Origin of the sequence: Sphingobium scionense, from assembly GCF_014197035.1 — a bacterium.
Classification (GTDB): domain Bacteria; phylum Pseudomonadota; class Alphaproteobacteria; order Sphingomonadales; family Sphingomonadaceae; genus Sphingobium; species Sphingobium scionense.
The window spans coordinates 57,672-284,899 of sequence record NZ_JACIEU010000004.1 but is presented as its reverse complement, the minus strand read 5'-3'; the positions used below and the strand labels follow the sequence as shown (position 1 = coordinate 284,899).

Below are 227,228 nucleotides of genomic sequence, written 5' to 3'. Positions count from 1 at the left end.
ACTCCGGCGCATTAAAATCGGCGAGGCGGACTTCAATCCACTCATGGGGATCCGCCGTTTGGCCGACACAGAAGCCGTCGCCGTCGCCCACATATCGAACGACGCCGGAAAACCGAACGCCAGCCCGCGTGGGGAGAGTGCCTTCGCACGGATCTGCGCGGGCCGGGGCGGCGTAGCAGAGTATGGCGGTAGCCGCGGCCAACACGAGAAGTCGACCGCTCACGCTGCCTTCTTCAAGGCGCCGTCGCCTTTCTTCTTTGCCAGCATCGCGCGGACGAACTTGTCCCACTTCGCCATGCCGGCCCGCTTCTCGGGCATGTAGTTCCAGCGGTCGTAGTTCTTGGAGCTGACGTCCTGAAGCGCGTGGTTCTGGAGACGGTCGCGGATTTCCTTGGACACGCCCGCCTTGCCCGCCAAGGTCTTGAAGGTGCGGCGGAGATCGCGGTTCGTCACATAGGGGATTACGCCGCGATCGCGCTGGCGCCACATGAACGAGTAAAGCGTGCCATGGCTGACCGGCTTCGACGGGTCCGTCGCGGATGGGAAGAACCAGCCATATTCGTTCACGTTGATGGCTTCGAGCAACTCGGCGGCAAGCGACGGCACAGGGACGGCATGCGGCTGAAGGTTCTTGGTCTTTGACCAGTCGATGATCCGCTCCTTTGCATCCCACTGGTCGATGTGGAGCCGAGCGATTTCCTGAACCCGCTGGCCGGTCAGCATGAGAATTCGGACGGCGCGGGTGTAGGGCGGGTGGATGGGCGTGTCGGGGCTTTCCAGCCAGCGATAGAGCCGGACGAACTCGTCCTCGTCGAGCCAGCGCGTGCCCTGGACCTTGGGTTCGGTCGGAATGCCTGTGGCCGGATTGAAGGGAATTCGGAAGCGGCGTGGCGAAGTGTTCCGATAGTCGTTGTCGGACTTCATGCCCCAGCCAAAGGCTGCGTGAATATAGCCGCGGACATGGTCAGCCATCGCCCGCGCGCCGCGATCGTAGATCGGTCGGATGACTTCGACGATCTCTTCGGGGTCGATCTCACGAGCGAGACGGTTGCGGCCAAGCGTGTCGGCGATCTTGTTCAGGCCTTTTTCCGTTTCCTTCCACGACGGCTTGCCTGCGCTCTTGAGCGAGGCGACATAGCCCTCGAACAGGTCGGCGACAGTTCCGGGCCGCGTATCGGTCGCGATCCTGATGCTCCGGCCTTTCTGGATGACGTCGGCGTAGTCGCGCTTGTAGATTTCGCGCGCCTCGGCGAGGGACATGGAAGGGTAGGCGCCGATCTTCTTCTTGGAGCGCTTGCCGTCACGCCATTGCTGCGCCATCCAGTCGGCGGTCACGCGTTTGGGCATCGGCTTCAGGACGAGGACGAGCCGCCCGGTCCCGCGCCCTTCGCCATCGGCGAGGTTTTCTTGCTTCTGGCTCGCTTCGACCCGCTTCAACGCATGTCGGATCGCGGTATCGGTCAGGCTTGGCATCACGTTTCCTCCTGTTCCGCAACTGGGATCGGTCAAGGAGAAACGGGGATCGTTTGCTGGGAGCGGAAAGCCGTTTCCTACCCCTTAAACCGCCCCCAATTTGCCAAAACCGCCCCCACTACGCAAGGCCAAAAACGCGCGAATTTCCTAGTGTTTCAGCGTGCTTGTGCGTGATCCAGCGTGATCGTTCTGACCGAGTGGGGTGGTTGTGGACCAGGATCAGCGCCGCCGATCCAAGCTCCATAGCCCGCTTGATGACTTCCCTAGTATATATAGCCGCCTGGTCGATCGATCCGTCGCCCATATTTTCATCCCGAATCAGCATGTTGCGGCTGTTAAGGTGCAGCACACGTACCCGTTCGACGTGGAGATGGGCCATGTCGGCGCGCAGATAGTCAAGCAGGGCCTGCCAACTGCCCAGCACTGGTCGATCGGCGACATCATTGCGCAGCATGCGCAGCGCGGTTGCCTGGACGATCTTGATCGCGGCGATGCTGGTGTCGCCCATGCCGGGCACCCGCGCGATCGCTTGCCAGTCGGCCGCCATCAACCCGCCGATTCCGCCGAACTCCCGTAATAATAGCCGCGCCAGCGGCTTGGTATCGCGGCGCGGGATGGCGAGAGCGAGCAGATATTCGATCAGTTCATGGTCGAGCAGCCCGTCGCCGCCTTCGGCCAGGCGCTGGCGCAGGCGGGCGCGATGACCTGTGCCGTCATGCCCCGCACGTTCGTCCTTTTCGGTCATGCTGGCGATCCCCCATTCCCCGGCGGATGAAAGCTATGCTTTGCGGATTTCGTGGGCAAGGCTATTTCAGGGGTGGATATTTCCAACGGGTCGGACGTTATGGATGCGTTACGGACCGGAAGTGCGAGCGAAAGTCGGGGTTGGCCAGGCAGATGGAAGACGAGAACGGCGAAGCCGAAATTCGCCGGGGCTGGCTGCGCTGGCTGGGTGTCGGGACGGGTTCGCTCGGCCTGGTGCTGGTCGCGCTTTGGACGCAGCGTGCGCCGATCGCCGAGAATTTCGTCAATCGCGAACTGAACCGGCGCGGGGTTCAGGCCAGTTATGATCTGACGCAGGTGGGCCTGCGCACCCAAAGGATCGAGAATGTCGTGCTGGGCGATCCGGTAAGGCCGGACCTGACCGCCCGCTGGGTGGAGGTCGACATCGCCTTTTCCGGCGTGACGCCGCAGGTGGCGGCGGTCCGCGCTGGCGGCGTGCGCATGCGCGGTGCCTATCGCGACGGCGTGCTGACGCTGGGCGAACTGGACAAGTTTCGCGATCCCGATTCGACCGCCCCCTTCGCCATGCCCGACCTGCTGCTCAACCTGCGCGACGCGCAGTTGCGGCTGGATACCGATGCGGGTGCAGTCGGTATGCAAATTGATGGCAATGGCAATCTGAAATCGGGTTTCCGCGGCAAGCTGGCCGCTGCCATGCCCCGGGCGCGGATGGCCGGCTGTGGCGTGGCCAAAGCGAGCGCTTGGCTTGATGTAGCGATGGTGGACGGCCGGCCGCATCTGCGCGGGCCTATCAAGGGTGATGCGCTGGCCTGCGCGGATATGGCGATGGCTGCGCCGACGGTCGAGATCGACCTGTGGCTGGGGCAGGGGCTCGACCGCTGGAATGGATCGGCCAAGCTGGCGGGCGAGGCGCTCAAGGCCCAGCGCATGCTGCTGGCGGCCCCCGCCGGTCAGGTCGATTTCGATGGCTCGGCCAAGGCCATGGCTGGCCGGGCGCGGATCGGCGCGCGCGCTTTTTCCGGTGTCGGTGTGCTGGCAGGGCCGGCCGAACTGGCTGGCGACTGGACGCTGCGTGGCGGTGATGCGACCTTCAGCGGCGATTTGACCGCGCGGAACAGCCGGATGGCCGGGCGCGATCCGCTGGCGGCATTGCGGACCTCGACGGCGGGTACGCCGGTGGCGCCGCTGGCCCTGCGGCTGGCGGATGCTGCACGACGGGCCGGGGAGGATAATCTGCTGCGGGCGCGGGTGGCGCTGGCGCAGAAGGGCGATGCCGGCAGCCTGGTGCTCACCGACACCGAATTTGCAGCGCGTAGCGGCGCGCAGGTGGCCGTGGCGCGGGACGGCCGGGTGACGTTGGCCTGGCCGGGCAAGGGTGGCGCGGCGATCGACTGGGCGCTGGACGGTGCCATCACGTCGCAGGGCGGGGGGCTGCCCAAGGCGGCGCTCCGATTGGCCCGGCGCGCGAGCGGCGGTTTTGGCGGGCAGTTGTTCATCGATCCCTATACGGCCGACGGCGCCCGACTGGCGTTCGAGCCTGTTCGATTCGTTGCGGGGCCGAAGGGCGATACGCGCTTCACGACGGCATTGCGGCTCGATGGGCCGCTGCCCGATGGCACCCTTCGCGGTCTTGGCCTGCCGATCGATGGCCGGCTTGCGCCAAATGGCGCGATCGCGATCAACGAGAATTGTGCGCCGCTGACGGTGCTGGAAGCGCGCTATGGCAGCTTCGCGCTGGGGCAGACCCGGCAGACGCTCTGCCCACTGCCCAATTCGGCGCTCTTCGCCATGGGGCCGGGCGGCATGAAGGGCGGTGCGGAGCTTCGCAATGTCGCACTGAGCGGGCGAAGCGGCGACAGCCCGATGCGGCTCAAGGCGGACAATGCGCGGCTGATATTGGGCCAGACCGGTTTCACCCTGGCCAATGCCGATTTCGCCATCGGCCCGGAGGATGCGCCGGTTCGCCTGTCCGCGACGAGCGTGACCGGTGCGGCGACGAAGGATGGCTTTGCCGGCGACATCAAGGGCGCGGGCGGACGGATCGGCACCGTGCCGCTGATCGTCGAACAGGGCGCGGGCGGCTGGGCCTTTGCCAAGGGGGCGCTGTCGCTCAAGGCGGCGATTCAGGTGCGCGATGCGCAGCCTTCGGTGCGCTTCAACCCGCTGTCTGTGCCTGACTTTGCTCTGGCGATGAAGGATGGCCGAATCACCGCGACCGGCACGCTGCAGGTGCCGGGCAAGGGTGCCACGGTGGCGCGCGCCGATATCGCGCACGACCTGGGCAGCGGGAAGGGGCATGCCGACCTGACCGTACCGGATCTGGGCTTTGGGCCGGGATTGCAGCCGGAGGAACTGACGCCGCTGACGCTCGGCGTGATCGCCAATGTCGCTGGCCGCGTGACCGGTGAGGGGCATATTCGCTGGACCGGTTCCGATGTCAGCAGCGATGGCATCTTCCGTACCGATCGGCTGGATCTGGCGGCGGCATTCGGCCCGGTAGAGGGGCTGTCGGGCGAAATTCGCTTCTCCGACTTGCTCAACATGGTGACGCCGACCGGGCAGGAGGCGCGAATCGCGCTGGTCAATCCGGGCGTCGAGGCACGCAATGGTACGGTGCGCTATCGATTGGGCGCCGGGCAGAAGGTGCATATTGAGGGCGGCGGCTTTCCTTTCTCGGGCGGCGAACTGGTGCTTCTGCCCACGACCATGGACTTTGGTGCCGATGTCGATCGCTATCTGACCTTCCGGGTCATCGGCCTCGACGCCGGTGCCTTCATCCAGGCGATGGACCTCAAGAATGTGTCGGCGACCGGCACGTTCGACGGCATCATGCCGTTGATCTTCAATGCGCAGGGCGGGCGGGTCGCCGGCGGCGTGCTGGTCGCGCGGCAACAAGGCATGGCGCCGCTGATCATGCCCGAGGGCGTGCTGCCGAGCATCCCGTGCGATCCCACCCGCCAGTCCGGCGTGCTGTCCTATGTGGGGCCGGTGTCGAATGAACAAGTCGGAGTTATGGGCAAGGTCGCCTTCGATGCGTTGAAGGATCTCCAGTATAAATGCCTCACCATCCTGATGGATGGCGCACTGGATGGCGAGATGGTGACCAATGTGGTGTTCAACGGCGTCAACCGGGGCCAATTGGGCGGTGCACCGCAGGGGATAGCGAAAAGCTTCGTTGGTCTGCCCTTCATCTTCAATGTGCGGATTGCCGCGCCTTTCCGCGGCCTGATGAAATCCGCCCAATCCTATGTCGACCCGTCGCAGGTGATCCGCGACCAGATTGGCGAGGATGCCCAGCAGAAGATGCGCGCACAAAGCGCGGCCGATCTGCAATCTGGTCTTGCGGTTCAGCCTGCGGCAAGCGAGACTGTGTCAAATACGGAGCCGAAATGAAGATAGCTGCAATCATGATGGCCGGTCTGGCCGCTTCGGCCCTGGGGGGATGCATCCAGGTCAAGGCGCCGGACAAGCCGATCGAGATCAATCTGAACGTGAAGGTCCAGCAGGAGGTCGTCGTCCGTCTGGAGAAGGACGCCAAGGATCTGATCAACAATAACCCGGAGTTGTTCCCGCAATGACACGCAAGTTCATGCTGGCCGCCGCTGTGCTGGGCGGCCTGGTTCTGGCCGGTGCCGCGCAGGCCCAGGGCGGCGCTGCCGCCGCGATCGCCGCCGGCACGGTGGGTGAACAGGCCGATGGCTATCTGGGCATCGCCGGCACGGTGGGCGCCGATGTGCGGGCCGAGGTCGAATCGATCAATATCAAGCGCCGCGCCGTTTATACCGATCTGGCCGGCAAGCGCGGCGTGACGGTGCAGGATGTTGCCGCTGCAACCGGTTGCCAGACGTTGAGCAGCCGGGTGAAGCCGGGGCAGGTCTATCGCGTCGGCGGTGGTGCCTGGCAGACCAAGGGCGCCGGGGCGATCTCTTTGCCGGCCTATTGCGCCACCGCAGGCCAGTAAAACAAGCGTGGCTGGCGGACTTTGACCGCCAGTTCGTCTGGGCAGGATAATCTCCTGCCCAAGTATAGTTGACTATCCGCAATCCCCTTTCTAAACGGGCCGCGCCTTGACGGGTGCAGCCGCAAGCGCCATGCCGCCTGCCATTGGGTTTCAACCTGGTGGAAGGGATTGGCAATGGTCGCGGGTGAACCCGGGCAGGACCCGGCGGGGGAAGATGCGCGTATTGCTTCATTGGAAGCAAGAATTGCGCAAGCGGAACATGCCGAACAGGTCAGACAGGGGACGAAGGTGCAACAGGCGGACGATGGTTCGCGTCTGGGCAACAGGGTTCTCGCAGAGCTGATCGGTGGTCTTGTCGGTGGTGCGTTGATCGGCTGGGTTCTCGACCGGCTGCTTGGCACATCCCCATGGCTCCTGCTCATCTTCCTCGGTCTCGGGATCGTGGCAGCGTTCAGGAACATCATCAGATTGACGACGACGAAGCGTTCCGATCAATAGGGGCGCTTTTGTCTTAGTCCGAATATTAGACGGTACAGGGGTCCACGTGGCAGAATCCGGCAAAATCGATCCGATGCATCAGTTTGCGATCGAACCGTTGTTCGGTACCGATCACCTGTCCATCGGCGGCTTCAACATCGCCTTCACCAACAGCGCGCTCTACATGGTCGCGGCTGCGGTGGTGCTGTGGATCTTCGTGATCGGCGGCATGAAGCGCGAACTGGTGCCTGGCCGTTGGCAGATGGCGGTCGAATATTTCACCGGCTTCATCAAGAATCTACTGATTTCGAACGTGGGTGAAGGCGGCAAGAAGTATATTCCCTACGTCTTCTCGCTGTTCATGTTCATCCTGCTGGCCAACCTTCTGGGTCTGTTGCCGCTGGGTCTGGTCGGCGTTCACCCCTTCACCTTCACCAGCCACTTCACCGCCACCGGCGTGCTGGCGATCATGAGCTTCTCGATCGTGCTGATCGTCGGCTTCTGGAAGCATGGGCTGCACTTCTTCTCTCTGTTCGTGCCGCATGGCACGCCCCTGCCGATGATCCCGGTCATTTTTCCGATCGAGCTGATCTCGTTCATGGTGCGTCCGTTCAGCCTGGGCCTGCGACTGTTCGTGGCGATGACCGCCGGACACGTGCTGCTCAAGGTGCTTGCCGGCTTCGTCATCAACAGCTCGAACGCTGGCCCCGGTTTCGGTCTGACCGTCGGTGCCGCCAGCTTCGTGCTGATGATCGGTATCAGCGCGCTCGAAGTGCTGGTCGCCGTGATCCAGGCCTATGTGTTCGCGCTGCTGACCTCGGTCTACATCAACGACGCCGAAAACCTGCACTGAGTTTTCGTACATTCTTCAACGTTTAATTGGTTTAGAAAAAGGAGTTTAGAACATGGACGCAGAAGCCGCAAAGCTGCTCGGTGCTGGCCTGGCCGCGATCGGTGCGGGCATTGCCGCCCTTGGTGTGGGCAATGTCTTCAGCTCGTTCCTCGAAGGCGCGCTGCGCAACCCGGGTGCCGCTGACGGCCAGCAGGGTCGCCTGTTCATCGGCTTCGCGGCCGCCGAACTTCTGGGTCTGCTGGCGTTCGTTATCGCCATGATCCTGGTCTTCGTGGCCTAATGATCGACGGGGCGGGCGGCTTGCCGCCTGCCCCTTGACGACCGCCCCCTATTCGGACGGAAAAAAATGCCTCAAATCGCGCAAATTGCCGATACCTATGCGTCCCAGATCTTCTGGCTGCTGCTGACGTTCGGCTTCGTCTTCTTCGTCATCGGCCGCGGCATGGTGCCCAAGGTGCAGGCGACGGCCGACGCGCGCGACGCGAAGATCACGGGTGATCTGGACGCCGCCAAGGCGGCTTTCGCCCGCGCCGACGAAGTGGAAGCGGACTATCGTGTTCGTGACGCCGAAAGCCGCACCGCCGTCCAGGCGACGCTGGCCAAGGCCAAGGCGGATGCCGCCAAGGCTTCGGAAGCGAAGCTGGCTGCCGCCGATGCGGAGATCCAGGTCAAGATCGGCGCTGCCGAAGCCCGGATCAAGGCCGCCACGGATGCCGCCATGGCACAGATTGAAACCGTCGCCGCCGATGCGGCGCGCGACATGGTCGCCCGTATTTCCGGCGTGGAAGCGTCGGACGAGGCGGCCCGCAACGCAGTAAAGGCGGCACTGGCTCATGGCTGAGGCAGCAGTAGAGCATAGCGAGGCGCAGGCCTCGCACCTCAATCAGGCGATCCATGCCGAAGGCATGGAGCCGGTGGGCACCGTGGCGCATGAAGGCGTCGCGCCACACACCGATCCCAAGGCGGTGGGCATGGACGCGACCGCCTGGGTCAGCCTGGCGATGCTGGCGTTCATCATCATCCTGCTGATCAAGAAGGTGCCCAGCCTGATCGGTGGCGTGCTGGATGGCCGGATCGCCCAGATCAAGGAACAGCTGGCCGAAGCATCGAAGCTTCGTGCCGAAGCCGAAGCGCTCAAGGGCGAATATGAAGCCAAGCTGGCCGCTGCGGCCGGCGAAGCCGACGCCATGCGCAAGTCGGCCGAGCATGAAGCCGAAACGCTTCTGTCCGACGCCAAGGTGCAGGCTGCTGATCTGGTCGCCCGTCGCCAGAAGATGGCGGAAGACAAGATCGGTGCGGCCGAGCGCAGCGCACTGGCCGACATTCGTGCCAAGGCGGTGAAGGCCGCTACGGGCGCCGCCGCTGCCCTGATTGCCGAAGGCCATGATGCCAAGGCGGACAAGGCGCTGGTCGATGATGCGATCAAGGGGCTTGGCCCGGTCGCCTGATCGAAACAGGCAGAATTAGCAAAAGGGTCGGCACCGAAAGGCGCCGGCCCTTTTTGTTTGGGTTCAGGCCGGCGCGCTGTCGCGCCATTCGGACCGCAGCATCCGCATGATCGCGGTATCCCATCGCGCATCGCCGACCCGGACCGAGGACAGGCGGATGCCTTCGGTCACGAAGCCCAGCCGCTCATAGCTGCGGATGGCGGGCCGATTCCAGGCATAGACATTGAGTTCCAGCCGCTCGACGGCGTCGAAGGCAAAGGCGCTGGCGATCGCAAGGCGCAGCATCGGAACCGCCAGGCTCTGGCCCCGCGCATCGGGCGCGATCGCGACCCGGCCCAGCGTAGCATTGCCGTTGCGCCAGTCGAAGGCGATCTGGACATGGCCGACAAGCTGACCGTCGACCTGCGCCATCCAGCACAGGCGTGTGGGCGGATCACTGCGTCCTTCGTCCAGCATCGCCGCCATCTGCTCGCCGGACAGTGGGAAATGGACATAGGGCCCGCCCCACTGAACGACGTCGGCTTCGCTGCCGAACCAGCCGGGCAGGATGGGGAAATGATCGGGGGTGAAGGGAAGGAGGGCCAGCATCAGGTCGGGATAGAGCGGTGGCTGGCGAACGCCACGGCCGATTGCGGCAAAGTGGCGCCATATAGGGAAAAGGGCGACCTTTCGGCCGCCCTTCCTTGATGCGATCAGGCCGCCAGCGTGGCGTTGTCGATCACGAAGCGATATTTGACGTCGCTCTTCTGCATGCGGGCATAGGCGTCTTCGATATCCTGGATGCGGATCATCTCGATATCGGCGACGATGCCCTTCTCGGCGCAGAAATCGAGCATCTCCTGCGTCTCGGCGATGCCGCCAATCAGTGAGCCGGCGATGCTGCGGCGCTTGAAGATCAGCGCGCCGACATTGGGCGAGGGGTGGGCATGCTCGGGCACGCCGACCAGGGTCAATGTCCCGTCGCGCTTCAGCAGGGTCGTGAAGGCATCGAGATTATGGCTGGCTGCGACCGTGTTCAGGATGAAGTCGAAGCTGTTGGCATGGGCCTGCATCTCTTCGGCATTCCGCGAAACGACGACTTCGTCGGCGCCGAGGTCCAGCGCATCTTGGCGCTTGGATTCCGAAGTGGTGAAGGCCACAACCTTGGCACCCATGGCATGGGCCAGCTTGATGCCCATATGGCCCAGGCCGCCAATGCCGACGATGCCGACCTTCTGTCCCGGCCCGACCTTCCAGTGGCGCAACGGCGACCAGGTGGTGATGCCGGCGCACAGCAGCGGTGCGACTGCGGCGAGCTGGTCGGCGGGGTGGCTGATCTTCAGGACGAACTTGTCCTTCACCACGATATTCTGAGAATAGCCGCCCAGCGTGTGGCCCGGCGCATCGTCGGTCTTGCCATTATAGGTGCCGACAAAGCCATTCTCGCAATATTGCTCCAGCCCTTCGTCGCAGGATGCGCAGCCCTGGCAACTGTCGACCATGCAGCCCACGCCGACCGTGTCGCCGACCTTGAAGGCGCTGACATGATCGCCGACGGCGGTCACATGGCCGACGATCTCATGGCCGGGAACGCAGGGGTAGAGGGTGCCGTCCCATTCGGAACGGACCTGGTGCAGGTCCGAATGGCAGACGCCGCAATAGGCGATATCGATCGCGACATCATGCGGACCGACGGCGCGGCGTTCGATGTCGAGAGCTTCGAGCGGCTTGTCGGCGGCGTTGGCGCCATAGGCTTTGGTGGCCATGGGGAAGTTGTCCCTTTGCTTGAGGTTCGCGGTGTGTGGGCAATGGATGCCCCTCCGCTGCTATTCTTGGATGGGCGCGGGCCAGGGGATGACCTGCGCCTGTCCAACATAGGAAGTCGACAGGCTGTTGATTAGGTCGGCTTTCGTCAAGACAGCCATGAATGACAGTCATGAATGCTGCCCTTGGCCGTGCTTTGTTCCATCCTGCCATTGCGATCCGCGCCGGTGCCGCTATCTCTGCGGCCATGTCGCAGCCGCAATCCCCCGACCGTTTCAACGAAGACAAGGCGACCTATACCGTCACCGGCAGCCAACCCGACATCGATGCGGGCGTGGATGCGATCCGTACGACGCTCAAGACGCTGCCGATCCGTCCCGGCGTCTATCGGATGCACGATGCGCGCGGCGATGTCCTTTATGTCGGCAAGGCGCGGGCGCTCAAGAATCGGGTCGCCAATTATACCCAGGTCGATCGCCTGCCCAACCGGCTACGGCGCATGGTGGCGCAGACGCGCAGCATGACCATCGTCACCACCAACAGCGAAGCCGAAGCGCTGCTGCTGGAGGCGCAACTCATCAAGCGCTATCGCCCGCCCTATAATGTCCTGCTGCGCGACGACAAAAGCTTCCCCTTCATCCTGCTGCGCGAGGATCATGATTTTCCCCGCGTGCAGAAGCATCGCGGCGCGCGCAAATATAAGGGGCGTTATTATGGGCCCTTCGCCAGCGCCGGATCGGTGACGCGGACCATCAACGCGCTGCAGAAGCTATTCCTGCTGCGCAGCTGCACCGACAGCTTCTTTGCCAATCGCTCACGGCCTTGCCTCCTTTATCAAATCAAGCGCTGTTCGGCGCCTTGCGTCGATCGTATCGATCCGGCGGGCTATGCCGAACTGGTGCAGGACGCCCAGGATTTCCTGGGCGGCAAGTCGACCGCTGTGCAGCAGAAGCTGGGCGCGGCAATGGAGACGGCGGCCGAGGCGCTGGATTTCGAACAGGCGGCGGTGATCCGCGACCGGCTGAAGGCGCTGACCTTCATTCAGGGGGCGCAGGCGATCAATGCCGAGGGGCTGGGCGATGCGGACATCTTCGGGCTGGCGGAGAAGGGCGGATCGATGTGCATCCAGGCCTTCTTCATTCGGGGCGGCCAGAATTGGGGCCATCGCAGCTTCTTTCCGGTCCACACCAATGATGTGGCGACCGAAGAGGTGCTGGAAAGCTTCATGGCACAATTTTACGAGGAAGTGCCGCCGCCCAAGCTGATCCTGACCGATCGTGAGCCGGCGGAGTGCGAACTGATGGCATTAGCGCTGAGCGAAAGGCTGGGCAGCAAGGTGCGGATCGAGGTGCCCCAGCGCGGCGATCGGACGCGCCTGATCAAGCAGGCGCAGCGCAATGCGGTGGAGGCGCTCGACCGGCGTCTGGCCGAGACCACGACCCAGGCCAAGATATTGGACGAGATGGTCGAGGCATTCGGGCTGGAAGGCGTGCCCGACCGGATCGAAATCTATGACAACAGCCATATCCAGGGCGCCCATGCGCTGGGGGCCATGGTGGTCGCCGGGCCGGAGGGCTTCCGCAAGAACGCCTATCGCAAGTTCAACATGAAGAACCCCGAAATCTCAAACGACGATTTCGCGATGATGCGCGAGATGTTCGAGCGGCGCTTCGGCCGGGCGGCACGCGAAGATCCGGATCGCGATGGTGGTGAATGGCCCGATCTGGTGCTGATCGACGGCGGCAAGGGGCAATTGTCGGCGGCGCGGGCGATGCTGGAGGATATGGGCATCGAAGATGTCTGCATGATCGGCATCGCCAAGGGGCCGCATCATGGCCGCGACGGGCGCGAGGTATTCCATCTGATGGACGGTCGGGAGGTGAGTCTCCCGATCAACCATCCAGTGCTGTTCTATATGCAGCGCCTGCGCGATGAAGCGCATCGCTTTGCCATCGGTGCGCATCGGGCGAAGCGCAGCAAGGCGATCACCGTGTCGTCGCTGGACGAGGTGCCGGGTATCGGTCCGGCCCGGAAAAAGGCCCTTTTGATGCATTTCGGCACCGCGCGGGCGGTGCGGGACGCCGCGCTGGAGGATTTGCAGCGGGCACCCGGCGTGTCGAAGGCGGTTGCCCAGCAAGTCTATGATTATTTCCATGGTTGAAAAATGTGACGTTGCCGCAATGATTTTTGCTGGCTCATAAGTGTCGCGTTAACGATTGATGGTGATGTTTCCCCGGCCGATGGGCGGGGGAGACAAGAGTGGGGAACAGGTGGGGGCTTGCGGCTGCGCAATTGGCGACAGTCGGTTTTATGATGCTGGCGGGCGTTTTCGCGCCGCCGGCGCGTGGCGACATGCTCGCCATTCCCCTGACCACGGCCAGCGCCCATGGACTGGCGGCCGGATTGATCGCGGTCGGCGCGATCCCGGTCGGCAAGGGGCAGTTTGATGGTGCATTGGTGGTGCGCGGCGATCGCGAACGCCTGGCCTGGCCAATGATCGCCCGCGGCGTTCTGCTGCTGGCAGCGCCCGATTTCCTCTGCGTTGGCCAGGGAGGCCGGGCATGAACGTCGAACGCCCGATGGAAACCATCCGCCTGGCCGGCGCGCGCATGCTGATGTGGCTGTTCTGGCTGAATGTGCCTGCACTGATGCTGATCGGCTGGTTGCTGAAGTCTCCCGATGCGGAGGTCGGCGCGCTGGCCGCCGCGCTGTTGGCGCTGTTGCCGACCATGATGGTCCGGCGCCGTGACATTTCGGCGCCGGCGCGCATGACCCTGGCGGTGACATCGGTGGCGATCCCGGCGCTCTATGTATTCCTGCTGCGCGGTCATGCCTGGCAGATGGACATGCATATGGGCTTTTTCGCGGCGCTGGCGGCGCAGACCGTGCTGCTCGACCGACGGGCACTGTTGGTCGCGGCCGGCGTGACGGCGCTCCATCATCTGATCCTTAACTATAGCTATCCGGCCTGGGTGTTTGCCAGTGAGGGCGATCTGCCGCGCGTGTTGGTGCATGCGCTGGTGGTTGTGATCCAGACCCTGATGCTGTGGTGGATCGTGTCGTTGCTGACCCAGACCATCCGCCTGCAGACCGAGGAGCGGCAGCGGAGCGAAGGTCTGCGCAAGGAAGCCGACGCGGCGAAGGAGCGGGCGGAAGTCGCGCTGGCCGAACTGGAACGGGCGCAGACGATCGCTACCCGGCAGCGCGGGATCGAGGAAGCTGCGCGGCGGGCCGAGGAAGCGACCGAGCGGCGTCGGCTGGTCGCCGATGCGCTGGAAGCACGGCTGGGTGCGGTGGTCGGCGATCTGGGGCAACTGGCCGGGCAATTGTCGGCCAGCAAGCAATGGCTGTTCGATCTGCTCGACCATACGACCCAGCGTTCGGCCGAATTGCGCAAGGCCCATGCCCGCGCCGACGGCGACGTCCGCGCGGTGGCGCAGGATACGGAAAAGCTGGCGACATCGATCAGTGGGGTGGGTGGCAGTGCCAGCCACACCCGCGACCATGCGCTGCGCGGCGCCATGGCGACCCGCGCGCTGACGCCGGAGGTCGACATCCTGTCGGCGACGGTCGATTCCGCGAGTTCGATCGTCGCGCTGATTTCCCAGATCGCGGCGCAGAGCCGGACCCTGTCGCTCAATGCCGGGATCGAGGCGGCGCGCAGCGGCAGCGAGGTGCGCGGCTTTGCCGTGGTGGCATCGGAGATGAAGAGCCTGGCGGCGCAGACGGCCGAGGCGACCCGCCAGATCGACATCTATCTGCAGGATATTCGCCGCGCGGCCGACAGCGTGTCGGGCGCGATCGATGTCGCGACCCAATCGGCCGACACGATCGACCGGTCGACCGCCGGCATCGTCGATGATGTGGCGGAGCAGATACGCGCCACCGGCGAGATCGCGGCGGCGACCGAGGAGATGGCGCGCCATATCGCCGAAGCAGCATCCCAGGCTGAAGCGCTCAGCCTGGCCCTGGCGGAGGCGCAATCGGCCATGGGCGAGACTGATGCGGCGGCCACCGCCTTGTCCAGCCGTTCCCAGGAATTGCAGGAAACGGTGCGTAACGTGCTGGAAGAACTGCGCGCGGCTTAGCGCTGCAGCGGATCGCCGGGAAAGTTCGCCTTCAGGAAATCGAGCACCAGCCTGGCCCGCGCGGGCAGGCGCTTGAGGGCAGGATGTACCGCCAAAATGTCGATCGGGTCGATCTGGCTGGCGGGAAGGACGCGCGCAAGCCGGCCCGCCTCCAGATCGTCCGCGACCCGCACGGCGGGCAGCATCGCGATGCCAAGCCCGGCAAGCGCGGCGCGATGCACGGCCTCGCTATTGTCGCTGCGGAAGGGGCCACTGATCAACTGGTCACGACCATCCACCGTCCATTTGGCCGGCAGGTCGCCATAGCCATAGGCGATGCAGCGATGGCTGGGCAGGTCGTCGGCGTTGGCGGGCAGCCCATGGCGCGCGACATAGTCGGGATGGGCGACCAGCATGCGGGGCAGGGCGCCCAGCCGATGCACGACCAGCATATCGTCCCCGACCGGGCCGACGCGCAGGGCCAGATCGAGCCGGTCCTGGACCAGATCGCGCTGCCAGTCGGTCATTGCCATGTCGATCCGGAGGCCGGGATGCTGGTCGCTGAGCCTGCTCAGCAAGCCGAGATAATAAAGGCCCAGCGCCGTCGTGACGCCAATCCGCACCGTCCCGCTGACATCGCCCTGAATCGGGCGCAATTCCTGTTCGGCCACGTCCAGCGCGTCGACCAAAGTGCGGGCATGGACCAGCAACTGGTCGGCTTCCGGCGTCGGGACCAGCCGACGCGTGGTGCGATGAAACAGCACGGTACCAAAATGGGCTTCCACCTGGTCGAGCCGTCGGGCTATGGTGGTGTGGCTGGCATGCATTTCGGCGGCGACGCGCGTGAAACTGGGTTTTTCGCAGAGCCGTATGAAGGTGCGAATGGAAAGCAGCAGGTCGCTCATTTGAACATGTCCTGCACAGATATTGTGCCGGGAATCCCTATTGTGCGGCGAACGGAAAAGCCAGACCTAAGCGCCGACACAAGAACGTCAGTCAGACATTTTTTGGAGACGAGAGGATGGCATCGGATCGTATCGGGCATGCGGGTTTTGCGGCAAAAAGGCGCAGCGCGCAGGACGCCGCTGCCCTGATCGCCGACGGCATGGCCGTGGGCATGAGCGGCTTTACCGGATCGGGCTATCCCAAGGCGGTGCCGCTGGCGCTGGCAGATCGCATCACTGCCGCTCATTCGGCCGGCGATCCTTTCCGGGTGAAGGTATGGACTGGCGCCTCGACCGGGCCGGAACTCGATGGTGCGCTGGCCAAGGCTGACGGCGTTGAATTTCGCCTCCCCTATAATAGCGACCCGATCGCCCGCGAGCGGATCAACCGTGGTGAGATGCAATATTTCGACATGCATCTGAGCCAGGTCGCGCCGATGGCGTGGCAGGGGTTCCTGGGTGAACTGGATGTCGCCGTGGTCGAAGTCACCGGCATCACCCCCGACGGCCTGCTGATCCCGTCCGCCTCGGTCGGTAACAACAAGACCTGGCTCGATCGCGCCAAGGGCATCATCCTGGAGGTCAACAGCTGGCAGAATGCCGCGCTCGAGGGGATGCATGACATTTATTACGGCACGGCGCTGCCGCCGAGCCGCGTGCCGATCCCGCTGACCCGGGCCGACGATCGCATCGGCGAACCCTATTTCCGGGTCGATCCGGACAAGGTTCTGGCGGTGGTCGAAACCGACTCGCCCGATCGCAACGCCCCTTTCACCCCGCCCGATGACAGTGCGCGGGCGATCGCCGGCCATCTGCTCGAATTCCTCGGCCATGAAGTGAAGATGGGCCGCATCCCGGCGTCGCTGCTGCCGCTCCAGTCGGGCGTCGGCAATATTGCGAATGCGGTGCTGACCGGCCTCATCGACGCGCCGTTCGACAATATGGTCTCCTATACGGAGGTGATCCAGGACGGCATGCTCGACCTGCTGGAATCCGGTAAGCTGCGCATGGCGAGCGCGACCGCCTTCTCGCTCAGCCCGGAGGCGGCGACGCGCCTGAACGCCGACATGGCCCGGTTCCGCAACAAAATGATCCTGCGCCCGCAGGAAATCAGCAACCATCCCGAACTGGTTCGCCGCCTGGGCTGCATCGCCATGAATGGCCTCATCGAGGCGGACATCTATGGCAATGTGAACTCCACCCACGTCATGGGATCGCGCATTCAGAACGGTATCGGCGGATCGGGCGACTTTGCCCGCAACGCCTATCTGTCGATCTTCATGACGCCCTCGACCGCCAAGCAGGGCAAGATTTCGGCGATCGTGCCGCATGCCAGCCATGTCGACCATATCAATCAGGATGTGCAGGTGATCGTCACCGAACAGGGGCTGGCCGACCTGCGGGGTCTGGCGCCGCGCCAGCGGGCGGACCTGATCATCAACAATTGCGCGCATCCTGACTATCGCCCGATGCTGAAGGACTATTTCGCCCGTGCCATGAAAGGCAGCTATGGCCTTCAATCGCCGATGCTGCCGGCCGAGGCCTTTGCCTGGCACCAGCGCTTCATCGACACCGGCTCGATGATGCCCGGCTGATCATTAGCAGCCCGGTGCAGCCTGACCTGCGCCGGGCCGTGATCATTGCTGTTCGATTGCCGCTTTCCGACATATTTCCGCTGAGGGAACCGGGAGCCATGCCGTCCGCTTGACCTGCATATTCGCAGCACGGACTTGTCATGGATTTTCTGACGACCGACTTTCTCAACAAGCCCATCTGGATGTGGGCGCTCTTCCTGACGATCATCATCGCGCTGCTGGCGTTGGATCTGGGCGTGTTGCATCGCAAGCAGCGCGAGATCGGCGTGCGCGAAAGCGTGAAGCTGGCCGGCTTCTACATCGCCATCGGTTTGGCGTTCGGCGGCTGGATCGCCTGGCAGATGGGGCAGGAGGCGGCGGTTGCCTATCTCACTGGCTTCGTCGTCGAAAAATCGCTGGCGCTCGACAATGTCTTCGTCATCGCGATGATCTTCTCCTTCTTCCATGTGCCACGCCGCTATCAGCATGAGGTGCTGTTCTGGGGCATCATCGGCGTCATCGTCCTGCGCGCGATCATGATCGGGCTGGGCGCGGCGCTGGTTCAGAATGTCTCCTGGGCGCTCTATCTCTTCGCGGCGATCCTGATCTTCACCGGCATCCGCATGCTGTGGACCGTGGGCAAGGAACAGACGATGGAGGGCAACCGGCTGCTCGGTTTCCTGCGCCGTCACATGCGCGTGACCGATCGGGTGGAGGGCGATCATTTCTTCGTGCGCCAGCCGGCCGAGCCGGGCGGAAAGCCGTTGCTCCATGCGACGCCGCTGTTCCTGGCGCTGGTGATGATCGAGATTGCCGACGTCATCTTCGCGGTGGACTCGGTGCCGGCGATCTTCGCCATCACCACCGATCCCTATCTGGTCTATACCTCCAACATCTTCGCGATCCTGGGGCTGCGCGCGCTCTATTTCGCGCTGGCGGCGGCGGTCCACCGCTTCCATTATCTCAAATATGCGCTGTCGGTGGTGCTGATCTTCATCGGCGCCAAGATCTTCCTGGCCGACGCGCTGGGGCTGGAGAAGATCCCGCCGCTCTTTTCCTTGCTGGTGACGGCCGGAGTGTTGGGCGCGGGTATCGGCCTGTCGCTGTGGCGCACCCGTGGCGAGGCGCAGCCGCAACATTAGATTTGGCACGGATGCCGGATCGTCGATAGGAAGGCGCCATGCCCGTCCTCATCACATCCGGCATCGTCTGCGCGCTGCGCGCCCATGGCGAACATGGCGCGGTCGCGCGGCTGCTGACACCCGACCATGGGCTGGTCGCGGGCTATGTGCGCGGCGGGCGGTCGCGGGGGCTGCGTCCGGTCCTGCTGCCGGGCAATGCCGTGAAGGCCGAGTTTCGCGCCCGGACGGAGGATCAACTGGCGAGCCTGACCGTCGAACTGGAGCATAGCCGCGCGCCCCTGCTGGGCGAGCCATTGCCGGCGGCGGCGATCGACTGGGCCTGCGCGCTGACGGCAGCGGCGCTGCCGGAGGGGACGCCCTATCCGACGCTCTACGAAGCGCTGGACGGCGTGCTCGGTGCGGTCGAGGCGGCGCCGGCGGCGCGGGGCTGGGCGGCGGCTCTGGTCCGCTATGAATTGCTGCTGCTCGCCGAACTCGGCTTCGGCCTCGACCTCAGCCGCTGCGCGGCCACTGGAATTGCCGACGAGCTGGCCTTTGTCAGCCCGCGCAGCGCGGCGGCGGTCAGCCGGGCAGGGGCGGAGGGCTATGAGGCGCGCCTGCTGCCGCTCCCGCCTTTCCTGTTGCAGGGCGGAGCTGGCGACTGGCCGCAGATCATGGATGGGTTGCGTCTGACCGGCTTCTTCCTGGAGCGTTCGGTGTTGACTGAAAGGCGGGCCGATGTGCTGGCTGCGCGCGAAAGACTGGTCGACCGGCTGAAAAGAGCGGTTGCGTAACGCGCGCAGTTTTTGCAAGGGCGGGCGTGCCGTTTCCGCATTCTCCGTTCGCCTGCCGGGCAGCGGCGGCCATTTTCTTTCGCGGAACCGTGCCGGCAGAGATTTAGAAAGAGGTTTCCCATGTTGATCGCCCTGTTCCCTGGAGATGGTATCGGCCCCGAGATCGTCGCGCAGGCGAAGCGCGTGCTGGATGCGCTGGCGATCGATGGCCTCACCTATGAAGAGGGGCTGGTAGGCGGTGCGGCCTACAAGGCGGTCGGCCATCCGCTGCCGCCCGAGACGCTGGACATCGCCAAGCGCGCCGACGCGATCCTGTTCGGCGCGGTCGGAGATCCCGATTGCGACTCGCTGGAACGCCATCTGCGTCCGGAACAGGCGATCCTGGGCCTCCGCAAGGAACTGGGCCTCTTCTCGAACCTGCGCCCGGCCAAGGTCTTCCCCGAACTGGCGCATGAAAGCGCGCTCAAGCCCGAAGTGGCCGGCTCAATCGACCTGCTGATCGTGCGCGAGACCAATGGCGACGTCTATTTCGGCGAGAAAGGCTTTCGCACCACCGCCGACGGCCTGCGCGAAGGCTATGACATCATGTCCTATAACGAAGCCGAGGTGCGCCGCATCGCCCATGCCGGCTTCCAGGCGGCGCGCGCGCGTCGCGGCAAGCTCTGCTCGGTCGACAAGGCCAATGTGCTGGAAACCAGCCAACTGTGGCGCGACGTGGTGATCGAGGTGTCGGCCGAATATCCCGACGTCGCCCTGACCCACATGTATGTCGACAATGCCGCGATGCAATTGGTGCGCAATCCCGGCCAGTTCGACGTCATCGTCACCGGCAATCTGTTTGGCGATATTCTTTCGGACCAAGCGAGCATGTGCGTCGGCTCCATCGGCATGCTGGCGTCGGCGACGCTCAACGGCAGCGGCCAGGGCCTTTATGAGCCGATCCATGGCTCGGCGCCCGACATTGCCGGCCAGGGCAAGGCCAATCCCCTGGCGACAATCCTGTCGGCGGCGATGATGTTGCGTTACTCGCTGAACCTGTCCGACCCGGCCGACCGGATCGAGGCGGCGGTGGCCAAGGCGCTGGCCGACGGCGCCCGCTCGCCGGATCTGGGCGGCACGATGAACACGGTGGAGATGGGCGACGCGGTCCTCGCGGCGCTCTGATCAGGCTCGGTTCGTCGCATTTGCGTGACGCGAACGTAAAGTTTCTTCGTTCCTGGTCGATATGAGCGAGGAATGGGGACGCAAATGCCGACTGACTTGATTGAAGACCATCATGCCCTGCGGGGCATGATGCGGGATTTTGCCAGCATGATGGACGATGACGTCCGTGACATGGCGCTGCTGACCCGCTGGCGCATCCGCTTCGCCCAGCTGTTCCGCGACCATATGGGGCGTGAGGATATGCTGGCGCGCGGCCTGCGCCAGGGGGCGCTGGCTGTCGAGGCCGAGCCGGTGGTGCATCAGCATGGCCGAACCATGGTGGCCCTGTTCCTGCGCTACAGCGACCATATCAAGCAATGGACCCCGGCCCAGATCACCGCGGACTGGAGCAATTACAAGCGGGCCACATTGGCGCTGCAGGATATGCTTTACGACCATATGGAATGGGAAGAGGCGCATCTGCACCCGCTGATCGAGGGCAGGGTGCGGAGGGCCGCCTAAGGGGCCAATTCGCGCATATCGGTCCTGTTGGCGGCTTTCCGGGGCGGCTAGGCAGCGGCATGAGCGACTTTTCCCTGTCCAGCCTTCGTGCCGCCGCCGCCATGGTCCATGACCAGGTGCCGCCGACCCCGCAATTTGCCTGGCCACTGCTGGCCGGGCGGATCGGCGTCGAAACCTGGGTCAAGCATGAGAACCACACACCGACCGGTGCCTTCAAGGTGCGCGGCGCCATCACCTATATCGACTGGCTGCGCCGCACTCATCCAGAGGTGTCGGGCATCATCACCGCGACCCGCGGCAATCATGGCCAGGCGCAGGTGCGCGCCGCCACGGCGGCGGGCCTTCAGGCGACGATCGTCGTCCCTCATGGCAATGCGCTGGAGAAGAATGCCGCGATGCGCGCATTCGGCGCGACCCTGATCGAGCATGGCCATGATTTCGACAGCGCCAAGGCGGAGGCGATCCGGCTGGCCGCTGAACAGGGGCTGTTCATGGTGCCGGCCTATCACACGCAACTGGTCCGCGGTGTCGCCAGCTATGGTCTGGAACTGTTCGATGCGGTGCCGGACCTCGATACCGTCTACGTTCCCGTCGGTTGCGGATCGGGCCTGTGCGGCACGATCGCGGCGCGCGACGCGCTGGGCCTCAAGACCAAGGTCGTCGGCGTCGTGTCCGCCCATGTCGATGCCGCCAAGCGCTCGTTCGAGGCAGGGCAGTTGCTGACCAGCCCGACCGCCTACACCTTTGCCGATGGCGTTGCCGTCTGCACCCCGGTTCAGGCCGCGCTCGATTATTTTGGGCCGCGCGCCGACCGCTTCGTCGGCGTCACCGATGACGAGGTGGCGGACGCCATCCGCATCTATTGGCAGGATACGCATAATCTGGCCGAGGGCGCCGGTGCAGTGGCGCTCGCCGCGCTGATCCAGGAAAAGGAGCAGATGCGCGGCAAGAAGGTTGCGGTTATCCTCTCGGGCGGTAATGGCGACATGAGCCAGATGGCACAGATACTGGGCGGCGACACGCCGCGCGTCACGACGGATATGCGGAAGGCGATATGAAGCGGAAGAGCGGGCAGAACCCTGAGATCACCAAGAACTGGAAGCCGGCGACGCTGGCCATCCGGGGCGGCACCGCGCGCACCGAGTATGGCGAGACGTCCGAGGCCTTGTTCCTGTCCAGCGGCTATTGCTACGACCGGGCCGAGGATGCCGCCGCGCGCTTCGCCGGTGAACAGCAGGGCATGACCTATAGCCGGCTGCAGAACCCGACCGTCGAGATGCTGGAGCAGCGCATCGCCCTGCTGGAAGGCGCCGAAGCCTGTCGCGCGACCGCGACCGGCATGGCGGCGATGACCGCTGCCCTGCTGTGCCAGCTATCGGCTGGCGACCATGTCGTCGCGGCCAAGGCGGCTTTTGGCTCCTGCCGCTGGCTGGTCGACACGCTGCTGCCCAAGTTCGGCATCGCGACGACAACAATCGACGGTAGCGACGTTGCGGCCTGGGAAGCGGCGGCACAGCCCAATACCAAGGTCTTCTTCTTCGAGACGCCGGCCAACCCGACCATGGACGTGGTCGACATCGCCGCCGTCTGCGCGATTGCCCGGGCACGCGGCATCACCACCGTCGTCGACAACGCCTTCGCCTCGCCCGCGCTGCAGCGGCCGATGGAGTTCGGCGCCGATGTCGTCGCCTATAGCGCGACCAAGATGATGGACGGGCAGGGCCGTGTGCTGGCCGGCGCTATCTGTGGCAGCCGCGACTGGATCGACAATGTGCTGCTGCCCTTCCACCGCAATACCGGCCCGACGCTCAGTGCGTTCAATGCCTGGGTGGTGCTGAAGGGGCTGGAGACGCTGGACCTGCGCATCCGCCGCCAGAGCGAGAATGCGCTGAAGGTTGCGCAGTTTCTGGAAACCCGCCTGCCCAAGGTGCTGTATCCGGGCCTCGAAAGCCATCCGCAGCATGCGCTGGCGATGCAGCAGATGGATGCGGCCGGGCCGATCTTCTCGCTCTATGTCGGCGGTGGCCGGGCCGAGGCGCATGGCCTGCTCAATGCCTTGGAACTGGTCGACATCAGCAACAATATCGGCGATTCGCGCTCGCTGATGACCCATCCGGCATCGACCACTCATTTCGGCATGGCCGAAGAGGCGCGACTGGAAGTCGGCATCACCGAGGATATGTTGCGCCTGAATGTTGGCCTGGAAGACCCGGATGATGTGATCGCCGACTTCGATCAGGCGCTCAAGACGATAGGGCGTTGACGGAACCGGGCAGGGAGGCGCATGCGGGAAATATGAGCGCATTGTTCCCCCTGCACGCGACGACGCGGGACATCATCGTCCATGTCGCCGTGACCTTTCTGCCCGAACAGTCGGAGCCGGACCGGGGGCGCTGGTTCTGGGCCTATCATATCCGGATCGAAAATCTGGGCGAACAGCCGGTGCAACTGCTGAGCCGCCACTGGATCATTACCGATGGGCGGGGCATTCAGCAGGAATTGGAGGGTGAGGGCGTGATCGGGGAGCAGCCGGTGGTACAACCGGGCAAAAGCTATGACTATGTGTCGGGCTGTCCGCTCAACACGGCGACGGGATCGATGCGTGGCGCCTATACGATGATCGGCGCCGATGGCGAGACGTTCGACGTGACCATTCCCCATTTCGCGCTGATCGCGCCGGCGGTGGCCGAATGAAGCGGACCCATTTGCCGCTCAACGGCCTGCGCGTGCTGGATGCGGCGGCGCGCCATCTGTCCTTCACCCGTGCCGCGGACGAACTGGCGGTGACGCCGGCGGCGGTTGGCCAGCAGATCCGTGCGCTGGAGGATATGCTGGGCGTCGTGCTGTTCCGCCGCACGCCCAAGGGGCTGGAACTGACGCCCGAGACCGAAGCGGGGCTGGAAGCGCTGCGGGCCGGCTTCCTGGAGTTCGAGGAAGCGGTGCGGGCGATGCAGGCGGGCCAGGCCAGTTCGTCGCTGACGATCGCCGCGCCGCGCGACATCACCGCCAAATGGCTGCAACCGCGTCTGGCATCCTATGCGGCGAGCCAGTCGGGCCTGACCTTCTCTCTGGTCGCCGCGGATGAAGCGCTCGACTTTACCGAGGCCAACCTCGATCTCGCGCTGCGCCTGACCGACGGCGTAGGCGAGCATGAAGGGGTCAAGATCGGCGAAACCGCCTTCGTAACGGTCGAGGCCGCGGCGGGCGGGCCGGAACAGCGGATCGAATGGCCGGGGTGTCCGGCCGGCGAACAGCCGACGGCAATCCGTGTCGCCGATGCGGGACTGGCGATCGAGGCGGCGGCGAACGGCTTTGGCCGGGCGAGCGTGCCGCTGCTGCTGGCACAGGCTGATATCGATGCAGGGCGAGTGCGCCGGGTCGGCGATGCCCTGCCGACGCTGCTCAGCTACTGGCTGATCGCGCCGCTGCCGCAATGGCGCCAGAAGAAGGTCAAGGCGCTGGTCGAGGCGCTGACGGCCTGACCCGACGAGGGCACAAAAATAGGATTTCGTCCGCTTAACTTCGCATATTTCCCGCACATTTTGACATTAAATGTCCAATTGGTGATGGATTGTTACGTGCCCTGTCCATGTTGCTTTGGGCCTTTATAGCCGATCGGCGGGATGTAGGACAGGCGCCGGGCCGGGGGGATCAGTCGGCCAGCAGGTTGAGTGCGCGCGTCATCAGCATGATAAAGCGGCCTTCGTCGATGCGGGCGACCGGATCGTTCCAGGCGCCGCTCACCGCGTAAAATTGGCCGTCCTGTGCCTGAACGAGGAAGTTCATGGCAATCACGCCGGGCTCGCTGCCGCCCTTGTAGCCGAAATAGCGCCAGCGTTTCGCGTTGGCGGGGGCTATGCCCGGATTGACCGCCATGATCGACAGGGCATCGCCACCGTTGCGGCGCAGCCAGTCGAGCTGGGCAACTTCCTCCTGCGGGCTGGCGAACCATTCGAGCGTGTCGATCGCCACCGGATTTTCCGACACGGTGCCGACATCGACATGGGAGCCGGTCAGCCGGGCGGCGGCCTCCCGCAGCAGGGCGCGGCGATCGGCGACTGTCCCGCCCTCATAGCGGCGGCGCAGGTCGGCATTGGCCGGCATCTTCAGGGCAAAGGCCTCGGCGGTGGTCAGCATCGGCAGGCTGCGCGGATCGGCAAGGCCGAAGTGCTGGCGCATGGTGTCCACCTTGTCGCGGCCAAGGCCGAGCAGCAACGTGTCCGACGCGCTATTGTCGCTCTCAGCAATCATCGCGGTGGCCAGACTGTGCAGCGTCATCGGCGCGCGATCCGGCCATTCCACTAGGCGGCCGGAAAAGCTTTTCGGGCCGAGCGGGATGACGTCGCTCCAGCGGCGCTCACCCGCCTGCACTGCGCGCGCCAGTTCGGCCAGCACGGTGAGCTTGAACGAGGAGCCGGTCGCCATCGGCTGGTCGGGATGGTGGGACTGGAGAAGGACAGGGCCGGCATCGGTCAGCCTGGCGATGGCGAAGGCGTTGCGGCCAGGCAAGGCGGCGATGTCGCGCAGCACTGCGCCCATGCTGTCATCCGCCTGGCGGCTGCCGATGATGCGCAGGCCGACGACGCGGTTGGGCGGGGCGGGCGCGATCACCAGCGTGATGGCGATGATCGCCCGTTCGTAGCGGACCTCCATTTGGCCTGCGGTCGCGCTCTGCTGGGTGACGGCGCCAAGCGCGATCGGGCGGCCATGCTGGCGGCGCAGGTCGGCGGCGATGGCACGCCAACGATCCACCGGGATCGCGTCGATGAAGATGGGCGAGAAAAAATCACTTTCGGCGCCAGGGGCAGCGAGAATGTTCACCAGTTGCGCCGCGCGTGCACGGAAGGCGGGGCTGGGATCAGCCATGGCGCGGCCGGGCAGCAGCGCCATCCCGATGAGGACAAGCGCGGCCGCCAGCGCCCTCATGCGTCAATCGCTTCCTCATCGACCGCTGCCGCATTTTCCTGGATGAAGGCGAAGCGATGGGCCGGGTTTGTGCCCATCAGCCGCTCGACCAGATCGCGCACCTGCTGCCGGTCCTCGATATCGTCGGGCAGGGTGATGCGGATGAGGCTGCGGGTCTTGGGGTCCATCGTCGTTTCGCGCAACTGCATCGGGTTCATTTCGCCAAGGCCCTTGAAGCGGCTGATCTCCACCTTCTTGCCCTTGAACTCCTTGGCCAGCAATTGCTCGCGATGGGCATCATCCTTGGCATAGAGGCTCTTGCCGCCCGCAACGAGGCGGTAGAGTGGCGGCTGGGCCAGGAAGAGATGACCGCGTCGTACCAGTTCGGTCATCTCCTGGAAGAAGAAGGTCATCAGCAGCGTGGCGATATGCGCGCCATCGACATCGGCGTCGGTCATGATGACGACGCGTTCGTAGCGCAGCGCATCGGGGTTGCAATCCTTCCGCGTGCCGCAGCCCAGCGCCAGGATCATGTCAGCAATTTCCTGGTTTGCCAGTATCTTGGCGGTGTTTGCTGAGGCGACGTTGAGGATCTTGCCGCGCAGCGGTAGGATCGCCTGCGTCTTGCGATCGCGCGCCTGCTTGGCGGAACCGCCAGCCGAGTCGCCTTCGACCAGAAAGATTTCAGCGCCTTCCGGGTCGTCGTTCGAACAATCTGTGAGCTTGCCGGGCAGGCGCAGCTTGCGCGCGCTGGTGGCGGTCTTGCGCTTGACCTCCTTTTCCTGCTTGCGCTTCAGCCGCTCGTCCATGCGGTCGATGACATAGGCGAGCAGTGCCTTGCCCCGGTCCATATGGTCGGTCAGGAAATGGTCGAAATGGTCGCGGACGGCATTTTCAACCAGACGCGCAGCGTCCGGGCTGGTCAGGCGATCCTTGGTCTGGCTCTGGAACTGGGGATCGCGGACGAAGACCGACAGCATGATTTCCGATGACGTCATGATGTCGTCGGCGGTGATATCCTTCGCCTTCTTCTGCCCCACCAGGTCGCCAAAGGCGCGAATGCCCTTCACCAGCGCGGCGCGCAGGCCGTTTTCGTGGGTGCCGCCATCGGGCGTCGGGATAGTGTTGCAATACCAGCTATAGCTTCCGTCCGACCAGAGCGGCCAGGCGACCGCCCATTCGACCCGGCCGGCTTCGCCCGGAAAATCCTGATTGCCCGAGAAGAATTGGGTGGTGGCACATTCGCGGTCGCCCAATTGTTCCTTCAGGTGATCGGCAAGGCCGCCGGGGAACTGGAACACCGCTTCGGCCGGGGTATCATCGCCGATCAGTTCGGGCGCGCATTTCCAGCGTATCTCGACCCCGGCGAACAGATAGGCCTTGGACCGGGCGAGGCGATAGAGCTTGGCCGGCTTGAACTTCTGCTCGCCGAAAATCTCGCTGTCGGGGATGAAGCCGACCGCGGTGCCGCGCCGGTTGGGGGCGGCACCGACCTTTTCCAGACCGCTGGTGGGCAGGCCCTGGCTGAAGCTCTGGCGGAACAATTCCTTGTTGCGCGCAACCTCGACCACCGTCCTGATCGACAGGGCGTTGACGACGCTGATGCCGACGCCATGCAGGCCGCCCGAGGTGGCATAGGCCTTGCCCTCGAACTTGCCGCCGGAGTGGAGCGTGGTCAGGATCACCTCCAGCGCCGACTTGCCTGGGAATTTGGGGTGGTCATCCACCGGAATGCCGCGACCATTGTCGGTGATGGTCAGCTTGTTGCCCGGTTCCAGGCTGATCTCGATCCGGGTGGCGTGGCCGGCCACCGCCTCGTCCATGCTGTTGTCGAGCACTTCGGAGGCGAGATGGTGGAAGGCGCGCTCGTCAATGCCGCCAATATACATGCCCGGACGCCGGCGGACCGGCTCCAGCCCTTCGAGCACTTCGATGGTGGAGGCGTCATAGCCCGGCGAGGCCGTGGAGGAAGCGGAGGCGAACAGGTCTTCGGACATTCTGCCAAGCTATAGGCAGCGGGGCGTCGGGCGCAAGCACCCCTGCGGACGGTGCGATGTTTTCGTTATGTTTTCGATGGCGGCGCAGCGCTTTACCCCGGCCAGCGACCTGCTACGCTTCGCCTTCTGTCCGATCCGAGGGGGAATAAGGCCTTGTCTATCCCGCATTTCAATCCCGATGCTGCAACCGCCGCCTATCTGGCGACGCTGTCACCGGGCCAGCATGAGCGGGCGATCGCCTATACCCAGGGCGGCCATTGGCTGTTGCTGTGGGGCACGCTGATCACGATTGTCGCCATGACGCTGATCTGGCGCAGCGGCGTGCTGGCCCGGGTTGGCCGCCGGGTGCATGTGCGGCGCCCCAATCTGGCGGTGTTCCTGTCCGCCTTGCTCTTCTTCCTGCTCGACTGGCTGATCGAACTGCCCTGGTCGATCTATGCCGGTTGGTGGCGTGAGCGCAGCTATGGCCTGACCAGCCAGGGCTTTGGCGGCTGGCTGGGCGAGGATATATTGTCGAGTGCGATCAGCATTCCGCTGTTGGCGCTGCTGGCGGTTGCCATCTACGCACTGATGCGGCGGACGCCGCGCTGGTGGTGGGCCTGGTCGGGACTGGTGGTGGTGGCGGGCATCATCCTGATGGTCGTGATCGCGCCGGTGGCGATCGAGCCGCTGTTCAATACCTATACCCCGGCGCCCGCCGGGCCGACCCGCGATGCGGTGGTCGAACTGGCCCATCGTGCCGGCGTGCCAGGCGATAAAATCTACATCTATGACGGCTCCAAACAGTCGGAACGCTATACCGCCAATGTCTCCGGCCTGTTCGGCACGGCGCGGGTGGCGATGAGTGACACGATGTTCAAGCGCGGCGCCGACCTGGCCGAGGTGCGCGGCGTGGTGGGGCATGAGATGGGCCATTATGCCGAACATCATGTGCTGTGGCTGGCGGGCGGCATGAGCCTGCTGGCGATGCTGCTCTTCTTCCTGGTCGACCGGCTCTATCCGGTGGCGGCGCGCTGGTTCGGCGCTGGCAGGGCGATCAGCGATCCGGCGCATATGCCGGTCGCGTGGGCCGTCGCGGCGGTGGTCGGGATATTCCTGGTGCCGCTGATGAACAGTATCAGCCGCCATGACGAGAATGCCGCCGACCGCTTTTCGCTCAAGGTCGCGCATGAGCCCGATGGCCTGGCGAAGGCGCTGGTCAAGACGATCGAATATCGTGCTTCGTCGCCTTCGCGGCTGGAGGAAATCTTCTTCTACGATCACCCCAGCGTCGAGCGGCGCATCCATGCGGCGATGGTCTGGAAGGCGGAAAATCCGCAACTGGTCGGCAAATAGGGACAAAAGAAAAGGCCGCCCGGTGGGGCGGCCTTCCTGATCTTGTTTTGCTCAGCGCACCCGCGGGCCGCCGAAGGGCAGCGGCGGGGGTGGGCGGCGCGTGCCGCGCGGCAACTGGGCCTGATAGGCGCGACCGCAATGCTCGACGCAATAGGGGAAGCCGGGATTCACCGCTTCGCCGCAGAAATGGAAGTCGGGTTCGCCCGGATGGCCCATCGGCCACTTGCAGATCCGTTCGGTCAGGTCGAGCAGGCTGGTCTTGCCGGCAATCTCTGCGCTCGGCTTGGCCGGCACCAGGCGGCGCGGCGGCGCGGGCGGGATCGGTGCCTGCTGGTCGCCCGGACCCTGACGCAGGAAGCCGCCGGGGCCGACCGACACGATGCGCGGCTGCGGTGCCGGGGGCGGCGCGTCGGTAGCGGCTGCGGCCGCCGGCGCGGCAGGAGCCACGGGAGCGGCGACCGGGGCCGGGCGTGCTGGCGGCGGCGGGGCGGCCACCGGCGCGGCAGCGCGGGGCGCTTCGGCTTCGGGGGCAGGGGCCGCCGGCTTGCGGACAGGCGCGGCCTTCTTGGGCGCCTCGTTGGCCTTCACCGGGGACGGACGCGATTGCAGGCCAAGGCGATGCGCCTTGCCAATGACCGCGTTACGGCTGACGCCGCCCAGTTCTTCCGCGATCTGGCTCGCGGTCAGGCCCTTTTCCCACATCGCCTTGAGCTGGTCGATACGTTCGTCGGTCCAGGACAATGAAAACTCCTCACAATCTGTGCTATGCGCCCTATATGGGGCATGCAGGCGCGACTTCCAACCGCGCAGAACGCCCTTGCGGCATAACGGACCAGCCGATAGTCGATCCCATCATGAACGACCAGCCCAAAATTGCAGCCGCCCATCCCACGCCCGTCCCGTTTCCCGAACCGGGGGAACTGGTGATCCGCAACGTCAACTGGGCCGGGACTCGCGCGCTCTATCGCAAGGAGGTGCGTCGCTTCATGAAGGTGCAGCTCCAGACGATCTGGGCGCCGGCCGTCACCACGCTGATGTTCCTGGTGATCTTCACCATCGCGCTGGGCGGGGCGAACCGCCAGGTGCTGGGCGTGCCCTTTGCCGATTTCATCGCGCCGGGCCTGATGATGATGGGCATGATGAACAATGCCTTTGCCAATAGCAGTTTCTCGCTGCTGGCGGGCAAGATGCAGGGAACGCTGATCGACTATCTGATGCCGCCGCTGTCGGTGGGGGAATTGCTGCTGGCGCTGGTCGGTGCAGCGGTGACACGCGCGGTCTGTGTCGGGCTGGCCTTGTGGGCGGCGATGGCGCTGTGGCCGGGCGTGCATGTAACGCCGACCCATCTCTGGGCGGTGATCTGGTTCGGCCTGATGGGTGCCAGCCTGACCGCCTTCATCGGCGTGATGACGTCGATCTGGGCGGAAAAATTCGATCATGCCGCCGCGATCACCAATTTCGTGATCGGGCCGATGACCCTGTTGTCGGGCACTTTCTATTCGATCGATCGCCTGTCGCCCGTCTTCCGGGCGATCAGCCACGCCAACCCCTTTTTCTACGCCATTTCCGGCTTCCGCTATGGCTTCGTCGCGGCGGCGGACGGCAATGTGCTGGTCGGCAGCGTCGTGCTGCTGGCGCTCAACGCCGGGCTGGCGCTGCTTTGCTATGTGCTGCTGCGCAAGGGGTGGAAGATCAAGGCCTGATCGCTTCAGGCCAGAATGTTTCACGTCAGCGCGGCGAAGATCGGCACGGCCAGCATGGCGCCGAGGATGAGCACCGCAGCCAGCAGCCAGTGGTGCAGGTGGGGGATGCCGCCACTGCTTTCCTCATGCCAGGGCCACCTCATGGTGCATTCCGTTTGATGACTGTCATGCAGGCGATCCCTATCGTGGGGCAAGGAAGGCCCCGCCGATAGCATCAATGATGCGGGCAGGAAAAGCGCGGCGCGTTCAGGCGATGGTTACGAATTTCTGCAATGGGGCGGAAACCGCAACAGGATGGGGCGAAGATGAAGGTAGCGCTGGTATTTGGGACACGGCCGGAAGCGATCAAGCTGTTCCCGGTGATCCATGCGCTCAAGGCGCGTGCCGATATCGACACCCGCGTCATCGTGACGGCCCAGCATCGTGGCCTGCTGGACCAGGTGCTGGAGATCGCCGGCATCGTGCCGGACATCGATCTGGACGTGATGACGCCCAACCAGACGCTGGACGGGCTGACGGCCAAGCTGATCGTCGCGCTGGGCGATGCGTTCGATGCCGAAAAGCCCGACCGGGTGGTGGTGCATGGCGACACGCTGACGACGATGGTGGCTAGCCTGGCCGCCTATTATCGCAAGATACCGGTCGCTCATGTCGAGGCGGGCCTGCGCAGCGGCGACATCCACCATCCCTGGCCCGAAGAGGTCAATCGCCGCGTCGTTGCCTGTATCGCGGACATGAATTTCGCGCCGACCCAGGCTGCTGCCGATGCGCTGCTGCGGGAAAATCGTGACGCGGCGGGCATCCATATCACGGGGAATACCGTGATCGACGCGCTGCTGGCGACGGTCGATCGGGTCCATTGCGAACCGGCGCTGGCCAGCGGCCTCGACGATCTGGCGGCGCGTTTCGCCGGCAAGCGGATCGTGGCAGTCACCAGCCATCGGCGCGAGAATTTCGGCGGCGGGATGGAGGCGATCGCGCGCGCCATCGCCGACATCGCGGCGCGGCCCGACGTGGCGGTGATCTTCCCGGTCCATCCCAATCCCAATGTCCGTCCGGTCATGGATGCGGTGCTGGGTGACCTGCCCAATGTCGCGATGATCGAACCGCTCGATTATCCCCATTTCGTCCGCCTGCTCGACCTGTGCCATCTGGTGCTGACCGACAGCGGCGGGGTGCAGGAAGAGGCGCCCTCGCTCGGCAAGCCGGTGTTGGTGATGCGCGAGACGACCGAGCGGCCCGAGGGCGTGCAGGCTGGCACGGCGAAGCTGGTTGGTGCAGACCGCGAACGGATCGTGCGCGAGGTGCTGGCGCTGCTGGACGATGAAGCCGCCTATCAGGCGATGGCGCGCGCTCATAATCCCTTTGGTGACGGCCAGGCGGCGCAGCGGATCGCGGATATCATCACGGGCTGAAATAAGGCGGCGACGCAACGCCGCCCATCTGCTACCCGGCGACATCGCGCAAAATCTGCCTGCAAGCATTTGTCGCGACCGAGAGACCATTGCGCTCCCGCTTGCTACGCAAGGAGCGTTAATTCCATGACCTGTACCTGCCCGATATCCGCCAATATGCAGTCACGCGCATGAGCCGCGCGATCAATCTTGATGCGCCGCTCGATGATGTGAAGGCGCTGTGCGTCCGTCACGCCATCGCCATTTCCACGATCGAGGCCCTCACCTCTGGCGGGACGCGCGTCGTGCTGCTCAATCCCGATGGCGCCGAGCGTGTTCGCCAGTTGATGAAGACCAAGATCATCACCACGACAGTCGTTCGTTCGTCGATGCATATGGCGCGCCAGCCGCAGCCGCGCTATCGTTAAGGCGCGTTGCGTCCATCGTCGCGCGGCGGTGCCGCGCGACGAGCGTTACCGGAATCTTCAGCATTTCCGGCCAAAAGGAGCGCGAAGTTCATCCTTTCAGGGACACAGCGATCCATGCCCGTCGACAGCAAGCAGAAGGTTTCCGTCATTGGTCTGGGCTATATCGGCCTGCCGACTGCGGCGCTGATCGCGCGCGGCGGGGCACAGGTCGTCGGCGTCGACGTCAGCGCCCATGTGGTCGAAACGGTCAATTCGGGCCGGGTCCATATCGAGGAAGTCGATCTGGACGGCCTGGTGCAGGGCGTGGTGTCGCGCGGCAATCTGAGGGCTTCATTGAGCGTCGAGGCCAGCGACGTCTTCATCATCGCCGTGCCGACCCCGGTGGCCGAGGACCGCGCGCCCGACATCTCCTATGTGTTGCAGGCGGCGCGGACCATCGCGCCGGTGCTGAAAAACGGCGATACGGTGATACTGGAATCCACCTCGCCGGTCGGCACGACCGAGGCGATGCGTGACCTGATCGCCGAACTGCGCCCGGACCTCAAGATGCCGGCGCCCGGCGTGGCTGGCGACATTGCTATCGCCTATTGCCCCGAGCGGGTGCTGCCTGGCCGCATCCTGGTCGAACTGATCGACAATGACCGCTGCATCGGCGGCATCACGCCCCGTTGCGCGCGCAAGGCACTGGGCTTCTATCGCCAGTTCGTGCGCGGCGCCTGTATCACCACCACCGCGCGCGCGGCCGAGATGGTGAAGCTGGTCGAAAACAGCTTCCGCGACGTCAACATCGCCTTTGCCAATGAATTGTCGGTGATCGCCGACCGGATGGACATCGACGTGTGGGAGGTGATCCGCCTTGCCAACCGTCATCCCCGCGTCAACATCCTGCAACCCGGTCCCGGCGTCGGCGGCCATTGCATCGCCGTCGATCCCTGGTTCATCGTCCATGGCGACCCGGAAAATGCCCGTATCATCCGCACCGCGCGCGAGGTGAACGACGGCAAGACCGATTATGTCGTGGCCAAATCGTCGGACATGATCGACGCCTTTGCCGGTGAGGACGTCGCCTGCCTCGGCCTCGCCTTCAAGCCGAACATCGACGATTTCCGCGAAAGCCCGGCGGTCAAGGTCGCCAGTCGCCTCGCCCGCCGCTACGGCAAGCGGGTCAAGCTGGTCGAACCCTATGCGCAGGATCTGCCGATGGAATTTGCCGGCACCGGCGCTGAACTGATCGATCTCGATACGGCTCTGGAACAATGCGGCGTGTTCATCATTCTTGTCGATCATGACATGTTCAAATCCGTTCCCGTCGACGAACGCGCCGGCAAGGCCGTCTATGACACGCGCGGCATCTGGCCCGACCAGCCGCGCCGCCAGCCCGAGCCGGCTGCGCAGCGTATCGCGGTCTGATCGTCGGCCGGCCGGTTCGTCCTGCCCCCCACGCGGTTGCCATGAGGGTGCCGCGCCGCTAACCCCCGAGCCGAGCGGCCCTTTTGCGGGCCGCACCCGGTTCGTGATGGGGTGTTGATGCGCATGAAGCGCCAGAATGTGGGGCGATACAGCAACGGGATGAAGGGCGGCGCCGTGCTGGCGGCGGCAATTCTGCTGGCTGGCTGCGCGACCGTCGAGGATGCCCCGCGCGGCGAGGCCGCCTATGCGCTGATGCCTGCGCCCGCCGCAGTGGGCCGCGACTATGTCATCAGTCCCGACGATGTGCTGCGCATCCAGGTCTATCATGAGCCCGACCTGTCGCTGGAGGATGCGCGGGTCAGTGCGGCCGGCATGGTCCGCATGCCGCTGGTCGGCGATGTGTCGATTGGCGGGCTGACGGCGGGCGAGGCGTCGGACGTGATCGCCGGCCGGCTGGGCGAGCGTTATCTGGTGTCGCCGCAGGTCACGGTGTTCGTGAAACAGGCGGTCGGCCGCCGCATCACCGTCGATGGCGAGGTGCGCGAGCCCGGCCTGTTCCCGGTCGAGGGGCGGATCGGCCTCATCCAGGCGGTGGCGCTGGCCCATGGCCCGACCCGACTGGCGAGCCTGGGGCAGGTGGTGGTGGTACGCACCGTCGAGGGGCAGCGTCAGGCCGCGACCTTCGACCTGGGCGCCATTCGCAAGGGCGAAGCGCCCGATCCTGAAATTCTTCCCGGTGATCTGGTGATCGTCGGGCTTTCGCGGGCCAAGGCGATCCTTGGCGGCGCGCTGATCGCCATTCCTGCCGTCGCGACCGGCTTCATCGCCATAGACGGAGGCAATTGATGGTGTCCCGGATCATCGAACTGGAGCAGCGTGATGCCGGGGAGGAGGATCGCACGACCCGCTTCGTAGAGAGCGCGCGCGGCACATGGACCGTGGTGCGGCGGCACCGGGTCATCCTGTTCGTCACGATGGCGCTGTGCGTGCTGGCCGGTGCTATCTATATCCTGCTGTCGACCCCCGATTATCGCGCGACCGCCTCGGTCGAGGTGGAGGATGTGCCGGCCGGTGCCGCCGGGGCAGGGGCGATGCAGAATCCGGTCAGCGCCGCCGATACCGAAAGCATGATGCAGACCGAGCTGGAAGTGCTGCGCAGTCGCGCCCTGGCCGAAGATGTCGCGCGCGATCTGGCGCTGGTCGGCAGTCCGGTCTTCTTCCAGGGTATGGATGCGCGCCGGCCGGCGCAGGGGCAGGGCAGCCTGACCCAGCGCCAGGTCGAGCATGAGCAGGTCATCAAGCTGCTGCGCGATAATCTGCAGGTCGAATTGCCGGGCAAGTCGCGCGTGTTGCGCATCAGCTTCGTCAGCGCCGATCCGGCTTTGTCCGCGCGGGTGGCGAACAGCTATGCCGACAGCCTGATCCGCGCGGACCTGAAGCGTGGCTTCGAATCCGGCGTGCAGGCACGTCGTTTCCTGCTGGGCGAGCTGGATGGCGCGCGCAAGGATCTGGAACGGGCCGAACGCGATCTGGCGGTCTATGCCTCGCGCACCGGCGCAGTGCCTGTCGAGGCGGCGACGGACGAAGACAAGAAGAACGACGGTAAGAAGGCCGACGACAGGGCTGCGAAGCCCGACGCCGCGCCTGTGCCGGAAGGATCGACCGCGGCGCGTCTGGCGCAGCTCAACGCGTTCCGCGCCCAGGCGGTGGCCGACCGCATCGCCGCGCAGAAGCGCTGGGAAAGCGCAAAGGCGGCGAGCGCCGAGACGCTGCCCGAAGTGCTGGGCAATGGCGCCATGCAACAACTGATGGCGGAGCGGGCGCAGGCGCGCGCCGCGCTGGTCGAGGAACGGCAGTTCCGCAAGGATGCGCATCCCGAAATGCGCGAGGCGCGCGCGCGCCTCGCGGCACTGGACGATCAGGCCCAGGCCATGGCCAACACGATCCGGGCGTCGCTGCGCCAGGAATATGAAGTGGCGGCCCATGGCGAGAAGCAGATCGCGTCGGAAATCGCTGCCCTGGAGGGGGATGCGCGGGTCGAGCGCGGGCGCGACATGCAGGTTAGCATGATGGGCCGGTCGGTCGAAACCTATCGACTGCTCCACGATAGCCTGTTGCAGCGCTATCGCGACATGGCGTCGCAGGCCGGTTTCCAGGCCGGCCGCATCCAGCCGCTCGATCGGGCTGCGGTGCCGACTACGCCCTTCGCCCCCCATGCCGGCCGCGTCATGCTGCTCGCGTCTCTGGGGGGCATATTCCTCGGCCTCCTGCTGATCGCGGCACGACACATGTTCGACGATGCCGTAACTTCCGCCGACACCCTGGCGGAACGGGTCAACCTGCCCTTGTTGGGGGCCGTGCTGGCGACCGGCGATCAGCCGGCTGCACCCGACATCTTCGTGCCGATTGCGCAATCGCTGCAACTGGCGTCGGTGGCCGGGCTGCCGCGCTCCATCCTCGTCACCAGCGCGCAGGAGGAGGAAGGCAAGTCGCTGACCGTCAATGCGCTCGCCCGAGCCTTGGCCCAACTGGACAAGAAGGTGCTGGTGATCGACGCCGACATGCGGCGACCGGTGCAGCACAGCCTGTTCCGGGTGAACGCCACACGCGGCATCAGCGAGGTGCTGACCGGCCAGGCGAAGGCCGAGGATCTGATCGTCGACAGCGGTGTTGCCGGCGTGTCGCTGCTGCCCTGTGGTGCGGTTCCGCCCAATCCGGCGGAACTGCTTTCGACCCCGGCGCTCGACGCGCTGCTGGGCGCGGTGCGCGACCGCTATGACACGGTGCTGATCGACGCGCCGCCGATCCTGGGCATGTCCGACGCGCAACTGCTCGCAGCCAAGGTGCAGGTCACGTTGCTGGTGGTCGAATGGGGCCGCAACCATCATGGCGGCCTGCGCGTCGCCGTGGAGCGGCTGCGCCGGGCTGGCGGTTCGATCGTCGGTGCGGTGCTGACCAAGGCGCATGGCCGGGCCTACGAGTATGACTATCACCGGGGCGGTTAGAGCCTGATCGTTTGAGGTGGAGGCGCTTTGCGCGTCCGCCGATGACGTGAATCAGGCTCTACTCCGATATCCTAGGCCCCGATGGCCGATTAGTGCGCTTTAGGCCGGCGTGCATGTCGTCCTGCGCAAGGTGTAGCTGGCGAACGCTTTTTCGGCGTTCGCCCCGTCCCGTGCGACGATCTCCCATGTCAGTTGCGCGCCGTCGATGCGCCATCGATTGACGAAGGTCGCATCGGGATAGGCATAGCCGATGTCGAAACCGTCGGGCCGGCTTTCACCTTCACCCACGGCGGTGAAGGCGCCGCCGAAACTGTCCGCCCAGAAGCCTGTAATCGGATGGGGCTTGTCGGTGCCGCCGAAGATCAGATGGGCGGCATAGCGATCGTTGGCATCAGCCAGGGCGCTGCTTTCAACGTCGAGGGCGAGCATCGCATCGAGCGCCACGGGCTGGGCACGGATGGTCAGAGTTACCGGCTTGCCCATCACGCTGCCGCGGCCCAGCCAGCAGCCTTCGAGCGCGAGAACCGCCTTGGGGATGGCGACCGTGCCTGGTTCTGCCGCTTGGGTGGTGGCTGGAATGAGCAGCAGAGCCGCTACAAATGCGTGAGACCTTCTGGCCATTTATCCCCCTTCAACGCTGTCGGTCCGGTGTAGAACAAAGGGGGAATGATGCAAGCAGGCGCTGATCGGTGTCGCTGCAACCGGACAAAAAAGGCCCGCTGCGCGGATGCGTGGCGGGCCTTTTCATCTCTATTCTCAGTCCGATCAGGCGCGGGCGAGCAGGCCTTCGACAAGGCCGGCGAACAGGCGCTGGCCGTCAGTGCTGCCATGGGCGGGCTCGATCACGCGCTCGGGGTGCGGCATCATGCCCAGCACATTGCCGGCTTCATTGAGGACGCCGGCGATGGCGCGGGCCGAGCCATTGACGCTTTCGGCATAGCGCAGCGCGACGCGGCCTTCGCCTTCCAGGCGATCGAGCGTGGCGTCGTCGGCGAAATAATTGCCGTCATGATGGGCTACGGGGAAGCGGATCGCTTCGCCAGCGGCATAGCGGCTGGTGAAGGCGCTCTGGGCGTTCTCGACGGTCAGGGCGACGTCGCGGCAGACGAAATGGCCGCCGGCGTTGCGCAGCAGCGCGCCGGGCAGCAGACCGCTTTCGGTCAGCACCTGGAAGCCGTTGCAGATACCCAGGACGAAGGCGCCCCGATCGGCGGCGCGGGCGACGGCCTGCATCACCGGCGAGCGGGCGGCCATCGCGCCGGAGCGCAGATAGTCGCCATAGGAAAAGCCGCCGGGCACGCCGATCAGGTCGATGTCGTCGGGCAGTTCGGTATCGCGATGCCATACCATGGCGGGCTTGGAACCGGTCGCAGCCTCGAACGCCACCGCCAGGTCGCGGTCGCAATTGCTGCCCGGAAAGACGATGACGGCGCTCTTCATGGCTCAGGCCGCCTTTTCGATGCGGTAGTTTTCGATCACCGTGTTGGCCAGCAGCTTGCGGCACATGGCGTCGATATCCTCGTCGCTGGTGCCGTCGGCCAGGTCCAACTCGATGAGCTTGCCGGCGCGCACGTCGTTGACGCCGCCAAAGCCCAGGCCTTCGAGCGCGTGATGGATCGCACGGCCCTGCGGATCGAGGACGCCGCCCTTGAGAGTGACGAAGATGCGGGCTTTCATGAGGTGCAAACTCCTTGGCATGCCGCCCGCCGATGCGGGGGGATGAACTTTGCCGCTCCCCCTAGGCGCGGCGCGGCGCGCAGGCAAGAGGTTATGACTTTCTTAGGAAAGCGGAGGGTAATGTGACGATGGAGTTTTTGCGGGGATATGGGGCATGTCCGGTCTGGCACTGGCGATGTTTGTGGGACTTTTTGCCTGGGGGCAGCAGATTGTCGGCTATGACGACCCGCATGGTCGGGTCCAGTTGGCGCTGCTGGCGACGTTCTGTTTCGGCCTTCTGATCGGCTATCGCGCCAAATCCGCCTGATCTTTTAGGGCCGGTAGCGGCTGGGGGAGACTCCCAGTGCGCGCTTGAACATGGTCGAGAAATTGGCCGGCCCGTCATAGCCCAGGTCCAGCGCGATGGTCGTGATCGGCTCGCCGCTTGCCAGTCGGGGCAGGGCCGCCGACAGGCAAGCCTGTTGTCGCCACTGCGCGAAGCTCATCCCCGTTTCCTGCCGGAACAACCGGGTGAAGCGGCGCCGGTTCATCGCCAGCGCGTCGGCCCATTGGTCGATCGTCACATGCGCATCGGGGCGTTCGACAAAGGCGTGGCAGCGTGCCGCAAGCGCGGCATGGCGCGGGAAGGGCACGGCGAGCGGGATCAGCGGCGACCGCTCGATCTCCGCCACCAGCAGTCGCATGACCAGGCCATCGCGCGCCGCTTCCTCATATTCGATCGGAACATGGGCGGCCTCCACCAGCAACTGGCGCAGCAGTGGTGACACGCCGAGCACCCGACAAGACCGGGCAAGGCCGGGATAGACGGCCTGGTCGACCAGCACGCTGCGCGTCTGCACCGCGCCGACCATCCGCACCGCATGGGGCGTGCCGCCCGGAATCCAGACGGCCCGTTCGGGCGGCGCGACCCAGGCGCCCTGCGGCGTGCTGACCGCCACCACGCCGGACGCCGCATAGAGCAACTGCCCGCGCCGATGCTGATGCTCGGCGAGTTCGAAGGAGGGCGGATAATCATTGCCGATGCCGACCACCGGCCGGGGCACATGCTCATGATCGTCGGGGTGTCGCTGGTTCATGATTGTCCCGATCGCAAAAGAGAATGACCCATATGCGGAAGCGGGACGGCAAGGGAAGCGCTAATCGGTCCGGCCTCAGAAAGGAACGGACAATGAAAGAGACGCGGATAGACAGGGTTGGGATAGACAAGACGGGCGCACAAGCGGCAGCGGGCGGCACGGCGTTCGGCGTGATCGTGGCGATCAGCTTCTGTCATCTGCTCAACGACATGATGCAGTCGCTGCTTCCCGCCATCTATCCGGGCCTCAAGAGCGAGCTACATCTGAGCTTTGGCCAGATCGGCATGGTGACCCTGGTCTATCAGATTACCGCGTCGATCCTGCAGCCGATGATCGGCCTTTATGCCGACAAGCGACCGACGCCGATGGCGCTGCCGGGCGGCACGCTCTTCTCGCTGGCGGGTCTGACCGTGCTGTCGATCGCGCACAGCTATGGGCTGGTGCTGGTCGGCGCCGCGCTGCTGGGCGTCGGCTCCTCGGTCTTCCATCCCGAATCCTCGCGCGTGGCGCGGATGGCGGCGGGCGGCCGTCATGGCCTCGCTCAGTCGCTGTTCCAGGTCGGCGGCAATGCGGGGCAGGCGCTGGGACCGCTGGCGGCGGCGCTGGTGGTGGTGCGCTGGGGCCAGTCGAGCCTGGCCTTCTTCGCGCTGCTGGCGCTGCTGTCGGGTGCGGTGCTGTGGAATGTCGCCAACTGGTATCGCCATCATGGCCTCAGCCGGTTGCAGGTCGGTGGCGCCGGCGCGTTGCACATCGAACTGCCGCGCGGCCATGCGGCGCGGGGCATCGCGATCCTGCTGGCACTGATCTTCTCCAAATATGTCTATCTCGCCAGCCTGACCAGCTATTACACCTTCTACCTGATCCAGCGGTTCGACCTGTCGGTGCAGAATGCGCAGCTCCATCTGTTCGCCTTCCTGGCGGCGGTGGCGGTCGGCACGGTCGCGGGCGGGCCGCTGGGCGACCGGTTCGGGCGCAAATATGTGATCTGGTTCTCGATCCTGGGGGCGCTGCCCTTCACGCTGGCGCTGCCCTATGCCGGGCTGTTCTGGAGCGGGCCGCTGACCGTCATCATCGGCCTGATCCTTGCCTCCGCCTTCCCCGCGATCGTCGTCTTCGCGCAGGAACTGGTGCCCGGCAAGGTCGGCATGATCTCGGGCCTGTTCTTTGGCTTTTCCTTCGGCATGGGCGGGCTGGGCGCGGCCGGGTTGGGCTGGCTGGCCGACCATAGCAGCATAGAGACGGTGTTCCGCGTCTGCGCCTTCCTGCCGGCGATCGGCCTGCTCACCGCCTTCCTGCCCAATCTGGGACGCGAGCGGAATTGAATGTCACAGGCGGGGCGGCCCAGGTCGCCCCGCTTATTCTCTTTGCCGGCAACTGCTTATAAGGCTGGGGCATGAGTCCCGACCTTCTCTATTTCGCCTGCGCCATCATCGCCGTCATCATATCTGGCCTCGCCAAGGGCGGCTTTGCCGGTGTCGGGGCGCTGGCCATGCCGATCATGGCGCTGGGCGTCGATCCGGTGCGCGGCGCGGCGATCCTGCTGCCGATCCTGATCCTGCAGGATGCGGTCAGCGTCTGGGCCTTTCGCCGCAGCTGGGACGGGCATATCCTGGCGGTAATGCTGCCCGGCATGGCGATCGGCGTCGGGCTGGGCTACTGGTTTGCGGCGCAAGTCTCCGAAACCGCGGTGCTGGGCGCGCTTGGCGCCATTTCCACCCTGTTCGGGTTGCAGCGGCTCTGGGTGGAGCGGGGCGGGGCGATCGTCCTGCCCTCGACCTCGCCGGGCTGGGTCGGCACATTGTTCGGCGTCGCGAGCGGATTCACCAGCCAGATCGCCCATGCCGGATCGCCGCCCTTCCAGATGTGGGTGCTGCCCAGGAAGCTGCCGCGCGACATGCTGGTCGGCACCACGGCTGTCGCTTTCGCTGTCATGAACTGGATGAAGGTGCCGGCCTATGCCGCGCTCGGCCAGTTCACCCGTGCCAATCTCACGGCGACGGCGCTGCTGGTGCCGGTGGCAGTGGTCTCGACCTTTGCCGGCGTCTGGCTGGTCCGCCGGGTCGATGCCGCGCGCTTCTACACGCTCATCTATATGCTGATGGTGCTGCTGGGGTTCAAGCTGATGGCGGATGCCATCCTCGCCTGAGACCCATAAGAAAAAGGCCGGCGTTGTGGCCGGCCTTTTCGTAGATCAGTCCTTCTCGCGCTTCTTGCGATGCGTGTCGAGGTCGAGGACAGTGGTGTCGAGGCCCTCGGGCAGCAGGCCCAGGCGGCGGGCCACTTCCTGATAGGCTTCGACTTCGCCGCCGAGGTCGCGACGGAAGCGATCCTTGTCCAGCTTCTCGTTGGTCGCCATGTCCCACAGGCGGCAGCCATCGGGGCTGATTTCGTCGGCCAGGATGATGCGGCTGTAATCGCCGTCATAGAGGCGGCCGAATTCCAGCTTGAAGTCGATGAGGCGGATGCCGATGCCGGCGAACAGGCCGCACATGAAGTCGTTGATGCGGATCGCCATGTCGGCGATGTCGTGCATCTCTTCCTGCGTGGCCCAGCCGAAGCAGGCGATATGCTCTTCGGAGATCAGCGGGTCGCCCAGCGCATCATCCTTGTAGCAATATTCGATCAGGGTGCGGGGCAACTGCGTGCCTTCCTCGATGCCGAGCTTCTTCGACAGCGAACCGGCGGCGACGTTGCGCACGACGACCTCGATCGGCACGATCTCGACCTGGCGGACCAGCTGTTCGCGCATGTTGAGGCGGCGGATGAAGTGGGTCGGCACGCCGATCTGGCCGAGTAGGGTGAAGATATGCTCGGAAATCCGGTTGTTGAGCACGCCCTTGCCCGAAATCGTGCCCTTTTTCTGGGCATTGAAGGCGGTCGCATCATCCTTGAAATATTGGATGATCGTGCCGGGCTCGGGGCCTTCGTAAAGGATCTTTGCCTTGCCTTCGTAGATCTGGCGGCGACGGGCCATACGCGTTCCTGTCTTCTTCTCAGAAAAGATTTCGCCCCGGCAAACGCGAATCGGGAAGGATCAGCGGGTGCCGGGGCTGCTTGGGCAGGCCCATAGAGCAAAGCGGGCGGGGGTGCAATTGTTCCTCCCCGCAAGCGGAGAGGGGGACTACCGCGCAGCGGTGGTGGATGGGGGCACCAGGCAACGCCCCTCCGTCATCGCTGCGCGATGCCACCTCCCCGCAAGCGGGGAGGATTAGGCCCCTTTCATCTTCCGATATTCGTCGAACAGGCCAAGGAAGCGATCGATGTCCGCCTTGCTCAGGAAATAGGGGGTGGCGAGGCGCAGCTTGCTGGGGTTGCCGCCGCGAATGCGGACCTTGTGGTTTTTCCAGAGCCAGTCCTGCAATTCCATCCGCTGCACCGGCGGCACGTTGACGGTCGCGATCGCGCAGCGCAGCGCCGGATCGGGCGAGGTCCAGTCCTGCGCGCCGCGCTTCAGCATTTCGGCATGAATATAGTCGGCGAGCATGCGATTGCGCGCCTCGATCCGGTCCATGCCGATGCTGTTGGCCAGGTCGATCGCGGCGTTGAGGCCCATCAAGGTTGGGATGCAGGAGGAGCCGATCTGCATATAGCGATCGGCCATGCGGGTCGGGTCGTCATAGCCGCCGGTCACGATCGTGTTCCAGACCCGGTCCATCACGTTTCTGTCGCGCAGATAGAGGAAGCCGGTGCCCTTGGTCGCGAACAGCCATTTGTGCATCGACCCGGTGTAGAGGTCGCAGCCGATATCGTTGAGGTCGACCTTCATCATGCCCGGTACATGGGCGCCGTCGAAGGCGGAGATGATCCCCTTCGACCGGGCGAGCGCGGCGATCTCCTTCGCCGGCAGCACCACGCCGGTCGCGGTGCTGATATGGCTGACGAAGATGATCCGCGTCTGGGGCGTGATCGCGTCGTTGATCCGGTTGAGGATTTCGGCGGCGCTCTTCGGCGGCTTGGGCATAGCGAATTTCTTCACCACCACGCCATAACGGCGCGACCGCAGCATCCAGGGCATCTCGCCCGATCCATGTTCCTCGTCGCTGATCAGTACCTCGTCGCCCGGCTTCATGTCGAAGCCATTGGCGACATAGCTGTTCGCCTCCGTGCAGTTGCGCAGGATCGCCATCTGCTCGACCTTCGCGCCCATGAAGTCGGCGAAGGGCCTGCGATACTGGTCCCAGGCACCATAGCCCCAGATCGGATAATCCTCCGATCCTTCCTGGGTCATCTGCTCGGTCGTCTCGAAACCGTCGAAGATCGCTTTCAGCACCGGGCGGGGTGAGGAACCGACCGTGCCGACATTGAGGTTCACGACATCGGCGGGGATCAGGAATTGCCGGCGCAGCGCCGCCCAATAGGCATCTTCATTCTTCGCATGGAGATCGGCGGCCGGCAGCGGCACGCTGGTCAGCGCCTCCGCCCCGATCGGCGCGGCGAGCGAAGCGGCAGCGGCGCTGCCGAGGAAGGAACGGCGATCGAGCATGGACATCCCCCGTTTGGCGCTCCCGAAGCCGGAGCGGCATCATGTCTGCCGCTGGTTCAACGAGACGCAAGGGCAAATCCGCAGGGGGGTGAGCTACAGCACGTCGCCGAACATGAACCAGATCAGCGCCAGCCAGGCGATCAGGCCGATGCTGCCGATGATCACGCCGGATCTGGCGCTGATGGCGGCCCACAGGCCGCGCGGTTCTTCGTCTTCGCTGTGCATCGCAACGGCCTAGCCGGTGATGCGCTGTGGCTCAATCATTCGGTGGCGGGTTCGGCTTCCACTTCAGGTTCCTCCTGACGGGTGGCGGTGAGCCGGTCAGTGAAGGCGCTGCGCCACCAGCTGATATCCTGCTGCTCGACGCTGTTCATCATTGCCCGCCAGCGCCGCTTGCGCTCGTCGAGCGGCATGGCAAGAGCGCGGTTGATGGCATCGGACATTTCTTCGGGGCTGTAGGGGTTGATGAGCAGTGCATCCTTGAGTTGCATCGCCGCGCCGGCGAAGCGGGACAGGATGAGGACGCCGGGGTCATCGGGATCCTGCGCTGCGACATATTCCTTCGCGACCAGGTTCATACCGTCGCGCAGGGGCGTGACCAGGCCAATGCCGGCCGACCGGTAGATGCCGGCCAGCTTGTCGCGGGGATAGCCCTGGTTGACATAGCGGATCGGGGTCCAGTCGACATCGCTATATTCGCCATTGATGCGCCCGGCGAGCGAATCCAGCGTGGCGCGGATCTGCTGATAGCTTTCCACTTCGCCGCGCGAGGGCGGCGCGATCTGCGCCAGAACGACATTGCGGTGATGCTCGGGATGATCCTTGAGGAAGCGGGCATAGCCATTGAAGCGTTCCTCCAGGCCCTTGCTATAGTCGAGCCGGTCGACGCCAACGATCAGCGAGCGATCCTGCAACGAGGCGCGAACCTTGCGATGCATGTCCTGCGCGGCTTCGCTGGTGGCGGCGCTGGCAAATTCCTGTGCGTTGATGCCGATCGGGCAGGCGATGGCCTGAATGGTGCGATCGCCGACGGTGACGAAATCACCGTCCACCGTGCCGCCCATCTCCCGCTCGACATAATGGCGGAAGGATTCCAGCCATTCCTCCGTATGGAAGCCGACGACATCATAGGCGAACAGCGTGCTGACCAGCTTGGTATGGTGCGGGAGCGACACCAGCAGGCGGGTCGGCGGCCAGGGGATGTGAAGGAAGAATCCCATGCGGTTCTGCAGGCCCTTGTCCCGCAGCATCTGGCCAAGCGGGATCATGTGATAATCCTGCACCCAGATGACGTCATCCGGCTCGATCAGCGGGGTGGCGGTGTCGGCGAAGCGCTGGTTGACGCGATTATAGCCGCCCTCGAAATCGCGGGCATATTCGGCCAGGTCGATGCGGAAATGGAAGAGCGGCCACAGCGTCTTGTTGGCATAGCCGTTATAATATTCATCGACGTCCTGTTCTTCCAGGTCGATCGTCGCGGTCTTGACGCCCTGATCCTCGGCAAAGCCGATATGGCCGGTGAAATTCTCGGTCGTTTCGCCCGACCAGCCGACCCAGATGCCCCGGCTTTCGCGCAGTGCCTGGGCCAGCGCGACGGCAAGCCCGCCCTGATTGGCGGCGCCATTGGGGCGACTGACCCGGTTGGAAATGACTATAAGGCGGCTCATCGCATCACGCTCCACGGTTTGCTCAGCAAGACGGCGCAGTTGATGATGCCGACCAACGAATAGGTTTGCGGGTAATTTCCCCAGAGTTCCCCGCTATGGGGATCGATATCTTCGGACAGCAGGCCCGCGGCGGTGCGGCGGGACAGCATTTCCTCGAACAGGTCGCGTGCTTCTTCCGTGCGGCCGGTGCGATGCAGCGCCTCGATCAGCCAGAAGGTACAGACGTTGAAAGCGGTGACAGGCTCGCCGAAATCGTCGGGCGTGCTGTAGCGCAGCATGTCGTTGCCCCGCCGCAGATCCTTTTCCAGCGCTTCGAGCGTGCCGATGAACATCGGATCGTCGGCGGTCAGGAAGCGCAGGTCGAGCAGTTGCAGCAGCGACGCGTCGCGCGCGTCATCCTCGAAATTGGCGGAAATCGCCTTGCTGTCTTCGCGCCAGGCGGATTGAAGGATGCGTGTCCGCATCGTTTCGGCGCGATTTTCCCAATGGGCAGCACGCAACGGCAGGTCGAGCGCGGTAGCGGCATGGGCCAGGCGATCGCAGGCGGCCCAGCACATCACCGCGCTATAGCTGTGGACATGGGCGCGGGTGCGCAGTTCCCACAAGCCGGCGTCGGGCTGGTCATAGACCTGCCAGGCGCGCTCGCCGACCACCTCCAGTGCCTCGAAATCGGCATGGCCGGCCATGCGCAGCAGCCGACGGTCGATGAAGCCCTGGACCGAGGACAGGACGATCTGGCCATAGGCATCATGCTGGATCTGTTCATAGGCAGCATTGCCCACCCGGACCGGTCCCATGCCGCGATAGCCTGGCAGCCTTTCCGCCTCCCATTCGTGCAGCGTGGCGTTGCCGCGCACGTCGTAGAGCGGCTGAATATGGCCGCCCTTGGCGCCATCGACGATGTTGCGCAGGTAGACGAGATAGGTTTCCAGCACGTCTAGCGCGCCGAGCCGGTTCAGCGCCTCGACCGTATAATAGGCGTCGCGCACCCAGCAGTAGCGATAGTCCCAGTTGCGGCCGCTGTCGGCATGTTCGGGGATGGAGGTGGTGAGCGCGGCGACGATCGCACCGGTCTCCTCATGCTGGCACAGCTTGAGCGTGATGGCCGAGCGGATCACCGCCTCCTGCCATTCAGCCGGAATGGCAAGTCCGCGAACCCAGAGCTGCCATTCGAGGATGGTGTCGTCGAGCATCCGCTCGATCGCGGGGCGCAGCGCATCGGAAAAGCCCTCGTCCGGCCCCATGAAGAAATGCATATCCGATTCCAGGCGAAACCAGCTTTCCTGGGAAATCAGGCCGATCGGCGCATTGGTCGATATGCGCATTGCCATATAGGACAGGACCATGCGGATATGGTTGGAGCCGTAGGTGACCGGGACATTTTCCTTGCCCCAGCTGGTGGTGGGGCGCAGGCGCACGCGGATGCGCGGGCTGCCGGCGGCCGGTCGCACGATGCGGGCAAACGCAACCGGACGGTACATGCGCCCCTTATGCTTGTGGCGCGGGCAAAAATCGAGAATTTCGATCGCATTGCCCTGGCCGTCGGTCTGGCGGGTGACAAGGATCGGGGTGTTGCGGATGTAGTGCTGTTCGACAGCGACGCAATTTTCCAGTTCGATGGCCCAGAAGCCGGCGGCTTCCTTGCTGTCCCAATGCTTGTTGTCGAGCAGGGCGGAAAAGACGGGGTCGCCATCGACCCGGGGCACGCAGGCCCAGACCATGCGCCCGGCGCGGTCGATCAAAGCCGACGCCTGGCAGTTGCCGATCGGCCAAAGGTCGAGGTTGCGCTCGTTCCCGGCCAGGATATGGTCGTTTGTATCGATGATATTCGGCCCCCTTCGTTCATGCGAATGCTGGCCGCCGGTCAGATGATCGCGGCGACCCCCTGCGCCAGATAATGCCTGACAGCGGCAACCTGTTCCAAGCCGAAGGCCGCGCGCGTGTGCCGCGCCGGCCCGACCAATATGCCATGGCCGCCCAAATCGGCGGCGGCGGCAAAACCTTCCTCGTCCGTGACATCGTCGCCGATGAAGACCGGCGTGCCGCCGGCCATCGGCGCCTGTTGCATCAGGTGGGTGACGGCGCTGCCCTTGTCGGCGCCGCCCGGGCGCAGTTCGAACAGCATCTTGCCCGCCTGCACGGCAAGGCCATGGTCCTGCGCAAGCTGATGGGCGAGCAGGCCGGCGGCCTCGCCGCAGTCGGGCGCGCCGCGAAAATGGAGGCCGACGCTGATCGACTTGCGCTCGACCAGCATGCCGGGCCGGGTGTCGGCAAAGAGGTGGAAGGCCTGTTCGACCGCGTCGATGGCGGGCAGGCGGGCAGGAGCCTGCGGGGTCTCACCCGGCGCGGCAAATTCAAGGCCGTGAGTGCCAGCAAGCAGGAAATCGTGGAAGCCGAAATCGCGTAGCGTGGTAATCGACCGGCCGCTGACGATAGCAAGGCGCCCGTTCAGCTTGCGGCGCAGCGCGGCGAGCAGATCGATCAGTTCGCCATCGACATGCACCCCGTCGGGCGTGTCCGCGATCGGCGCCAAAGTCCCGTCGAAATCGAGGAACAGGGCGGCACCGATCAGCAGCGCGGGCGATGGAGAGGGGAGGTCCGGCAAGGGGGAGGGAGCGGTTTCGGGCACGGCCTAAAGGTGGCGCCTATGCCGGAAACCGCAACCCCTGTTTTGCCATTTTCCGGGATTTTCAGGATTGGCAGGGCCGCTTGCATGACCGTTCCTCGGCCCAGGGGGCGTTCCATTCGATGCGATGGAGCACCCGAAATGCCTGCATCACCCGGTGCAGAAAATGGTCGGCGCTTTTGCTGATTTCTTCATGGCTGTCATTCCACAGCCGGGCGTCATATTGATCGCGCATCACTGGTCCTTCCGTCCATGATTATCGCCGGGCGCGGGGGCCGTCGGCAGTCCTGTCTCTGCCGGAACGGCACGGCCGACGCCAACAAAAGCATGGACAGCGTATATAAGCCTGGCTTATTTATCTGGCATGTCGAACCTGCCGCCCTTATCCGCCATCCGCGTGTTCGAGGCCGCCGCGCGGCTGGAGAATTTCACCGCCGCCGCGCACGAACTGGGCATGACCCAGGCGGCGGTCAGCTATCAGGTGAAATTGCTGGAGGAGCGGCTGGGCATCAGCCTGTTCCAGCGGACCGGGCGCAAGGTCGCCCTGACCGAGAAGGGGCGCGAGATCGCGCCGATCCTGACCCGCGCCTTCGACCAGATGCGGCAGGGCTTTGCTGCGCTGACCCAGGATCATTCGGCGGTGCTGAGCATAAGCTGCACCAACAGTTTCGCGCATCTCTGGCTGGCGCCGCGGATCGGTGCCTTCCAGATGCGCCACCCGAACCTGGCCGTGCGGATCATGGCGGATGACGCGGTGGTCGACCTGGCTCGCGAGGGTATCGATCTGGCGGTGCGCGGCGGCAAGGGGGAGTGGCCGGGGCTGGAAGCACGGCTGCTGACCCATAACCGGCTGGTGCCGATGTGCAGCCCGGCCTGGCGCGACCGGCACGGGGCGATCGCCGACGCGCAGGCGCTCCACGCCCTGCCACGCCTGTCGCCCGACGACATGTGGTGGCATGAATGGTTCGCGGCGATGGGCGTGGAGGCCGACCCGGCCGATGGCCCGCCCGGCATCGCGCTCGACAGCCAGGTGATGGAAGGGCGCGCCGCGATCGCCGGGCAGGGGGTCGCCATCCTCAACCATTTCCTCTGGAAGGCGGAGGTGGAAGCGGGGCAACTGGTGGAGGCAGTGCCGTCCTATGTCCGCGAGATCGCCAGCTATTGGCTGGTCTATCCGCCCCATGCCCGCAACACGCCCAAGATCAAAGCCTTCCGCGACTGGATCAGCGCCGAGTTTGCCACCGCCATCGCCGCCGATCCGGAGGCGCGTTTCTTGCCGCATTGAGCCATGGCATGATATCGTCCTGCAAAGGGTGATCGGCCAATGGATGACGATGAGTTCGCGGTAAGCCGGGCGCGGGTCGAAGCCGCGCGAGAGCGGAACCTGATTGCTGCTGCCGAAGAGCTGGGGATGGATCTCAGTCTACGGTCCGAGCCCGGTTTCGTGGAGGAAGTTCGCCATCGCTGGATGGAAGCCAATAGGGACGCGATGGAAAGTTGGAACGCCTATGTCGAGAAGCATGGCCTTCCGCTCGATAAATATCGAAATTTTTGATCGCGGCGCCCAGCCTTTGGGGTGCATAATTCTCGTTTCCGTTCACGTTCCGTCCTGCTAAGCCACTCCCGATGACCGATTTTCGCGACCCGTTCGACGCTATCAAGGACCATCCTTTCGACGCGGCGCTCTCTCAGCGCTATCTGGTCTATGCGCTCTCCACCATCACCGCGCGTTCGCTGCCGGACCTGCGCGACGGGCTGAAGCCGGTGCATCGGCGCCTGCTCTGGGCGATGCGGCTGCTGCGGATGGAGCCGGGCGGCGCTAACCCGGATGTGCTGGTCGCCAATCCGGCGCGTAACACCACCAGCTACAAGAAATGCGCCCGCGTCGTCGGCGACGTCATCGGTAAATATCACCCGCATGGTGACGCGTCGGTCTATGATGCGATGGTGCGTCTGGCGCAGGACTTCTCGCTGCGTACTCCGCTGGTGGATGGCCAGGGCAATTTCGGCAATATTGACGGCGATAATGCGGCGGCCATGCGCTATACCGAGGCGCGCCTGACCCAGCCGGCGGCCGACCTGATGGCGGGGCTGGACGAAGGGACGGTCGATTTCCGCCCGACCTATAATGGCGAGGATGAGGAGCCGGAGGTTTTCCCCGGCCTTTTCCCCAATCTGCTGGCCAATGGCGCCAGCGGCATCGCGGTCGGCATGGCGACCAGCATCCCGCCGCATAATGTGACCGAGTTGCTGGATGCGGCGACCCTGCTGATCGATGATCCCGAAGCTGGCGACGCCGCGCTGATGGAGATCGTGAAAGGCCCTGACTTCCCGACTGGCGGCGTACTGGTCGATAATCAGGCGATCATCTCCGAAGCCTATCGCACCGGACGCGGCTCCTTCCGCACCCGCGCGCGTTTCTCCACCGGCCGCAACGAGGATGGCAGCTGGGAAGCGGAAGGGATCGAGAAACTGGCCGGTGGCACCTGGCAGCTGGTGATTTCCGAAATCCCCTATCAGGTGCAGAAATCCAAGCTGATCGAGCAGATCGCGGCGCTGATCAACGACAAGAAGCTGCCGATCCTGGAGGATGTGCGCGACGAGAGTGATGAGGCGATCCGCATCGTCATCGTCCCCAAGAGCCGCAACGTCCCGGTTGACGTGCTCAAGGACAGCCTGTTCCGCCTGACCGACCTGGAAAATCGCTTTCCGCTCAACCTCAACGTGCTCGACGCCACCCATACGCCGCGCGTGCTGGGGCTGCGCGCCGTGCTGGTCGAATGGCTCAAGCACCAGATCGATGTGCTGGTCCGCCGGGCACAGCACCGGCTGGAGAAGATCGCGACGCGGCTGGAACTGCTCGACGGCTATATCATCGCCTATCTCAACCTCGACCGGGTGATCGAGATCATCCGTACCGAGGATGAGCCCAAGGAGGTGATGATGGCCGAGTTCAGCCTGACCGATCGCCAGGCTGAGGCGATTCTCAACATGCGGCTGCGCAGCTTGCGCAAGCTGGAAGAGATGGAACTGCGGCGCGAGCATGCCGAACTGGTCAAGGAACAGGCCGAGCTGGAAAAGCTGGTCGAGAGCCCGGCCCGGCAGCGCACCCGGCTGAAGCGCGACATTGCCGACCTGCGCAAGCGCTATGGGCCGGACACGGCGCTGGGGCGTCGCCGCACCCTGGTCCAGGAAGCCGGGCCTGCGCGGGAGATCCCGCTGGAGGCGATGATCGAGCGCGAGCCGGTGACGGTGATCCTGTCCGAACGCGGCTGGATCCGCGCGATGAGCGGGCATCGCGACCTGGCCGCGGCTGATACGCTCAAGTTCAAGGAGGGCGATGGGCCACAATATGCGTTCCATGCCTATACCACCGACAAGCTGCTGATGGCGACATCGAGCGGCCGCATCTACACGCTGGGCGCCGACAAGCTGCCGGGCGGCCGCGGTTTTGGCGATCCGGTGCGGATGATGGTCGACATGGACGATCAGGGTGCGATCGTCGCCCTGATGCCGGCCAGGACGGGCGGGCAGTTGCTGCTGGCGTCGTCCGATGGTCGGGGCTTCCTGGCTGATGTCGCCGATATCCTGGCGGAGACGCGCAAGGGCAAGCAGGTGGTGAATGTTCGCGCCGGCGCGAAGCTGGCGGTGGTTCATCCGGTCGATCCGGAGGCCGACAGCATTGCCGTGATCGGCGAGAACCGGAAGCTGCTGGTCTATTCGATCATCGAGATGCCCAAGATGGCACGCGGCCAGGGTGTGCAGATGCAGCGCTATCGGGACGGCGGCCTGTCCGACGCGATCGCTTTCCGCCTGAGTGACGGGATCAGCTGGGCGATGGGCGGCGAGACCGGCCGGACCCGGACCGAAGCCGACATGACGCCATGGCGGGTCGCGCGTGGCGCAGCCGGCCGTATGCCGCCGACGGGCTTCCCGCGCGATAACAAGTTCTGACGTGATTTCAGCACTATCGGTAGATGTTCGTTTCCTGAAAATTTACCGTTGGCGGATAAGGCAGAGGCATGAAAGCCATGTCGGTGCGTAGCTGGCCCCCTGAACAGACCAGTGGCCTCCCCTTGCCCGGGGGGGATGAAACGCATCTGCCGCACATGATCGGTGCGAGCGAATGGCTCGCCGCGCTGTCGCAAGCTGCAGCGATTTTATCTTGTGAAAACAACATAATAGATATTGTTGAAGCGAATGCGCCTTTCCTCAAGGCGTTCCGGAAGCATCGCGAACGGACGGCTTCAACGGCCCAGGCGTCTGCCGAATGGCGCGCGCGCGTAACCGGTTTTGCTCAGTCGGAGAGCGATTCGGAAAGCTTCGAAATTCGCCGTGACGGCAAGCTTGGTCCGGAATATTTTCTCTGCACGCTGGGGCGGCTGCGGGCCACGGAGGCGCGCACCGAACAATTTCTCTTCACCGCGATCGATCGCACCAGCGAGCGGACGATGGAGAAGAATTTGCGGCGCGAGCTGCTCTCCGACGGCCTGACGGCGCTGCCCAATCGCACCGGCTTCGGTGAGGAAATCGATGATCGGCTCGCCAATGGCAGCTGGCCGGATAATGCCCAGTTCGGCATCATCGCGATCGATCTCAGCCGCTTCAGCCGGGTGAATGAGTCGCTCGGCCCAATGGCCGGCGATGAATTGCTGATCACGGTTGCCAAGCGGCTCAAATCCTGCCTGCGTCAGGGCGATGTGCTGGCCCGTATCGGTGGCAATGATTTCGCAATTTTTGCTCGCTTGAATAATGGATTATCTGACTCTCTTCAGATTGTTCAGAGGATACGCGAGGCGCTGAGTTCGCCAATCAGGCTGTCGGACCTGCAGATCCGCGTCGACTGCGCCATCGGCTGCGCCCTGTCGGCGCATCTGGACGATGACCCGGACGATGTCGTCCGCAAGGCGCAGGCGGCGGTCAAGATCGCCAAGCGCACCGGCAAGGTCGAGATTTATCGCAATGGCGTGCTCAAGGAAGCGCAGCGCCGCTTCTCGATCGAGAGCCGGCTGCGTGATGCGCTCGCCCATGGTGGGCTGACCCTGGCCTATCAGCCGTTGATCCATCTCCAGACTGGCGAGATTACCGGTTTCGAGGCGCTGGCACGCTGGGACGATCCGGAACTGGGCCATGTCTCGCCGGTCGAGTTCGTGCCGGTGGCGGAAGAAAGTGGCCTCATCACGTCGCTCGGTCGCTGGGCTGCCTATGAGGCCGCGCAGGCACTGAGCCGCTGGGACGCGAAATTCGGTCAGGCTTTGCCGGTCGGGGTCAACGTCAATCTGTCCCCGATCCAGATGGCGCGCGACGATGTCGCGTCGATGTTCGAGGAAGCTCTCCGCTATTCCGGCATCGGCGGCAATCGCCTGACTGCCGAACTGACCGAAAGCGCGATCATCGCGGATCCGGACAAGGCCCGCAAATTGCTGTTCGCGCTCAAGGATCTGCAAATGCCGATCGCGATGGACGATTTCGGCACCGGCTTTTCCAATCTGGCGAGCCTGCACAGCCTGCCGATCGACATCCTCAAGATTGATCGAAGTTTCGTTTCCAATATGCTGGAAGATCACGATAAAGCTGTGATCGTCCGCACTATATTGTCACTGGCGGAATCGCTCAACCTGCGGGTCACTGCCGAGGGCATCGAAACCCAGGATCTGGCCGACATGTTGCAGAAGATGGGCTGCTGGCAGGGGCAGGGCTATCATTTCGCTCGCCCGATGAGCGAGGCCGATGCCTTTGATTATTGGCGCGTGCGCTGGAATTTCGAAACGATCTGATCGGCGATCTCCCCGACGCGATCGGCATCGGGAAAATCTTCCGCCACCCAGTATTTCTGCACCTCCTGCAAGGCGCGCGCGACGTCCGGGCCGGGCTGTAGGCCGCGCGCGATCAGCGCGCCGCCGCCGATCGGCAGGCTGGGTGGAGTCCAGTCGTCGAGCGAGGCCAGCATCGGCAATGGGGCGGCAGGATCGAGCAGGATGCGGTCGATCGCCCCCTCCACGCCGACCCGATGCGCCAGCGCGCGCGGCCCTTCGGTTCCGGGGCTGGCTTCCAGTGCGGTGATCAAGCGCTTGCGCGCCTTGTTTGACAATTTGAGCCGGGCACCGATCTGGTCCGCCAGTGCTGAGTCGGGCGGCACCAGCGCGGCAAGGCGCCGCAGTGCCGACGGCGCCACGTCCGCCTCATTCTCGCGCGCGATCAGGCACGCCAGCCGATCGATGCCCTCGATCGTGAATTCGGGCAGCACCGGCAGCCAGATGCCGCCATTCACCATCAACCGCAGCGCAGGCACCGGATCGTACACCACCAGCAATTTGAGCAGTTCGTCGGCAATCCGCTCGCGCGACAGTGCCATCAGGCTGTTGGCGGCGGCGACGCACGCATCATAGGCCAACGCGTCAACTTCGTTGTCACCATAGCGGGCGAGGAAACGGAAATAGCGCAGGATACGCAGATGGTCCTCGGCGATCCGGGCGCTGGCGTCGCCGATGAAGCGCAGGTGCCGGGCATCCAGATCCGCGACCCCGCCGAAATAATCGCTGATCGCGCCGGTCAGGGGATTGGCATAGAGGGCGTTGAAGGTGAAGTCGCGGCGGGCGGCATCCTGCTGCCAGTCGTCGGTGTAGGCGATGGTCGCGCGACGGCCGTCGGTGCTGACGTCGCGGCGCAACGTGGTGATCTCGACCGGGCCGTCGGGCAGAATGGCGGTGATGGTGCCATGCTCTATGCCGGTCGGCACCGCCTTGATCCCGGCGGCCTTCAACCGGTCGACCACATCCTGCGGCATCAGGCTGGTGGCAATGTCGACATCATTGACCGGCAGGCCCAGCAGCCCGTCGCGCACCGCCCCGCCGACATAGCGGGCACGGCCCTGGTCGGCGTCGAGCGCGGCGAGAAGGCCGGAAAGGCCGGGGCGGTGGCGCCACGAGGCGTCAGGAAGAATGCGGGTCATGGCCGAGCCTGCGGGAAAGATTGGCGAGGATGGCGGCGGTCACGCCCCAGATGCGGCGGCCCTGCCAGTCGATTTCATAATATTGCCGCTCGATGCCTTCGAACATCAGGCTGCGGCGCACCCGATTGGCCGGATCGAGCGCATAGTCAAGCGGCAGTTCGAACCAGTCGGCCACTTCGCCCGGTTGGGCGCGCAACGGCAGGTCGGGCGGGATGACGCCCAGCACCGGCACGATGTCGAAGCCGGTGAAGGTATGATAGCGATCCGACGTGCCGATGATGTTGACCCGGTCGGAGGGCAGGGCGATTTCCTCGCGGGCCTCGCGCAGCGCGCCGGCAATCTCGTCGGTATCGCCCGGATCGACCCGGCCGCCGGGGAAGGCGATCTGGCCGGCATGTTTGCGCAGCTTTTCGGAACGCTGGGTCAGGATCAGGCCGGGATTGGCGCGATCTGTGATGGCCACCAGCACTGCAGCTGGCGCCAGCACCATGTCACCCACGATGCGCGGATCGCGGGTTTCGGATGGAAGCAACTGGATGTCGCGGCTATGCCCGTCGATCAGGGCGGCGCGCAACCGCTCGGCCAGCGTCATGCGGCGCCATCCAGCGGGAAGAAATGGCCTTCGCTCCACAGGCCGACCCGCTCGGTGCCTTCGTCCAGCGCCAGGTTCATCAACTCATAATAGACGCTGCGCACGATCAGCGCGTCCAGCCCGGAACGGACATGGAGATAGGGGTGGGAGCCATCCGCGCTCTCGCGCAAGGTCAGCCCATGGTCCGGCCCCGCCGGCACCAGTTCGCCGGTATTGAGTCGGAAGGCGAGGTTCCGGCTGGCGCCTTCTCCCTCGCTCTTGAGTTCGACCGCGACGAAGGGTGCATCCTCGACAGCGATGCTCAGCTTCTCCACCGGGGTGACCAGCACATAGGAGCCATCGCCCTCGCGCCGGAGGATCGTGGAAAAGAGGCGCACCATCGCTTCGCGCCCGATCGGTGATCCCTGATGGAACCAGGTGCCGTCGCGCGCGATCCGCATCTCGCTGTCGCCGCAATGGTCGGGATTCCATTTTTCGACCGGCGGCAGCCGCTTTTCGGCGGCAAGGCGGGCAATGTCGGCGAGCGACAGGTCGGCGAGGTCGGGCAGGGGCTCCATCGGCATGGGAAGCAGATAGGAGCGGCCGGCCCGCTTGGCAAAGGTCTTTAGGCTGTGACGGCGATACGCGGCGACAACATGCCTGTTCCGCTGATCGGCCGGCCATCGACCGACAGGGCGAGCAGGCGCCGCGCCTCGAACGGGCCGGGACAGTCCCAGCCGGCCGTGCCTTCGGCGGTGAAACCCCAGAAGCGGCCATAATATTCCGGATCGCCGATCATCATCAGCGGTTCGCAGCGCTGGGCGCGGGCGGCGGCAACCACCGCGTCCATCATCGCGCGGCCATGGCCGCCCTTCTGATGGGCCGGCGCAACCGCGACCGGGCCGACCATGATCAACGGTATCTGGCTGCCATCCTCACGGGTAAGCGCTACCGGCCAGCTTTGCAGCGATCCGATCAATTCGCCATTGTCATCCATCACCGCAAAGGACAGGGCAGGCAGCCAGGGCATACCGTCGCGGATCAGATAGGCGGTGCGGCCGTGGCGGTCTGGACCAAAGGCCGCGTCCAGCAGGGTCTCGATGGCATCGGTGGACTGGCTGTCGAGGGGAAGAATTGCTGACATGTCTTGCCGATCCGCGATCAATGGCGCATGGACCGCGCCGGAAGCGGCGGGCTTTTAGCGCCCATGCCGCAAAAGGAAAGATTAAACTGGACCCATGCCTGTCGGGCATGGCCGGACTTGGCGAGCTATGGACAGCATTTTTGACGATTATCTGACGCTGGAGGTCAATGACCTGCACGTCGACGTACTGACCGGCATCTATTCTGAAGAGACGCATCTGCCCCAGCCGCTGCGCATCTCGATTCGGGCCAAGCTGCGGATCGCGGATCATTATGATCCCGATACACCGCTCAGCCAGTCGAAAAACTATATGGATCTCAAACATGCCGCGTCGACCGCGCTGCCAGAGGGGCTGCACTTCACCCTGATCGAGGGCGTGGCCGACCATATTATCGAGACCATCTTCCTGCAGGATGACAAGGTGCGCCATGTCGAGGTCAAGATCGTCAAGCTGGCGCTGAGCGAGCGCGGCGAAGAAATCGGCATCACGCTGGGCCGCGGCCGGAAATAAGCGGCGCTTGCGCTGAGAATAAAAAGGCCCGTCGCTGCCGGATGCAGCGGCGGGCCTTTTCTTATGCTTTCTTGATCAGGCCGATCTCGATCAGGCGCTCGGTCAGATAGTCATGCGCGCTGATCGGTTCCTCGCGGCGCGGATTGTCCGGCGTCACGCATTGCGGCAGCGCGTCGATCATGAAGTCGGGGCGCAGATGCAGGAAGAAGGGCATGGAATAGCGCGAATGGCCGCGCCGTTCCGGCGGCGGATTGACGACGCGGTGGCTGGTGGAGGGCAGCACATGGTTGGTCAATCGCTGCAGCATGTCGCCGACATTGATGGCGAGTGCGCCCGGCGGAGGCACCACCGGCAGCCAGTTGCCGTCGCGGTCCTTCAGTTCCAGCCCGCCTTCCTCGGCGCCCAGCAGCAGGGTGATGAGGTTGATATCCTCATGCGCGCCGGCGCGGATGCCCGGTGCCTCCGGCGACACCGGAGGATAATGGAGCAGGCGCAGGATCGAGTTGCCATCCTTGATCGGGCCGTCGAACCAGCGTTCGGGCAGGCCCAGATAGAGGGCGATCGCCGACAGCAGTTCCGCGCCGACCCGGTCGAACTCGGCATAGAGCGGCGCGAACACGTCGCGAAACGCCGGCATCTCGGTCGGCCAGACATTGGGTGGCATGGTTTCGGCAAGTGGATCGCCGGGCGCAAGGTCGCGGCCGACATGCCAGAATTCCTTGAGGTCATTCTCGCTCGCGCCCTTGGCGATCTCGACGCCGAAAGCGGTGTAGCCGCGCTGGCCGCCGTTGAACTTGGCATCATAGGCGTGCTTCATCTCGACCGGCTGGGCGAAAAACTCGCGCGCCAGCGCCCATCCCTTGTCGACCAGCGCCTGGTCCATGCCATGGTCCTTGACCATGGCGAAGCCGAAGCGTTGGAAGGAACCGCCGAAGGCGGCAGCGAAATCGCCCTTGCTCATCTCTGCCATGGACAGGACGGGCACCTGCTCCAGCACGGATTGCGACACGTATATTCTCCAGATCGATTTGGTTTGCGGATGATATAGCGATCAGCCGCCATGGTTCCCATCCTTGATCGTCCTTGGCGCCTGATGCAAGGAGGCTGCATGAACTACTGGCTGATGAAATCGGAACCCGACGTCTTTTCCTATGCCGACCTGGTCAAGAAGGGGAAGGCGGAATGGGACGGGGTGCGCAACCATGCCGCCCAGTTGCATATGAAGGCGATGCGCAAGGGCGACCTGGCCTTCTTCTATCACAGCAATATCGGGGTCGAGGCTGTCGGTATCATGGAAATTGTCGAGGAAGCGACGCCCGACAGCACCGACGAGACCGGCAAGTGGATCGCGGTCCATGTTGCGCCGCACAAGAAACTGGATCGGCCTGTGACGCTGAAGACGATGAAGGCGGACCCGGCATTGGCCGATATGGTTATGTTGCGGCAATCACGTCTTTCCGTCGCGCCGCTGACGCCGCAGCAGTTCGAGCATATAGTCGCCTTGTCAAAGGCTTAGAAAAACGAGGGCGCCTCGATTGCGTTTCGCGCAACTGGAACGCCTTTTTTTGCGATTGTATGAGTTTTTGCGCTGCAACATATGGGTGGCAACAGAACAGAATGTCCAAGAGGTGTTTGAGGGCATTCACAAGGAGCACACCCATGCGAATGCTGTCCAAGTTTGTTGTCGCCGGCGCCCTGAGCGCCATCGTTGCCGTCGCCGCCCCCGCCAACGCGCAGGACGCCGCCAAGCAGCGCTTCACCCACGAAGGTTACACCTACGTCTATGACGTTAAGGACACCAAGACCGGCAAGGTGATCTCTGGCCGTCGTTACCCCGACGCCGTCGCCTTCAACCTGCAGGTCAAGGGTGACAAGGTTTCGGGCGTTTCGGGCGGCCAGTCGGTGTCGTTCAAGGTCGACGACGCGCGCGGCGCGGCTGAAGGCGCTGCCAACTAAGCAGCCTGGCCTCGGCCATTAAAAAGGGCGGCCTCCCATCGGGAGGCCGCCCTTTTTCGTTGTCTTTAACGACGGGATCAGCGGCAGCGGCGCTTGCTGTCGATTTCCTTGCCGAGCAGCGCGCCACCGGCGGCGCCCAGGATCGTGCCGGTCGCACGGTCGCCACGGGTATCGATCGCGCGGCCGACCAGAGCGCCGCCGACGCCGCCGACGATCAGGCCGGTCGTACCATTGGACTTGCGGCAATAGGTGCGGCCATCGCGACCGCGCCATTCCTTGTAGCGATAATTTTTGCGTGCCTGGGCGCCGTCCGTGGGAACGGCCATCGACACGGGAATGGCCAGCGACAGGGCGGCCATGGCCATCAGGGCGTTACGCATAATATCTCCTCCGAATTGCGTTGTCAGCCGATTGAACCCCTGCCTATTGACCTAGGTTGCATGAACCTTGGACAACGGCATAAGTTTTTGTTTCCTTGGAAATTAAATTTGAGGTGAAGCGATGAATGCAGGCGACGGGCAGGATCCGGCTGCGCTGATCCAGGCACTTAATCTGGCGCCGCATCCCGAAGGCGGCTGGTATCGCGAGACCTGGCGGGCACACGCGATCACTGGCGAGAGAGCGCCCGGCACGGCGATCCTGTTCCTGCTGGAGGCGCATCAGCGATCGCACTGGCATCGGGTCGATGCCGACGAGATGTGGTTTTGGCATGCGGGGGCACCGATCATCCTGGGTATCGCTCCGCCGCAGGGGCCTGCGGTCGATCATCACCTCGGCCCGGATATCGTTGCGGGACAGATGCCGCAGCGCCTGGTCCCGGCGCATCATTGGCAGGCCGCGCGGCCGGTCGGCGGATGGGCGCTGGTCGGCTGCACCGTCACGCCTGGATTTGATTTTGCTGGTTTCACGCTTGCGCCGCCCGATTGGACGCCCGGCTGAAGCGCGCGGATTTCCGCCGATTTTCAGACTTATCCAAAGTTATCCACAGATTTGTGGCGCGGCCTGTCTTCAAACTGTCGGAATCCGCTTTGTGCGACTCGCGGATCGTGACAGCATCCCTCTATCAGGACAGTCGGCAAGGAGCGATCCAAAGCCGGAAAATCCAAGAGAAATCAAGGATTATCTGCCCTGATGGTCCGTTGGGAGCTGCCATGCGCGAGAATGGCAGGGAAGATCGGATCCAGGCCTTTCAGGATGATGCCGGGTACGCGCGAAAGTGAACGTCGGGCTTCTGATATGGAAGGTCAGCAAAGGTGAACAGACCTTCGGGCTCGTTCTCCTGCGCGAAGGTGCGGCAACGCATCGCATCGCCGGACCGGAAGGCGCAACCCGCAAGGGCATGTGGCCGAAAGGAACCGACGGATGTGGGGACCGACAGCGATGTCGGTCCCCATTTTGTGTTGGCAATCGACTAGCTCCAATATTGCGCGGCTGCGATCAGCGCACCGGCGGCGAGGATGGCGGCGGCGATCCATTGCTGGCCCCCGTCCGGCGCGGACGGCGTGATGGGCGCTGCGTCTGCCTCCAGCCGCCGGGTCAGCGCGCGCAGCAGGCGCGGGGCGTCGTCGGCGATGCGGGAGAGTTCGAGTAGCAGGGCTACGGTCTTTTCGGGCGCATGAGCGGCGCTGATCTGGTTCATCACCAGCCGGCCGCGCGCCTTTTGCAGCGCCTGCGACAGGTCGAAGCCGGGCTGGATCGCGCCCAGCACCCCGTCCATGGTGATCAGCGCCTTGAAGATGAGGGCAAGGTCGGGCGGCAGGACAAGGGCTTCCTTGCGCAGCAGCGGGAAGAAGTCGGCGACCATGCGCGTCAACACCAGCGGGCCGCTGCCATGGCGTGCGACCAGTTGCTCGGCGGCGTCCAGCACCCGGTTGGGATCGGGCGTGCTGGCCTTGGACCATAGGAGTAGCGTGTCGGCCAGGGTATGCGCGTCGCCCGAGCGCAGCGACAGGATGAAGGAGAGGAATTCCTGTCGCCGCCGCGCGCTGACATGGCCGATCAGACCCAGGTCAAGCAAAGCGAGCCTGTCGCCAGGCAGGCAAAGAAGATTGCCGGGGTGGGGATCGCCATGGAAGCGGCCATGGACCAGCACCATGTCGAGCACCAGCGCGGCGCCAAGGTCGGCGATCGCGGTGGGATCGATGCCGGCGGCGCGCAGGCTGTTGCCATCGCGCGGCGGCACGCCGTCGATATAGTCCATCACCAGCACCGTTTCGGCGCAATAGCGCCAGTGGATCGCCGGGATGACTACTGCCGGATTGTCGGCCAAGTCGCCGCGCAGCCGGTCGGCATTGCGCCCTTCCTGGGTGAAATCCAGTTCTTCCAGCACGGTATCGAGCAGTTGCTGGACCAGCGCGCGGGGCTGGAAGCGGCGCGCCTCCCGGCTGCTCGCTTCGACGATGCCGGCCAGATGGGTGATGAGGCGCAGGTCGGCCTCCATCGCCTTGCGGATGCCGGGGCGGCGGATCTTCACAACCACCTCCTGCCCGTCGGTCAGGGTGGCGCGATGGACCTGCGCCATGGAGGCGGCGGCGAGCGGGACAGTATCGAAGCGGGCGAAGGCGGTCTCGACCGGTTCGCCCAGCACGGCTTCGAGGCGCGGGCGGAGCTGGTCGAAGGGCAGGGTCGGTGCGTCGCTGTGCAGCCTGCCGAATTCGGCGATCCAGGCTTCGGGTAGCAAATCCTGCCTTGTGGCGAGGATCTGGCCCAGCTTCACATAGGTCGGGCCGAGCGCTTCCATCGCCTGCCGGGTGCGGCGAGGCAGGTCGGGCGGATCGGCGGCGGCGCTGTCATCGCCTTTCGCCAGTCCCAGCCGGGCGAGCAGCATGTCGAGGCCGAAGCGGGTCGCGACGCTGGCAATCTCGGCCAGTCGTGCGCGATCCCGCGTGGCCACCATGAAGGTCTTGAGCATGACGGCTCAACGACCGGGGCCGGGATTATGTTTCGCTTGTGCAGCGAAGCAAGATCATTCCACCCAGTCGAGGCCGATGTCGCGGTAGATGAAGCGGTCATCCTCCCAATCTTCCTTCACCTTGACGTGAAGATAGAGATGGACCTTGACCCCCAGCAGTTCGGCCAGTTCGGCGCGCGCCTTGGAACCGATTTCCTTGAGGCGCTGGCCGCCCTTGCCCAGCACGATGGCGCGCTGGCTGGTGCGGCCCACCAGGATCTGTTGATGGATTTCGACCGATCCGTCGTCGCGCTCCTTATATTGCTCGGTATCGACCGCGGCGGCATAAGGGAGTTCGGCGTGGAGCTGGTGATAAAGCTGTTCTCGCGTGATTTCGGCCGCCAGCATGCGGTCGGTGGCGTCGGACACCTGATCTTCCGGGAAATGCCACGGGCCTTCGGGCATGGCGTTCGCAAAGGCGGTCTTGAGTTCGGCCAGGCCATCGCCGGTCGCGGCGGAGACGAAGAAGGTCTCCTCGATCTCCAACTGTTCATAGAGGCGCTGGGTATGGACCAGCAGCTTTTCCTTGATCGCGATGTCGACCTTGTTGAGGATCAGCCACTTCTTTTCCGGCCGGGCCGCCAGTGCGGAAATGATGGGTTCCATCTTGGACCCAAGCCCCGCCTTGCCATCGACCACCAGCACGATCAGGTCAGCACCCTGCGCGCCGCCCCAGGCGGCCTGCACCATCGCGCGATCGAGCCTGCGCTTCGGCGCAAAGATACCGGGCGTGTCGACCAGCACCATCTGCGCATCACCCTCGATCGCAACGCCCATGACGCGAGTCCGCGTGGTCTGCGCCTTGGGGCTGGTGATTGCCACCTTCTGCCCGACAAGTGCATTCACCAGCGTCGACTTGCCGGCATTGGGGGCGCCGACGATGGCGATGACGCCACAGCGCTGATTCATTTCCGAAACGTCCAAAAAAATACTCCGTTCGCGCTGAGCCTGTCCGCTCAGAAAATATAGGTCGTCCTGCCAGCGCAGGCTGGCATCCCGCTTCTTTCTTCCTGGTAAGAAAAAAGGGAGAACCCAGCCTTTGCTGGGATGACGGAATAGGGTGCTTGTAGCCTAGTGCGCTGCCATAGGAAACAGCGCGTAGGACGAAGGGCCTTAGCCCGCCAGTTGCTCCAGCAGCGCCTTGGCGGCGGCGGTTTCGGCTTCCTGCTTGGAGCCGCCGGTCGCGCTCGCCTCGCCCGCGCCCTTGATCGACACGGTGACGGTGAAGCGCAGCGCATGATGCGGGCCGGACCGGTCCGTCATCACATATTCGGGCGGCTTGCGCTTGTTCGACGCGGCCCATTCCTGCAACGCGGACTTCGGGTGGCGCGGCGCGGCGGTCTGGGTATCGACCCGGTCGCCCCACAGGCGGCGGACCAGCGTGCGCGCCTCATCCAGCCCGGCTTCCAGATAGAGGGCGCCGATCAGTGCCTCCATCACGTCGCCCAGCACATTGTCGCTGTCGGCGGCGCCATCGTCGCGTGCCTGCTTGCCCAGCACCAGATGGGTGGGCACGCCGGCGGCACGCGCCACCTGCGCGCAGGTTTCGCCCGAGACCAGCGCGTTGAAGCGGCGCGACAGCTTGCCTTCCGGTTCGGCCGGGAAGCGGTCAAAAAGCCATTCCGCGATCAGCAGGCCGAGGATGCGGTCGCCCAGAAATTCCAGCCGCTCGTAATTTTCCGCCTTGGCGCTGCCATGGGTCAGCGCCTGTTCGAAGGCGGCGGGACGGGTCGGCGCACGGCCGATCAAAGCGGCCAGCCAGGCTGCGGTATCGGGCCTGTGCGAAGCCACCATCAAAAGCCTTCCCCGATCCGGCTCCAGCGTGCGGCGGTGAACCAGGTCCAGGGCAGCAGCCAGTTGGCGCTGCCGTCGGTCGAGAAGACGGACACAAGCGCCTTGCCGACCAGATTTTCCTCGGGGACCAGGCCGATGCCGCCGCCCTCGACCGCCGGGAAGCGGCTGTCGGCGCTGCGATCGCGATTGTCGCCCATCATGAAGAGATGGCCTTGCGGCACCAGCACGGTGTCACGGTCGTCGGCGGCGCCATCGGGCACCAGGTCGAGGACATTGTAGCTTTTTCCGCCCGGCAGCGTCTCGCGATATTGCGGATAGCGGCACTGCTTGCCACCGCCCGGCGCAGCCTGCTCGAATTCGGGGCGATAGCAGGGGGAGGGGCTCCCTTCCTTCTGCGCCGCATCTTCCATGTTGGGCGTAACCGGGATGACGAGGTCGGCGACCTTCTGCTTCGGGATCGCCTGGCCATTCAGATAGACGGTGCCGCCCCGAACCGAGATCATGTCGCCCGGCAGGCCGATCACCCGCTTGATATAGTCATTCTTCTGGCTCGGCGGCGCCTTGAACACGACCACGTCGCCGCGCTGCGGCGTCGAGGCAAGGATGCGGCCGGGGATCAGCGGCACGGAGAAGGGCAGCGAATAGCGCGAATAGCCATAAGGCCATTTGGCCACCAGCAGATAGTCGCCGATCAGCAGGCGCGGCTGCATCGATTCCGAAGGGATGTTGAAAGGCGAGACGATGAAGCTGCGCAGGACGAAGACGAACACCGCCAGCTTGGCGAGGAACCAGATGAAGTCCCGCGTTTCCGATTTTGCGCTCATGTCTGCCCAATATTCCTTCAAGGTCGTGCCGCACTGCGACGTGTCACTGCTGCCTGTCACTGCGGCCTGTCGCGGCTTTTGCGGGGTCGCCCGCGCCGCGTCAAGCGCGTGGACGATGCAATGCGTGCCGCTTTTGGATAAGGAGAGGAAGAATCGACCGGTGCAGCGTCGATATCGACCAACGACCAAGAGGATCTCCCGCATGTCCAGTCCCGCACTGGCGGCCCTTGCCGCCCTGCCTCAAGCTGAACTCAAGACCATCTTCGAGACTGATGCCGATCGCCTGTCCAAGCTGGTGCTGAGCCAGGGGGCGCTGCGCTTCGACTGGTCCAAGACGCACCTGACCGACGAATTGATCGACGGCTTCCTGAAGCTGGCGGCGGAGCAGGACTTTGCCGGGCGTCGCGAGGCGCTGTTCGCCGGCGAGGCGGTGAACAACACCGAAGGGCGCGCGGCTGAGCATACCGCCCAGCGCGGCGTCGGCAATGCCGACAGCGTGGCGCTGGCCAAGGCGCTGCACAACCGCACCCGCGCGCTGATCGACGCGATCGAGGCGGAAGCGCTCGGTCCGATCCGCCATATCCTGCATATCGGCATCGGCGGCTCGGCACTCGGCCCGGACCTGATCGTCGATGCGCTGGGCGGCGACGGCATGCGCTATGATGTCGCGATCGTCTCCAATGTTGACGGCACCGCGCTGGAAAAGGCGATGGACGCCTTCGACCCGGAAGCTACGCTGATCGCGATCGCATCGAAGACCTTCACGACCAGCGAAACCATGCTGAACGCGGCGAGCGCGATCAACTGGATGGTCGAAGCCGGTGTCGAGGATCCCTATGGCAAGATCATTGCGCTGACCGCCGCTCCGGAGAAGGCGATGGAATGGGGCGTCGACGAGACCCGCATCCTGCCCTTTCCCGAAAGCGTGGGCGGCCGCTATTCGCTGTGGTCGTCGATCGGCTTCCCCGCCGCGCTGGCGCTCGGCTGGGACGCGTTCGAAAGCCTGCTGGAAGGTGCGGCGGCGATGGACCGTCATTTCCAGCTGACCGATCCGCGCGAGAATATCCCGCTGATCGCCGCCTTCGTCGATCAATATTATGCCCGCGTGCTGGGCTGCGAAACCCGCGCCTTGTTCGCCTATGACGAGCGGCTGGCGCTGCTGCCTTCCTATCTCCAGCAGTTGGAGATGGAGAGCAATGGCAAGTCGGTGAAGCTGGATGGGTCGCCGGTGGACGGGCCGACCGCGCCGATCACCTGGGGTGGCGTCGGCACCGACGCGCAGCATGCGGTGTTCCAGTTGCTGCACCAGGGTACGATCCTGACACCGGTCGAGTTCATCGCCTCGATCGAGCCGGGCAATGCGCTCGACCCGGCGCATCATCGTGCGCTGCTGGTCAACTGTTTCGCCCAGGGCGCGGCGCTGATGCGCGGCAAGGACAACGCCGATCCGGCCCGCGCCTATGCCGGCAACCGCCCGTCGACCACCATCCTGATGGACGATGTGAACCCGCATGCCCTGGGCGCGCTGATCGCCTTCTACGAGCATCGCACCTTCGCCAATGCCGTGCTGATGGGGATCAACCCCTATGACCAGTTCGGCGTCGAGCTGGGCAAGGAGATCGCCAAGTCGATCGAGGCCAATGGCCCGACCGGCTTCGACCCCTCGACCATGGCGCTGATCGAGATCGCGCTGGGCGAATAATCCTGCCCGGCACGGGGGGGGGGGGGGACCGGCCGCAGGCCGGTGGAGGGGGCTAGCCTTCTCCGCCGGGCTGGCGGCGCCTCCCCTCCACCATGATGCGCATGGTCCCCCTCCCCGCAGGCGGGGAGGAAATTCCCATTTGTAACTGCGCCGTCCAGCCGCCATATCCGCCGCCAAGCAAGATAGTGCGCCGAGCGGAGACTGGCATGAGCGATTATGATTTCGACCTTTTCGTCATCGGCGCAGGATCGGGCGGCGTGCGCGCGTCGCGCGTCGCGGCGGCGCATGGCGCCAAGGTCGCGGTGGCCGAGGAATTTCGCGTCGGTGGCACCTGCGTCATCCGCGGCTGCGTGCCCAAGAAGCTGCTCATCTATGGTGCGCATTTCGCCGAGGATCTGAAGGACGCCCGCCGCTTTGGCTGGAACGTGCCGGACTGCGGTTTCGAATGGGCGACGCTGCGCGACAATGTGCTGGGCGAGGTCGACCGGCTCGAAGGACTCTACAAGAACACGCTGGGCAGCCACAAGGTCGAGCTGATCGCGGAACGCGCGACGATCACCGGGCCGCATCAGGTCGCGCTTGCCAGTGGGCGCGAAGTGACGGCCAAGGTCATCCTGGTCGCGACCGGCGCCTGGCCGCTGATCCCCGAGGTGGAGGGCGCCGAACATGGCATCACCTCCAACGAGGTGTTCCATCTGGACGATTGCCCCAAGCGCATCGTGATCGTCGGCGGCGGCTATATCGCCAATGAATTTGCCGGTATCTTCCACCAGCTTGGCAGCCATGTGACGATGGTCAATCGCGGCAGCACGCTGCTGCGCGGTTATGACGAACAGATCCGCGATCGGTTGCTCCAGATATCGACCATGAAGGGGATCAACTTCCGCTTCAACGCGCAGATGGAAAAGATCGAGAAAAATGAGGACGGGACGCTGTGCGTCCGCTTCAAGGACGGCGATCCGGTCGCGGCCGATATCGTACTGTTCGCCACCGGCCGCCAGCCGCATACCGACGGCTTGGGGCTGGATAAAGCGGGAGTCGAGCTGGACGAGAAGGGCGCGATCAAGGTCGACGAATATAGCCGCACCAGCTGCGAGAGCATCTATGCGGTGGGCGACGTTACCGACCGGCTGCAACTGACCCCGGTAGCGATCCGCGAGGGCCATGCCTTTGCCGATACGGTATTCGGCGATAATCCGCGCACCGTCGACTATAGCTGCGTGCCCTCGGCCGTGTTCAGCCATCCGCCGCTGGCCGGCGTCGGCCTCACCGAAGCGCAGGCCAAGAACAAATATGGCACGGTGAAGGTCTATACCTCCGACTTCCGGCCGATGAAGAATGTGCTGGCCGGGCGCGATGAGCGGGCGCTCTACAAGATGGTCGTGGACGCGACCACCAACAAGGTAATCGGCCTGCACATGATCGGCCCGGACGCGCCGGAAATCCTGCAGGCAGCGGCCGTCGCGGTGAAGGCGGGACTCACCAAGCAGGATTTCGACGATACCGTGGCGCTGCATCCCAGCATGGCAGAAGAGCTGGTGCTGCTGAAGTAATCCTCCCCGCTTGCGGGGAGGGGGACCGCTGGCGAAGCCAGGGGGGAGGGGTGTGCCGTCGGGCCATCCCCCTCCGTCATCGCTATGCGATGCCACCTCCCCGTGCCGGGGAGGATTGGAACGTCAAAACCAGCGCGTCGCGCCAAGCAGGCTGGGCGGGATCGACGGCGTGGATCTCGGTCACGCCGTGGAAGATGCGGTGGTCGTCGATCAGCATCGCGTCGCCCGGCTGGGCCAGGGTGAATTCGCCCATCGGCGTGCCGTCGGCGGCGCCGATGCGGGTGACGCCCTCGCGCACATTGCGCCGCTCGACCAGCATCACGAAGACCCGGTCGACGCCGTCGCGGTGCATGCCCTCGGGCGTGGGACGGCCAAGCTCACCCGGCTTCGCCTCGATCCGGAACTGGTGCATCTCGACATGCCAGTCGCCCGATGACGCCGGATCGAAATGGCCGGCGCAAAAGGCCAGCAGCGCCTGCGTCACCGGCAGTGCGATCGTGGCCTCCTCGACCGGATCGAACCAGCGCTGCACGTCGCCGTTCAGCGGGTTATAGTCGCGGCTCTGATAATGGGGTTGGTGCGGCTGGCGGCTGAACTGCCCGGCGGCGCAATGGAAGGTGGCGTGGCGGCGGCGGCGATAACGGCCGCCATCGGCCATGAAGAGATCGGGGCCAAGATCGTCCCAGCTGCGGGCAAAGGGCGCCCAGTCGGCCGCGCCGATATCCAGCTGGCGCAACAGGTCGGCGCCGGCCAGGCGGACATAGCCATCCTGTTCCAGCGCCTGGTCGATGGTGGGCAGGCAGTCCGTATCGCTCATTTCCATCCTCATAATCAGAGGAAGAAACGAGCGACAGGGCCAGTTGCCACAAGCAGGATTGTGATGGAGGCGCGCGCCAACCGCCGTTTTTTTTGGGAGGTTGGCGCTGGACCGTCAGTAGATCGTGGGCACCATGCCGCCTTCGACCTTGACGGCCGCGCCGTTGGTGGCGGCGGCCAGCGGGCTGGCGAGATAGGCGGTCATCGCGCCAACTTCATCGGCTTCGATCAACCGCTTGATCAGCGAGAGCGGGCGCAGCCTGGTGAAGAATTCGGCCTCGCGCTCGGCTTCGGACGCGTCCTTATTCTCGACCACGGAGCGGATGAACTCGACAATGCCTTCCGAGCGCGTCGGGCCGGGCAGCACCGAATTGACGGTGACGCCGGTGCCGCGCGTATGTTCGGCCAGGCCGCGCGAAATGGCGAGCTGGGCCGATTTGGTCATGCCATAATGGATCATCTCGGCGGGCGGCAGCAGGCCGCTTTCGCTGGCGATGAACAGGACACGGCCCCAATTTTTCGCCAGCATCTTCGGGAAATAATGGCGGGCAAGGCGGGCGCCGCTCACGACATTGACCTCGAAAAGATGGTGCCAGTCCGCGTCGGTGATGTCGGTGAAGTCCTTGGCCTCGTAGATGCCGAGATTATTGACCAGGATGTCGATGTCCGGGACGGCGGCGATCAGCGCGTCGGCACCCGCAGCGGTCGCGGGATCGGCCAGGACCGGACGGATGGTGCCGGCCTGCGCCAGGTCGGCGGTGGCAGCATCCAGCTTGGCCTGGTTGCGGCCGGTGATGACGACCTCGACCCCTTCCTCAGCCAGGCGCTTGGCGATGGCGAAGCCGATGCCGGCGGTCGATCCGGTGACGAGGGCGGTCTTGCCCGAAAGCTGAAGATCCATGGTGCATTCCTCTGAAAAGTGACAGCGACGTTGACACCAAGATAGACTATTTATCATTGGTGATTAGATTGCACTTTGGCATTTCAGAAGTGATTTGAAATCATGGATAATCGGTTCGGCGACATCGAAACCTTCCTGATGGTGGCGGGCGAGGGTAGTCTGGCGGCCGCTGCCAAGGCGCTGCGGCTGACGCCGTCGGCGGTCAGCCGATCGATCGCCCGGCTGGAGCAGCGGCTGGGCGTCACGCTGTTGCGGCGGACCACTCGCGCGCTGGCGCTGACGCCGGAGGGCGTTACCTATCGCGACCGTATGGCAGTGCTGCTGGGCGACATGATGGCGCTGGAAGCGGGGCTTGGTGAAGATCGCACGACGCCGCGCGGGCTGCTGCGGATCAACGCTTCGCCCTCCTTCGGCATCGAATGCCTGATCCCGATCCTGCCCGGCTTCCGTGAACTTTATCCGGCGGTGACGGTGGACCTGACCCTGTCCGACACGATCGTCGATCTGGTCGAGGAGCGGGCCGACATCGCCATCCGTATCGGTCCGCTGCGCGACACCAGCCTGCGGGCCAAGAAGCTGGGCCATAGCGCGATGGTGCTGGTGGCGAGCCCCGTCTATCTCGCCCGGCGCGGCACGCCGCAGACGCCGGACGATCTGGACGATCATGATTGCCTGCGCTTCAGCTTCCGCCGCTCGATCGACGGCTGGCCGTTCCGCATCGGCGGAAAACTGGTGCAGCGGCCGGTGCAGAGCAGTTTCTACGGCAATTCGGGCGAGGTGGTGCGGCAGATGGCGGTCGCGGGCGGCGGCATCGCCCGGCACGGCCATTTCCATGTCGCCAGCGACATCAGGGCTGGCCGACTGGTCGAAGTGCTCGCCGACTATAATCCCGGCGACGGCGAGGATATCCACGCCCTCTATGCCGCGGAAGACCGCACGGCGGCGCGAATACGCGCCTTCCTCGACTATCTGGACGAGGCGCTGGTGGAATGAGGGCGGGGTGTGCCTGCATGAACATATTCACCCGCGTTGGATGGAGGCGCCCAAAAGCCGTCTATTCCGCTTCCGTTTTGCCCAACCGATTTGCGAATATGGCAGGATCAGCGATGTCTCCGCGTCGATGAAAATGTCGAATATGTGTCATCGGCCAGCCTGGCGCCTGCAACTGGGCCGTCCGATTGCACAATAGGGGGTTTCCTTTGGAGAAATCCATATAACGCCTGATATCGGCCTTGGTGGGGTAACCTATCCTCCTGCGCAACTATGTCGAGGAGATCACTGATGCCCACGGGAAAGCCTAACATTCTTGTCATCTTCGGCGATGATATCGGCTACGGAAACATCAGTTCGTTCAACAACGGGGTGATGGGCTACGACACGCCAAACATAGACCGGCTGGCCGTCGAGGGCGGTAAGCTGGTCAATTATTACGCACAGCAGAGCTGCACCGCTGGCCGTGCGGCGTTCATCACCGGGCAGATGCCGTTCCGCACGGGGCTGTCGAAGGTCGGCCTGCCGGGCGCGGACCTCGGCCTGCAAAAGGAAGACCCGACCTTGGCGCAACTGCTCAAGCCGCTCGGCTATGCGACCGGGCAGTTCGGCAAGAACCACCTCGGCGATCGCGACGAGTTCCTGCCGACCGTACACGGCTTCGACGAATTTTTCGGCAACCTCTATCACCTCAATGCAGAGGAAGAGCCGGAGAATGAGGACTATCCGGAAGATCCGGAATTCAAGAAAAAATATGGCCCGCGCGGGGTGCTCCATTGCAAGGCCGACGGCAAGGGCGGCCAGTCGGTCGAGGATACCGGTCCGTTGACCAAGAAGCGCATGGAAACGATCGATCACGAAGTGTTCGAGAAGGCCAGCGACTTCATCGGGCGCGCGGTCAAGGCCGATACGCCTTTCTTCGTGTGGTTCAACACCACCCGCATGCACAATTTCACCCACCCGAACCCGAAGAACAAGGGCCGGACCGGCCTCGGCTTCTATGCCGACGGGATGGTCGAACATGACGACACCGTAGGCGAGGTACTCGACTTCATCGACAAGGAGGGCCTGGCCGAGAATACCATCGTCATCTACACCACCGACAACGGCCCGATGCAGTGTCTCTTCCCGGACGCCGGCTCGACCCCCTTCCGCAGCGAAAAGAACACCAACTGGGACGGCGGCTGGCGTGTGCCCGCGATGATCCGCTGGCCGGGCGTGGTCAAGCCGGGTTCGGTGTTCAAGGGGCTCATGTCCGCCGAGGACTGGTTCCCGACGCTGGTTGCCGCGGCCTGGAACCCTGAAGTCAAGGACCAGTTGCTCCAGGGCACGAAGGTCGGCGACACGAGCTTCAAGGTGCATCTCGATGGCTTTGATGAGACGGATTATCTGTCGGGCAAGGCGAAGGATAGCGCTCGCAAGGGCTTCCTCTACTTCAGCGACGACGGCGACCTGCTGGCGGTGCGCGGCAAACGGGTCAAGGCGCACTTCATGGTCCAGGATGCGATCGGCTTCGAAGTCTGGCGCAACCCGTTCAGGACGCTGCGCGCGCCGATGATCTTCGATCTCCAGATCGATCCATATGAGAAGTCGTCGGACGGTATCAATTACCTGGATTGGACCTATCGGCGGTCCTATGTGCTGGTGCCCATTCAGGAGGCGGTCGGCAAGGTGCTCGCCACGTTCAACGACTTCCCGCCGCGGCAGAAGCCGGCGAGCTTCACCGTCGGCGATGCGCTCGAAGCGCTGGAGGACGCAATGGGCAGCAAGGGTAGCTAGAGATTTTCCAAGTAGACGGATCGTCTGCTGGCTCGGAAAACGCGCAAAACGAAAAACTGGAGCAGCCGAACCGGTGCAATCGGGTCGGCTGCTCCAGCGATATGGGTAGGGCGCTGCCCGAGGGGAGCGACGCCCGCCAGCGTGCTCCCCGCCGCAATCCCGCTCAGCCGATCCAGTAGGGCACGATCTGGCGATTGTCGGGGTCGACATGGATCGGGCGGTCGGCGGGTGGGAAGGCGCGCTGGTCGCAGCTCTGGCGCGAGCAGAGGCGGCAGGTGATGCCGATCGGCGTCGCAGCCCCTTCCTCCTGTAGATGCAGGCCGTCGGCATAGACGAAATTGGCCGCATGGGCGACCTCGCAGCCCAACACCACGGCAAAGCGGCGCGGGGTGCGCTGGTAGCTGCCGGACGGCTTCACCAGTCCCTTGGCCATCGAGACATAGCGCACGCCGTCCGGCGTCTCGCCAAGCTGCACGTTGATGCGGTCGGGCACGGCCACCGCCTCATGCACGTTCCACAGCGGGCAGGCGCCGCCGAAGCGGGCGAATTGCAGGCGGGTGGCGCTGTGGCGCTTGGTGATGTTGCCGGCCATGTCGACCCGGCAGAAGAAGAAGGGGATACCGCGCAGGCCCGGCCGTTGCAGCGTGGACAGGCGGTGGCAGGCCTGTTCGAAGCTGACGCCGAAGGTGCGGGCCAGCCGGTCGATATCATGGCGCATCGCCCGTGCCGCCTCGCGAAATGCGGCGTAGGGCATCAGCAGCGCGCCGGCAGCATAATTGCCAAGGCCGATCGCCAGCAGCCGGTCGGCGCCTGTAACGGGCAGGCCGGCCTTGCGGACGACATCGGCGATCACTGCCTGTCCCTCTAGCATCATCAACTGGTGGGCGAGCATGAACTTGCGGCTTTCGGTCGGCAGGGCGGCATTGACGAACAGCCGCTTGTCGGCGGCGCTATAGGCGCGCAGCGCGCTATCGGGCGTCTCGGCGATCAGCGTTTCGATACCGTGACGGCGGGCCAGCGCCTCGACCAGCATGCCCTCGTCCAGCGTCTGGCCCTGGGTGAAGCTTTCCGCCATTTCCTCGGCCAGGCAGTCAATGGCGTGGACATAATTGCCGGCCTCGTGAAACCAGTCGCGCGCCGCTTCCCAGGGCAGACGGGCCTGCACCTCATGATCGTTGGCGATCGCCTCCTCGATCATGTTGATCCGCTCATTGGCGCGCATATGGGCGTTGTAGAGATCGACATAGCGGGCGGCGAATTCGGGAAATTGCAGGTGCAGCTTCTCGATCCGTTCCGGCTCCAGCGCCGGGCCGGGCAGTTCGGGATGGGACAGGGCAAAGGCGAAGGCGCCGAGCAGTTGCTCATCCTCGCGGCTGTCGAAACTGGCCCAGTCGGTAGGGAAGGCGTTGGCGAGCGCGGCCTTGACCTTGGCGGTCAGCGGGCGATCGTCATTTTCCATTTGGCTGAGATAGGATACGGATATGCCCAGCGCCTGCGCCATCGTCGCCTGGTCCATGCGATGGTCCAGGCGCAGCTGGCGCAGGCGTGGACCTGCGAAGATACGGTTGCCGCGTGCCATAATCCTTACCCTAATTTGCGAAGTCGCGATTTGCAAATTGGCAAATTTACATTTGCGAACTTTGCATGGGGCTGCGTAGGGATTGGGGCAGGGTGGCGTCAGCCAAGCTATTGGCGCCACGGATTTGGAGAGAAGCCTTTCATGTCGAAGCTCGCCATCATCGAACAGCTGGAAGCCAAGCGCGAAGGCGCCCGCATGGGTGGCGGCCAGCGCCGCATCGACGCGCAGCATGGAAAGGGCAAGCTGACCGCGCGCGAGCGGCTGGACGTGCTGCTGGACGAGGACAGCTTTGAAGAGCTGGACATGTATGTCGAGCATAATTGCATCGATTTCGGCATGGACGAACAGCATATTCCGGGCGACGGCGTCGTCACCGGATCGGGCACGATCAACGGCCGGCTCGTCTATGTCTTCAGCCAGGATTTTACCGTCTATGGCGGCGCGGTGTCGGAACGGCACGCGATGAAGATCTGCAAGATCATGGATATGGCGCTTAAAGTGGGCGCGCCGGTGATCGGCCTCAACGACAGCGGCGGCGCACGCATCCAGGAGGGTGTCGCTTCGCTCGCCGGCTATGCCGAGATTTTCCAGCGCAATGTGCTGGCGTCGGGCGTGGTGCCGCAGATCAGCGTCATCATGGGGCCGTGCGCGGGCGGCGCAGTCTATTCGCCGGCGATGACCGACTTCATCTTCATGGTGAAGGACAGCAGCTTCATGTTCGTGACCGGGCCTGACGTGGTCAAGACCGTCACCAACGAAGTGGTGACGCAGGAGGAACTGGGCGGCGCGATCACCCACACGACCAAGTCGGGCGTGGCGGACGTGGCGTTCGAGAATGATATCGAGGCGCTGCTGGCGGTGCGCGATTTCGTCGACTTCCTGCCCGCGTCCAACAAGGAGCCGGTGCCCGAGCGGCCGAGCGCCGACCCGTGGGACCGACTGGAGGACAGCCTCGATACGCTGATCCCGGCCAATGCCAACCAGCCCTATGACATGCATGAGCTGATCCGCAAGGTCGTGGACGAAGGCGACTTTTTCGAAGTGCAGCCGGCGCATGCGGGCAATATCCTGTGCGGCTTCGGCCGGATCGAGGGCAAGACCGTGGGCATCATCGCCAACCAGCCGATGGTGCTGGCCGGCGTGCTGGACATCAACTCGTCGAAGAAGGCCGGCCGCTTCGTGCGCTTCTGCGATGCGTTCGAAATCCCGATCGTCACCTTCGTCGACGTGCCAGGATTCCTGCCGGGCACCGCGCAGGAACATTCGGGCATCATCAAGCATGGCGCCAAGCTGCTGTTCGCCTATGCCGAGGCGACCGTGCCGAAGATCACCATCATCACGCGGAAGGCCTATGGCGGCGCCTATGACGTCATGTCCTCCAAGCATTTGCGCGGCGACTTGAACTATGCCTGGCCGACCGCCGAAATCGCGGTGATGGGTGCCAAGGGCGCGGTCGAGATCATCTTCCGGGGCAAGACGCCGGAGGAAATCGCGGAAAAGACCAAGGAATATGAAGACCGCTTCGCCAACCCCTTCGTGGCGGCAAGCAAGGGCTTCATCGACGAGGTGATCCAGCCCCACTCGACCCGCAAGCGGATCGCGCTGGGCCTGCGCAAGCTGCGCAACAAGGCGCTGGAGAACCCCTGGAAGAAGCACGACAATATTCCGCTGTGACGGCCCGTAGGGTCGTCATCCCAGCGCAGGCTGGGATCTCGGGCGGCTTGTCTGGTCCATTAAGGCACAAGACCCCAGCCTTCGCTGGGGTGACGAAGTAGGTGAAACCATGAAACTCGGCCGTCTCAACCATATCGGCATCGCGACGCCTTCGCTGGCGGCGAGCCTGGCCTATTATCGCGACATCATGGGCGCGACGATCACGCATGAGCCGTTCGACCTGCCGGCGCAGGGGGTGAAGGTATGCTTCGTCGATACGCCGGGCGAGAATGGCCCGAATGGACCAACCGCGGGCACGCAGATCGAGCTGATCGAGCCGCTGGGCGAGAACTCGCCCATCCATGGCTTCATCGCCAAGAACCCGGCCGGCGGGCAGCATCATATGTGCTATGAAGTGCCCGACATCATGGCGGCCAAGGCCTGGTTCGAGGGGCTGGGCAAGAAGGTGCTCGGTGAACCGCGCATCGGCGCCCATGGCACGCCGATCTTCTTCGTCCACCCCAAGGACATGAACGGGGTGCTGACCGAGATCATGGAGACGCCGAAGGACGGCGCGCATTGAATTACGTCATGCCGGACTTGATCCGGCATCCCGCTTCTTTTCAACAAGTGGGATGAAGATAGCGGGACCCCGGCTCAAGGCCGGGGTGACGAATGGGTAGGATAGGACACGCATGACCGAGAAGCCGACATTGGACCAGTGGGCCGCCGCTGCCGCCAAGGAAGTGAAGGGCAAAGATCTGAACTGGGATACCCCCGAAGGTATCGTGGTGAAGCCGCTCTACACGGCCCAGGACGTGACCGTCGATCCGGGCCTGCCGGGCTTTGCGCCGTTCACGCGCGGCGTGCGCGCGTCCATGTATGCGGGGCGCCCCTGGACCATCCGCCAATATGCGGGCTTCTCGACCGCCGAGGAATCCAACGCCTTCTACCGCCGTAACCTGGCGGCGGGGCAGAAGGGGCTATCGGTAGCCTTCGACCTCGCCACCCATCGCGGCTATGACAGCGACCATCCCCGCGTCGTCGGCGATGTCGGCAAGGCGGGCGTCGCGATCGACACGATCGAGGATATGAAGATCCTGTTCGACGGCATTCCGCTCGACAAGATGAGCGTGTCGATGACGATGAACGGCGCGGTGATCCCGATCCTCGCCTTCTTCATCGTCGCGGGCGAGGAACAGGGGGTCGAGCGCAAGCTGCTCGACGGGACCATCCAGAACGACATCCTCAAGGAGTTCATGGTCCGCAACACCTATATCTACCCGCCCGAACCCTCGATGCGGATCATCTCGGACATTTTCGGCTACACCTCGCGCGAGATGCCCAAGTTCAACAGCATCTCCATCTCCGGCTATCATATGCAGGAAGCCGGCGCGACGCAGGTGCAGGAACTGGCCTTCACCATCGCCGACGGCGCGGAATATGTCCGCTATGGCGTGGCGAGCGGCCTCGACATCGACAAGTTCGCCGGGCGTTTGAGCTTCTTCTTCGCCATCGGCATGAACTTCTTCATGGAGATCGCCAAGCTGCGCGCAGCGCGCGTGCTGTGGCATCGCGTGATGACCAAGCTTGGCGCGCAGGATGAGCGCTCCAAGATGCTGCGCACCCATTGCCAGACGTCGGGCGTGTCGCTGACCGAGCAAGACCCTTACAACAACGTCATGCGCACCACGATCGAGGCGATGGCGGCGATGCTGGGCGGCACCCAGTCGCTCCACACCAATGCGCTGGACGAGGCAATCGCGCTGCCGACGGACTTTTCCGCCCGGATAGCGCGCAATACGCAGATCGTCATCCAGGAAGAGACCGGCATGTGCAATGTCGTCGATCCGCTGGGCGGCAGCTATTATATCGAGGCGCTGACCCAGCAGCTGGTCGACGCCGCGCAGGAGATTATCGACCGCGTGGAAGCCGAAGGCGGCATGGCCAAGGCCGTGGGTGCAGGCTGGCCCAAGGCGATGATCGAGACCGCCGCCGCCGCCCGTCAGGCGCGCGTCGACCGGGGCGAGGATGTCATCGTCGGCGTCAACAAATATCGCCTGGCGAGCGAAGACCTGCTCGAAACGCTGGAGGTCGACAACACCAAGGTCCGCGAGGCGCAGATCGCCCGCATCAACCGGGTGAAGGCCGAGCGCGACGAGGATGCCTGCCAGGCTGCGCTGCAATCGCTCCGCGAGGCCGCCGCCGCGCCGCAGTCGATCGAGACCAATCTTCTCGCCCATGCCGTCGAGTGCGCCCGCGCGCGCGCCACGCTGGGCGAAATTTCCGCCGCCATGGAAGACAGCTTCAACCGCTATGGCACCCAGCCCACGCCGGTGAAGGGCGTCTATGGCGCGCCCTATAAGGATGACAGCCGCTGGAAACAGGTTCTCGACGGGGTGCAGGCCGTCGAACGGCGCCTCGGCCGCAAGCCCAAACTCCTCGTCGCCAAGATGGGGCAGGACGGGCACGACCGGGGCGCCAACATCATCGCGTCCGCCTTCGGCGACATGGGTTTCGATGTGGTGTCCGGGCCGCTGTTCCAGACGCCGGAGGAAACGGTGGTGCTCGCGCTCGACAGTGGCGTCGATGTGGTCGGCGCCTCGTCGCTGGCCGCCGGGCACAAGACGCTGATCCCGGAACTCATCAACCGGCTGCGCGATCACGGCCGTAGCGACATCAAGGTGATCGCGGGCGGTGTGATCCCGCCGCAGGATTATGACTATCTTCGTGACGCAGGGGTTCAGGGCATTTATGGGCCGGGTTCCAATGTCGTGGAGTGCGCTGCCGATGTGTTGCGCCTGCTCGGCCACAACATGCCCCCGGCGGGGCTAGAGGAAGCTGCGTAAATGAATACCCCCTGCACCCTGACCGCCCGCAACGACTGGACGCGCGAGGAAATCGCCGCGCTGTTCGACCTGCCGTTTGGCGACCTGATGTTCGAAGCGCAGTCGATCCACCGCGCCAACTTCCCGCGTAACGAGGTGCAACTGTCCACCCTGCTGTCGATCAAGACCGGCGGCTGCCCGGAGGATTGCGGCTACTGCAACCAGTCGGCCTCGGCGGAGAGCGGCCTGAAGGCCGAAAAGCTGATGAGCGTGCAGGCGGTGATGCAGGCAGCGGCGCAGGCAAAGGACGCGGGCAGCTCGCGCTTCTGCATGGGCGCGGCCTGGCGCAACCCCAAGGATCGCGACATGCCCGCCATCGTCGAGATGGTGAAGGGCGTGCGCCAGATGGGCATGGAAACCTGCATGACGCTGGGGATGCTGGACGAAAAGCAGGCCAAGACCTTGGCGGACGCAGGTCTCGATTATTACAACCATAATATCGACACTTCGCCCGAACATTATGAGAAGGTCATCACCACCCGGACCTTCGACGACCGGCTGGTGACGCTGGAAAATGTCCGCAATTCGGGCATCAACGTGTGCTCGGGCGGCATCGTCGGCATGGGCGAGGCGCGCGAGGACCGCGTCGGCTTCCTCCACGCGCTGGCTGTGTTGCCGGTCCATCCACAGAGCGTACCGATCAACGCGCTGGTCCCGGTCAAGGGCACCGTGCTGGGCAATATGCTGGCCGATACCCCGCTCGCCAAGATCGACGAGATCGAGTTCGTCCGCACGGTCGCGGTCGCGCGGATCGTGATGCCCGAAAGTATGGTGCGCCTGTCTGCGGGCCGCGAGAGCATGTCGGATAGCTGCCAGGCGCTCTGCTTCATGGCCGGCGCGAACAGCATCTTCACCGGCGACAAGCTGCTGACCACCGCCAATGCCGGCGACAATGCCGACGCGGCGCTGTTCGCGAAGCTGGGCGTCGTGCCGATGCAGGCCGAAGTGAAGGTCGAACTGGAGGCGGCTGAGTGAAATTCGCGCCCGCCTTCGTCACCCCGGATTTAATCCGGGGTCCCGCTTCTTCTTTGCCGTCGCGCGGAAAGAAAGCGGGATGCCGGATCGAGTCCGGCATGACGAAGGTGGATTGCACTTTGTGATGATATTTTCGGTCCTTCTTTTGGCTGCTGGCGGGCAGTTGCTGAACCTGCGTGATGAATGGAAATCGTGCGTCACTCAAACTGCGATTGAACTGTCCAGACGTAATGTAGGTCCAGCGATAACCGTTGAAATCGCGGAAATTGAATGCCGCGACAAATTCGATCGATGGGTAGTCGCTGAAATTGCAGACGCAAACTTGATGAACGGTATCGAGCCTGATGAAGCGAAATATATGGCTGCTTCATATGTCGCTCTCGAAGCCAGCGCTTATCGCAAAAGCGTCGAAGAAAAGATCCTAGAGCAAAGAGCTGCCAGCAAATAAAAAAGGGCAAGGACTGAAATGGCAATCACCAAGATCCTGATCGCGAACCGTGGCGAAATTGCGTGTCGTGTCATGCGCACGGCCAAGAAAATGGGCATCAAGACCGTCGCGGTCTATTCCGATGCCGACGCCCGCGCGCCGCATGTGCTGATGGCGGATGAAGCCGTCCATATCGGTCCGCCGCCCGCCGCCCAATCCTATCTGGTGGCCGACAAGATCATCGAGGCGTGTAAGGCCACCGGCGCCGATGCCGTGCATCCGGGCTATGGCTTCCTCTCCGAGCGCGAAAGCTTCCGCAAGGCGCTGGACGCCGAGGGCATCATCTTCGTCGGCCCACCCGCCAACGCCATCGCGGCCATGGGCGACAAGATCGAGTCCAAGAAGCTGGCGATGGAAGCCGGCGTCAATGTCGTGCCCGGCTATGTCGGCGTCATCGACGACACCGAACATGCCGTGAAGATCTCCAACGAGATCGGCTATCCGGTGATGATGAAGGCATCGGCCGGCGGCGGCGGCAAGGGGATGCGCCTTGCCTACTCCGAGCAGGATGTCCGCGAAGGCTTTGAGGCGACCAAGCGCGAGGGGCTGAACAGCTTCGGCGATGATCGCGTCTTCATCGAGAAGTTCATCGAAAGCCCGCGCCATATCGAAATTCAGGTGCTGGGCGACCAGCATGGCAATATCGTCTACCTGAATGAACGCGAATGTTCGATCCAGCGCCGTCATCAGAAGGTGGTCGAGGAAGCACCGTCGCACTTCGTGTCGCCGGAGATGCGCAAGAAGATGGGTGAGCAGTGCGTCGCCCTCGCGCGCGCGGTCGGCTATTTCAGCGCCGGCACGGTCGAACTGATCGTCAGCGGCGAGGACAAGACCGGCGACGGCTTCTACTTCCTGGAAATGAACACGCGGCTTCAGGTCGAACATCCCGTCACCGAGGAAATCACCGGCGTCGATCTGGTCGAGCAGATGATCCGCGTCGCCAATGGCGAGGCGCTGAGCTTCGGTCAGGCCGATGTGAAGATCAACGGCTGGTCGATCGAAAACCGCGTCTATGCCGAAGACCCCTATCGCGGCTTCCTGCCGTCGACGGGCCGCCTGATCCGCTACAATCCGCCCGAAACCGGCACGGATGAGAGCGGCGCACTGATCCGCGTGGACGACGGCGTGCAGGAAGGCGGCGAGGTGTCGATCTTCTACGACCCGATGATCGCCAAGCTCATCACCTGGGCGCCTACGCGCCTCGAAGCCATCGACAAGCAGATCGAGGCGCTCGACAAGTTCGAGATCGAGGGGCCGGGCCATAATATCGATTTCGTTTCCGCCCTGATGCAGCATGAGCGCTTCCGCTCCGGCAACATCACCACCGGCTTCATCGCCGAGGAATATCCCGAGGGCTTCCATGGCGCGCCTGCGTCACCGGAATTGCTCCAGCGCCTGTCGGCGATCGGTGCCTTCGCTGCCATGGCTCAGGCCGACCGCGCCCGCCGCATCGACGGGCAGCTTGGCAAGCGCCTCAGCCCCCCGACCGGCTGGCAGGTGAAGATCGGCGACGCAATCCATGACGTGGTGATCGACGGCGACGAGGTGACGGTCGATGGCGAAGCAATCGACATGGCGCTGGAATATACGCCGGGCGATCGCCTGATCGAGGCGGAATTTGGCGAGGAGCAGCTGGCGGTGCGGATCGCGCCGATGCGGTCGGGCTTCGTGCTAACGGCGCATGGCGCCAGCCACAAGCTGCGCATATTGCCGGCCCATGCTGCGCCCTATGCCGCGCATATGATCGAGAAAATCCCGCCAGATCTCTCCAAGTTCCTCATCTGCCCGATGCCCGGCCTGCTGGTCGCGCTCAACGTCAAGCAGGGCGACAAGGTCGAGATCGGCCAGCCGCTCGCCGTGATCGAGGCGATGAAGATGGAAAATATCCTGCGCGCCGGCAAGGCGGGCACGGTGAAGAGCGTGTCGGCCGCCCAGGGCGAGAGCCTGCCGGTGGACGCGGTGATCCTCGAACTGGAGTAAGCATTCCTCCCCGGAGCGGGGAGGGGGACCACGAAGTGGTGGAGGGGGGATGCCTCTGGACGCGGCTTTGCGTTTGCGGCACGCCCCCTCCGTCGGCTTTGCCGACACCTCCCCGCCAGCGGGGAGGAGCAGGAGACGCCCGCATGCACCTGACCCACGACCCCAGCGCCCCCGCCGTCGACCCGATCGGCTTCGACGATTTCCTCAAAGTGGATATCCGCGTCGGCACGATCGTTGCGGCCGAACCCTATCCGGAGGCGCGCAAGCCCGCCTACAAACTGCTGATCGATTTCGGCCCGGCAATCGGCCAGAAGAAATCGAGCGCTCAAATCACCGAAAACCATGCATTGGAAGACCTGCCCGGTCGCCAGGTCGCCGCCGTCGTCAATTTCCCGCCGCGCCAGATCGGCAAGTTCATGTCGGAAGTGCTGACCCTGGGCTTCGCCGACGCGGCTGGCGCCGTCATGCTGTTCGCGCCCGACAAGCCCGTGCCCAACGGATCGCGGCTCTTTTGATTTGAAGCGTTTAGCGCTCCTGTGAGCGCCATTGGGGCCTCTTTGGCCCCCTCGTCTCTCTATGTTGCCGATGTGGCTCTGGTGGGCCTTGTGCGCCGCTGCAAGCGGTTCCGCTCATTGGCTCTGATCTGTCCTGCAATGCCGTCGACATGCTAGGCAGAAAATCGAGCAGAGGAGTGGGTGCCGGAAATTTTCTTTCCCGCCGTCGCACAAAGATATCAGAATGTGCAGGAAAAGTGCGAAGTTAAGGCCGGTATCCGTTCACTCGGGCGTACTAAGCTACTGTTGGAATATCGATCACTTGGGAAGGGGATGGTGGACGCACTTGGGCTCGAACCAAGGACCCGCTGATTAAGAGTCAGCTGCTCTACCAACTGAGCTATGCGTCCACACTGGCCTATAAGCGATCCGCCGGGGGATCGACCCTGCATCAGGCCGATGCAGGATTTGGTGGACGCACTTGGGCTCGAACCAAGGACCCGCTGATTAAGAGTCAGCTGCTCTACCAACTGAGCTATGCGTCCGTTCCGATGTCGGTCAGTTTTGGTGGCTGATCGCTTCGGTGTGGGCGGGCTGTTAGCAGTCACATTTGATTCTGCAAACAGTAAATTGCGTTATCGCACAATTTTTTCTCGAGACGTCGGTTCAGGCCCAGTTGCCGACGCGTGTCGCTCGGCGGGTGGAGCGGTCGATAGACATGATGATGCCCACGCACAGCATGACCGTCAGCATCGACGATCCGCCATAGGACATGAAGGGCAGGGGTATGCCCACCACGGGGGCCAGGCCCATCACCATCATCAGGTTGATCGCCATGTAGAAGAAGATGGTGGTGGTCAGGCCCGCCGCGACCAGTCGCGCGAACTTGTCCGGCGTGCGCAGCGACACGCGGATACCCCAGCGGAACAGCAGCATGAAGGCGCCGATCAGGAATACGCCGCCGGCCATGCCCCATTCTTCCGCCATGGTGGCGAAGACGAAGTCGGTATGGCCTTCGGGCAGATATTGGAGATGGCTCTGCGTACCCTGGAGGAAGCCCTTGCCCCAGATGCCGCCCGATCCGATCGCGATCTTCGACTGGCTGATATGATAGCCCGCGCCCAGCGGATCGCTTTCCGGGTCCATGAAGATCAGGACGCGCTTCTGCTGATAATCGTGCAGGAAGCTGAAGGCGATCGGGATGATCGCGGCGACGGTGAGGCCGGAGCCGATGAACAGGCGCAGCGGCAGGCCGGCCAGGAACATGACGGTGATGCCCCCTGCCAGAATCATCGTGGCAGTGCCCAAATCCGGCTGGACCAGCACCAGCGCCCAGGGAACGCCGATCAGCACCAGCGCAGGCCAGATGGCGTTCCAGCGGCGGATTTCCCCCACTGGCAGCATTGCGTAGAAGCGGGCGACCGCCAGCACGATGATCGGCTTCATGAATTCCGACGGCTGCAATTGCATGAAGCCGAGGTTGATCCAGCGCTGGCTGCCGCCGGCAACGCCGCCGATCAGCTCGACCAGCACCAATGAAATCAGCACCGCGCCATAGGCCGGGAAGGCAAAGCGGGCGAACAGTTCCAGCGGTATGCGGCTGAGCACCAGCGCCATGACGGCGAAGATGACGAAGCGCACACCCTGGTTGATGGCCCAGGGCGTGATGCTGCCCCCTGCCGCGCTGTAGAGCACCAGGGTTCCAAAGATCGCGATCGCGCCAAGCAGGCCCAGCACGCGCCAGGGGAATTCGGTGACGGACTGGGGGATGATGCTCATTACGGAGTTCCAGGGCCGGGGGGCGCGGGGAGGTCGTTGCCGTCATCGGCCTCCGCCGGGGGGGCTGGCGGCGATGGTGGGCTGGCGGCGGGCGCGGCCGCATTGGCCGGCTCGCTGCCATTGGCCGCAGCGGCGGGTGGCGGCGCCTGCCCCTTCTCGATCGCCTTGGCCAGGCGGAAGGCGGCCATCTGCCGGGCCTGGCGTTCGGCCGGGGTGCCGCCCCAGCCCTTTTCCAGCGTCACCAGCTTCTCCATCGCCTTCTGCGGATCGAACAGATAGGACATGGTGTCGCTGGCGATCATCGGCGCATCTTCGTTGCGGATATTATGGCCGCCATGCTCGATGATGCAGGCGATGGCATAGCGGGGATTGTCGAACGGCGCGAAGCCCTGGAACAGGGCGTGATCGCGCAGCTTGAAGGGCAGGCCGGCATTGCCGCGCACCCCGCCAGCGCGTTCGGCCATGGTGATGCGCCGGACCTGCGCGGTGCCGGTCTTGCCGGCGATCAGGACATTGGGAATGCTCATGCGCGCCGCGCCGCCCGTGCCGCCGCCGTTGACCACCGCGCTCATCGCGTCGCGGATCGTCACCAGATGTTCCTCCGGCACGCCGACCAGCGCGGGTTCGGGCCGGGCTGCACCATGCAGGAAATTGGGCATCAACTGCCGCCCGGTCGCCAGCCGCGCCGCCATCACCGCCATCTGCAGCGGATTGATGAGCATATAGCCCTGGCCGATGGTCGCATTGACGGTGTCGTACACCTGCCATTTCTGGTTGTATTTCTTGAGCTTCCATGCCGGGTCTGGGACCGTGCCGTAACTCTGGCTGGGGAAGGGCAGGTCGAAGCGCTGGCCCATGCCGACGCGGCGGGCCATGCTGGCGATCCGGTCCATGCCGATCCGCTGGGCCATTTGATAGAAATAGATGTCGCAGCTCTGGGCGATGGCGCCGCGCATGTTGAGCGGGCCGTGGCCGCGCTTCTTGTGGCAATGGAACAGCGTATTGCCGACCCGGATCGCGCCGCCGCAGCTGACCGTCTCGGCCGGCGATACGCCCGCCTCCAGCAGCGCCAGCGCGACCATCGGCTTGACCGTCGATCCGGGCGGATAGAGGCCCTGCAGCACCTTGTTACGCAGCGGGACGTGATCGTCCTTCGACAGCATGTCCCATTCCAGATGGCTGATGCCATCGGAAAAGCTGTTGGGGTCGAAACTGGGCATCGATGCACAGGCCAGCACGTCGCCATTCTGACAGTCGATCACCACCACCGCGCCGCTCTGGGTGGCGAGGCGCCGGCCGGCATATTCCTGCAGGCCCGCGTCGATCGTCAGCTTGATCGGGTTGCCGGGCGTGTCGGGGCGGGTGGTCAGTTCGCGCACGATCTTGCCGCGCGCCGTGACCTCGACCCGCTTGGCCCCGGGCTTGCCGGTCAGATGTTCGTCATAGGCGCGTTCCAGCCCGTCCTTGCCGACCTTGAAGCCTGGCGTGATGAGCAGCGGATCCTTGCGCTTCTTATAATCCTCCGCCGTCGCTGCGCCGACATAGCCGAGCAGATGCCCGACTGTGGCGCCGGCGGGATAATGGCGCGAAAAGCCCTGGCTGGGCGCTACGCCCGGCAGGTCGGTCAGGCGGACGGAGACGGCGGCGAACTGGTCATAGGTCAGCTTGTCGGCGACCTGGACCGGGCGGAAGCCGGCAGACTTGTCCAGTTCCTCCTTGATCCGATCGACATCGTCGGGCTGCAATGACAGCAATTGCGCCAGATGCCGAACCGTCGCCTCGGCATCGACGATCCGCTGCGGGATCAGGTCGACGCGAAAATCGGTGCGGTTGTTGGCGAGCGGCCGGCCGTTGCGATCGATGATCCAGCCGCGCCGCGGCGGGATCAGCGTCAGGTTGACGCGATTGCTCTCCGACAGGAGCTGATATTTCTCATTTTCGGCAATGCTGATCCAGCCCATGCGGCCGACCAGCAGCGCGCCGATGGCGCCCTGCAACCCGCCGACCACCATGGCCCGGCGGCTGAAGGTGAAACTCTGGGTGGCTTCGGTGACGATCTTGCGCTTGGGCGTCGGGAATTTCATGCCATCACGCGCCAGCGGTCGATCCGGGCGCATTGCCGGACGACGAAGGGAAAGAGCAATATCGTCCAGAGCATTTGGGGCGCGACCAACAACAGTTTCACAGAACCTCCGCCGGTAATCCGCGCGAAGAATACGCCGCCGGCGAGGCAGAAGATAATCGCCATGGTCGCGATTAACCAGTCCTGACGATAGCTGCGCCAGACGAGCCGATGCTCGATCGCGTCGATCCCGATCAGCATCATGGTCCACAGGAACATGGCCGAGCCGATCGGCTGGCCGCTCATCATGTCATCGAACAGGCCGAGCGGCAGGCCGATCCAGACGCGCCACAGCTCCGGCCGCAGCAGCCGCCAGGCGAGCAGGATCAGCAGGCCGAACGGCGGCATCACCGGTGACTGGGCGATCACCGGCAACATGGTCAGCGTCGATCCCAGCATTACGGTGATCACCGGCGTTCCTGCCAGGCGCCAGCGCGAAGGGTGGCGGCCCAGGCGAGGGACGGGCGGCAGATTGCGGTCGATCATGGCGTCGCGGCGTTGCCGGCCGCCAGGCCATTGGGATCACTATTGGTTGCCGCACCCGGATCGGGGCGGGTGACGACCTGCTCGAAGGCGCGCTCGACCACCACGGCATCCACCTTGGTCGGATTGGCGAGCGGCACGCCATAGGCAATCTCGCCCTGGGTGCGAACGACGACAGCGACCGGGATGTTGGGCTGATAGATGCCGCCGATCCCCGACGTTACCAGCAGGTCGCCCGGCTTGAACGGATTGCGCCCGGCTGCGAGCGCGCGAATTTCCAGCGACCCGTCGCCGCCGCCGGTCGAGATGGCAGGGACATTGTCGTTGGCCCGGCGCACCGGCACGATATTGCTCGTGTCGGTCAGCAGCAGCACTTCGGCGGTGTTGGGCGTGGTGGTATGGACGCGGCCGATCAGCCCTTCGGCGGCGCGCACCGGCATGCCCGGACGCACGCCCTGCCAGTTGCCGGCGTTGAGGCGGGCGAAGCGGCGAGCACTGCTGGCCGAGGAGCTGATGAGGCGCGCCGACAGCAGCGCACTGCTGTCCTCGTCTACCAGCTTCAACAGCTTCTTGAGCCGTGCATTTTCCTGCGCGATGCCCTTGGCTTCGATGATACGGTTGCGATCCGCCTCGACCTGCCGACGCAGGCCGACATTCTGCGAGCCCGCCTGCCAATAGGCAGCCAGCACTTCGTCGATCGAACTGACGCCGCCCACCATGCGTTTCATGCCGGTGGACAGCGGTCGCGTGAGTTCTGCCGTGCCGGTGCGGATGGCGGCGAAGCCGGTAGGGTCGAACATCGCGACCACCACCAGCAACAGCCCGATTGCCGCCCCGGCCATCGCCACCACATAGCTGGCGAAGAGGCTATATTGCGCCTTCCGGTTGTGACCGGGGCGTCGGCTGGGTGGCCGCGCCATCGTCTATGTCCCCCGGATCAGGCCGTCTGCAGCACGCCCCGGAAGATCGGATCCTCCATCGCGCGGCCGGTGCCGATCGCGACGCAGGTCAGCGGATCTTCCGCGATGGTGACCGGCAGGCCGGTCTCGTCGCGCAGTTCATCATCCAGCCCCTTGAGCAGCGCGCCGCCGCCGGTCAGGACGATGCCCTGATCGACGATGTCGGCCGCCAGTTCGGGGGCGGTGTTTTCCAGGGCGATGCGCACGCCTTCGACGATCGTGCTGATCGGCTCCGCCAGGGCGTCGGCGATCTGGCCCTGGTTGATGCTGATTTCCTTGGGCACGCCGTTGACGAGGTCGCGACCCTTGATGTGGATCGTCTCGCCGACGCCGTCTTCGGGCGGCTGGGCGACGCCGAACTGCTTCTTGATGCGCTCGGCGGTGGCTTCGCCGATCAGCAGATTATGGTGGCGACGCACGAAGCTGACGATCGCCTCGTCCATCTTGTCGCCGCCGACGCGGACCGAGGTGGTGTAGGCGAGGCCGCGCAGCGAGAGCACGGCGACTTCGGTGGTGCCGCCGCCAATGTCGACGACCATCGAGCCGATCGGTTCGGTCACCGGCATGTCGGCGCCGATTGCGGCGGCCATCGGTTCCTCGATCAGGAACACCTGGCTGGCGCCGGCATTGCTGGCGGCGTCGCGGATGGCGCGGCGCTCGACGCTGGTCGAACCCGACGGCACGCAGATCACGATCTCGGGCGCGCGCCAGGGGCTGTGCTTGCCGCCATGCACCTTGTTGATGAAATGCTTGATCATCTGCTCGGCCACGTCGATGTCGGCGATGACGCCGTCGCGCAGCGGGCGGATCGCCTCGATCGAATCCGGGGTCTTGCCCATCATCAGCTTGGCATCGTCGCCGACCGCCTTGACGCGCTTGACGCCGTTCAGCGTCTCGACCGCGACCACGGAAGGTTCATTGAGGACGATGCCGCGGCCACGGACATAGACCACGGTGTTGGCAGTACCCAGGTCGATGGCCATGTCCTGGGAAGAAAATTTGAAGAGGCGCGAGAAGATCGACATGCTTCATCCTGTTTCGCCCGGGTTCCCGGGACGGCAGTGTTCGTGTCCGCGCTCCGTTCCGCCCAAATCTATGCTGGAATATTTTTGGGGTCGCGGCTCGCGGAAAGCGCTCGCTTGGGCTAGTCACTAATCAATGTCAATACGCCGTCTGCCCGAACATCTGGTCAATCGCATTGCCGCAGGCGAAGTGGTCGAAAGACCCGCCAGCGCGCTCAAGGAAATCGTCGAAAACGCGCTGGATGCCGGCGCGACGCGCATCGCCGTGCGCCTGTCGTCCGGGGGGCTCGATCGGATCGAGGTCAGTGATGATGGCTGCGGCATGGATTCGCAGGACATGGCCCTGGCGCTGGAACGCCATGCCACCTCCAAGATGCCCGACGACGCGATCGAGAATGTCGCGACGCTGGGCTTCCGGGGCGAGGCGCTGCCATCGATCGCCTCGGTCGCGCGACTGTCGATCGACAGCCGGCCGCGCGGCGCCGATGGCTGGAACCGCACCGTCGACAATGGCGTGCTGGTGGCCGAAGGGCCGGCCGCATTGCCGCCCGGCACCCGCGTCATCGTCGACCAGCTCTTTGCCAGGGTGCCCGCGCGGCGCAAGTTCCTGCGCTCGGCCAAGTCGGAATATGCCGCCTGCCTCGACGTCATGCGCCGCCTTGCCATGGCCCATCCGTCGGTCGCCTTCTCGGTCGAGCATGATGGCCGCCGCGTGCTGGGCGTGCAGGCGGGGGAGGCGCGCGAGGAGCGGGTCGCCGCGCTCACCGACCGGCAGCTTGCCGACAATCATGTGATCGTCAGCCTGGAGCGGGACGGGGTGCAACTTTCCGGCGTCGCCTCGCTGCCGACCTACAATCGGGGCGTTGGCGATCATCAATATCTGTTCGTCAACGGCCGTCCGGTCCGCGACCGGCTGCTGATCGGCGCGCTGCGCGGCGCCTATGCCGACATGCTGGCGCGCGATCGCCATCCGGTCGTCGCCCTGTTCCTCGACGTCCCGCCGCTGGAGGTGGACGTCAATGTCCATCCCGCCAAGACCGAGGTGCGTTTCCGCGATCCGGCGCTGATTCGCGGCATGATCGTCTCGGGCCTGCGTCGCGCGCTCGATGCGGAGGGCTTCCGCGCCGTGCAGCATGCCGATCCTGCCGCGCTCAATGCCTGGAAGCCCGAGCCGCTGTCGCCGACGCCGATCGGCGCCATGCCGATCTTCGAGGCGGCGGCCACGCCCTATGCGCCGCCCAGCTACAGCCAGTTCGCGCCATCCTCGCCCGCGGGCTATCAGGGCGTCGGGGATCGGCGGCCGAATTTCCTGACCCCGCCGCCTCAGGCGCGGGCCGAACCCGCCGCCGCGCCCGCACCCGAAGGGCACAGCTTCCCGCTTGGCGTCGCGCGCGGCCAGGTCGCGCGCACCTATATCGTCGCCGAGGCGGAGGATGGGCTGGTCATCGTCGACCAGCATGCCGCGCATGAGCGGCTGACGCTGGAACGGATGCGCCGCGCGATGGAGGGGCAGGGCGTGGCGTCGCAGGCGTTGCTGCTGCCCGAGGTGGTGGAACTGGACGAGCCGGCCTGCGACCGGCTGGAGGCGCGGGTCGCCGAACTCAAGGAATTCGGCCTGGAGCTGGAGCGCTTCGGCCCCTCGGCCATGCTGGTGCGGGCGACCCCGGCGCTGCTGGGGCAGGGCGATGTGCAGGGGCTGGTCTCCGACCTTGCCGATGATCTTGCCGCCTATGACAGCGCCTTGTCGCTCAAGGAGCGGCTGGATCTGGTCGCCGCGACCATGGCCTGCCACGGCTCGGTCCGCGCCGGCCGTATCCTGAGCGTGGCGGAAATGAACGCCCTGCTGCGCGAAATGGAAGTGACCCCGCGATCGGGCCAATGCAACCATGGCCGGCCCACCTGGGTGAAGCTCGGCCATGGCGATATCGAGAAGCTGTTCGGGCGGAAGTGACAGCCTGGCGTCAGTGCCAGGCTGATCCCAGTAACGCCAGCCATCCGCGCGCATCCCGGCTCGCGGGCTTGGGCGCGCCATAGCCGCGGCATTCCAGGCAGTCGGCACGCACGCCCGCGCCGCTCACCAGTGCGCGCACATCGGCGACGGCCTGCAGCGCCCAGCGCTGCTGCAGCTTCGCTTCGCGGCCGATCAGGTCGCGCGGGGCACCAGCATCATCCTTCTCGCGGTCGGCGATCGACTGGATGAACTCGGCGAACTTGTCCGGCTGCTTCTCGATCCAGTATGGCTTGGCCTTGGCCGGATCGATCTTGGCGCGACGCGCGGCTTCGGCAATCGCGTCGTTGAGGTCGCCGAACCGGTCGACCAGGCCGATCTGGCGGGCGGTGCCGCCATCCCAGACGCGGCCCTGGGCGATGGCGTCGATCTGCCCCGGCGTCTTGTGCCGGGCCTTGGCGACCAGGCCGACGAAGCGGCGATAGATGTCCTCGACCCCCATCTGCATGATCTGGTCGAATTGCGGCGTGGTGCCGCCGGCGATATCGGGCTGCCCGGACAAAGGTGTGGTGCGCACGCCGTCGGTGGTAATGCCCATCTTGGCCAGCGTGCCCTCGAAGCTCGGGATGATACCGAATACGCCGATCGATCCGGTGATGGTGTCGGGTTCGGCAAAGACGATGTCGGCCGGGGTCGAGACCCAATAGCCGCCGCTTGCCGCGACATTGCCCATCGACACGACGATCGGCAGGCCGGCGGACTTGGCTTCCATGATGGCGCGGCGGATCTTTTCCGATGCCTGTACCGATCCGCCCGGCGAATCGACGCGCACGACCAGGGCCTTCAAGTCCTTCTCGTCCAGCGCCTTCAGCAGCAGGTCGGAAATCGTGTCGCCCGCCGCCGTGCCCGGCCCGGCCTCGCCATCGACAATGTCGCCGGCGACAGTCAGCACGCCGATCTGCCCGTCATTGGCGGGCTTGCGGGCCTTCAGATAGGTCGCGTAATCGATCGCGGCATAGTCGGTATCGTCCTTGTCGGACGGATCCCCTGCAACCTTGGCGACGCGATCTTCAAAGGCCTCCTGATCGCCCAACTTGTCGACCAGGCCGGCGGCCAGCGCGGCCTTGGCCAGGTCGCCCCCGGTGGCGCTCGCGGCGGCGGCGGGGTCGGCGGCATAGGCCGCGACCTTGGCCTTGGGCCGCGCCTTGGTCACGTCATCCTGCCAGTTCTGCCACAGGGCACCGGCAAGTTCCTGATTGGCCTGCTTGGCGGCGGGCGACTGGTCGGCGCGGATATAGGGTTCGACGAAGCTCTTGTAGGTGCCGACGCGGTAGACATGGGTGTTGACGCCGAGTTTGTCGATCAGCCCCTTGTAATAGAGGCCCGATCCGCCGCGTCCGGCGATGGCGACGCCGCCCATTGGATCCACCCAGGCTTCGCTGGCATGGGCGGCGAGCTGGTAACTGTCGTCGCTATAGAGGGTGGCGAAGGCGAAGACCGGCTTCTTGGCGGCGCGCACCGCGTCCAGCGCCTTGCCGACGCGGGCGATGGCGACCTGGCCGCCGCCGGTGAAATCGTCGAGGTCGAGCACCACTGCCTTCACCTTGTCGTCGGTGCGGGCGGCGTCGAGCGCGGTCAATATGTCGGACAGGCGATATTCCTTCGCCTGGTCGCCCGAGCCCGACAGGATGGCGGTGGCGCTGACCTCGGCCGGCTGCTCGACGATCGCTCCATCCAGATCCAGCAGCAGCGCGCCGCTGCCGATCGGCTTGGCCGGCTTGGGCGAAAAGGACAGGGCGGCATAGAGCAGCCCGAAGAAGAGCAGCAGGAACAGAAGCACCAGTCCGTCCTTGATCGCGACCAGGATGCGCCACGCGCCCTTCACAAATGCCAAATCGCCGTTCCTTTTCCGTTGGTCGTCCCGAGCTATCGCATCGCCGGTTTGACTGCAATGTGGGCTTGTCCTGACCCGCGACAAGCTTGCGCCCATAATTTTGCCCGCTATGGCAGGCGCATCTTTCGCCCCAATCGTGCAGGAGACACGCCCGATGCCCACGCTCGTCCTCATCCGCCATGGTCAGTCGACCTGGAACCTGGAAAACCGCTTCACCGGCTGGTGGGACGTCGACGTGACCGAAAAGGGCGCGGAAGAGGCGCGCGCCGCCGGCCGGCTGATGAAGGAAAAGGGGCTGGATTTCGACCAGTGCTTCACCTCGCTCCAGACCCGCGCGATCAAGACGCTCAATCTGGCGCTGGAGGAAATGACCCGGCTGTGGCTGCCGGTCGAGAAGGACTGGCGCCTCAACGAGCGCCATTATGGCGGCCTGACCGGCCTCAACAAGGCCGAGACCGCGGCCAAGCATGGCGACGATCAGGTCAAGATCTGGCGCCGCAGCTTCGACATTCCGCCGCCGGTGCTGGAAGCCGGCAGCGAGTTCGACCTGTCGAAGGATCGCCGCTATGACGGCATCGCCATCCCCTCGACCGAGAGCCTGAAGGACACGATCGCCCGCGTGCTGCCTTATTGGGAAGGCCGCATCGCCCCCGAACTGCGCGCCGGCAAGCGCGTGCTGATCTCCGCCCATGGCAATTCGCTGCGCGCGCTGGTCAAGCATCTGTCGAACATCCCCGACGATGAGATCACCGAGCTGGAAATCCCGACCGGCCAGCCAATCGTCTATGAACTGGCCGACGATCTGACCGCGACCGATCGCTATTATCTGTCGGAACGGTAATTCGGCCCGGCCGATACGGAAAACCACATTGCCCCCTGGCGGCCCGGCCGCTAAGGGGCTTTGCTTTCCGGGCAGGCCGGTGGGCCGCCCCATCAGGGGAAGCGATTTATGAGCGGGGCAGTGGAAGTCGGCATCATCATGGGCTCGCGCTCCGACTGGGAGACGATGCGTCATGCCGCCGAGACGCTGGAAGCGCTGGGCGTCGCCCATGAGTGCAAGGTCGTGTCCGCCCATCGCACCCCGCAACGCCTTTATGATTATGCCACCAGCGCTGCCGGCCGCGGCCTCAAGGTCATCATCGCCGGTGCCGGCGGGGCCGCCCATCTGCCCGGCATGGCTGCGTCGATGACCCGCCTGCCGGTGCTGGGCGTGCCGGTGGAATCCAAGGCATTGAAGGGCATGGATTCGCTGCTCTCCATCGTCCAGATGCCCGGCGGCATCCCGGTCGGCACGCTGGCCATCGGCAAGCCCGGCGCGATCAATGCCGGCCTGCTCGCCGCGTCGATCCTGGCGACGCATGACGATGCACTGGCGCAGCGGCTGGACGCCTGGCGCGCGCGCCAGACCGACGCCGTCGCCGAAACCGTCGAGGACTGATCCCGATCATGACGACCATCGCCCCCGGCGCCACCATCGGCATCCTTGGCGGCGGCCAGCTCGGCCGGATGATCGCCATGGCCGCGGCCCAGCTTGGCTATCGCACCCATATCTACGCACCCGAGACGAGCGGCCCCGCCGCCGATGTCTCGCCGAGCTGGACCCAGGGCGCCTATGAGGATGCCGCCGCGCTCGCCGCCTTTGCCGAGGGCGTGGATGTCGTCACCTATGAGTTCGAGAATATCGATCCGTCGGCGGTCGACGTGCTGGCGAGCCATGGTCTGGTCCGTCCCGGCGCCGGCGCGCTGCGCATCGCGCAGGATCGCCTGGCCGAAAAGCGCTTCGTTGCCGACCTCGGCGGCCTGACCGCGCCCTTCGCGCCGGTCGACAGCCTGGACGATCTGGAAACCGCGATCGAGATGATCGGTAGTCGCGCCATCCTCAAGACCAACCGCATGGGCTATGATGGCAAAGGCCAGGCCCGGATCAACGAGCCGGGCGACGCGGTCGGCGCCTGGAATGCGATTGGGCGCCAGCCCGCGATCCTCGAGGGCTTCGTGACCTTCGATCAGGAATATTCGGTGATCCTGGTGCGCGGCGCCGACGGCGCGGTGCGCTTCTGGGATTCGGCCGCGAACGTCCATGTCGATGGCATCCTTGCCACCTCGACCGTGCCGGCCGGATCGCTGATCGAGGGGCAGTTGCCCGCCGCCCGCGCGCTCGCCAAGCAGGTCGCCGATGCGCTCGACTATGTCGGCGTGCTGACGCTGGAATTTTTTGCCAGCGCCGACGGCCCGGTGTTCAACGAAATGGCGCCGCGCGTCCATAATAGCGGCCACTGGACGACCGAGGGTGCGCTCACCAGCCAGTTCGAGAACCATGTCCGCGCGATCTGTGGCCTGCCGCTCGGCGACACGGGGCTGGCCGCCCAGCGGGTCGAGATGCGCAACCTGATCGGCGACGACGCGGCGGAATGGCTGGCGATCCTGTCCGACCCGGAAAATCATCTCCATCTCTATGGCAAGCATGAGGCGCGTCCGGGCCGCAAGATGGGGCATGTGACGCGGCTCAGCCTGTGAAGGCCGCTTGCCTTCTTTTCGCCGTCATCCCCGCGAAGGCGGGGATCCATCTCCTGAGCCATGTTCATTCGCAAGGCTGTGAGGTGGATTCCCGCCTTCGCGGGAATGACGGGAGTGTTGACGGATGAGCCGACCGGACATCGTCCTGATCCTGGCGCGCGCCGACAATGGCGTGATCGGCAAGGATGGCGACCTGCCCTGGCGGTTGCCGGCGGATATGAAGCATTTCAAGGCGCTGACGCTGGGCCATCCGATGCTGATGGGGCGCAAGACGTTCGACAGCCTGCCCGGCCTGCTGCCCGGCCGTCGCCACATCGTGCTGACCCGCGACCGCGACTGGACGGGGGAGGGCGCCGAGGTCGCCCATGATGTCGATGCCGCGATCGCGCTGGCTAACGCGCCGGTGCTGATGGTGATCGGCGGCGCGGAAATTTATCGCCTGTTCCTCGACCGTGCCGACCGGATCGAACTGACCGAGGTGCATGTTGACGCCGAAGGCGACACCCATATCGCCTATCCCGATCCGGCGGACTGGCGCGAAGCGGCGCGTGCGGATCATCCCGCGCTGGACGGGCGCCCGGCCTACAGCTTCGTGACTTTCAGCCGTCGCCCGTAAATCTTCCGTCATTGCGAGCGTAGCGAAGCAATCCACCGGCGCACATGGATTGCTTCGCTACGCTCGCAATGACGACAGGGGTGTGTGGGCATGATCGCCAATTGCCACGCCCTGTGTGTCACCCTATAGCCCCGGCCATGGAGCGGCTTACCAGCAATGCCCCGATCCCCGCGCATCTGCGCGGCGGCGTCATGGCGCTCGGCAATTTCGACGGCTTTCATGCCGGCCATCAGGCGGTGGTCGGCCGCGCGATCGCGCGTGCGCGGGCGGAAGGGCGGCCGGCGATCGTCGCCACCTTCGATCCGCATCCCATGCGCCTGTTTCAGCCCGATACGCCGCCCTTTCGCCTGACCACGCTGAACCAGCGGCAGGCGCTGTTCGCGGCAGCCGGTGCGGACGCGATGCTGGTGTTCGACTTCACCCGCGAACTCGCCGCGCTCGATCCAGCCGGCTATGTTCGCCTGCTGATGGAAGAGCTGGGCGTCGCCGCGGTCGTTACCGGCGAGGATTTCACCTTCGGCAAGGGCCGCAGCGGCACCATCGCCAGCTTCGGCGAACTGGGCCTGCCGGCCGAAGCGGTCGCGCCGGTCACGGACGCGGAAGGGGTGATCAGCTCCAGCCGCATCCGCGCCGCATTGCAGGCCGGCGATTGCGCCACCGCCACCCGCCTGCTGACGCGCCCCTTCACGATCCAGGGTATGGTGCAGCATGGCGACAAGCTTGGCCGCACCATCGGATTCCCGACCGCCAATATCGACCTTGGCCCCTATCTGCGCCCGGCCTTCGGCATTTATGCCGTGCGCGGGCTGCTGGCCGATGGCCGGGTGTTGGACGGCGCCGCCAATCTGGGCATCCGTCCGACCTTCGATCCGCCCAAGCTGCTGCTGGAGCCGCATTTCTTCGATTTCGCCGAACGCCTCTATGACCAGAGCATCGAGGTGCAGTTGATCCACTATCTCCGGCCGGAGGCGAAATATGACGGCCTCGACCCGCTGATCGCGCAGATCGCCCGCGACTGCGACGACGCACGGCAAATCCTTGCGGGAACGCCTTACCTCGCGTAGGGCGACGCTTCCACTTTTCCCGTTCGTGTCGAGCGAAGTCGAGACACGCGGCCGAGCGGAGCCGAGGCCCGGTTAGAGCCCTCGCTTCCCTCGGCCCGCCCCTTCGACTTCGCTCAGGGCGAACGGATTCATAAACTTGCACGGACATTCGATGACCGACCAGCCCGATTATAAAAGCACCGTCTTCCTTCCCGTCACCGACTTCCCGATGAAGGCCGGCCTCGCGCAGAAGGAACCGGCGATTGCCGCGCGCTGGGCGGCGATGGATCTTTACGGCAAGCTGCGCGAGAAGCGCGCCGGCCGCGAACGCTTCATCCTGCATGATGGCCCGCCCTACGCCAATGGCGACATCCATATGGGCCATGCGATGAACAAGGTGCTGAAGGACATCATCGTCCGCAGCCAGTCGCTGCTGGGCAAGGACGCGCCCTATGTGCCCGGCTGGGACTGCCACGGCCTTCCGATCGAATGGAAGATCGAGGAGGAATATCGCAAGAAGAAGATGAACAAGGACGAGGTTCCGCCTTCCGAGTTCCGCGCCCAGTGCCGCGCCTATGCCGACAAATGGGTGGACGTGCAGAAGGAGCAGTTCAAGCGTCTGGGCGTGATGGGCGATTGGGCCGATCCCTATCTGACCATGAAGTTCGACGCGGAAGCGACGATCGTGGGCGAACTGCTGAAGTTCGCGGAGAGCGGCCAGCTCTATCGCGGCGCCAAGCCCGTCATGTGGTCCCCGGTTGAAAAGACCGCGCTGGCCGAGGCGGAAGTGGAATATGAGGACATCACGTCCACGCAGATCGACGTGGCGTTCGAGATCGTCGAAGCGCCGAACGCGCCGGAATTGCGCGGCGCCCATGCGGTGATCTGGACCACGACGCCCTGGACGATCCCGGTGAACCAGGCTTTGGCCTATGGGCCTGAGGTTGAGTATGCCGTTCGTAAGGTCGTTGTCGTCCAAACCGTTCAAGAGGGTGTGCATCCCGGAACAACGCCTGCATTTTCGGCACTCAACGGCTTGTCAATTCTGGTGGCGAATGAACCAGCACTGATTGAGCGCCTCGAAGATGCAATTGCGTCTGCGTGGGGTGTGATGATCCAGACCCAAGAGGTCGCTCTGGTCAAAGGCTCGGACCTCGCCGGCGCCGTTGCGCGTCACCCGATGCACGCGCTCGGCGGCTTCTTCGCCAAGCCGCGTCCGTTCCTTGCGGGCGATTTCGTCACGACTGATGCGGGCACCGGCCTTGTCCATATGGCGCCCGACCATGGCGAGGACGACTTTGCGCTGTGCAAGGCGAACGGCCTGAACCCCGTCTTCGCGGTCGAGGGCGACGGAAAGTATCGCGCCGACTGGCTGTGGCTGGGCGGACAAGGGTCGGTCATCAACCCCAAGTTCGTCGGCAAGGATGGCCCGATCTGCACCGACCTGCGCGAAGCGGGGGCGCTGCTCGCCGCGTCGGACGATTTCAGGCATAGCTATCCGCATAGCTGGCGCTCCAAGGCGAAGATCATCTTCCGGTGCACCCCGCAATGGTTCATCCCGATGGACAAGCCGCAGGAGGGCGTGGTGGCCGATGTCGATGGCGGCGTGATGCCGACCCCGATCGTCACCGGCAACGGCCCGACCCTGCGCGAGATCGCGCTCGACGCGATCGAGCATACGCGCTGGGTGCCCGAGCGGTCGACCAACCGCATCCGTTCGATGGTGGAGGGGCGCCCCGACTGGGTGATCAGCCGCCAGCGCGCCTGGGGCGTGCCGATTGCGCTCTATGTCCATCGCAAGACTGGCGAATATCTCGTTGATAAATCGGTCAATGCTCGCATCATCGATGCGTTCAAGGGCGCCGGTGCGGATGCCTGGTTCGGTGCTGATCATCAGGCGCTGCTCGGCCCCGATTATGACCTCAATGACTATGAGGTCGTGAACGACATTCTCGACGTCTGGTTCGACAGCGGCTCGACCCACAGTTTCGTGGTCGAGGGCCGCTATGGCGAGGGCACCCGCGCCGACCTCTATATCGAAGGGTCGGACCAGCATCGCGGCTGGTTCCAGTCCTCGCTGCTCGAAAGCTGCGGCACCCGTGGCCAGGCGCCCTACAAGGCGGTGCTGACCCATGGCTTCGCGCTCGACGGCTCGGGCAAGAAAATGTCCAAGAGCCTTGGCAATGTCGTCGATCCGCTCAAGATCATGGCCGAAAGCGGCGCCGACATCCTGCGCGTCTGGGTCGCCAGCACCGACTATTTCGATGACGTCCGCATCGGCAAGGAAGTGCTGGCCGGTTCGTCCGACGCCTATCGCAAGCTGCGCAACACCTTCCGCTACATGCTCGGCGCCCTGTCCGATTATGATGAGAGCGAGGCGGTGTCCTACGCCGAGATGCCGGAACTGGAGCGCTACATGCTCCACCGTCTGGCCCAGCTCGACGCGGAGCTGCGCGCGGTGGTCGACAAGGCGGCGAAGAGCGAGAATTGGCTGGAATTCAGCCGCTATACCCGCGCCATTTTCGACTTCGCGAACAGCGACCTGTCCGCCTTCTTCTTCGACATCCGCAAGGACTGCCTCTATTGCGATGCGAAGTCGGACCCCAAGCGCCGCGCCTATCGCACCTTGCTCGATACGCTGTTCCATGCGCTGGTCCGCTATGTCGCGCCGATCATCCCCTTCACCGCTGAGGAAGTATGGCAGAGCCGCTTCCCAAGTGACGAGGATAGCGTCCATTTCCTGGAGTGGCCGGAGGTCGACCATCGCTGGATCGACAATCATCTGAACGACAAATGGGCGGAGCTGCGCGACCAGCGCGAGCAGGTCAACGAGGCGATCGAACCTTTCCGCCGCGAAAAGGTGATCCGCTCCAGCCTGGAGGCCGATGTCACCATGGGCGAATTGCTGCCCAGCGACGGTGTGAACTTCGCCGAAATCGCCATCGTCGCCCGGATCGAGATGGGCGTGGGCGACGGCATCATCGTGAAGCCCAGCGAGTGGCACAAGTGCGGCCGTTGCTGGCGTCTGCTGCCCGAGGTCGAGGAAGATGGCACGCTGTGCAACCGCTGTGACGAGGTGTTGAAGGCATGAGTGCCATCAACCATCGCCCGCTCGGGCTGACGGTCGCGATCGTCACCCTCGCGCTCGACCAGCTGGTCAAATATACCGTCACCTATCCGCTCGCGCTGCAGAGCCGGGCGGATGCGGGGATCGAGATATTGCCCTTCTTCCGCCTGCGCTGGCTGGAAAATCGCGGCGTCTCGATGGGCTTCTTCCATGCCGACAACGACATGATGCGCTGGATTCTGGTCGGCATGACCCTATTGATCGCCGGCTTCGTGGGCGTGTGGATGTGGCGCGAAAAGGCGCGGTCTGACGTCGCTGCGCTCGGCCTGGTGCTGGGCGGCGCGATCGGCAATATCGTCGACCGGATGCGGCTGGGCTATGTCGTCGACTATGCCGACCTGCATTTCGGTGAATGGCGGCCCTTCCTGATTTTCAACCTGGCCGACGCGGCCATCACGATTGGCGTGCTGATCCTGCTTGCGCGGGCGCTGCTGCTGCGCGAGAAGGGCGCAAAGACGGAGACCCTGAAGTAATGCGTAAACTGATCCTCGCCGCCGGCCTTGTTGCAACCCTGTCGGCGTGCGGCGGTGGTGGTAACGGCCTGCTCAATCGTGGCCGTCCCGACGAGTTCGCGGTGACGCGCCAGGCGCCGCTGGTCGTGCCGCCCGATTTCGCGCTGGTCCCGCCCGCGCCGGGTACCCCGGCCGCCGCATCGGTCGATTCGAGCCGCGCCGCACAGGAAGCGCTGTTCGGCGGTCCGGCCCCGCGCAGCGCATCGGAAAGCGCGGCGCTGAACTCGGCCGGCCGTGGCACGGCCGCCGCCGGCATCCGCTCGCAGGCGGGTGATCCGGGCACCGAAGTGGTCGACAAGGGCGCGACCACCCGCGACATCATCGCTGCGCCGGAAGGCGACGGCCAGGACGCGCGCGCTGCCACCGGCACGCAGACGACCCCGCCGCAGCAATAATCTATGGGGAAGGGGGCGCCTGATCGTCCCCTTCCGCAAAGGCCTTGAGCCGGGCGAGCGTGCCATCCCATTGCGCGCCGACCCGGCCGAGCCAGTCCTGCGCCGCCGCAACCGCTTCCCGGCGCAGCGCGAAATGCACTTCCCGCCCTTGCTTGCGTCTGCGCACCAGCCCGGCGCCGTGCAGAACCTCTAGATGCTTGGCCACCGCCTGACGGCTGATCGGCAGGCCCTCGCCCAGTTGCACGATTGACCGGCCATTGCCATCGCCCAGCCGCGCGATGAGGCTGAGGCGCGTGGGATCGCCCAGCGCGGCGAAGATATCAGCCGGTGACATGGTCGCGGATATTCTTCACCTGTTCCGCCCAGCCGCCATCATTGTCGCGCATGACATTTGTCCGGCGCGGTTCGGGCACCGCGTCGAACCCGCTTTCGGTGACGGTTAGGCGCGTGCCGTTCTCGATCGGCTCCAGCACGAACTCCACCAGCGTCCATTCGGGCACCGGCACGCCGCTCTCCATCAGCGCCTTGTCACCGCCGGTTGCGGGCCATTCATAGGCGAAGCGGGTCATCGGCTCGATCGCCACGACCCGCGCTTCCCAGCGATACTCCTCATAACCCGGATAGGTCATGTGCCCGGTCGAGGGCTGGCCGATGGCAAAGGGCTGGTCGAGCGCGACGCGGAACCATGTGCCGAATTGCACATGGTCGGTCAGGGCGTCCCATACCCGCTCTACCGGGGCGGCAACGTCGATCGTCTTGATGATGCTGTCGGTCATGATAGGCAACCTCTTGATTGCCTATATGAACCTTCCCGTTGATACGCGCAACTACATGGTTGCTCTATAGCGGTCCGCCAGCGTAGCGGATCGAGGCCTGTCCGGTTGCCCGCACCGGCAGATACAGGCCCTGACCATGGGCGCTGATCTGGCCGATTTCCGCATCGTCTAGCCGCGCGCTGATACGGAAATGCTGGGTTTTGCGTTCGCCGATGGCGCGCCGGATCTTGCTCTTCAATTCCTCCAGATCATGGGTGAAATTCTGGCTGAGCGCGTCGGCGATGGCGGCGGAAAAGGCGGGGCTTCCGGCCAGCGCGATCAGGATATCGCCGCCGATACCGTCGCTATTGCCGGTCACCTGCAAATCCTCGAAATGGACCAGCGCCGAATTGGGCTGGTTGACGGGGCGGGCGGTCAGCCAGACGGTGCCATGGGTATCGCCCAGCTTGCCGTCCGCCGGACGCGCCGCGAGCGTGACGCCCACCGCGATGCGGTTTCCCGTCGTGCCATAGGCGGTCAGCTTGTCGAAGCGCGCGATGATGGGGCCGAGCTTTGGCAGGTCGAACGGGCGTGCGGCGCGCTTGTGCAGGGCGCGCAGGATGACCGGCTCCAACTGCGCATAATCGGCCCGCACCGGCAGGAAGAAATGCAGTGCGTCATCGATCGGTGCGCGGGCGGGGGGTGGCAGTCCGGTCGGCTGAGGATCGACCGGCCGATCGCCGACCACGGTTTCGGTCAGCGCCTCGATCCCCAGTCGGAAGCGCAGATGCGCGCCGTTATTGCTATAGCCATCGAACAGGAAGCGTTGCGGCGTGACGCGCATCCATACCGGCGGATCATGATCGTTGAGCGAAAGGCTGGTGAACGCGGCGCGCCATAGGCGTTCGATCTTGCTGCGCAGATCGACCTTGGCCAGTTCGCGCGGCAATTGTCGCTCCAGATCACGCAGGACCGGTGCGATCTTGCGATCGACCTTGTCGGCGAAGGTGATGCGCTGACCCAGAAAGTCGATGCCGGGCGTCTCGGTCCAGTCATAGCTGAGCCTCAGCGTGCCGTGGGGACGCCATTGGGTATCGAGCGAGAGTTGGATGCGGGCATGGGCCATGGCGTCGCCGGTCGCGGTTTCGCCCTTCAGCAGTCCGGCGATGTCACGGGCGCTGACCTGCGCATGGATCGGGATGTCGGCGATCAGGTCGCGCCCATTGCCGCGCAGGTGGATCGGTCCGCGCGTGACTTCGCCGATGATGTGGCAGTCGATCGGTGGCGTCACCTTGATCTGTTTGCCGAGCAATTTGACCCGCTTGGGCTGGATGCAGCGCGTGCCCGGCCGGTCGATGCGCCAAAGCTGTCGTGGCATGGCCCGTTCGATCGCCTGGGCAATCCGGGCGCGGTCGATCTCCACCGGCACGCTGATGATCGAGGATGCGCTGGTGGCCGGCACCGGATCATCGGCGCGCGGTGGCGGCTCCACCGCCGGTTTCTGCGAACAGGCGGCGAGCAGCGGCAGCAACCAGCGATGATGTCGACCCGCCAATGCTCTGCCCAACCGCCTTTTCCCGGACATGGTCCAGCGGAAGGCAGGCTAGGGCAGTTGGATGCGGAGGTCCAGCGCGGACCTTCAGGCCCGCGCTTCCTCCACGCCAGCGCTGTTGTGGCGCAGCGCCGTCAGCACCGTGTCGACGATCGCATCGGCATCCAGCCGCGCGTCGGCATATTGCTTCTCGGGCTTGTCCTGATCCTGGAAGATGTCGGGCAGGCGCATGGTGCGGATCTTGAGGCCATTGTCGGTCAGCCCCAGGTCGCTCGCCAGCGTCAGGACATGGGCGCCAAGGCCGCCGATCGATCCTTCCTCGATCGTCACCGCCACCTCATGAGTGGTCAGCATCCGGCGAATAAGGGCCTCGTCCAGCGGCTTGGCAAAGCGCAGGTCGATGACCGAGGCCGACAGGCCCTTGGCCTCCAGCGTGTCGGCCGCCTTCATCGCTTCTTCCAGCCGGGTGCCGAGTGACAGGATCGCGACCTGGCGCCCTTCGCGCACGATGCGTCCCTTGCCAATTTCAAGCGCTTCGGGAACCTGCGGCATGGCGACGCCGGTGCCGTTGCCGCGCGGATAGCGCACCGCGATCGGCCCGCTGTCATGCACGGCGCAGGTATGCACCATGTGCGTCAGTTCCGCCTCGTCGGCGGCGGCCATCACCACGAAATTGGGCAGGCTGGCGAGATAGGTGACGTCGAAGCTGCCGGCATGGGTGGAGCCGTCGGCGCCGACCAGGCCGGCGCGGTCGATGGCGAAACGCACCGGCAGGTTCTGGATCGCGACATCATGCACCACCTGGTCATAGGCGCGCTGCAGGAAGGTCGAATAGATGGCGCAGAAGGGCCGCATGCCCTGCGCCGCGAGGCCGGCGGCGAAGGTCACCGCATGCTGCTCGGCGATGCCGACGTCGAAGATGCGGTCGGGGAAGGCCTGCTCGAACTTGTCGAGGCCGGTGCCCGACGGCATGGCGGCGGTGATCGCACAGACGCGCGGATCGCGCTCGGCTTCGGCGATCAGCGCCTGAGCGAAGACATTGGTGTAGCTGGGCGGACCCGGCGGTGCCTTGGCCTGGGTGCCGGTGATGACGTCGAACTTCTGCACGCCATGATATTTGTCGGCCGCCGCTTCGGCCGGGCCATAGCCCTTGCCCTTCTGGGTCACGACATGGATCAGGCAGGGGCCTTCCGCCGCATCACGGACATTTTCCAGCACCGGGATCAGATGGTCGAGATTATGACCGTCGATCGGACCGACATAATAAAAGCCCAGTTCCTCGAACAGGGTGCCACCGGTCGCCATGCCGCGGGCGAACTCGTCGGTCTTCTTGGCCGCCTTGTGCAGCGGCCTGGGCAGCCTGCGCGCCAGCTTCTTGGCCATGTCGCGCAGGCCCAGAAACTCGCGGCTCGACACCAGCCGGGCGAGATAGGCGGACAGGCCACCGACGGGCGGGGCGATCGACATGTCATTGTCGTTCAGGATGACGACCAGCCGGTTGCCCGCTTCGCGCGCATTGTTCATCGCCTCATAGGCCATGCCGGCCGACATGGCGCCGTCGCCGATCACGGCGATGCCCTTGCCCGGCTTATCCTGCATCTTGTTGGCGACGGCAAAGCCGAGCGCCGCGCTGATGGAGGTCGAGCTGTGCGCCGCGCCGAACGGGTCATATTCGGATTCGGCGCGCTTGGTAAAGCCGCTGAGGCCGCCGCCCTGGCGTAGGGTGCGGATGCGGTCGCGCCGGCCGGTCAATATCTTGTGCGGATAGCATTGATGGCCGACGTCCCAGACCAGCTTGTCGTTGGGCGTGTCGAACACATAATGGATGGCGGTGGTCAGTTCCACGACGCCCAGACCCGAACCCAGATGGCCGCCGGTCACGCCGACGGCGGCGATGGTTTCGGCGCGCAGCTCATCGGCCAGCTGACGGAGCTGGTCGGGCTGCAGCTTGCGCAGGTCATCGGGGGTGTGGACGGTATCGAGCAACGGCGTAGACGGATTTGACATAGGGAACTGCCTACTCGTTTTCCTGCGCCAAGTCGAACCCTGACGTCATGCCGGGCGGCGCCAAATCTTCAATGAGGGAAACGGCCTGATCGAAACGCATGTTCCAATCCCCGCCGATCGAAACCCAGTTCACGCCCGCGCTTTCCAGCATGTTATGGCTGATCCGGGCGAAATGCGCCCGCTGCGAAGCGTCGCCGTAGATGCGGGTGCCATCATCGATCCAGGCAACGTCGGGCTCCAGCAGCAGATAGAGGTCGGCCTTGGGATAGGACATTAGCGGATCGGGCACATGGCCGATCATCATCTCCGCCCATGCCGCCGTCATCAGCGCGTCGGTATCGGCAAACAGGCGGCGGTTGGCCAGTCGCTTGCCCGCCGCGATTGTCGCGGACTGGGCTGCGCCGATCAGCAGCAGGTCGGTCTCGTCCATATCGACACTGTGAACTTCGGCCTGGGCGCGGCCATATTCGGGCACCCAGATCGTGTCGAAATGCCGGGCGAGGCGCTCGGCCAGCACCGATTTGCCGGTGCTTTCGACACCATGCAGCACGATCGTCCGGGTGAAATGCGCCCGCACCGGTGGCGCGATCCAGCGCCACTGGTCCCAGGGATCGGCACGCACGGCGCTGGCGGACAGGCCGCCAAGCCCGTCCTGGTCGGCGCCCAGGATGCGCGCGCCCAGCGGCACGAAGCGGCCGCCGACCTCCTGCGCCAGCCGCACGCCATAGGCTTCACCGGCGAACAGCAGGTCGATCGGTTCGGGATGGGCCTGCGCCACGATGGCCCGCCAGATCGGCCAGAATTCGGGCGAATCTTCGGGCGCCTGCGGCACCACCGCATCATGGCCGATGACCCGGCATCCCGGCGCCAGTTCGCGCATCCATTGCAGCCGCAGCGGGCCGGGAATGGGATCGTCCGGCAGCCAGCAGACCAGGATGGTGAGTTCGTCCACCATCGCCCGCGCGCTGTCGATCAGCATCTGGTGCCCCGCATGGGGCGGCATGAACTTGCCGAGCAGGAAGCCGCGGGTCATGCCGGCGCCCGGTCCATCGTGCGGCGCCAGGCGATCAGGCCCCATAGCGCGATGAAGAAGAAGATGGCGTAAAGGATCGACGTCGCGATCAGGCCGCGGCTCCAGAACAGGCCGGTCGCGAGTGCGTCGACCACCACCCACAGCACCCAGCTTTCGACCTTGCGCTGCGACTGCAATATCTGCGCGGCCACGCTCATGCCGGCGATCATGGCGTCGGCGAAGGGGGCGGCTGCGTCGGTGAAGCGGGCCATGCCCATGCCCCAGGCCAGGCTGGCCAGCGCGGTGCCGGCGATCCAGGCGAGGCGGGCAGGCGTGGCGAGGCGCGCGACCGCAATGCCGCCATCGGCGATCTTCTCGCTATGCACCCAGTTCCACCAGCCATAGGCGTTGATCACCAGGAAGAAGATTTGCAGCAGCGCGTCGCTGTAGAGCTTCGCCTCGAAGAAGACGAAGAAATAGAGCGCGACCATGGCGATGCCGAACGGATAGTTCCAAAGCGAACGGCGGGCCACCAGCACGACATTGACCAGGCCCAGCGCCGCTGCGACCCATTCGATGATGGTCATGAACCGCTCGTCAGTGGCAGGCGCTGCAGGTGCCGCGCACCTCGATCACCGGGCGTACCGGCACGAATCCGGCCTTCTCCGCCACCGATCGCAGCGATCCGGTGATCGGATCATTGTCGATATGAGTCACCTGGCCGCATGTGTCGCAGACCAGAAAGATGCAGTCATGATGGCAGCCGGGATGGGCGTTGGCGATATAGGCGTTGGCGCTTTCCACCCGCATCGCGATATTGTTCGCCACGAACAGGTCGAGGATGCGATAGACGCTGTTGGGCGCGACCCGCTTGCCGCGCGCCTTCGACACGGTGTCGGCGATGTCATAGGCCGACGCCGGCTTTTCCTCGGCCGCCAGCGCGTCGAAGATGGCGGCGCGCATCGGCGTCCACTGTTCATCCTTCGCCTCCAGCGTAGCCTGCGCCGCGTCGGCCAGCTTCTTGCCGGTGGGTTCGAGATGATGATGGTGCGAATGATCTGCCATGGCGATTATCTAGGCGTGTCCAACTGCGGCGGCAAGTGGCTGGCTCAGCCGCGCTGCCAATAGGCAAGGGCCGCCCAAAGCCAGCCGCCGATCATCATCGCGCCGCCGATCGGCGTCACCGCGCCCAGCCAGCGCGGACAGCCCAGCGCCATGGCATAGAGGCTGACGGCAAAGATCGCCGCACCGATCAGCAGCAATATGGCCGCACCCCGCGCAACGCCGATGACGGCCAGCGCCGCGACGGCATGGATCAATTGATAGAGGCCACCGGTACGCAGCCATTCGCCTGCCTGCGGACTGGACGCGCCATGGGCGCCGAAGGCACCGGCCGCGATCGCGAGTGCGGCGGACAGGGCGGCAAAAACGGCTATCATGCTTCTTCTCCATCGCCACGCGCATGCAGGCGCATGCCCCGGCCGGGGCGGTACATCAGATCCTTGGCCGCCAGCAGATTGCCGTGCTCGATCTGCAGGGCGAGGCGCTGGCCGTCATTCTCGCGATATTGGCGCTCGACTTCCTCGACCTCCTCCTGTGGCACGCCCAGCGTCTGCATCGCCTGAACGCCCATGCAGACCGCCGATTCGAACACTTCGCGGACCACGCCGGCCAGGTCGATATCCTGCAATGCCAGCAACTGGCGGCGGTCGAACACACGGGCCATCAGCGCCGCCTGGGGGAAGGCTTCGGCAATCGGCTGCAACACGCGCCCATCCAGCGAGGGGTCGTCGATGCAGAAGGCGATCAGGCGGGCTTCGTCGGCACCGGCGCGGTGGAGCAGGTCGATGCGGGTGCCGTCGCCATAATAGACCTTCATGTCGAAACGGCTCGACACCTCGATCTGGGCGGGCTTCTTGTCGATCAGCACGACGCCGAAGCCGTGGCCCATCAGCATCTGCGCCACGGTCTGGCCGAAACGGCCATAGCCCACGATGATGGCGGTGCCGCGCGGCGCATCCTCCGGCCCCGGCAGATCGTCGCGATCCTTGGGCGGCGCAAATTCGAAGCGACGGGCGAACAGCATCAGGAACGGCGTGGTCGCCATCGAGAAAGTGACGATCGCGCTGAACAGGCTCGCCCCCTGCGGCGCGATCAGATAGGCATTTTGCGCCTGCGCGAAGAGGACGAAGCCGAACTCGCCGCCTTGCGAGAGCAGCAGGCCGGCGCTCAATGCCTGTTGCCAGGCCATGCCGAACAGCCGGGCGAGCAGGGTGATGATCGCCGCCTTGGTCGCGACCAGCATCGCCGCCATGCCGATGACGAACAGCGGGTTGGCAGCAACGGCGCGCAGGTCCAGCACCATGCCGACGGCCAGGAAGAAAAGACCGAGCAGGATTGAGCGGAACGGCTCGACGTCCGACTCGATCTCGTGCCGATAGGGGGAATCGGCCAGCATCACGCCGGCAACGAAGGCGCCGAGCGCTGTCGAGAGATGCAGGCTGTGCATCACCGATGCGGCGGCCAACACGGTGAACAGGCCGACGGCGACGAACAGTTCGCGCTCGCCCTGACGACCGACGAGATTGAGTAACGGCCGCAGGATGAAGCGGCCGGCCAGTACCAGCCCCATGATCGCGGCGACGGTATAGCCGGCCAGCATCCATCCGGGCGGACCGCCGGCATCGGCGGGATTGCGCGACAAGGCGGCAACGATGGTGATCAGCGGGACGATCGAGAGATCCTGGAACAGCAGGATCGAAAACACCTTCTCGCCAAAGGGCGAGTTGATGCGGCCGCTGGATTTCAGGCTCGGCAGCACCTGCGCGGTCGAAGACAGAGCAAGCGGCAGGCCGAGCGCGATCGCCGCGCCCCAGGTGAAGCCGGTCGAATAGAAGATGATGGCGGTGAGGGCGAGACCGCACAGCACCACCTGCGCCAGGCCGAGTGCGAAGATGTCGCGCTTCAGTCGCCACAGGCGAGCGGGATGGAGTTCTAGGCCGACAAGGAAAAGCAGCAGGACGATGCCGATTTCGGCGATGGCGAGCTTCGATTCCGCGCCGCCGACGAGACCCAGCCCTTGTGGGCCGACGAGGGCGCCGGCGACCAGATAGCCGAGCACCGCACCCAGGCCGAAGCGGCGGAACAGCAGGACGAAGGCAACGGCGACGCCAAGCAGGATCACGCCTTCGGACAGGAGGACGTCGGTGGCCGACATGGCGGTTTCGGCGACCGGCATCAGGCGTCCGCCATCCGCGCGGCTTCGGCGATCGCTTCGAAACCGAGCCGGATCGACGGGTGGCGTGCGGGATAGCTGCGAGCCGGCGCCAAAACGGCAAGGCCGGGCCAGAAATCCAAATCGTCGCTTTCACCCGACAGATAGGCTGCCAGCTTGTCGCGGGCCTCCGCCAGTTCGTCGGCAGTAAGGCCGATCGCCTGCGCTGCCATCAGCGCTGCCGATGCCTGTCCCAACGCGCAGGCCTTCACGTCCAGGCCCATTTCGGCGAGCCTGCCGTCGGCCATGCGGACATCGGCCGTGATGCGTGATCCACAGGTCGGCGACCGCCGTTCCACGCTGGCCTGCGGATCGGCCAGCCGCTGATGATGCGGGATGTTCGCGGCGAGGCGAAGAATGTCGTTATTGTAGAGGGATGCGCTCATTACCCCTCCATGTAGGACAGTTATCGGCTGGGGAGAAGGCGGCAAAATGGCCTAGGGGCCGCGATAGCGTAGCGCGTCGACCAATATGCTGAAGGCAGCGGCGGGCTGGCGGCGACTGGGATAATAGAGATGATAGCCGGCAAAGGGCGGGCACCAGTCCTCCAGCACCGGGATCAGCCGGCCTTCGTCGATATCCGCGCGCACCTGATCCTCCATCACGAAGGCGAGGCCGAAGCCAGCGAGGGCGGCGCGGCGGATCATCTCTATGCTGTTGAAGGCCAGTTGCCCCTCCACCCGCACCCGGATTTCATGGCCGTCCTTTTCCAGTTCCCAGGCATAAAGGCCGCCGGCGCTGCGCAGGCGCAGATTGATGCAGTCATGCGCGGCCAGATCCTGCGGCGTGCGCGGCACCGGACGGCTGGCGAAATAGGCGGGCGCGCCGACCACGATCATGCGCAGGTCCGGGCCGATGCGCACGGCCACCATATCCTTGGCGATCGCCTCGCCCAGCCGGACGCCGGCGTCGAACCGTTCCTTGACGATGTCGACAAAGCCGGAATCGATGCTCAATTCGACATGGATGTCGGGATAGCGCGGTAGCAGCCGTTGCAATGCTGGCCAGACCACCGTGTTGCTGGCATGTTCGGCGGCGGTGATACGGATGGTGCCGGCCGGCCGTTCGCGCAGGTCGCCCAGCGAGGCGAGTTCGGTCGCGATGCTGTCGAGCGCCGGGCGCAATGTGGCGGACAGGCGATCGCCGGCCTCGGTCAGGGAGACGCTGCGGGTGGTGCGGGTGAGCAGGCGGACGCCAAGCCGCGTTTCCAGCCGCCTGATGGTATGGCTGAGCGCGGACTGCGACGTGCCGAGCAGCGCGGCCGCTCGGGTGAAATTGCCGGTGTCGGCGACCATCAGGAAGGCGTTGAGGTCGACCAGCTCTTCGCGCCGCATTCATGAACTCCGGATATAAAGTCTTGCCGCTTTTATGATCTAATCCGCGGCTTGGCGACAGCCTATCTTCCGTTCGGACATCAAATCGGAGTGACCGCTATGGAAAAGCGACTTTTGGGCAAGAGCGGGCTGGAGGTTTCGGCCATCGGCCTGGGCTGCATGGGCCTCAACTTCGGCTATGGCACCGCCGTCAGCCAGGATGAAGGGATCAGATTGATCCGTGCGGCTGTCGACTTCGGTGTCACCTTCTTCGACACGGCGGAGGTCTATGGCCCCTATACCAATGAGGAAATGGTCGGCGCCGCGCTCGCGCCGGTGCGCGACCAGGTGGTGATCGCCACCAAGTTCGGCTTCGACATCGGCGCCGGCCTTGGCGCGCTCAACAGCCGGCCGGACAATATCCGCGCGGTGGCAGACGCCTCGCTCAAGCGGCTGGGCGTCGAGGTGATCGATCTTTTCTATCAGCATCGCGTCGATCCGGCCGTGCCGATCGAGGATGTGGCAGGTGCGGTCAAGGATCTGATCGCCGCGGGCAAGGTCAGGCATTTCGGCCTGTCGGAACCGTCGGCCGCGACGGTCCGCCGTGCCCATGCGGTGCAGCCGGTCGCCGCGCTCCAGAATGAATATTCGCTCTGGACCCGTGGCCCGGAAACCAACGGCATCCTTGAAACCTGCGAGGAACTGGGCATCGGCTTCGTGCCCTACAGCCCGCTCGGCAAGGGCTTCCTGACCGGTGCGATCGGCAAGGATACGGCGCTGGCCGAAGGCGATTTCCGCAACAGCCTGCCGCGCTTTGCCGCCGAGGCGCGGGAGAAGAATCTGGCGCTGGTCGATCTGCTCAAGGGTATCGCGGCCGAGAAGGGGGTGACCCCGGCGCAGATCGCGATTGCCTGGCTGCTGGCGCAGAAGCCGTGGATCGTGCCGATCCCGGGCACCACCAAGCTCCATCGGCTGGAGGAAAATCTGGGCGCGGCCAAGGTCGAACTGAGTGATGCCGACCTGACCCGTATTCGGGGGGCGGCAGATGCCATCCCGGTCGAGGGCGAGCGCTACCCGCCGCATCTGCTCGAAATCGTCGGGCGCTAATTGCGGATGGGCCGGGGCTAATATCCCGGCCCATTGCACGTTGGTCCCTGTCCGCCTATCGCCGCCGCGAACGGCCGGAACGAAAGGACAGCGCGGCGATGCACATATTGGTCGATGCCGACGCCTGCCCGGTGAAGGAGGAAATCTACAAGGTCGCCTTCCGCCATGGTGTGCCCGTGACGATCGTCAGCAACAGCCCGATCCGCATTCCCGCGCATGACCTGATCGACCGCGTGGTGGTGAGCGACGGGTTCGACGCCGCCGACGACTGGATCGCCGAACGCGCCGGTGCGGATACGCTGTGCATCACCGCCGACATCCTGCTCGCCGACCGTTGCCTCAAGGCCGGGGCCGGGGTGATCGCGCCCAATGGCAAGCCCTTCACCAGCGCCTCGATCGGCAGCGCGATCGCGGTGCGGGCGATCATGGCGGACCTGCGCGCCGGCGCGGTCGGCGATCCGGTCGGCGGCCCACTGCCTTTCTCCAAGGCCGATCGATCCCGCTTCCTGTCCGCGCTGGATGAGGCGATCGTGCGGATGAAGCGGGGGCGGTAATGGGCGATTATGACGCGATAATCCTGGGCGCGGGCGCGGCAGGCATGATGTGCGCCGCGACCGCCGGCCAGCGCGGCCGCCGGGTGCTGCTGGTCGATCATGCCGACGCGCCGGGCAAGAAGATCCTGATTTCGGGTGGTGGGCGCTGCAATTTCACCAATATCCATACCGCTGCCGATCGCTATCTGTCGGCCAATCCGCATTTCGCCAAGTCGGCACTAGGCCGTTATACGCCGCAGGATTTCCTCACCCTGATCGGCCGCTATGGCATTGCCTGGCATGAAAAGACGCTGGGGCAGCTCTTCTGCGATGGATCGGCGAAACAGATTGTCGCCATGCTGGAAGAAGAATGCATGGCCGGCAACGTGACCATGGCGCTCGGCCAGCCGGTGACGGATGTCGCCCATGGCGATGGCCTGTTCCGCGTCAAATTCGGCGATCGCATCGTGTCCGCGCCGTCTCTGGTGCTGGCGACCGGTGGTCCCTCCATCCCGAAATTGGGCGCGACCGGCTTCGCCTATGAGGTTGCGCGCCAGTTCGATCTCAAGGTTGTGCAGCCCCGGCCGGCGCTCGTGCCCTTCACTCTTGGGCCGGATGATGCGCTGTTCCAGTCGCTCTCCGGCGTATCGGCCGAGGTCGAGGTGCGCTGGAACAAGACCCGGTTCCGTGAGGCGGCGCTCTTCACCCATCGCGGCCTCTCCGGTCCGGCGATGCTGCAGATTTCCTCCTACTGGGAGCATCGCACGCCGATCCACGTCAATTTCCTGCCCGATCTTGGCGTGGACTGGTTGCTGAACGAGAAACGCAATCGCCCGCGCACGGGTTTGCGGCGTGTGCTGGTCGAGCGCTTCCCCGAGCGGATGGCTGACGCCCTGCTCGAACGGATCGGCACGCAGGGTGACCTTGGCAACCTGCCAGACAAGACCCTGCGCCAGATCGGCGAGCGGCTGGCGGGCTGGACCTTCATCCCCTCCGGCACCGAAGGCTATGCCAAGGCGGAAGTCACGGTCGGGGGCATCGCCACCGCCGGCCTGTCGTCGCGGACGATGGAAGCCGCCAAGGTGCCGGGCCTCTACGCCATTGGCGAGGCGGTCGATGTCACCGGCTGGCTGGGCGGCTATAATTTCCAATGGGCTTGGGCCAGTGGCTGGGCAGCCGGGCAGGCGCTCTAGGCCCGCCCCACCGTCTGGGCCTGAGCGGCTACAATGCTGGCCTGAAGATGCTGGCGACGAAAGGGCTTGGAAAGCCGCGGAATATCCGGTGCGATCAGGTCGACGCCTTCATAGCCGGATATGATGAGCAACGCGATCTCGGGATGGTCGACGCGCAGCCGCAGCGCCAGTTCGGCGCCGGTCATGCCGGGCATGATATGGTCGGTGACGACGATGTCGGGCCGGAAATCGGCGGCGATCATGCTGAGCCCCAGTTCGGCATTGTCGATGTCGACCACGTCATAACCAAGGTCGGTCAGCATTTCCCGCGTGCCATGGCGGACCAGGGCATTGTCGTCGATCAGCAGCACCTTGCCCTGCGTTGCTGCGATCTCGCCGCCATCGCCATCCGCGACCACTGCCACCGGCTTCTGCTTCTCGATCGGCAGCCAGAGTTGGACTTCCGTGCCCTGGCCCACTTCGCTGACGATTTCGAGCGCACCGCCCAATTGGCCGGCCAGACCATGGGCCATCGACAGGCCAAGGCCGGTGCCATGGCCGACCGGCTTGGTCGTGAAGAAGGGCTCGGTTGCAGACGCCTTGACCGCCGGGGTCATGCCGATGCCGGTGTCGGTGATGCGCAGGCAGACAAATTGACCGGGGATCAGCGGCACGGGAAGGCGGCTCTTGCACCGCTCAGCGGAGATGATGACCTGGCCGCCGTTCGGCATGGCGTCACGAGCGTTGACCACCAGGTTGAGGATGGCCAGTTCCAGCTGATGTCGGTCGGCGCGCACAGGCGGCACGTCCGGTGCCGCATCGATGTGGAGCATGATTTGCGGGCCGACCGTGCTGACCAGCAAGGTCTGCATATTCTCGAGCGTCTCGGAAAGGTTGACCGACGTCGGTTGCAACGGCTGACGGCGACCGAAGGCCAGCAGGCGCTTGACAAGCGTCTGTGCGGTTTCCGCCGCCTGCATCGCGATATTGGCGGTGCGGGCTATGGCTTCGGCCGATCGGCCGCCGGCGATGATCTGGTCCAGTCCGCCGATGATCGGCGTCAGTAGATTGTTGAAGTCATGCGCGACATGTCCTGTCAACTGGCCCAGTACATCCATCTTCTGGATCTGCCGCAATTTGTCCTGCGCGCTTTCCAATTCACTCGTGCGCTCGCGCACACGCTGGTCCAGATGATCGTTCAGGGATTCAAGCGCGCCGAACAATCGGCCATTCTCCAACGCGGTGGATGCCGCCCGAGCTAGAGCTTCCAGCAGCGAAATTTCATTGTCGGTCGGCATGGCCGGTTCTGACCAATAGGCGCCGACGGCGGCGATCGGATCGAGCCGGCCGATCGGTACCATGATCATGCTGCGAACGAAGGTCTGGCTATAGGCATCGACCGGCACCCGAACGTCGTCGAATATGTCGGCAATGACCGCGGTTTCCTGGTTGAGCATCGCCCAGCCGGACACGCAGGTTTCGGCGGGAAAGCGTTGGCCAGCCCATAATGGCGCCTTGGCGTCCTCGGCGATATAATGGCATTTGTCGCCATCGCGCAGCACGACCGCAATACCGTCCGCGCCCACTGCGCGGCGGGCAAAGGCGCGCAGCACGCTAACCACCGCATCCAGGGATCGCGCACCAGCAAGGGCTTCCATGGCCTCGGCCGCTATGGTCCAGCGTGCCGCCAGCGCCCTCTGTGTGGAATGGTCTTCCCGGCCATATGCTCCATTCATCGTGTGACCTCTGAAGTGGAAGGGAATCACACTATATCATTGATGATATGGGCAGGGGAAACAGAGATTTGTCAGTGGCTTAGGGTTTGGGGTGATTGCATAATATACGCAATTTCCTGGCACTGTCCCGAAGGCAAGAGGCTAGGAAATTCTTGTCGTCACAATGGCTTTCATTGCTGCTGCGGTTCGCTTTCCTGGGGCTGGGTCGGCGTGATCCGCGGTGGGGGCGTGCCTTGTGGCGGCATGGGTAAAGGCTGGTCGGATGGAATGCGAATCTGGTTACCGTCGATCGTCACGGTCATTCCGCCTTGATCGACGCCTACGCCGACATTGCCGATACCGGTTTCCACGCTGACATTGGCGATGGCGTTGACCAGATCGGGATCCTGTTCTTCCTCGGGCACCTTCTCGACCGGCTCGTTGATGGCGCCAGCCATGAAATTGCGCCAAATACGTGCCGGCACGCCGCCACCGGCCGCGCCGCCGGGCAGCGGGGCATTGTCATCATTGCCGATCCACACCGCCGTCACCAGGCCGCCGGCATAGCCGACGAAGATGGCGTCGCGACTATCCTGCGTCGTGCCGGTCTTGCCGAAGGTGCTGGTACGCAACGCTGCAGCGCTGCCCGTGCCGCGATTGGCGGCGGAGGACAGGAGGTCGCGGATCATTTCGAGCTGGTCGTCGCTGAAATGGCGCTGACGCTTCATCAGCCGGTCGAACCAACCCTGCTCCTCGGGTGGCAGACCATGGGCGAGCACTGGATAGGCGCCGGCCGCCACCGAAGCATAGGCTTCGGCCAGCTCCACCAGCGGAATTTCCGATGTGCCGAGCGCAAGGCTCAGATCCTCGGTCAGCGGCGCGGTAACGCCCAGGTCACGGGCAACCTTGATGACATTGTCGACCCCGACCTTCTGGGTCAGGCGCACCGCTGCCACATTGCTCGACGCGGCAAAGGCCTGGCGGAGCGTGATGCGACCACGATATTTGCCGCCATGATTGGCCGGGCGATAGGTGCCGGTGGTGATCGGCGTATCCTCGATCATGTCGTCCGGCGTCATACCAGCACGGAAGGCGGCGAGATAGACGAACAGTTTGAAGGTGGAGCCGGGCTGGCGCTTCGCCTGCACGGCGCGGTTGAAGCTGCTCTTCTCGTAATTCTTGCCGCCGATCATGGCGACGACGCTGCCGTCGGGCTTCATGGCAACCAAGGCCACCTGTGCCCCGCCCAGCGGCGCGCGGCGGATCGCGGCTTCGGCGAGGCGCTGGATGCGCCAGTCGAGGGTCGTCTTCACCTCCTGCGCGCCATAGACAGCGCCGGCGCGGTCGCGCGCTTCCGGCAGCACCCAATCGGCAAAATAGGTGCCGCTGGTGGCATCCGGGGACTCGCGAACATCAAGCCGGGCCGGAGCGAGCTGATCGCGCTGGGCCTTGCTGATATAGCCGGCCTCGACCATCGCCTGCGTCACCAGGTCGGCGCGGGCGCGGGCGCCCTTCAGGTTGCTGGTTGGCGCGAGGCGCGATGGCGCCTTCAGCAGGCCTGCCAGCATCGCCGCCTGAGGAATGGTCAGCCGTTCGGGCTGCCGATCGAAATAATGGAGCGACGCGGCACGCAGGCCATAGACATTGTCGCCGAAATAGACGTTCGAGAGGTAGCGTTCGAGGATCTGGTCTTTGGTCAGCCAGGCCTCCAGCCAGAAGGCGATCAGCGCTTCCCGCGCCTTGCGGCCCATCGTCCGATCGCTCGACAGGAACACGCCCTTGGCCAACTGCTGGGTGATGGTGCTGCCACCCTGCGACGATCCGTCTGACCAGACATTGTGCCACATGGCGCGGGCGATGCCGCGCGGATCGACACCCCAATGGCTATAGAAGCGGCGATCCTCGATCGCCATGAAGGCCTGGGGCACATGGGCGGGCAGCTTCGCTATCTCGACCGGCTTGTCGATGATCGCCCCGCGCCGGGCGACGAGATGGCCGTCGGCCGACATCAGGCTGATGCTGGGTGGCGCAATGGGTTGCAGCGAGCGGGACATGGGGGCCGTCACTGCCAGCCAGGCGATGATCAGCATCAGCACGGCCAGCCCCGCCGCCACGATCCAGCCGAAAATCTGCAGCCGCCGCTTCCATGGGGTGGGCGGGGCAAAGGCGCTGGGCGGGCCGGCGCCGAACGGGCGCGCTTCGTCAGCAGCCGGGGCAGGCGTGCCGGTAGGGGCGGGGTTGGGCATTTCGGTCATCGGCACGGCCATGCTGTATTATGTTGTTGATACGGTCAAGTCTGTCCCGCGACGGGACATCCCGGATTTTACGAAATTTGCCATGGAACTAATGGTAAATATCGCGTTAACCAATCCTTATGAGAAATCGAGTCCTCGTCCTCACCAACGAAGCCGCCCGGCACCCCTTTCGGCAGCGGCTGCCCCGTCATATCTTCCAGCTGACGGACGACGCGTCGTCGCAGGCGCGCCGCCGCCGCGATGTCGCGGTGTCCGACGATAATGACTGGAAGCTGTTCGTACTGAGCTTCTCGGCCTTCTTCACGGCCTTCTACAGCTTCATTTTCTAACGCTCGCCGCTGCAGGCAGGGCCGTCACAGGCCTTGTGCAGCCGCCAGGCCAGCCAGGCGCAGGGCAGGCACATCGCCGCCACCAGCAGCAACTGATAGACCACTTCCAGCCCGGCCAGGGTCAGGCCGATCGCGATCAGCGATCCGACCACCATGGCGCCGGAATTGACGATATTGTTGGCCGCCACGGTGCGCGCCGCCTCGCACTTTTCGACCGTGGTCGTGAGGAAGGCATAGAGCGGCACCACGAACATGCCGCCAAAGGTCGCAACGCCCAGCAGGCAGAGCGACAGCGGGATCGCCAGAGGATGGGCAAGGAAACCGGCGAGCGGCAGCATCTGGCCACCCGGTGCCGGCGTCCACAGGTCGCACACCACATGGAAAGCGATGATGCAGCAGCCCATGCCGATCACCGACGCGGGCGCATATTTGGCCGAGACATGGCCGGCGAGCAGCCGGTTGATCGCGATCGATCCGATGGCGATGCCGATCGAGAAGATCGCCAGGAACAGGCTGGCGACCGATTTGTCGGCGGTCAGGACATTCTTGACCAGCGGCGGGAACTGGATGAACAGCACCGATCCCACCGCCCAGAAGAAGCTGATCGACATGATCGCCAGATAGAGGCGCGGTATGTGCATGGTGCCCCGCACCAGCGCGACCGAGGACCGGATGACGTGGAAGTCGATCGGCTGCTTGGCGAGCAGCGACGGGGCGGGCGGCACGGCGCGGCTGGCGAAATAGCCGATGCAGGCGGTCACCACCACGCCGACGGCCGCGGCCTCGATCGGGATGATGCCGGCCAGGATCGTGCCGGCCAGAATCGCGATATAGGTGCCGGCCTCGACCAGGCCGGTGCCGCCCAGCACTTCGTCATCATGCAGATGCTGGGGCAGGATCGCATATTTGATCGGGCCGAAGAAGGTCGAATGGATGCCCATGGCGAACAGGGCGGCGAGCAGGAGCGGGATGGCCAGGATATGGACCGCAATGCCGCTCCAGATCAGCGCCAGGCCGGTTGCACCGACCGTCATGATGATGATCTCGGCTGCCTTCACCCAGCGAATGATGACTGCCTTGTCGCGCTGATCGGCCAATTGGCCGGACAAGGCGGATAGCAGGAAGAAGGGTATGATGAAGATACCCGTGGCCAGCGCGCTGAACCAGGTTTCGGACCGCTCGTCATTATAGACCTGATACACCACGAACAGCACCATGGCGTTCTTGAACAGGTTATCGTTGAAGGCGCCGAGAAGCTGGGTGATGAAAAGCGGCAGAAAACGTCGCTTGTTGAGGAGCCTGAGTGAGGCTTGCATAAGTGCGTTTGGCTTTTCGCTGTGGACGACCGGTGGGCGGTCTAGCCGCTGCAGGCGGGCCTGTCCATTTTCCTGTTCACTTGTCGCTGCCTCCGCTTGTGCCCGGTGCGCGACTGTGGCAGGTCGCCGACATGCTGACGCTTCCCAATTTGCTGACGCTTTCGCGCATCATCACCGTGCCCTTGCTGGTGGCCCTGTTGTGGCCCGGCGAAATGGGCGCACGCTGGACCACTGGCTATGGCCTGGCCTTCGGCCTCTATTGCCTGATGGGCATCACCGATTATTTCGACGGCTACCTGGCCCGTGCCCAGGGCGCGGTGTCGAAGCTGGGCGTGTTCCTTGATCCGATCGCGGACAAGATCATGGTTGGCGCGGTCATCCTGATGTTGGCCGCGACGCGCGACATTGCCGGCATCCATATCGCGGCCGCGATGATCATCCTGCTGCGCGAGATCGCCGTGTCGGGGCTGCGGGAATTTCTGGCGGGTCTGCAGGTGTCCGTCCCGGTGTCGCGTCTGGCCAAGTGGAAGACGACCTTCCAGTTGATCGCGTTGGGCGCCTTGATCCTGGCCGGTGCCGTACCGCAATTCCCCTTCGTGCAGAGCGTCGGCATTCTGACCCTGTGGGCCGCCGCGATCCTGACGCTGATTACCGGCTGGGATTATCTGCGCGTCGGCATCAAGCATATGGACTGACCGGCATGGCCGCTGTGACCCTCGTCTATTTTGCCTGGGTGCGCGAAGCCATTGGCCGCGATGAGGAGCGCGTCGACCTCGTGTCGCCGGATGAGACCATAGGCGAACTGGTAACGCGACTGGCGGCGCGGGGTGGCGGCTATGCCGAGGCGCTGGCCGATCCCGATCGGTTGCGCGCGGCGCTGGACCAGCAATTTGTCGGTTTCGATCAGGCGATCGGCACGGCGCGGGAACTGGCGTTGTTTCCCCCGGTTACGGGTGGATGAAACGGATTGCCATCCAGACGGATGATTTCGATATTTCGGCCGAGCTTGCCGCGCTGGAAGCGCTGGGCGGCGGTGGCGTGGCCAGCTTCACCGGGATCGTGCGCGGCGAGGATGGGTTGGTGGCGCTGGAGTTGGAACATTATCCGGCGATGACGCAGATTCAGGTCGAACGGATCGCCCAAGAAGCGATGGCGCGTTGGCCCTTGATTGGTCTGTCGATCATCCATCGCCATGGCCGGCTAATACCAGGCGAGCGGATCGTTTTCGTCGGCACGGCATCGCGGCATCGCGGGGCGGCGCTGGAAAGTTGCGCCTTCCTGATCGACTGGCTGAAATCGCGCGCGCCCTTTTGGAAGAAGGCGCATTATGCCGATGGCGCAGGCAACTGGGTCGCGTCCCGCGCCGAGGACGAGGCCAAGGCGCAGGACTGGGATCGCTGATCGCTCAGGCGGCGTTGGCGCGGATCGCGGGATGCTCCGCCGCGTCGCGCAATATCTCTGAAAGCAGATGGAATTCCTTCTCGCGCGGGCTGTTCTTGCGCCAGACCAGCGCGATGTCGCGCCAGGCATGATCGGACTGCAATGGGCGGGCGGTGATATTGGTATGCTCCAATATGCCGCCGTTCAGCGCCATTTCCGGCAGCATGGTGACGCCCAGCCCATTGTCGACCATCTGGATCAGCGTGTGGAGCGAGGTGCCCATCATCGTCGCGCTGGCGCGCAGGTCGGGGCGATTGCAGGCGGCCAGCGCATGGTCCTTCAGGCAATGTCCGTCTTCCAGCAACAGCAGCTTATTCTCGTCGATCATCTCCGGCTTGATCCATTCGGGCGGATTGGTCGGATCGTCACGAGGAAACGCGACATAGAGCGGATCCTGGAACAGGATTTCGCTGTCCAGCTCGCCGGTCGGATAGGGCAGGGCCATCAGCACGCAATCGACATTGCCATGGCGCAGCGAATCGATCGCGGCCTGGGTGGTTTCCTCGCGCAGGTAGAGCTTCAGTTCTGGCCGATCCGCACGCAGGCGGGGCAACAGGCGCGGAAGCAGGAAGGGCGCGATCGTCGGGATGACGCTCATCCGCAGTTCGCCGGTCAGCGGCTTGCCGGACGCTTCGGCGATCGACGCCAGTTCCTCGGCTTCTCGCAGCACGCGATGCGCCTTTTCCACGATCCGGTCGCCCAGCGCCGTGAAGCGCACCACGCGCCGCGTCCGCTCGACCAACGTGACGCCGATCAGCGATTCCAGTTCGCGGATGCCGGCCGACAGCGTCGACTGGGTGACGTAGCAACTGTCGGCGGCCTTGCCGAAATGCCCATGTTCCTTCAGCGCAACCAGATATTGCAGCTGTTTGAGCGTGGGCATGTAGTTCGACATTTATCGGATTCCTGAATTAGAAATCCGAATATAAGCGAATTATCCGATATAACCAAGATATTTGGCGATGCCGAAGGCCGATGTCAGGCTCAGGATGATGCCGACGGCCACGAACAGCACTTTAGGCGCGACATGGCGGGCCAGCATGGCGCCGAAGGGGGCGGCCACCACGCCACCGATCAGCAGGCCGATCGTGTAGGTGGTGAAACTTTCCCAGCCCAGGTGGAACAGGAAGGTCAGGCTGATCGACAGGGTCAGGATGAATTCGACGCTGTTGACGGTGCCGATGGTGTGGCGCGGGCTCGATCCCTGGATCAGCAGGTTGGACGTCACAACCGGTCCCCAGCCGCCGCCGCCAGACGCATCCATGAAGCCGCCTACCAGGCCGAGCGGTGCCACCCATTTGGGGCTCTTGCTGTGCGGCGGGAAATGGAAGCCGCGCCAGATCAGGTAAATGCCGATCGCCGCCAGATAGAATTGGACGAACGGCTTGATGATCGCGCCGTCAATATTGGAAAGGAGATAGGCGCCGGCCACGCCGCCGATCACACCGGGAATGACCAGGCGGGCAAACAGGCTCCAGTCGACATTGCGATGCAGGATATGGCTGATCGCCGACACGCCGGTGGTGAAGGTTTCGGCGGCGTGGACGCTGGCGGAGGCGCGGCTGGGAGGCACGCCCATGGCGAGCAGCAGGGTGCTGGAAATGACGCCATAGGCCATGCCGAGTGCGCCATCGATGATTTGCGCGCCAAAGCCGATCAGGATGAAGGGGAGTATTTCGCCGAAATTGGCGACGAGAGTATCGATCATCCGTTAGCCCTTGTTCGAATTGTCTACCGCAATGATTGGTATATCTCGGCGGGCCAAGCAAGTTTCTGTTTTGCGCCCGGAAGACGAAATAGCACCCGCTCTGGAAAAATTGCCGTCTTATCGCTATGTTTGCTGGCGACAGGATAAAGGGACATGCTGATCGAGCCTGTCCGTTCAGGGACGTTTTGATGCTGGCTAATCTCATTGCCTATCTGGATTCGGTCAAGTCACGCGATCCGGCGCCACGATCGCGGGCGGAAATCCTGCTCTATCCCGGCGTCTGGTCGCTGGCCTTCCACCGTCTGGCGCATCGCCTCTATCGGGCGCGGCTTTATTTCCTGGCGCGGGCGGTCAATCACCTGTCTCGTTTCCTGACCGGCAATGACATCCATCCAGGCGCCAAGATCGGCAAGCGCTTCTTCATCGACCATGGTTTCACCGTGATCGGCGAGACGGCGGAAATCGGCGACGACGTTACCCTTTATCAGAATGTCACGCTGGGCGGCACGGACCCCGCCAATGGCATCGCTGGCAAGCGCCATCCGACGCTGGAAAATGGCGTGATCGTGGGGTCGGGCGCGCAGGTTCTGGGGCCGGTGCGCGTCGGTGCCCGTGCCCGTGTCGGCGCCAATGCCGTCGTCACCAAGGATGTGGCGGAAGCGGCCACCATGGTCGGCATTCCCGCGCGTGCGATGCTGGTCGATGTCACCGCCTATCAACGCGACTTCCTGCCTTATGGCACACCCTGCTCGGACTGCTTCGATCCGGAAAAGCAGAAGCTGGAATTGCTGCAGTGCGAAGTGGAGCAGTTGCAGAAGCGCCTGGCCGAGTTGCTGGCGCAGAAGCAGGCGCCCGAACTGCCTGGGGACGACGTCGCCCTGTTCAAGGAGCGTGGCCGGGCCTGATGTCCAATGTGACGCCGTTCCCAGCACCCAACGGCCAGCAACAGGGGCAGGTCGGGTTTGACCGGTTGGAACTGCAGCGGATCATGGATCTGTACGGGCGCATGGTGGCCGCCGGTCACTGGCGCGATTATGCCATGGATATGGGGCGCGAGGCGGCGATTTTCTCCGCTTTCCGGCGTTCTGCGGAGCGTCCTGAATATCGGATCGAGAAACGGCCGGCGTTGCGTAACCGCCAGGGCATGTGGGCGCTGGTGGGCGAAGCGGGTCATGTGCTCAAGCGCGGGCAGGAGTTGCAGGGCATATTGGCGCCCGTCGAACGCAAATTGATGCGCATCATCGAGGATTGATCCGCCGATCCGGTTAATTGCGCCCGCCCTCTTCGGCAGTTCGGCGCATTTTCCATTCGGCCTGCGTCCACATGTGCTGGCGCAGCGCCAAGCTGCGTTGCAACAGCTTCCTGACCCGGCTTATGCTGCATCGCGTCAACAGGTGGCTGGTTCCACAGACGCGGCGATTGGCCAAGGGCTGGGGCTTCGATTTTTGTCAGGGCGAGATGTAAGTATCCGGCTTTTCCGGAGCGCTTTGTCGTGCCTTGTCTGGATGGAAGGTCCGGTCCGGAAGGATTGCCGAACGGCTATGCAAATTGGACAAGGAGTATTGTCATGCGGATCGTGATGACCGGATCGGGTTATGTTGGTCTGGTATCGGGCGCTTGCCTCGCGGATTTCGGACACGAAATCATCTGCGTCGACAAGGATGAGCGCAAGATCGCCAAATTGCGCGAAGGTGGCGTGCCGATCTATGAGCCAGGACTTGGTGATCTGATCGCGCGTAACGTTAAGGCCGGCCGGTTGAGCTTCACCACCGATCTGGCTGCTTCGGTGGCGGATGCGGATGTGGTCTTCATTGCGGTGGGTACGCCGGCGCGTCGCGGTGATGGTCATGCCGATCTCAGCTATGTCTATGATGCCGCGCGTGAGATCGCTGGGGCGCTCAAGGGTTTTACCGTTGTGGTTACGAAGTCGACGGTGCCGGTCGGCACTGGCGACGAGGTCGAGCGGATCATTCGCGAAACCAATCCCGACGCCCAGTTCGCAGTGGCCTCCAACCCGGAATTCCTGCGTGAAGGCGCCGCGATCGAGGATTTCAAGCGCCCGGATCGCATCGTCGTCGGTATTGAGGACGAGCGCGCACGTCCGGTTATGGACGAGGTGTATCGCCCCCTTTATCTCAATCAGGCGCCACTGCTGTTCACCGGTCGTCGCACCAGCGAACTGATCAAATATGCCGCCAACGCCTTCCTGGCAATGAAGATCACCTATATTAACGAGATGGCCGAACTGTGCGAGCGGGTCGGTGCGGATGTGCAGCAGGTGGCACGCGGCATCGGACTTGATAACCGAATTGGTTCAAAATTCCTGCATGCCGGTCCCGGCTATGGTGGCTCCTGCTTCCCCAAGGATACGCTGGCTCTGGTGAAGACGGCAGAGGATGCCGGCGCGCCTATCCGCCTGATCGAGACGACGGTCGCAATCAACGAAAGTCGCAAGCGGGCGATGGCGCGTAAGGTGATCGGCGTGTGCAATGGTTCGGTGCGCGGCAAGACGATCGCCGTGCTGGGCCTGACCTTCAAGCCCAATACCGACGACATGCGCGATGCGCCGTCGCTGTCGATCATCCAGGCGCTGCAGGATGGCGGGGCGCAAATCCGTGCCTTCGATCCCGAAGGGATCGAGACGGCCCAGCCGCTGCTGCAGAATGTGGAATTTTTCCATGATCCCTATGCGGCGGCACAGGGGGCATCGGCCGTCGTTCTGGTCACCGAATGGGATGCGCTGCGCGCGCTCGACCTGCCGCGCCTGCGCGGCGTGATGGCCGGCAATGGTCTGGTTGACCTGCGTAACATCTATCGGCCAGAAGTCGCTGAAGCGGCAGGATTTATCTATGACAGCGTTGGTCGCGGTCTGGCGCCGGAGCCTGAAATTCTGGTTGAAGCCGCCGAGTAAAAGTTCCTCGCCTCGTCGCAAAAATGGCTGATTTGCGACGAGGCGAGGTTGCCTGGAAGCAATTGTTAACCCTCCTAGCGGACCCTTTAGGGACACCAAAACGGGGGTTGCATTATGCGCAGCAAATCGACCGGCTCCATGATCGGAGCCGGAGCCATCATCACGTCTGTCTTCGCGGCAGGCGCCGCTACGATCCTGTCGGGCGGGACCAGTACGACCAGCAGCTCATCGACCAGCATGGCCGATAGCGGCTCGGTCACTATCTCCAGCAGCAGTGTGAGCAGTGCGACGACGACCAGCGCGGCGACGACCAGCAGCACCAGCAACAGCTTTGCCGACTTCGACTTCGCCAATGGCACGGTTCTGCCGGGCAAGGCGACGCTCTGGATCGGCAACGCCACCTACAAGCCGGGCAGCAGCACGGCCTATGTCCCGGTCTATCTCGATCGGGCGACGCCCAACACGGTGATCGCGCGGATCACCACGGTGAATGGTACCGGTACGCTGAAGGCCACGTCGGGCACAAACTACAAGACGGTCGACACCGTCGTCATCTTCCGGCCGGGCGATCCGCTGGAACAGACGGTGGAAGTGCCGGTCATCAGCGCCACCGATGGCCAGCAGTTCAGCGTGAAGCTGCGTGAGGCGCCCTGGGGCGCATTGCAGGGGCAGTCGACGGCGACCGTCACGGCCAAGGCCTATGTCGCGGCGACCGAGAAGGCAACCGGCACCTTCCGCGAAGCACGGACCTTCGCGGCTTCGGGCACGTTGCAGTTCGAACTGCTCAAGGACACCCATAAGCGGTCTGTCGACGGCGGCTGGGACCGTTGGGCCACCACCCTGTCGCATGGCCGGGCGCAGACCGGCAATGGCGAGACCGGCCTCTATGTCGACACCGCCACCTATCCGGGGATCGAAGGGCCGGTCTATTGGAGCAACAAGGGTCTGGTGCTGCATAGCCAGGTGCTCAAGACGCCGATCAGCTATCAGGGCGTGACCTATAATTACGGCGCGTCGATCCTGGACGGCCGCAACTTCCTCGCCTCGCAGATCGGCTATGGCCAATATGAGTGGGAAGCGAAGATGCCCAACCGGCGCGGTTCCTGGCCGGCTTTCTGGCTGATCTCGACCAGCGGATGGCCGCCGGAAATCGATATCTATGAAGGCTTTGGCTATCAGAGCTATTGGGATTTCGATCGTCATGTCGGCCAGACCATCCATGTCGGCGCCAACAGCACCCGCTATGACCAGCGCGGCATCGTCATCCAGACCGAGCAGGCCTATGGTCTGTCGGGCTATTCGCAGGATTTCCACAAGTTCGCGGTCGATATTCAGCGCGATTACATCACGTGGTTCGTCGACGGCAAGGAAACCTACCAGTCGGTCAACCCGTTCAAGGGCTTCCGCTTCTATCCGCTGATGAATGTCGCGGTGAAGACGACGGGCGCCTATGACGATGGCAGCGGCGACATGACCATCCGCAGTTTCAAAATCTATTCCGCGCCATAATAGGTCGGGCTGCCCCGGCCCGTCAGGGCGTAGAGGCGGCCCCAGCATTTGAACCACTGCCCGGCGATGTCGACCCGTCGCGCGCCGGGTAGCAGCAGCGCGAGGAGGCCGGCGGTGCGCATCGCGAACACCGCCAGCGTCCGGCCGAACAACGCAAGCATGCCCGGAAGACCGGGGCGATGCTTCCGGCGGGTTAGCGTCTCGGTAAAACCGATCCGCCACATGCGGGACAGCACCCAGCCGAGCCGTACCCGTTCGGGCGGAACCCATTCGCTGACCCGCGCATCCGCTGCCCAGCCAAAGCTGATCCCGGCATCGTGCAGGCGTGTGAGATAATCCAGATCCTCGCCACCGCTTTGGTTAAAGCGCGGATCGAACCAGGGCGCGGGCAGCAATTCCAATGCCTTGCGCCTGAGCAGCAGGTTGTTGCTGGCCCACAGCATGTCGGTGGCGCCCGAAGGCCGATCCTCGGCGCGGAAGACCAGCACTTCGCGCGCCCAATGGGGAGGCGGCCGCAGGAAATGGGCGTCGACCGGGCCGCCAACCACATCGGCACCGCACATTTCTCGAACTGCGAGTAGCGCGTCGAGCCAACCAGGTTGCGGCCATTCATCATCATCGATCATCGCCAGATACTGCATCGCCGGATCGGCCAGCGCGGTGGCGACGATCGCGTTGCGGACCGAGCAGAGGCCGGGTTCGGGCACATGCAGGACACGGATCGGCAGCGGATAGTCGGGGTCATCCTGCATCTCGTGCGCAACCATCGCGCCTTCCTGCCCGACCGGATCATTGTCGGCGACGAGCAACTGGACATTCTCATGCTGGACGACGGCGGCCAGACTTTCGAGCAGGTGGCGCAACTGGCCCGGTCGACGGTAGGTCGGGATGGCGATCCAGATTGTTGGGTTATGGGGCATCATGCGGTCACCTCCATCGGGGCGGGGTGGGGGCGTCCACCGCGCTGCAGCCATTTGATGAACTTGTGGCCCGGCACCTCTATCAGTCGATAGCTGGCCCAGCAAAGCAGCCAGGTCGCGACCAGCATGGCGGCGATGAAGAGCCAATCATGGCCGACAAAGCCGTGGCGATGGGCGGTCCCCATGACACGGGCCATGATGTCGCGCACCAGCGGATGCCACAGATAGATGGAATAGCTGATGAGGCCCAGATGATAGCTGACCGGGTTGGCCATCACCGCGCGGGCGGCGGCACCATCATAATAGCAGGTCAGCACCAGAGCCGGCATCAGGCATACGACCAGCACGTCGGCCGCTCGGGGTAGCATCAAGGCGACAGCGATGATGACACATATGGCGGCAAATCGGCCGGGGCCATCGAGCAGGCTGCGGGTCAGCGCCATGTCGCGGATGCGATAGGTCAGGACGCCCAGCGCAAAGCCGGCAAGGCAGCGCAGCAGCGTCAGGACCGTGTCATGATCGTTGACATCCAGCGGCCCGCTGGCGCCCCGGCCGGAACTGGCGACCAGCACCAGAATGCCGACGCACAGCGCCAGTTGCGCCCAGGCCCAGCGAGAAAAGGCCATGATCGCGATCAGCGGGTAGAGGAGATAGGCCGCAACCTCCGTGCTGACCGACCAGCTGTTGCCGGCGATCGGTTGCGTGCCCCATCCCCAGCTCTGGATCATCAGCAGGTTGGTGAGGATATTGGGCAGGTCGAGCGGGATCGCCTGTGTCCCCGACACATTGACCAGGATGCGGGCCATGAACACCAGCGTCACGATCAGGTGCAACGGCCAGACGCGGGCCGTGCGGTTGATCAGGAAGTCCATATAGCTGGATCGTCCCAGATTGTGCATAAGCCGGTCATAATAGCCGTAGGATACGACGAAGCCGCTGAGAATGAAGAAAAGATCGACCGCCAGATAGGCGCGCGAGAAAAGCGGGATCGCGAAAGCCTGAAAGGCTGGTGCGTGGGGAATATGGTAGAGCAGGACCGAAACGGCGGCGACGCCGCGCAGGCCCGTGAGCGAGGAAATTCTCATGCGGCATGTCTCCCGGCCGGCGGCGCGTCATCGAAGGCGGCGGCGATGGCGTCCCACAGCGGCTTGCGGCGCAGCGAACCGTCCAGCGGCAATCCGCGCGACAACTGGCCGTCGGGCCATTTATAATCCTTGTAGTTGGACAGCCAGGAATAGCGGTCCGACAGACCCCAGCAGAGCACGGCCTGCATCGCCGGATTGTCCAGCGCGACATCGATGAAGGCACGGCCGACACTGGCAACTTCGCTGTCACGTTTGGCCGGGTTGGGCGGTCCGCCAATGTCGGCAATGTCGAACTCGGTAATCTCCAGCTTCAGGCCATAGCCGCGCAACTGGTCGAGGAAATCGGCGAAGCGGCGCTCGTTGAACCCTTCCTTATAGGGTTTGAGATGACCCTGGATGCCGATCGCGTCAATCGGCACGTCACGCGCCTTCAGCCGGTCGAGCAGCTTGAGCATCGCGGTTCGGCGCCGTTCGCAGCGCGGCGAGTCATGTTCGATGCCATAATCGGTCAGGAACAGGGTCGCCCTGGGATCGGTCTCGCGCGCGGTGTGGAAGGCGATGTCGATATAATGCTCGCCCAGCGCCTGCATCCACATGCTGTCGGCGCGCATGCCGTCGGCGCGGCCGTCATTGGGTTCCAGCGCTTCGTTCACCACGTCCCATTCCTGGATGCGGCCGGCATAACGGGGCATGGCGGTGGTGATATAGCTGGTCATCAGTTTCTGGCGGCCGCGATCGCTGGCGGCCTGCAGTGCGGGTTCCAGCCATTTGGGCTGGGCGGCATACCAGACCAGGGCATGGCCGCGCGCGCGCATGTCATGCTTCCGGGCGAAATCGATGATCTGGTCGGCACCGCTGAAATCATATTGGCCCGGCTTGGGCTCGGTCGTGCCGCGCTTCAGCTCATATTCCTGCACCAGGATATTGCATTCCTGCGCCACCGCCTGGGTAAAGCCGGTATCCTCGCGCAACTGGCGCGACTTGACCGCCGCGCCGAAATAGCGGCCCTTGGCACGGGCATGGGTGGCGAGCCCCGGCGGCATCGCGGCGGCCGCGACACCAGCAGGCAGGGTTGCCGCCAGCGCCATGCCGCCGGCCAGAAATTCGCGACGCTTCACAGGCGCGGCCTCCCGCCCACCATCTGGGCCATGTCGATCCATCGGTCGGAAATCCGGCGATAGATGGGGTCGGGCAGGATGATCTGCATCAGCACGGTAGCCGCCAGACGCGGACCAAAGGCACCACGCAGCACCGCGCCGAGATAATAGCGCATCGCCTGAAACCGGCTGGTCGGCCAGATGCTCTTGGCCGCATGCCAGCCCATATAGGCGGAAAAGGCACGGGCGGAGATGTGGGGGCGCAGGTCGCGCAGCCAGATGAGACTGCCGACGCTGCCGCGAACCGCCGACAATCGATGTTCGGCGTCGCGGTCGGCCCAGATCGTGCCGGGCCGGGGGGTCATCTTGAACTGGCCGCCGGCCAGCGCCAGGCGAACGGCAAAGTCGGTATCGTCGCCGAACTTCACATCCTCGCGATAGCGGACCTTGTCGGCGAGGCCGCGACTGAGCGCCAGGCTGCTGGTCTGGATGAAACCGCGATCGCACATGAGATAGCGGTCGATCGTCTCGCCGGTCGCGATGGCGCGCGGGGGTTTGAGGAAATTGCGCCCCTCGCCGCGATCGACCAGCACCTGGCCATAGGCGACCACATTCTCGTCCTGTTGCAGCAGGGGCAGCAGGTCGGCAAGGTGATGCGGCAGGAAGCGGTCATCACAGTCGAGGAAGGCGATATAGCGCCCCTTTGCCTGCGCAATGCCGGCGTTACGTGCGGCCGATGCACCGCGATTTGGCTGGACGATGACGCGCAGGCGCGGGTCGTCAATCTCTAGCAAGGCCTGTTCGGTGTCGTCGGTGGACCCGTCGATCACGACGATGACCTCGATCAGCGAAACCGTCTGGTCGAGCGCGGACAGCACCGCCGCGACAACCTTCTCGCGGCGCTGATAGGTCGGGATGACCACGGAAAAGAGCGGTGAGGCGGCCTGTTCCTGTAGCGCCGACGGAGGTTGCCAGGCCGACATCACGAGCGGGCGCCGCTACTGAGGGCATCGGCCTTGCCGAAGCGCAGGACGAAGCCGTTGACGAGCGAACGATAGAGCGACTTGGGCATGTAGGAACGCAGTAGCTGGCGCGCGATCACCCGGGGCGGCACGCCGCCGGCGGTCAGGCCGATGGCCAGGTCGCGAATGGCCGCGACCGGTCGGACAGGCGCCATATGATAGGCCAGCACCGTGGCGCGATAGCCGCGTCGCGCCCGGTTGGTCAGCATATGGCCGCAGCGATCGAGCCAGTCGAGCGAGGTTTCATAGCCACGTACATAGGAGGTGCGGCCAGCCTCGGTCGCGTCGAGCCAGATGGTGAGCGCCCGGTCGATCATGCGGAAACGGGCACCCGCGCCCTGCAGGCGGACGCAGAAGTCGAGATCCTGCCCCTTCTTGAGCGCCGGGTCGAACAATACCTGCTGCGCCATCCGGGTCGGCACGACCATCGTCGATGTCTGCATGAACTGATTGGCGCAGAACAGATATTCGCCGACATCCTCGCCCTCGCGGATGCCGCGATCGGGGCGGATCCAGTAGCGGTCGACGCCCCGGTCCACCTTCATGCGCGAATAGAGAACGGTCCGGCCGTCGTCTCCGGCCAGCGCTTCCGCCATGGTCGACAACTTGCCCGGCAGGAACAGGTCATCGGAATCGAGGAAGGCGATATAGCGACCCTCGGCCGCCAGAATCCCGCGATTGCGTGCCGCGCCGCCGCCGGCATTGTCCTGGCGGATATAGCGCAGGCGCGGGTCGCCGATCGCCTCGATCACCGGGCCGGGATTGTCATGGGAGCCGTCATCGACCACGACGATCTCGAAATTGGTCCAGTCCTGCGCCAGTACCGACCGGATCGTGTCGGTGACCACGTCGGCGCGGTTGTAGAGCGGGATGACGACGGAAAAGAAGGGAATATTGGTCATGCGCCATGGACCTTTCGATATTCTTCATAATGGATGCCGGTGAGGCCGGCGATCTTGCCCGCGGCGCGATAGAGCTTGCCGAGGCGCTCCACCCGCTTGCCGCGGTCCAATGTGGTGAGGGGGCCGACCGCGCCGACCAGGAATCCGACGGCGATGCGGGGGCTTTCGCTCAGCGCCGCACGAAGGGCGCCGCCATGGGCGCGGGCGACGATCATGTCGGTCATGCCGACGCGATAGCCACGCATCAGCAGCCATTTGGCGGTGACGCGACTGGCCGGGATCAGTTCGGTGACCAGCGCTTCCTCCGACCAGGCGAAGCGGAAACCGGCGCGCTGCATCCGGGTGAAGAGCTGCTTGTCTGACCCGCCGGTCAGCGCCATGCGCTCGTCGAACGGGCGGGCGCCGATGCGGCGCAGCGCATTGGCGGATATCAGGACGTTGGCGGTGCTGTCGATCAGCGGAACAGGGCCTGACTTGTCCCGCCGCTTGGGCTGGAGCAGGGGATGGCGCGATGCCCAGGCCGGCAGCGGACTGTCCATCTCGCGCAGCACCGCGCCGCCGACGACATCGGCGTCCCAGCGGTCGGCGGCCGTCACCAGCGCGTCGATCCAGCCGGGGCAGGCCGCTTCGTCATCGTCCATCATCGCCGCATGGGTGACGCCGGGCCGGGCGAGAGCCGCCCCGACCAGGGCATTGCGGACCAGAGGGATGCCGCGTTCGCGGACCAGCAATGCCTCGATCGGCCAGCGATAGCCGGATGTCGCCAGTGCCTCCACCACGGCCAGCCCCTGCTGGTCCCGGGCGTCATTGTCGGCCACCAGAACTTCGATCCGGTGCCGGGTTTCGAGCGCGGCGAGCGAGGCCAGGGTGCGGCGCAGCCCCTGTGGCCGGTTACAGGTCGCGATGCAGATGACGACATTAGCCATGGGAAGCCTCCGGGCGGGCGAGGAAGCGGCGGCGCCACTGGGGAAGCGGGCGCGCCTTGTAGGTGGCGTGGGCGGCGGCGATGGCCGCCAGGAAGATCACCCAGACCTGCCGATCCTTGTCGAAGAAGGAGGTTTCCAGCAGATTCTGGTAGAGGACGAAGACCCAGATCGCGAAGCAGGGCACCATGATCGGCCGGTTCTGCGGCGTGGCCCCGGTCAGGAACCAGATGGCGGGCAGGGCGAGGAAGGTGAGCAGCAGCATGACGAGGCCCAGCGGTCCGGTCGTCACAAGGATTTCCAGATAGCCATTGTGCGAATGGGCGGTCAGCGTCTGGAACGCCTGGTTGAGATAATCGAGCGAGGGACTGCGGTCACCGACCTGCCAGAAGCCGCCGAAACCCGCGCCCAGGAAGGGGTGGTCCTTGAGATAGGCGAGGTCGACTTCCCAGATGGACACGCGACCGGTGAAGGAGGTGGGGTCGGCGAAGATCCGCTCCACCACCGGCTGGAAGGCGACATAGAGCCACAGCACGCCGACCATGCCGAGCGCAACCATGATCAGCAGCACCGCCCGTTTCTGGGTGGAATCGCTCAGCGCGCGATAGACGGCGCAGACGCCCAGGATGGCGAAGGACAGGGCCAGCGAGGTCTTACTCTTGGTGCCGATCACGAAGACGAAGGCCATCACCGAGAAGAGGGCGTAATACCATTTCTTGGTATCGACCCAGGCATTGGCCGCGACCATGAAGGTCAATGCCATGACCGCGCCGGCAATATTCTTGTGGAAGAAAAAGCCGCGCCAGGCACCGATCAGCGCTTTGTCGCTCTCGGTCGGCGGATGGACCGCCGCCGACGTCAGCGGCAGCGAGACCCAGCAGATGACGAGCGACAGAATGAGCGCGTAGCGCAACGCCTGGAGCAGCCTTTCGGGACCGATCAGACTGAGCGCGCTGAAGGTGATGTAGATCACGATCAGCTGCTGCATCGCCCGCTTGAACGATACGAAGGGATCAACGCCCCAGCTGCAGGTAAGGAAGAACCAGCCGAGCATGATCGCCAGCGGCCACAGGGTGAAGCGATAACGCGGCGGGTAGCGGCGGATCAGCTGCACGCCGGTCAGCAGCAGGGCAAAGCCGATGAACAGTGCCTGCTTGAACAGATCCGACCCGCTATTTTCCTGCGCCATGGCGACCAGCTCGTCCTGGGTCCGCGAGGCGAAGGGCTGCTGGCCGATAAAGACGAGCATCAGGAAGGTGAAATAGAAGATTTGCGCGACCAGGATCAGCCGGGCGCTTTCGGTCTTCTTGGCGGCCGCCTCGCCCGGCCGGGCGAGGCGTGGCGTGGGGACATCACGATGCCAGGGCGTGCTTGCCATCGCTCAGCCCTCCGCCTGGCTGCGGCGCCAGCTACGGTCGAGCTGCCAGATGCCGAGCATCATGACCAGCTGCGACAGGACGACGCCGGCGATGGAGAAGACGGGCGCGACCAGCAGCGTCAGCAAGGTGACGGCCGCCACGCCGATGCCGCAGCTGCGCAGGCTCTGCGCCGCGAGCGGACGGAACGCCTTGCGTGCCTGGGTCATGACGCTCATCGGTGTCTGCACGCACTGGACCAGCGAGAGCAGCGCGCAAAGCGCGACGGCGGTGATGACCAGCTCATGGTCGAGCGTGGGCTTGAGGATCAGGCCGGGGAAGAAATAGAGCGCGGCGGCCGCGACGACGCAGGTGCCGAGCCACAGGAAGACAAGGGCGCCCATGAAGATGCGTTCCGACTGAATCGCGCCCTGATGATCGCCGCGTGCCACAGCGCGGGTCATGCGCGGGCGCTCCAACTGGGTGAGGGCTGTGATGCAGACATTGACCGGACGAAAGAACAGCATGCCGACGGCGATCGGTGCGAAGGCGGTGGGGCCGGCGAGCAGGGTCACGGCATAGCTGTGGGCGTTCGACGTCGCCTCGGTCGACAGTACGCCGACCAGGGTCCAGGCCGACTGTTCCTTCCACACCGGGCGATAGGCGCGCAGGGCGGCGAGCGGCGACATGGCGACATGGCGGCGCAGATAGGGACTGCCGAAGGGTAGCAGGCCGGCCAGGCTGGCGGCGACCAGCATGGTGCCGATGCCGGTCAGGTCCGCGCCGGTACGCATCGCGACCAGCAGGCCAATGAGGATGGTCGCGGCATAGGCGATGTCGGACCGGGCGGCCTGCATCGGCGCATGATGGGCATAGGCGTTGGAGCGACCGAACCAGCGGATCAGCGACAATGTGCCCGCGAGGCCGAAGACCAGGGCGGCCTGTGGCGAGGCGGTGGTCCAGGCGATGGCGGCGCAGATTAGTCCCTGGCTGAGCGAGAGCAGCAGGTTGACCGGAAAGAAGAAGCCATGCGCCGCGCGATCGACATCCTCGCCCTGATTGACGGCGATCGTGTAGGGCGTCGAAACCAGCGCGTTCGACAGGCTGTAGCCGAACTGGATGATGACCAGCAGGAAGGCGAGCACGCCGATGCCGGTGGTGGCGAGATGGTGGATCGAGAAGAGCTGGACCAGCAGATGGCTGACCGAGACGATCGCCGAAGAGAAGCTGGCGAGGCCGAAGCGGCCGAATATGGTGCCCAGGCGCTGGGTACGGCCGGAAGCCGCCTGCGCCTCAGCCATGGCGGTGCTTCCAGATCAGCCACAGGGCATGGGGATTGGTGGTGATATAGCGCCAGGCCAGTTCCTTGGGCCGGGTACCCATGCGGTGCAGCCATTCCAGGCCATTGCGCTGCATCCACATGGGCGCGCGCGGATAGTCGCCGGTGATATAGTTGAACAGGCCGCCGCAGGTGACGATCCAGCCGGCCTTGATCCGGTCGCGATTGCGCACGCAAAAGGCCTGCTCGCGCGGCTTGCCGGTGCCGACCCAGAGGACGTCGGGCGCGGCCGCGTTGATCGCGTCGATTACCGCATCCTCGTCCTCCGGCTTCCAGAAGCCGTTGCGGCGCCCCGCGACGGTGAGGCCCGGTGCCATCTCGACGATTCGATCGGCGCAGGCGGCGTTCACTTTCTCCTCGCCGCCGAGCAGATAGTAGCTGACCCCTGCCTTCGCTGCGGAGACCAGGCTATCGATGAACATGTCGGTGGTGCTGGATCGATCGGCGATCGGCGGCTGGCCGACCCAGCGCGAGGCGGCGACGACGATCTGGCCATCGGCATGGATCAGGTCCGCCTGGGCCAGATTGTCGCGAAACCCCTTGTCCGTGGCGTTCATCGACAGGCCCTGACCGTTGCAGTCGAAGATCAGCAGGGCATGCTGGTCGAGGGCGCGACGCAACGGCGCCTCGCCCAGCATGCGGTCGATAAGGGCATCGAGCGAAAGAGTCGAAACCGGGATGCCACCGACCAGGGCGACCTGATCCTGCGTGGAGACGGGTGGCAGCATCGGTTGCCGGGGGATGGCCTGTTCCAGGCTCATGCGATCACCGTTCCGGCAATGGCTACGCCATGGCGGTCAAGGTCGTCGATCACGCGGCGCATGTCGCCGATCGCGGTTTCCCCGCGCCGGGCGACGATGGTCACGGCATCAAAACCGGCCAGGATGGAACCGAACGGCGTCTGCTCGCCGCGCCGATGCGCCAGATAGAAGAGCATCGACGTGTCGTGCAATCCCCAGCCGGCAGCGGTTTCAGCCAGCGGCCCCTTCGTCACCAGGCTAGACGCACTGCCGGATGCGCGACCGGCTGTCATCAGCCACAGCCGGTCGACAGCCGTGCGTGCGGCCGGCAACAGGGCGGCGCTGCCGAGCAGCTGTTCGGCCAGACCCGCCTTGTTCGCTACGCGGAACAATCGGTCCAGTGAGGGGCGATCGATATCGACATCAACCGCCATCGTCTGGCCGTCCATCTGCGCCATCACGACGGCAAGATTGGCAGCCAGGATGGCGGCCTCGTCCCCTGCGTCGATCGACAGGATGGCAAAGCGCAGGCCCGCCACAACGGCATCCTTGGCGACGGCCCGCATCTTGGCACGGATGGTGCGGACCTTGGCGGCGTAGGCATCTGCCGGGTCAAAGGCGCTGACCACCAGCGGATCGACCCGCTGGTCGCCGGCCGCCATCAACGGGAAGCCGCCCTGCATGGCGAGGATGATGCCCGCCGTCTCGGGATCAAGCAGGCCGAGGTCTATCGCCGCCTGCTGGAAGGGCTGGCCGGCGGCATGGCCATGGGCTTCGATCCGGCCGATGTCGGTTTCGGCCAGGAAGCCATGTTCGACCGCGAGCTGCGCGAAATCCTTGGTGTCGCGGGCACGGGGCTTGAGGCCGGTCGTGGCGCCGGCGGTCAGATGGGGATGGGCACTAGCCGTGGAACGCAGTCTCATGCGGCCTCCTGTCGCTTGGGGAGCCAGCCGCCCCGTGCAGGGGCGGGCAGCAATTCGGTGATGACTTCGACCTCGGTCGCGCGGGCCACGCCAGCGGCAGAGCGGACGCGGGGCTGGGCGATTTCGATCAGGATGACCGCCGCGATGCCGCCGACCAGACCCAGGGCGATGCCGCCCACCAGCCAGAGCAGCAGGTTGGGCTTGGCCGGCAGCAAAGGCACGGCCGCCTCGTCGAGCAGGCTGGCATTGGGTTGCGAGATCTGGCTCTTGAGCGCCGCCTCATTGAAGCGCTGACGCACCGTGTCATAGGTCTGGCGGGCCGCATCCACGTCGCGTTGCATGACCATCAACTGGTCCTGCACGTCCGACATGCGGATCATGCGGTCTTCCTGCGAGGCCATGTTCGACTTCAGATCGCCTTCCCGGCGACTGGCGGCTACGCTGTTGGCGCTGACCGCACCGGCCTGGCTGGCGCGCGCGGCGCCGAGCTTGGCCTGCAATTCTGAGAGCTGGGCGGATGCGGCGGCCATCGTCGGATGGTTCGGACCCAGTGTCTTGGCCAGTTCCTGGACCTTTGCAGCCTGGCTCGCGACCTGTTCCTGCAAATTCTGGACGATCAGCGAGCCTTCGATGTCCGACACCGAACCAGCGCCGGCCTTGCCGCGCGCCGCCGCCGCTTCGGCCTGCGCCTGGGTGAGTTGGTAGGACATGTTCTTCAGCTTTTCGGCCTCAAGATCCATGCGGTTGATGCCGATGATGTCATGCGCGCGCTGGAAATCGGACAGCCGCCTCTGGGCCTCCTCATAACGACGACGGACGTCGGCAGTCTGTTCGTTGAACCATTTGGCCGAGGTGCGCGCCGGCGAGGCGCGCAGTTCCACCTGCTCGCGCATGTAGATTTGTGCGGCAAGGTTGGCCACGCGCGCAGCGGTCTTCGGATCGGGGTCAAGATACTGGATCTGCAGCACATTGCTCTGGCGGCCAGTTGTGACCAGCAGTCCAGCGCGCACGCGCGCGGCAGCCTGCTGCAACCGGGCATCGGCCGGCATGTCGGCAGGCAGGGCGTCGACAAAGCCGGCTTCCTTGGCGACCGCGTTGATCACCTTGGCACTGCGGATGATATCGGTCTGGGTGCCCAGGATCGAATCAACTTCGACGCGGCCCTGATTCTGGGTCGTGTCGGTCGGGTCGGTCTGCGACAGGTCCAGCATCAGCGAGGTCGTCGCCATATATTGGCGCGACTGCATGAAGGCCGCGACCGCGATCAGCAGAAACAGGATGCCGCCGATCATTGCGGCGACCCGCCAGCGCGCCTTGACGGCGGCGGCGAGGTCCAGGGGGTTCATCGTCATAGTCCGTCCACTCCTCGGAGCATGGCACGCATTTCCTCTGCCGGCGTCGGTGCGACCGTGCGCGGCGCGGGCTGCTTGGCCATCAGCAGCAGGAATTGCGGCGCCAGCGTATCTTCGAACATCCACAATTCGCCGCCCGGCGTGGGCGTGAGGGCAGGCTCCAACCGGGCCAGCGCATCGCTGGCATCGGCCTCCATGCCCGGATATTCGCCCAATATGTCGCTACCGACGCGCAGCAGCCGCTCCAGCGAAATCGCCGACATCTGCGATGCGACGATCCCGGCGAGCGCGATCATCCGGCGACCCGATGCGCTGTCGCGCAGGGCACGAGTGAACAGGCCATGACTGGCGCTGCTCATTTCCGCCCAGTCGTAGAGCGCGCTGGCAAGGCCCTGTTCTACATCTCCGGCGGTTACTTGCTCGCGGCCGCCGGCCTCGGTAACAAGCGCCGCCTGCATGCCGAACAGCCGGGCATGATAGGGTGATCCCATAGCTGCGCCGGCGAGGGCCTCGACGGCTTCGGGTGTGATCGACAGTCCGGCCTTATCGCCGCAACTTGCCAGCAGCAGTTCCAGCTCGGGGCGGGCGATCGGGCTGACCCGCTGGGGCGCGATATGGCGGCGGAGCGAGGGATGGGCGGCGATCAGGCCATCGACATCGCCGGCAATGCCGACCAGCACCACCTGCACCGGCGAATGGATATCGGTCAGCAGCTTGAGCAGCGTCGCCACATCCTGCTTGGCGGTATCGGAGCGGACCCGGTCATATTCGTCGAGGATCAGGATTGAGCGCTGACGCACTTCCTCGACCAGCAGCGTGGCAAGGCCGTTGATGTCCAGCGGGCTGGCAGCCAGCTTGCGCGCGCGTTCCTGACCCGCGCCGCTCATCGGCAGTTCAGTCAAAAAGGGGCGGAATAGCGCGTCGAAATCCGCTTCGCCGCTGGCTGAACCGTAAAGCGCGACGCAGCCGGATTCATCCGCCAGATCCCCGAATACGCGGGCGAGCGAGGTCTTGCCCGATCCGCGCGTGCCGAAGATGATCGCATGTTTGCGCTGCACCACGATCGCCTCGACCAGCTTCTCCAACTCAGTGTTGCGACCCGCCAGTCCGTGACGGTCGGTCACCGGCATGGCGGTGCTGAAGGCGCTGTAGATCGAGTCCCGGCGCAGGCTGATCGGCTTGAGCGGCGTGGCCATCGCGCCCATCGACAGCGGGCGGGATGCATCGTCCGGCACCGGATCGGGGTCTGCCGCGCGATGAAAGCTCGGCGCGACCGGCTGCTCCAGCAACAGCGGTGCGTGCTCGGGGATGGCCCGGGCAGGGCGAGCGGTGCCACCGGCCAGACGGCGCGGCAGCGACCAGAGCCAGTCGAGCGTCCCGGCAGAGCGGGGCGTCCCGAAATCATGGTCGATCGCGGTCAAAACAGCTTCTCCCGGATCATGAGGACGTCTTCGGGCTGGACCGGATCGTCCAGTTTGGCCTGCACTTCCTGTCCTCCGCGCTTCACCTTGATGCTGCGGGTAGAACCGGCGAGCGTGGGGCCGCCGGCCAGCGCAAGCGCCTGTCGGAAGGTCTGGCCCGCGACGTAGGAAAAGGCGCCGGGCTGCTGCACTTGACCATAGACATAGACCTTCTCGGACGGCGGCACGAACAGGATGTCCCCCGCCTGCAGAGGACGGCCAGCGCCGGCGCTCATGTCGGTGAGCGAGATCCGAACGGCCCCGCTGCCATCGGCGGGGGTCAGGATGACGGCGTTGGCGCCGGCGGTAGTTGCGCCGCCGGCCTTGGCCAGCATCGACGCCACCGTGTACGTGCGGTCGAGCGGATAATTGCCGGCCTGGGGCACATTGCCCAGCACGGTGACCGAGCGGCTGACATAGTCGCTCACTTCGACGCTGACCGAGGGTTTGGTCAGATAGCCGCCACCGGCATAGCTGGCGGCGATGTCGGACGCGAGCTGGGACGTGGTCTTGCCCTTCGCATCCACCGGCCCGACCAGCGCGAGCAGCACCGTGCCGTCGGCCTTGATCCGGGTTTCGGTCGACAGGTCGGGCTGGCCGAAGATCGAAATCTTCAGCTGATCGTCCGGACCGAGCAGATAGCCGGCGGGTGCAGACGCCGCCGGCCGCGCGGGCGTGGCGGCAACCGCCGCGGCCGCGGCGGCACCGGCAGGCGCCTGCGCGGTTTGGGTTTGGGCCGACAATGCGGTCGGCACCGCCAGCAGGGGGAGGGCGGCAAGGATATGGAAGCGTGTCGCTATTCTCATGGGTCAAGCTCCCTTCGGGTCAAAAGCGCAGCAGGGCTGAGAGCGTCACCTGCGTGCCGCTATAGTTGGAGACATCGGTGTCGGTACGGCGGCGGTAATGCTGGGCGTCGAGGCTGAGGTCGAAGCGATCGGTCAGCTTGCGCTTGAGCGTCGCGCCGAACTGGCGATTGCGGTCCGCCTCGATCGAGAAGGGGCGCAGCGCCGCATCCTGTCTGAACTTGCGCCTCTGCCAGTCGGCATAGAGACCGGCTGAGGTCAGTTCGCTGATCGCGAACTCCCCCTCGATCCGATAGCTGGACCGGATCGCAAAGCCGCTGGCGATCAGGCTGTCATTCATGATGTCGCGGGCGGTGGAGGCGGTCAGCTTCACGCGCGGGATGATGCTGGTCGACAGCCGCACATCCCAGCCCATGCCATTATAGCTGCCGACCGCAGCGGAATCGCTGCTGACGTCAAGCCATTGCAGGTCGGCATCGATCTGGGTGATCGGCGTCACCGACCGCTGGAAGCGCAGGCCATAGGCGTTGATGCGGTTCTTGATGCCCAGCGTGCGCCGGTCGCTGACCGTCCGCTCATAATAAGTGGTGAGCGTGCCGAAGCTGGGCTTGTTATAGCCCAGGCCGACCTTGAAGCTGTCGCTGTCCTGGTCGGCATAGTCGAAATCATCGGCGTTGCGCGTCGTGTCATGCTGATAGCCGGCAACGGGGAAGAAGCCAGGCCGTTCGCATGACAGGTCAGCGCCCAGCGTCGAGTAGCGCTGGAGATTTTCGGTCGCAGCGTTGATGTCGCCATAATCGGCACGCTGCTGGCGGTAGCTGGCGCGTGGCGTGATGGCGCAAGTCGCTCCGAATCGAATCGTCGCTCTGGCCTCTGCATCGAGTCGCAGCTTGCTGCGCTGGGCCTCCGACACAAACTGATCATAGCCAGCCTTGGCCCGGATCTGGATGTCGTGCCGGCCGATCGGATGGGCGTAGGTCGCCTCGATCGAGGGCGTGACGATCAGGTCGCCGGTGGGGTCTTCGACCCGGTCATCGACGCGATAGACATTGTCGTCATACAGAAGATCAAGCCCGGCCGTCAGGTGCAGGCCGAGCGTGTCGATACGCTTGTCGTCATCCTGCGCATGCGCTTTTGAGGGCGCGCCGGTGAACAGGATTGCGCCGCCAAGAGCAGCGATGGCTGCCGCATGCGGCCACGAAAAATCATTTGCTGCGGGCGCACAGGCGGGCGCCCGCAAACGCGGGTTTAGGGTATTATCCAAACGCATGAATCCTTATTGCATTGCAGCAACAAGGGGCATGCTAATCGTATTTTTACGTAATGCACACGGGTCCGGACGCGACTGGTCGCGCCAAAACAACGGCTCGTTTCATCGACGAAAGGAGCGGTTAACAGCCGGTCGCGGCTGTTAATCTGAGGGCAAGGAAACTGGCCCCGATCAGAAGATCAGATAGGCAATCGCACCGATGGCCGCACAGAAGGCAAGAATGCCCGCCCAGCGCGAAACAAACTGAATCGCCCCTTCTGCGCGGTCGGCGATCGACAGCGTATGAGCGTTTTCGGGCAGATCGCGGACGGCGATGCCTGCATCGGATAAGGAGGTTTTTGTTGCGGCAACTACCGCCAATTCATCAGTCACGACCGTCATCCTGGGAACTTTATGAACGGTCGTTAATATAGGATTTTAGGGTTCACAAATAGTTTACATCTGTGTGCAAGCCGGCTCAGCTCATCGCAAAAACCGGCTCATGATGCGTAAAATCCTCAATGCCGGGCCAAGCCCTTGCAATTCAATAGGCGTTGCGGTGAACCAGAACGCGCGCGGTGCCGACCAGGATGCCGATGTCGCGCATCAGGCTCCAGCCATGCAGATATTCAAGGTCCGCCTCGACCCGGTTCAGAATGTCGCGACGGGTTTCGGTCGCGCCGCGGAAGCCGCGGATCTGGGCTAGGCCGGTGATGCCGGGCTTGAGTGCGTGGCGATGCCAGTATTGGCGATCGACCTGCCAGAAAAGCTGGTCTTCGGCGGTCGAGCCAAGCGCGTGCGGGCGCGGGCCGACCAGGCTCATTTCGCCCAGCAGCACATTGATCAGCTGTGGCAGTTCGTCGATGCTGGTGCTGCGGATGAAACGGCCGACGCGGGTGATGCGATTGTCGTCGCGCTGGGTCGAGGTGGCGCCGGCGGTATCGCACTGCTCCACCCGCATGCTGCGGAACTTGAGGATGTGGAACAGGCGATTGCCGCGGCCGATCCGTTCCTGCCGGAAGAAGATCGGGCCGGGCGAATCCAGCCGGATGGCGACGGCGATAGCGATCATCAAGGGCGCGAGGGCGAGCAGCACCGGCACGGTCAGGACGATGTCGAGCAGTCGCTTCTTCGCGCGATTGGCGAGGTTCAGCGGGCCACGCGCGACCACCAGGGTCGATACGCCCCGATGGTTCTGCACCGCAAGCGGCGCCATCGGATCCAGTTCGGGGACGATGATCTCGCCCAGGATGTTGCCACCCTTGAGCATCTGCGCCCAATCGGCCTTGCGCTCCAGCGGGCAGGAAATGACCACGCGATCGAAGTCCCGCAGCAGCATGCCAAGGCGATGCAGCATATAGGGATCGTCAAGATCGGCGCGCAGGCCCAGCGTCGGCGCGTCGACGATCACCATGCCGCTCACATCGTCCGGGATGAGGCCGTCGTCGATGATCAGCAACTGGGCGAACAGGCCTTCGGCAAAATGGCGGCGAACGGTGCGCACGATCAGCACCCGCTGGATCATGATCAGCGTGCCGCTGAACAGCAGGCCGGCGCTCACCCCGAAGCGTGAGAAATTGTCGGAGACCTTGAGCGAGAAGACGACCAACAGGAAGATCAGCAGCGTTCCGGCAAAGGCCATTGCCGCACTGCGGCATGACGCCGCCATGCTGGTCAGGCAACGCGGATTATAGGCCTGGTTGTGAAAAGCGATGGTGCCATAGACCAATATGCCACCGGCCAGCGGCTGCCAGACCTCCATCGACAGGATCGGGATGCCGGCGACGCGCAGCCCCGTGACGAACCCTGCGGTCAGGGCCATCATGTCTGCCAGCAGCAGAACCAGGCTCAACCACAGGCGCGCGTTCCGCTGGAAAGCGGCGGTGGTGGGCTGGCGACTGGGGGTTCCTGCAATCGCCAGATCAATTTTGGACATCGGCAACCCTTTAAATGCGTCGTGACGTCATGGTCCGCCCGCCCGTCGTCAAACGGTGGCGATCTTTCCCCAGGACATCCGCTGCCTTTGATTTATGTTGCGTAGCAGCAGGACATAGTTGCTCGGCTGTTACAATTGGGGGAGGGATATTCGGACGCACATTTCCGACGATCCGTTGAACGGGCAATTTTCGTCCTGCCGCCTCTTCGTTCCGTCGCAGTCGTCATCGATGCAATATGGCCAGTTTCGTCGCGGTCGTGGGGGAAATGGCGTCGAATCAAATCAGTCAGGCGAATAGCCACCAGCCGATCAGAAGCAGCGTCCCGGCAAGGGCAATAGGACCTGACCAGCGCGACAGAAACTGCACGCCGGCTTCGATCCGATGATGGGGAAAGGGCCAGATTTTCGGGCCACCCATATCGTCGCCATGCTGCGGGACGGTATCATGCCGTGGGGCCGGCCGGGCGCTGTCCGCCCCGGCATCACGATCCTGCGGTGGCGGAAACAGATCGACCATCATCATTCCCGATGCGATGCGAGGATAGCGACCGCAGATCACGATAACCTGCGGCCGGGCAAAGATAAACCATATATCCCCGCCCGGCCGCATTCAGTTCAATAGCGGAAACGGGCCGACGCATAGACGGTGCGTCCCGGTTCGGGAAAACCATCCGTCAGCGTGTAATAGTCATCGAACAGATTGCGCCCGCCGATGCTGAGGTCGATCTGGTTGGTCAGGGTCAGGTCGATTCGCAGGCTGGCATTCGCATAGGCGCCGGCGCGGTAATAGCGGGCTGGTTGCGACGCCGGGCTTGCGGTGAACAATGTCCAGCGGTTCGATGCTAGGTCGACGCTGGGAACGATGTGCAATTTTTCGAACGGTGCCCAGTCGAGATAGGCGAAGCCCTTGTGCGTGGGGACGCCGGTGGGGCGGAAGCGCGCGTTGGACGGATCGGTCAGGTCGCGCTTGATACCGGTATAGTTGATGCCGGCGTCCAGCCCCGGCAGCAGTGTCGCCGAGGCCGACAGTTCGATGCCGTAATATTCGCCCTTGCCGACATTGCGGCTCTGACTGAGGTTGGTGAGGGCGCAGCCCGTGGTCGGCACGGCGGGCGGCGTGGTCGATGCGGTGCAGGGATAGGCCGGCGTCGGCACGCTGAAGATCGCGTCCCGCACCCAGCTGTAGAAGAGCGCGCCTTCCAGCCGGATCGATCCCTGGCTCCAGCTGCCGCCGATTTCCGCGTTGGTCGCCCGTTCCGCCTTCAGGTCGGGGTTGGGGATGGCGGTGTTGAAGCGCTGGCTGAACCGTTCAAAGATAGTCGGGAAGCGGGCACGCGACGAGAGGCTGGCGTGGAGCGACAGCGCATCGCTGGCCTGCCAGTCGAACCGGCCCTGCGCATTCCAGGTGTCGGCGTCCCTGCGCGGGTAATTGTAGATGATCGATGGCGTGCCCGACGTGCCGAGCGGGGCGCCATATTCCTCGGCGCGTTCTAGGTTGCGCCAGTCATAGCTGCCGCACAGGGTGAAGCGGAGCGCCGGGCTCAGCGCCAGCTCATTTTCCAGCGCGATGGAATAGGTGGCCTCGCTCTGGGTCTGCTTGGGCTCCGTGGTGGCGACGCCGGCCGTCGAAAAGCTGGTCTGATATTCGACATGCTCATCATGGCGATAATGGAAGGCGAGGCGCAGCGTGTCCGCATCGGTCGCGGTGAAATCGAGCTGGGCCGATCCGCCCCAGGCCTTGTCTTCATAGGGGCTGTCAAAGGCGTAGGGCCGGCTCTGTGCGGTTTGTGACCGGTCATTGAAGGAGCGGAGCATCGAATCGAACTGGTTATAATAAGCGCGGGTCTTGAGCGTTGCCCGGTCGCCCAGCGCCGTGGTCGACAGGAAATAGACGCTGGTGACGTCCCAGGACGGCCAGTCCCAGAAACGGGCCGTGGTGACCGTGTCGCTGATGTGCAGCGGTGCGCCCTTCGATCCTTCCTGATGGGTATAACTCAGCGCATATTCGTCGGTGGCGTTGGGGGTGAAGCCGACCTTGGCATTGACGCGCCAGTCTTCCGCCTTTGAAAAGTCGCGCGCGCCGCCATCTTCCAGCGTGGGCACGCGCGGCGTGAAACCATTGGGCAGGTCCCAATGATCGGTAAAGCTGCGCGCATAGCTGGCCTGCGCATACCAGAGATCGTGCCGGGTGCCGACCTTGGCCGACGTGGTATAGCCGGCATAGTCCATGTCATTGTCGAAGCTGACCTGCCCGCGCAGATCGATGTCGAGCGCCTTGGTCGGCTTGCTGGTCACCAGGTTGATCGCGCCACCCATGGCGCCGGGGCCGTCCAGCACGGAGGCATAGCCCTTGGCGATCTGGACCTCGGCAATGTCGGTGGTCAGGAAGCGGCCATAATCGAGCCGGTTGTCGGCGGGCAGATAGACACGGATGCCATCGATCGAGAGCGGCACCTGGAACCGGTCGAAGCCACGCACGAAGACCAGCCGCTCGTTGCGGGTGCCGCCGCTGTTGCCGGCGGACACGCCGGGCATGAGGTTGACCGCATCGTCGAGCGAGGTGCGATTGAAGCTGTAGATGGCGTCGGAGGACAGGGTGCTGCCGTCAATCTCTATCCCGCTGGTCCTAGGGGCAGTGACGATAATCTGGCCGAGCGAGAAGCGATCGCTGTCGCCGGTCGCATCGGGCGCGCCCTGCGCCTCTGCCGTCGCGGTCCAGCAGCAGGCGCTGGCCAGCAAAATGCGCATCATGGTCTGTCGCATGAAAATCCCCCTATTCTTGGTCGTTCGACTCGCTATATCCCGCCGTATATAGTTTTGTCTTGGGGAGAGAAGCCCATGCTTCAGCCGCTGTTCCTGCTGTTTCCGGCCCTGTGCGCGGCCTTGGTGCCGGTATCGGCCTTCGCCCAGATGACGGGCGCGCAGGCCTGCGCTGCCCCGGCCGATCCGCCAGCGGAGATGGCATCCTGGCGGGCGCCGCAGCCGATGCAGGCGGCGGCCGATGCCAAGGGAGCCGGCAAGGTCGCGCTGAAGCCCGGGCAGGCGGTGGCGCTGGCTCTGCTACCGACGCCCAAGCTCAGCTATCCGCTTCGTCCGGCCAAGCCCGGCGGCAGTGTCAGCTTCGGTGGCATCGTCCATTTCACCGTCGATCAGCCCGGCACCTGGCGGGTGGCGCTGAGCGGTGGCGCCTGGGTCGATGTGGTGAAGGACGGCGCCGCCGCGACCTCGACCGCGCATGGCCATGGGCCGGATTGCACCGGCATCCGCAAGATGGTCGATTACCGCCTGGAACCGGGCGACTATATCCTGCAACTAGCGGCCAATGGCGATCCGCAGATGACGGTGCTGGTGACCCGTCTGCCGTGAAGCCGGCGCACTGGCCGCTATTGCTCGCGACGCTGCTGCTGATCGGGGCGGGGCTGCCATGGACCTGGAGCTTGCTGCCGGGCGAAGCGCCGCCGCCGGTGCCGGTCGGCAACGCAATGAGCGCGGCGAAGGTCGAGCTTGGCCACCGCCTTTTCTATGACGCCGACCTGTCGGCCAATGGCACGTTGAGCTGTGCCGGATGCCATGAACAGCATCGCGGCTTTGCCGATGGGAATCGCACGCGCCCCGGCGTGCATGGCGATCCAGGGCTGCGCAATGTGCCGGGCCTGGCCAATGTGGCCTGGTTGCCGCGCCTCACCATCGCAGATCCGGCGATTACCAGCCTGGAGGCGCAGGTCGCCGTGCCGCTGCTGGGCGAACATCCCATCGAAATGGGGATGAAGGGGATGGAGGCGGAACTTCCGCGTCGGCTGGGTGCCGATGCCTGCTATCGCCGAATGTTCGCGCGCGCCTTCCCGGAACATCGCGGCCGGATCGACATCGCGACGGTGTCGGCGGCGCTGGCGGCGTTCGAACGGACGCTGATTTCGCTCGACAGTCCTCATGATCGCGCTCGACGGGGGCAGGCCGATGCCCTGTCGATGTCGGCCTGGCAGGGCGAGCGCCTGTTCGCGGACAAGGGGTGTGCGTCCTGTCATGCGGGTCGCGATTTCAGCGACGGTGCCTATCATCGACTGGAACCGGCGACGGCCGCCGATCCGGGATTGGCCGAAAAGACGGGACTGGCAAGTGATGCCGGGCGGTTTCGCACGCCGCCGCTCCGCAACGTCGCGGTGACCGGCCCCTGGTGGCATGATGGGTCCGCGCAAACGCTGGATGTGGCGATCCTGCGCCATGGCCGGAAACTGACCGACGCCGAACGGATCGCGATCAGGGCTTTCCTCGACAGCCTGACCGATCGGACTTTCCTCACCGATCCACGCTTCGCCATGCCGGACGAAGCCTGTGGCAAGACACTATGAAAGAGTGGCGGGCAGGGGGATCGGGCGCAGCAGGGCGTCAAGCTGGGCCTGCGCCTGTCCACCGGTGGCGGTAAGTGCGGCCTGTTCCAGCGCGCGATAGGCGGCCAGCACGGCCTGCCCTGCTTCCGTCACCCGTGCGCCACGATCACGGCCGCCACCAGCGACCGTCTCGACCAGGCGGTCGTTCCAGCAGCGGTTCATCGTGTCGACCAACAGCCAGCTGCGCCGATAGCTCATGCCCAGCGCCCGCCCGGCCGCCGATATGGAGCCGTGCAGCGCGATCGCATCGAGCAGGTCGGCCTTGCCCGGACCCATGGCGATCTCGTCCCCGCAAAGGATCTGGATCTTGAGCTTGAACGTTCCGGTCTGCATGGCCCTGCCTGATTGCGTGCGATTTGCTCCTCTTAGCCCGTTGTCACAGGTTCAGCGAGGGGGTGGCATGGCGCGCTTTCGGCATCGCCTTGGAATTGCCGAATTCCTGTGGGACAGCCGCACAGGTCGCTGAAAAACATAGATAGCCGGATAGAGAGACATGCCCCAGCCTTCCGCCCCGATTCAGACCGCGCGCCTGCGCAAGCCGATCGGCCTGATGATCGGAACGGCGCTGGGGGCTGCACTTCTAACGCCGGGCCTTGCGGCCGAGCCTGCGCCGTTCGAACTGGTGGGGCCGGACCTCAAGGTCAGCGTGACCCGCGGCACGACCAGCTTGCCGATCAGCCAGGTGCCGAGCCTGAGGGCGGGCGACAAGCTGCTTATCGAGCCCAACCTGCCCAAGGAACAGGGCGCCAATTTCGTGCTGATGTCGGCCTTTCTGCGCGGCGCGACCAATCCGCCGCCCAAGGACTGGATCGACAGCGCCGAAACCTGGAAGAAGAAGGACAAGGATCGCCGCCTTGCCCTGACCGTGCCGGACGGCGCGCGACAGATGGTGCTGTTCCTGGTGCCGGAAACGGGTGGCGGCGAGGGCACGGTCAGCGATGCGGTGCGCGGCAAGCCGGGCGAGTTCGTGCGCGCGACGCAAGAACTCAATCAGGCTTCGCTCGATCGCTCGCGGCTGGATGCCTTCATGACGGCGATCCGGGCACAGGAAAATACCCATCCCGAATTCCTGCGCAGCGTCGCCCCGGCGCTCGCGCGCAGCCTGTCGATGAAGCTGAACGAGGATTGCCTGTCCAAGGTGATCGAGCTTCAGGCCGCCTGCCTGCTGGAGAATAAGGACCAACTGGTCCTGGCCGATGTTCATAGCAGCTCGATTGCCGAGACACTGATCGGCGCCCCTACCGATCTGGCGCTGCAACTCGCCGCCACGCGGGAGGCGGGCTATGGCTATTACAGTCCCTATATCGGTGTGGTGCGTGACCTGGCCCGGATGTTCGGCGCCTTCAGCAGCCCGAGCTTCGAATATCTGCCGACGGTCAGCCTGCGCCGTGACGACAATATCGGAGTGATGCTGAACAAGGCGCCGTCCTTCGCCAAGCCCAAGTCGGTCATGGTGGTCGGCATGCCCTCGATCGAGGCGGACAGCCCGCCGCGCCTGCGCAGCGGCGCGCAGGGGCCGATCTGCGCGGCATTGCCCGCTACGGTGCTGCCGGTCGAGGGCGCGCCGCTCATCTATTCGACCAGCTATGCGCGCGGAATGACGGTGCAATTGAAGGCAGCGTCGGGCCAGGCGATCGAGTATCCGCTGGAAGCGCGGGCCGACCGAGGCGGCTATGTGATCCGCGCCGATGGTCCCTGGCCTGCTGACTTCAAGGGATCGATTGACGCCCATGTCTATGGGCAATGGGGGTTCGACCGCTTCGAAGGGCCTGACTATGTCTTGCAGCGACCCGATGATGCGGCCTGGCAGGTGAAGGGTGAAGCGCCGACCCTGGTGGTTGGTCGCGACAATGGCCTAAAGCTGACGGGCGGCGCGCCCGCCTGTGTCGAGAGCGTCACCCTGCGTCAGGACAGGACCGTCCCCCAGTCGATCGGCTGGAAGGTGCAGGGCCGGGATACGCTGGACCTGACGCTTCCGCTTGCCGATCGGCGCGCCGGACCTGTCATGATCGATGTCAAATATCAGGGCGTGGCCAAGCCTTTCTCCATGCCCCTGCGCGCCTATGCTCAGGCAAGCAAGATCGACGGGCTGACCGTGCATCAGGGTGATGCCTGGGGCGAACTGACGGGGCAGCGGCTCGATCAGGTGGCGAGCGTCGACCTGGGCGGGCGTAGTTGGAAACCCGATGGCCTGATCCGCGACGGTTCGGTCGATCGGCTGCATCTGACGGCCGTGGGCGATGGGACTTTACCAGCCGAGGGCGGCAGCGCGCGCGTGCAACTGGAGGATGGCCGCACCGTATCGGTGCCGGTCACCCTCGCCCCCGCGCGTCCGCGTGTGACGCTGCTGAACAAGAGTGTCACGCCGGCCGCGGCGACGGGTCTGCCGATGACGCTGGGCGGATCGGATGTGCTGCCCAATAATGGCCGGCTTGTCTTTTCGGTGCAGGCGCAGGATGGCACCACATTGACCATGACCGATGCGATTGAGATCGCGACGCAGGATGGCGGGGCCAGCGTCCGGCTGACAGCCGGTTCCGGCCTGCAACTGCAAGGCCCGCAGGTGATGGTGGCGACCCTCGATCCGACGGGGCTTGGCCCGGCCTTCGGGCCGCTGCAATTCCGAATCGTGCGCGGCCGCGAACAGGGGGATTGGCAACCGCTGATGCCGCTCGCGCGTCTACCTCGGATCGAGGCGGTCGATTGCGCGCCGAAGGATCAGAAGGACCAAGGCTGCACCATCAAGGGGCGCGATCTGTTCCTGGTCGATGCTGTTGCCGGCAATCCCGCCTTTGACCAGTCCGTCCCCGTGGCGCAGGGCTTTACCGGATCGAGCCTGACCATGCCGGCGCTGGCCGACGGCAAGCTCTATGTCCGGCTGCGTGACGCGCAGGGGGCGATGCTGGTGGTGCAGGCGCCATCGCCTGCCACCTGATCGCCTTCCCGATCAGGGCTGGCCGCGCTAAGCTGGCAGAATAGAATGATTTCGAGGCCCGAATGACCGTCATTGCCGCCTATCTCTATCGCAACGGCCAACGCGTGCGCGAAGTCTCGATCACCGAACGGATCGACTGCGCCGAAGACAAGTCGGAGTTCGTCTGGATCGGCGTTGCCAGCCCGACCGCCGAGGAAATGCGGACGCTGCAGCAAAATTACAATCTCCATCCGCTGGCGGTGGAGGATGCGATCAAGGCCGACCAGTTGCCCAAGGTTGATATTTATGGCGAGCAGTTGTTCGTCGTTGCCCGCACCGCCCATGTCGAGGACCAGGCGATCGCCTATGGCGAGACGGCGATCTTCATTGGGCACAGCCATATCATCAGCGTCCGTCATGGTTCGGCGCGCGGGCATATCGAGCTGCGCCATGCGCTGGAGGCGGTGCCGGATCGACTGGCCCATGGCGTCGACTATGTGCTGCACGCTATCCTCGACTTCATCGTCGACGGCTATCTGCCGATCGTCGAGGGCATCGAGGAAGAGGTGCTGACGATGGAGCAGCACACGGTCGACAATTTCCTCGGCCGCGACGAGATAACCCGCATCTTCAACCTGCGGCGCCAGCTGATCCGTTTCCAGCGCATATTGGCGCCGATGCAGGAGGTCGCGACCAAGTTCGTCAAGATCGACCTGCCCTGCATCGACCCGGAAACCCGGCCCTATTTCAGCGATGTGCGTGACCATGTGCGGCGCGTGCAGACGATGGTCGATGATTTGCGCGAAGTGCTGAATTCGGTGTTCGAGTTCAGCAATCTGCTGGAGCAGCAGCGCACCGGCACGATCACCCGCCAACTCGCCGCCTGGGCCGCAATCCTGGCGGTGCCGACCGCGATCGCCGGGATTTACGGCATGAATTTCGAGCACATGCCCGAACTGAAGACCCGCTATGGCTATTTCGTCGTGCTGGGCGTGATCCTGCTGATCTGCTCCATCCTCTATCGGCGGTTCCGCAAGCTCAACTGGCTCTGACTGGTATCGCCCTGCCGAAATGCGGTAGCGGTCGCTTGACCTATTCGGACAGGCGGTGCCAGCCTGTCCGAACAGGAGGTCAGGCGATGGTTGAGGATCGTGACGCGTTCGAGGCGATCAATGCCCATATGCTGCGGTTCCTGCCGGAACTGGTGGCGGAACTGGGCGGCGAGGCAGCCGACAGCAGCGATGCGTCGCCCAGCTATCGCCAGACCATCGCACTGATCGAGGATGCTGCGCATCGGCTTGCCTGTCCGGACTTCGGCATGCGCCTTGCCCTGCGCCAGCGCGGCGTCGACCTGTTCGGGCCACTGGGCGACGCGATGCGCAACGCGCCGACCTTCGGCGCGGCGATCGATTATGTGTGCAGCCATAATTATGCGCACAGCCTGGCGGCAGCGGTCTGGCTCCGCCGCTTTCCCTCGGTTCGGCATGTCTTCGTCGGGCACGACATCCTGCTCGACGGCGTGCCCAACCGGGCGCAGGCGATGGAGCATATCCTGCTGGTCGGCCATCTCTTCGCTATGGAACTGACCGGCGGGCGAGCACGGGCGCGGCGGGTGCATTTCCGCCACCAGCCGATCTCGCCGGCGCGCATCTATCGGCGCTATTTCGGCTGTCCGGTCCATTTCGGCCAGAATGAGGACGGGATCAGCTTTTCCGAGCGCGACATGGCAAGCCCGGTGATCGATCGGGACGCCACGGTCTTCGCCGCCGTCACCGCCTATATCGAACGCGAATTTCCCCATCGCCATCCGCCGCTGCATGCGCAGGTGCGCGGCATCGTCATGCAATGGCTGTGGACCGCCCATTGCTCGAATGATCGGGTCGCGGCCGAACTGGGGCTGCATCCACGGACGCTGCACCGGCGGTTGGCGGCGGAGGGTACGAGCTTCCAGAAGATCAAGGACGAGGTGCGGCGCGACATATTGCGCTACTATCTGGAGCAGACCGACATGGACTTCGCCCATGTGTCGGAGAAGCTCGGCTTTTCCGAACAGTCGGTGATGACGCGCAGCTGCAACCACTGGTTCGGCGCGTCGCCCACGCGGTTGCGGGCGCGCTTGCACGCGCCCGCCTGACCCTTCAGCCCGCAATCGAGGTGCGGTGCATCATCCGGCCGGAATCGCGGGCATAGGGCACCACCCGGTGCAGCGCGCCGGTATTGCTCCAGATGACGAAGTCGCCCGCCTGCCATTGATGCTGATAGACGAAATCGGGCTGGGTCGCCCATTCGTTGAGCCGGGCGATATAGGCGCGGCCATAGGCCAGCTCCATGCCGACGATCCGGTCGGCGGTCGACCCGACGATCAGGCTCTTGCGGCCATTCTTGTGGGTCTGGACCAGCGGCCGTTCCTTCTCGATACCGATCGCCAGCTTGCCCTTTTCCGCTTCGGGAATGGCGTCGGCGATCGAGCGCAGGCTGGCGGCGACGCTGTGGATGATGCGCAGATCCTCGATCTCGGCGCGCTGCGCTTCGGGCATCTGCTCATAGGCGGCGAAGCTGTTGGCGAATTCGGTCTGGCCGCCCTTGGGCGCCAGCCGTCGGGCCGACAGCAGGGTCGCGAGCGGCGGTGGCATTTCCATCGGCATCCCGTCCATATGCCAGAAGAAGGTGCCCAGCACATATTCGGGCGCCCGGTTAATCTTGCGATCGAGCGTCACCTGATAGACGTCCTCGTCCTTGTTGGTGGTCGCCTCGCTGGTGAGGTTGAGCCGCCCGCCGAGCAGGTCGGTGAAGGCCAGTTGCTCTTCATTGGTGAAATGGACCTGCGGCATGACCAGCACGGTCCGTTCCTCCAGCATGTCGCGGCACTGGGCGACCACTTGCGGATCGAACAGCGCCTCCCGATCGGCCTCGACCACCGCGCCAATCAGCGGCTTGACCGGACGGAAGGCGACGCGGCTCTTGTGAATGACGTTCATGATCCTGCTCCTTCGATCTCAACCCTGTTCGGCGGCCATGCCGGAAAAGCCGATGCAATAGCCGCCATCGACCGGCAGCAAGGTGCCGGTGATGTAGGACGCCTCGTCACTGGCGAGGAACAGCGCCGCATTGGCGATTTCGCTGGCCAGGCCCCACCGGTCCATCGGGATGCCGGGCACGCGGAAGATACCGGGCGGCGGTTCGGGATGGTCCTTTGCCATCGGCACCAGCCCGGTCCAGATCGATCCGGGCAGCACGGCATTTACGCGGATATGCTGCGCGGCATAATCGAGCGCGGCGCATTTGGTCATCTGGCTGACCCCGCCCTTGGCGGCGGCATAGACGCCATGGCCCTTCCACCCGACCATGCCGGTGGCGGAGCCGATATTGACGATCGCGCCGCCGCCGCTTTCCAGCATGGCGATCACGCCATATTTCATGCCCAGGAACACGCCCTTCAGATTGACGGCATGGACCCGGTCCCAATTGTCGCTGCTCTGTTCGTGCAACGGCATGATGCCGCCGCCGAAGCCGGCATTGTTGATGAGGATGTCGACCCGGCCAAAGGCATCGCAGGCGGCGGCGATCATCGCCTGCACGTCCCCTTCCTCGGCCACGTCGACATGCAGGCCGATCGCGCCGTTGCCGATCGCCGCGGCGACCTCATCCTGCGCGCCGCTGATGTCGGCGCACAGCACCCGCGCGCCTTCCTGCGCGAAGCGTTCGGCCATCGCCTTGCCCATGCCCGATCCCGCGCCGGTGATGACCGCGCTCTTGCCCGCCAGCCTCATGGCATCGGCTCCGTGTCGATGGTCGGCTGGATCAGGATCCGGCTCACATTGGCGCGGCGCGGCAGGCTGACGGCGAGCAGGATGCCGGCGACGATATCGTCGGGCGCCATCGCCCCGTCCTTGTGGGTGTGCTGCTGGATCATGTCGCGCCATTGCGGGTCGGAGATGGAGCTGGCGATCTCGGTCGCGGTGGCGCCCGGTTCGATGATCGACACGCGGATGCCGGCCTGGCCGCCCTCCTGCCGCAGGCTTTCGGTAAAGCCGGTCAGGCCGAACTTGCTCGTCGAATAGGCGGCGAAGCGCCAGCCCGAGCGGCGCCCGGCGGTCGAGGAGATGTTGACGATGTCGCCGCTGCCCTGTGCCTTCATCACCGGGAAGGCGGCGCGGCAGGCATGGATGGTGCCCATCAGGTTGATGTCGATCACCCGCTGCCACTGGGCGCTGGTCAGGCTTTCGATCCCGCCGGCCTCGTTGACGCCGGCGGAGTTGACGAGGATGTCGAGCCGGCCGAACCGGGCCACCGTATCGGCGACGGCAGCCGCCGCATCCGCCTCGACCGAGACGTCGCCGGGCAGGGCGAGTGCAGTGCCGCCTGCCGCCTCGATTCGGGCGACCAGCGCATCGAGCCGATCGCGGCGCCGTCCGTTGACAGCGATGGTGACACCCTCAAGCGCCAGCGCGAGCGCCGCCGCCTCGCCAATACCAGAGGAGGCGCCAGTGACCAGCGCGACCTTGTTTTCCAATCTTGCCATGACCTCTCCTTGCCCGCTGCCCTGTACCGGATCGCGATGCTGAACAGTTCATTAGCAGGGATGAGCAGGGTGGTGCGATGCCAGGATCGGCGATAGCGCCGGGGCGATCATTTGGCTTCGAGTTGGTCCAGCATCGCCTCGATCATCGCCAGCGCCTGATCATGGCCCTCGGTCAGGCCAAGTGCCGTTTCGCTGACCAGCATGCGGGCGAGCGAGGCGGCGATCATCACCAGGCCGCTGGCGTTGGCGGCCTTATCGGTCGGCAGCAGCGTCGCCACCGCCTGCGCCTGATACGCACGAAAGGCCTGCGCGGCGGTGACGATCTCCGCCCGCACCGCCTCGCGATGATGAGCGATGGCGCTGAGTTCTGCGGCAAGGGCAGCGGTCGAGGGATCGCGCATCATGTCCCACATGGCGCGCAGCGGGCGGGGGGCGGCGAGGGCCTCGGCGAAGCGGCCCATGCGCCGGTCGTTGATTCGCTGCACCACGGCTCGGAGCAGATCATCCATGGTACGGAAATAATAATAGAGAAGCTGTGTCTTCAGGCCCGCCTGCTGCGCTACCTGCCGCGCGGATATACCATGTTCGCCGACTTGCGTCAGGATCGTTTCGGCCGCGTCGATGAAGCGGGCGCGGTTCTGCGATCCTTCGGCGCCTAGTCTGCGAGCGGTAGCCATATCGTCCCTTCCGTCCTTCTCCGCCTCCGCTTCTGGGCAATTTTGCGGGGCGCGGCAATGGCCGGGCATCTGTCCATTTTGGTCAAGTCGCTACGCCGGGCCGTCGCTAGCCTTGGTGTCAAACAAGACCTTTGCGGAGAGACGATCCATGACCACGCCGACACTCGATTGTTCGGATATCGACAATTATCTGGGCAAGCCGATCCAGCCCGCCCGGATGGTCGAGCCGATCAACAATGGCGATATCCGCCGCTGGGTGCAGGCGATGCATTATCCCAACCGGCTCCATTATGATGCGGGCTATGCCGCGCAGAGCCGCTGGGGCGGCATGGTCGCGCCACAGAGCTTTGCCGTGACGATGGACTGCGCCCATGGCTCCGCGCCGTCCTGCATCGGCCGTGTGCCCAATTCACACATGCTGTTCGGTGGCGACGAATGGTGGTTCTATGGCCCCCGCATGGTCGCGGGCGACCGCATCCTCAACGAGCGCATCCCGTTCGATTACACGATCAAGGACACCAAGTTCGCCGGCCCGACCTGCTTCCAGCGCGGTGACAATTTCTATTATAACCAGCAGGGCGACCTGATCGCCAAGCAGCGTTCCACCTCGATCCGCTACAGCCAGGAAGCGGGTAAGGACAATGTCCCGACCGAGGGCTTTGACGATCCGGTCTGGACCGATGATCAGTTGGAGGAACTGGAAGCGCGCAAGATGCAGTGGATCCAGATGCTCCATGATCTGGGTCATGACCGGCGTTGGTGGGATGATGCGACGGTCGGCGCGGCGCTGCCCGAACGGGTGGTCGGCCCGCATTCGATCGTCTCCTTCGCCACCGAATGGCGATCCTACATCTTCACCCAATGGGGCGGCACCCACCGGCGCACGGATCTCGACATGGAGGCGCTGGGCTTCGTCAAGGAAATGGCGGGCCATGAGAATGATCCGGTGATGGAGGCGATCAATCCCGAATTCACCGACGGCGCCTATGTCGGCCCGTCGCGTGGCCATCTCTTCCCGCGCTGGGCGCGCTTCATCGGCATGCCGCGCGGCTATGGTTATGGCGCATCGATGGGGGCGTGGATCACCGATTATTTCGCGGGCTGGGCGGGCGAATGGGGAATGATCCGCCATTCGGCCTGCAATTATCGCAGCCCGGCGCTGACCGGCGACATCACCATCACCACCGGCACCATCCTCGACAAGTTCGTGGACGAGGATGGCCGGCACATGGTGCAGGTCGATTGCCGCATGGCCAATCAGGCCGGTGCCGTGTTGGCCACGGCCAAGGCGGAGATCGAACTGCCCCGGCGACCGGCCTGATCCATCTGGTCAAGCGCGCCGCGCTGTGGGATAGCGCGGCGATGGACCTAGACGATCAGTTTCGCCATTATTTCGGCACCGACGACCTTGCCAGCGTACCGCCCGAGGGCATGGCGGCCGGGATCGAGCGGATGCAGGTGGCTTTCGGGCTGGAGACCGACCGTCCCCGGCGCTTCGCCCTGTGGACGTTGCTCTACATGCTGGGCGCGGCGCCTGATCTGGATGTCGCCTTCGAGGATGAAGCCGATCGCAACGCCGCGCGCGACGTGATGGACATGCTGGACGAATAGGCCGCAGGCGCGATGGCAAAAGGCATAACCAGCGCCGGCAGGAAGGAACGGGCTTCGGCGCGCGGTGCCCTATTGGCCGCGACCGAAAGGCTGATGGTCGAGGAGGGCTATGCCGCCGTCACGACCCGGCGCGTGGCCAAGATTGTCGGGGTCACGCCGGCGCTCGTCCATTATCATTTCGCGACGACCGATGACCTGCTGCTGGAGTTGTTCCGCAGCCTGTCGGCCCGGTTCAAGGAAGAGCTGGCGAGCCGGCTGGATACGCCCGATCCGCTGCGCGCGCTGTGGCAGCTCAATTCCGATCCGGATGGCAGCGCGATCGTGCTGGAGTTCATGGCCCTGTCCAACCACCGCAAGGCGATCCGGCAGGAAATCGCCGCCTTTGTCGAGGAATTGCGCGATATCCAGACGCAGGCGATCGCGGCGGCGGATGGCGCGGGGCTGTCGCCGGTGGGGCTTTCCGTGCTGGCGGCGGGCATGGCCCGGTCGATCGTGATGGAGCAGAGCCTGGGCGTGACGCTGGGCCATGACGAGGCGCTGACCATGGTGGAGGCGTTGATGCGCCACGCCACCGGCAAGGATGCCGACGGGCGAGGCACCTAGCAGGTTACCCGGCGCGACTGTGCGCGCCGGCCTTATCCTTATTTCTTGGCCGGGATCTTGTTGAGATCGGCCTGCACCTTGGCGAGCGCGGCGTCGGTCAGCGTATCGGCGGCATATTGCTGCACGCCCTTCAGCGTCATCGATCGGGCCATGTCGATCTGCGGATTGGCGGTGAAGCCGGGTAGATTCTTGTCGAGAACCGCCTTGGTCGCGGGATTGTCGAGCAATGTGCCGATGTCGGTCGTCTCGACGCTATAGGCCGGGGCGGGCGATGCGGCAGGGGCCTGTGCCATGGCGATTTGTGGCGCGGCAGCAGCGAACAACAGGCTGGTGGCGATCAGGACAGTTTTCATTGGCATCCTCTCAATGCAACAGGTCTGGTCCCGACGTCCGGCGGCCGTGAGACGGACTATATCATAGGCGGAGGATGAGGCATGCGAAACCGGGCGGACCATCGCAACGCCCCGGCGATGCCCTGCACCCGCCCTTGTGCCGGAGGGATCGGTTTGTTGGATTGGCGTCCTTGATGGGAAGGAAAGCGGATGACTGGGTTGCAGCAGCATTATGGCCCCTGGGCGCTGATCGCGGGCGCATCGGAGGGGACAGGGCGCGCCTTTGCCGAGCGACTGGCGGCGCAGGGATATAAGCTGATATTGCTCGCGCGGCGCGAAGCCCCATTGGCTGGTCTGGCGACGGAATTGTCTGCCCGCTACGATACCGAATGCCTGTGGGCGAGCGTGGACCTGGCGGATGCGGACGCCGCCGATCGGATCGCCGCACTGTGCGGAGACCGCGAGGTCGGGCTGTTCATCGCCAATGCCGGCGCCGATCCGCATGGCACCCATTTCCTTGACAGCGATATTGACAACTGGATGGCGTTGGTGGGCCGCAATGTCATGACCCTGATGCGCCTGTGTCACTTTCTGGGCCGGGCCATGCGGGCACGGGGGAGGGGGGGCATCATCCTGGTCGGATCGGGCGCCTGTTACGGCGGCGCGCCGGGCCTTGGCGTCTATGCCGGCAGCAAGGCGTTCGACCTGTGCCTGGGCGAGGCGCTATGGGCCGAATTGCAGCCCCATGGCGTGGATGTGCTGAACCTGATCCTGGGGCGCACCGATACGCCCGAACTGCGGCGGTTCCTGACCAGTCGCGGCGCGGCGCTGCCGGCCGATCTGGCCCTGCCCGATGATGTTGCGCGGGTCGGGCTGGAGCGGTTGCCGCATGGGCCGGTCCATCATTGGGGGCTGGCGGATGAGGAGCAGGGCTATGCGCCGCAATCGGCTGCTGCTCGGCGTGCCCGCATCCTCGCGGTGGCGCAGGCCATGCGCGACCTTCAAGGCGCCGACGCATGAGCGCGTCGCGTGATCCGGTGGCGGATAGGCAGGCCATTGCCGATGCGCTGCATCTCTATGCCCGTGCCGTCGATCGGCTCGACGTGCCGCTCGGCCATGGCCTCTGGCATGTCGATGGCACGGCCGATTATGGCGATTATTATCAGGGGAGCGGGCGTGGCGTGATAGACCGTATCTGCGCCGATCATCGCGGATTGCTGGCCCATTGCCATCAGATGACCAACATGGTGATCGCGCTCGATGGCGACCGGGCCGGCAGCGAGACCTATTGCATTGCGACATTGCGGATGCAGCGGCCTGATGGGCAGATGCAGATGTCGGTCTGGACCCGCTATGTCGATCGCTGGTCCTGGCGGGACGGTCGCTGGGCGATGGATCATCGCACCGCGCTGCGCGAGTTTGACGAGGTGCGTCCGGTCCAGCCGCTCAGCGCGGGTGGCATGGGGCGGCGGGACCGGGATGATTCTTCTTATGCTGTCCTGGGAAACCTGCCTTAAGTGGTATGGGCAAATTCAGCGCCCGCCGAATGGCGGGGATGGTGGGAAGCGGACGTCTCCAATTCCTCCCCAAGCTTGACTTGGGGAGGTGGCAGGCGCGTAGCGCCTGACGGAGGGGCAATAGCGAAAGCACAGTTCTCTGACCCCTCCACCGCCTTCGGCGGTCCCCCTCCCCAAGCAAGCTTGGGGAGGATTTCAGTGGTCGCTTCCCGACCGTCCGAATATACCCATGCAGCCTAATAGCTGCCGCCGATCCAACTGCGCGCGACGGCGCCCTGGGCGTCGAGTTGCAACAGGTCGGCGCGCAGGCCCGGCGCGATGCGGCCGGTTTCGACGGTGAGGCCCAGGAAGGCGGCCGGAGCGGCGGATGCCATGGCGATTGCGCGCTCGATCGAGACATCCAGCATGGCGACGCTGTTGTGGACGGCGGTGATCATGTCGAGATTGGAGCCGGCGAGCGTGCCGGCATCATCGGTGCAGGCGCCGTCGCGGACCAGGATATGGCGGCCCTGGAGCATGAACTCGTCCGCGTCGGAGCCGACCGAGGGCATGGCGTCGGTGACGAGCATCAACGTCCCTTCCGGCTTGCAGCGCAGGGCGATCTTGAGCGCGGTGGCGCTGACATGATGGCCATCGACGATGATGCCGCAGGTCACGCCGTCCTGCTCCAGCGCGGCGCCGACGATGCCAGGCTTGCGTGATCCCAGCGGCGACATGGCATTGTAGAGGTGAGTGACGCCGGACAGGCCGGCCTCGACTGCGTCGATCATGTCCTCATAGCGGCCGTTGCTGTGACCCGCCGCGACGATCACGCCGCGCTCCACAAGCTGGCGCACCATGTCGGGGGAGGTCCGCTCTGGAGCCAGCGTGACCAGGGTGCGGCCGCGCTTGAGCGACGACAGCACCTCCAGCCCCTCGGCATCGAGCGGGCGGATTTTGTCGCCATCATGAATGCCCTTGCGCTCGATGTTGAGATAGGGGCCTTCGATATGGATGCCGAGCACGCCGGGCACGCCGGCCTCGATCGCGGCGTCGACGGCGGCGACCGCCTGGCGGATGACCGAGAGATCGTCGCTGATGAGCGTCGGCAGGAAGCCGGTGGTGCCGAAACGACGATGGGCGGCGCCGATCGCGGCGATGCCTTCGACCGTCGGGGCATCATTGAACAGCACGCCGCCGCCGCCATTCACCTGGGTATCGATGAAGCCGGGCACCAGCCGGTCGCCGCCCAGGTCGCGCCGCGCGACATCGGCCGGGACATCGGCGTCGGGCAGGATCGCGGCGATGCGATCACCCTCGATCAGCAACGCCTTGCCGGCATGGAAGCGGCCGTCGATCAGGATCGACCCGTTGACCAGAGCGTGACGCATCAGAGGGTCTCCGTCACCTTGGCAAGGTGCGGGGGCTGGTCCGGGTTGAAGCCTCGCCGGACCGACAGCGCGTTGACCGCGCGGTAGAAGGCCTGGACCTGCAACATCGGTTCGATCGCCGGATGGGCGGCAGGAACCGGCAGGTGGATGGCGCCATCTACGGCCTCGCCAGCGATCAGCACCTGGCCGCCGCGCGCAACGACCTCGCGCACCAGCTCATCGACGCTTTCGGCAGTCTCGTCCGCCTGGCGGAAAACCAGCAGCGGGAAGTCGGGGCCGACCAGCGCCATCGGGCCATGCTTGACCTCGGCCGCGCTGAACGCTTCGGCGTGGAGGCCACTGGTTTCCTTGAATTTGAGCGCGGCTTCCTGCGCGATGCCGAAGCCGATGCCGCGGCCGATGACGTAAAGGCCGCGCGCCGTTGCGAGCTGTTCGACGAGCGGCGTCCAGTCGCAGACCCAGGCCTGGGCGAGCAGGGCAGGGGCAGTCTCCAGCGCCGCCAGCAATTCTGTATCCTCGCTCCAGTGTGCGGCAAGGTTCAGCAGGCTGGCGATCGAGGCGATGTAGGATTTGGTGGCGGCGACACTGCGTTCCGGCCCGGCATGAAGCGGCAGCAGCGTATCGACCTGGCCGGCGAGCGGCGAGTCGGCGACATTGACCATCGCGACGGTCCTTGCACCCGCGCTTTTGGCAGCATCGACCGTGGCCAGGATGTCGGGGCTCTTGCCCGACTGCGAGATGGCGATGGCCAGCATGTCGGCGAGCGCAGGAGTCGTGCCATAGACTGAGGCGATCGAGGGCGCGGCCGAGGTGGTCAGCAGGCCCAGGCGCGTTTCGAACAGATATTTGGCGAAGGTCGCCGCATGGTCGGAACTGCCGCGGGCACAGGTGACGATGCCGCGCGGCGGATTTGCGCGGAGGCTGGCGGCCAGCGCCTTGACCGTTTCGGCGTTGGCGGCGAACTGGCGGGCGATGACGGCGCCGGCCTCTGCGGCCTCGGCGAACATCAGGGTATCTTGCGGATTGAGCATCGTGTCAGGCATCTTTTCGGTCAGGCGCGCATGTCGAGTTCGGCAACGAAGTCATAGGCATCGCCCCTGTACCAGCTTTGCGTCGCTTCGATGACGCGGCCATCGTCCAGGAAGCCGCGCCGTTCGATATAGAGGCCGGGCGCCCCTGCCTCGATCCCGAGCAGCTTGGCCTGTTCGGGGTTGAACAGGACGGCGCGCAGGCGCTGGAGGGCGCGGACCGGGCGGTTGCCGGCGGCTTCCAGGGCGGCATAGAGCGAGGCGCCGACGACATCGACACCGTCGAGGCCGAAGCCGGGAATGGTCGAATATTCGAGCGCCATAGCGACATCGTCGGCATAGCGGATGCGGTTGAAGCGGTAGACGGCCGCGCCGGGGCTGAGGCCCAGCGTCAGCGCGTCGTCGGGCGTCACCGCGCCGACGCTGCGGCCTAGCCACTCGCTGCGCACGGTGCGGCCGCGCGCGGCCATATCCTCGGAAAAGGAGGAGAGTTTGGCGAACTGCTTCTCGACCCGGTTGGCGACGAAGGTGCCGGCGCCCTGTTTGCGCACCAGCAGTCCTTCCTCGACCAGGGAATCCAGTGCCTTGCGCAGGGTGATGCGGGACACCGAAAGTTCCGATGCCAGGTCGCGTTCGGGCGGCAGCGCTTCATTGGGTTTCAGTCGCTGGGTGCGCAGCGCTTCGCGCAGCGCGTCTTCGAGCCGGCGATAGAGCGGGCCACCGCCCAGCGCGTCGAGCGGTCCAATCTGTTCGGCAAGCAGCGGCATCTCGTCTCCACCAGCATCTGTGTTGTTTGCACACTAAGACCAATTAAATACCATATGCCAGTGAAAAATTTCAAACACCGTCACAATTTTGAAAATATCCCTCTTGACGGCGATATGACTTCGGCGGATGGTCTGCTTATTGGTATGCAGTTGGTCCGCCCAATTTATGCCATGCATCAAATATAAATAAGGGGTGAGATATGGGGATTCGGACTTTTCTGGTCGGCACCGCCAGCGCCATCGCGCTGTTTTCGGGTGCCGCGCATGCGCAGGGAAGCGATGCTTCCGCGCCGGACGCCGATGCAAATGCCAGCGATATCGTCGTCACCGGCTATCGCGCCTCGCTCGCCAAGGCGATCGACGTCAAGCGGAACGCCGACGCGATCGTCGACAGCATTTCCGCTGAAGATGTCGGAAAATTCCCCAATACCAATGTCGCCGAAGCGCTGACGCTGGTGCCGGGCGTCACCGTCGACCGCCAGTTCGGCCAGGGCGAAAAGGTGTCGATCCTGGGCACCGATCCGGCGCTCAACCGCACCCTGCTGGACGGCCAGACCGTAGCATCGGCCGACTGGTTCATCCTCGACTCGCCGGGTCGCACCTTCAACTATGCGCTGCTGGCGCCGCAACTGGTCGGCCGGGTCGACGTCTACAAGTCGCCCGAACCGCGCATTGACGAAGGGTCGATCGGCGGCACGGTCAATGTCGTGACCCGCAAGCCGCTGGAGCTGAAGCCCTTCACCATGGCTGGCCAGCTTGGCTATCTCTACAATGATCGCTCGAAAAAGGGCGATATTCAGGGATCGGCGTTGGTGAGCTGGCATAATGAGGAAGGCACGTTCGGTATCCTCGCCTCGTTCCAGCGCGCCAAGGACCGGCTGCGCCGCGACGGCGTCGAAACCTATGGCACGATGAAGGCTGACCAGTGGGCCGGTGGAAACGCCGACAATCCAGTGGACTCGCGCGACAATGGCTGCGTCGGCGAATGCGCCACCACGCTGAGCAACAATCTCGATGCGATCAGCCCCAACGCCTTTGGTACCTCCTATTTCGAGCAGGGCCGCGAGCGCCTGACCTATTCGGCCACCGCCCAGTGGAAGCCGGTCGACGAACTGACGCTGGAGGCCAGTTGGCTCAAGATCGACGCCACCTACAACAACCTCAACCAGTCCATGTATGCCTTCCAGGGCAATACCTGGAACAGTCTGGGCGCGCTGACGGGCCTGGAAGTCAATAACGGCATCGTCACCAGCGCGACCTTCAAGAATGCGCTGTCGGTGCTGGACGTCCAGTATCGCGAGGCGGAGATGAAGTCGGACACCTATCGCGGCAAGGCGCGCTGGGACGGCGGCACCTGGGATCTGACGGTCGAAGGCGGCCTGTCGGACGCGGACGGTGGCACCAAGCGCCAGGTCTTCCTCGAATTCCTGAACTGGGCGGATTATACCGTGAATATCGGCGGCGCGCCCAAGTCGCCCGGCTCGCTGACCTATGCCACCGACGTTCAGGGCAATCCCAATGCCTTTGTGACCGATCCGGGCTGGAGCGGCAACACGGTCTCCAAGCCGACCAGCGACCAGGAGCGTTACGGCCAGGCCGACCTCGGCTTCGATTTCGATGGTGCGTTGAAGCGCATCCAGATCGGCTACAAATATCGCCATCATGAGACCGGCCAGCGCTATGCGGGCATCGCGCTCAATGGTCTGGGCGTCGCGGCGGCGCAGTTCGATCCCAAGACGGTCGCGGGCAATTATCTGCGCGGCTTCAGCGGCGTGAACGACCAGATGACCGACCGCTTCATCATCAGCGGCCCGTCGATGGTCGACTATCTGGAAGGCCAGACGCTGCCGACACCGTCGATCTTCGCGGCGGCCGAGTTCACTGCCGGCAACTGGAACATCCAGGAAGATATCAACGCGGTCTATGCCCAGGCCAATTTCGACACCGGCACGCTGCGCGGCAATTTCGGCGTGCGCTATGTGAACACCAAGACCGACAGCGCCGGCTATGTCTGCAACGCTGGTGCGCCTTGCAACAGCGCGGCCGACTGGACCTGGCAGACGACCAAGCGCAGCTATGACAATTGGCTGCCCAGCGCGAACATCGCCTGGACCGCGCAGCAGGATCTGATCGTCCGCTTCTCCGCCGCCAAGGTGATGTCGCGGCCTAACTATGCCGACATGACCAATTATTTCTGGCTGTCGGACACGGTCCTCACCGGCGGTGGCGGCAACCCCAATCTGAAACCCTATACGTCGGGCAATCTCAACGCCTCGGTCGAATGGTATTTCAAGCAGGGATCGATCCTGTCGGCGGAAGTCTTCTACAAGGATATCAGCAACTATATCCTGCAGAAGACGGCGCCCGAGAGCTATTTCAACCAGTCGCAGGGCCGGGTGACGACCTATCAGATCAGCCGTCCCTACAATGCCGGTTCGGCCGAGGTGAAGGGCTTTGCCGTCGCCTATCAGCAGAACCTGCCCTATGGCTTCGGTATCTTGGCCAACTATACCTATTCCGACGGTTCGGGTGAAGGCGGCCAGGCGCTGCCCTATAATTCCAAGCATCAGGCCAGCATCAGCCCCTTCTTCGAAAGCGGCCCGGTCGCGCTGCGCGCCACTTACACCTGGCGGTCGAAATATTTCACCGGCATCGACCGTGGCGACAATATGTTCGTGCGGGACTCCGACAATCTGGATGTATCGGCGACCTATAATGTCACGCCGCAGATCGGCATCACCCTGTCGGGCATGAACCTGACCGACGCGGAATATTATGCCTATGCCAACACCACGGCACTGCCGCGCGGCGTCTATCGCTCGGGCCGCAAGTTCCTGGCGACGGTGAACTTCAACTATTGATTGCCTCGCCTGTCAGAAGGCGCATGACTTGAAGACGGCGGGACGGAACGCAACAGCGTCCGCCCGCCGCACGTCCCTTGTCGCACCTGCGCGGCGTGGCAGGGGCACGCTATTTTCGGGAGCCTGTTTCGTGATCCGTGCCCGCCGCCTGACGCTGCTTGCGTCGCTGATGCTGTCCGGCATCGCCACCCCCCCGGCCATCGCCGAACTGCCCCGCCTGTTGCCGGTGCCCGCGCAGATGCGCGAGGGACAGGGCAGTTTCCAGATTACATCCGTTACCCCGGTCCGGGTGCCTGCCGGTGATGCCGCGGCCCGTAACGCGGCCGAGCGGTTCGCCGACCTGGTCGCGCGCAGCCGGGGCTTTCGTCCCCGGATCGAGACGGGCGATGATGGCGGCGATGCCATATCATTCCGTCGTGCGAAGACTGGCGCGGCTGAATCCTACATATTGGACGTGACGGACAAGGGCGCAGTAATCGCCGCTGTCGACGATGCTGGCCTGCTCTACGGCGCGGTGACGCTGTGGCAGGCGATGACGCAGGATCAGGCGGCCGGCCCGGTATCGGTCGCGGCGATGCAGATTGCCGACGCGCCGCGCTTCCAGTGGCGCGGGCTGATGCTCGACAGCGCCCGCCATTTCCAGTCGCCCGCCTATGTCCGTCAGCTGATCGACTGGATGGCGGTCAACAAGCTCAACCGGCTGCACTGGCATCTGGTCGATGACCAGGGCTGGCGCATCGAGATCCCCAGATATCCGCGCCTCACGGAAGTCTCTGCCTGGCGCGTGCCCGCCGGAGCGCCCGGCGCGCCACCGCTGCCCAAGGTTGGCGGCTTCTACACCCAGGCCGAAATCCGCGAGATCGTCGCCTATGCCGCCGCGCGCGGCGTCATGATCGTGCCGGAAATCGAGATGCCCGGCCATGCGCTGGCGGCGATCCGCGCCTATCCCGCGCTGGGCATGGGCGTGCCGATCCCGCCGGGCACGGAGTCCGACTGGGGCGTCTTCCCCTGGCTCTACAATGCCGATGATGCGACCTTCAGCTTCCTCGAAGATGTACTGACCGACGTGATGGCGCTGTTTCCGTCGCCCTATATCCATATCGGCGGCGACGAGGCGGTGAAGGACCAGTGGAAATCCTCGCCGACGATGCAGGCGAAGATGAAGGCGCTGGGCATCAGCAGTGAAGATGCGATGCAGGGCTGGTTCATGCACCGCATCGACGATTTCCTGACGAAACATGGCCGCAAGCCGATCGGCTGGGACGAGATATTGGAAGGCGGCGCTTCGCCCCACGCCACCATCACCTCCTGGCGCGGGATCGAGGGGGCGGTGACCGCCGCCAAGTCCGGCCATGACGCGATATTGAGCCCGGCGCCGATCCTCTATTTCGACAATCGCCAGGGCTTCGGGCCGCTGGAACCGCCGGGGCGTGGCCATCTGTCGGACCTGCGCCGCGTCTATGACTTCAATCCCGAGCCCGGAGGACTGAGTGCCGCCGAGCAGCAGCATATGTTGGGGCTGCAGGGCAATCTCTTCACCGAACATGTTCGCACCGAGGAACGCGCCCAATGGCAGCAATTCCCGCGCGGCAGCGCCGTCGCCGAAATCGGCTGGTCGCCGGTCGCAAGCCATGATTTCGCCGGCTTCATGGACCGGTTGGTGCCGCAGATGGCGCGCATGGGGACGCTGGGCCTCAAGCCCGCGATCAGCGCGCTGACGGTGACGGCAAAGACCGACTATGCGCCGGGCGACAAGGCGGCGCGGGTGACGCTGGAAAGCCAGTCGGGCTTTTCGATCCATTATACGCTGGACGGCAGCGCTGTGACGCCGCGCGCGCCGGTCTACAAGGGCGGCCTCAGCCTGCCGGTGGGTACCCGGCTGCGCGCCGGCACCGCCTGGCGCGGCGGGATGATGTCCGGCGCGATCGACATTGGCCTGGACGCTTCCTTCCTGCGCCGCCGCACTGATGAGCAATTGGCGAGCTGCGCCAACAAGGTGGTGCTCTCGTTGGAGGATGATGCGCCGGCGCAGGGCGAGCGGGCGCATTTCCTGACCGATATCCTTGATCCCTGCTGGCTCTATGCCGACGCCCCGCTCGGTGGCGCGTCGAAGATCGCCATCGATGTCGGCCAGTTGCCGTTCAATTTCCAGATCGGCAAGGATCGCGACGCTATCCATTTCCGCTCTCCGGCGACCCCGGCGGGCGAAGTTGAAGTGCGCGCCGGCAGTTGCGAGGGCGAGCGCATCGCCGTGCTGCCGCTGGCGCCGGCGGTCGGCAATCCGGAAGTGACCCGCCTGGTCGCGCCGATCGCGCCGCGCAGCGGCAGGGAAACATTGTGCATCACCTATACGGCGAAGGATGTTGAGCCCCTATGGGCGATCAAGCAGGTGGAACTGATCCCATGAGCGGGATGATGGCCAGCGTGACGTTGCGCGCGCCCCTGACGGGCTGGCTGGCACCGATCGAAAGCGTGCCCGATCCGGTCTTTGCCGAGCGGATGATGGGTGAGGGCTTTGCCATCGACCCGATCGAAGGCGAAGTCCGCGCCCCGGCCGACGCGACCGTGCTGACGGTGGCGCCGACCGGCCATTCGGTCTCGCTGCGCCTCGCCAATGGCGCGGAACTGCTGATCCATGTCGGGCTGGAGACGGTGACGCTGGGCGGCAAGGGTTTCGCGCCAAAAGTGAAGCCGGGCGATGTCGTTGCGGTCGGAGACTTGCTGATCGGTTTCGATCTTGATGCCGTGGCGGAGGGGGCGAAGGCGCTGCTCACCCCGGTGGTGTTGGCGGGTGAGGGCTATGCGCTGTCGCTGGAGCTGCTCGATCGGCTCGTCGGCTGGCAGGACGGCGTTGCGCGGATCACGGCCTTGGCACCTGCAGCGGTCAAGGGTGACGGCGAAGGTGACAGCCATCAACGGGTCGTGCGGGTGGATGCACCCCATGGCATCCATGCCCGTCCGGCGGCGCGGATCGCGGCCCTGCTGCGCACCTTCGTCGCGCCGGTGTCGATCGTGCGGGACGGCAAGAGCGCCAATGCGCGCAGCACGGTCGCGCTGCTTGGCCTGGGTGTGCGCTGCGGCGATGAGATCATCATCCGGGGCGAGGGCAGCGATGCCCGCGCAGCGGTCGAGGCACTGGTCGCGCTGATCGCAGCGGGCCTGGGCGAGGAGGCGAAGGCCGATCATCCTGCGCCAGCGCCGGTCGTGCCGCAGCATGGCCCGGTGATGGCCGCGCCGGGGCTGGCGATCGGGCAGGTGGTGCAACTGCGCGTCGCCGATGTCGATGTGCCGCGCGACGGACAGGGCGGGGCGGTCGAACATGCGGCGCTGGCGCGGGCAATGGCGGCGGTCGATGCCGACTTGTCGGCGGGCCATGGCCTGGCGGCCGAGATCGCGGCGGCGCATCGTGCGCTGCTGCCCGACCCGGAACTGGCCGAGGCGGCCGGGCATCAGATCGATGCCGGGCGCAGCGCCGCCTTTGCCTGGCGCCAGGCGACGGCGCAGGCGGCCGAGGCGATCCGCGCGACCGGCGATGCGCTGCTGATGGAACGTGTCGCCGACCTTATCGATATCGAGCGGCAGTTGATCGCCGCGCTGCTCGGCACAGAGGCCAGCGCGGTGCCGGTGCTGCCCCCTCAAAGCATATTGATCGCCGAGGATCTGCTCCCCTCGCAGTTCCTGGCGCTCGATAGGGACCGTCTGGCCGGAATCTGCACGGCGGCCGGCGGTCCCACTTCCCATGTCGCGATCCTCGCGGCGTCGGCCGGCATCCCGATGCTGGCCGCCGCCGGGCGGGATGTGCTGGCCATCGCCGAGGGGCACACGGTCATTCTCGACGCGGACGGAGCGCGGATCGATGCTGATCCGGGCGTGAAAAGCTTGGCCGAGGTCAGCGAACGGATTGCCGCCGCACGCGAACAGCGCAGCCGCGACCGGGCGCAGGCCCATGCCGATTGCCGCATGGCCGACGGCACCCGGATCGAGATTTTTGCCAATCTGGGATCGCAGGCCGATGCCGCCGCCGCCGTGGCGGCCGGGGCGGAGGGCTGCGGCCTGCTGCGCACCGAATTCCTGTTCCTGGAGCGGGCCGAGGCGCCGGACGAGGCCGAACAACGGGAAATCTATTCCGGTATCGCAACGACATTGGGCGAACGGCCCTTGATCGTCCGCACGCTCGACATTGGCGGCGACAAGCCGGTGCCCTATCTGCCGATGGCGGCTGAGGAAAATCCGGCGCTGGGCCTGCGCGGCGTGCGCCTCAGCCTCGCCCGGCCGGACCTGATGCAGGTGCAGTTGCGCGCGATCCTGCGCGCCGTGCCGGCGGATCAGTGCCGCATCATGCTGCCGATGATCGTGGACCTGTCCGACTATCGCGCGGTCAGGACGATGCTGGACACGGAGAAGGCAGCGCTGGGCATCGATGCGCCCGTGCCGCTGGGCGTGATGATCGAGACGCCGGCGGCGGCGATGCTGGCCGACATGCTGGCGGTTGAGGCCGATTTCCTGTCGGTCGGCACCAATGACCTGACCCAATATACGCTGGCGGTCGATCGCGGCAACGCGGCGGTGTCGCACCGGATCGATGCGCTGCATCCCGCCGTGCTGCGTTTGATCCGCGAGGTCGGGCGCGGGGCGCAGCGCCATGGCCGCTGGGCCGGCGTCTGTGGGGGGCTTGCCTCCGATCCGCTCGCCGCGCCGATCCTGATCGGCCTGGGCATCACCGAATTGTCCGCCACCCCGGCCGCCATCGCCCGGCTGAAGGCGGTGGTGCGCACCCTCGACAGGGACCGCTGCATCGACCTGGCGGAGCGTGCCTGCGCCGCCGAAAGTGCCGCCGCCGTGCGTGCGATGGCCCAAGGAGTCCTGGCATGAGCTTCCGTCCCGCCACCCTGCTGGCCCGGCTGCAGCCGCTTGGCCGGGCGCTGATGCTGCCGATCGCGGTGTTGCCGATCGCGGCGCTGCTGCTGCGCCTTGGCCAGCCCGACATGCTCGCCATTCCCTTCGTTGCGGCGGCGGGCGACGCGATCTTTTCCAATCTTGGCCTGCTCTTCGCCGCCGGTGTCGCCGTCGGCCTCGCCCGCGAAAATCATGGCGCGGCGAGCCTCGCCGGGGTGATCGCCTACCTGGTGACGACCGAGGGCGCAAAGGTGTTGCTGGTCCTGCCGCCCGACGTGGCGGAGGCGGCGCAGGCCGCCTGGCGCGCCAAGGAAATCGCCAAGGTCTCCGTTCCTGCCGGTATCCTCTCCGGCATCGTTGCCGGGCTGCTCTACAACCGCTTTTCCGACATCAAGCTGCCCGATTATCTGGCCTTCTTCGCAGGGCGGCGTTTCGTGCCGATCGTTGCGGGGCTGGCCGGCCTGTTCGGTGCGCTGATGTTCGGCCTTGGCTTTCCCTGGATCGAGGCGGGGATCGATCGCCTCAGCCAGTGGGTGGTGGCCGCCGGGCCGCTCGGCCTGTTCGTCTATGGCCTGCTCAACCGCCTGCTGCTGATTACCGGGCTGCACCATATCATCAACAATGTCGCCTGGTTCCTGCTCGGCGATTTCCATGGCGCGACCGGCGATATCAAGCGCTTCTTCGCGGGCGATCCGACCGCCGGTGGTTTCATGTCGGGCTTCTTCCCGGTGATGATGTTCGGCCTGCCCGCCGCTTGCCTCGCCATGTATCGCACCGCCTTGCCGGATCAGCGCAAGCGGGTCGGCGGTCTGCTGCTCAGCCTCGCGCTCACTTCCTTCCTTACCGGCGTGACCGAGCCGATCGAGTTCAGCTTCATCTTCCTGGCGCCAATCCTCTATGTCGTCCATGCGGTGCTGACCGGCCTGTCGATGGTCGTCATGGACGCGCTGGGCGTGAAGCTGGGCTTCGGCTTTTCCGCCGGCCTGTTCGACTATCTGATGAACTATGGCCTTGCGACTAAGTCGCTGATGTTGATCCCGGTCGGGCTTGTCTATTTCGCTGTCTATTATGCCACCTTTAGCTGGTGCATCCGCCGCTTCAACCTGAAGACGCCGGGGCGCGAGGATGAACTGGCGGCGACCGAGGATGTGCCGAGCACGTCCGGCGCGCGCGGACCGGCGATGGTCGCGGCCTTGGGCGGGAAGGCCAATGTCCGATCGGTCGATGCCTGCACTACCCGGCTGCGGCTGGTATTGGGCGACAGCACGATCGTGGACGAGGCGCGGTTGCGGGCGCTTGGTGCGCGGGGCATCGTCCGCCTGCGCGATGGCGGCTTCCAGGTCGTGCTGGGGCCGATCGCCGATCAGGTTGCGGCGGAGATCCGCAGCGCGCTGACCGGGCATGATCCGGCGCCGATCGCGGGCACGTCCGATCTGGTCGCGCTGCTCAAGGGCGCCGGCGTGCGCGCGGTCGAGCCGCGCGGCACGCGCCTGTTGGTGCGCGTCGATCGGCCCGCTACCGTGGATGCGGCGGCGTTGCGGGGCGCCGGGGTCAAGGCCTGGGTCTTGCCGGCATCGGCCGATGGGTGGCTGCACCTGATCCTGGGCGATCAGGCAGAGCCGCTGGCGGACGCGCTGCGGGCAGTCTAACCCAGCGCAATTCGTCGGCTGATGCCGATCGCGTCGAGAAAACGCTCGTCATGGCTGACGACCAGCAGGGCGCCGTCATAGCCGCGCAGCCCGGCCTCCACCGCCTCGATCGCTTCGAGGTCGAGATGGTTGGTCGGCTCGTCGAGGATCAAGAGCGGCGGCGGCGCGTTGCCCAGCACGCAGGCGAGCCCTGCGCGCAGCATCTGCCCGCCGCTGAGGCTCCCAACCCGCTGTAGCGCGGCGTCGCCCCGAAAACGGAAATGGGCGAGCAGGGCACGCCGGCCATTCTCGTCCAGTTCGGGATGCAGCCGGGCGAGATTGTCCGCGATCGACAGCGCCGGATCGAGCAGCGCGGCGCTCTGTTCCAGCACGGCATGGCGCACCGGCCGGTCGATCTGCCCGGCCAGCGGAGGCAGTGTGCCGGCCATGGTCGCGAGCAGGCTGGTCTTTCCCGATCCATTAGGGCCGGTGATGGCGATACGCTCCGGGCCTTCGACCAGCAGCTCGACATGCTCCAGCAAGGGTGTGGCGGGATCATGGCCGACGCTGACATCGGCGAGGCGCAGCACGACCCGATCCGGCGCAAGGCCGGTCGAGGGCAGGGCGATGCGGATCGGTTCCAATATCTCTACCCGGCTGCGCGCGGCCTGCGCCTGATCCTCTGCGTCTGCGCGCAGCCGCTCCGCGACATGGCGACCGGCGGCGGAAGAGGATTCCGCCTGGTTCTTGCGCGCGCCGATCAGGATGCGGGGCATGTCGCCGCGCGCGCCCTTGCGGGCACCGGCGGCGTCGCGTCGCTGCTGGCGCTCGGTCGCGACCTGGGCCTTGCGCGCGGCCTGCTTCACCTGTCGTTCCGCGATGTCGAGATCATGGGCGGCGGCGGAAAGTTCGACCGCCTTGCGCTCGCGATAATGGGACCAGTTGCCGCCATAGCGTTGCGCGCCAAGGCTGGTGAGTTCGACGATCGCGTCGACCCATTCCAGCAGTTCGCGATCATGGCTGACCAGGATCAGCCCGGCGCGCCAGCCATCGACCAGTTCGGCAACGGCCGCGCGCCCGGCCCGGTCGAGATTGTTGGTCGGTTCGTCGAGCAGCAGGAAATCGGGCGCGTCGAGGATCGCGCCGGCAAGCGCGGCGCGGGTGCGCTGGCCGCCCGACAGGGTGCAAAGCCGGGTATCCGGCCCGGCATCGAGCCCGACCCGCTCCAGCGCGGCGTCGATCCGGCTTTCGAGCGTCCAGTCGGCATCGGCCAGTTGCTCGGCGGTGGCATCGCCACTTTCGGCAAGGCGGAGCAGGGCGATGGCATCGGCGACGCCCCACAGATCAGCAATGCGCTCATCCGCGCCGAACTGCACGGCCTGGCGCAGACGGGCGATCCGACCCTGCACGGTGATGCTGCCGCTGCTGGGGGTGAGATCGCCGGCGATCAGGCGCAGCAGGGTCGTCTTGCCGACGCCGTTGCGGCCGACAAGGGCGGTGCGTTCGCTCTGAAAACGAAGGTCTAGACCGGAAAGGACGGACTGGCCGTCAGGCGTGGTCCAGCCGAGATTGGAACAGAATATGGCGGGCATGAATATGGATTTCCCTGGCAGCGGTGCGGATCGGCATTGCGGTCAGGGTGAAATCCACGGCACGTCTCATTTTCTGTGAATTGAGCGGCTAAACTAGCCGCGATCGGCGCCCTGTTCAAGCGCCGGGCGGCACAGGTCAAACATCGGCATCGCGATAAACGATGAAAAATCGCGCTTTTCTGCGGTTTGTCGAGGTATTTTCCATGGAAGGCGAGCGTGCTGCCGCTGGCCTCGGACTTGTGCCGCCGGGCGTGGCTCCGCCATGGCAGGGAGGAACAAATATTTCCTCGGAGGGGAACCATGAGCACTGCCGTCTTCGACTGTTCGGACATCGACCAATATCTCGGCAAGCCGATGCAGCCCGCGCGGATGCGCGAGCCGATCCACAATAATGACATCCGCCGCTGGGCGCAGGCGATGCATTATCCCAACCTGCTGCACTATGATGCCGACTATGCCGCCGAAGGGCGCTGGGGCAAGTTGGTTGCGCCGCAGAGCTTTGCCGTGACGATGGATGATGGCCATGGCGCGGGGCCGGCCTGCGTCGGCGCCATCCCCAATTCGCACCTGCTGTTCGGCGGCGACGAATGGTGGTTCTATGGCCCGCGCATCCAGGGCGGCGACCTGGTCCATAATGAGCGCATTCCGTTCGACTATACGGTCAAGGACACCAAGTTCGCCGGGCCGACCTGCTTCCAGCGCGGCGACAATAATTATTACAATCAGAATGGCGAACTGATCGCCAAGCAGCGCTCGACCTCGATCCGCTATCTGGCCGAGGCTGGACGCGAGAAGACCAGTGACGTGGTCGAGGGCACCGAGGATCCGGTATGGACCGACGAGGAACTGGCACAGATACAGGATCGCAAGTTCAACTGGGTGCAGATGCTGCACGACCTGGGTCATGGCAAGCGCTACTGGGACGACATTCAGGTCGGCGATGCGCTGCCTGAACGCGTGTTCGGCCCGCACAGCATTGCCAGCTTCACCACCGAATGGCGCGCCTATCTCTTCACCATCTGGGGCGGCACCCATCGTCGGACGGACCTGGACATGGAAGCTCTGGGCTTCGTCAAGGAAATGGCGGGCCATGAAAATGACCCGGTGATGGAGCGGATCAATCCCGAACTGACCGATGGCGCCTATTTCGGTCCGTCGCGTGGGCATCTCTTCCCGCGCTGGGCGCGGTTCATCGGCATGCCGCGCGCCTATGGCTATGGCGCGTCGATGGGGGCCTGGATCGTTGATTATCTGGCGGGCTGGGCGGGCGAGTGGGGGATGGTGACCCATTCGGTCGCCTCCTATCGCGGACCGGCCTTTACCGGCGATATCACGATCATGACCGGTACGGTCATCGACAAGTTCGTGGACGAAGATGGTCGCGACGTCGTGCAGATCGATTGCCGGATGATCAATCAATTGGGTACGACTTTGGCGACGGCCAAGGCGGAAATTGCATTGCCGCGCAAATAGGCGGCGCCGGTCATGCGGCGTGGTTTGATCGCCCTGCATCGCCAAGATGTTGAAGCAAAAAGGGATTTGGCTACGTGCGACGAACGGTACGTCGCACGTAGCGCCCGCAATGCCGCAACTTCTTCGAATTTCTAAAGATTTTGTTAACCATTTTACTCTAGGTTTTCCTTGGATATCAGGGAGAACAGGGCCATGCGCTCCGACGCAGAAAGCCTTTTGGCCCGGCTGGGGCGCCGGGATTTTCGTTATCGCGAGTTCGCGGACAGTTTTGCGGATATGGAATTGTGGCCGATTTTCGAGGCCCTTCTCACCGATCCGCGCGTTGTCGGCCGCCCCCTGTCCAAGCTGGAAGCGCGTGAGGCCGAGGCTGTCCTGGCAGTGCGTCGGGCCGAGCCCGAGCAATCTGCGATGCGCAGCCCCAGCGCCACCGTGACCAGCATGTTCGATGCCTATCAGGACGCTCCGCCGCCCGCTGCGGAACGCGGCAACCTTCGCGACTTCCTGGGCCACCTGTCGAACGATCCGAACAAGCGAGACTATTGATGCCGCTAATCCTTTGTCATTCGCCCAAGGGCGGCGTCGGCACCAGCTTCATCGCGGCCCAGCTTGCGATCCATCTGGCCCAGCGCGGCCATGATGTCAGCGCGCTCGATTTCACCTATCAGGACTCGCTCAAGCTCTATTTCGGCCTGACTCCCGCGCAAAATCTGCCGGAACTGAACGACGGCAGTGCGGAACAGATCGCCGTGTCCGGCGTGGCCCTGTTTTCGGCCTATGGTCTGCAGCACGATGCGGCTTTCCGGGATTTGCTGGACCGGCCGGATCATTCTCCCTTCGCCCGCAAGAAAATCTTTATCGCCGATGTCGCAGCGGGTGATCGCGAGACCAAGGACATGCTGCTGCCACACGCGGTCCTGCATATTTGTCCCATGCATCCCCGGCCCGGATCATTGGCGGCCCTGCCGAAGGTAGAGCCGGGCACCGCGACGATCGATCTGGTGAAGACGGGCTTTGTGCTCAACCATCTGGACGATGCACATCGCCTATCGCGACACACCCATATCTTCCTGCGCGAACTGCTGGGCAGCAAGCTGTTGGGCACAGTTCGCCGCGACGAAGCGGTGAACGAGGCCAGCGCTATGTTCGAGCCGCTGGCGCGCTTCGCTCCGGCGAGCGTCGCCCTGAATGATCTGCGCAAGCTGGTTATAGCGGTGGAGCAGGCTGCGGGCCTGGTCGAGGCACCGGAGGAGACCGCGTCGTGAAATCCCGGCATGCGATCCTGGGCAATCTATTGCTGGTCGTCGCTGCGCTCTTTGCGCTGTTGGCGATCACCGTGCCGCTCGATTTGGAAGCGCAATGGATATTTGCGGCGCTCACCATCTTTGGCGCGACCATATTGGGGCGGATGCGCAGCCGTCGCGCCTTGCTGGTCCTCGCCATCCTGTCGATGATCGTGTCGACCCGCTACATGTTCTGGCGCACCACCGAAACGCTGGAATTCGGCACATTGGCGGAGTTTTTGCTGGGATCGGGCCTGTATCTGGCGGAAGTCTATGCCTGGTTGATTTTGGTGCTGGGTTTCCTGCAGACCGGCTGGCCGCTCGACCGCGAAGTGGTGGAGATCGAAGGCGAACCCGACCAGTGGCCCAGCGTCGACGTGTATGTCCCGACCTATAATGAAAGCCTGGAGATCGTCCGCAACACCGTCTTCGCGGCGATGGACATGGACTACCCGGCCGATCGCTTTCGCGTCTTCATCCTGGATGACGGCCGCCGGCCGGAATTCCAGGCGTTCGCGCGTCAGGCGGGCTGCGGCTACCTCACCCGTGGCGATAATCTTCATGCCAAGGCCGGCAATCTCAACGCTGCGATGAAGAAGACCAATGGCGAACTGATCGCCATCTTCGATTGCGACCATGTGCCGACCCGCGCCTTCCTGCAGATGACCGTCGGCTGGTTCCAGCAGGATCCCAAGCTGGCGCTGATGCAGACGCCGCACCATTTCTATTCCCCCGACCCCGCTCAGCGCAATCTGGGCACGGTGCGCGACCTGCCGGGTGAGGGCGATCTTTTCTATGGTGCGGTCCAGTCGGGTAACGACTTGTGGAACGCGACTTTCTTCTGCGGCTCCTGTGCCGTCATCCGCCGCGATGCGCTGGCCCAGACCAACGGTTTTGCCGGCGAGACGGTGACCGAGGACGCGCATACCGCGCTCAAGCTGCAGCGCATGGGCTGGAACACCGCCTATATCGGTGCGCGCCTGTCCGCTGGTCTCGCAACCGAGCGACTGGTGCTGCATATCGGCCAGCGCATCCGTTGGGCGCGTGGCATGACCCAGATTTTGCGCATCGACAATCCGTTGTTCGGGCGCGGCCTCAATTGGCAACAGCGGCTCTGTTACCTGAACGCGATGTTGCATTTCCAGTTTCCGCTGCCGCGGATCGTGTTCCTGACCAGTCCGCTCGCCTATCTGATCTTCGGCCAGAACATCATCCATGCCTCGGCCTCGCTGATCTTTGCCTATGCGCTGCCGCACCTGGTCTGTTCGATGACATCCTCGGCCAATACGCAGGGCGGCGATCGCCGGCCTTTCTGGGGCGAAATCTACGAGACGATCCTGGCCTTCCACCTCGCGCGGCCGACGGTCATGACCTTCTTCCAGCCGCGCAAGGGCAAGTTCAACGTAACGGACAAGGGCAGCCTGCTCGACCGGACCTATTTCGACCTGTCGACGGTCCGCCCGCACCTGATCTGCATCGGCCTCATCCTCTTCGGCATCGGGTTGGCGATCGTGAAGCGGGTCTTCTTCCCCCATCTGTTCAACATCCAGACCGATACGCTGGTGCTGAACGTCGTCTGGGCCGTGTTCAGCCTGATCATTCTGATCGCGGCCGTCTCGGTCGCGCGCGAGACACGGCAGGCGCGCGAATATATCCGCATCGTCACCGAATTGCCGGTCACACTCTACATGGCCGATGGCTATGTGATCGACGCGACGACGATCGACATCTCCATGGGGGGCGCCGCGATTGCCGTGCCGCCTGACTTCCCGCTGCGGGATCGCCGCGTGTCGCACATGTCGCTGCCGATGGGCGACGAGAAGCTGACGATCCCGGTCGAAATGGTCCGGTTCGATCGGGGCGAAGTCAATCTGCGCTTCCAGGAACTGGACATGATCTCTTCGCGCCATCTCGTCCGCGCGGTGATGGGCCGGGCCGATGCCTGGCAGCCCGTCGCACCCCGCAAACCGGTTTCGGCCCTGCACTCTCTCTGGGATATCATCGTGGTCGACTATATGACCCTGAAGCGCCTGTTCCGGCTCAACCGCACCGAGCGCCGCAAGCAGAAGAAGGCGGTGCGTCTCGCTGCCGCCGCAAAGCAGGCGGCCGTCGCGCTGCTTGGACTTGCGGCAATGGCTGGCCTGACGATCGCTGGTAGTGAGCGCGCTTTCGCGCAAGGCGCGGCGGTTCCGGCCGCAACGCTCGCCCCCGCCACGACGGCGGGCGTGCAGAAGCAACGGCTGAGCTTCCGCGACCTGCAGGTCAAGATGCCGATCCGCCTGGCCGGCACGCGCGGCGAAATCGGCATTCCTTTCGGCCTGCGCCGGAACGAGGTGGTGACCGACAGCAGCCTGACGCTGAATTTCGCCTGGTCGCCGGCCATGCTGGGTGATCTCAGCCAGATGGTTGTGCTGCTGAATGGCGAAGTGGTGCGGACGATTCGCCTGAACCCGGGCGAGTCCGGTGGTCAGAACCTGACCATTCCGGTCAATCCGGCCCTGTTCCTGCCGGGTGACAACCAGCTGAACCTGCGCCTGGTCGGCCATTATGCCCGCGATTGCGAGGATCCGTTCCACAGTTCGCTCTGGGCCAATATCAGCAATGTGCGCTCCTGGTTCGACCTGACGGTCCAGACCCTGCCGATGGCGCCGGACCTTGGCCGACTGCCCGGGCCGTTCTTCGACCGGCACGATAATCTGCCGCTGCGCCTGCCCTTCGTCTTTGCCGGTGCACCGCGCGCAGGGGAGCTTGAGGCGGCCGCCAGCCTGGCTTCGTGGCTGGGCGCGCAAGCGAGCTATCGCGGTTTCTCGTTCAAGCCGGTCTACAACCAAATCCCGACCGGCAACGCGATCCTGTTCGCGACGCCCGATCGCCCGATCGCCGGCCTCAACCTGTCGATCACCGGGCCGAGCGCCACGGTCATCCGCAATCCGCGTGATCCGTTCGGCGAATTGCTGGTGGTCATGGGCCGCAACGCCAGCGAATTGAAACTGGCCGCCGCGGCGATCGCCAGCGGACGCGGCGTGATGAGCGGCGCGCGGATGAATTTCGAGGGGGTCCGCATCCCGACCTATGCGCGCTATGCCGCGCCGCGCTGGCTGCGCACCGATCGTCCGGTGCAACTGGGCGAGATCATGGATGCCAATGCGCTACAGGGCATGGGCCTGCCGCCCGGGCCGCTGTCCGCCCGCTTCCGGGTCGCGCCCGATCTGTTCTTCTGGCCGCGCCAGGGCGGTCGCCTGGACCTGCGCTATCGCTATCCGGCAGCCAAATGGCTGGATCGTCGTGCCTCTCGCCTCGACGTATCGATCAACAGCCAGTATCTGCGTAGCTTGCCGCTGGCCGGCGCGGGCTGGTGGGACAGCCTGTTCGGGGCGCAGGGGGCATCGTCCAACGATTCCAGCGCCTCGATCGTGCTGCCGCGCTATAATCTGTTTGGCCAGAACGAGCTGATCTTCGACTATAATCTGATCATCGCCGACAAGAAGAAGTGTGAAGGCACGCTGCCCGACAATGTCCGGGTGAGCGTGCGTCCGACCAGCAGCATCGACCTCAGCCGCGCCTATCATGCGTTGCACATGCCCGATCTCGCGACCTTTGCCGGTGCGGGCTATCCCTTCACCATTCGCCCAGACCTCTCGGAAACGACGGTGCTGATGGGCGGTCAGCCTTCGGTCGGTGCGGTCGAAGCCTTCCTGGTGCTGATGGGCCGGATGGGCGATTCCACCGGTGCGCCGGTCACCGGGGTGGTCGTCGCCAACACTGTTGATGGCGAGCGGCTGCAGGGGCGTGACATCATCGTCATCGGCGGGAGCAGTGTTGCCGGCTCCGAACAGCTCTTCGCCGGCGCGCCGGTCCGCTATGAAAATGGCCGGCTGCGGGTCATGGAGATGAGCCCGGTTCAACGCATCTTCGCCTTCTTCTCGCCGTTCGATCGGTCGGGCGATGGCGATGCGCAGGAATTTGTCACCTCTGCCAGTGGTTTCGCCGGCATCGTCGGATTCGAATCTCCGTTCGAGGGCGGCCGAAGCGTCGTCGCCTTGCTTGCCGATGACCCGCGCGGATTGCCGGATCTGGTCGGCGGCATGGCCGATGCAAAGATAAACGCCCAGATCCAGGGCGATCTGGCCGTCACCAGCGGCGACGGGATGAGCAGCTTCGCCGTCGGCCCCGGCTATTGGGTCGGTTATTTGCCCTTCTGGATGAAGGCCGCCTTCTGGCTGAGCCAGAGTCCGCTGCTGATGGCGGCATGCGGCCTGCTCGCGGCGCTGATCCTCGCCGGGCCGCTCTATCTCTATCTCGGCCGGCAGCAGCGTCGCCGCCTGAGCAAGGAGGACGAGGCATGAGCCGGACCTTGCGTCTGCGCATCACCTGCGCTGTGCTGGCGCTGGCCGGCATGGCGCCGATGCCGGCGCTGGCCGAAGTGCCCGGCGTCGCCCCCCTGATTCAACAGGGCCGCTACTGGCAGTCCAAGGGGCGGCAGGATTTGGCGAACCAGGCCTATCGCCGGGCGCTGGCGCTTGATCCCAATAATGCCGAAGCGCGCAAGGGGATGGCCGGGCCAGCACCCAAGGCACAGTCGGCACCGAAGCCCACGCCCGCGCCGGCCCGGCGCGCCGAAGCGACGCCACGCCCGACGCCCACGCCGGCTGCGGCCCCGTCGGCGGCAAATCGGACGCAGAGCGCGCGCCCGAGCGGCAATGTTGGCGGTGGCGCATCGCGCGCGAGCGGTTTCAAGGCGCTCGACGCCAATGATCTGGATGGTGCCGAGCGCGCGTTCGAGCGCGCCGTGGCGGCCAATCGCAACGACGCCGACGCACTGGGTGGTCTTGGCCTGGTGCGCTTGCGCCAGGGGCGCTTTGGCGAAGCACGTGACCTGCTCGATCAGGCGTCGCAGCGTGGTTCGGCGGCCCAATGGGCGCAGGCGCTGGCATCCGCCCGCTTCTTTGGCGGGTTGGCCGATGCGCGCGCGGCGCTGGCGCAGGGGCGGCTTGGCGAAGCGCAGGCCGATGCCGAGGCACTGGTCCGTTCCGGCTATCCGCAGCGTGGCCCGGCGCTCGAATTGCTGGCCGATATCTATGAGCGGCAGGGGCGTTATGCCGATGCGGCAGACCTCTACCGTCAGGCAAATGAGGGGGCCAAGCAGTCCGATGGTCGCCTGGCGAGCCGGGCGGCGCGCGATCGCGCCCGTGCCGCCGCCGCCCGCGGCGATGACGTCACGGCCGAACAGGAATTTCATTCCGGTCTGTTGCTGGACCAGCAGGATCCGTGGATCCGTTATGAGTTCGCCCGTTATCTGATCCAGCGCCAGCGCCTGCCTGAGGCGGAATCACTGATCAACTCGCTGGGATCGTCGAGCGACCCGGACTGGCTCTATGCCGCTGCGCTGCTCAATGCGGATCGCGGGCGGGCGTCGGCAGCCGATACGCTGATGGCGCGCATTCCCGAAATGCAGCGCACCGAGCAGATGCGCAATTTCGCCGTCGGCCTGAAGGTGGATGGTGCGATCGAGCGGGCCAAGGCGATGGCCGCGCAGGGGCGGCAGGCCGATGCGCTGATGGCGCTGCGCCAGTTGGCCGCGACGCCGGGTATCGATCCGACCAAGCAGGCGGCGGTTGCGGATGCGATGTTCGAACTGGGTGACCGGGAGGGGGCCGCGCAACTGGCGCAGCAGGCGCTGACCGCCGGGACCATCACCGATCCGGCCGGCTATGAGCCGATCGTGCGCGTGCTGGCCAAGACCGGGCGCGATGCCTTTGCCACCAGCGCCGTGCAGCGCGCCGCGCAACTGGCGGGCAATACGCCCGACGGCCAGCGCGTCGTCGCACGCATGAACGGTATCATGGCTGCGTCGCAGGCCGATCGGCTGCGTCTGGCCGGCCAGAACGCCCAGGCCTTCGACCTGCTGCAAAGCGCGTGGAACGCTGCGCCGGGCAATCAGGAAGTGATGGCGGCGCTGGCCCGGCTCTATCAGTCGGGCGGCATGCCGGCCCAGGCGGCCCAGACCTATCAACTGGTTCTGGCCCAGTCACCCAATGACAAGGGTGCGCTGATGGGCCTGATCGAGACGGCGGGCGCTGCCGGCGACAAGGATCTGGCGCGCGCGACGATCGAACGCGCCTTGCAACAGTCGCCCAATGATTATCAGATCTACATGGCCGCGGCGCGGATGGAGCAGGCCCGGGGCGACGAGGGCGCCGCGCTGCGCTACCTCAAGCGCGCGAAGGAAGTCTATGCCGCGCAGAGCGGCGCAGGCAATGTTACCGCCAGCAATCCGTTCGCCGCGACGATGCAGGGCAACAACCCGTTCCGCAACCAGTCGGCCGCAGCCGCACCGGCGTCGGTCAATCCGTTCGCGCTGGGGTCAGGTGCACGACTGGGCGGCCAGGCGCCGCCGTCTTCTGGCAATATGGCGTTCGCGCCTTTCCCTCAAAGCAGCGAAAGCGGCGGCTTTCCGCCGGCGGTCGTGGCCCAGTCTGCGCCGATTCCGGGCGGTTATCCGGCCGCTGGCTTGCCCGCGCCGGCGCCCGGTGGATCGATGATGGCCAGTGGAGATCCGGTGATGGATCGCATCCAGACCGAGATCCGCACCCTGACCCGCGACAGTGGCCCGCGCGCCGAATTGCGCACCGGCTATCGTGAACGATCGGGCGAAACTGGCCTGAGCGAGCTCAAGGAACTGACCGGATCGGCCGAAGTTTCCACCAGCCTTGGCAATGGCCGGATCAAAGCCAAGGCGGAAGCCGTGGTGCTGGATGCCGGTCGCCCCAGCGGATCGGGCCTTGCCCGCTTCGGTCGTAACGCAACGCCGGAAGCGCAGGGGATCGTCGATCAGGAGGTGTCCGCGCTGGTGCAGGCGGACACCCAGCATGCATCCGGCGTGGCGCTGTCTGCCGCCTATGAGACGCCGCTGTTGAAGCTGGAGGTTGGCACGACGCCGCTCGGCTTCGAGGATAGCGACGTGACCTGGCATGCGGCGATAAGCCCGCGCTTCTCGCCCTATGCAACGGCCCGCGCCTGGTTCGAACGCAAGCCGGTGACCGACAGTGTCCTGTCCTATGCTGGCACACGCGATCCCGTGACCGGGGCCATGTGGGGGCAGGTGATGCGGACCGGCGGCGGTGCATCCTTCTCCTATGATCAGGACGGTGCCGGGGTCTATGGCGACCTGTCCTATTATAAATATGCCGGGCATGACGTCCGCAGGAACCATGGCTTCCAGGCCAATGTCGGCGGATATCTGCCCTTCTATCGCGGAGATCGGTCTTCTATCACCGGCGGCATCAACGTGAATTATCAGGATTTCGACAATAATCAGAACTACTTCACCTATGGCTTTGGCGGCTATTTCAGCCCGCAGAGCTTCTTCAGCATCAGCCTGCCGGTGCGTTATGCCTATGCGTCGGACCTGCTGGAGGTGAAGGCCGGCGTGGCGCCGGGCTATCAGAGCTACAGCCAGGACCAGGTCAACGTCTACCCGAACGATCCGGCCGCGCAGGCGGTGCTCGACGGGCTCAAGGCCCAGAACAGCGATGTTCGGTCCTATTATGACAGTCTGAGCAAGACCGGCTTTGCCCTTTCGGCGGACGGCTCGATCTATTATCGTGTCAGTCCCAGCACGCGGGTCGGCGGTGAGATGAGCATCAACACCTTCGGCAGCTATGACGAGTTCAAGTCGCTGATTGGGATCAAACAGTCTCTGGGAGGCAATTGATGATCCGGGAAGCCGTGGAATATCAGCCGGCAGAAACCGATCAATGGACGATGGACGGGCTGTCGCTGCTGACCGCGATGATCGGCAGTGAGGTGTTCGGCACCGCGACCCGCGGCCAGGCGGACGCTTTCTTCGGCGCGGTCGGTCGGCGCATCGCGTCGCTGCTGCAGGTTGCCGACATTTCGGACGGCGATGCGCTGATGGCGCGGATCAACCGGCTGTGGCGGACGTTGGGCTGGGGGGAGGCGCAATTGCGGATGACGGACGATGCCATCATGATCCAGCATGTCGGCTTGCCCGAAACGCTCCAGGGCGATGTCGATGGCCGCTGGACGGACATGGCGCCGCCGCTGCTGCGCGGCGCCTATGACGCCTGGTTCCGGGCGCTGGGCGGCGGCGCGGATCTGCATACATCCGTGCTGCAATGGCGCGACGGCGTGATGGAATTGCGCCATGGGCGTTGACCGGCGTGCGTTGCTGGTGGGGATGGGACTGGTTTTCACGGCAGCCTGCGCCAAGGCGCGTCAGCCGCGGGGCAGTGGCGTGACCAACGGCGACTGGACCCGGTTCAAGGCGGCCTTTCTCGATCCATCGGGTCGGATCGTCGACAATGGCAATGGTGGCGTCAGCCATAGCGAGGGGCAGGGTTATGGCCTGGGTCTGGCGCTATGGAATGACGACCGGGAAGCGTTCGACGCCATCCTGAACTGGACCGATACTAATCTGGTCCGGCCCGACATGGCGCTTTACGCCTGGCGCTATGATCCCCGGCAGCCCAATCCGGTGGCAGACACCAATAATGCGACCGATGGTGACCTGTTCATCGCCTGGGCACTGGCCGAAGCCGCGAAAAGCTGGGGCGAGGGGCGCTATGCCACCCGCTCGGCCGAGATCCGCGCCGCCATCCGCCAGCATCTGGTGCTGGAACGCCATGGGCGCAAATTGCTGTTGCCCGGCCTGCAGGGCTTCGTCACGCCAGAGGCGGTGACGCTCAACCCCTCCTATTTCGTCTGGCCCGCGCTCGACGCCTTCCGCCGCCTGGATGGCGAGGCGGCCTGGGGGCGGATCATCAGCGACAGCGAAGCGCTGATGGCAGCCGCCCAGTTCGGCCCGCTCAAGCTGCCGACCGATTGGGTCGACGTGACGGGGTACGACATGGTCGTGCCGGCCGTGGGCAAGCCCGCCCGCTTTGGGTTCGACGCGATCCGTGTGCCGCTCTATGCCCAGGCCGGGCGCCGAGCGGCATTGCTGAAGCCGATCCGGGATTATTGGCAAGGCTATGTGACCCGGCAACAGCCGATCCCGGCCTGGGTCGATGTCCAGTCCGGGGAGGTCGCGCCCTATGCGCTGTCGGCGGGCGGCATGGCGATTGCCGGCAAGATCATGGGCCTGCCGCAACCGGCAGGCCTGTCGACCGACTATTATGCGGCCTCGCTGCAGATGCTGGCCGGCAAACTCGCCTGATCGGGGCTGAGCCGGTGGCTCAGTCCAATATCCCCGGCAGGTCCAGACCTTTTTCGCGGGCGCAGTCGCGCGCGATCTCGTAGCCCGCATCGGCATGGCGCATCACGCCGGTGGCAGGATCGTTCCATAGCACCCGCTCCAGCCGCGCGGCCGCTTCCGCCGTGCCGTCGGCAACGATCACCATGCCGCTATGCTGGCTATAGCCCATGCCGACGCCGCCGCCATGGTGGAGCGATACCCAGGTCGCACCCGATGCGGTGTTGAGCAGCGCGTTGAGCAACGGCCAGTCACTGACTGCGTCCGACCCGTCCATCATCGCCTCGGTCTCGCGATTGGGGGAGGCGACCGACCCGCTGTCGAGGTGATCGCGGCCGATGACGACCGGGGCCTTGAGTTCCCCCCTCGCTACCATCTCGTTGAAGGCGAGGCCGAGGCGATGGCGATCGCCCAGCCCAACCCAGCAGATGCGCGCGGGCAGGCCCTGGAAATGGATCTTCTCCCGCGCCATGTCGAGCCAGTTGTGGAGATGGGCGTTGTCGGGCAGCAACTCCTTCACTTTTGCATCGGTCTTGTAGATATCCTCCGGATCGCCCGACAGCGCGGCCCAGCGGAACGGGCCGATGCCGCGGCAGAAGAGCGGGCGGATATAGGTGGGCACGAAGCCGGGGAAGTCGAAGGCATTGTCGACGCCCTCGTCCTTGGCCATTTGGCGGATATTATTGCCATAATCGGTCGTGGGGACGCCGGCGGCCTGGAAATCGAGCATGGCGCGGACATGGATCGCCATGCTGGCCTTGGCCGCTTTTGCTACCGCTTCGGGCTCGCGTTCGCGCCGATCGATCCATTCGGCGACGGTCCAGCCGGCGGGCAGATAGCCATTGACCGGGTCATGGGCGCTGGTCTGGTCGGTCAGCAGGTCGGGGCGGATGCCGCGCGCGAACATTTCCGGCAGGATTTCAGCCGCGTTGCCAAGCAGGCCGACCGATACGGGCTTCTTGTCCGCACAGCTTTTCTCGATGATGGCCATGGCTTCTTCGATCGTCGCGGCGGCGACATCCAGATAGCCGGTGCGCAGGCGCATCTCGATGCGGCTCGGCTGGCATTCGATCGCTAGGCAGGAGGCGCCGGCCATGACGGCGGCGAGCGGCTGCGCGCCGCCCATGCCGCCCAGGCCCGCCGTCAGCAACCATTTGCCGCTCAAGCTCCCGCCATGATGCTGGCGGCCCATCTCGACGAAGGTTTCATAGGTGCCCTGCACGATGCCCTGGGTGCCGATATAGATCCAGCTACCGGCGGTCATCTGGCCGTACATGGCCAGGCCCCGCTTATCCAGTTCGTTGAAATGCTCCCAGTTCGCCCAGTGCGGCACCAGGTTGCTGTTGGCGATCAGCACGCGGGGCGCATCGAGATGGGTGCGGAATATGCCGACGGGCTTGCCCGACTGGACCAGCAGGGTCTGATCGTCGTCCAGCCGCTTCAACGCCTCGACGATCCGGTCATAGCTTTCCCAGTCGCGCGCCGCGCGGCCGATGCCGCCATAGACGACCAATTCCTCGGGTCGTTCGGCGACATCGGGATGGAGATTGTTCATCAGCATGCGCAGCGGCGCTTCGGTCAACCAGCTCTTGGCGCTAAGTTCCGTGCCGGTGGCGGGCTTGATGATGCGGCTATTGTCGATGCGGGTCATGGGCATTCAGCCTTCCTGGCGGGTGAAGGCGATGCAGGCCTTCAAGATGGCGGTGAGGGTGGCGGTCAGCGGCGCGGCATGGGCCGGGTCGAGCGGCCGCGGCCAACTGGCCTCGGTGCGCTCGGCCGGTTCATGCAGATAACCCCGCATGGCGAGTTCCATCTGGATCGCATGGACGCCCTGTTCGGGCCGGCCATAATGGCGCGTGGTCCAGCCGCCACGGAAGCGACCGTCGACGACACGGCCCATGCCGCTTGCCGCGCAGAGGCGGGCGACTTCGGCAGTGAGGTCCGGCGAACAGGTCGTACCGAAATTGGTGCCGATGTTGAACTGCGGCAATTGGCCATCGAACAGGCGTGGCACATGACTGCGGATCGAATGGGCGTCATAGACGACGACCCGGTCATGCCGGGTGCGCAGCCGGTCGATCTCCGCCTGCAGCGCGGCATGATAGGGCGTGAACCAGTTGGCTCGCCGCCGGTCGATTTCGGCCGCATCGGGGACGGCGCCGGCATAGAGCGGTGCGCCATCGAAATCGGTCGTGGGGCAAAGTTCGGTTGTCGCTTGACCCGGATAGAGCGAGGCGCCCGAGGGATCGCGATTGACGTCGATCACGCTGCGCGAAATGGCGGTGCGGATGGTTGTTGCGCCCAGATCGGAAGCGAAGGCGTAAAGCTGATCCACCCACCAGTCGGCATCGGCGCGGGCGATCCAGGGTGAGCGGAAGGCGTCACCGACATCGGCGAGATCGGTGCCGGTATGGGGCAAGGCGACGATCAGCGCCGCCTCGCCCCGCCGGATGTCGAGCCAGTCGTTCATCCCAGCACCGGGAGGGCGTGACAGGCCGCCGCCGCCAGCGCGCCCGAGCGGACGATGCGGTTGGCCGCTTCCATATCGGGATGGAAATGACGGTCGTCGGTCAGGTGCGGCACCTGATCCCGGACGCAGGCGCGCGCCCCTTCCAACGCGGCACTGGAGGTGAGCGGGGCGTGAAAGTCCATGCCTTGCACCGCCGCCAGCAATTCAATGCCGATCACCGCCGTCGCATTTTCCGCCATGTCGAGCAGGCGGCGCGCGCCATGGGCGGCCATGGAGACATGATCCTCCTGATTGGCGCTGGTCGGGATCGAATCCACGCTGGCCGGATAGGCGCGCTGCTTGTTCTCCGAGACGAGCGCGGCGGCCGTCACCTGCGGGATCATGAAGCCGGAATTGAGGCCGGGTTTCGGCGTCAGGAAGGCGGGCAGGCCGCTCAGCGCGGGGTCCACCAGCATGGCGATGCGCCGCTCGGCGATCGATCCGATCTCGCAGATGGCGAGCGCGATCATGTCGGCGGCGAAGGCGACCGGCTCGGCATGGAAATTGCCGCCCGACAGCGCCTCGTCGCTTTCCGGGAAGATCAGCGGATTGTCGGACACGCCATTGGCCTCGATGGCCAGCGTGGTAGCCGCCTGGCGCAGCAGGTCGAGTGCGGCGCCCATCACCTGCGGCTGGCAGCGCAGGCAATAGGGATCCTGCACCCGTGCGTCGCCGCTCAGATGGCTGGCGCGGATCGCCGATCCGGCCATCAGGCCGCGCAGCGCATCGGCGGTCTGGATCTGTCCGGCATGACGGCGCAGCGCGTGAATGCGCGGATCGAAGGGCGTGTCGGATCCCTTGGCGGCCTCGGTCGAGAGTGCGCCGGTGACCAAGGCGGCCTGGAACAGCGTCTCCGCCTCGAACAGGCCGGCGAGCGCATTGGCGGTCGAGAATTGGGTGCCGTTGAGCAGCGCCAGCCCTTCCTTGGGGCCAAGCTCCAGTGGGGCGAGGCCGACGCGGCCCAGCACCTCGGCGGCGGGCAGGCGCTCTTCGCCCAGCATGATTTCACCTACGCCGATCATCGCGGCGGCCATATGCGACAGGGGCGCCAGGTCGCCGCTGGCGCCGACCGATCCTTGGCACGGCACCACGGGGGTCAGGCCCTTAACCAGCATCGCCTCAAGCAGAGCAACGGTCTGCGGCTGTACGCCTGATGCACCCTGGCCCAAGCTCGCGAGCTTGAGTGCCATCATCAGGCGGATGACCGGCACGGGGGAGGGGGCACCGGTCCCGGCGGCATGGCTGAGCACGATATTGCGCTGGAGCGTGGCGAGATCTTCATCGCCGATCCGCACGCTCGCCAGCTTTCCGAAGCCGGTGTTGATGCCATAGACCGGCTCGCCCTTCGCCAGGATGCGCGCCACCGCTGCCGCGCTCTCGGCAATGCGCGGCGCCGATCCCGCATCGAGCCGGGCCGTCGCGCCGCGATAGATGGCGCGCCAATCGGCCAGCGATGCGTCGCCGGGGACGAGGATGATATCGTTCATTGACCACTCCAGATGCGGGCATGGAGCGGGTTATACCCCATGCGATAAACCAGTTCGGCGGGGCGCTCTATGTTCCAGATGGCAAGGTCGCAGTGCTTGCCGGCCTCCAGCGTGCCGATGTCCCTGTCGAGGCCCAGCGCACGCGCGGCGTTGCGGGTCACGCCCGCCAGGCATTCGTCGACCGTCAGGCGAAACAAAGTCGCGCCCATGTTCATGACCAGCAGCAGCGAGGTGAGCGGCGACGTGCCGGGATTGCAATCGGTCGCCAGCGCGATCGGCACGCCCGCGCCGCGCAACCCGTCGATCGGTGGCAGCTTCGTCTCGCGCACGAAATAATAGGCACCCGGCAGCAAGGTTGCGACCGTGCCGGCGCGGGCCATGGCGGCGATTCCGTCCTCATCCAGATATTCCAGATGATCGGCCGACAGCGCGCCATGGCGAGCAGCCAGCGCAGCGCCATGCAGGTTGGAAAGCTGCTCGGCATGGAGCTTGACCGGCAGCCCGAGCGCGCGCGCGGCGCTGAGCAGTCGGTCGGTCTGCGCCGGTGAAAAGCCGATTCCCTCGCAAAAGGCGTCGACCGCATCGGCCAGCCCTTCGGCGGCGACGGCGGGCAGCAAATCGTCGCACAGCATCGCAATATAGGCATCGGCATCGCTGGCATATTCGGGCGGCAGGGCATGGGCGCCGAGGAAGGTCGTGAGGATCCGCACCGGCCGTTCGCGGCCCAGTTGGCGCGCGGCGCGCAGCATGCGCAACTCGGATTCGGGATCGAGGCCATAGCCGGACTTCACCTCGATGGTGGCCGCGCCTTCGGCGATCAGCGCGTCGAGCCGGGGCAGGGCGCTGGTGACCAGTTCTGCCTCGTTCGCCGCGCGGGTGGCGCGCATGGTCGAGACGATGCCGCCGCCGGCTCGGGCGATCTCCTCATAAGACGCGCCGGCTAGGCGCAGTTCGAACTCGGCGGCGCGATCGCCGCCATGGATCAGATGGGTGTGGCAATCGATCAGGCCCGGCGTGATCCAGCGACCGGCGCAGTCGATTGTCTCAACGGGGGCGAAGGCAGGGGCATCGGCGCGTGAACCGGCGTAGGCGATGCGGCCATCGCGCGCGGCGATTACGCCGTCCTCGACAGCGCCGATCCCGGTACCGGTCATCGTTGCCAGCCGGGCGTTGGTCCACAGCCGGTCGCATATCATCGTCATCGCCAGCCTCCCTTCACGGCCTCCCGCCCAGATTGCATGATTCGATATTTAATGTATAGACATTATATCGGTCCGGGAGATTTGCAGTCTATGACGTCCCTGTTTTTCGACCATGCGTTGCTGCCGGAGGGGTGGGCGCGGGACGTCCGGATGGTGCTGCATGACGGCGCGATCGCATCGATCGAGCAAGGCTCCACCCCGCAGGAACAGGATATCCGTCACGCCGTCGCGCTGCCGGGCCTGCCCAATCTGCACAGCCATGCCTTCCAGCGGGCGATGGCGGGGCTGGCCGAGGTGCGCGGCCCGGCGGGCGACAGTTTCTGGACCTGGCGCGACCTCATGTATCGCTTCGTCCACCGCATGGACCCGGACGATATCGCGGCGATCGCGGCGCTGGCCTATGTCGAGATGATCGAAAGCGGCTTCACCCGCGTCGGCGAATTTCACTATCTGCATCACGCCCCGGATGGCGCGCCCTATGCGAACCCGGCGGAGACCAGCCTGGCGATCATGGCAGCAGCGGCGGAAAGCGGCATCGGCCTGACGCTGTTGCCGGTCTTCTACGCCTGGTCTGGCTTTGGCGCCCAGCCGCCGAGCGAGGGCCAACGGCGTTTCACCCATGATCTGGACGGCTTCGCCCGGTTGCGTGAGGCGGCGATCACGGGTGCGCGGAACCTGCCCGATGCCGTCGTTGGCGTCGCGCCGCACAGCCTGCGCGCGGTCGCGCCCGACGAATTGGCGCTGCTCGCCCGGATCGCGGGCCATAATCCGGTCCATATCCATATCGCCGAGCAGCAGAAGGAAGTGACCGACTGCATCGCCTGGTGCGGTCAGCGGCCGGTCGAATGGCTGCTGGATCATGCGCCGGTCGGCATCCGCTGGTGCCTGGTCCATGCGACGCACATGACCGAGGATGAGGCGCGGGCAATGGCGGCGAGCGGTGCGGTGGCCGGGCTTTGTCCGATCACCGAGGCCAATCTGGGCGACGGCATCTTCCCGGCCGAACCTTTCCTCGACGCCGGCGGCGTCTATGGCGTCGGCAGTGATTCCAATGTCCGCATTGATGCCACCGAGGAGTTGCGCCTTCTCGAATATGGCCAGCGCCTCGGCTTGCAGCAGCGCAATGTGCTGGCGCGCGAAGCGGGCGTATCGACCGGCGATCGTCTTTATCGTGAGGCGGTAGCAGGCGGCGCGCAGGCGCTGGGTGTCGTAGCCGGGCTGCGCGCTGGCGCGTCGGCTGATTTCGTCACACTGGACCTTGCCCACCCGTCGCTCGCCTATCGCCCGGTTGAGCGCCTGCTCGACGGCCTGATCTTCGGCGCCGGGCGCGAGGCGATCGATACGGTCTGGCGTCGCGGCGCGCAGATGGTAAGCGGCGGGCGGCATCGCGCCCGCGACGCCATCGCCACCCGTTATCGCCGGACGCTGGAGAAACTGACCGCGTGAAACAGCCGCTGCACGAAAAGATCCGCGCCGATTTCGAGGCCCGCATCCTGGCCGGCATGCTGGCGCCGGGCGACCGCCTGCCGACCGAGCAGGAGTTGATGCAGGAACATGGCTGTTCGCGCATGACCGTGAACAAGGCGCTGTCGGCGCTGCAATCGGCCGGCCTGGTCGAGCGGCGCAAGAAGGCGGGCAGCTTCGTCGCCCGGCCGCGCTTTCATTCGATGGTGCTGGACATACCCGATCTTGCCGTCCAACTCGGCGAGCGCGGCCAGCGGCACAGCTATCGCCTGACCCGGCGGCAGGTGCGCGGCCCGATTGCGGGGCGGGACAAGGAAGCCGCTCTGGCGAATGGTGCGCAACTGCTGGAACTGGACGGCATCCATTGCGCGGACGATCGGCCGCTGGCGGTGGAGCATCGCCTGATCGCGACCCGCGCTGTGCCGGCGATCGTTGATGGCGATTTCGACAGCATCTCGCCGGGCACCTGGCTGTTGCAGCATGTGCCTTGGACCGAGGCGGAAAACCGGATCTCGGCGGTTGGCGCCACGCGGGGGGAGGCGGCCTTGCTCGGCATCGTGCCCGGCGCGCCCTGCTTGTGCGTCGAACGCCATACCTGGCGCGGCGGCGATCCGATCACCTATGTCCGCCAGGTTTTTCTCGCCGACGCTTACGACATGGTTGCCCGCTTCGGACCGTCCGGCAGCGGCGGAAACTGACCTGCGTGCGCAACCTCTCCGGGCCTTCCGCGTTTGTATAGAACGCTAAAAGAAGGAGAGAATTGCGATGGGTAAGGGCATATTGCTGTGGCTGATCGGCGTGCCGATCCCCATTATCATACTTTTGTGGCTGTTCTTTCACTGATGGTGGATTGACGAAGCGCACACTCCCCCGCTAAGGCGCGCCTGCATCGGGGAGTAGCGCAGTCTGGTAGCGCGCCTGCTTTGGGAGCAGGATGTCGCAGGTTCGAATCCTGTCTCCCCGACCAAATTCCTATGAGTTATTGATTTTACGCCTCAACCTTCATGGGGTGGGATGATTGTACGCACGGTTGTACCCCTTAAGGTGGCGGAATGGGATTTCCGAACGTGGCGCTGCGGGGCGGCACCTTTTATTGGCGAAAAAAGATCACGGTTGCAGGCACGCGCCTAATGCTGTCGTTACCATTGCGTACCGGAAATTTTAGTTCCGCCCGCTCTATTGCTCTCCGCTTGGGAACGGCAGTCGAGACATTACGCATGGCATATGGTCAGTCGTCGGGTATGGGCTCCGACAAGCTCAAGCGCGTTTTCAGCGACGGATGCGCTGACAATTGCAGCGGATACTTGAGGATCAGGCCGGGAGAGGCGCGCCAGCCAGCGATCACGCCACCACAAACTCCATCCATGCTGAGGCGTGGAGCTTCCTCGCTCGAAACGGGCCAGACGCCAAGTGGTCGCTCGATGAACTTGAGCAGTTCGGCATACCCTTCTGAAGCACGGCCCCAGAGAACTGGTGGATGGCAATCACCCTATCCAATCCGTTCGACAGAGATTCTAGCACGTCGAGGAACGGACCATCACATACTGGGACTAAACAACTAGGCACTTGGAGGCCCGTTCGAAAATGGCGAGCGCGAGCCCATAATCCGCCATGTCGATGGCCGCGAATGTTTTCCGTGGGCCGTCCATCAGCCTTTCATGACAGCCTATGAGAAGCTCTCGTTATTCGGGCGCGACCTGCACGGTTACGGTCATCGCATCCAAGGGAGATGATGATGGCCGACCAAACACACCGCCAACTGCATCTGGGCGCGATCCTGGAGGGCGTGGGCGCCAACCAGTCGAGCTGGCTCGATCCCGATCTGCCGGGCGACGCCAGCATCGATATCGGCTGGTATATCGATCAGGCGCGGCTCGCTGAGACGGCGGCCTTCGACCTCGTCTTCATCGTCGATTCCCCCTATATCACGCCCGATACGGCACCGCATTTTCTCAATCGGCTGGAGCCGCTGACGCTGCTGTCGGCGGTCGCCGCCTCGACGTCGCGCATCGGCCTCGTCGGCACGCTCACCACCTCCTATTGGGAGCCCTATAATGTCGCGCGCCAGTTCGGCTCGCTCGATCATATCAGCCATGGCCGGGCCGGCTGGAACGTGGTCACGACGGGTCTTGAAGGCGCGGCGCGCAATTATGGCCGGACCGAGCATTTCGACCATGGCGTGCGCTATGCGCGTGCCCGCGAGTTCGTCGATGTCGTACAGGGGCTGTGGGACAGTTATGAGGATGATGCCTTTCCGCGCGATCGGGCAAGCGGCATCTTCCTCGACAAGGCCAAGCAGCATCGGCTCGATCACAAGGGCGCGCATTTCTCGGTCGCAGGACCGCTGGCGCTCAGCCGTTCGCGGCAGGGGCAGCCGGTCATCTTCCAGGCCGGCGACAGCGACGAAGGCCGCAAGCTGGGCGCGCAGGTCGCTGAGGGCATCTTCACCATCGGCGCGGATTTCGACAGCGCGCGAGCCTATTATGCGGACCTCAAGGCACGCGCCACGGCGATCGGGCGCGATCCCGACCATATCAAGATTCTCGCGGGTCTGACGCCGATCATTGCTGACAGCGATGAGGAGGCCCGGGCGATCGATGCCGCGGGCCGGGGCGCGCTCGACCTTGGCAAGCTGCTGGTGCAACTCGGCCGTGCGTTCAACTATCACGACTTCGCCCAATATGGACTGGACGAGCCGTTTCCCGACCTGAGCGGTGTCACTCTCAACAGCTATAAGGGACAGGCCGAGCGGATTATCCGGACAGCGCGGGATGAGAGCCTGACGCTGCGCCAGGCGGCTTATCGCTTTGGCGACTGGCGATCCCAGTTCATCGGCTCGCCCGAAACGGTCGCGAACGAGATCGAGCGCTGGTTCAGGGAAGGGGCCGTCGATGGCTTCCTGCTACAGGTAACCCGGCCCGAACCGTTCCGCCGCTTCCGTGAGGACGTGGTGCCGATCCTGCAGGCGCGGGGCCTGTTCCGTACCGAATATGCGCATGACACGCTGCGCGGCCATCTTGGCCTGTCGGTGCCGGAAAACCGCCACGGCGCCATCCTGCCCTCGCCCGCCGCTGTTGCCGCCGAATGAGCGAAGCCGCGCCGATCACGCGCAGCGCCGATGTGCTGATCATCGGCGGCGGCATGGCCGCCTGCTGGGCGGCGATCATGGCAGCACAGGCTGGCGTCGAGGTGCTGCTGGTGGACAAGGGCTTTGTCGGGACCAGCGGCGTCACGGCGACCGGTGGTCCCAATCATTGGTGGGTCGCGCCGGAACCGGGACGGCGAGAAACTGCGATCGAGGAGCGTTACGCCCGCAGCTTCGGCCTCGCCGAACGGGACTGGATGGCGCGTATCATTGATGAGACCTGGCGCGCCTTGCCGCAACTGGCGGGCTATTATCCCTTCGCCGGCGATGGCAAGGGCGGCACCTTCTATTCCGGCGTGCGCGGTCCCGAATATATGCGTGCCCTGCGCCGCTTTGCGCAGGATGCCGGTGTCACCATATTGGATCATCATCCATCGCTGGAATTGCTACTGCATGCCGATGGAGCGGTGGCGGGGGCAGCGGGCTATGCGCGGCTAAAGCAACAGACCTGGACAGTGCGCGCGGGCGCGGTCGTGATCGCGACCGGCGGTTGCGCCTTCCGGTCCGGGCTGATCGGTAGCCATGGCAATAGCGGCGATGGATTGCTGATGGCGGCGGAGGCCGGCGCGGTGCTATCGGGCATGGAATTCTCCGTATCCTATTCCCTCTCGCCGGCCTGGAATTCGACCCGGACGCTGCCCTATTTCGCCGCCCGCTTCTTTGATACTGAAGGCCGCGAATTGGATGTGCCGCCACCGATGAGCGGGGAAGCGGCGCATCTGCGCGCGCTGGCCCGCGCGCTGGAGACTGGACCGGTACTGGCCGACCTGTCCGACGCGCCCGACGCCCTCAAGCGGGGCTTGCGCCGCATCCAGCCCGCATCGCTCGCGCCGTTCGAGCGCAAGCGGATCGATCTGTTCCGCGATCGCTTCCCGGTGCGGATATTCGGCGAAGGCACCGTCCGCGGCACCGGCGGGTTGCAGATCGTCGGCGACGGCTGCGAGACGAGCGTCGCCAATCTCTATGCGGCGGGTGACAGCGCGACGCGCGAACTGGTCGCCGGGGCGACGAGCGGCGGCGGCGCGCAAAATGCCGCCTGGGCGCTGACCTCCGGCCGGATCGCCGGCGCGGCTGCGGCGGCCCATGCGCGCGGGGCCGGACGACGACGTGATGCGCCGGTAAAGGCGGCCGGCACGGCAGGCCTGCGCCCCGCTTCCACGGCACGGCTTCCCGACGCCCGCGAGGGGCTGCCGGTCATCCAGGCCGCCACCATTGGCTATGATGCGGCGCTCTGGCGCAGCGGGGACAAGCTCGTGCGGCATCGGGACGCGGTCGAGGCAATCTGGCGCACGATCGCGGATCATGGCCACGCGGAAGGGGGAGGCGCGGTGGCCCTGCGCGAACATGCGGCGATGGCGGCATGCGCGCGCTGGATTCTGGCGGCGGCACTGACGCGCGACGAAAGTCGCGGCATGCATATGCGCATAGACCGGCCCGGGACCGATCCGGCGCAGCAGAGCCGCTTGCTCGTCGCAGGACTGGATCGCGTCTGGACCCGTCCGGAACGGGGCGCGGCGCAGGAGATCGCCGCATGATCGCGCAGATATTCGCGGAGCGCTGCACCGGTTGCCAGGCCTGCGTTGCGGCCTGTCCCACCCATGTCTTCGACGCCGGAACCGATGGCGTGCCACTGATCGCACGGCTGGATCAGTGTCAGACCTGCTTCATGTGCGAGCTTTATTGCCCGGCCGATGCCCTCTATGTCGCGCCCGAGCAGGAGGGCGAACCGGGTCTGTCTGCCGCTGAAGCGCTGGCCATGGGACAGGTTGGGCGGCTACGCCATGATTATGGCTGGGATCGCGATGCACCGCCAGAGGCGCCGCATCTGCAGGACTTCTGGCAATTGGGACCGTTGCTGCGGGAAGGCGCCGAGATTGCCGCCCGTCGCTATGCCAAGCGCAAAGCGGCGTTTGAGGATGGCTGATCGACAAAGGCCGGGCAGCGCCCCCGCCCGTTGATGATCCGGTCATGAAAACGGCACAGGCCATTGCCGTCGAAGGTTGAGGCCTGTGCCGATGCCAGCGCGCTGAGTCCGGGCATCGCGTCTTCGATCCGATCCGGCGCGCGGTCGAAATGGTGGCAGGATGTGCAACTGTCAGCGGTGGCAGGACTGGCCAGAAAGGCGGCGATCCGGGACAGGCGGGTCATTGTCCGAGCCCTGCCCAATGCGCGCCGAAAAGATGTACCGACAGGACATAGCCCAGCGCCAGATTGACGGCGACACCCGCGGTAAAGGCTATCAGCGGCTTGCGGCCGGTCGCCGCCAGGTCGCCGATGCGAGTGGTAAGGCCGATGCTCAGAAAGGATAAGATGAACGCCCAACTGCGCAGATCCTTGATCGGTGCGATCAGGTTCGGGATAGCCTCCCTGTTATAACTCGCCAGGTCATAATGGGCGGTCGCTGCGGTCACGAGGGCTGAGGCGAGAAAGAAGCCGAGCACGAATTTCGGGAAGCGCCGCCATATTTCCCGGACATCGGGGGCGCTGCCGGCGGGACGCTCTTCCCATCGCGTGGTTGCGACGATCGCCAGCACCACCGCCCAGATGCCGATCCAGACGTCCCGGCCGACCACCTTGACCAGCGTGAAGGCCTGCAATGCCTGATCTGCAGTGCCGCTGATCCCGTCCACCTTGCCGGCCAGACCACCATAGGTCTGGGCGGCAGCGATACCGGCTGCATCGGCAAATTCCGATGTCCCGATCCATGCGCCGGCGACACCGGTCGGCAGATGCAGGGCGCGCGCGACGAAGGGCAGGGCAAAGATCATGGCGATCGCCCACAGGACCACGATCGAAATGGTGATGGACGCCTGTTCCTTGCGCGCGCCGACCGCACCGGCGACCGCGATCGCGGCCGAAACGCCACAGACAGCGCCACCGACACCCAGGGTCGCGGCAAAGGGGCGATCAAGGCCGAGCCGGACGGCGATGCCGAAGATGACGGCGAAGGTGACAATCGAGACGATCGATGCCTGCACGATCGCGATCGGCCCGGCGAGGAGAATCAGCGAGAGCGGGACGGTCGCACCGAGCAGGACGATGCCGGTCTTGATGTAGAGTTCGCCCCGCAAGGCGGGTGCCAGCCAGCGCGGTACGCCGATCAGGTTGGCGACGGCCAGGCCAACGAACAGGGCGACCAGCGGCGGTTCCAGATTATAGCGGACCGCGCCTTCCCATTGCCCCAGCACGAAGATGGCATAGGCCGCCAGATAGAGAAAGCTGAAGGCGGGCACGAATGTCCCTATGCTGCGGCCGAGTGCGCGCAGGGCGATTGCGAAGGCCGCTAGCCAGAAGAGATATTGGGCACCATAGCGTGGCCAGTGCGTGACGAGATCGGCTGCGACTTGCGACGGGCTCGACCATTTGGGTGGCAATGCCGCGAGCCAGCGCAGATTGGCTCCGTTCCAGAACAGGGCAGATCCGGTGAGGACGATGGCGAGGCCGATCAGGATCGCCCAGCCATCCTCCTTGGCGAACCAGGCCGTCGGGCCAGCAGAAGGCTCGTTCGGCGAAACGGACCCGGTGGGCGTCGTCATGCGTGTCTCCCCCTCTTGTTGCTCAGATCGGCCTGATCGTCGGTGCCGGTGCTTCAACGAGGCTGCCCGGCGGGACGTCCTGACGCAACCAGACATTGCCGCCGATCCGCGAGCCCGCGCCGATCGTGACCCGCCCGATGATGCTGGCATTGGCATAGATGATGACATCGTCGCCGATCAGCGGGTGTCGTGCCACCGCATGTTGGGCCTGACCGCCGGGAATGTCCGGGTCGCCACCCAGCGTCACGCCCTGATAGAGGCGGACGCGGTCGCCCAGGATCGCAGTCTCGCCGATGACGACGCCGGTGCCATGGTCGATGAAGAAGCTGCGGCCGATCCGCGCGCCGGGGTGGATATCGATGCCGGTCCTTTCATGCGCGATCTCGGCGATCACCCGGGCGACCAGTGGAGCGCCGAGCCGATAGAGGCTGTGGGCAATGCGATGGTGGATGACGGCCGTCAGCGACGGGTAGGCGAGCAGCACCTCATCGACGCTGCGTGCCGCCGGGTCGGCCGCATAGCCGGCATCGACATCACTATCGAGCAGGCGCCGCAGCGTCGGCAGATAGGCAGCGAAGCGGCCGATAATCTCCTCGACTTGAGTGGCAATCGCCGACTGGTCGCTGTCGGGTTCATGATAGCCCCGCTCCAGTCGGATCTGTGCGGCAAGCTGGGACAGGGTCGATTCAAGGGCCGCGCCGACATAGGCATTTTCATTCTGTGCGGTCAGTTCGGGCGGACCGAAGCGCAACGGAAATAGAGCGATCGCCAGTTCCCGGCTGATCCGCTGCAGCGCCTGACGTGACGGAAAATAGACGCCTTGCTCGGCCTGGCGCTGATGCCCGGCGCGCCAGTCCAGCCGGGCCTGGTGCAGCCCCTCGACCACCAGGTCGACCTGCTCGGGAAAACGGATGATCTCGATCAGTGGGTCGGAATCGGGGGTAGGCGACATGCGGATGATCCTTGCGTTCGGGATGATCGGTGTCGCGTGACATGGCTCCGACCTTGGCTGTTGCTTTTATCTACTAAATTTGTAGTGATTTAAAAGAGGATCAACTTGGTTGCCCAGAAGCTGCGGTTTTGTATCCGCGGAAAGAACGAGGATCAGATGATGAAATGGATTGCCGTCGCCGGGATGACGGCGCTGGCCTTGACGGGAACGATGGCGGGCGCCGCTGCCACGCGGGCGCCTCGGGTATCGATCGCCAGCCTGGAACAACTGCCGCAGCCTTTGCCTCTGCCCTATGACGTCAACGCCGATGCCGACCGCCAGGTGGCCGCCGCCCGGGCACGGGCCAAGGCGAGCGGCAAGCGGCTGATCATCGACCTTGGCGGCAATTGGTGTGCGGATTGCCGGATCCTCGCGGGTGTCATGGAACTACCCGAACTCCGGGCATTCCTGCGGCGCCATTATGAGATCGTGACCGTCGATGTTGGCCGGTTCGACCGCAATCAGCAGATCATTCGCCATTATGGCCTGGATCGGCTGCAGGGCGTGCCTGCGCTGCTGATCGTCGACCCGCGCAGCGACAAGCTATTGAACCGCGATCGCCTGTCGGCCTTGGCCGACGCGCGTCATATGACGCCCCAGGCACTCGCCGACTGGCTGGCGCAATGGATCTGAGCAGCACAAGTTCGGCACAAGCGCAGCGCTAGCGAAAGCTGTAGCCGCCATCGCAGAACAGGGTGGCGCCGGTCATGTTGCCATTGTCGAGCAGCAACAGGGCGGCCTGCGCCTGTTCCTCGACATGGGCGGGGCGCCCCGTCAGGCAAAGCCCGTTCCAATGGGCATAAGCGGCCTCGCGCTGCGGCGCGGGGCGACCGCGCCATAGGTCGCTGTCGGTGGTGCCGGGCGACAGGCAATTGACACGGATCGGGGACAATTCGAACGCGAGGCCACGGGCCAATCCCTCCAGCGCTGCATTGCAGGCGGCATAGGCTGGCGCACCGATCGGCCTGACCGAGGCCGCACCCGACATCAGCACGATCGATGCTGACTGCTTCAGCACTGGCAAAGCGGCGTGGACGGTCCAATATTGGCCCCAGAATTTCGCGTCGAAAAGTGCCTCGCTCGTGTCAACATCGCCGTCACGAAAGGCACCGGTGCGATAGCTGGCGGCCGGGGTGAATAGTCCGTCGAGCGCGGGCGCATCGGCGAAGAAGGCGGCGATCGACGCGCGATCGCCGGTGTCGATGGGACGGGAGGAAGCTTGCTCCCCCAATGTCGCGATTGCGCTGGCCAGTCGGTCGGGCGATCGTCCGCCGATCAGCACCCTGTCGCCGCGCGCGACCAGCAATTTCGCCAGCGCAAGACCGATGCCGCTGCTACCGCCGACGATGGCGTAATGCCGGCCGGCTTGTTCCCTCGCAGCGCCCATCAGCTACGCTCGATCGCGACCGTCGGCCGGGTATTGGGATAGATTTGTTCCACGGCCGGTTCGCCTGCCGCTAGGTTCGGTTTCTTCATGCCATAGGCGTTGACCGGCTGTGACCGGTTCACCCACAGCGCATAATGGAGATGGTCGGCGCGCGGATCGTCGGTATTGGGATGGACCAATATGGTCAGGCCCAGGCTGTTGAGCTGGAGCCAGGGCAGGATCAGCGGTTGCAGGTCGGTGCCGAAGCCGAAATAGAAGGACGGCGTGACATGCGGCCCGCGCGGTTCCGCATTCCAGTTGCCCAGTTCCACCGCAAAGCGTTCTGCGGTCCATTGCCGGATGCGGACCGCCTTCTCGTAACTATCCTCATCGAAATAGATATGGGCGTGATAGCTTTTGATATCGGTATAGGCGCGTGGCCGATCGGGCAGGCCATGCTCCTCGCCGGGGCGCACCGCCAGGGGACGGGGCGTCGGTTCCGTGGCGGTGGCATAGCCCCAGGGACTCTTGCCCGTATGGGCGGCGATGGCGGCAGGAGAGGGCGCAGGAGCGGCGGCGAAGGCCGGCGCCCCGATCAGGCCACCGGCAGCGGCCAGCCCGCCGGCGCGCAGCAATTGCCGCCGGCCGGGGGAGAGAAGATCGGCCCAATGCTGGTCGATCGGGTCATGGGTCTGGGACATGTCCGGTTCCTTGTTCTTAGATTTTGGGGATGAAGCGCCGCTCAGTTCCTGACAGCCGTCACTGGCTGGGGACGGGTGAAGCGGTTGTCCGGGCGGTTGAGGCCCAGATTGTCGCGCAGCGTGGCGCCTTCATAGGCGGTGCGGAACAGCCCGCGCCGCTGCAGTTCGGGGACGACCTCCTCGACGAAACGGTCGACCGATCCGTGCAGGTCGGGGAACATGATGTTGAACCCGTCGGCCGCGCCGGCATGGAACCAATGCTCAAAGTCATCGGCAATGTCGCGCGCGCTGCCGAACAGGATGCGGTGCCCGCCGGCGACCATCTTGCGCAGCAATTGCCGCACGGTCGGCTGTTCGCGGCGGATCAGGTCGATCACCAGTTGCTGGCGGCTCTTGTGCGTGTTGGTGACCGGGATTGCGGCGGGCAGCACGACCGGTTCGTCCAACGGCAGCGTCCACAGGTCGATGCCGATATTGACGAAGCGGGATATGCCTTTGAGCGCGGAAACCGGATCGAGCAGATCCTGCAGTGCTTCGTAGCGGGCGCGGGCTTCCTCGGCATCCTGGCCAACATAGACCGATATGCCGGGCAGGATGCGCACATCACTGCGCTTGCGGCCATAGCGGCCGAGGCGGGCGGTGATGTCGGTGGCGAAGGCCAGCGCCTCGTCGATCGTCTGGGCGGCGGTGAAGATGATTTCCGCCGTCCGCGCCGCCAGTTCGCGGCCGTCATCGGATGAACCGGCCTGGGCGATCACCGGATAGCCCTGGACCGGACGCGCCGCGTTGAGCGGTCCCTGCACCGAAAAATGCGTGCCCTTGTGATCCAGCCGGTGGATCTTGGCGGGATCGGCCCAGATGCCGCTCTGCTTGTCCTGGACGAAGGCGTCATCCTCCCAACTGTCCCACAGGCCCGTGATGACGTCGAAAAACTCCTCCGCGCGCTGATAGCGCTGGGCATGCAGGACATGGTCTTCGCGGTTGAAATTCTCGCCGCCGCCGAGCGAAGTGACCAGGTTCCAGCCGGCCCGTCCCGCGCTCAGATGATCGAGCGAGGCGAGCCGGCGCGCCAGCGTATAGGGCTCATTATAGGTGGTGTTGGCCGTGCTGATGAGGCCGATCCGGCTGGTGACGACGGCCAGGGCGGGGAGCAGCGTCAACGGATCCCAGCGCATCCCCTGTGCCGTGCGGGCCAGGGAGTCCGCATCGAGGTCGGGAATGGCGACGCTGTCGTTGAGGAAGATCGCGTCGAACAGCCCCTGTTCCAGCTTCTGGGCGACGCGGGCATAGGGGGCAAAGCTGCGCGAGGCATCGACATCCGCCTCCGGCAGGCGCCAACTCGCATTGTGCGAGCCGTGCCCCGACAGGAAGGCGCCGAGCTTGAGCGTGCCGGAGGGGTGGGTCATGCCTGTGTCTCCATCAGAAGCTGAAGGACAGGCGGCCATAATAATAGCCGCCATAGAAGCCGAACGGGGACTGGGCCGGATAGGGCGGGAAGCCGTTGGTATCCGCCAGCGTGTTCTTGTCGGGATAGGTGTCGAAGAAATTGTTCGCGCCGATCGCGACGTTGATATTCTTCGTGGCCTGGAAGGACAGGTCGATATCGGCGATCCACTTGGCGCCGTAGAACTGGTCGGTCGCGGCCGTGGTGCCGAGGAAGGCCACCTTGGCGTAGCGGGTCTCGCGCAGGTTGAGCTGCAGATTGCCGAGCTTGAGATCCTGGCCCAGGATCAGTTTGGATCGCGGCAGGTTGCCGGCGATATAGCCCTGCGCCTGACGATCGAACAAGGTGAGGTTGAGCGCGGCCAGCTCCGATGGATTGTCGGCCACCCGCGTGATCTTGGTCTTGTTGTAGTTGTAGCCGAGCGTGAAGCGGATCGACTTGTCCTCGCCCAGCGGCTGGAGATAGTTGGCGACCGCCTCGACGCCGCGGGTCCGGGTGTCGATTGCATTGGCGAAATAGCGCACCGAATAATTGGGATCGAAACCGTTGGCGACCAGGATGGCGCTGACGCCCGCGCCGGTCAGATAGCCGGTCTGGGCGATACGATCGTCCAGCTTGATCTGATAGGCGTCGACCGACAGGTTGAAACGCGTGCCCAGCCTGTAGGTGAACCCGGCGCTGAGGTTGAAGGATTTCTCCGGCGTCAGCGCTTTGGCGCCGAGCGCGTCGCCGATCGGCGTGCCCGGCCGCACCGATTTGGCGGTGATGAAGGTCTGGACCCCGTTGACGGTGGTATATTGGTTCGACGTCTGGGCAAAGGCGGACTGGGCCAGCGAGGGCGCGCGGAAGCCGTTGCTGATCGTGCCGCGAATCGCGAAATGGTCGGTGAAGTCGTAGCGGGTGGTGAACTTGCCGTTCAGCGTGTCACCGGCGCTGTCGTCATAATGTTCGGCCCGGCCAGCAAGGCCGATGAACCAGCGCGGCACCGGATTGAGGCCCAGGTCGACATAGGCGGCATAGCTGTTGCGGCTGAGCTTGGCCGCATCCTCGGGCGTGAGCACGATCGCCCCCTGCGCGCCGATGGTGGCATAGCGGCCGGCCAGCGGCGTGCCGGCCGGATATTGGTAGAGGCCGTTGGCATAGGCTTCCGGGTCGCCGGCGATGGTCTGGAAGCGCTCATAGCGATGCTCGGCCCCGAAGGAGATTTTGAGCGGCTCGGCCAGGCCGATATCCACGCCCTTGGAAATATCGAGATTGTTGGTCCATTGCGCGAATTTCGCGGTGAAGGTCCAGAATTCGGTGGGGCTTGCGTCGCCTAGCGAAGCGTTGAGGCTCTCCGTAGAGCCGTTCTTCGACCGGTTCTCGCCATAGGTGCTGGACAGATCCCAGCTCCAGCCACCCGCTTCGCCCTTGATCCCGGCGAGGATCTGGAAATCATTCTCGTCCAGCGTGTAGTTGGGCGCATAGCCATCGGGATAGATGGACAGCACCGCATTGGTGGAATTGGGACGGCGGAAATTCTGCCCGATGATTGCCTCGCGGGTCGACCAGGTCGAGGAGGAATAGAGGGTGGCGGCCGACGAGAGCGGCAGTTCCGCATTATAGAGGACCGTCAGGGCGCGCAGGTCGGGCAGGCCGCCGGTGAACACCGTCTTGTCCCGGCTCTCGCGTGGGTCGGGCTGGCCGCTCGCCAGCGGATAATAAAAGGCGCCGGTTGCTGGAATGGCGCGGCGGGCATGATTATTGTCCTTGGCGCTGGCGGCAATGTTGACGAACCCGTCCGGCCCCAGCTTGAAACCGATATTGCCGCCTGCCTCGATATTGCGGCCATCGGAGTTGCCGCGATAGCTGTAGCGCTTGCCGCCGTTCACCGTCAGCGTGCCGCCATGGTCGTCATCCTTCAGCACGATATTGATGACGCCGGCGATCGCGTCCGATCCATATTGGGCGGCGGCGCCGTCGCGCAGCACCTCGATCCGTTTGATCGCGGCCGCCGGGATCAGGTCGATATCGACCGAATTGGCGCCCTGGTCGACACTGCCGGTCGACAGGTTGAGCAAGGAACTATTGTGGCGTCGCTTGCCGTTCACCAGCACCAGCACATGCGAACCGCCCAGGCCGCGCAGGCCGGCCGGGCGCGCAACGCTGTTCCAGGAAGAGGAACTGACGGTCAGCGAGTTGAAACTGGGCAGCAATACGCCCAGCGCGTCACGCAGCGAACTGTTGGCACCCAATGTCGCCAACTGGCTCTCGTCGATCACGTCGATCGGCACCGGGCTTTCAAGCGCGGTAGTGGCCCGGCTGCGGTTGCCGACGACGACGATCGTCCCCTCGGCATCGGCCGGGGCGGCTGCCGGAACGGGCAGTGCCTGAGCGTGCACCGGGGAACCGATTCCAAGTGCGGCCAGGGTCGCGGTGGAAAGCCATAGTCGGCGCAGCGCGCCAAAGGTCGGCCGGCTCATATCATATTGCATAAATTCCCCCTTTTTTGAGATGTTCGTGGCTGTCCGCCCGATCAGATCAGGCCCGGTTCCCACAGCGCCGACAGGTCGTGGCGATCCCGCACCAGCGCGAAGCGGGCGAGATCGTCAGCGACATGCTGCAGGCTCGCGATCGCCGCTTTGGCGGGCGGGACGATCAGGGCGGGCCGGCTTGCCTCGCGGGCCAGGCGCCGGAACAAGGCGGCGGGCTGGCTGCTGAGGGTTGCCGACAGGTCGGCCCAGCGGTCCGGGTTCTGGTCGATCCATTGCCAGGTCGCCTGTTCCCGGCGCAGATAGTCGCGGATTGCTGCACGCTTTAGCGAATCGGCCAACGCGGCCGGATGGGCAGAGATGCAGAAATTGCCCGAATAGAGGCCAGCGACCGACCGGACGATCCAGCGTCCACCGAGCAGGCTTTCGGTCAGCAAGGCGGAAATGCCGCCAGTGACCGTTGCTTCTACATGACCACGTGTGAAGGCGGCGTTGGCATCATTGGCAGGCAGGCCGATCGCCTGGACGTCCGACAGGCGCAGATCATGTGCTTCGAGCAGCTTGAGCAGATAATAATGATTGTTGGTGTTGGGCGTGTAGGCGATGGTGCGTCCGCGCAGGTCGGAAAAGCGCCGTGCGCTCGATCCCTTCACCACCAGCACGCCGCTATTGTTCACGTCGCCCTGGTGGGTTGCGATCAGCCTGAGCGGCGTGCCCGACTGTAGCGCGAAAGCCGGCGGGATTTCGCTCATATAGGCATAGTCGAGCGCGCCGGCGGCATAGGCATTGAGCACCAGCGGGCCGCCGGGCAGGTCGACATAACGGACCTGGTAGGGCGTGTCGGCCTGTCCCGCCGCCGCCATGAAATTGCCAGCGGTTGTCTTGTAGCGCCAGACGCTCAGGGTCACGTCGGACAATGCCCGTTCCGTGGCAGCGCCGCATCCGGCCAGCGTCAGGGCAGCGGTGCCGGCCAGCAGCGTCCGCCGGGAATAGAGCGGGCCGGGCATCAGTCGAGCAGATCGGGCTGCGCGCGGACGATCTCGTCCCAATAGGGCAGGAAGCTGAGCCAGGCCCATCCTTCCCGTTGGTCGGGAGAGGGAAGCTGCGACGGTGGATCGACGATCGGCGTTCCGGCGGCCCGCGCCGCCAGTTGCACGCGGGCGGCGCTTTCATAGGCGATGAAGCGCCAGGCCGCGCTTTCGACGCTGTTGCCGACGGTCCAGTGACCATGATTGGCCCAGAGCAGGATGTTGCGATCGCCCAGCGCCCGGACGAATTGCTGCGCGACGGCGTCTCGATCAGCGCCGGCGTCCGATGATCGGTCAGGCACGAAGACCACCTGATCCTCATGAAAGGCGGCGAGGTCGGCGATGATCGGCTCGACCGGTTGCCGGAAGGCGGACCAGGTCTTGGCATGGAAACTATGGGCGTGGACGATCCCGACGACGTCGGGCCGGGCGCGCTGGACGGCATGATGATAGGGGATGCCGGAGATGTTGACCGGGCCGTCACCCTCGACCACGCGCCCGTCGCCGTCGATCCGCAGCAGGTCCGATACCCGAATATGGGAAAAGGGGACGCCGACCGGGTTGACCCAGAAATGGTCGGTATGTTCAGGATCGCGGGCACTTAGATGACCGGCCAGGCCAGGCTCGACGCCATGCTGGGCCAGCAGGCGCAGCGATGCGGCCAGTTGCTGCTTGCGGTGCAGTCGCTCGTCCGCAACCGAGCTTCCCGCCGTTCCAGCCTCTGGTCGTGGCGCATCACCATCGCGGGGGACATCATGGATGCGAGGACGCAGTAGCGCCGGTCGCACCAAATCGTCCGCATGAACTTGGGATATTATCGTCATTCACCGCTCTCGTTGGCAAACGTGGCTGGTGATGATTTTTAGATATGTCCCGCGATATGTATCAAATGACTATGACGTCTTTCGAATTGTAAGATTGAATAGGTGAATTTTATTTGATTATGATTTTTCTATTTTAATTATTCCCGCAATTTATCGATTGTTGATCGACATGCTCAATCCGGTGGGGTCAGGGCGAGATTCTGGATCGCCGCCAGCCCCCACTGGGCCGCACCGTTCGTCGACAGGCCGGCAATCTCCATGATGCCGTCGCCCGCCTGCACGGTCGTCAGACCCGGTTTCAGTTCGCCATCCTGAAATTCGCTCCAGGCGCGCGCCGCCAGCGCCGGATCCTGTAAGGCATGCGCGGCATAGGCGGTCAGGCGCGAATGGGCCTGGCGCAGATTATGGCCACGTGGCGCTTCGCCAAAACGCCTTTCCCATTGGTCGGCGGGAGCATTGTACCATTTGCAATAGTCGATCCAGGCCGCCCGATAGCCGGGCGCATCGACCAGCGGCAGAAGTTCGGCCATGATTTCGACAATGCCGAAGACCGCATTGAGGTGGCTGACGCTGATATGATCGCCTCCGGACACGAAGCGGCCGCTGGCGAGATCGAAATTGGCGCCGCCGGCCCACCATTGGCGGGGCAGGGCGGCGATGCTGTTCATGCCCGCCAGAATGCGGTCGCGCCAGCGGCGGTCGCCGGTACGTTCCCATTCGGTGAACCAGGCCGCGACCAGGCTGCCCCAGCTTGTGCCGAAGGACAGTTGTATCACCCCTTCCGGCAATCCTGCGGGTTTGACGACGGCGCCGACGCCGCCGGGCGGTAACGATTCCGGCGCTCGATCGGCAACCTTGCGGCCAATATCCACACGTTGCAGCACGCGGTCGGAATGGACCAGCACACGCATCAGGTCGCCGACCCGTTCGTCGCCGGTCAGATAATAGAAGATACGGCGATAGGCAGCGTTGGATACGCGCGGCTGCTTGCTGCTATCACTCCAGTGCTGGACGCCGTGGCGCGTGCCAAGGCCAGCCCAGGGGCCGGAATGATAGACATCGACCTCGCCGGTGTGGCGGGTCATCGCTTCTGCCATGCGGAATATATCCGCCCGTCCCGATCGCAAATAGCTGTACCAGAACCACAGGTCAGTCGACAATTCGCTATTGTCCCAGGCATAGCCGCCAATGTCGTAGCGCCATTGATGCCGGTCGCTGTCATAGCCGTGCATCACATCGCCATGGTTCCAGAAACCATACCAGTGGCGCCGGTCGATCTCGTCGCGATAATGGTCGATCAGCAGGTCATTTTGTCGCTCGATCGCCAGGGATAAGGCACCACTGGTCGTGCGCGGCGCCCAATCGCCGAACACGCCGGCGGCATGAATGCGATCCGGCTGGACCTGCAACCGGGCGGGGCGGGCCACCTGGGCGGCATAGCTGTCCAGCGTTGCGGCATCGGGCGTCGCGGGCAGCGCCCAGAGCCACAATTCATTGGTGCGGGCGATGCCCCTGGCCTGATCCCAGCCGGGTTCATAATCCTCATAGGTCATGTCCAGCCCGTCATTCTGGCGGGCATAGTCGGTCATCCCCAGCACGTCGCGATAGGAGCGCATGTCCATCGCCGGCGCATCGGGTGCATGCAGCCAGGCGGTCAGGTCAGCCGCGTCCCCCGCCGCCCCGTCAATGTCGAGCTGGACCGGATGGCGTCGCCAGAAATCGGCCATGCCGATCGCCGCGCCGCCCGATGGGGTACCGACATAGGCCAGCCCGCGGGCGCGATCGCCTTCGAGCGACTGGATCGGCGCACGCCCCTTGCGGGTGCGCTTGGTCAGGGTGAAACCCTGCGCATTGCCCTGGAACAGCCGGAAATCGCCCCATGCCGGTATACTGTCGAGCAACTGGCGCAGCCGATCCGGCAGCGTGTCGACCGATGGGGTTGCGCGCCCGTCAATCTGCGCCTGACGGAAGGCTTCGCCGACATCGCGGCGCAGGCCCGTGAGTGGTCGCACCGCTTCACTGAACAGGCCGTCGTCGGTGGCGATGCGGACATGCCGGTCGTGCAACGGCGCGGCCATCGGCGCCTGCGCCCGGATGCCGAGACCGCGCAGGAAATCGCGATCGGCGTCGCCATCCCAGATGAAGCTGTGGACGATGCGGACGGCCGGACTGTCGGCGGTGAAATAGAGGCGCAGGCTGAAGGGCAACCATTCGCGCCCGTTGCCGACATGGCTGCCTGCCACCTTGACGACGGCACGGACCGGACCGCTTTGTTCGACGGTCAGCGCGTCGATCCGGCCGGTGTAGCGCTCGATCGACAGATTTTCCGATTCCTCGTCGGACGCCGCATTCTGGGCGCTGGCCAGAAGATGAACATTGCGCAGCAGGGTTTGGCCATTCCGTTCTGCCGCAGCGATGATGGCGCTGCCCGTGCGCGGTAGTCGCCAGGACGTCGTGCCAACATGCACCAGCACGGCATCAGCCTGCTCTTCGACCCGGACGGGATGAACTGGAGCCGGATTGCGTCCGATGCCGATCGAGACATGGGAGGCGGCTCTGTCGATCATCGCCGGCAGCGCATGGCCGCTCCATTTGATCGATCCGTCCGGCCAATAGGCCAGCGGCCAGCTTTGCAGCGGCAGCGCGATACCATCCGCACCATGCGCCTGAAGCCTGTCCGTCCCGCGCAGCGTGCCGCGGGGCCAGGGCGTGCCCCAGCTCTGGCCGCCGTCCCAGGCCGGTGGGCTGCCGTCCAGCCAATGCACATCCGTTGCCAGCACGGTCTTCGCGGCGCGCGCCGGTGTCGGCAAGGCGAGCACGGCGCCACCCAACAGGCTGGACTGGAGCAGGGCGCGGCGGGAGAGGGACATGCGGTTTCCTTGGGTCAGCGAAGTGCGCGGACGGTGAAGTCACGGATTTTCAGATGGCTGGCGGTAGTGCGCAGGGCGAAGCGGCCATGGGTGTAGGGATGATCGTCCTGAAAGGCGAACAGTCGCTGGCCATCGCGCAAGAAGGCGATCTTGTCCCCGTCGGCGATCAGGACGATGTCCTGCCAGCGATTGGCGACCAGCATGTCTTCGGACCCACGCCGGTCATTTTCCGGCAATAGCGGCCGGTCGCCGTCGCGGCCGAGATAGCGGCGAAAGCGGGTGGTGCTGTTGCCGTTGCCGCCCAGCCCGACATAATAGGTCTGCAGGCTGTCATACTCCTCGAACTTGCCCGTGCGCGGTCGGGCCAGGGCATCGCCGTCTGGCATGGCGGGATCATGGGCCATCCAGAAGCAGTTGAGGTCGCTCACCCGATCATGTGGCCCGCCCTGCGCCACGGCCTGCGCCCGATAGCGGATTTCGACCGGTCCCTTGAGTAGGGGGCGGAACCACAGGGTAAGCCCGGCGGGTGCCTCGATGTCGAGCGAGCCATCCTGCGCGCTTACGCGGGCCGGTGCCTCGGCTTCCACCTGCCATTGGCCAAGGCCATGACGGAAATCGTCCCGATGCAGCAGGCGGCCGGTTGCGGCACGGGCGAAGGCCGGCAGGAGCGAAGCCCCCGCCAGGCCTGCCAGCGTATCGCGCCGCGTCACAGCTTTGCCCGGACGCCGAAATAAATGCGGCGACCATAGGTTTCGATGACGTTGCGACGATAGATGCTGTTGGCATTCTCGATCCGGGTGGAATCGGTCAGGTTGACCCCTTCCAGGAACAGCGAGACATGCGGATTGACGACATAGCTGGCTGACCCGTCCAGCTGGCCGAACGCTTCGCCGAAGGACGGATTGTTGCCGCGATCGACTGCGTTGATCAGATAGCGGCTGCGCCAGTTATAGGAACCGCGAATGGCGAAGCGCCCGTCATCATAGAAGAGCGAGGCATTGTAGCTGTTCCGCGACACGCCGGGGAAAGGCAGGCTCGCATTGGTGAAATAGTCGCGCCCTTCATAGCCCTTGTCCTTGTTGTAGGTGTAGTTGGCGATCACCCCCAGATGGCCCAAAATGCCGGGCAGGAAATCGAGGCCCAGTTGCACGCCGGCTTCCACGCCCTGGATGGTGACATGCTGGGTGCCGTTGACCGGCAGGCGGATGGTGTAGACCTGCCCGTCAATTTCCTCCTCACGGCTGTCGGTGTCGATGAAGGACTTGATATCCTTGCGGAAGGCCGTGACCGACAGATAGTTGGTGCGCGAGATATAATATTCGACGCCCAGATCATATTGCCAGGCGCGATAAGGCTTCAGCCCCGGATTGCCGCGCGATCCGGTCAGCCCAACGGGATCGAGCCGGACATTGGGCGCCATTTGCGACGGGGCTGGGCGGGCCAGCACATCCGATGCGGTGGCCCGCACCACCAGCCTGTTGGGGACGAGTTCGGCGCGCAGGTTCGCGGACGGCAGCAGTACGGTATATTCGCCGGTGTAGCGGGCGGGGGTGATGACGCCGCCGCTGCTCTGGCTGCCCGTGGACACGGTGCGGGTGTGAACCAGGCGCGCGCCGAACACGCCCGACAGGTCGAAGCCCAGATCGGCCTTGAACGCGGCCTGGCCATAGCCGGCGATGGTTTCTTCCTTCACCCGATAGGTGTCGAGCGGCGATATGCTGGTATAGGGATCGGGAATGCCGATCGCCTTGGCGAGATCATCGCCCAGGTTCCACCAGCGGTCGATACCGGAAAAGCCGAGATCACCGGTCTTGAAAAAGCTGCCGTCGCCCATGCCGCCATAATTATTGAGCAGGCTCTGGATCGTCGCGAGTTGAGCCGCGGGTGTGGTGGTCGCCAGAACCTGCGTGCCGGTGATGCCCGACCGGGTCAGGGTCGTCTGGCCGGTAATGCCGTTCAGCGTGTAGACCGCGTTGCTGAACCGGCTGCTCGATACCAGCCTGTTCTGTTCGATGCCTCCCTTCAGCGATGTCAGCAGGCCGTCATTGTCGGGGCGATATTCGGCGTCGAATTTGGCGCCTTGTTCCTGCTGGCGGTTGAGGCGCGGCCGCGCCTCGACGGACAGCGTGTTGATGCCCTGGGTCGTGGTGGTATCGATCGGCAGGATGATGTTGGGCGCATGCTGCGGATTGTCATAATCGATGGTGATCCAGGGCAGGGCGTCCTTGCCGGAGACCGACGCGGTCACATCGACCTCGTCATTGAAGACGCGCGACGCGGCATAGGTGCCGCGGGCCGACAGCTTGACCTTGCCGACCTGCCATTCGGCACCGACGATGCCGTTGAAGGTGCGACGGCGCAGCCCGCCGATGACGCTGCGATAATTGACGCTGGGGCCGGTCCCGGCGGCGCTGTTGTTGACGAAGGTGACGGTCTGGGCCGTTTCGTCGCGGATCACGACGCCGGTCGGGTCGATGCCGCCATTGGCCACCGACTGGGTGGTGGACAATTGCAGATATTGGGCGTCCGACCGCATATCGCTCTTGGTGAAGGTGCCCTCGACATAGGCCTTGAAATTATCGTCCGGCCGCCATTCGACGATGCCGTTCAGGGCATAGCGCTTGGTCGGCTCGGTCGCGGTTATGTAACGCGGGATGTCAGGGTAGAAGTCGCCAAAGCCGCTGCCGTCCAGATCGAGGCAACGGGCCTGGTTGCGGCCCGACAGGCAGTTTTGGCTGGCGGGCGTTGCCGGCTGCACCGTTTCCACCTGGCGCCAGCCGGTGGTGCGGGCCTGGTCGTAGCGGATGGTGCGATCTTCATAGGTGCCTGACAGCAGCACGCCGATCGTGTCATGCGCGAACAGCTTGGAGCCGATCAGCGCGAATTTGGGATCCACCTTGTCCGCCAGTTCATTGTAGATGCCCTGTGCCGACCCGGCCAGATAGCCTTCCTTCGCATCGAAGGGGCGGCGCGTGATGATCCGTACCGTGCCGCCCAGGCCGCCTTCGGTCATGTCGGGCGTGGCCGATTTGAGCACTTCGAGGCGCGAGACGAACTCTGCGGGCAGGTCGCGGAAATCGACCGCGCGGTTGCTGCCATTGCCGGCGGCGGCGGCGATCGATGTCGACAGAGCCGACTGGCCGTTGATCTCGACCCGGTTGAGCGAGGGGTCGGCGCCGCGAATGGTGATCGCCTGGCCCTCGCCGCCGCCGCGGGTGATCTGGACGCCGGTCACGCGCTGGAGCGCTTCGCCGATATTCTTGTCAGGGAATTTGCCGACATCCTCGGCCGAGATAACGTCGACGACCTGCGCGGACTGGCGCTTCACGGCCAGCGCATCGGCCAGGCTCTTGCGGATGCCGGTGACGACGATGTCGGAGCGTTCGGTCGATCCCTCCTGGCTATTTCGCGGATCGGATTGATCCTGCGCCTGGGCGAAGGTGGATGTTGTGGAGAGCAGCAGAAAGACGGCGCTGGTAAGGCGATGCACGACAGAGGACCCCTTTTGTCGGACTATTGGACGAGGGGCGGGCTAAAGATAACGGAATTGGTAGACAAAAAAGTTTTTCTACCCCGGTGTGAAGGGAGGCGGGATCGAGGTCGTTCACATTAGCAACGCTAAAGGATTGAAATCAGGCTGTTGGCGGCAAGGCGCTCTTCGGGGCAGAGATTGCGCTGTGGGGTGACGTGATTGGTCGTTCATCCTAGCTTCGAGCTATGAGATAAAGTCATGGGTCAGTGGATCCCCGACGCGCCATTTTTTGTAATGATTGCAACGCCTCCTGGTCGATGTACTTTGCGCAGCTTCATGATTAGCCAGCCACGTCGAAAGCAGCTATTGGGAGGGCAGGCTCAATGCCAGCCGCGCGCGTGTCTAGATCGAACTCACCAATTTGACGATGGCGTTGACAGGCCGGGAATTCGGGGCCGCGCATCGCCCGCTAAGCACCATCCGACAGAGTTGGTAGCCGGGGCGTGGAGGTCGCTGACGAACTCGCCAGAAGCTGGCTGCTTTGCAGGCGGATAGACTTATGACAGCGCACAATATCCGAGCAGTTCGAGCTACAATCCCAGCGCCCGGTCATCGGCGGTAGCCGCCGCCATTTCGGCCTGGGCCGCAGCGATGCGCGCCTGTGCCTCGATCAGCTTGACTGCGGCGTCGGTGGCCGCTTCCTCGCGGCTGTTGACCAGGAAGAAGTCGCTCGACCCCAGATCGAAACGGCGCCGTTCGGCCTGGGCCAGTCGTTCGGCCAGGTCACGCTGCCGCCGGGTGGTATCGACCAGTACGCGCGCGGCATCGACCTCGATGCCGATGCCGGCCACTTCGGTACGGATCTTTTCCGCCAGATAGCGCTGCTTGACGGTGAGTTCGTCGATCTTCGCCTGGCTCTCGGCGACCTTGCCCCTTGCCTTGCGGTTCTGCAGCGGCACCTTGAAGGTCACGCCGACGATCACCTCCAGCGGCGTGCGGCTATAGCCACCCAGACCCTGCGCCCCGACATCCTTGGCGACCTGCCCCTCGAAATCCAGCTTGGGGCGGGTGTCGTTCTCGGCCAGCGCCAGCTTGACCGACGCATTGTCGATCTCCTCCAGCAGGATGCCGAAGTCGGGGCGATCCTCGATCGCGAACAGCGGGTTGATCCGCAGGTCGTCGAAAGCGGCAGCAGACGCAGGCAGGCGCGCGGCATCGACAAGGACCGGTAATCCGTCCGCATCGCGATAATAGAGCGAGAAGCTGTTGGCCGCGGCCATGAACTCCTGCCGCGCCTGGACCACCAGCGCCTCGCGCTTGACCATGTTGGCTTCGTTTTCGGTCAGCAATATCGCGGACTTGGCGCCCAGTTGCACCTGGCGCGCAATGCCCTGGCTGCGGCTTTCGGCCAGATCGTAGAGCGCCTCATAAGCCTTGAGCTTGAGGCCGCTCGCCACCCATTTCTGATAGGCGGCAATGGCGCGCGCCTGCACGCCGATGGCGGTCGCCCGCGTTTCAAAGCGCGCGATGTCGATATCGTTGCCGGCGATTTGCGACGCGGACCGCCGCGCGTCGATCAGGCGATCGCGCATCAAGGTATAGAGCGCCCCGATCTTCAACTCGCCAGCCCGATTGGTATAGGCCTTGTCCTCATAGACCGGGAAATCCCCGCGCGAATTGCGATATTGGCCGTAGACATAGCCGCCGTTGCCGGTCAGCGGGCGTTCGACCTTGCTGTCGATCAGCGTGCCGTCATAATAGCCCTCGACCCGGCTGCGGGCATCCACGGAAAACACCGTATCGAAGGCACCCTGTGCGCTGATCGCGCGCCCTTCAGCCTGACGCGCACGCGCCAGGGCGGCAATGATATCTGGCGCTGAGCGGGCCGAGAATTGCAGCACCTCGTCCAGCGTCAGCGGCGTCGAGGGCTGCCCTGCGGTCGGCGCGGGCGTCGCATCGACCGACAGGGCTTCACCAGCCGCGCACGGCAGGGTGCCCGCGCCCATGGCCGCGACGAGCATGGGAAGCGCCATCGCGCGCCACGTCGTCACTTCTTCTTCTCGATCGAACTTTTGTCGTCCTTGGGCGCTTTCGCCTCGCCCTTACCCGCTACCTGATCCTGGCCGAAGTTGAGCGGGAAGTCGTTGAGCTGGCGCCACAATTCGTACCAGACCGGCACCGTGTCGCCCTGCACCCAGCCCAGCACCTTGCTGCCCTGACGGACGAAGCGTCGCTCCGGCCAGGCGGTCTTGCCCGGTGCCTGCTCCACCAATATCCGGAACAGCCCGTCGGTGCGCGGCGTGGGATCGACCGACCGCACCTGGCCGTCATAGATGCCGACGGCAAAGGCCGGCCAGCCGCTGAACTGGAAGGCCGGGAAGCCCTCAAATTCGAGCCGCACAGATCGCCCCGGCTCGACCAGAGGCACATCGCGCCCATCGACATACAGCTCGACCGCGCGGGTGATATTCTCGGGCGCGATCGTCGCCAGCACCGTGCCGGACGAGATCAGCGCGCCGCCCGCTGCGGCATTCAGATCCTGCACCCGGCCTTCGCGCGGCGCCGAGACGATCTGCGCCGAACTTTGCGCGAGCTTGATCTCGATCTGCTTGAGCTTCGCCCGCGCTTCGGCGAGCTTCGCGTCCACGTCGGCAACCTTGATCTGGGTCTGCTCATAGTCACGCCGGGCGGCCAGACCTTCCGCATAGAGCTGGCTGGTGCGATTGACGTCGATCATCGCGGTAGCCCGCGCCTGCTGGACCGCCGCGATCTGCGCCTCGACCTGCGCCTTCTCGCCCGCCAGCCGAGCGAGAAAATCCGGATCGACATCGACCACCCGGACGATCGGATCGCCGGCCCGGACATGATCGCCATCCCTGACGTAAAATTCGGCGACGCGGCCGCTCACCAGCGAGGATACGTCGCGAGCGCGGTCCTGCGCGCTCAGCGTCGTGACCTGGCCACCGCCCTGCGCGGTCTGCTGCCAGGGCACGAACAGGATCGCCAGCACGAGCAGGACGCCCAGCAGGATGAGCCAGGCGACGGTCGTCACCAGCCGGGGCGGCCGCAACTGGGCGAGCGACGGGAAATGTTCGGCCTGGGCGCGGTCGAGCGTCATGGCTGCGCCTCCCGCGCTGCGACGAAGCGGGCAAATTCATCCTTGTCGGTGAACCGTTGCTGTGCGCGCGCGCCGACCCAATACCAGGCGTCGAGGTCGAGCGCTTCAGGGCGCCCGCTGCTCAGCAGCACGGTCGTACCCGCTGCCCGAAGTTCGGCCAACGTCGCCTTGAGGCTGGCAATCGGCATCATGTCGTAGAGTTGCGACAATAGCAGCACGCGCGGACGGCTGAGCAGGGCATTGGCAAGCTTGAGCTGCATCACTTCGACGATCGACAGCGGCGAGCCGGAACTGGCGAGCTGGGTATCGAGCCCGTGCGGCAGCCTGGCGAGCCGCGCGCCGAGGCCAACCCGTTCCAGCGCGTTCATGATCCGCGCCCCATCCATGTCGCGGCCTTCGGCGAACGACAGATATTCGCGCAGGGTGACGTCGATAATGGTCGGGCGATTGAGCACCATTACCGCCGATCGCAGCAGATACATGTCGAAACTGCCCAGTTCGCTGCCACCGATCAGGACGATGCCGCTGTCGGGCGCGGCGTGGCGCTTGAGCAGGAGCGCAAGAGTGCTCTCCATCCCCGGTTCGGCCAGGATCACCGCCTGTTCGCCGCTCGCAATCTCGAAATTGATCCGGGCCTTGTCGATCTCGACATCGCGGAAGCGGACCGATCCGTCCCGCGGCGCCTCCCCGCGCTGGCCAAGCCGCTCTTGCGGGATGGCCAGGATTTGCGACAATTCCTCGCTGCTCGCGACCAGATCATAGAAGGTGTCGAGATAGGAACCGAGCTGGTAGATGCCGTAGAAGACGCCGGACAGGATCAGTTCCGCCGCGACCAGTTGCCCGATCGAAAGCTGGCCGGCCAGGATCAGATTGCCGCCGAGCACAAGCAAGGCGGCGGCCGCGAAGGCATAGACCAGGAAATAGCCCAGCGTCTGCGCGAAGCTGTAGCGGAAATAGCGGCGATGCGCGGCGATATAGTCGGCAATGACCGTTTCGGAGCGATCCATTGCGAAATTGAGATGGCGGGCCGACTTGTAGAAGCCGTTCGAACCGCCGACGCTTTCCAGCCAGTGCGCGGCATTATGCTTGGCATGGCTGACACCCACCGCGCCGGTGATCGCGCCATGCCGCCAGGCCAGCCAGATCATCAGGCACACCGTCACCAGCACCAGGTTGAAGGCCAGGAAGAAGGGATGGTAGAAGCTGGTCACCACCAGCCCCACCGCCCCCTGCAACACGATGGTGAAGGCGCCGATGACCAGGCTGGGCACCGATTTCTGGACGATCACCATGTCGAAATAGCGGTTGAACAGGCTGCCCCGGCTTTCATCGACGAAGAAGGGGTTCTGCGCATGAACCGCGCGCACGGTGATCTCCGCCACCACCCGCGCAAAGATGCGGCGTTCGAAGATCGCCAGCAGATAGACGCGCAGCGCGCTCAGCCCCGCCACGACCAGCAGGAGCGCCAGTAGCACGCCGGACAGGATCCACAACGGTGCGACCAGCGCGGTGCGCGCCACCGAGTTGATCAGCAGTTGCACGGAGATGGGGGTGGCCAGCGACAACAGGCTGATGGCCACCGTATAGACGATGCCGACATTCACATAGCTGCGGTCAGGCCCCACGACCTCCGACAGCCACGCGGCCGCCTGCCGCAAGCCGAAACGCTCACTCGTCAACTCGACACCTGTTCCCTGCCAGCCTCATCGAAAGCGCCCCTAACCGCGGCGATTACGGCTCACAATGGCTTATGCTGCACAGCAACATAAACTTATGAAGCGTTTGCAGAACGGTGTCAGGCCCACTGCTAAATGTCGCGCACCTGCGTGTGGATTTCTTTCTGTCCTGGGTGCTGTGCCGGAGGAAGTCATTTCCACTATCAGCTCATGCCGATGCTTCATTCGTGCGTATGCACAGACCGCCTTCTTTCGCTTCCGCAAAGCCAAGAGATCGGCCGAGGAATTGTCGCGTCATCTGCCGTTTTGCATTGAAGTAGGCTGCAGTCTTGCTTTGAAACTTAGGCTTTGCCCACCCATGATGCTACCCACGCCCGGAGCATATCTGAATTTCTAAAAGCGACCAGGACTGGCTGCAGAATGTCGAGGAAGGGGCGAAATAATCGATCGCTGAGATGCCGTCCATGCATCCCAGCGATCCCGCTATTCCTCAGAAAGCCGTCTTTTCTTCTACATGCGCTTCCACGTCCGTACGGTCGATCCACAGCGTGCGGAACTTCTTGTCGGCCAGCAATTGCAGTTGGTCGCTATTGTGCCGGGAACCTGGTTGGCTGCTATTGCCATAGCTCATCAGGCCCACGGCCTTCATCGGCGTGCCGAATTCGACCATGGAAACCCATGTCTCGCCATGGACGGGCGTGCGCTCGCCATTTTTCATCGGTCCCCAGGTGATGGTGCGGAACACGCCGGCATTACCGAAACCGCCATTGGCCGGCACGCTGACATCGCCAATATGGAAGCGGGAAACATCGCCGAACGGACGGTCGATCGCGCCATATAGCTGCTTCGTCTTCGCTACCGCTTCCTTGAGCGTGGCGACGGCTGCCGCCGGATCTTTCAGGCCGCGTGGCGTTTCCAGCGGGTCGTCCAGCGTCCATTTGACGGCATAGTTGGACTGGTCGGTGAAATTCTTGGGCGCAAAGAGGCCGGCCCAGGTTTCGAACAGCAGTGCGGCGCGGCTGTCGGGTTCGAACCGATGGTCCCAGCCCTTGAGCAATGCCGTTGCCGTCTGCACATCGGCGTCGTTCGAACCGGCAGCCGCCGCCAGCAGGTCGGGCAGCATCCGCTCCGCCATCAACGAGGTGGTGGTCAGCTTGCGCGACACGAAATCGTCGAAGCTGATCTTGGGCGTCTGGCTCATCAGCTTGACCGACATCTGCGCCCGCTGGCTCATCGGCCCGACCGGCGCGACATAGGCGGGGAAGCTCTTGGGATCGAGCGCGCGGGGCCAGGTGGCCAGCCATGGCGGATCATTGGCGTTCTGGACGAAGCCGGTGGCCGGGTCGAGCAGCTTGGGCATGTCGTCATAGCTGTGGACATCCTTCCACAGCGTCGCCGAGGTATCGCCCGGTACCGGCGCCGACCAATATTTGAGGTCGCCGCTCGCATGCTTGGGCAGCAGGCCATTGTCGAGATAGAGGATATGGCCGGCGCGGTCGGCATAGATGATGTTGAACATCACCACCTGCATCTTGCGCAGCGCCTTTTCGAACGCGCCCCAGTCGCGCGCCTTGCCCATCTCCAGATATTGCTCCAGCACGCCCGGCCGGTCGAGCCCGGCGACCTTGAGCGCAACCGTCGTCTTGCCATCGGGCAGGGTGAAGACGGGGCCATGGATCGTGCTCTTCTGCGTGAAGCTGACGCTCTTCAGCGTGCCGTCGGCCTGCTTGACCTTGTAGCTTTTCGTAACGGCCTTGAACGGCAGCGTCTTGCCATCGAAGCGATAGCCATCGCCCTCCAGCGTCAGCTTGTAGCTGGTGAAGCCCTGCATCGTGTTGACGGTATTGGTAAAGCCCAGGTCATTGTTGAAGCCGAAGCGCAGCACCGGCAGGCCGACCTGCGTCGCGCCGTAGATGGCCAGGCCCGGCGCGGTAATCTGCGCCTCATAATAGGTGAGCTGGCTCGGCGCCCAGGGCAGATGCGGGTTGGCGAGCAGCATCGCCTTGCCGCTGGCCGAGCGCGACGGCGCGACCGCCCAGGCGTTCGACCCGCCGGCCTCGTTGATCGACGGATCCGTCAGCACCTTTCGGTCGGACGCGATATAGCCGAAATTCATCAGCCGTTGGGCATGGGCGATGATGTCGACGCCCTTGAGTGGTAGCACCACCTTCGCCTCGGGCGCGATCTTGTCGGGATGGGCGGCGGCATAGGCATTTATCCCGGCCGCAAAGGCTTCGAGATTCTTCTGCATCTGCGGCGTCTGCTGCCTGAACCACTGGGCGGAGCGAGCCGGCACGTCATTGGCGACCAGCCATTTGTCCTGGCTCTCATATTTCTCGCCCCAATATTCGGCAGCGCGGGCGCGGCTTTCGCCATACATGCGCAGCAGCAGATTGCCGTGGCTCTGGGCCTGGGCATAGCCAAAGCCGTAGAAGCCGCCTTCCTCGGTCTTTGCGTAGATATGGGGCACGCCGAAACTGTCCCACAATATTTCGCCACCGCCCCAACTGGTGGAGGGGGCAGCGACCGAGGCGGTCATCGCGGAGGCGGCGGCCAGGGCCGCGAGCCAGATCGTCATGTGGCGCATCGCCATCATTCTCCCGTCAATGCAAAAAAATGCGCCGCCCCATGTGGAGCGGCGCCTTGGTCGGTGATGGATCAGAAGCTCAGGCCGACGCGGCCATAATAGAAGCCGCCGGTGAACCCGATCGGCGAGGTGCCGGCATAGAGCCCCTGGCCCAGCGTGGCGCTGACGTCGCTGGCCCGGTTCTTGTCGGGATAGACGTTGAAGATATTGTTTGCGCCGACCGCGATATTGACCAGTGGCGTGACCTGCCAGCTGGCCTCCAGGTCGGTGATCCACTTGGCACCATAGCTGCGATCATTCGGATAGGTGGTGACGCCATTGCTGGTCACGCCATTCTGGTAGGATTTGAAGCCGCCGAAGCGCGTAAGGCGCGACGACAGGGTGAAGTCACCCATGGTGGCGAGGTTGCTGATCGACAATTTGGTGCGCGGCAGGTTGTTGGTCATGTTGCTGCGGCGCGCGCGATCGAACAGGACATAGTCGCTGCCCAGCGCGGCCAGTTCGGGCGGATTGTCGATGATGTGGGTGATCTTGGTCTTGTTGTAGTTGAAGCCCAGATTCCATTGCATGTTCACCGTGTCGAACAGGCCATGCTTGTAGGATGCGACGACGTCGATGCCGCGGGTGCGGGTGTCGATCGCGTTGGTATAATATTGCGCCGTCAGCGTCCGTGCTTCCGCTTCGGGTACACCGCTGGCGATCAGGATGTTGGAGATCGCCGTGCCGGTCAGCGTGCTGGTGATGGTGATGCGATCATCCACGTCGATCTGATAGGCGTCGATCGTCAGGTTGAAATTGGGCAGGGGGGTCAGCACCACGCCGGCGGAGATGTTGAACGATGTTTCGGGCTGGAGCGGTTTGGCGCCCAGCGCGATCGCGGCCGGATCGTCGACGGCCAGCGTCTTGATCTGCAGCAACTGGTTGGGAACACCGTTGACGGTGCGGAACTGGTTGGTCGTCTGGGTATAGATTTGCTGGGCGACGGCGGGCGCCCGGAAGCCGGTATTGGCGGCCGCGCGGAAGGCGATCCAGTCGGTCGCCGCATAGCGCCCATTGACCTTCCAGATCAGCGTGTTGCCGCTGCCATCGTCATAATGTTCGAAGCGTGCTGCGGCGCCGATCGTGATGTCCTTGTTGGGATCCCACGCCACGTCCGCATACAGCGAAACATTGTCTCGGGACATATAGGCCGCATCTTCCGGCTGGAAGCCGGCCGAGCTTTGCGCACCCGGTGTCATGCCCGACACAATCGCCGGGCCGACGGCATAGCTCCCCTCGTCCCCGGCGAAGGTCTGGTAGCGTTCATGGCGCTGCTGCGCGCCGGCCGACACCTGCAGGTTGCCGCCGCCCACATCATAGCCGCGGGTCACGTCGAGTGAGGTGACGAACTCCGAGGATTTGAGCGTGCCGATGTAGAATTCGGTGGGGCTGAGCGTGCCGAGCGAGGGATTGAGCGTGCCTTCCGACGACTGACGGGCGCGATTGCGGCCATAGCCGGTGGAAAAGTCCCAGTCCCAGCCCGCGACTTCGCCCTTCGCGCCGACGGTGAGTTCGAAATCCTCCTCGTCGATCATGATATGGGGGCGATAGCCGTTGGGGTAGATGCCCATGACATTGTTGATGTCCTTGGGGTAACGATAACTGTACCACAGGTCCGACCGCCGCTGGCTGTAGGTGCCGAAGGCGTAGAGTTCGACGCCGCCCAGATCATATCCGGCATTGAGCGCGGTATTGATGCTGCGCGAGGGCATGACGCCATAGCTGGTGGTGACGATGCGTTCGGTGCCGACTGCGGCCGCATCGCGCGGATCGAGCTGTCCGTTCACCAGCGGATAGAGGCAGGTGGTGGTGGCCGTGACCGAACAGTCGGCGAGCGGTAGCGCCCGGTTCGACATTTCCTGCTTCTTGAGGTTGAGCGAGAGGTTGGCAAAGCCGTTCTCGCCCAGCTTCATCCCGAAATTTAGGTCGGCCTGATAAAGTTCGCCGTCGGACCGGTCGAAATTCTGGCCGGCGGTGAAATTGGCGGAGCCGCCGCTGCTGTCATCCTTCAGGATGATGTTTATGACGCCGGCGATGGCGTCCGACCCATATTGGGCGGCCGCACCGTCGCGCAGCACTTCGATATGGTCGACCGCGGCAGTCGGGATCATGTCCAGATCGGCCGGGACCGAGCCGTTGTAGAGCGTCGACACCGCGTTGATGAGCGAGGTCTTGTGGCGGCGCTTGCCGTTGACCAGGATCAGCGCCTGGTCGGGATTGAGGCCGCGCAGGCCGCCGGTCGCGATGACGGTGGAGGTGGCGCCGCCAGCGCGCACCGGCAGGTTGAAGGAAGGTACCAGCGTGTTGAGCGCCTGGAACACGCCCGCCTTGCCGGTGCGGGTCAGGTCCGCGCCGGAAATGACGTCGATCGGGGTCGGGCTGTCGGTCACGGTGCGAGCCTGGCCGCGCGACCCGGTCACGACGATTGCAGGGCCGGGGGCTTCCTCGGCCGCCGCCGTGCTGGCCTGCGGCGCGGCGCTGGCCTGCATCGCAAAGGGAAGGGCGGTGACGCCCAGGCTCGCGACTTCGACGGCGCGGCCCTTGTGTGCCTGGGCGTTCAGCGACAGGGCGATGACATTGTTGTTCGACAGCGTGATCTTCAGCCCTGATCCGGCGATCAGCCGTTGCAGCGCGACATCGGGCGCCATCTTGCCGTTGACCGACTGGGCATGCAGGCCGGCAACCTGGTCATAGGGGAAGAGAAGCTGGATGCCCGATTGCTTGGCGAAGAGCGTCAGGGCCGTCTGCATCGACTGGGCCGGAATCTTGAACTTGGCCGGTTCGGCTGCTGCCACCGTCTGGGTGCTGAGGGCAACGACTGTTGCGACCACGCACAGAGAAACATTCCGAAAATTACGCGACATCATATCCCCCGTGAAATGATTGGGCTGCGAAATTATTTGCCCGTCGGTGGTGGATACGGAGGCCGATCGCGTTTCTGCTAACGACGCTTAAAAATATCTCATTTTTGTGACGAGGGGGCCTTCGCTATCGGTCTGGCACTGCCTCGACGCAGCGCCGCATCGGGCGCGCCGGAGAGGAGAATGATAAGCACAGGGGGACGAGCGTGGCTGTGGACGTGGACTCGATCAGGGCAAGGCTGGACTGGTTCAAGCAGGCCATTCTGCCTCATGAGGGCGCCTTGCGCTCCCGCCTGCGCCGGGTGGTTTCCCATCGCCAGGATGTGGATGACATCGTCGCCGAATGCATGACCCGCGCCTATGCGAACGGCGACATTCACCGCGCACAGAGCGGCAAGGCCTTCCTGTTCCAGATCGCGCGCAACCTGCTGATCGACGAGGCCCGGCGCGAGAAGATCGTGTCGCTCGAACTGGTCGCCGAATTCGACGTGCTCCAGACTGACAATTCGACCGAAGAAGCGCTGCATGCGCGCGACGAGCTGCGCCATCTCCAGGCCATTCTCGACACGCTGCCGGCGCAATGCCGACGGGCCTTCATCCTGCGCCGTGTCCATGAGAAATCGGTCAAGGAGATAGCAGAGGAGATGGAGCTGTCCGTCTTTACTGTGGACAAGCATTTGACGCGCGCGGCTGTGAAGATAATGCAAGCCATCGGACAGTTTGAGGGTTCTGGATTTGGTTGGTCGCTACAGAAGCGCGGAAGACATGCAGGCGATCGAGGCCGAAGCGGCTCGTCTGTATCTTAAGGCGCGGGCGAGCGACGCCCCCGAAGACTGGAATGACGCCTATGCCTGGGTGGCGCTGGACCCTGCCCATGGTTTCGCCTTTGCCAAGGCGGAGGCCGGCTGGGAGCTGACCGAGCGGCTCAATGAACTGCCCGCCAGTCAGCGGGGCGAACCGGTAAAGTCCGCAATCGCGCTGCCCGACGATCCAGCCCCGGAAGAACCGGTTGCCGAAATCCGGCCGCGTCTGGTCGGCCGGCGTGGCCTGCTCATCGGCCTGGCGACCGCCGCGGCTACGGTCGGGGTCGCATCCACCGTCACATTGCGCCTGCTCGGCACGGTCGATCATTATCGCACGGCTCTGGGCGAGACCCGCACGGTGCAACTTGCCGACGGCTCCCGTATCCATCTCAACACCAACAGCTCGGTCGAGGTCGCGCTGCGCGACGACATCAGGCAGATCACCCTGCTGAAGGGCGAGG

Annotated in this window: 203 protein-coding genes and 3 tRNA genes (2 of these 206 cut by a window edge); 99 read left to right on the top strand and 107 right to left on the bottom strand. The window is 64.7% G+C overall.

The window, feature by feature from the left end; translation table 11 throughout:
- From GGQ90_RS06425 to GGQ90_RS06415, 3 genes are all read right to left on the bottom strand, one after another.
- Positions 1-91: the start of a thermonuclease family protein gene (locus GGQ90_RS06425; RefSeq protein ID WP_223178114.1), read on the bottom strand. It extends 197 nt beyond the left edge of the window; 91 of the gene's 288 nt are visible here — the first part of the coding sequence; its start codon is at positions 89-91; the stop codon falls past the left edge of the window.
- A gap of 128 nt (positions 92-219) precedes the next feature.
- The gene (locus tag GGQ90_RS06420) at positions 220-1,473 is read right to left on the bottom strand and encodes a tyrosine-type recombinase/integrase (RefSeq protein ID WP_069612053.1); all 1,254 of its coding nucleotides are present in this window, start codon (positions 1,471-1,473) and stop codon (positions 220-222) included.
- 118 nt (positions 1,474-1,591) lie between these two features.
- Positions 1,592-2,218 carry a JAB domain-containing protein gene (locus GGQ90_RS06415; protein WP_246428147.1) on the bottom strand — a complete coding sequence of 209 codons (627 nt, stop codon included), beginning with the start codon at positions 2,216-2,218 and terminating at the stop codon, positions 1,592-1,594.
- Positions 2,219-2,370: 152 nt separating this feature from the next.
- On the opposite strand from GGQ90_RS06415, the gene GGQ90_RS06410 reads away from it, so the two are divergent.
- The 8 genes from GGQ90_RS06410 to GGQ90_RS06375 all read left to right on the top strand — a co-directional run bounded on the left by GGQ90_RS06410 (position 2,371) and on the right by GGQ90_RS06375 (position 8,956).
- A complete protein-coding gene (locus GGQ90_RS06410; RefSeq protein WP_188081361.1) occupies positions 2,371-5,610 on the top strand; it encodes an intermembrane phospholipid transport protein YdbH family protein in 3,240 nt (1,079 codons plus the stop codon).
- Positions 5,607-5,795, top strand: coding sequence for a YnbE family lipoprotein (locus GGQ90_RS06405; protein ID WP_004207396.1), 189 nt, complete (start codon positions 5,607-5,609; stop codon positions 5,793-5,795). The genes GGQ90_RS06410 and GGQ90_RS06405 overlap by 4 nt, the downstream gene beginning before the upstream one ends.
- Entirely contained in the window at positions 5,792-6,178 is a 387-nt protein-coding gene (locus GGQ90_RS06400) for a YdbL family probable chaperone protein (RefSeq protein ID WP_004207395.1), read from the top strand. The genes GGQ90_RS06405 and GGQ90_RS06400 overlap by 4 nt, the downstream gene beginning before the upstream one ends.
- Positions 6,179-6,352: 174 nt before the next feature.
- Positions 6,353-6,676 carry an AtpZ/AtpI family protein gene (locus tag GGQ90_RS06395; protein WP_188081360.1) on the top strand — a complete coding sequence of 108 codons (324 nt, stop codon included), beginning with the start codon at positions 6,353-6,355 and terminating at the stop codon, positions 6,674-6,676.
- Between the two features lie 46 nt (positions 6,677-6,722).
- Positions 6,723-7,508 (top strand): F0F1 ATP synthase subunit A, encoded by a 786-nt coding sequence (locus tag GGQ90_RS06390; RefSeq protein ID WP_188081359.1) that lies wholly within the window; start codon positions 6,723-6,725, stop codon positions 7,506-7,508.
- A 52-nt stretch (positions 7,509-7,560) separates the two neighbouring features.
- Positions 7,561-7,788 (top strand): F0F1 ATP synthase subunit C, encoded by a 228-nt coding sequence (locus GGQ90_RS06385; protein WP_004207392.1) that lies wholly within the window; start codon positions 7,561-7,563, stop codon positions 7,786-7,788.
- Between the two features lie 66 nt (positions 7,789-7,854).
- A complete protein-coding gene (locus GGQ90_RS06380) occupies positions 7,855-8,349 on the top strand; it encodes a F0F1 ATP synthase subunit B family protein (RefSeq protein WP_188081358.1) in 495 nt (164 codons plus the stop codon).
- Positions 8,342-8,956 (top strand): F0F1 ATP synthase subunit B family protein, encoded by a 615-nt coding sequence (locus GGQ90_RS06375; RefSeq protein ID WP_188081357.1) that lies wholly within the window; start codon positions 8,342-8,344, stop codon positions 8,954-8,956. The genes GGQ90_RS06380 and GGQ90_RS06375 overlap by 8 nt, the downstream gene beginning before the upstream one ends.
- A gap of 63 nt (positions 8,957-9,019) precedes the next feature.
- Here GGQ90_RS06375 and GGQ90_RS06370 read toward each other — a convergent pair whose 3' ends face one another.
- A complete protein-coding gene (locus GGQ90_RS06370; protein ID WP_188081356.1) occupies positions 9,020-9,544 on the bottom strand; it encodes a GNAT family N-acetyltransferase in 525 nt (174 codons plus the stop codon).
- 104 nt (positions 9,545-9,648) lie between these two features.
- Entirely contained in the window at positions 9,649-10,701 is a 1,053-nt protein-coding gene (locus GGQ90_RS06365) for an NAD(P)-dependent alcohol dehydrogenase (protein WP_188081355.1), read from the bottom strand.
- A 245-nt stretch (positions 10,702-10,946) separates the two neighbouring features.
- On the opposite strand from GGQ90_RS06365, the gene uvrC reads away from it, so the two are divergent.
- The 3 genes from uvrC to GGQ90_RS06350 all read left to right on the top strand — a co-directional run bounded on the left by uvrC (position 10,947) and on the right by GGQ90_RS06350 (position 14,787).
- Complete coding sequence (uvrC, locus tag GGQ90_RS06360; protein ID WP_188081382.1) at positions 10,947-12,860, top strand: excinuclease ABC subunit UvrC; 1,914 nt, start codon at positions 10,947-10,949, stop codon at positions 12,858-12,860.
- A 149-nt stretch (positions 12,861-13,009) separates the two neighbouring features.
- On the top strand, positions 13,010-13,264 hold the full coding sequence (locus GGQ90_RS06355) for a hypothetical protein (RefSeq protein WP_246428146.1): 255 nt from the start codon (positions 13,010-13,012) through the stop codon (positions 13,262-13,264).
- Positions 13,261-14,787 (top strand): methyl-accepting chemotaxis protein, encoded by a 1,527-nt coding sequence (locus tag GGQ90_RS06350; RefSeq protein ID WP_188081354.1) that lies wholly within the window; start codon positions 13,261-13,263, stop codon positions 14,785-14,787. The genes GGQ90_RS06355 and GGQ90_RS06350 overlap by 4 nt, the downstream gene beginning before the upstream one ends.
- Here the strand turns inward: GGQ90_RS06350 and GGQ90_RS06345 are convergent.
- Positions 14,784-15,671: a LysR family transcriptional regulator gene (locus GGQ90_RS06345; protein WP_188081353.1), complete on the bottom strand. Its 888-nt coding sequence runs from the start codon at positions 15,669-15,671 to the stop codon at positions 14,784-14,786. The genes GGQ90_RS06350 and GGQ90_RS06345 overlap by 4 nt on opposite strands.
- Before the next feature lie 116 nt (positions 15,672-15,787).
- On the opposite strand from GGQ90_RS06345, the gene scpC reads away from it, so the two are divergent.
- The 9 genes from scpC (at position 15,788) to GGQ90_RS06300 (ending at position 24,346) form a co-directional block, all read left to right on the top strand.
- The gene (gene scpC, locus GGQ90_RS06340; protein ID WP_188081352.1) at positions 15,788-17,305 is read left to right on the top strand and encodes a succinyl-CoA:acetate CoA-transferase ScpC; all 1,518 of its coding nucleotides are present in this window, start codon (positions 15,788-15,790) and stop codon (positions 17,303-17,305) included.
- A gap of 140 nt (positions 17,306-17,445) precedes the next feature.
- Entirely contained in the window at positions 17,446-18,426 is a 981-nt protein-coding gene (locus tag GGQ90_RS06335) for a TerC family protein (RefSeq protein ID WP_188081351.1), read from the top strand.
- Positions 18,427-18,464: 38 nt separating this feature from the next.
- Positions 18,465-19,199, top strand: a complete 735-nt coding sequence (gene recO / locus GGQ90_RS06330) for a DNA repair protein RecO (RefSeq protein WP_188081350.1) — start codon at positions 18,465-18,467, stop codon at positions 19,197-19,199.
- 120 nt (positions 19,200-19,319) lie between these two features.
- Positions 19,320-20,363 (top strand): 3-isopropylmalate dehydrogenase, encoded by a 1,044-nt coding sequence (leuB, locus tag GGQ90_RS06325; protein ID WP_188081349.1) that lies wholly within the window; start codon positions 19,320-19,322, stop codon positions 20,361-20,363.
- 84 nt (positions 20,364-20,447) lie between these two features.
- Complete coding sequence (locus GGQ90_RS06320; RefSeq protein ID WP_188081348.1) at positions 20,448-20,864, top strand: hypothetical protein; 417 nt, start codon at positions 20,448-20,450, stop codon at positions 20,862-20,864.
- Positions 20,865-20,923: 59 nt separating this feature from the next.
- A complete protein-coding gene (locus tag GGQ90_RS06315) occupies positions 20,924-21,922 on the top strand; it encodes a threonine dehydratase (RefSeq protein WP_188081347.1) in 999 nt (332 codons plus the stop codon).
- Positions 21,919-23,127: a trans-sulfuration enzyme family protein gene (locus tag GGQ90_RS06310; protein ID WP_188081346.1), complete on the top strand. Its 1,209-nt coding sequence runs from the start codon at positions 21,919-21,921 to the stop codon at positions 23,125-23,127. The genes GGQ90_RS06315 and GGQ90_RS06310 overlap by 4 nt, the downstream gene beginning before the upstream one ends.
- A 32-nt stretch (positions 23,128-23,159) precedes the next feature.
- Entirely contained in the window at positions 23,160-23,558 is a 399-nt protein-coding gene (gene apaG / locus GGQ90_RS06305; RefSeq protein WP_188081345.1) for a Co2+/Mg2+ efflux protein ApaG, read from the top strand.
- Complete coding sequence (locus tag GGQ90_RS06300) at positions 23,555-24,346, top strand: LysR family transcriptional regulator (RefSeq protein WP_188081344.1); 792 nt, start codon at positions 23,555-23,557, stop codon at positions 24,344-24,346. Before apaG ends, GGQ90_RS06300 begins: the two co-directional genes overlap by 4 nt.
- Before the next feature lie 169 nt (positions 24,347-24,515).
- Here GGQ90_RS06300 and GGQ90_RS06295 read toward each other — a convergent pair whose 3' ends face one another.
- Together GGQ90_RS06295 and parE are read right to left on the bottom strand one after the other, a co-directional pair.
- Positions 24,516-25,790, bottom strand: a complete 1,275-nt coding sequence (locus GGQ90_RS06295) for a serine hydrolase (protein ID WP_188081343.1) — start codon at positions 25,788-25,790, stop codon at positions 24,516-24,518.
- Positions 25,787-27,766, bottom strand: coding sequence for a DNA topoisomerase IV subunit B (gene parE, locus GGQ90_RS06290; protein ID WP_188081342.1), 1,980 nt, complete (start codon positions 27,764-27,766; stop codon positions 25,787-25,789). Before parE ends, GGQ90_RS06295 begins: the two co-directional genes overlap by 4 nt.
- Positions 27,767-27,919: 153 nt before the next feature.
- On the opposite strand from parE, the gene GGQ90_RS06285 reads away from it, so the two are divergent.
- On the top strand, positions 27,920-29,101 hold the full coding sequence (locus GGQ90_RS06285; RefSeq protein WP_223178113.1) for a M48 family metalloprotease: 1,182 nt from the start codon (positions 27,920-27,922) through the stop codon (positions 29,099-29,101).
- A gap of 51 nt (positions 29,102-29,152) precedes the next feature.
- Here the strand turns inward: GGQ90_RS06285 and GGQ90_RS06280 are convergent, their stop codons facing one another.
- Positions 29,153-29,842: a GcrA family cell cycle regulator gene (locus tag GGQ90_RS06280; protein ID WP_188081341.1), complete on the bottom strand. Its 690-nt coding sequence runs from the start codon at positions 29,840-29,842 to the stop codon at positions 29,153-29,155.
- A gap of 113 nt (positions 29,843-29,955) precedes the next feature.
- Here GGQ90_RS06280 and GGQ90_RS06275 point away from each other — a divergent pair, with 113 nt between their 5' ends.
- Complete coding sequence (locus GGQ90_RS06275; protein ID WP_188081340.1) at positions 29,956-30,804, top strand: ABC transporter permease; 849 nt, start codon at positions 29,956-29,958, stop codon at positions 30,802-30,804.
- Between the two features lie 20 nt (positions 30,805-30,824).
- Here the strand turns inward: GGQ90_RS06275 and GGQ90_RS29650 are convergent, their stop codons facing one another.
- Positions 30,825-30,947, bottom strand: coding sequence for a hypothetical protein (locus GGQ90_RS29650; RefSeq protein ID WP_281391421.1), 123 nt, complete (start codon positions 30,945-30,947; stop codon positions 30,825-30,827).
- Between the two features lie 162 nt (positions 30,948-31,109).
- On the opposite strand from GGQ90_RS29650, the gene wecB reads away from it, so the two are divergent.
- From wecB to GGQ90_RS06250, 5 genes are all read left to right on the top strand, one after another.
- Complete coding sequence (wecB, locus tag GGQ90_RS06270; RefSeq protein ID WP_188081339.1) at positions 31,110-32,219, top strand: non-hydrolyzing UDP-N-acetylglucosamine 2-epimerase; 1,110 nt, start codon at positions 31,110-31,112, stop codon at positions 32,217-32,219.
- A 170-nt stretch (positions 32,220-32,389) separates the two neighbouring features.
- On the top strand, positions 32,390-32,626 hold the full coding sequence (locus GGQ90_RS06265; protein WP_188081338.1) for a hypothetical protein: 237 nt from the start codon (positions 32,390-32,392) through the stop codon (positions 32,624-32,626).
- A gap of 114 nt (positions 32,627-32,740) precedes the next feature.
- Positions 32,741-34,036 (top strand): UDP-N-acetyl-D-mannosamine dehydrogenase, encoded by a 1,296-nt coding sequence (gene wecC, locus GGQ90_RS06260; RefSeq protein WP_188081337.1) that lies wholly within the window; start codon positions 32,741-32,743, stop codon positions 34,034-34,036.
- Between the two features lie 117 nt (positions 34,037-34,153).
- Complete coding sequence (locus tag GGQ90_RS06255) at positions 34,154-34,882, top strand: polysaccharide biosynthesis/export family protein (RefSeq protein ID WP_246428145.1); 729 nt, start codon at positions 34,154-34,156, stop codon at positions 34,880-34,882.
- The gene (locus GGQ90_RS06250) at positions 34,882-37,041 is read left to right on the top strand and encodes a GumC family protein (protein WP_188081336.1); all 2,160 of its coding nucleotides are present in this window, start codon (positions 34,882-34,884) and stop codon (positions 37,039-37,041) included. Before GGQ90_RS06255 ends, GGQ90_RS06250 begins: the two co-directional genes overlap by 1 nt.
- A 99-nt stretch (positions 37,042-37,140) precedes the next feature.
- On the opposite strand, the gene GGQ90_RS06245 is transcribed toward GGQ90_RS06250, so the two are convergent.
- The 3 genes from GGQ90_RS06245 to purS all read right to left on the bottom strand — a co-directional run bounded on the left by GGQ90_RS06245 (position 37,141) and on the right by purS (position 38,718).
- A complete protein-coding gene (locus GGQ90_RS06245; protein WP_188081335.1) occupies positions 37,141-37,662 on the bottom strand; it encodes a hypothetical protein in 522 nt (173 codons plus the stop codon).
- Between the two features lie 144 nt (positions 37,663-37,806).
- Positions 37,807-38,481 carry a phosphoribosylformylglycinamidine synthase subunit PurQ gene (gene purQ / locus GGQ90_RS06240; RefSeq protein WP_188081334.1) on the bottom strand — a complete coding sequence of 225 codons (675 nt, stop codon included), beginning with the start codon at positions 38,479-38,481 and terminating at the stop codon, positions 37,807-37,809.
- A 3-nt stretch (positions 38,482-38,484) separates the two neighbouring features.
- Positions 38,485-38,718, bottom strand: coding sequence for a phosphoribosylformylglycinamidine synthase subunit PurS (purS, locus tag GGQ90_RS06235; RefSeq protein WP_188081333.1), 234 nt, complete (start codon positions 38,716-38,718; stop codon positions 38,485-38,487).
- Positions 38,719-38,872: 154 nt separating this feature from the next.
- Between purS and GGQ90_RS06230 the strand changes: the two genes are divergently transcribed.
- Complete coding sequence (locus tag GGQ90_RS06230) at positions 38,873-39,025, top strand: hypothetical protein (protein WP_017499503.1); 153 nt, start codon at positions 38,873-38,875, stop codon at positions 39,023-39,025.
- Positions 39,026-39,029: 4 nt separating this feature from the next.
- Here the strand turns inward: GGQ90_RS06230 and GGQ90_RS06225 are convergent, their stop codons facing one another.
- Positions 39,030-39,794, bottom strand: coding sequence for an AraC family transcriptional regulator (locus tag GGQ90_RS06225; protein ID WP_188081332.1), 765 nt, complete (start codon positions 39,792-39,794; stop codon positions 39,030-39,032).
- Positions 39,795-39,886: 92 nt separating this feature from the next.
- On the opposite strand from GGQ90_RS06225, the gene GGQ90_RS06220 reads away from it, so the two are divergent.
- Both GGQ90_RS06220 and GGQ90_RS06215 read left to right on the top strand, forming a co-directional pair.
- Positions 39,887-41,116, top strand: a complete 1,230-nt coding sequence (locus tag GGQ90_RS06220) for an MFS transporter (RefSeq protein WP_188081331.1) — start codon at positions 39,887-39,889, stop codon at positions 41,114-41,116.
- 71 nt (positions 41,117-41,187) lie between these two features.
- Positions 41,188-41,940 (top strand): sulfite exporter TauE/SafE family protein, encoded by a 753-nt coding sequence (locus GGQ90_RS06215; protein WP_188081330.1) that lies wholly within the window; start codon positions 41,188-41,190, stop codon positions 41,938-41,940.
- A 45-nt stretch (positions 41,941-41,985) separates the two neighbouring features.
- Here the strand turns inward: GGQ90_RS06215 and purC are convergent, their stop codons facing one another.
- From purC to GGQ90_RS06185, 7 genes are all read right to left on the bottom strand, one after another.
- Positions 41,986-42,768, bottom strand: a complete 783-nt coding sequence (purC, locus tag GGQ90_RS06210; protein ID WP_004207352.1) for a phosphoribosylaminoimidazolesuccinocarboxamide synthase — start codon at positions 42,766-42,768, stop codon at positions 41,986-41,988.
- Between the two features lie 234 nt (positions 42,769-43,002).
- On the bottom strand, positions 43,003-44,277 hold the full coding sequence (locus GGQ90_RS06205; RefSeq protein WP_188081329.1) for an aminotransferase class V-fold PLP-dependent enzyme: 1,275 nt from the start codon (positions 44,275-44,277) through the stop codon (positions 43,003-43,005).
- 93 nt (positions 44,278-44,370) lie between these two features.
- Entirely contained in the window at positions 44,371-44,502 is a 132-nt protein-coding gene (locus tag GGQ90_RS29645; protein ID WP_281391420.1) for a hypothetical protein, read from the bottom strand.
- A 35-nt stretch (positions 44,503-44,537) separates the two neighbouring features.
- A complete protein-coding gene (gene otsA / locus GGQ90_RS06200; RefSeq protein WP_188081328.1) occupies positions 44,538-45,944 on the bottom strand; it encodes an alpha,alpha-trehalose-phosphate synthase (UDP-forming) in 1,407 nt (468 codons plus the stop codon).
- Positions 45,941-47,710 carry a glycoside hydrolase family 15 protein gene (locus GGQ90_RS06195; RefSeq protein ID WP_343053582.1) on the bottom strand — a complete coding sequence of 590 codons (1,770 nt, stop codon included), beginning with the start codon at positions 47,708-47,710 and terminating at the stop codon, positions 45,941-45,943. The genes otsA and GGQ90_RS06195 overlap by 4 nt, the downstream gene beginning before the upstream one ends.
- A 98-nt stretch (positions 47,711-47,808) precedes the next feature.
- Positions 47,809-48,573: a trehalose-phosphatase gene (otsB, locus tag GGQ90_RS06190; RefSeq protein WP_188081327.1), complete on the bottom strand. Its 765-nt coding sequence runs from the start codon at positions 48,571-48,573 to the stop codon at positions 47,809-47,811.
- A gap of 61 nt (positions 48,574-48,634) precedes the next feature.
- A complete protein-coding gene (locus GGQ90_RS06185) occupies positions 48,635-48,805 on the bottom strand; it encodes a hypothetical protein (protein WP_188081326.1) in 171 nt (56 codons plus the stop codon).
- A 129-nt stretch (positions 48,806-48,934) separates the two neighbouring features.
- Between GGQ90_RS06185 and GGQ90_RS06180 the strand changes: the two genes are divergently transcribed.
- From GGQ90_RS06180 to GGQ90_RS06165, 4 genes are all read left to right on the top strand, one after another.
- Entirely contained in the window at positions 48,935-49,855 is a 921-nt protein-coding gene (locus tag GGQ90_RS06180) for a LysR substrate-binding domain-containing protein (RefSeq protein WP_188081325.1), read from the top strand.
- A 39-nt stretch (positions 49,856-49,894) separates the two neighbouring features.
- The gene (locus tag GGQ90_RS06175) at positions 49,895-50,125 is read left to right on the top strand and encodes a type II toxin-antitoxin system CcdA family antitoxin (RefSeq protein WP_188081324.1); all 231 of its coding nucleotides are present in this window, start codon (positions 49,895-49,897) and stop codon (positions 50,123-50,125) included.
- A 71-nt stretch (positions 50,126-50,196) separates the two neighbouring features.
- A complete protein-coding gene (gene parC, locus GGQ90_RS06170; RefSeq protein ID WP_188081323.1) occupies positions 50,197-52,524 on the top strand; it encodes a DNA topoisomerase IV subunit A in 2,328 nt (775 codons plus the stop codon).
- A 68-nt stretch (positions 52,525-52,592) separates the two neighbouring features.
- Positions 52,593-54,347 (top strand): putative bifunctional diguanylate cyclase/phosphodiesterase, encoded by a 1,755-nt coding sequence (locus GGQ90_RS06165; protein ID WP_188081322.1) that lies wholly within the window; start codon positions 52,593-52,595, stop codon positions 54,345-54,347.
- Here GGQ90_RS06165 and GGQ90_RS06160 read toward each other — a convergent pair.
- From GGQ90_RS06160 to GGQ90_RS06145, 4 genes are read right to left on the bottom strand one after another with little or no spacing between them, the layout of a single operon-like run.
- Positions 54,311-55,522, bottom strand: a complete 1,212-nt coding sequence (locus tag GGQ90_RS06160; protein ID WP_188081321.1) for a CCA tRNA nucleotidyltransferase — start codon at positions 55,520-55,522, stop codon at positions 54,311-54,313. The two genes, GGQ90_RS06165 and GGQ90_RS06160, sit on opposite strands and share 37 nt — an antisense overlap.
- Positions 55,503-56,114 carry a CoA pyrophosphatase gene (locus GGQ90_RS06155; RefSeq protein ID WP_188081320.1) on the bottom strand — a complete coding sequence of 204 codons (612 nt, stop codon included), beginning with the start codon at positions 56,112-56,114 and terminating at the stop codon, positions 55,503-55,505. Before GGQ90_RS06155 ends, GGQ90_RS06160 begins: the two co-directional genes overlap by 20 nt.
- On the bottom strand, positions 56,111-56,677 hold the full coding sequence (locus GGQ90_RS06150; RefSeq protein ID WP_188081319.1) for a DUF1285 domain-containing protein: 567 nt from the start codon (positions 56,675-56,677) through the stop codon (positions 56,111-56,113). Before GGQ90_RS06150 ends, GGQ90_RS06155 begins: the two co-directional genes overlap by 4 nt.
- Positions 56,678-56,718: 41 nt before the next feature.
- The gene (locus tag GGQ90_RS06145; RefSeq protein WP_188081318.1) at positions 56,719-57,237 is read right to left on the bottom strand and encodes a GNAT family N-acetyltransferase; all 519 of its coding nucleotides are present in this window, start codon (positions 57,235-57,237) and stop codon (positions 56,719-56,721) included.
- A gap of 127 nt (positions 57,238-57,364) precedes the next feature.
- Between GGQ90_RS06145 and GGQ90_RS06140 the strand changes: the two genes are divergently transcribed.
- The gene (locus GGQ90_RS06140) at positions 57,365-57,748 is read left to right on the top strand and encodes a dihydroneopterin aldolase (RefSeq protein ID WP_188081317.1); all 384 of its coding nucleotides are present in this window, start codon (positions 57,365-57,367) and stop codon (positions 57,746-57,748) included.
- Between the two features lie 61 nt (positions 57,749-57,809).
- Here GGQ90_RS06140 and GGQ90_RS06135 read toward each other — a convergent pair whose 3' ends face one another.
- A complete protein-coding gene (locus GGQ90_RS06135; protein WP_188081316.1) occupies positions 57,810-58,757 on the bottom strand; it encodes an isopenicillin N synthase family oxygenase in 948 nt (315 codons plus the stop codon).
- Between the two features lie 99 nt (positions 58,758-58,856).
- Here GGQ90_RS06135 and GGQ90_RS06130 point away from each other — a divergent pair, with 99 nt between their 5' ends.
- Together GGQ90_RS06130 and GGQ90_RS06125 are read left to right on the top strand one after the other, a co-directional pair.
- The gene (locus tag GGQ90_RS06130) at positions 58,857-59,264 is read left to right on the top strand and encodes an EVE domain-containing protein (RefSeq protein WP_188081315.1); all 408 of its coding nucleotides are present in this window, start codon (positions 58,857-58,859) and stop codon (positions 59,262-59,264) included.
- A 149-nt stretch (positions 59,265-59,413) separates the two neighbouring features.
- On the top strand, positions 59,414-59,704 hold the full coding sequence (locus GGQ90_RS06125) for a hypothetical protein (protein WP_188081377.1): 291 nt from the start codon (positions 59,414-59,416) through the stop codon (positions 59,702-59,704).
- A gap of 77 nt (positions 59,705-59,781) precedes the next feature.
- On the opposite strand, the gene GGQ90_RS06120 is transcribed toward GGQ90_RS06125, so the two are convergent.
- On the bottom strand, positions 59,782-60,084 hold the full coding sequence (locus tag GGQ90_RS06120) for a glycine zipper 2TM domain-containing protein (protein ID WP_188081314.1): 303 nt from the start codon (positions 60,082-60,084) through the stop codon (positions 59,782-59,784).
- Positions 60,085-60,205: 121 nt separating this feature from the next.
- Here GGQ90_RS06120 and GGQ90_RS06115 point away from each other — a divergent pair, with 121 nt between their 5' ends.
- Positions 60,206-60,643 carry a cupin domain-containing protein gene (locus GGQ90_RS06115; RefSeq protein WP_188081313.1) on the top strand — a complete coding sequence of 146 codons (438 nt, stop codon included), beginning with the start codon at positions 60,206-60,208 and terminating at the stop codon, positions 60,641-60,643.
- A 472-nt stretch (positions 60,644-61,115) separates the two neighbouring features.
- Here GGQ90_RS06115 and GGQ90_RS06110 read toward each other — a convergent pair whose 3' ends face one another.
- The 4 genes from GGQ90_RS06110 to lepB all read right to left on the bottom strand — a co-directional run bounded on the left by GGQ90_RS06110 (position 61,116) and on the right by lepB (position 65,272).
- Positions 61,116-62,615: an ABC1 kinase family protein gene (locus GGQ90_RS06110; protein ID WP_188081312.1), complete on the bottom strand. Its 1,500-nt coding sequence runs from the start codon at positions 62,613-62,615 to the stop codon at positions 61,116-61,118.
- 54 nt (positions 62,616-62,669) lie between these two features.
- On the bottom strand, positions 62,670-63,563 hold the full coding sequence (gene era, locus GGQ90_RS06105; protein ID WP_188081311.1) for a GTPase Era: 894 nt from the start codon (positions 63,561-63,563) through the stop codon (positions 62,670-62,672).
- A 204-nt stretch (positions 63,564-63,767) separates the two neighbouring features.
- Positions 63,768-64,448, bottom strand: a complete 681-nt coding sequence (gene rnc, locus GGQ90_RS06100; protein WP_188081310.1) for a ribonuclease III — start codon at positions 64,446-64,448, stop codon at positions 63,768-63,770.
- Positions 64,448-65,272, bottom strand: a complete 825-nt coding sequence (gene lepB, locus GGQ90_RS06095; RefSeq protein ID WP_188081309.1) for a signal peptidase I — start codon at positions 65,270-65,272, stop codon at positions 64,448-64,450. The genes rnc and lepB overlap by 1 nt, the downstream gene beginning before the upstream one ends.
- A 202-nt stretch (positions 65,273-65,474) precedes the next feature.
- Between lepB and pgi the strand changes: the two genes are divergently transcribed.
- Complete coding sequence (gene pgi, locus GGQ90_RS06090) at positions 65,475-66,974, top strand: glucose-6-phosphate isomerase (protein ID WP_188081308.1); 1,500 nt, start codon at positions 65,475-65,477, stop codon at positions 66,972-66,974.
- A 206-nt stretch (positions 66,975-67,180) separates the two neighbouring features.
- Positions 67,181-68,527 (top strand): glutathione-disulfide reductase, encoded by a 1,347-nt coding sequence (gor, locus tag GGQ90_RS06085; RefSeq protein WP_188081307.1) that lies wholly within the window; start codon positions 67,181-67,183, stop codon positions 68,525-68,527.
- Positions 68,528-68,609: 82 nt separating this feature from the next.
- Here the strand turns inward: gor and GGQ90_RS06080 are convergent, their stop codons facing one another.
- Both GGQ90_RS06080 and GGQ90_RS06075 read right to left on the bottom strand, forming a co-directional pair.
- Positions 68,610-69,344, bottom strand: a complete 735-nt coding sequence (locus GGQ90_RS06080) for a 2OG-Fe dioxygenase family protein (protein ID WP_188081306.1) — start codon at positions 69,342-69,344, stop codon at positions 68,610-68,612.
- 114 nt (positions 69,345-69,458) lie between these two features.
- A complete protein-coding gene (locus GGQ90_RS06075) occupies positions 69,459-70,244 on the bottom strand; it encodes an SDR family NAD(P)-dependent oxidoreductase (protein WP_188081305.1) in 786 nt (261 codons plus the stop codon).
- A gap of 102 nt (positions 70,245-70,346) precedes the next feature.
- Between GGQ90_RS06075 and GGQ90_RS06070 the strand changes: the two genes are divergently transcribed.
- Positions 70,347-71,237 carry a LysR family transcriptional regulator gene (locus GGQ90_RS06070; protein ID WP_188081304.1) on the top strand — a complete coding sequence of 297 codons (891 nt, stop codon included), beginning with the start codon at positions 70,347-70,349 and terminating at the stop codon, positions 71,235-71,237.
- Between the two features lie 288 nt (positions 71,238-71,525).
- Positions 71,526-73,013, top strand: coding sequence for an arylsulfatase (locus GGQ90_RS06065; RefSeq protein WP_223178112.1), 1,488 nt, complete (start codon positions 71,526-71,528; stop codon positions 73,011-73,013).
- 163 nt (positions 73,014-73,176) lie between these two features.
- Here the strand turns inward: GGQ90_RS06065 and GGQ90_RS06060 are convergent, their stop codons facing one another.
- On the bottom strand, positions 73,177-74,592 hold the full coding sequence (locus GGQ90_RS06060) for a helix-turn-helix domain-containing protein (RefSeq protein WP_188081302.1): 1,416 nt from the start codon (positions 74,590-74,592) through the stop codon (positions 73,177-73,179).
- 141 nt (positions 74,593-74,733) lie between these two features.
- On the opposite strand from GGQ90_RS06060, the gene GGQ90_RS06055 reads away from it, so the two are divergent.
- The 7 genes from GGQ90_RS06055 (at position 74,734) to GGQ90_RS06025 (ending at position 83,090) form a co-directional block, all read left to right on the top strand.
- Positions 74,734-76,266 (top strand): acyl-CoA carboxylase subunit beta, encoded by a 1,533-nt coding sequence (locus tag GGQ90_RS06055; RefSeq protein ID WP_188081301.1) that lies wholly within the window; start codon positions 74,734-74,736, stop codon positions 76,264-76,266.
- A gap of 109 nt (positions 76,267-76,375) precedes the next feature.
- The gene (gene mce / locus GGQ90_RS06050; RefSeq protein WP_188081300.1) at positions 76,376-76,828 is read left to right on the top strand and encodes a methylmalonyl-CoA epimerase; all 453 of its coding nucleotides are present in this window, start codon (positions 76,376-76,378) and stop codon (positions 76,826-76,828) included.
- A gap of 112 nt (positions 76,829-76,940) precedes the next feature.
- Positions 76,941-79,094 (top strand): methylmalonyl-CoA mutase, encoded by a 2,154-nt coding sequence (gene scpA, locus GGQ90_RS06045; protein ID WP_188081299.1) that lies wholly within the window; start codon positions 76,941-76,943, stop codon positions 79,092-79,094.
- Positions 79,095-80,108: a biotin synthase BioB gene (gene bioB, locus GGQ90_RS06040; RefSeq protein WP_188081298.1), complete on the top strand. Its 1,014-nt coding sequence runs from the start codon at positions 79,095-79,097 to the stop codon at positions 80,106-80,108.
- A gap of 79 nt (positions 80,109-80,187) precedes the next feature.
- Positions 80,188-80,556, top strand: a complete 369-nt coding sequence (locus tag GGQ90_RS06035) for a hypothetical protein (RefSeq protein ID WP_188081297.1) — start codon at positions 80,188-80,190, stop codon at positions 80,554-80,556.
- Between the two features lie 18 nt (positions 80,557-80,574).
- Entirely contained in the window at positions 80,575-82,575 is a 2,001-nt protein-coding gene (locus GGQ90_RS06030) for an acetyl-CoA carboxylase biotin carboxylase subunit (protein ID WP_188081296.1), read from the top strand.
- 143 nt (positions 82,576-82,718) lie between these two features.
- A complete protein-coding gene (locus GGQ90_RS06025; RefSeq protein WP_188081295.1) occupies positions 82,719-83,090 on the top strand; it encodes a tRNA-binding protein in 372 nt (123 codons plus the stop codon).
- A gap of 313 nt (positions 83,091-83,403) precedes the next feature.
- Here the strand turns inward: GGQ90_RS06025 and GGQ90_RS06020 are convergent.
- From GGQ90_RS06020 to GGQ90_RS05990, 7 genes are all read right to left on the bottom strand, one after another.
- Positions 83,404-83,479 (bottom strand) — tRNA-Lys (locus tag GGQ90_RS06020).
- 59 nt (positions 83,480-83,538) lie between these two features.
- Positions 83,539-83,614 (bottom strand) — tRNA-Lys (locus tag GGQ90_RS06015).
- A 121-nt stretch (positions 83,615-83,735) separates the two neighbouring features.
- Entirely contained in the window at positions 83,736-84,848 is a 1,113-nt protein-coding gene (rodA, locus tag GGQ90_RS06010) for a rod shape-determining protein RodA (RefSeq protein WP_188081294.1), read from the bottom strand.
- On the bottom strand, positions 84,848-86,932 hold the full coding sequence (mrdA, locus tag GGQ90_RS06005; RefSeq protein ID WP_188081293.1) for a penicillin-binding protein 2: 2,085 nt from the start codon (positions 86,930-86,932) through the stop codon (positions 84,848-84,850). The genes rodA and mrdA overlap by 1 nt, the downstream gene beginning before the upstream one ends.
- A complete protein-coding gene (gene mreD / locus GGQ90_RS06000) occupies positions 86,929-87,456 on the bottom strand; it encodes a rod shape-determining protein MreD (protein WP_188081292.1) in 528 nt (175 codons plus the stop codon). The genes mrdA and mreD overlap by 4 nt, the downstream gene beginning before the upstream one ends.
- Positions 87,453-88,373: a rod shape-determining protein MreC gene (mreC, locus tag GGQ90_RS05995; RefSeq protein ID WP_188081291.1), complete on the bottom strand. Its 921-nt coding sequence runs from the start codon at positions 88,371-88,373 to the stop codon at positions 87,453-87,455. The genes mreD and mreC overlap by 4 nt, the downstream gene beginning before the upstream one ends.
- A 17-nt stretch (positions 88,374-88,390) precedes the next feature.
- Entirely contained in the window at positions 88,391-89,437 is a 1,047-nt protein-coding gene (locus GGQ90_RS05990; RefSeq protein WP_004212359.1) for a rod shape-determining protein, read from the bottom strand.
- A 133-nt stretch (positions 89,438-89,570) separates the two neighbouring features.
- Between GGQ90_RS05990 and mutL the strand changes: the two genes are divergently transcribed.
- A complete protein-coding gene (gene mutL, locus GGQ90_RS05985; RefSeq protein ID WP_188081290.1) occupies positions 89,571-91,385 on the top strand; it encodes a DNA mismatch repair endonuclease MutL in 1,815 nt (604 codons plus the stop codon).
- A gap of 10 nt (positions 91,386-91,395) precedes the next feature.
- On the opposite strand, the gene sppA is transcribed toward mutL, so the two are convergent.
- Positions 91,396-93,276, bottom strand: a complete 1,881-nt coding sequence (gene sppA / locus GGQ90_RS05980; RefSeq protein WP_188081289.1) for a signal peptide peptidase SppA — start codon at positions 93,274-93,276, stop codon at positions 91,396-91,398.
- 154 nt (positions 93,277-93,430) lie between these two features.
- On the opposite strand from sppA, the gene gpmA reads away from it, so the two are divergent.
- The 8 genes from gpmA to GGQ90_RS05940 all read left to right on the top strand — a co-directional run bounded on the left by gpmA (position 93,431) and on the right by GGQ90_RS05940 (position 101,486).
- A complete protein-coding gene (gpmA, locus tag GGQ90_RS05975; protein ID WP_004212364.1) occupies positions 93,431-94,117 on the top strand; it encodes a 2,3-diphosphoglycerate-dependent phosphoglycerate mutase in 687 nt (228 codons plus the stop codon).
- A gap of 108 nt (positions 94,118-94,225) precedes the next feature.
- On the top strand, positions 94,226-94,714 hold the full coding sequence (purE, locus tag GGQ90_RS05970; RefSeq protein ID WP_010339039.1) for a 5-(carboxyamino)imidazole ribonucleotide mutase: 489 nt from the start codon (positions 94,226-94,228) through the stop codon (positions 94,712-94,714).
- Positions 94,715-94,722: 8 nt separating this feature from the next.
- Entirely contained in the window at positions 94,723-95,793 is a 1,071-nt protein-coding gene (locus GGQ90_RS05965; RefSeq protein WP_188081288.1) for a 5-(carboxyamino)imidazole ribonucleotide synthase, read from the top strand.
- Between the two features lie 124 nt (positions 95,794-95,917).
- Positions 95,918-96,409 (top strand): dihydrofolate reductase, encoded by a 492-nt coding sequence (locus GGQ90_RS05960; RefSeq protein WP_188081287.1) that lies wholly within the window; start codon positions 95,918-95,920, stop codon positions 96,407-96,409.
- Positions 96,410-96,546: 137 nt separating this feature from the next.
- Positions 96,547-97,473 carry a bifunctional riboflavin kinase/FAD synthetase gene (locus GGQ90_RS05955; protein ID WP_188081286.1) on the top strand — a complete coding sequence of 309 codons (927 nt, stop codon included), beginning with the start codon at positions 96,547-96,549 and terminating at the stop codon, positions 97,471-97,473.
- A gap of 151 nt (positions 97,474-97,624) precedes the next feature.
- Positions 97,625-100,543 carry an isoleucine--tRNA ligase gene (ileS, locus tag GGQ90_RS05950; RefSeq protein ID WP_188081285.1) on the top strand — a complete coding sequence of 973 codons (2,919 nt, stop codon included), beginning with the start codon at positions 97,625-97,627 and terminating at the stop codon, positions 100,541-100,543.
- The gene (gene lspA / locus GGQ90_RS05945; protein ID WP_188081284.1) at positions 100,540-101,052 is read left to right on the top strand and encodes a signal peptidase II; all 513 of its coding nucleotides are present in this window, start codon (positions 100,540-100,542) and stop codon (positions 101,050-101,052) included. The genes ileS and lspA overlap by 4 nt, the downstream gene beginning before the upstream one ends.
- A complete protein-coding gene (locus GGQ90_RS05940; protein WP_188081283.1) occupies positions 101,052-101,486 on the top strand; it encodes a DUF3035 domain-containing protein in 435 nt (144 codons plus the stop codon). Before lspA ends, GGQ90_RS05940 begins: the two co-directional genes overlap by 1 nt.
- Position 101,487: 1 nt before the next feature.
- On the opposite strand, the gene GGQ90_RS05935 is transcribed toward GGQ90_RS05940, so the two are convergent.
- The 11 genes from GGQ90_RS05935 to GGQ90_RS05885 all read right to left on the bottom strand — a co-directional run bounded on the left by GGQ90_RS05935 (position 101,488) and on the right by GGQ90_RS05885 (position 111,420).
- On the bottom strand, positions 101,488-101,820 hold the full coding sequence (locus GGQ90_RS05935; protein WP_188081282.1) for an ArsR/SmtB family transcription factor: 333 nt from the start codon (positions 101,818-101,820) through the stop codon (positions 101,488-101,490).
- Positions 101,807-102,262: an SRPBCC family protein gene (locus tag GGQ90_RS05930; RefSeq protein WP_188081281.1), complete on the bottom strand. Its 456-nt coding sequence runs from the start codon at positions 102,260-102,262 to the stop codon at positions 101,807-101,809. Before GGQ90_RS05930 ends, GGQ90_RS05935 begins: the two co-directional genes overlap by 14 nt.
- 64 nt (positions 102,263-102,326) lie before the next feature.
- Entirely contained in the window at positions 102,327-103,826 is a 1,500-nt protein-coding gene (locus GGQ90_RS05925) for a DUF4403 family protein (protein WP_188081280.1), read from the bottom strand.
- Positions 103,827-103,880: 54 nt separating this feature from the next.
- Positions 103,881-105,800 carry a 1-deoxy-D-xylulose-5-phosphate synthase gene (gene dxs / locus GGQ90_RS05920; RefSeq protein ID WP_188081279.1) on the bottom strand — a complete coding sequence of 640 codons (1,920 nt, stop codon included), beginning with the start codon at positions 105,798-105,800 and terminating at the stop codon, positions 103,881-103,883.
- 10 nt (positions 105,801-105,810) lie between these two features.
- Complete coding sequence (locus GGQ90_RS05915) at positions 105,811-106,833, bottom strand: AAA family ATPase (protein ID WP_188081278.1); 1,023 nt, start codon at positions 106,831-106,833, stop codon at positions 105,811-105,813.
- A complete protein-coding gene (gene pnuC / locus GGQ90_RS05910; RefSeq protein ID WP_188081277.1) occupies positions 106,830-107,399 on the bottom strand; it encodes a nicotinamide riboside transporter PnuC in 570 nt (189 codons plus the stop codon). The genes GGQ90_RS05915 and pnuC overlap by 4 nt, the downstream gene beginning before the upstream one ends.
- A gap of 10 nt (positions 107,400-107,409) precedes the next feature.
- Positions 107,410-107,877, bottom strand: a complete 468-nt coding sequence (locus GGQ90_RS05905; RefSeq protein ID WP_188081276.1) for a Fur family transcriptional regulator — start codon at positions 107,875-107,877, stop codon at positions 107,410-107,412.
- A gap of 44 nt (positions 107,878-107,921) precedes the next feature.
- The gene (locus tag GGQ90_RS05900; protein WP_188081275.1) at positions 107,922-108,251 is read right to left on the bottom strand and encodes a DUF423 domain-containing protein; all 330 of its coding nucleotides are present in this window, start codon (positions 108,249-108,251) and stop codon (positions 107,922-107,924) included.
- Positions 108,248-110,050: a cation:proton antiporter domain-containing protein gene (locus GGQ90_RS05895; protein WP_188081274.1), complete on the bottom strand. Its 1,803-nt coding sequence runs from the start codon at positions 110,048-110,050 to the stop codon at positions 108,248-108,250. The genes GGQ90_RS05900 and GGQ90_RS05895 overlap by 4 nt, the downstream gene beginning before the upstream one ends.
- Positions 110,050-110,472: an iron-sulfur cluster assembly scaffold protein gene (locus GGQ90_RS05890; RefSeq protein WP_188081273.1), complete on the bottom strand. Its 423-nt coding sequence runs from the start codon at positions 110,470-110,472 to the stop codon at positions 110,050-110,052. The genes GGQ90_RS05895 and GGQ90_RS05890 overlap by 1 nt, the downstream gene beginning before the upstream one ends.
- Before the next feature lie 51 nt (positions 110,473-110,523).
- Positions 110,524-111,420 (bottom strand): LysR family transcriptional regulator, encoded by an 897-nt coding sequence (locus tag GGQ90_RS05885; protein ID WP_004212385.1) that lies wholly within the window; start codon positions 111,418-111,420, stop codon positions 110,524-110,526.
- A 99-nt stretch (positions 111,421-111,519) separates the two neighbouring features.
- Between GGQ90_RS05885 and GGQ90_RS05880 the strand changes: the two genes are divergently transcribed.
- The 3 genes from GGQ90_RS05880 to GGQ90_RS05870 all read left to right on the top strand — a co-directional run bounded on the left by GGQ90_RS05880 (position 111,520) and on the right by GGQ90_RS05870 (position 114,232).
- Positions 111,520-112,506 carry an aldo/keto reductase gene (locus tag GGQ90_RS05880; protein WP_188081272.1) on the top strand — a complete coding sequence of 329 codons (987 nt, stop codon included), beginning with the start codon at positions 111,520-111,522 and terminating at the stop codon, positions 112,504-112,506.
- Between the two features lie 98 nt (positions 112,507-112,604).
- Positions 112,605-113,060: a YaiI/YqxD family protein gene (locus tag GGQ90_RS05875; protein ID WP_188081271.1), complete on the top strand. Its 456-nt coding sequence runs from the start codon at positions 112,605-112,607 to the stop codon at positions 113,058-113,060.
- Positions 113,060-114,232 (top strand): BaiN/RdsA family NAD(P)/FAD-dependent oxidoreductase, encoded by a 1,173-nt coding sequence (locus GGQ90_RS05870; protein ID WP_188081270.1) that lies wholly within the window; start codon positions 113,060-113,062, stop codon positions 114,230-114,232. Before GGQ90_RS05875 ends, GGQ90_RS05870 begins: the two co-directional genes overlap by 1 nt.
- On the opposite strand, the gene GGQ90_RS05865 is transcribed toward GGQ90_RS05870, so the two are convergent.
- Together GGQ90_RS05865 and GGQ90_RS05860 are read right to left on the bottom strand one after the other, a co-directional pair.
- Complete coding sequence (locus GGQ90_RS05865) at positions 114,229-115,947, bottom strand: ATP-binding protein (RefSeq protein WP_188081269.1); 1,719 nt, start codon at positions 115,945-115,947, stop codon at positions 114,229-114,231. The two genes, GGQ90_RS05870 and GGQ90_RS05865, sit on opposite strands and share 4 nt — an antisense overlap.
- Before the next feature lie 170 nt (positions 115,948-116,117).
- Positions 116,118-118,193, bottom strand: coding sequence for a transglycosylase domain-containing protein (locus GGQ90_RS05860; protein ID WP_188081268.1), 2,076 nt, complete (start codon positions 118,191-118,193; stop codon positions 116,118-116,120).
- Positions 118,194-118,300: 107 nt separating this feature from the next.
- On the opposite strand from GGQ90_RS05860, the gene GGQ90_RS05855 reads away from it, so the two are divergent.
- Positions 118,301-118,510, top strand: a complete 210-nt coding sequence (locus GGQ90_RS05855; protein WP_004212393.1) for a hypothetical protein — start codon at positions 118,301-118,303, stop codon at positions 118,508-118,510.
- On the opposite strand, the gene GGQ90_RS05850 is transcribed toward GGQ90_RS05855, so the two are convergent.
- Positions 118,507-119,826, bottom strand: coding sequence for an MFS transporter (locus GGQ90_RS05850; RefSeq protein WP_188081267.1), 1,320 nt, complete (start codon positions 119,824-119,826; stop codon positions 118,507-118,509). The genes GGQ90_RS05855 and GGQ90_RS05850 overlap by 4 nt on opposite strands.
- 131 nt (positions 119,827-119,957) lie before the next feature.
- Between GGQ90_RS05850 and pgsA the strand changes: the two genes are divergently transcribed.
- From pgsA to GGQ90_RS05835, 3 genes are read left to right on the top strand one after another with little or no spacing between them, the layout of a single operon-like run.
- On the top strand, positions 119,958-120,521 hold the full coding sequence (gene pgsA, locus GGQ90_RS05845) for a CDP-diacylglycerol--glycerol-3-phosphate 3-phosphatidyltransferase (protein ID WP_004212395.1): 564 nt from the start codon (positions 119,958-119,960) through the stop codon (positions 120,519-120,521).
- Positions 120,522-120,526: 5 nt separating this feature from the next.
- Positions 120,527-120,787, top strand: coding sequence for a molybdopterin converting factor subunit 1 (gene moaD / locus GGQ90_RS05840; protein ID WP_188081266.1), 261 nt, complete (start codon positions 120,527-120,529; stop codon positions 120,785-120,787).
- On the top strand, positions 120,784-121,227 hold the full coding sequence (locus GGQ90_RS05835) for a molybdenum cofactor biosynthesis protein MoaE (protein ID WP_188081265.1): 444 nt from the start codon (positions 120,784-120,786) through the stop codon (positions 121,225-121,227). The genes moaD and GGQ90_RS05835 overlap by 4 nt, the downstream gene beginning before the upstream one ends.
- A 4-nt stretch (positions 121,228-121,231) precedes the next feature.
- Here the strand turns inward: GGQ90_RS05835 and GGQ90_RS05830 are convergent, their stop codons facing one another.
- Both GGQ90_RS05830 and GGQ90_RS05825 read right to left on the bottom strand, forming a co-directional pair.
- Positions 121,232-122,161: a hydrogen peroxide-inducible genes activator gene (locus GGQ90_RS05830; RefSeq protein ID WP_188081264.1), complete on the bottom strand. Its 930-nt coding sequence runs from the start codon at positions 122,159-122,161 to the stop codon at positions 121,232-121,234.
- Positions 122,162-122,200: 39 nt separating this feature from the next.
- Positions 122,201-122,974, bottom strand: coding sequence for a sulfite exporter TauE/SafE family protein (locus GGQ90_RS05825; protein ID WP_188081263.1), 774 nt, complete (start codon positions 122,972-122,974; stop codon positions 122,201-122,203).
- Between the two features lie 188 nt (positions 122,975-123,162).
- On the opposite strand from GGQ90_RS05825, the gene epsC (GGQ90_RS05820) reads away from it, so the two are divergent.
- The 4 genes from epsC (GGQ90_RS05820) (at position 123,163) to GGQ90_RS05805 (ending at position 127,394) form a co-directional block, all read left to right on the top strand.
- Positions 123,163-123,879, top strand: a complete 717-nt coding sequence (gene epsC, locus GGQ90_RS05820; protein WP_188081262.1) for a serine O-acetyltransferase EpsC — start codon at positions 123,163-123,165, stop codon at positions 123,877-123,879.
- Positions 123,879-124,226: a DUF2794 domain-containing protein gene (locus GGQ90_RS05815; protein ID WP_188081261.1), complete on the top strand. Its 348-nt coding sequence runs from the start codon at positions 123,879-123,881 to the stop codon at positions 124,224-124,226. Before epsC (GGQ90_RS05820) ends, GGQ90_RS05815 begins: the two co-directional genes overlap by 1 nt.
- 315 nt (positions 124,227-124,541) lie before the next feature.
- Positions 124,542-125,885 (top strand): UDP-glucose dehydrogenase family protein, encoded by a 1,344-nt coding sequence (locus tag GGQ90_RS05810; RefSeq protein WP_188081260.1) that lies wholly within the window; start codon positions 124,542-124,544, stop codon positions 125,883-125,885.
- A 114-nt stretch (positions 125,886-125,999) separates the two neighbouring features.
- On the top strand, positions 126,000-127,394 hold the full coding sequence (locus tag GGQ90_RS05805; protein ID WP_425506101.1) for a family 16 glycosylhydrolase: 1,395 nt from the start codon (positions 126,000-126,002) through the stop codon (positions 127,392-127,394).
- Here the strand turns inward: GGQ90_RS05805 and GGQ90_RS05800 are convergent.
- From GGQ90_RS05800 to GGQ90_RS05715, 18 genes are all read right to left on the bottom strand, one after another.
- On the bottom strand, positions 127,379-128,317 hold the full coding sequence (locus GGQ90_RS05800; protein WP_246428144.1) for a glycosyltransferase family 2 protein: 939 nt from the start codon (positions 128,315-128,317) through the stop codon (positions 127,379-127,381). The two genes, GGQ90_RS05805 and GGQ90_RS05800, sit on opposite strands and share 16 nt — an antisense overlap.
- Positions 128,314-129,399, bottom strand: a complete 1,086-nt coding sequence (locus GGQ90_RS05795) for an acyltransferase family protein (RefSeq protein WP_188081259.1) — start codon at positions 129,397-129,399, stop codon at positions 128,314-128,316. Before GGQ90_RS05795 ends, GGQ90_RS05800 begins: the two co-directional genes overlap by 4 nt.
- Complete coding sequence (locus tag GGQ90_RS05790) at positions 129,396-130,517, bottom strand: endo-1,4-beta-xylanase (RefSeq protein WP_188081258.1); 1,122 nt, start codon at positions 130,515-130,517, stop codon at positions 129,396-129,398. The genes GGQ90_RS05795 and GGQ90_RS05790 overlap by 4 nt, the downstream gene beginning before the upstream one ends.
- A complete protein-coding gene (locus tag GGQ90_RS05785) occupies positions 130,514-131,479 on the bottom strand; it encodes a glycosyltransferase family 2 protein (RefSeq protein WP_188081257.1) in 966 nt (321 codons plus the stop codon). Before GGQ90_RS05785 ends, GGQ90_RS05790 begins: the two co-directional genes overlap by 4 nt.
- Entirely contained in the window at positions 131,479-132,420 is a 942-nt protein-coding gene (locus tag GGQ90_RS05780) for a glycosyltransferase family 2 protein (RefSeq protein ID WP_188081256.1), read from the bottom strand. The genes GGQ90_RS05785 and GGQ90_RS05780 overlap by 1 nt, the downstream gene beginning before the upstream one ends.
- Entirely contained in the window at positions 132,417-133,346 is a 930-nt protein-coding gene (locus tag GGQ90_RS05775) for a glycosyltransferase family 2 protein (protein WP_188081255.1), read from the bottom strand. Before GGQ90_RS05775 ends, GGQ90_RS05780 begins: the two co-directional genes overlap by 4 nt.
- A complete protein-coding gene (locus tag GGQ90_RS05770) occupies positions 133,339-134,721 on the bottom strand; it encodes an O-antigen ligase family protein (RefSeq protein WP_188081254.1) in 1,383 nt (460 codons plus the stop codon). Before GGQ90_RS05770 ends, GGQ90_RS05775 begins: the two co-directional genes overlap by 8 nt.
- Before the next feature lie 3 nt (positions 134,722-134,724).
- Positions 134,725-135,999, bottom strand: a complete 1,275-nt coding sequence (locus GGQ90_RS05765; protein WP_188081253.1) for a polysaccharide biosynthesis protein — start codon at positions 135,997-135,999, stop codon at positions 134,725-134,727.
- A complete protein-coding gene (locus GGQ90_RS05760; RefSeq protein ID WP_188081252.1) occupies positions 135,992-136,798 on the bottom strand; it encodes a WecB/TagA/CpsF family glycosyltransferase in 807 nt (268 codons plus the stop codon). Before GGQ90_RS05760 ends, GGQ90_RS05765 begins: the two co-directional genes overlap by 8 nt.
- Positions 136,795-137,700: a P-loop NTPase family protein gene (locus tag GGQ90_RS05755; RefSeq protein ID WP_188081251.1), complete on the bottom strand. Its 906-nt coding sequence runs from the start codon at positions 137,698-137,700 to the stop codon at positions 136,795-136,797. Before GGQ90_RS05755 ends, GGQ90_RS05760 begins: the two co-directional genes overlap by 4 nt.
- Entirely contained in the window at positions 137,697-139,052 is a 1,356-nt protein-coding gene (locus GGQ90_RS05750; RefSeq protein ID WP_188081250.1) for a GumC family protein, read from the bottom strand. The genes GGQ90_RS05755 and GGQ90_RS05750 overlap by 4 nt, the downstream gene beginning before the upstream one ends.
- Positions 139,049-140,473 carry an ATP-binding protein gene (locus GGQ90_RS05745; RefSeq protein ID WP_223178110.1) on the bottom strand — a complete coding sequence of 475 codons (1,425 nt, stop codon included), beginning with the start codon at positions 140,471-140,473 and terminating at the stop codon, positions 139,049-139,051. Before GGQ90_RS05745 ends, GGQ90_RS05750 begins: the two co-directional genes overlap by 4 nt.
- Positions 140,470-141,318 (bottom strand): polysaccharide biosynthesis/export family protein, encoded by an 849-nt coding sequence (locus GGQ90_RS05740; RefSeq protein WP_188081249.1) that lies wholly within the window; start codon positions 141,316-141,318, stop codon positions 140,470-140,472. The genes GGQ90_RS05745 and GGQ90_RS05740 overlap by 4 nt, the downstream gene beginning before the upstream one ends.
- 19 nt (positions 141,319-141,337) lie before the next feature.
- Complete coding sequence (locus GGQ90_RS05735; protein WP_223178109.1) at positions 141,338-142,585, bottom strand: hypothetical protein; 1,248 nt, start codon at positions 142,583-142,585, stop codon at positions 141,338-141,340.
- Positions 142,586-142,756: 171 nt separating this feature from the next.
- Entirely contained in the window at positions 142,757-142,966 is a 210-nt protein-coding gene (locus GGQ90_RS05730) for a hypothetical protein (RefSeq protein ID WP_188081248.1), read from the bottom strand.
- Positions 142,967-143,108: 142 nt separating this feature from the next.
- On the bottom strand, positions 143,109-144,500 hold the full coding sequence (locus tag GGQ90_RS05725) for a sugar transferase (RefSeq protein WP_188081247.1): 1,392 nt from the start codon (positions 144,498-144,500) through the stop codon (positions 143,109-143,111).
- A 286-nt stretch (positions 144,501-144,786) separates the two neighbouring features.
- Complete coding sequence (locus GGQ90_RS05720) at positions 144,787-145,023, bottom strand: hypothetical protein (RefSeq protein WP_246428143.1); 237 nt, start codon at positions 145,021-145,023, stop codon at positions 144,787-144,789.
- A gap of 92 nt (positions 145,024-145,115) precedes the next feature.
- Entirely contained in the window at positions 145,116-147,263 is a 2,148-nt protein-coding gene (locus tag GGQ90_RS05715; RefSeq protein ID WP_188081245.1) for a TonB-dependent receptor plug domain-containing protein, read from the bottom strand.
- A 75-nt stretch (positions 147,264-147,338) separates the two neighbouring features.
- Between GGQ90_RS05715 and GGQ90_RS05710 the strand changes: the two genes are divergently transcribed.
- Both GGQ90_RS05710 and GGQ90_RS05705 read left to right on the top strand, forming a co-directional pair.
- On the top strand, positions 147,339-147,866 hold the full coding sequence (locus GGQ90_RS05710) for a hypothetical protein (protein WP_188081244.1): 528 nt from the start codon (positions 147,339-147,341) through the stop codon (positions 147,864-147,866).
- Positions 147,863-148,849: a cytochrome c peroxidase gene (locus GGQ90_RS05705; RefSeq protein ID WP_188081243.1), complete on the top strand. Its 987-nt coding sequence runs from the start codon at positions 147,863-147,865 to the stop codon at positions 148,847-148,849. The genes GGQ90_RS05710 and GGQ90_RS05705 overlap by 4 nt, the downstream gene beginning before the upstream one ends.
- Here the strand turns inward: GGQ90_RS05705 and GGQ90_RS05700 are convergent.
- A complete protein-coding gene (locus GGQ90_RS05700; RefSeq protein WP_188081242.1) occupies positions 148,844-149,221 on the bottom strand; it encodes a winged helix-turn-helix domain-containing protein in 378 nt (125 codons plus the stop codon). The two genes, GGQ90_RS05705 and GGQ90_RS05700, sit on opposite strands and share 6 nt — an antisense overlap.
- Positions 149,222-149,381: 160 nt before the next feature.
- On the opposite strand from GGQ90_RS05700, the gene GGQ90_RS05695 reads away from it, so the two are divergent.
- The 3 genes from GGQ90_RS05695 (at position 149,382) to GGQ90_RS05685 (ending at position 153,936) form a co-directional block, all read left to right on the top strand.
- Positions 149,382-151,823, top strand: a complete 2,442-nt coding sequence (locus tag GGQ90_RS05695; protein ID WP_188081241.1) for a hypothetical protein — start codon at positions 149,382-149,384, stop codon at positions 151,821-151,823.
- Between the two features lie 62 nt (positions 151,824-151,885).
- Positions 151,886-152,854: a magnesium and cobalt transport protein CorA gene (locus GGQ90_RS05690; RefSeq protein WP_188081240.1), complete on the top strand. Its 969-nt coding sequence runs from the start codon at positions 151,886-151,888 to the stop codon at positions 152,852-152,854.
- 86 nt (positions 152,855-152,940) lie between these two features.
- Positions 152,941-153,936 carry an AraC family transcriptional regulator gene (locus GGQ90_RS05685; RefSeq protein WP_188081239.1) on the top strand — a complete coding sequence of 332 codons (996 nt, stop codon included), beginning with the start codon at positions 152,941-152,943 and terminating at the stop codon, positions 153,934-153,936.
- Positions 153,937-153,940: 4 nt separating this feature from the next.
- On the opposite strand, the gene GGQ90_RS05680 is transcribed toward GGQ90_RS05685, so the two are convergent.
- From GGQ90_RS05680 to GGQ90_RS05665, 4 genes are all read right to left on the bottom strand, one after another.
- The gene (locus GGQ90_RS05680; protein WP_188081238.1) at positions 153,941-154,780 is read right to left on the bottom strand and encodes a TauD/TfdA dioxygenase family protein; all 840 of its coding nucleotides are present in this window, start codon (positions 154,778-154,780) and stop codon (positions 153,941-153,943) included.
- A gap of 18 nt (positions 154,781-154,798) precedes the next feature.
- A complete protein-coding gene (locus GGQ90_RS05675; RefSeq protein ID WP_188081237.1) occupies positions 154,799-155,572 on the bottom strand; it encodes an SDR family NAD(P)-dependent oxidoreductase in 774 nt (257 codons plus the stop codon).
- Positions 155,569-156,324 carry an SDR family oxidoreductase gene (locus GGQ90_RS05670; protein ID WP_188081236.1) on the bottom strand — a complete coding sequence of 252 codons (756 nt, stop codon included), beginning with the start codon at positions 156,322-156,324 and terminating at the stop codon, positions 155,569-155,571. Before GGQ90_RS05670 ends, GGQ90_RS05675 begins: the two co-directional genes overlap by 4 nt.
- A 107-nt stretch (positions 156,325-156,431) precedes the next feature.
- Positions 156,432-157,001 (bottom strand): TetR/AcrR family transcriptional regulator, encoded by a 570-nt coding sequence (locus GGQ90_RS05665; RefSeq protein ID WP_188081235.1) that lies wholly within the window; start codon positions 156,999-157,001, stop codon positions 156,432-156,434.
- Between the two features lie 148 nt (positions 157,002-157,149).
- On the opposite strand from GGQ90_RS05665, the gene GGQ90_RS05660 reads away from it, so the two are divergent.
- From GGQ90_RS05660 to GGQ90_RS05650, 3 genes are read left to right on the top strand one after another with little or no spacing between them, the layout of a single operon-like run.
- Complete coding sequence (locus GGQ90_RS05660; RefSeq protein WP_188081234.1) at positions 157,150-158,322, top strand: FAS1-like dehydratase domain-containing protein; 1,173 nt, start codon at positions 157,150-157,152, stop codon at positions 158,320-158,322.
- Between the two features lie 41 nt (positions 158,323-158,363).
- Positions 158,364-158,612 carry a hypothetical protein gene (locus GGQ90_RS05655; RefSeq protein ID WP_004212448.1) on the top strand — a complete coding sequence of 83 codons (249 nt, stop codon included), beginning with the start codon at positions 158,364-158,366 and terminating at the stop codon, positions 158,610-158,612.
- A gap of 12 nt (positions 158,613-158,624) precedes the next feature.
- Positions 158,625-159,215 carry a TetR/AcrR family transcriptional regulator gene (locus tag GGQ90_RS05650; RefSeq protein WP_188081233.1) on the top strand — a complete coding sequence of 197 codons (591 nt, stop codon included), beginning with the start codon at positions 158,625-158,627 and terminating at the stop codon, positions 159,213-159,215.
- A 38-nt stretch (positions 159,216-159,253) separates the two neighbouring features.
- Here the strand turns inward: GGQ90_RS05650 and GGQ90_RS05645 are convergent, their stop codons facing one another.
- Complete coding sequence (locus GGQ90_RS05645) at positions 159,254-159,568, bottom strand: hypothetical protein (protein ID WP_188081232.1); 315 nt, start codon at positions 159,566-159,568, stop codon at positions 159,254-159,256.
- Positions 159,569-159,757: 189 nt separating this feature from the next.
- Here GGQ90_RS05645 and GGQ90_RS05640 point away from each other — a divergent pair, with 189 nt between their 5' ends.
- On the top strand, positions 159,758-160,567 hold the full coding sequence (locus tag GGQ90_RS05640) for an SDR family NAD(P)-dependent oxidoreductase (protein ID WP_188081231.1): 810 nt from the start codon (positions 159,758-159,760) through the stop codon (positions 160,565-160,567).
- A complete protein-coding gene (locus GGQ90_RS05635; protein WP_188081230.1) occupies positions 160,564-161,064 on the top strand; it encodes a nuclear transport factor 2 family protein in 501 nt (166 codons plus the stop codon). The genes GGQ90_RS05640 and GGQ90_RS05635 overlap by 4 nt, the downstream gene beginning before the upstream one ends.
- 236 nt (positions 161,065-161,300) lie before the next feature.
- Here the strand turns inward: GGQ90_RS05635 and nagA are convergent, their stop codons facing one another.
- From nagA to GGQ90_RS05620, 3 genes are read right to left on the bottom strand one after another with little or no spacing between them, the layout of a single operon-like run.
- A complete protein-coding gene (gene nagA / locus GGQ90_RS05630; protein ID WP_188081229.1) occupies positions 161,301-162,434 on the bottom strand; it encodes an N-acetylglucosamine-6-phosphate deacetylase in 1,134 nt (377 codons plus the stop codon).
- The gene (locus GGQ90_RS05625; RefSeq protein ID WP_188081228.1) at positions 162,434-163,477 is read right to left on the bottom strand and encodes an SIS domain-containing protein; all 1,044 of its coding nucleotides are present in this window, start codon (positions 163,475-163,477) and stop codon (positions 162,434-162,436) included. Before GGQ90_RS05625 ends, nagA begins: the two co-directional genes overlap by 1 nt.
- An 8-nt stretch (positions 163,478-163,485) precedes the next feature.
- Positions 163,486-164,229 (bottom strand): GntR family transcriptional regulator, encoded by a 744-nt coding sequence (locus tag GGQ90_RS05620; RefSeq protein WP_188081227.1) that lies wholly within the window; start codon positions 164,227-164,229, stop codon positions 163,486-163,488.
- A gap of 200 nt (positions 164,230-164,429) precedes the next feature.
- Between GGQ90_RS05620 and GGQ90_RS05615 the strand changes: the two genes are divergently transcribed.
- From GGQ90_RS05615 to nagE, 4 genes are all read left to right on the top strand, one after another.
- Positions 164,430-167,090 (top strand): TonB-dependent receptor, encoded by a 2,661-nt coding sequence (locus tag GGQ90_RS05615; protein ID WP_188081226.1) that lies wholly within the window; start codon positions 164,430-164,432, stop codon positions 167,088-167,090.
- 130 nt (positions 167,091-167,220) lie between these two features.
- Entirely contained in the window at positions 167,221-169,497 is a 2,277-nt protein-coding gene (locus GGQ90_RS05610) for a family 20 glycosylhydrolase (protein WP_188081225.1), read from the top strand.
- Entirely contained in the window at positions 169,494-171,962 is a 2,469-nt protein-coding gene (ptsP, locus tag GGQ90_RS05605) for a phosphoenolpyruvate--protein phosphotransferase (RefSeq protein ID WP_188081224.1), read from the top strand. Before GGQ90_RS05610 ends, ptsP begins: the two co-directional genes overlap by 4 nt.
- Entirely contained in the window at positions 171,959-173,635 is a 1,677-nt protein-coding gene (gene nagE / locus GGQ90_RS05600; protein WP_188081223.1) for an N-acetylglucosamine-specific PTS transporter subunit IIBC, read from the top strand. Before ptsP ends, nagE begins: the two co-directional genes overlap by 4 nt.
- Here nagE and GGQ90_RS05595 read toward each other — a convergent pair.
- Positions 173,632-175,212, bottom strand: coding sequence for an ATP-binding cassette domain-containing protein (locus tag GGQ90_RS05595; RefSeq protein WP_188081372.1), 1,581 nt, complete (start codon positions 175,210-175,212; stop codon positions 173,632-173,634). The genes nagE and GGQ90_RS05595 overlap by 4 nt on opposite strands.
- Positions 175,213-175,506: 294 nt before the next feature.
- Here GGQ90_RS05595 and GGQ90_RS05590 point away from each other — a divergent pair, with 294 nt between their 5' ends.
- From GGQ90_RS05590 to GGQ90_RS05560, 7 genes are all read left to right on the top strand, one after another.
- Positions 175,507-176,679, top strand: a complete 1,173-nt coding sequence (locus GGQ90_RS05590; protein ID WP_188081222.1) for an FAS1-like dehydratase domain-containing protein — start codon at positions 175,507-175,509, stop codon at positions 176,677-176,679.
- A gap of 192 nt (positions 176,680-176,871) precedes the next feature.
- Entirely contained in the window at positions 176,872-177,222 is a 351-nt protein-coding gene (locus tag GGQ90_RS05585) for a hypothetical protein (RefSeq protein ID WP_188081221.1), read from the top strand.
- Positions 177,222-177,941: a ParA family protein gene (locus tag GGQ90_RS05580; RefSeq protein ID WP_188081220.1), complete on the top strand. Its 720-nt coding sequence runs from the start codon at positions 177,222-177,224 to the stop codon at positions 177,939-177,941. Before GGQ90_RS05585 ends, GGQ90_RS05580 begins: the two co-directional genes overlap by 1 nt.
- Positions 177,938-182,305 carry a UDP-forming cellulose synthase catalytic subunit gene (bcsA, locus tag GGQ90_RS05575; RefSeq protein WP_188081219.1) on the top strand — a complete coding sequence of 1,456 codons (4,368 nt, stop codon included), beginning with the start codon at positions 177,938-177,940 and terminating at the stop codon, positions 182,303-182,305. Before GGQ90_RS05580 ends, bcsA begins: the two co-directional genes overlap by 4 nt.
- A complete protein-coding gene (locus tag GGQ90_RS05570; RefSeq protein ID WP_188081218.1) occupies positions 182,302-185,673 on the top strand; it encodes a cellulose biosynthesis protein BcsC in 3,372 nt (1,123 codons plus the stop codon). The genes bcsA and GGQ90_RS05570 overlap by 4 nt, the downstream gene beginning before the upstream one ends.
- Positions 185,673-186,137: a cellulose biosynthesis protein BcsD gene (gene bcsD, locus GGQ90_RS05565; RefSeq protein ID WP_188081217.1), complete on the top strand. Its 465-nt coding sequence runs from the start codon at positions 185,673-185,675 to the stop codon at positions 186,135-186,137. The genes GGQ90_RS05570 and bcsD overlap by 1 nt, the downstream gene beginning before the upstream one ends.
- Entirely contained in the window at positions 186,127-187,137 is a 1,011-nt protein-coding gene (locus GGQ90_RS05560; RefSeq protein ID WP_188081216.1) for a family 8 glycosyl hydrolase, read from the top strand. Before bcsD ends, GGQ90_RS05560 begins: the two co-directional genes overlap by 11 nt.
- Before the next feature lie 19 nt (positions 187,138-187,156).
- Here GGQ90_RS05560 and hutU read toward each other — a convergent pair whose 3' ends face one another.
- Genes hutU through hutI form a run of 4 tightly spaced genes read right to left on the bottom strand, consistent with a single transcriptional unit; the run spans position 187,157 to position 192,365 of the window.
- Positions 187,157-188,824 carry a urocanate hydratase gene (hutU, locus tag GGQ90_RS05555; RefSeq protein ID WP_188081371.1) on the bottom strand — a complete coding sequence of 556 codons (1,668 nt, stop codon included), beginning with the start codon at positions 188,822-188,824 and terminating at the stop codon, positions 187,157-187,159.
- Between the two features lie 6 nt (positions 188,825-188,830).
- Positions 188,831-189,643 (bottom strand): N-formylglutamate deformylase, encoded by an 813-nt coding sequence (gene hutG / locus GGQ90_RS05550; RefSeq protein WP_188081215.1) that lies wholly within the window; start codon positions 189,641-189,643, stop codon positions 188,831-188,833.
- The gene (gene hutH / locus GGQ90_RS05545) at positions 189,640-191,169 is read right to left on the bottom strand and encodes a histidine ammonia-lyase (protein WP_223178107.1); all 1,530 of its coding nucleotides are present in this window, start codon (positions 191,167-191,169) and stop codon (positions 189,640-189,642) included. The genes hutG and hutH overlap by 4 nt, the downstream gene beginning before the upstream one ends.
- Positions 191,166-192,365, bottom strand: a complete 1,200-nt coding sequence (gene hutI / locus GGQ90_RS05540) for an imidazolonepropionase (protein WP_188081369.1) — start codon at positions 192,363-192,365, stop codon at positions 191,166-191,168. The genes hutH and hutI overlap by 4 nt, the downstream gene beginning before the upstream one ends.
- A 96-nt stretch (positions 192,366-192,461) precedes the next feature.
- On the opposite strand from hutI, the gene GGQ90_RS05535 reads away from it, so the two are divergent.
- From GGQ90_RS05535 to GGQ90_RS05510, 6 genes are all read left to right on the top strand, one after another.
- A complete protein-coding gene (locus GGQ90_RS05535; RefSeq protein ID WP_188081214.1) occupies positions 192,462-193,817 on the top strand; it encodes a formimidoylglutamate deiminase in 1,356 nt (451 codons plus the stop codon).
- On the top strand, positions 193,814-194,533 hold the full coding sequence (gene hutC / locus GGQ90_RS05530; RefSeq protein ID WP_188081213.1) for a histidine utilization transcriptional repressor HutC: 720 nt from the start codon (positions 193,814-193,816) through the stop codon (positions 194,531-194,533). The genes GGQ90_RS05535 and hutC overlap by 4 nt, the downstream gene beginning before the upstream one ends.
- Before the next feature lie 192 nt (positions 194,534-194,725).
- Positions 194,726-194,802 (top strand) — tRNA-Pro (locus tag GGQ90_RS05525).
- 768 nt (positions 194,803-195,570) lie between these two features.
- Positions 195,571-196,923, top strand: coding sequence for an LLM class flavin-dependent oxidoreductase (locus GGQ90_RS05520; RefSeq protein ID WP_188081212.1), 1,353 nt, complete (start codon positions 195,571-195,573; stop codon positions 196,921-196,923).
- Positions 196,920-198,515 (top strand): FAD-dependent oxidoreductase, encoded by a 1,596-nt coding sequence (locus GGQ90_RS05515; RefSeq protein WP_188081211.1) that lies wholly within the window; start codon positions 196,920-196,922, stop codon positions 198,513-198,515. Before GGQ90_RS05520 ends, GGQ90_RS05515 begins: the two co-directional genes overlap by 4 nt.
- Complete coding sequence (locus GGQ90_RS05510; RefSeq protein ID WP_188081210.1) at positions 198,512-198,904, top strand: 4Fe-4S dicluster domain-containing protein; 393 nt, start codon at positions 198,512-198,514, stop codon at positions 198,902-198,904. Before GGQ90_RS05515 ends, GGQ90_RS05510 begins: the two co-directional genes overlap by 4 nt.
- On the opposite strand, the gene GGQ90_RS05505 is transcribed toward GGQ90_RS05510, so the two are convergent.
- From GGQ90_RS05505 to epsC (GGQ90_RS05495), 3 genes are read right to left on the bottom strand one after another with little or no spacing between them, the layout of a single operon-like run.
- Positions 198,868-199,128, bottom strand: coding sequence for a hypothetical protein (locus GGQ90_RS05505; RefSeq protein WP_188081209.1), 261 nt, complete (start codon positions 199,126-199,128; stop codon positions 198,868-198,870). The two genes, GGQ90_RS05510 and GGQ90_RS05505, sit on opposite strands and share 37 nt — an antisense overlap.
- Positions 199,125-200,516 (bottom strand): YeiH family protein, encoded by a 1,392-nt coding sequence (locus GGQ90_RS05500; protein ID WP_223178106.1) that lies wholly within the window; start codon positions 200,514-200,516, stop codon positions 199,125-199,127. The genes GGQ90_RS05505 and GGQ90_RS05500 overlap by 4 nt, the downstream gene beginning before the upstream one ends.
- Positions 200,517-200,538: 22 nt before the next feature.
- Positions 200,539-201,468 carry a serine O-acetyltransferase EpsC gene (gene epsC, locus GGQ90_RS05495; protein WP_188081207.1) on the bottom strand — a complete coding sequence of 310 codons (930 nt, stop codon included), beginning with the start codon at positions 201,466-201,468 and terminating at the stop codon, positions 200,539-200,541.
- A gap of 159 nt (positions 201,469-201,627) precedes the next feature.
- Here epsC (GGQ90_RS05495) and GGQ90_RS05490 point away from each other — a divergent pair, with 159 nt between their 5' ends.
- On the top strand, positions 201,628-202,140 hold the full coding sequence (locus GGQ90_RS05490; protein WP_188081368.1) for a thioredoxin family protein: 513 nt from the start codon (positions 201,628-201,630) through the stop codon (positions 202,138-202,140).
- A gap of 28 nt (positions 202,141-202,168) precedes the next feature.
- On the opposite strand, the gene GGQ90_RS05485 is transcribed toward GGQ90_RS05490, so the two are convergent.
- From GGQ90_RS05485 to GGQ90_RS05420, 14 genes are all read right to left on the bottom strand, one after another.
- Positions 202,169-202,894 carry an SDR family oxidoreductase gene (locus GGQ90_RS05485; RefSeq protein WP_188081206.1) on the bottom strand — a complete coding sequence of 242 codons (726 nt, stop codon included), beginning with the start codon at positions 202,892-202,894 and terminating at the stop codon, positions 202,169-202,171.
- Complete coding sequence (locus tag GGQ90_RS05480; RefSeq protein WP_188081205.1) at positions 202,894-203,574, bottom strand: DOPA 4,5-dioxygenase family protein; 681 nt, start codon at positions 203,572-203,574, stop codon at positions 202,894-202,896. The genes GGQ90_RS05485 and GGQ90_RS05480 overlap by 1 nt, the downstream gene beginning before the upstream one ends.
- A gap of 41 nt (positions 203,575-203,615) precedes the next feature.
- Positions 203,616-204,980, bottom strand: coding sequence for an LLM class flavin-dependent oxidoreductase (locus GGQ90_RS05475; RefSeq protein WP_188081204.1), 1,365 nt, complete (start codon positions 204,978-204,980; stop codon positions 203,616-203,618).
- 13 nt (positions 204,981-204,993) lie between these two features.
- On the bottom strand, positions 204,994-207,492 hold the full coding sequence (locus GGQ90_RS05470) for a TonB-dependent receptor plug domain-containing protein (protein WP_223178105.1): 2,499 nt from the start codon (positions 207,490-207,492) through the stop codon (positions 204,994-204,996).
- Between the two features lie 41 nt (positions 207,493-207,533).
- On the bottom strand, positions 207,534-208,496 hold the full coding sequence (locus GGQ90_RS05465; RefSeq protein WP_188081203.1) for an ABC transporter substrate-binding protein: 963 nt from the start codon (positions 208,494-208,496) through the stop codon (positions 207,534-207,536).
- A complete protein-coding gene (locus tag GGQ90_RS05460) occupies positions 208,496-209,341 on the bottom strand; it encodes a class II aldolase/adducin family protein (protein ID WP_188081202.1) in 846 nt (281 codons plus the stop codon). Before GGQ90_RS05460 ends, GGQ90_RS05465 begins: the two co-directional genes overlap by 1 nt.
- A 173-nt stretch (positions 209,342-209,514) precedes the next feature.
- The gene (locus GGQ90_RS05455) at positions 209,515-212,211 is read right to left on the bottom strand and encodes an exo-rhamnogalacturonan lyase family protein (protein ID WP_188081201.1); all 2,697 of its coding nucleotides are present in this window, start codon (positions 212,209-212,211) and stop codon (positions 209,515-209,517) included.
- 14 nt (positions 212,212-212,225) lie between these two features.
- Entirely contained in the window at positions 212,226-212,921 is a 696-nt protein-coding gene (locus GGQ90_RS05450) for a DUF6250 domain-containing protein (RefSeq protein WP_343053551.1), read from the bottom strand.
- Positions 212,918-215,701, bottom strand: a complete 2,784-nt coding sequence (locus GGQ90_RS05445; RefSeq protein WP_188081200.1) for a TonB-dependent receptor — start codon at positions 215,699-215,701, stop codon at positions 212,918-212,920. Before GGQ90_RS05445 ends, GGQ90_RS05450 begins: the two co-directional genes overlap by 4 nt.
- 572 nt (positions 215,702-216,273) lie before the next feature.
- Positions 216,274-217,704, bottom strand: a complete 1,431-nt coding sequence (locus GGQ90_RS05440) for a TolC family protein (protein WP_246428142.1) — start codon at positions 217,702-217,704, stop codon at positions 216,274-216,276.
- A 26-nt stretch (positions 217,705-217,730) separates the two neighbouring features.
- Positions 217,731-218,801 (bottom strand): efflux RND transporter periplasmic adaptor subunit, encoded by a 1,071-nt coding sequence (locus tag GGQ90_RS05435; RefSeq protein WP_037521586.1) that lies wholly within the window; start codon positions 218,799-218,801, stop codon positions 217,731-217,733.
- A complete protein-coding gene (locus tag GGQ90_RS05430) occupies positions 218,798-220,480 on the bottom strand; it encodes an ATP-binding cassette domain-containing protein (protein WP_188081199.1) in 1,683 nt (560 codons plus the stop codon). Before GGQ90_RS05430 ends, GGQ90_RS05435 begins: the two co-directional genes overlap by 4 nt.
- 487 nt (positions 220,481-220,967) lie before the next feature.
- Positions 220,968-223,055 (bottom strand): acylase, encoded by a 2,088-nt coding sequence (locus tag GGQ90_RS05425; RefSeq protein ID WP_246428141.1) that lies wholly within the window; start codon positions 223,053-223,055, stop codon positions 220,968-220,970.
- Between the two features lie 80 nt (positions 223,056-223,135).
- Positions 223,136-225,934, bottom strand: a complete 2,799-nt coding sequence (locus tag GGQ90_RS05420; RefSeq protein WP_343053550.1) for a TonB-dependent receptor domain-containing protein — start codon at positions 225,932-225,934, stop codon at positions 223,136-223,138.
- Between the two features lie 236 nt (positions 225,935-226,170).
- Here GGQ90_RS05420 and GGQ90_RS05415 point away from each other — a divergent pair, with 236 nt between their 5' ends.
- Entirely contained in the window at positions 226,171-226,770 is a 600-nt protein-coding gene (locus GGQ90_RS05415) for an RNA polymerase sigma factor (protein WP_343053549.1), read from the top strand.
- Positions 226,730-227,228, top strand: partial view of a FecR family protein gene (locus tag GGQ90_RS05410; RefSeq protein ID WP_188081196.1) — the 5' end (the start) only. Its footprint extends 503 nt past the window's final position; the window shows 499 of its 1,002 coding nt (coding positions 1-499); the start codon lies at positions 226,730-226,732; its stop codon lies off the right edge, out of view. The genes GGQ90_RS05415 and GGQ90_RS05410 overlap by 41 nt, the downstream gene beginning before the upstream one ends.

What these genes read in the sequence shown, in the direction of transcription:
- GGQ90_RS06420 (WP_069612053.1), bottom strand. Translation starts at nt 1,473, where the DNA reads ATGCCAAGCCTGACCGATACCGCGATCCGACATGCGTTGAAGCGGGTC.
- GGQ90_RS06415 (WP_246428147.1), bottom strand. Translation starts at nt 2,218, where the DNA reads ATGACCGAAAAGGACGAACGTGCGGGGCATGACGGCACAGGTCATCGC.
- GGQ90_RS06410 (WP_188081361.1), top strand. Translation starts at nt 2,371, where the DNA reads ATGGAAGACGAGAACGGCGAAGCCGAAATTCGCCGGGGCTGGCTGCGC.
- GGQ90_RS06405 (WP_004207396.1), top strand. Translation starts at nt 5,607, where the DNA reads ATGAAGATAGCTGCAATCATGATGGCCGGTCTGGCCGCTTCGGCCCTG.
- GGQ90_RS06400 (WP_004207395.1), top strand. Translation starts at nt 5,792, where the DNA reads ATGACACGCAAGTTCATGCTGGCCGCCGCTGTGCTGGGCGGCCTGGTT.
- GGQ90_RS06395 (WP_188081360.1), top strand. Translation starts at nt 6,353, where the DNA reads ATGGTCGCGGGTGAACCCGGGCAGGACCCGGCGGGGGAAGATGCGCGT.
- GGQ90_RS06385 (WP_004207392.1), top strand. Translation starts at nt 7,561, where the DNA reads ATGGACGCAGAAGCCGCAAAGCTGCTCGGTGCTGGCCTGGCCGCGATC.
- GGQ90_RS06380 (WP_188081358.1), top strand. Translation starts at nt 7,855, where the DNA reads ATGCCTCAAATCGCGCAAATTGCCGATACCTATGCGTCCCAGATCTTC.
- GGQ90_RS06375 (WP_188081357.1), top strand. Translation starts at nt 8,342, where the DNA reads ATGGCTGAGGCAGCAGTAGAGCATAGCGAGGCGCAGGCCTCGCACCTC.
- GGQ90_RS06370 (WP_188081356.1), bottom strand. Translation starts at nt 9,544, where the DNA reads ATGCTGGCCCTCCTTCCCTTCACCCCCGATCATTTCCCCATCCTGCCC.
- GGQ90_RS06365 (WP_188081355.1), bottom strand. Translation starts at nt 10,701, where the DNA reads ATGGCCACCAAAGCCTATGGCGCCAACGCCGCCGACAAGCCGCTCGAA.
- uvrC (WP_188081382.1), top strand. Translation starts at nt 10,947, where the DNA reads ATGTCGCAGCCGCAATCCCCCGACCGTTTCAACGAAGACAAGGCGACC.
- GGQ90_RS06355 (WP_246428146.1), top strand. Translation starts at nt 13,010, where the DNA reads ATGATGCTGGCGGGCGTTTTCGCGCCGCCGGCGCGTGGCGACATGCTC.
- GGQ90_RS06350 (WP_188081354.1), top strand. Translation starts at nt 13,261, where the DNA reads ATGAACGTCGAACGCCCGATGGAAACCATCCGCCTGGCCGGCGCGCGC.
- GGQ90_RS06345 (WP_188081353.1), bottom strand. Translation starts at nt 15,671, where the DNA reads ATGAGCGACCTGCTGCTTTCCATTCGCACCTTCATACGGCTCTGCGAA.
- scpC (WP_188081352.1), top strand. Translation starts at nt 15,788, where the DNA reads ATGGCATCGGATCGTATCGGGCATGCGGGTTTTGCGGCAAAAAGGCGC.
- GGQ90_RS06335 (WP_188081351.1), top strand. Translation starts at nt 17,446, where the DNA reads ATGGATTTTCTGACGACCGACTTTCTCAACAAGCCCATCTGGATGTGG.
- recO (WP_188081350.1), top strand. Translation starts at nt 18,465, where the DNA reads ATGCCCGTCCTCATCACATCCGGCATCGTCTGCGCGCTGCGCGCCCAT.
- leuB (WP_188081349.1), top strand. Translation starts at nt 19,320, where the DNA reads ATGTTGATCGCCCTGTTCCCTGGAGATGGTATCGGCCCCGAGATCGTC.
- GGQ90_RS06320 (WP_188081348.1), top strand. Translation starts at nt 20,448, where the DNA reads ATGCCGACTGACTTGATTGAAGACCATCATGCCCTGCGGGGCATGATG.
- GGQ90_RS06315 (WP_188081347.1), top strand. Translation starts at nt 20,924, where the DNA reads ATGAGCGACTTTTCCCTGTCCAGCCTTCGTGCCGCCGCCGCCATGGTC.
- GGQ90_RS06310 (WP_188081346.1), top strand. Translation starts at nt 21,919, where the DNA reads ATGAAGCGGAAGAGCGGGCAGAACCCTGAGATCACCAAGAACTGGAAG.
- apaG (WP_188081345.1), top strand. Translation starts at nt 23,160, where the DNA reads ATGAGCGCATTGTTCCCCCTGCACGCGACGACGCGGGACATCATCGTC.
- GGQ90_RS06300 (WP_188081344.1), top strand. Translation starts at nt 23,555, where the DNA reads ATGAAGCGGACCCATTTGCCGCTCAACGGCCTGCGCGTGCTGGATGCG.
- GGQ90_RS06295 (WP_188081343.1), bottom strand. Translation starts at nt 25,790, where the DNA reads ATGAGGGCGCTGGCGGCCGCGCTTGTCCTCATCGGGATGGCGCTGCTG.
- parE (WP_188081342.1), bottom strand. Translation starts at nt 27,766, where the DNA reads ATGTCCGAAGACCTGTTCGCCTCCGCTTCCTCCACGGCCTCGCCGGGC.
- GGQ90_RS06275 (WP_188081340.1), top strand. Translation starts at nt 29,956, where the DNA reads ATGAACGACCAGCCCAAAATTGCAGCCGCCCATCCCACGCCCGTCCCG.
- GGQ90_RS29650 (WP_281391421.1), bottom strand. Translation starts at nt 30,947, where the DNA reads ATGAGGTGGCCCTGGCATGAGGAAAGCAGTGGCGGCATCCCCCACCTG.
- wecB (WP_188081339.1), top strand. Translation starts at nt 31,110, where the DNA reads ATGAAGGTAGCGCTGGTATTTGGGACACGGCCGGAAGCGATCAAGCTG.
- GGQ90_RS06265 (WP_188081338.1), top strand. Translation starts at nt 32,390, where the DNA reads ATGAGCCGCGCGATCAATCTTGATGCGCCGCTCGATGATGTGAAGGCG.
- wecC (WP_188081337.1), top strand. Translation starts at nt 32,741, where the DNA reads ATGCCCGTCGACAGCAAGCAGAAGGTTTCCGTCATTGGTCTGGGCTAT.
- GGQ90_RS06255 (WP_246428145.1), top strand. Translation starts at nt 34,154, where the DNA reads ATGCGCATGAAGCGCCAGAATGTGGGGCGATACAGCAACGGGATGAAG.
- GGQ90_RS06250 (WP_188081336.1), top strand. Translation starts at nt 34,882, where the DNA reads ATGGTGTCCCGGATCATCGAACTGGAGCAGCGTGATGCCGGGGAGGAG.
- GGQ90_RS06245 (WP_188081335.1), bottom strand. Translation starts at nt 37,662, where the DNA reads ATGGCCAGAAGGTCTCACGCATTTGTAGCGGCTCTGCTGCTCATTCCA.
- purQ (WP_188081334.1), bottom strand. Translation starts at nt 38,481, where the DNA reads ATGAAGAGCGCCGTCATCGTCTTTCCGGGCAGCAATTGCGACCGCGAC.
- purS (WP_188081333.1), bottom strand. Translation starts at nt 38,718, where the DNA reads ATGAAAGCCCGCATCTTCGTCACTCTCAAGGGCGGCGTCCTCGATCCG.
- GGQ90_RS06230 (WP_017499503.1), top strand. Translation starts at nt 38,873, where the DNA reads ATGTCCGGTCTGGCACTGGCGATGTTTGTGGGACTTTTTGCCTGGGGG.
- GGQ90_RS06225 (WP_188081332.1), bottom strand. Translation starts at nt 39,794, where the DNA reads ATGAACCAGCGACACCCCGACGATCATGAGCATGTGCCCCGGCCGGTG.
- GGQ90_RS06220 (WP_188081331.1), top strand. Translation starts at nt 39,887, where the DNA reads ATGAAAGAGACGCGGATAGACAGGGTTGGGATAGACAAGACGGGCGCA.
- GGQ90_RS06215 (WP_188081330.1), top strand. Translation starts at nt 41,188, where the DNA reads ATGAGTCCCGACCTTCTCTATTTCGCCTGCGCCATCATCGCCGTCATC.
- purC (WP_004207352.1), bottom strand. Translation starts at nt 42,768, where the DNA reads ATGGCCCGTCGCCGCCAGATCTACGAAGGCAAGGCAAAGATCCTTTAC.
- GGQ90_RS06205 (WP_188081329.1), bottom strand. Translation starts at nt 44,277, where the DNA reads ATGCTCGATCGCCGTTCCTTCCTCGGCAGCGCCGCTGCCGCTTCGCTC.
- GGQ90_RS29645 (WP_281391420.1), bottom strand. Translation starts at nt 44,502, where the DNA reads ATGCACAGCGAAGACGAAGAACCGCGCGGCCTGTGGGCCGCCATCAGC.
- otsA (WP_188081328.1), bottom strand. Translation starts at nt 45,944, where the DNA reads ATGAGCCGCCTTATAGTCATTTCCAACCGGGTCAGTCGCCCCAATGGC.
- GGQ90_RS06185 (WP_188081326.1), bottom strand. Translation starts at nt 48,805, where the DNA reads ATGCGCGATCAATATGACGCCCGGCTGTGGAATGACAGCCATGAAGAA.
- GGQ90_RS06180 (WP_188081325.1), top strand. Translation starts at nt 48,935, where the DNA reads ATGTCGAACCTGCCGCCCTTATCCGCCATCCGCGTGTTCGAGGCCGCC.
- GGQ90_RS06175 (WP_188081324.1), top strand. Translation starts at nt 49,895, where the DNA reads ATGGATGACGATGAGTTCGCGGTAAGCCGGGCGCGGGTCGAAGCCGCG.
- parC (WP_188081323.1), top strand. Translation starts at nt 50,197, where the DNA reads ATGACCGATTTTCGCGACCCGTTCGACGCTATCAAGGACCATCCTTTC.
- GGQ90_RS06165 (WP_188081322.1), top strand. Translation starts at nt 52,593, where the DNA reads ATGAAAGCCATGTCGGTGCGTAGCTGGCCCCCTGAACAGACCAGTGGC.
- GGQ90_RS06160 (WP_188081321.1), bottom strand. Translation starts at nt 55,522, where the DNA reads ATGACCCGCATTCTTCCTGACGCCTCGTGGCGCCACCGCCCCGGCCTT.
- GGQ90_RS06155 (WP_188081320.1), bottom strand. Translation starts at nt 56,114, where the DNA reads ATGACGCTGGCCGAGCGGTTGCGCGCCGCCCTGATCGACGGGCATAGC.
- GGQ90_RS06150 (WP_188081319.1), bottom strand. Translation starts at nt 56,677, where the DNA reads ATGCCGATGGAGCCCCTGCCCGACCTCGCCGACCTGTCGCTCGCCGAC.
- GGQ90_RS06145 (WP_188081318.1), bottom strand. Translation starts at nt 57,237, where the DNA reads ATGTCAGCAATTCTTCCCCTCGACAGCCAGTCCACCGATGCCATCGAG.
- GGQ90_RS06140 (WP_188081317.1), top strand. Translation starts at nt 57,365, where the DNA reads ATGGACAGCATTTTTGACGATTATCTGACGCTGGAGGTCAATGACCTG.
- GGQ90_RS06130 (WP_188081315.1), top strand. Translation starts at nt 58,857, where the DNA reads ATGAACTACTGGCTGATGAAATCGGAACCCGACGTCTTTTCCTATGCC.
- GGQ90_RS06125 (WP_188081377.1), top strand. Translation starts at nt 59,414, where the DNA reads ATGCTGTCCAAGTTTGTTGTCGCCGGCGCCCTGAGCGCCATCGTTGCC.
- GGQ90_RS06120 (WP_188081314.1), bottom strand. Translation starts at nt 60,084, where the DNA reads ATGCGTAACGCCCTGATGGCCATGGCCGCCCTGTCGCTGGCCATTCCC.
- GGQ90_RS06115 (WP_188081313.1), top strand. Translation starts at nt 60,206, where the DNA reads ATGAATGCAGGCGACGGGCAGGATCCGGCTGCGCTGATCCAGGCACTT.
- GGQ90_RS06110 (WP_188081312.1), bottom strand. Translation starts at nt 62,615, where the DNA reads ATGCTCAAGACCTTCATGGTGGCCACGCGGGATCGCGCACGACTGGCC.
- era (WP_188081311.1), bottom strand. Translation starts at nt 63,563, where the DNA reads ATGAATCAGCGCTGTGGCGTCATCGCCATCGTCGGCGCCCCCAATGCC.
- rnc (WP_188081310.1), bottom strand. Translation starts at nt 64,448, where the DNA reads ATGGTGGCTTCGCACAGGCCCGATACCGCAGCCTGGCTGGCCGCTTTG.
- lepB (WP_188081309.1), bottom strand. Translation starts at nt 65,272, where the DNA reads ATGAGCGCAAAATCGGAAACGCGGGACTTCATCTGGTTCCTCGCCAAG.
- pgi (WP_188081308.1), top strand. Translation starts at nt 65,475, where the DNA reads ATGTCCAGTCCCGCACTGGCGGCCCTTGCCGCCCTGCCTCAAGCTGAA.
- gor (WP_188081307.1), top strand. Translation starts at nt 67,181, where the DNA reads ATGAGCGATTATGATTTCGACCTTTTCGTCATCGGCGCAGGATCGGGC.
- GGQ90_RS06080 (WP_188081306.1), bottom strand. Translation starts at nt 69,344, where the DNA reads ATGAGCGATACGGACTGCCTGCCCACCATCGACCAGGCGCTGGAACAG.
- GGQ90_RS06075 (WP_188081305.1), bottom strand. Translation starts at nt 70,244, where the DNA reads ATGGATCTTCAGCTTTCGGGCAAGACCGCCCTCGTCACCGGATCGACC.
- GGQ90_RS06070 (WP_188081304.1), top strand. Translation starts at nt 70,347, where the DNA reads ATGGATAATCGGTTCGGCGACATCGAAACCTTCCTGATGGTGGCGGGC.
- GGQ90_RS06065 (WP_223178112.1), top strand. Translation starts at nt 71,526, where the DNA reads ATGCCCACGGGAAAGCCTAACATTCTTGTCATCTTCGGCGATGATATC.
- GGQ90_RS06060 (WP_188081302.1), bottom strand. Translation starts at nt 74,592, where the DNA reads ATGGCACGCGGCAACCGTATCTTCGCAGGTCCACGCCTGCGCCAGCTG.
- GGQ90_RS06055 (WP_188081301.1), top strand. Translation starts at nt 74,734, where the DNA reads ATGTCGAAGCTCGCCATCATCGAACAGCTGGAAGCCAAGCGCGAAGGC.
- mce (WP_188081300.1), top strand. Translation starts at nt 76,376, where the DNA reads ATGAAACTCGGCCGTCTCAACCATATCGGCATCGCGACGCCTTCGCTG.
- scpA (WP_188081299.1), top strand. Translation starts at nt 76,941, where the DNA reads ATGACCGAGAAGCCGACATTGGACCAGTGGGCCGCCGCTGCCGCCAAG.
- bioB (WP_188081298.1), top strand. Translation starts at nt 79,095, where the DNA reads ATGAATACCCCCTGCACCCTGACCGCCCGCAACGACTGGACGCGCGAG.
- GGQ90_RS06035 (WP_188081297.1), top strand. Translation starts at nt 80,188, where the DNA reads ATGCCGGATCGAGTCCGGCATGACGAAGGTGGATTGCACTTTGTGATG.
- GGQ90_RS06030 (WP_188081296.1), top strand. Translation starts at nt 80,575, where the DNA reads ATGGCAATCACCAAGATCCTGATCGCGAACCGTGGCGAAATTGCGTGT.
- GGQ90_RS06025 (WP_188081295.1), top strand. Translation starts at nt 82,719, where the DNA reads ATGCACCTGACCCACGACCCCAGCGCCCCCGCCGTCGACCCGATCGGC.
- rodA (WP_188081294.1), bottom strand. Translation starts at nt 84,848, where the DNA reads ATGAGCATCATCCCCCAGTCCGTCACCGAATTCCCCTGGCGCGTGCTG.
- mrdA (WP_188081293.1), bottom strand. Translation starts at nt 86,932, where the DNA reads ATGAAATTCCCGACGCCCAAGCGCAAGATCGTCACCGAAGCCACCCAG.
- mreD (WP_188081292.1), bottom strand. Translation starts at nt 87,456, where the DNA reads ATGATCGACCGCAATCTGCCGCCCGTCCCTCGCCTGGGCCGCCACCCT.
- mreC (WP_188081291.1), bottom strand. Translation starts at nt 88,373, where the DNA reads ATGGCGCGGCCACCCAGCCGACGCCCCGGTCACAACCGGAAGGCGCAA.
- GGQ90_RS05990 (WP_004212359.1), bottom strand. Translation starts at nt 89,437, where the DNA reads ATGTCGATCTTCTCGCGCCTCTTCAAATTTTCTTCCCAGGACATGGCC.
- mutL (WP_188081290.1), top strand. Translation starts at nt 89,571, where the DNA reads ATGTCAATACGCCGTCTGCCCGAACATCTGGTCAATCGCATTGCCGCA.
- gpmA (WP_004212364.1), top strand. Translation starts at nt 93,431, where the DNA reads ATGCCCACGCTCGTCCTCATCCGCCATGGTCAGTCGACCTGGAACCTG.
- purE (WP_010339039.1), top strand. Translation starts at nt 94,226, where the DNA reads ATGAGCGGGGCAGTGGAAGTCGGCATCATCATGGGCTCGCGCTCCGAC.
- GGQ90_RS05965 (WP_188081288.1), top strand. Translation starts at nt 94,723, where the DNA reads ATGACGACCATCGCCCCCGGCGCCACCATCGGCATCCTTGGCGGCGGC.
- GGQ90_RS05960 (WP_188081287.1), top strand. Translation starts at nt 95,918, where the DNA reads ATGAGCCGACCGGACATCGTCCTGATCCTGGCGCGCGCCGACAATGGC.
- GGQ90_RS05955 (WP_188081286.1), top strand. Translation starts at nt 96,547, where the DNA reads ATGGAGCGGCTTACCAGCAATGCCCCGATCCCCGCGCATCTGCGCGGC.
- ileS (WP_188081285.1), top strand. Translation starts at nt 97,625, where the DNA reads ATGACCGACCAGCCCGATTATAAAAGCACCGTCTTCCTTCCCGTCACC.
- lspA (WP_188081284.1), top strand. Translation starts at nt 100,540, where the DNA reads ATGAGTGCCATCAACCATCGCCCGCTCGGGCTGACGGTCGCGATCGTC.
- GGQ90_RS05940 (WP_188081283.1), top strand. Translation starts at nt 101,052, where the DNA reads ATGCGTAAACTGATCCTCGCCGCCGGCCTTGTTGCAACCCTGTCGGCG.
- GGQ90_RS05935 (WP_188081282.1), bottom strand. Translation starts at nt 101,820, where the DNA reads ATGTCACCGGCTGATATCTTCGCCGCGCTGGGCGATCCCACGCGCCTC.
- GGQ90_RS05930 (WP_188081281.1), bottom strand. Translation starts at nt 102,262, where the DNA reads ATGACCGACAGCATCATCAAGACGATCGACGTTGCCGCCCCGGTAGAG.
- GGQ90_RS05925 (WP_188081280.1), bottom strand. Translation starts at nt 103,826, where the DNA reads ATGTCCGGGAAAAGGCGGTTGGGCAGAGCATTGGCGGGTCGACATCAT.
- dxs (WP_188081279.1), bottom strand. Translation starts at nt 105,800, where the DNA reads ATGTCAAATCCGTCTACGCCGTTGCTCGATACCGTCCACACCCCCGAT.
- GGQ90_RS05915 (WP_188081278.1), bottom strand. Translation starts at nt 106,833, where the DNA reads ATGACCCGCGGCTTCCTGCTCGGCAAGTTCATGCCGCCCCATGCGGGG.
- pnuC (WP_188081277.1), bottom strand. Translation starts at nt 107,399, where the DNA reads ATGACCATCATCGAATGGGTCGCAGCGGCGCTGGGCCTGGTCAATGTC.
- GGQ90_RS05905 (WP_188081276.1), bottom strand. Translation starts at nt 107,877, where the DNA reads ATGGCAGATCATTCGCACCATCATCATCTCGAACCCACCGGCAAGAAG.
- GGQ90_RS05900 (WP_188081275.1), bottom strand. Translation starts at nt 108,251, where the DNA reads ATGATAGCCGTTTTTGCCGCCCTGTCCGCCGCACTCGCGATCGCGGCC.
- GGQ90_RS05895 (WP_188081274.1), bottom strand. Translation starts at nt 110,050, where the DNA reads ATGCCGGTCGCCGAAACCGCCATGTCGGCCACCGACGTCCTCCTGTCC.
- GGQ90_RS05890 (WP_188081273.1), bottom strand. Translation starts at nt 110,472, where the DNA reads ATGAGCGCATCCCTCTACAATAACGACATTCTTCGCCTCGCCGCGAAC.
- GGQ90_RS05885 (WP_004212385.1), bottom strand. Translation starts at nt 111,420, where the DNA reads ATGCGGCGCGAAGAGCTGGTCGACCTCAACGCCTTCCTGATGGTCGCC.
- GGQ90_RS05880 (WP_188081272.1), top strand. Translation starts at nt 111,520, where the DNA reads ATGGAAAAGCGACTTTTGGGCAAGAGCGGGCTGGAGGTTTCGGCCATC.
- GGQ90_RS05875 (WP_188081271.1), top strand. Translation starts at nt 112,605, where the DNA reads ATGCACATATTGGTCGATGCCGACGCCTGCCCGGTGAAGGAGGAAATC.
- GGQ90_RS05870 (WP_188081270.1), top strand. Translation starts at nt 113,060, where the DNA reads ATGGGCGATTATGACGCGATAATCCTGGGCGCGGGCGCGGCAGGCATG.
- GGQ90_RS05865 (WP_188081269.1), bottom strand. Translation starts at nt 115,947, where the DNA reads ATGAATGGAGCATATGGCCGGGAAGACCATTCCACACAGAGGGCGCTG.
- GGQ90_RS05860 (WP_188081268.1), bottom strand. Translation starts at nt 118,193, where the DNA reads ATGGCCGTGCCGATGACCGAAATGCCCAACCCCGCCCCTACCGGCACG.
- GGQ90_RS05855 (WP_004212393.1), top strand. Translation starts at nt 118,301, where the DNA reads ATGAGAAATCGAGTCCTCGTCCTCACCAACGAAGCCGCCCGGCACCCC.
- GGQ90_RS05850 (WP_188081267.1), bottom strand. Translation starts at nt 119,826, where the DNA reads ATGCAAGCCTCACTCAGGCTCCTCAACAAGCGACGTTTTCTGCCGCTT.
- pgsA (WP_004212395.1), top strand. Translation starts at nt 119,958, where the DNA reads ATGCTGACGCTTCCCAATTTGCTGACGCTTTCGCGCATCATCACCGTG.
- moaD (WP_188081266.1), top strand. Translation starts at nt 120,527, where the DNA reads ATGGCCGCTGTGACCCTCGTCTATTTTGCCTGGGTGCGCGAAGCCATT.
- GGQ90_RS05835 (WP_188081265.1), top strand. Translation starts at nt 120,784, where the DNA reads ATGAAACGGATTGCCATCCAGACGGATGATTTCGATATTTCGGCCGAG.
- GGQ90_RS05830 (WP_188081264.1), bottom strand. Translation starts at nt 122,161, where the DNA reads ATGTCGAACTACATGCCCACGCTCAAACAGCTGCAATATCTGGTTGCG.
- GGQ90_RS05825 (WP_188081263.1), bottom strand. Translation starts at nt 122,974, where the DNA reads ATGATCGATACTCTCGTCGCCAATTTCGGCGAAATACTCCCCTTCATC.
- epsC (WP_188081262.1), top strand. Translation starts at nt 123,163, where the DNA reads ATGCTGGCTAATCTCATTGCCTATCTGGATTCGGTCAAGTCACGCGAT.
- GGQ90_RS05815 (WP_188081261.1), top strand. Translation starts at nt 123,879, where the DNA reads ATGTCCAATGTGACGCCGTTCCCAGCACCCAACGGCCAGCAACAGGGG.
- GGQ90_RS05810 (WP_188081260.1), top strand. Translation starts at nt 124,542, where the DNA reads ATGCGGATCGTGATGACCGGATCGGGTTATGTTGGTCTGGTATCGGGC.
- GGQ90_RS05805 (WP_425506101.1), top strand. Translation starts at nt 126,000, where the DNA reads ATGCGCAGCAAATCGACCGGCTCCATGATCGGAGCCGGAGCCATCATC.
- GGQ90_RS05800 (WP_246428144.1), bottom strand. Translation starts at nt 128,317, where the DNA reads ATGATGCCCCATAACCCAACAATCTGGATCGCCATCCCGACCTACCGT.
- GGQ90_RS05795 (WP_188081259.1), bottom strand. Translation starts at nt 129,399, where the DNA reads ATGAGAATTTCCTCGCTCACGGGCCTGCGCGGCGTCGCCGCCGTTTCG.
- GGQ90_RS05785 (WP_188081257.1), bottom strand. Translation starts at nt 131,479, where the DNA reads ATGTCGGCCTGGCAACCTCCGTCGGCGCTACAGGAACAGGCCGCCTCA.
- GGQ90_RS05780 (WP_188081256.1), bottom strand. Translation starts at nt 132,420, where the DNA reads ATGACCAATATTCCCTTCTTTTCCGTCGTCATCCCGCTCTACAACCGC.
- GGQ90_RS05775 (WP_188081255.1), bottom strand. Translation starts at nt 133,346, where the DNA reads ATGGCTAATGTCGTCATCTGCATCGCGACCTGTAACCGGCCACAGGGG.
- GGQ90_RS05770 (WP_188081254.1), bottom strand. Translation starts at nt 134,721, where the DNA reads ATGGCAAGCACGCCCTGGCATCGTGATGTCCCCACGCCACGCCTCGCC.
- GGQ90_RS05765 (WP_188081253.1), bottom strand. Translation starts at nt 135,999, where the DNA reads ATGGCTGAGGCGCAGGCGGCTTCCGGCCGTACCCAGCGCCTGGGCACC.
- GGQ90_RS05760 (WP_188081252.1), bottom strand. Translation starts at nt 136,798, where the DNA reads ATGAGCCTGGAACAGGCCATCCCCCGGCAACCGATGCTGCCACCCGTC.
- GGQ90_RS05755 (WP_188081251.1), bottom strand. Translation starts at nt 137,700, where the DNA reads ATGAGACTGCGTTCCACGGCTAGTGCCCATCCCCATCTGACCGCCGGC.
- GGQ90_RS05750 (WP_188081250.1), bottom strand. Translation starts at nt 139,052, where the DNA reads ATGACGATGAACCCCCTGGACCTCGCCGCCGCCGTCAAGGCGCGCTGG.
- GGQ90_RS05740 (WP_188081249.1), bottom strand. Translation starts at nt 141,318, where the DNA reads ATGAGAATAGCGACACGCTTCCATATCCTTGCCGCCCTCCCCCTGCTG.
- GGQ90_RS05735 (WP_223178109.1), bottom strand. Translation starts at nt 142,585, where the DNA reads ATGCGTTTGGATAATACCCTAAACCCGCGTTTGCGGGCGCCCGCCTGT.
- GGQ90_RS05730 (WP_188081248.1), bottom strand. Translation starts at nt 142,966, where the DNA reads ATGACGGTCGTGACTGATGAATTGGCGGTAGTTGCCGCAACAAAAACC.
- GGQ90_RS05725 (WP_188081247.1), bottom strand. Translation starts at nt 144,500, where the DNA reads ATGTCCAAAATTGATCTGGCGATTGCAGGAACCCCCAGTCGCCAGCCC.
- GGQ90_RS05720 (WP_246428143.1), bottom strand. Translation starts at nt 145,023, where the DNA reads ATGATGATGGTCGATCTGTTTCCGCCACCGCAGGATCGTGATGCCGGG.
- GGQ90_RS05715 (WP_188081245.1), bottom strand. Translation starts at nt 147,263, where the DNA reads ATGCGACAGACCATGATGCGCATTTTGCTGGCCAGCGCCTGCTGCTGG.
- GGQ90_RS05710 (WP_188081244.1), top strand. Translation starts at nt 147,339, where the DNA reads ATGCTTCAGCCGCTGTTCCTGCTGTTTCCGGCCCTGTGCGCGGCCTTG.
- GGQ90_RS05700 (WP_188081242.1), bottom strand. Translation starts at nt 149,221, where the DNA reads ATGCAGACCGGAACGTTCAAGCTCAAGATCCAGATCCTTTGCGGGGAC.
- GGQ90_RS05695 (WP_188081241.1), top strand. Translation starts at nt 149,382, where the DNA reads ATGCCCCAGCCTTCCGCCCCGATTCAGACCGCGCGCCTGCGCAAGCCG.
- GGQ90_RS05690 (WP_188081240.1), top strand. Translation starts at nt 151,886, where the DNA reads ATGACCGTCATTGCCGCCTATCTCTATCGCAACGGCCAACGCGTGCGC.
- GGQ90_RS05685 (WP_188081239.1), top strand. Translation starts at nt 152,941, where the DNA reads ATGGTTGAGGATCGTGACGCGTTCGAGGCGATCAATGCCCATATGCTG.
- GGQ90_RS05680 (WP_188081238.1), bottom strand. Translation starts at nt 154,780, where the DNA reads ATGAACGTCATTCACAAGAGCCGCGTCGCCTTCCGTCCGGTCAAGCCG.
- GGQ90_RS05675 (WP_188081237.1), bottom strand. Translation starts at nt 155,572, where the DNA reads ATGAGGCTGGCGGGCAAGAGCGCGGTCATCACCGGCGCGGGATCGGGC.
- GGQ90_RS05670 (WP_188081236.1), bottom strand. Translation starts at nt 156,324, where the DNA reads ATGGCAAGATTGGAAAACAAGGTCGCGCTGGTCACTGGCGCCTCCTCT.
- GGQ90_RS05665 (WP_188081235.1), bottom strand. Translation starts at nt 157,001, where the DNA reads ATGGCTACCGCTCGCAGACTAGGCGCCGAAGGATCGCAGAACCGCGCC.
- GGQ90_RS05660 (WP_188081234.1), top strand. Translation starts at nt 157,150, where the DNA reads ATGACCACGCCGACACTCGATTGTTCGGATATCGACAATTATCTGGGC.
- GGQ90_RS05655 (WP_004212448.1), top strand. Translation starts at nt 158,364, where the DNA reads ATGGACCTAGACGATCAGTTTCGCCATTATTTCGGCACCGACGACCTT.
- GGQ90_RS05650 (WP_188081233.1), top strand. Translation starts at nt 158,625, where the DNA reads ATGGCAAAAGGCATAACCAGCGCCGGCAGGAAGGAACGGGCTTCGGCG.
- GGQ90_RS05645 (WP_188081232.1), bottom strand. Translation starts at nt 159,568, where the DNA reads ATGAAAACTGTCCTGATCGCCACCAGCCTGTTGTTCGCTGCTGCCGCG.
- GGQ90_RS05640 (WP_188081231.1), top strand. Translation starts at nt 159,758, where the DNA reads ATGACTGGGTTGCAGCAGCATTATGGCCCCTGGGCGCTGATCGCGGGC.
- GGQ90_RS05635 (WP_188081230.1), top strand. Translation starts at nt 160,564, where the DNA reads ATGAGCGCGTCGCGTGATCCGGTGGCGGATAGGCAGGCCATTGCCGAT.
- nagA (WP_188081229.1), bottom strand. Translation starts at nt 162,434, where the DNA reads ATGCGTCACGCTCTGGTCAACGGGTCGATCCTGATCGACGGCCGCTTC.
- GGQ90_RS05625 (WP_188081228.1), bottom strand. Translation starts at nt 163,477, where the DNA reads ATGCCTGACACGATGCTCAATCCGCAAGATACCCTGATGTTCGCCGAG.
- GGQ90_RS05620 (WP_188081227.1), bottom strand. Translation starts at nt 164,229, where the DNA reads ATGCCGCTGCTTGCCGAACAGATTGGACCGCTCGACGCGCTGGGCGGT.
- GGQ90_RS05615 (WP_188081226.1), top strand. Translation starts at nt 164,430, where the DNA reads ATGGGGATTCGGACTTTTCTGGTCGGCACCGCCAGCGCCATCGCGCTG.
- ptsP (WP_188081224.1), top strand. Translation starts at nt 169,494, where the DNA reads ATGAGCGGGATGATGGCCAGCGTGACGTTGCGCGCGCCCCTGACGGGC.
- nagE (WP_188081223.1), top strand. Translation starts at nt 171,959, where the DNA reads ATGAGCTTCCGTCCCGCCACCCTGCTGGCCCGGCTGCAGCCGCTTGGC.
- GGQ90_RS05590 (WP_188081222.1), top strand. Translation starts at nt 175,507, where the DNA reads ATGAGCACTGCCGTCTTCGACTGTTCGGACATCGACCAATATCTCGGC.
- GGQ90_RS05585 (WP_188081221.1), top strand. Translation starts at nt 176,872, where the DNA reads ATGCGCTCCGACGCAGAAAGCCTTTTGGCCCGGCTGGGGCGCCGGGAT.
- GGQ90_RS05580 (WP_188081220.1), top strand. Translation starts at nt 177,222, where the DNA reads ATGCCGCTAATCCTTTGTCATTCGCCCAAGGGCGGCGTCGGCACCAGC.
- GGQ90_RS05570 (WP_188081218.1), top strand. Translation starts at nt 182,302, where the DNA reads ATGAGCCGGACCTTGCGTCTGCGCATCACCTGCGCTGTGCTGGCGCTG.
- bcsD (WP_188081217.1), top strand. Translation starts at nt 185,673, where the DNA reads ATGATCCGGGAAGCCGTGGAATATCAGCCGGCAGAAACCGATCAATGG.
- GGQ90_RS05560 (WP_188081216.1), top strand. Translation starts at nt 186,127, where the DNA reads ATGGGCGTTGACCGGCGTGCGTTGCTGGTGGGGATGGGACTGGTTTTC.
- hutU (WP_188081371.1), bottom strand. Translation starts at nt 188,824, where the DNA reads ATGACCCGCATCGACAATAGCCGCATCATCAAGCCCGCCACCGGCACG.
- hutG (WP_188081215.1), bottom strand. Translation starts at nt 189,643, where the DNA reads ATGAACGACTGGCTCGACATCCGGCGGGGCGAGGCGGCGCTGATCGTC.
- hutH (WP_223178107.1), bottom strand. Translation starts at nt 191,169, where the DNA reads ATGAACGATATCATCCTCGTCCCCGGCGACGCATCGCTGGCCGATTGG.
- hutI (WP_188081369.1), bottom strand. Translation starts at nt 192,365, where the DNA reads ATGATATGCGACCGGCTGTGGACCAACGCCCGGCTGGCAACGATGACC.
- GGQ90_RS05535 (WP_188081214.1), top strand. Translation starts at nt 192,462, where the DNA reads ATGACGTCCCTGTTTTTCGACCATGCGTTGCTGCCGGAGGGGTGGGCG.
- GGQ90_RS05520 (WP_188081212.1), top strand. Translation starts at nt 195,571, where the DNA reads ATGGCCGACCAAACACACCGCCAACTGCATCTGGGCGCGATCCTGGAG.
- GGQ90_RS05515 (WP_188081211.1), top strand. Translation starts at nt 196,920, where the DNA reads ATGAGCGAAGCCGCGCCGATCACGCGCAGCGCCGATGTGCTGATCATC.
- GGQ90_RS05510 (WP_188081210.1), top strand. Translation starts at nt 198,512, where the DNA reads ATGATCGCGCAGATATTCGCGGAGCGCTGCACCGGTTGCCAGGCCTGC.
- GGQ90_RS05505 (WP_188081209.1), bottom strand. Translation starts at nt 199,128, where the DNA reads ATGACCCGCCTGTCCCGGATCGCCGCCTTTCTGGCCAGTCCTGCCACC.
- GGQ90_RS05500 (WP_223178106.1), bottom strand. Translation starts at nt 200,516, where the DNA reads ATGACGACGCCCACCGGGTCCGTTTCGCCGAACGAGCCTTCTGCTGGC.
- epsC (WP_188081207.1), bottom strand. Translation starts at nt 201,468, where the DNA reads ATGTCGCCTACCCCCGATTCCGACCCACTGATCGAGATCATCCGTTTT.
- GGQ90_RS05490 (WP_188081368.1), top strand. Translation starts at nt 201,628, where the DNA reads ATGAAATGGATTGCCGTCGCCGGGATGACGGCGCTGGCCTTGACGGGA.
- GGQ90_RS05485 (WP_188081206.1), bottom strand. Translation starts at nt 202,894, where the DNA reads ATGGGCGCTGCGAGGGAACAAGCCGGCCGGCATTACGCCATCGTCGGC.
- GGQ90_RS05480 (WP_188081205.1), bottom strand. Translation starts at nt 203,574, where the DNA reads ATGTCCCAGACCCATGACCCGATCGACCAGCATTGGGCCGATCTTCTC.
- GGQ90_RS05475 (WP_188081204.1), bottom strand. Translation starts at nt 204,980, where the DNA reads ATGACCCACCCCTCCGGCACGCTCAAGCTCGGCGCCTTCCTGTCGGGG.
- GGQ90_RS05470 (WP_223178105.1), bottom strand. Translation starts at nt 207,492, where the DNA reads ATGCAATATGATATGAGCCGGCCGACCTTTGGCGCGCTGCGCCGACTA.
- GGQ90_RS05465 (WP_188081203.1), bottom strand. Translation starts at nt 208,496, where the DNA reads ATGCCCGGCCCGCTCTATTCCCGGCGGACGCTGCTGGCCGGCACCGCT.
- GGQ90_RS05460 (WP_188081202.1), bottom strand. Translation starts at nt 209,341, where the DNA reads ATGACGATAATATCCCAAGTTCATGCGGACGATTTGGTGCGACCGGCG.
- GGQ90_RS05455 (WP_188081201.1), bottom strand. Translation starts at nt 212,211, where the DNA reads ATGTCCCTCTCCCGCCGCGCCCTGCTCCAGTCCAGCCTGTTGGGTGGC.
- GGQ90_RS05440 (WP_246428142.1), bottom strand. Translation starts at nt 217,704, where the DNA reads ATGCTCGTCGCGGCCATGGGCGCGGGCACCCTGCCGTGCGCGGCTGGT.
- GGQ90_RS05435 (WP_037521586.1), bottom strand. Translation starts at nt 218,801, where the DNA reads ATGACGCTCGACCGCGCCCAGGCCGAACATTTCCCGTCGCTCGCCCAG.
- GGQ90_RS05425 (WP_246428141.1), bottom strand. Translation starts at nt 223,055, where the DNA reads ATGACGATCTGGCTCGCGGCCCTGGCCGCCGCCTCCGCGATGACCGCC.